Origin of the sequence: Arthrobacter sp. ERGS1:01 (genome assembly GCF_001281315.1) — a bacterium.
GTDB lineage: Bacteria > Actinomycetota > Actinomycetes > Actinomycetales > Micrococcaceae > Specibacter.
This window is the reverse complement of record NZ_CP012479.1, coordinates 115,343-343,541: the sequence shown is the minus strand read 5'-3', so window position 1 is coordinate 343,541 and position 228,199 is coordinate 115,343. Positions and strand designations below refer to the sequence as shown.

Annotated in this window: 207 protein-coding genes, 1 tRNA gene, 2 pseudogenes and 4 riboswitches (1 of these 214 only partly in view); of the genes and pseudogenes, 90 read left to right on the top strand and 120 right to left on the bottom strand. The window is 66.2% G+C overall.

Going from position 1 to position 228,199, the window contains the following annotated elements; all coding sequences use genetic code 11:
* From AL755_RS05560 to AL755_RS05540, 5 genes are all read right to left on the bottom strand, one after another.
* Positions 1-528: the start of an ABC transporter permease gene (locus tag AL755_RS05560; RefSeq protein WP_054010154.1), read on the bottom strand. The gene continues 684 nt to the left of window position 1, outside the view; 528 of the gene's 1,212 nt are visible here — the first part of the coding sequence; the start codon lies at positions 526-528; the stop codon falls past the left edge of the window.
* The gene (locus tag AL755_RS05555; protein ID WP_054010153.1) at positions 525-2,096 is read right to left on the bottom strand and encodes an ABC transporter ATP-binding protein; all 1,572 of its coding nucleotides are present in this window, start codon (positions 2,094-2,096) and stop codon (positions 525-527) included. Before AL755_RS05555 ends, AL755_RS05560 begins: the two co-directional genes overlap by 4 nt.
* A gap of 111 nt (positions 2,097-2,207) precedes the next feature.
* Complete coding sequence (locus AL755_RS05550; RefSeq protein ID WP_445290492.1) at positions 2,208-3,326, bottom strand: BMP family lipoprotein; 1,119 nt, start codon at positions 3,324-3,326, stop codon at positions 2,208-2,210.
* A gap of 281 nt (positions 3,327-3,607) precedes the next feature.
* Positions 3,608-4,813, bottom strand: a complete 1,206-nt coding sequence (locus AL755_RS05545; protein ID WP_054010151.1) for an amidohydrolase — start codon at positions 4,811-4,813, stop codon at positions 3,608-3,610.
* A 162-nt stretch (positions 4,814-4,975) separates the two neighbouring features.
* Positions 4,976-6,121 (bottom strand): mannose-1-phosphate guanylyltransferase, encoded by a 1,146-nt coding sequence (locus tag AL755_RS05540; RefSeq protein WP_054010150.1) that lies wholly within the window; start codon positions 6,119-6,121, stop codon positions 4,976-4,978.
* A gap of 311 nt (positions 6,122-6,432) precedes the next feature.
* On the opposite strand from AL755_RS05540, the gene sdhC reads away from it, so the two are divergent.
* The 5 genes from sdhC to AL755_RS05515 all read left to right on the top strand — a co-directional run bounded on the left by sdhC (position 6,433) and on the right by AL755_RS05515 (position 11,203).
* On the top strand, positions 6,433-6,825 hold the full coding sequence (gene sdhC, locus AL755_RS05535; protein WP_082368938.1) for a succinate dehydrogenase, cytochrome b556 subunit: 393 nt from the start codon (positions 6,433-6,435) through the stop codon (positions 6,823-6,825).
* Positions 6,826-7,293 (top strand): succinate dehydrogenase hydrophobic membrane anchor subunit, encoded by a 468-nt coding sequence (locus tag AL755_RS05530; RefSeq protein WP_054010148.1) that lies wholly within the window; start codon positions 6,826-6,828, stop codon positions 7,291-7,293.
* A gap of 89 nt (positions 7,294-7,382) precedes the next feature.
* Entirely contained in the window at positions 7,383-9,182 is a 1,800-nt protein-coding gene (sdhA, locus tag AL755_RS05525) for a succinate dehydrogenase flavoprotein subunit (protein WP_054010147.1), read from the top strand.
* Positions 9,183-9,983 (top strand): succinate dehydrogenase iron-sulfur subunit, encoded by an 801-nt coding sequence (locus AL755_RS05520; protein ID WP_054010146.1) that lies wholly within the window; start codon positions 9,183-9,185, stop codon positions 9,981-9,983.
* A 218-nt stretch (positions 9,984-10,201) separates the two neighbouring features.
* Entirely contained in the window at positions 10,202-11,203 is a 1,002-nt protein-coding gene (locus AL755_RS05515) for a type IV toxin-antitoxin system AbiEi family antitoxin domain-containing protein (protein ID WP_107503815.1), read from the top strand.
* Between the two features lie 66 nt (positions 11,204-11,269).
* On the opposite strand, the gene AL755_RS05510 is transcribed toward AL755_RS05515, so the two are convergent.
* The 6 genes from AL755_RS05510 to AL755_RS05485 form a co-directional block, all read right to left on the bottom strand.
* Entirely contained in the window at positions 11,270-12,364 is a 1,095-nt protein-coding gene (locus AL755_RS05510; RefSeq protein ID WP_150117049.1) for a YihY/virulence factor BrkB family protein, read from the bottom strand.
* The gene (locus tag AL755_RS05505) at positions 12,342-12,899 is read right to left on the bottom strand and encodes a 2'-5' RNA ligase family protein (protein ID WP_054010145.1); all 558 of its coding nucleotides are present in this window, start codon (positions 12,897-12,899) and stop codon (positions 12,342-12,344) included. Before AL755_RS05505 ends, AL755_RS05510 begins: the two co-directional genes overlap by 23 nt.
* A 2-nt stretch (positions 12,900-12,901) precedes the next feature.
* Positions 12,902-13,930: a tryptophan--tRNA ligase gene (trpS, locus tag AL755_RS05500; protein WP_054010144.1), complete on the bottom strand. Its 1,029-nt coding sequence runs from the start codon at positions 13,928-13,930 to the stop codon at positions 12,902-12,904.
* A 17-nt stretch (positions 13,931-13,947) separates the two neighbouring features.
* On the bottom strand, positions 13,948-14,790 hold the full coding sequence (locus AL755_RS05495; RefSeq protein ID WP_054010143.1) for an exodeoxyribonuclease III: 843 nt from the start codon (positions 14,788-14,790) through the stop codon (positions 13,948-13,950).
* 102 nt (positions 14,791-14,892) lie between these two features.
* Entirely contained in the window at positions 14,893-15,501 is a 609-nt protein-coding gene (locus AL755_RS05490) for a hypothetical protein (RefSeq protein ID WP_082368936.1), read from the bottom strand.
* 112 nt (positions 15,502-15,613) lie between these two features.
* Positions 15,614-15,883, bottom strand: a complete 270-nt coding sequence (locus AL755_RS05485) for an SHOCT domain-containing protein (RefSeq protein ID WP_054010141.1) — start codon at positions 15,881-15,883, stop codon at positions 15,614-15,616.
* A gap of 269 nt (positions 15,884-16,152) precedes the next feature.
* On the opposite strand from AL755_RS05485, the gene AL755_RS05480 reads away from it, so the two are divergent.
* Both AL755_RS05480 and AL755_RS05475 read left to right on the top strand, forming a co-directional pair.
* Entirely contained in the window at positions 16,153-18,105 is a 1,953-nt protein-coding gene (locus tag AL755_RS05480; protein WP_237762601.1) for a primary-amine oxidase, read from the top strand.
* A 72-nt stretch (positions 18,106-18,177) separates the two neighbouring features.
* Entirely contained in the window at positions 18,178-19,614 is a 1,437-nt protein-coding gene (locus AL755_RS05475; protein WP_054010140.1) for an APC family permease, read from the top strand.
* A gap of 112 nt (positions 19,615-19,726) precedes the next feature.
* On the opposite strand, the gene AL755_RS05470 is transcribed toward AL755_RS05475, so the two are convergent.
* From AL755_RS05470 to glyA, 4 genes are all read right to left on the bottom strand, one after another.
* Positions 19,727-20,389, bottom strand: a complete 663-nt coding sequence (locus AL755_RS05470; RefSeq protein WP_054010139.1) for a response regulator transcription factor — start codon at positions 20,387-20,389, stop codon at positions 19,727-19,729.
* A complete protein-coding gene (locus AL755_RS05465; RefSeq protein ID WP_082368935.1) occupies positions 20,386-21,534 on the bottom strand; it encodes a sensor histidine kinase in 1,149 nt (382 codons plus the stop codon). Before AL755_RS05465 ends, AL755_RS05470 begins: the two co-directional genes overlap by 4 nt.
* Positions 21,535-22,068: 534 nt before the next feature.
* Positions 22,069-22,944, bottom strand: coding sequence for a bifunctional methylenetetrahydrofolate dehydrogenase/methenyltetrahydrofolate cyclohydrolase (locus tag AL755_RS05460; protein WP_445290491.1), 876 nt, complete (start codon positions 22,942-22,944; stop codon positions 22,069-22,071).
* A gap of 2 nt (positions 22,945-22,946) precedes the next feature.
* Complete coding sequence (glyA, locus tag AL755_RS05455) at positions 22,947-24,233, bottom strand: serine hydroxymethyltransferase (RefSeq protein ID WP_054010136.1); 1,287 nt, start codon at positions 24,231-24,233, stop codon at positions 22,947-22,949.
* A gap of 163 nt (positions 24,234-24,396) precedes the next feature.
* A riboswitch (ZMP/ZTP riboswitch) is annotated at positions 24,397-24,484 on the bottom strand.
* 41 nt (positions 24,485-24,525) lie between these two features.
* Here glyA and purU point away from each other — a divergent pair.
* A complete protein-coding gene (gene purU / locus AL755_RS05450) occupies positions 24,526-25,395 on the top strand; it encodes a formyltetrahydrofolate deformylase (protein WP_054010135.1) in 870 nt (289 codons plus the stop codon).
* Positions 25,396-25,481: 86 nt separating this feature from the next.
* Here purU and AL755_RS05445 read toward each other — a convergent pair whose 3' ends face one another.
* Positions 25,482-27,131, bottom strand: coding sequence for a flavin monoamine oxidase family protein (locus AL755_RS05445; RefSeq protein WP_237762600.1), 1,650 nt, complete (start codon positions 27,129-27,131; stop codon positions 25,482-25,484).
* Positions 27,124-28,641, bottom strand: a complete 1,518-nt coding sequence (locus tag AL755_RS05440) for an amino acid permease (protein WP_237762687.1) — start codon at positions 28,639-28,641, stop codon at positions 27,124-27,126. Before AL755_RS05440 ends, AL755_RS05445 begins: the two co-directional genes overlap by 8 nt.
* A 243-nt stretch (positions 28,642-28,884) precedes the next feature.
* On the opposite strand from AL755_RS05440, the gene alr reads away from it, so the two are divergent.
* Both alr and AL755_RS05430 read left to right on the top strand, forming a co-directional pair.
* Complete coding sequence (gene alr, locus AL755_RS05435; protein WP_054010134.1) at positions 28,885-30,060, top strand: alanine racemase; 1,176 nt, start codon at positions 28,885-28,887, stop codon at positions 30,058-30,060.
* The gene (locus AL755_RS05430) at positions 30,050-31,657 is read left to right on the top strand and encodes a PucR family transcriptional regulator (protein WP_107503813.1); all 1,608 of its coding nucleotides are present in this window, start codon (positions 30,050-30,052) and stop codon (positions 31,655-31,657) included. Before alr ends, AL755_RS05430 begins: the two co-directional genes overlap by 11 nt.
* 44 nt (positions 31,658-31,701) lie before the next feature.
* Here the strand turns inward: AL755_RS05430 and AL755_RS05425 are convergent, their stop codons facing one another.
* Complete coding sequence (locus AL755_RS05425) at positions 31,702-32,499, bottom strand: nitrilase-related carbon-nitrogen hydrolase (RefSeq protein ID WP_054010133.1); 798 nt, start codon at positions 32,497-32,499, stop codon at positions 31,702-31,704.
* A 219-nt stretch (positions 32,500-32,718) separates the two neighbouring features.
* Here AL755_RS05425 and AL755_RS05420 point away from each other — a divergent pair, with 219 nt between their 5' ends.
* The 6 genes from AL755_RS05420 to AL755_RS05395 all read left to right on the top strand — a co-directional run bounded on the left by AL755_RS05420 (position 32,719) and on the right by AL755_RS05395 (position 39,348).
* The gene (locus tag AL755_RS05420; RefSeq protein WP_054010132.1) at positions 32,719-33,237 is read left to right on the top strand and encodes a gamma carbonic anhydrase family protein; all 519 of its coding nucleotides are present in this window, start codon (positions 32,719-32,721) and stop codon (positions 33,235-33,237) included.
* A gap of 324 nt (positions 33,238-33,561) precedes the next feature.
* Entirely contained in the window at positions 33,562-34,752 is a 1,191-nt protein-coding gene (locus AL755_RS05415) for an ROK family transcriptional regulator (RefSeq protein ID WP_054010131.1), read from the top strand.
* Between the two features lie 194 nt (positions 34,753-34,946).
* Positions 34,947-36,239, top strand: coding sequence for an ABC transporter substrate-binding protein (locus AL755_RS05410; RefSeq protein ID WP_054010130.1), 1,293 nt, complete (start codon positions 34,947-34,949; stop codon positions 36,237-36,239).
* 91 nt (positions 36,240-36,330) lie between these two features.
* Positions 36,331-37,236, top strand: a complete 906-nt coding sequence (locus AL755_RS05405; RefSeq protein WP_054010129.1) for a carbohydrate ABC transporter permease — start codon at positions 36,331-36,333, stop codon at positions 37,234-37,236.
* On the top strand, positions 37,236-38,129 hold the full coding sequence (locus AL755_RS05400; protein ID WP_082368933.1) for a carbohydrate ABC transporter permease: 894 nt from the start codon (positions 37,236-37,238) through the stop codon (positions 38,127-38,129). Before AL755_RS05405 ends, AL755_RS05400 begins: the two co-directional genes overlap by 1 nt.
* A gap of 121 nt (positions 38,130-38,250) precedes the next feature.
* Entirely contained in the window at positions 38,251-39,348 is a 1,098-nt protein-coding gene (locus AL755_RS05395) for a Gfo/Idh/MocA family protein (protein ID WP_054010128.1), read from the top strand.
* A gap of 145 nt (positions 39,349-39,493) precedes the next feature.
* Here the strand turns inward: AL755_RS05395 and AL755_RS05390 are convergent, their stop codons facing one another.
* The 6 genes from AL755_RS05390 to AL755_RS05365 all read right to left on the bottom strand — a co-directional run bounded on the left by AL755_RS05390 (position 39,494) and on the right by AL755_RS05365 (position 47,319).
* On the bottom strand, positions 39,494-40,207 hold the full coding sequence (locus AL755_RS05390; RefSeq protein ID WP_054010127.1) for an ABC transporter ATP-binding protein: 714 nt from the start codon (positions 40,205-40,207) through the stop codon (positions 39,494-39,496).
* Positions 40,194-41,081, bottom strand: coding sequence for an ABC transporter ATP-binding protein (locus AL755_RS05385; protein ID WP_054012879.1), 888 nt, complete (start codon positions 41,079-41,081; stop codon positions 40,194-40,196). The genes AL755_RS05390 and AL755_RS05385 overlap by 14 nt, the downstream gene beginning before the upstream one ends.
* A gap of 50 nt (positions 41,082-41,131) precedes the next feature.
* A complete protein-coding gene (locus AL755_RS05380; RefSeq protein WP_054010126.1) occupies positions 41,132-42,343 on the bottom strand; it encodes a branched-chain amino acid ABC transporter permease in 1,212 nt (403 codons plus the stop codon).
* A complete protein-coding gene (locus AL755_RS05375) occupies positions 42,340-43,347 on the bottom strand; it encodes a branched-chain amino acid ABC transporter permease (protein WP_054010125.1) in 1,008 nt (335 codons plus the stop codon). The genes AL755_RS05380 and AL755_RS05375 overlap by 4 nt, the downstream gene beginning before the upstream one ends.
* Before the next feature lie 144 nt (positions 43,348-43,491).
* Positions 43,492-44,700, bottom strand: a complete 1,209-nt coding sequence (locus AL755_RS05370; RefSeq protein WP_237762599.1) for a branched-chain amino acid ABC transporter substrate-binding protein — start codon at positions 44,698-44,700, stop codon at positions 43,492-43,494.
* A gap of 399 nt (positions 44,701-45,099) precedes the next feature.
* Positions 45,100-47,319, bottom strand: a complete 2,220-nt coding sequence (locus tag AL755_RS05365) for an NADP-dependent isocitrate dehydrogenase (protein WP_054010123.1) — start codon at positions 47,317-47,319, stop codon at positions 45,100-45,102.
* A 182-nt stretch (positions 47,320-47,501) separates the two neighbouring features.
* On the opposite strand from AL755_RS05365, the gene AL755_RS05360 reads away from it, so the two are divergent.
* Positions 47,502-48,005 (top strand): ferritin, encoded by a 504-nt coding sequence (locus AL755_RS05360; protein ID WP_054010122.1) that lies wholly within the window; start codon positions 47,502-47,504, stop codon positions 48,003-48,005.
* A gap of 284 nt (positions 48,006-48,289) precedes the next feature.
* On the opposite strand, the gene AL755_RS05355 is transcribed toward AL755_RS05360, so the two are convergent.
* Positions 48,290-48,655: a hypothetical protein gene (locus tag AL755_RS05355; RefSeq protein ID WP_150117048.1), complete on the bottom strand. Its 366-nt coding sequence runs from the start codon at positions 48,653-48,655 to the stop codon at positions 48,290-48,292.
* Positions 48,656-49,219: 564 nt separating this feature from the next.
* Positions 49,220-50,887 (bottom strand): bifunctional phosphoribosylaminoimidazolecarboxamide formyltransferase/IMP cyclohydrolase, encoded by a 1,668-nt coding sequence (gene purH / locus AL755_RS05350; protein WP_054010120.1) that lies wholly within the window; start codon positions 50,885-50,887, stop codon positions 49,220-49,222.
* 75 nt (positions 50,888-50,962) lie between these two features.
* On the opposite strand from purH, the gene AL755_RS05345 reads away from it, so the two are divergent.
* Positions 50,963-52,561, top strand: coding sequence for a glycoside hydrolase family 3 protein (locus AL755_RS05345; RefSeq protein ID WP_082368932.1), 1,599 nt, complete (start codon positions 50,963-50,965; stop codon positions 52,559-52,561).
* Positions 52,562-52,619: 58 nt separating this feature from the next.
* Here AL755_RS05345 and AL755_RS05340 read toward each other — a convergent pair whose 3' ends face one another.
* A complete protein-coding gene (locus tag AL755_RS05340; protein WP_054010119.1) occupies positions 52,620-53,492 on the bottom strand; it encodes a MurR/RpiR family transcriptional regulator in 873 nt (290 codons plus the stop codon).
* A gap of 132 nt (positions 53,493-53,624) precedes the next feature.
* Between AL755_RS05340 and murQ the strand changes: the two genes are divergently transcribed.
* The 5 genes and pseudogenes from murQ to AL755_RS05315 all read left to right on the top strand — a co-directional run bounded on the left by murQ (position 53,625) and on the right by AL755_RS05315 (position 58,214).
* Positions 53,625-54,590 (top strand): N-acetylmuramic acid 6-phosphate etherase, encoded by a 966-nt coding sequence (gene murQ, locus AL755_RS05335; protein WP_237762598.1) that lies wholly within the window; start codon positions 53,625-53,627, stop codon positions 54,588-54,590.
* 23 nt (positions 54,591-54,613) lie between these two features.
* Positions 54,614-55,717, top strand: coding sequence for a serine hydrolase domain-containing protein (locus AL755_RS05330; RefSeq protein WP_082368931.1), 1,104 nt, complete (start codon positions 54,614-54,616; stop codon positions 55,715-55,717).
* 18 nt (positions 55,718-55,735) lie between these two features.
* Positions 55,736-57,087: pseudogene (locus AL755_RS05325) on the top strand (MFS transporter).
* An 87-nt stretch (positions 57,088-57,174) separates the two neighbouring features.
* Complete coding sequence (locus tag AL755_RS05320) at positions 57,175-57,477, top strand: hypothetical protein (protein ID WP_054010116.1); 303 nt, start codon at positions 57,175-57,177, stop codon at positions 57,475-57,477.
* 116 nt (positions 57,478-57,593) lie between these two features.
* Positions 57,594-58,214 (top strand): DedA family protein, encoded by a 621-nt coding sequence (locus tag AL755_RS05315; protein WP_054010115.1) that lies wholly within the window; start codon positions 57,594-57,596, stop codon positions 58,212-58,214.
* Between the two features lie 18 nt (positions 58,215-58,232).
* On the opposite strand, the gene purN is transcribed toward AL755_RS05315, so the two are convergent.
* From purN to AL755_RS05280, 7 genes are all read right to left on the bottom strand, one after another.
* Positions 58,233-58,814, bottom strand: a complete 582-nt coding sequence (gene purN / locus AL755_RS05310; RefSeq protein WP_054010114.1) for a phosphoribosylglycinamide formyltransferase — start codon at positions 58,812-58,814, stop codon at positions 58,233-58,235.
* 34 nt (positions 58,815-58,848) lie between these two features.
* Positions 58,849-60,159 (bottom strand): cell division protein PerM, encoded by a 1,311-nt coding sequence (locus AL755_RS05305; RefSeq protein ID WP_054010113.1) that lies wholly within the window; start codon positions 60,157-60,159, stop codon positions 58,849-58,851.
* A 172-nt stretch (positions 60,160-60,331) separates the two neighbouring features.
* A complete protein-coding gene (locus AL755_RS05300; protein WP_038467205.1) occupies positions 60,332-60,535 on the bottom strand; it encodes a cold-shock protein in 204 nt (67 codons plus the stop codon).
* Positions 60,536-61,077: 542 nt separating this feature from the next.
* Entirely contained in the window at positions 61,078-62,775 is a 1,698-nt protein-coding gene (locus tag AL755_RS05295; RefSeq protein ID WP_237762597.1) for an acyl-CoA dehydrogenase family protein, read from the bottom strand.
* The gene (locus AL755_RS05290; RefSeq protein WP_054012877.1) at positions 62,751-64,286 is read right to left on the bottom strand and encodes a GntT/GntP/DsdX family permease; all 1,536 of its coding nucleotides are present in this window, start codon (positions 64,284-64,286) and stop codon (positions 62,751-62,753) included. Before AL755_RS05290 ends, AL755_RS05295 begins: the two co-directional genes overlap by 25 nt.
* A 183-nt stretch (positions 64,287-64,469) precedes the next feature.
* Positions 64,470-65,498, bottom strand: coding sequence for a GTP 3',8-cyclase MoaA (gene moaA / locus AL755_RS05285; RefSeq protein ID WP_054010111.1), 1,029 nt, complete (start codon positions 65,496-65,498; stop codon positions 64,470-64,472).
* 272 nt (positions 65,499-65,770) lie between these two features.
* Complete coding sequence (locus AL755_RS05280; protein WP_054010110.1) at positions 65,771-66,442, bottom strand: alpha/beta fold hydrolase; 672 nt, start codon at positions 66,440-66,442, stop codon at positions 65,771-65,773.
* Between the two features lie 90 nt (positions 66,443-66,532).
* On the opposite strand from AL755_RS05280, the gene AL755_RS05275 reads away from it, so the two are divergent.
* Positions 66,533-67,426, top strand: coding sequence for an aminoglycoside phosphotransferase family protein (locus AL755_RS05275; RefSeq protein WP_054010109.1), 894 nt, complete (start codon positions 66,533-66,535; stop codon positions 67,424-67,426).
* A gap of 42 nt (positions 67,427-67,468) precedes the next feature.
* Here AL755_RS05275 and AL755_RS05270 read toward each other — a convergent pair whose 3' ends face one another.
* Positions 67,469-68,053 carry a helix-turn-helix domain-containing protein gene (locus AL755_RS05270; protein ID WP_054010108.1) on the bottom strand — a complete coding sequence of 195 codons (585 nt, stop codon included), beginning with the start codon at positions 68,051-68,053 and terminating at the stop codon, positions 67,469-67,471.
* A 95-nt stretch (positions 68,054-68,148) separates the two neighbouring features.
* On the opposite strand from AL755_RS05270, the gene AL755_RS05265 reads away from it, so the two are divergent.
* From AL755_RS05265 to AL755_RS05255, 3 genes are all read left to right on the top strand, one after another.
* Entirely contained in the window at positions 68,149-69,075 is a 927-nt protein-coding gene (locus tag AL755_RS05265) for an NAD(P)/FAD-dependent oxidoreductase (protein ID WP_054010107.1), read from the top strand.
* An 80-nt stretch (positions 69,076-69,155) separates the two neighbouring features.
* Positions 69,156-69,524: a hypothetical protein gene (locus tag AL755_RS05260; protein WP_054010106.1), complete on the top strand. Its 369-nt coding sequence runs from the start codon at positions 69,156-69,158 to the stop codon at positions 69,522-69,524.
* A gap of 59 nt (positions 69,525-69,583) precedes the next feature.
* The gene (locus AL755_RS05255) at positions 69,584-69,976 is read left to right on the top strand and encodes a hypothetical protein (protein WP_054010105.1); all 393 of its coding nucleotides are present in this window, start codon (positions 69,584-69,586) and stop codon (positions 69,974-69,976) included.
* 160 nt (positions 69,977-70,136) lie between these two features.
* On the opposite strand, the gene AL755_RS23175 is transcribed toward AL755_RS05255, so the two are convergent.
* From AL755_RS23175 to AL755_RS05220, 7 genes are all read right to left on the bottom strand, one after another.
* Positions 70,137-71,735, bottom strand: coding sequence for a hypothetical protein (locus AL755_RS23175; protein WP_150117046.1), 1,599 nt, complete (start codon positions 71,733-71,735; stop codon positions 70,137-70,139).
* A gap of 505 nt (positions 71,736-72,240) precedes the next feature.
* On the bottom strand, positions 72,241-72,801 hold the full coding sequence (locus tag AL755_RS05245; protein ID WP_054010103.1) for a TetR/AcrR family transcriptional regulator: 561 nt from the start codon (positions 72,799-72,801) through the stop codon (positions 72,241-72,243).
* Positions 72,802-72,910: 109 nt separating this feature from the next.
* Positions 72,911-74,938 (bottom strand): CocE/NonD family hydrolase, encoded by a 2,028-nt coding sequence (locus AL755_RS05240; protein WP_054010102.1) that lies wholly within the window; start codon positions 74,936-74,938, stop codon positions 72,911-72,913.
* A gap of 57 nt (positions 74,939-74,995) precedes the next feature.
* Positions 74,996-76,870 (bottom strand): ABC transporter ATP-binding protein, encoded by a 1,875-nt coding sequence (locus tag AL755_RS05235; protein ID WP_054010101.1) that lies wholly within the window; start codon positions 76,868-76,870, stop codon positions 74,996-74,998.
* A complete protein-coding gene (locus tag AL755_RS05230; RefSeq protein WP_082368929.1) occupies positions 76,867-77,769 on the bottom strand; it encodes an ABC transporter permease in 903 nt (300 codons plus the stop codon). Before AL755_RS05230 ends, AL755_RS05235 begins: the two co-directional genes overlap by 4 nt.
* On the bottom strand, positions 77,766-78,725 hold the full coding sequence (locus AL755_RS05225; RefSeq protein ID WP_054010100.1) for an ABC transporter permease: 960 nt from the start codon (positions 78,723-78,725) through the stop codon (positions 77,766-77,768). Before AL755_RS05225 ends, AL755_RS05230 begins: the two co-directional genes overlap by 4 nt.
* Before the next feature lie 2 nt (positions 78,726-78,727).
* Positions 78,728-80,320, bottom strand: coding sequence for an ABC transporter substrate-binding protein (locus AL755_RS05220; protein ID WP_054010099.1), 1,593 nt, complete (start codon positions 80,318-80,320; stop codon positions 78,728-78,730).
* Positions 80,321-80,445: 125 nt separating this feature from the next.
* Between AL755_RS05220 and AL755_RS05215 the strand changes: the two genes are divergently transcribed.
* Positions 80,446-81,846 (top strand): DMT family transporter, encoded by a 1,401-nt coding sequence (locus AL755_RS05215; RefSeq protein WP_054010098.1) that lies wholly within the window; start codon positions 80,446-80,448, stop codon positions 81,844-81,846.
* Here the strand turns inward: AL755_RS05215 and AL755_RS05210 are convergent.
* From AL755_RS05210 to AL755_RS05200, 3 genes are all read right to left on the bottom strand, one after another.
* A complete protein-coding gene (locus AL755_RS05210) occupies positions 81,843-82,682 on the bottom strand; it encodes a pullulanase X25 domain-containing protein (protein ID WP_337589570.1) in 840 nt (279 codons plus the stop codon). The two genes, AL755_RS05215 and AL755_RS05210, sit on opposite strands and share 4 nt — an antisense overlap.
* Before the next feature lie 51 nt (positions 82,683-82,733).
* Entirely contained in the window at positions 82,734-83,588 is an 855-nt protein-coding gene (locus AL755_RS05205; protein ID WP_054010097.1) for an SDR family oxidoreductase, read from the bottom strand.
* Between the two features lie 125 nt (positions 83,589-83,713).
* Positions 83,714-85,192 carry a beta-N-acetylhexosaminidase gene (locus AL755_RS05200; RefSeq protein ID WP_054010096.1) on the bottom strand — a complete coding sequence of 493 codons (1,479 nt, stop codon included), beginning with the start codon at positions 85,190-85,192 and terminating at the stop codon, positions 83,714-83,716.
* A 246-nt stretch (positions 85,193-85,438) separates the two neighbouring features.
* On the opposite strand from AL755_RS05200, the gene AL755_RS05195 reads away from it, so the two are divergent.
* Both AL755_RS05195 and AL755_RS05190 read left to right on the top strand, forming a co-directional pair.
* Positions 85,439-88,594: a glycosyl hydrolase family 95 catalytic domain-containing protein gene (locus tag AL755_RS05195; RefSeq protein WP_202813542.1), complete on the top strand. Its 3,156-nt coding sequence runs from the start codon at positions 85,439-85,441 to the stop codon at positions 88,592-88,594.
* Positions 88,595-88,846: 252 nt separating this feature from the next.
* A complete protein-coding gene (locus AL755_RS05190; protein WP_107503811.1) occupies positions 88,847-89,944 on the top strand; it encodes a pyridoxal-phosphate-dependent aminotransferase family protein in 1,098 nt (365 codons plus the stop codon).
* 45 nt (positions 89,945-89,989) lie between these two features.
* Here the strand turns inward: AL755_RS05190 and AL755_RS05185 are convergent, their stop codons facing one another.
* The 9 genes from AL755_RS05185 to AL755_RS05145 are packed head-to-tail and all read right to left on the bottom strand — an operon-like array spanning position 89,990 to position 100,534.
* Entirely contained in the window at positions 89,990-91,306 is a 1,317-nt protein-coding gene (locus AL755_RS05185; protein ID WP_054010093.1) for an alpha-L-fucosidase, read from the bottom strand.
* The gene (locus tag AL755_RS05180) at positions 91,303-92,055 is read right to left on the bottom strand and encodes a copper homeostasis protein CutC (RefSeq protein WP_054010092.1); all 753 of its coding nucleotides are present in this window, start codon (positions 92,053-92,055) and stop codon (positions 91,303-91,305) included. The genes AL755_RS05185 and AL755_RS05180 overlap by 4 nt, the downstream gene beginning before the upstream one ends.
* An 8-nt stretch (positions 92,056-92,063) precedes the next feature.
* Positions 92,064-93,638, bottom strand: a complete 1,575-nt coding sequence (locus AL755_RS05175) for a M81 family metallopeptidase (protein ID WP_054010091.1) — start codon at positions 93,636-93,638, stop codon at positions 92,064-92,066.
* The gene (locus AL755_RS05170) at positions 93,635-95,077 is read right to left on the bottom strand and encodes a sulfatase family protein (protein ID WP_160318859.1); all 1,443 of its coding nucleotides are present in this window, start codon (positions 95,075-95,077) and stop codon (positions 93,635-93,637) included. Before AL755_RS05170 ends, AL755_RS05175 begins: the two co-directional genes overlap by 4 nt.
* A gap of 36 nt (positions 95,078-95,113) precedes the next feature.
* Positions 95,114-95,983 carry an ROK family protein gene (locus tag AL755_RS05165; protein WP_082368926.1) on the bottom strand — a complete coding sequence of 290 codons (870 nt, stop codon included), beginning with the start codon at positions 95,981-95,983 and terminating at the stop codon, positions 95,114-95,116.
* Positions 95,980-97,323, bottom strand: a complete 1,344-nt coding sequence (locus AL755_RS05160) for an alpha-L-fucosidase (RefSeq protein WP_054010088.1) — start codon at positions 97,321-97,323, stop codon at positions 95,980-95,982. Before AL755_RS05160 ends, AL755_RS05165 begins: the two co-directional genes overlap by 4 nt.
* Before the next feature lie 34 nt (positions 97,324-97,357).
* Positions 97,358-98,266, bottom strand: coding sequence for a carbohydrate ABC transporter permease (locus tag AL755_RS05155; protein WP_082368925.1), 909 nt, complete (start codon positions 98,264-98,266; stop codon positions 97,358-97,360).
* Positions 98,259-99,191, bottom strand: coding sequence for a carbohydrate ABC transporter permease (locus AL755_RS05150; protein ID WP_160318858.1), 933 nt, complete (start codon positions 99,189-99,191; stop codon positions 98,259-98,261). The genes AL755_RS05155 and AL755_RS05150 overlap by 8 nt, the downstream gene beginning before the upstream one ends.
* Before the next feature lie 50 nt (positions 99,192-99,241).
* Positions 99,242-100,534, bottom strand: a complete 1,293-nt coding sequence (locus tag AL755_RS05145) for an ABC transporter substrate-binding protein (RefSeq protein ID WP_054010086.1) — start codon at positions 100,532-100,534, stop codon at positions 99,242-99,244.
* Between the two features lie 107 nt (positions 100,535-100,641).
* Here AL755_RS05145 and AL755_RS05140 point away from each other — a divergent pair, with 107 nt between their 5' ends.
* Positions 100,642-101,844 carry an ROK family transcriptional regulator gene (locus AL755_RS05140; protein ID WP_337589595.1) on the top strand — a complete coding sequence of 401 codons (1,203 nt, stop codon included), beginning with the start codon at positions 100,642-100,644 and terminating at the stop codon, positions 101,842-101,844.
* A 43-nt stretch (positions 101,845-101,887) separates the two neighbouring features.
* Entirely contained in the window at positions 101,888-102,049 is a 162-nt protein-coding gene (locus AL755_RS23435) for a hypothetical protein (protein WP_160318857.1), read from the top strand.
* 202 nt (positions 102,050-102,251) lie between these two features.
* Here AL755_RS23435 and AL755_RS05135 read toward each other — a convergent pair whose 3' ends face one another.
* The 5 genes from AL755_RS05135 to AL755_RS05115 all read right to left on the bottom strand — a co-directional run bounded on the left by AL755_RS05135 (position 102,252) and on the right by AL755_RS05115 (position 106,795).
* Positions 102,252-102,518, bottom strand: a complete 267-nt coding sequence (locus AL755_RS05135; RefSeq protein ID WP_150117044.1) for a hypothetical protein — start codon at positions 102,516-102,518, stop codon at positions 102,252-102,254.
* A gap of 192 nt (positions 102,519-102,710) precedes the next feature.
* Complete coding sequence (locus tag AL755_RS05130; protein WP_054010083.1) at positions 102,711-103,541, bottom strand: ABC transporter permease; 831 nt, start codon at positions 103,539-103,541, stop codon at positions 102,711-102,713.
* A 10-nt stretch (positions 103,542-103,551) separates the two neighbouring features.
* Positions 103,552-104,493 (bottom strand): ABC transporter permease, encoded by a 942-nt coding sequence (locus AL755_RS05125; RefSeq protein WP_082368923.1) that lies wholly within the window; start codon positions 104,491-104,493, stop codon positions 103,552-103,554.
* A gap of 4 nt (positions 104,494-104,497) precedes the next feature.
* Entirely contained in the window at positions 104,498-105,676 is a 1,179-nt protein-coding gene (locus AL755_RS05120) for an ABC transporter substrate-binding protein (RefSeq protein WP_237762596.1), read from the bottom strand.
* A 39-nt stretch (positions 105,677-105,715) separates the two neighbouring features.
* Positions 105,716-106,795, bottom strand: coding sequence for an ABC transporter ATP-binding protein (locus AL755_RS05115; protein ID WP_054010082.1), 1,080 nt, complete (start codon positions 106,793-106,795; stop codon positions 105,716-105,718).
* A 192-nt stretch (positions 106,796-106,987) separates the two neighbouring features.
* Here AL755_RS05115 and AL755_RS05110 point away from each other — a divergent pair, with 192 nt between their 5' ends.
* The 4 genes from AL755_RS05110 (at position 106,988) to idi (ending at position 110,995) form a co-directional block, all read left to right on the top strand.
* Positions 106,988-107,746 (top strand): FadR/GntR family transcriptional regulator, encoded by a 759-nt coding sequence (locus AL755_RS05110; RefSeq protein WP_054010081.1) that lies wholly within the window; start codon positions 106,988-106,990, stop codon positions 107,744-107,746.
* A 27-nt stretch (positions 107,747-107,773) separates the two neighbouring features.
* Positions 107,774-108,463, top strand: coding sequence for a cache domain-containing protein (locus AL755_RS05105; RefSeq protein WP_054010080.1), 690 nt, complete (start codon positions 107,774-107,776; stop codon positions 108,461-108,463).
* Between the two features lie 106 nt (positions 108,464-108,569).
* On the top strand, positions 108,570-110,402 hold the full coding sequence (locus tag AL755_RS05100) for a hypothetical protein (RefSeq protein WP_054010079.1): 1,833 nt from the start codon (positions 108,570-108,572) through the stop codon (positions 110,400-110,402).
* 32 nt (positions 110,403-110,434) lie between these two features.
* Positions 110,435-110,995 carry an isopentenyl-diphosphate Delta-isomerase gene (idi, locus tag AL755_RS05095; protein ID WP_054010078.1) on the top strand — a complete coding sequence of 187 codons (561 nt, stop codon included), beginning with the start codon at positions 110,435-110,437 and terminating at the stop codon, positions 110,993-110,995.
* Between the two features lie 13 nt (positions 110,996-111,008).
* Here idi and AL755_RS05090 read toward each other — a convergent pair whose 3' ends face one another.
* Entirely contained in the window at positions 111,009-111,830 is an 822-nt protein-coding gene (locus tag AL755_RS05090) for an SDR family NAD(P)-dependent oxidoreductase (protein ID WP_054010077.1), read from the bottom strand.
* 250 nt (positions 111,831-112,080) lie between these two features.
* On the opposite strand from AL755_RS05090, the gene AL755_RS05085 reads away from it, so the two are divergent.
* The 3 genes from AL755_RS05085 to AL755_RS05075 all read left to right on the top strand — a co-directional run bounded on the left by AL755_RS05085 (position 112,081) and on the right by AL755_RS05075 (position 114,246).
* On the top strand, positions 112,081-112,545 hold the full coding sequence (locus AL755_RS05085) for an SRPBCC domain-containing protein (protein WP_054010076.1): 465 nt from the start codon (positions 112,081-112,083) through the stop codon (positions 112,543-112,545).
* Complete coding sequence (locus AL755_RS05080) at positions 112,542-112,880, top strand: ArsR/SmtB family transcription factor (RefSeq protein ID WP_192841650.1); 339 nt, start codon at positions 112,542-112,544, stop codon at positions 112,878-112,880. The genes AL755_RS05085 and AL755_RS05080 overlap by 4 nt, the downstream gene beginning before the upstream one ends.
* 496 nt (positions 112,881-113,376) lie before the next feature.
* On the top strand, positions 113,377-114,246 hold the full coding sequence (locus AL755_RS05075) for an aldo/keto reductase family oxidoreductase (protein WP_054010075.1): 870 nt from the start codon (positions 113,377-113,379) through the stop codon (positions 114,244-114,246).
* A gap of 25 nt (positions 114,247-114,271) precedes the next feature.
* On the opposite strand, the gene AL755_RS24285 is transcribed toward AL755_RS05075, so the two are convergent.
* The 6 genes and pseudogenes from AL755_RS24285 to AL755_RS05050 form a co-directional block, all read right to left on the bottom strand.
* The gene (locus tag AL755_RS24285) at positions 114,272-115,897 is read right to left on the bottom strand and encodes a glycoside hydrolase family 2 TIM barrel-domain containing protein (protein ID WP_272946697.1); all 1,626 of its coding nucleotides are present in this window, start codon (positions 115,895-115,897) and stop codon (positions 114,272-114,274) included.
* 122 nt (positions 115,898-116,019) lie between these two features.
* Positions 116,020-117,153 (bottom strand): annotated as a pseudogene (locus AL755_RS24280) (glycoside hydrolase family 2 TIM barrel-domain containing protein); the annotation flags it as partial.
* Positions 117,154-117,372: 219 nt separating this feature from the next.
* Positions 117,373-117,807 carry a VOC family protein gene (locus AL755_RS05065; RefSeq protein WP_054010074.1) on the bottom strand — a complete coding sequence of 145 codons (435 nt, stop codon included), beginning with the start codon at positions 117,805-117,807 and terminating at the stop codon, positions 117,373-117,375.
* Positions 117,808-117,893: 86 nt separating this feature from the next.
* On the bottom strand, positions 117,894-118,595 hold the full coding sequence (locus AL755_RS05060; protein ID WP_054010073.1) for a hypothetical protein: 702 nt from the start codon (positions 118,593-118,595) through the stop codon (positions 117,894-117,896).
* Between the two features lie 66 nt (positions 118,596-118,661).
* Complete coding sequence (locus AL755_RS05055; protein ID WP_150117043.1) at positions 118,662-118,877, bottom strand: DUF6186 family protein; 216 nt, start codon at positions 118,875-118,877, stop codon at positions 118,662-118,664.
* Positions 118,874-119,599, bottom strand: coding sequence for a hypothetical protein (locus tag AL755_RS05050; RefSeq protein WP_054010071.1), 726 nt, complete (start codon positions 119,597-119,599; stop codon positions 118,874-118,876). The genes AL755_RS05055 and AL755_RS05050 overlap by 4 nt, the downstream gene beginning before the upstream one ends.
* Before the next feature lie 332 nt (positions 119,600-119,931).
* Here AL755_RS05050 and AL755_RS05045 point away from each other — a divergent pair, with 332 nt between their 5' ends.
* Positions 119,932-120,501 carry an NADPH-dependent FMN reductase gene (locus AL755_RS05045; protein WP_054010070.1) on the top strand — a complete coding sequence of 190 codons (570 nt, stop codon included), beginning with the start codon at positions 119,932-119,934 and terminating at the stop codon, positions 120,499-120,501.
* 48 nt (positions 120,502-120,549) lie between these two features.
* Here the strand turns inward: AL755_RS05045 and AL755_RS05040 are convergent, their stop codons facing one another.
* Entirely contained in the window at positions 120,550-121,278 is a 729-nt protein-coding gene (locus AL755_RS05040; protein ID WP_054010069.1) for a TetR/AcrR family transcriptional regulator, read from the bottom strand.
* Positions 121,279-121,356: 78 nt separating this feature from the next.
* Positions 121,357-122,478 carry an ROK family transcriptional regulator gene (locus AL755_RS23170; protein ID WP_054010068.1) on the bottom strand — a complete coding sequence of 374 codons (1,122 nt, stop codon included), beginning with the start codon at positions 122,476-122,478 and terminating at the stop codon, positions 121,357-121,359.
* 105 nt (positions 122,479-122,583) lie between these two features.
* Between AL755_RS23170 and AL755_RS05030 the strand changes: the two genes are divergently transcribed.
* Together AL755_RS05030 and AL755_RS05025 are read left to right on the top strand one after the other, a co-directional pair.
* The gene (locus AL755_RS05030) at positions 122,584-124,218 is read left to right on the top strand and encodes a beta-N-acetylhexosaminidase (protein WP_082369512.1); all 1,635 of its coding nucleotides are present in this window, start codon (positions 122,584-122,586) and stop codon (positions 124,216-124,218) included.
* A 48-nt stretch (positions 124,219-124,266) separates the two neighbouring features.
* Positions 124,267-125,328, top strand: coding sequence for a hypothetical protein (locus AL755_RS05025; protein WP_054010067.1), 1,062 nt, complete (start codon positions 124,267-124,269; stop codon positions 125,326-125,328).
* 115 nt (positions 125,329-125,443) lie between these two features.
* On the opposite strand, the gene AL755_RS05020 is transcribed toward AL755_RS05025, so the two are convergent.
* From AL755_RS05020 to AL755_RS05000, 5 genes are all read right to left on the bottom strand, one after another.
* The gene (locus AL755_RS05020; protein WP_082368921.1) at positions 125,444-126,205 is read right to left on the bottom strand and encodes an FMN reductase; all 762 of its coding nucleotides are present in this window, start codon (positions 126,203-126,205) and stop codon (positions 125,444-125,446) included.
* A 53-nt stretch (positions 126,206-126,258) separates the two neighbouring features.
* Entirely contained in the window at positions 126,259-126,957 is a 699-nt protein-coding gene (locus tag AL755_RS05015; protein ID WP_054010065.1) for a YoaK family protein, read from the bottom strand.
* 346 nt (positions 126,958-127,303) lie between these two features.
* A complete protein-coding gene (aspA, locus tag AL755_RS05010; protein WP_054010064.1) occupies positions 127,304-128,737 on the bottom strand; it encodes an aspartate ammonia-lyase in 1,434 nt (477 codons plus the stop codon).
* A gap of 79 nt (positions 128,738-128,816) precedes the next feature.
* Positions 128,817-129,524, bottom strand: coding sequence for a FadR/GntR family transcriptional regulator (locus AL755_RS05005; RefSeq protein WP_054010063.1), 708 nt, complete (start codon positions 129,522-129,524; stop codon positions 128,817-128,819).
* An 83-nt stretch (positions 129,525-129,607) separates the two neighbouring features.
* Positions 129,608-131,569 (bottom strand): DUF5107 domain-containing protein, encoded by a 1,962-nt coding sequence (locus AL755_RS05000; RefSeq protein WP_237762595.1) that lies wholly within the window; start codon positions 131,567-131,569, stop codon positions 129,608-129,610.
* A gap of 171 nt (positions 131,570-131,740) precedes the next feature.
* On the opposite strand from AL755_RS05000, the gene AL755_RS04995 reads away from it, so the two are divergent.
* On the top strand, positions 131,741-132,874 hold the full coding sequence (locus tag AL755_RS04995) for an alanine racemase (RefSeq protein WP_237762594.1): 1,134 nt from the start codon (positions 131,741-131,743) through the stop codon (positions 132,872-132,874).
* 222 nt (positions 132,875-133,096) lie between these two features.
* Here the strand turns inward: AL755_RS04995 and AL755_RS04990 are convergent, their stop codons facing one another.
* Both AL755_RS04990 and AL755_RS04985 read right to left on the bottom strand, forming a co-directional pair.
* Positions 133,097-133,987 (bottom strand): TIGR01777 family oxidoreductase, encoded by an 891-nt coding sequence (locus AL755_RS04990; protein WP_054010062.1) that lies wholly within the window; start codon positions 133,985-133,987, stop codon positions 133,097-133,099.
* Positions 133,984-134,637: a TetR/AcrR family transcriptional regulator gene (locus AL755_RS04985; RefSeq protein WP_054010061.1), complete on the bottom strand. Its 654-nt coding sequence runs from the start codon at positions 134,635-134,637 to the stop codon at positions 133,984-133,986. The genes AL755_RS04990 and AL755_RS04985 overlap by 4 nt, the downstream gene beginning before the upstream one ends.
* 522 nt (positions 134,638-135,159) lie before the next feature.
* Between AL755_RS04985 and AL755_RS22290 the strand changes: the two genes are divergently transcribed.
* Genes AL755_RS22290 through AL755_RS23165 form a run of 3 tightly spaced genes read left to right on the top strand, consistent with a single transcriptional unit; the run spans position 135,160 to position 137,680 of the window.
* Positions 135,160-136,299, top strand: coding sequence for an RNA polymerase sigma factor (locus tag AL755_RS22290; protein WP_082368920.1), 1,140 nt, complete (start codon positions 135,160-135,162; stop codon positions 136,297-136,299).
* Positions 136,296-136,976, top strand: a complete 681-nt coding sequence (locus AL755_RS04975; protein WP_054010059.1) for a hypothetical protein — start codon at positions 136,296-136,298, stop codon at positions 136,974-136,976. The genes AL755_RS22290 and AL755_RS04975 overlap by 4 nt, the downstream gene beginning before the upstream one ends.
* An 8-nt stretch (positions 136,977-136,984) precedes the next feature.
* A complete protein-coding gene (locus AL755_RS23165; protein ID WP_150117042.1) occupies positions 136,985-137,680 on the top strand; it encodes a hypothetical protein in 696 nt (231 codons plus the stop codon).
* 31 nt (positions 137,681-137,711) lie between these two features.
* Here AL755_RS23165 and AL755_RS22285 read toward each other — a convergent pair whose 3' ends face one another.
* The 5 genes from AL755_RS22285 to AL755_RS04950 are packed head-to-tail and all read right to left on the bottom strand — an operon-like array spanning position 137,712 to position 140,837.
* Entirely contained in the window at positions 137,712-138,278 is a 567-nt protein-coding gene (locus tag AL755_RS22285; protein WP_160318856.1) for a YbhB/YbcL family Raf kinase inhibitor-like protein, read from the bottom strand.
* Positions 138,279-138,325: 47 nt separating this feature from the next.
* Entirely contained in the window at positions 138,326-138,970 is a 645-nt protein-coding gene (locus tag AL755_RS23960) for a hypothetical protein (protein WP_237762593.1), read from the bottom strand.
* On the bottom strand, positions 138,910-139,353 hold the full coding sequence (locus tag AL755_RS23955) for an LD-carboxypeptidase (RefSeq protein ID WP_237762592.1): 444 nt from the start codon (positions 139,351-139,353) through the stop codon (positions 138,910-138,912). The genes AL755_RS23960 and AL755_RS23955 overlap by 61 nt, the downstream gene beginning before the upstream one ends.
* A 56-nt stretch (positions 139,354-139,409) precedes the next feature.
* Positions 139,410-140,021, bottom strand: coding sequence for a glyoxalase (locus tag AL755_RS04955; RefSeq protein ID WP_054010056.1), 612 nt, complete (start codon positions 140,019-140,021; stop codon positions 139,410-139,412).
* 60 nt (positions 140,022-140,081) lie between these two features.
* Entirely contained in the window at positions 140,082-140,837 is a 756-nt protein-coding gene (locus AL755_RS04950; RefSeq protein ID WP_054010055.1) for an SDR family NAD(P)-dependent oxidoreductase, read from the bottom strand.
* Between the two features lie 125 nt (positions 140,838-140,962).
* On the opposite strand from AL755_RS04950, the gene AL755_RS04945 reads away from it, so the two are divergent.
* Positions 140,963-141,607 carry a maleylpyruvate isomerase family mycothiol-dependent enzyme gene (locus AL755_RS04945; RefSeq protein ID WP_054010054.1) on the top strand — a complete coding sequence of 215 codons (645 nt, stop codon included), beginning with the start codon at positions 140,963-140,965 and terminating at the stop codon, positions 141,605-141,607.
* A gap of 11 nt (positions 141,608-141,618) precedes the next feature.
* Here AL755_RS04945 and AL755_RS04940 read toward each other — a convergent pair whose 3' ends face one another.
* Positions 141,619-142,470 (bottom strand): class I SAM-dependent methyltransferase, encoded by an 852-nt coding sequence (locus AL755_RS04940; protein WP_054010053.1) that lies wholly within the window; start codon positions 142,468-142,470, stop codon positions 141,619-141,621.
* Positions 142,471-142,630: 160 nt separating this feature from the next.
* Here AL755_RS04940 and AL755_RS04935 point away from each other — a divergent pair, with 160 nt between their 5' ends.
* The 3 genes from AL755_RS04935 (at position 142,631) to AL755_RS04920 (ending at position 144,718) form a co-directional block, all read left to right on the top strand.
* Positions 142,631-143,293: a hypothetical protein gene (locus AL755_RS04935; RefSeq protein ID WP_150117041.1), complete on the top strand. Its 663-nt coding sequence runs from the start codon at positions 142,631-142,633 to the stop codon at positions 143,291-143,293.
* 2 nt (positions 143,294-143,295) lie between these two features.
* Entirely contained in the window at positions 143,296-143,580 is a 285-nt protein-coding gene (locus AL755_RS04930) for a helix-turn-helix domain-containing protein (protein WP_054010051.1), read from the top strand.
* Between the two features lie 289 nt (positions 143,581-143,869).
* Positions 143,870-144,718: an SDR family oxidoreductase gene (locus tag AL755_RS04920; RefSeq protein ID WP_054010049.1), complete on the top strand. Its 849-nt coding sequence runs from the start codon at positions 143,870-143,872 to the stop codon at positions 144,716-144,718.
* Between the two features lie 18 nt (positions 144,719-144,736).
* On the opposite strand, the gene AL755_RS04915 is transcribed toward AL755_RS04920, so the two are convergent.
* The 3 genes from AL755_RS04915 to speB all read right to left on the bottom strand — a co-directional run bounded on the left by AL755_RS04915 (position 144,737) and on the right by speB (position 148,321).
* A complete protein-coding gene (locus tag AL755_RS04915) occupies positions 144,737-145,372 on the bottom strand; it encodes a CG0192-related protein (RefSeq protein ID WP_054012867.1) in 636 nt (211 codons plus the stop codon).
* Positions 145,373-145,535: 163 nt separating this feature from the next.
* Complete coding sequence (locus tag AL755_RS04910; RefSeq protein ID WP_054010048.1) at positions 145,536-147,230, bottom strand: thiamine pyrophosphate-binding protein; 1,695 nt, start codon at positions 147,228-147,230, stop codon at positions 145,536-145,538.
* Positions 147,227-148,321 (bottom strand): agmatinase, encoded by a 1,095-nt coding sequence (speB, locus tag AL755_RS04905; RefSeq protein ID WP_054012866.1) that lies wholly within the window; start codon positions 148,319-148,321, stop codon positions 147,227-147,229. The genes AL755_RS04910 and speB overlap by 4 nt, the downstream gene beginning before the upstream one ends.
* A gap of 253 nt (positions 148,322-148,574) precedes the next feature.
* On the opposite strand from speB, the gene AL755_RS04900 reads away from it, so the two are divergent.
* Complete coding sequence (locus tag AL755_RS04900; protein WP_054010047.1) at positions 148,575-150,554, top strand: APC family permease; 1,980 nt, start codon at positions 148,575-148,577, stop codon at positions 150,552-150,554.
* A gap of 44 nt (positions 150,555-150,598) precedes the next feature.
* Here AL755_RS04900 and AL755_RS04895 read toward each other — a convergent pair whose 3' ends face one another.
* The 7 genes from AL755_RS04895 to AL755_RS04870 form a co-directional block, all read right to left on the bottom strand.
* On the bottom strand, positions 150,599-150,859 hold the full coding sequence (locus tag AL755_RS04895) for a ferredoxin (RefSeq protein WP_054010046.1): 261 nt from the start codon (positions 150,857-150,859) through the stop codon (positions 150,599-150,601).
* Positions 150,856-152,139: an NADH-ubiquinone oxidoreductase-F iron-sulfur binding region domain-containing protein gene (locus tag AL755_RS04890; protein ID WP_054010045.1), complete on the bottom strand. Its 1,284-nt coding sequence runs from the start codon at positions 152,137-152,139 to the stop codon at positions 150,856-150,858. Before AL755_RS04890 ends, AL755_RS04895 begins: the two co-directional genes overlap by 4 nt.
* On the bottom strand, positions 152,136-152,534 hold the full coding sequence (locus AL755_RS04885; RefSeq protein ID WP_237762591.1) for a ferric reductase-like transmembrane domain-containing protein: 399 nt from the start codon (positions 152,532-152,534) through the stop codon (positions 152,136-152,138). The genes AL755_RS04890 and AL755_RS04885 overlap by 4 nt, the downstream gene beginning before the upstream one ends.
* The gene (locus AL755_RS23950; protein WP_237762590.1) at positions 152,525-152,692 is read right to left on the bottom strand and encodes a hypothetical protein; all 168 of its coding nucleotides are present in this window, start codon (positions 152,690-152,692) and stop codon (positions 152,525-152,527) included. The genes AL755_RS04885 and AL755_RS23950 overlap by 10 nt, the downstream gene beginning before the upstream one ends.
* A complete protein-coding gene (locus AL755_RS04880; protein ID WP_054010044.1) occupies positions 152,685-153,698 on the bottom strand; it encodes an FAD:protein FMN transferase in 1,014 nt (337 codons plus the stop codon). Before AL755_RS04880 ends, AL755_RS23950 begins: the two co-directional genes overlap by 8 nt.
* Positions 153,699-153,700: 2 nt before the next feature.
* Entirely contained in the window at positions 153,701-154,057 is a 357-nt protein-coding gene (locus AL755_RS23590; RefSeq protein WP_192841649.1) for a hypothetical protein, read from the bottom strand.
* A 127-nt stretch (positions 154,058-154,184) separates the two neighbouring features.
* Positions 154,185-154,769 (bottom strand): cupin domain-containing protein, encoded by a 585-nt coding sequence (locus tag AL755_RS04870; RefSeq protein WP_054010042.1) that lies wholly within the window; start codon positions 154,767-154,769, stop codon positions 154,185-154,187.
* Positions 154,770-154,982: 213 nt separating this feature from the next.
* Here AL755_RS04870 and AL755_RS04865 point away from each other — a divergent pair, with 213 nt between their 5' ends.
* The 3 genes from AL755_RS04865 to AL755_RS04855 all read left to right on the top strand — a co-directional run bounded on the left by AL755_RS04865 (position 154,983) and on the right by AL755_RS04855 (position 158,266).
* A complete protein-coding gene (locus AL755_RS04865) occupies positions 154,983-156,476 on the top strand; it encodes a sodium:solute symporter (RefSeq protein WP_445290505.1) in 1,494 nt (497 codons plus the stop codon).
* A gap of 162 nt (positions 156,477-156,638) precedes the next feature.
* A riboswitch (SAM riboswitch) is annotated at positions 156,639-156,752 on the top strand.
* Positions 156,753-156,766: 14 nt separating this feature from the next.
* Positions 156,767-157,069, top strand: coding sequence for a hypothetical protein (locus AL755_RS04860; protein WP_150117040.1), 303 nt, complete (start codon positions 156,767-156,769; stop codon positions 157,067-157,069).
* Positions 157,070-157,174: 105 nt separating this feature from the next.
* On the top strand, positions 157,175-158,266 hold the full coding sequence (locus AL755_RS04855; RefSeq protein WP_054010039.1) for a VIT1/CCC1 transporter family protein: 1,092 nt from the start codon (positions 157,175-157,177) through the stop codon (positions 158,264-158,266).
* 3 nt (positions 158,267-158,269) lie between these two features.
* Here AL755_RS04855 and AL755_RS04850 read toward each other — a convergent pair whose 3' ends face one another.
* Positions 158,270-159,415 (bottom strand): LOG family protein, encoded by a 1,146-nt coding sequence (locus AL755_RS04850; RefSeq protein ID WP_054010038.1) that lies wholly within the window; start codon positions 159,413-159,415, stop codon positions 158,270-158,272.
* Between the two features lie 128 nt (positions 159,416-159,543).
* Here AL755_RS04850 and AL755_RS04845 point away from each other — a divergent pair, with 128 nt between their 5' ends.
* Positions 159,544-159,849 carry a rhodanese-like domain-containing protein gene (locus AL755_RS04845; protein ID WP_054010037.1) on the top strand — a complete coding sequence of 102 codons (306 nt, stop codon included), beginning with the start codon at positions 159,544-159,546 and terminating at the stop codon, positions 159,847-159,849.
* A gap of 67 nt (positions 159,850-159,916) precedes the next feature.
* Here the strand turns inward: AL755_RS04845 and AL755_RS04840 are convergent, their stop codons facing one another.
* The gene (locus tag AL755_RS04840; protein ID WP_054010036.1) at positions 159,917-160,744 is read right to left on the bottom strand and encodes an aldo/keto reductase; all 828 of its coding nucleotides are present in this window, start codon (positions 160,742-160,744) and stop codon (positions 159,917-159,919) included.
* Between the two features lie 33 nt (positions 160,745-160,777).
* The gene (locus AL755_RS04835) at positions 160,778-161,974 is read right to left on the bottom strand and encodes an MFS transporter (protein WP_054010035.1); all 1,197 of its coding nucleotides are present in this window, start codon (positions 161,972-161,974) and stop codon (positions 160,778-160,780) included.
* Positions 161,975-162,125: 151 nt separating this feature from the next.
* On the opposite strand from AL755_RS04835, the gene AL755_RS04830 reads away from it, so the two are divergent.
* The gene (locus AL755_RS04830; protein WP_054010034.1) at positions 162,126-162,584 is read left to right on the top strand and encodes a MarR family winged helix-turn-helix transcriptional regulator; all 459 of its coding nucleotides are present in this window, start codon (positions 162,126-162,128) and stop codon (positions 162,582-162,584) included.
* Between the two features lie 140 nt (positions 162,585-162,724).
* Here AL755_RS04830 and sucD read toward each other — a convergent pair whose 3' ends face one another.
* The 6 genes from sucD to AL755_RS04800 all read right to left on the bottom strand — a co-directional run bounded on the left by sucD (position 162,725) and on the right by AL755_RS04800 (position 173,730).
* Positions 162,725-163,627 (bottom strand): succinate--CoA ligase subunit alpha, encoded by a 903-nt coding sequence (gene sucD, locus AL755_RS04825; RefSeq protein WP_054010033.1) that lies wholly within the window; start codon positions 163,625-163,627, stop codon positions 162,725-162,727.
* A gap of 12 nt (positions 163,628-163,639) precedes the next feature.
* Positions 163,640-164,809, bottom strand: a complete 1,170-nt coding sequence (gene sucC / locus AL755_RS04820) for an ADP-forming succinate--CoA ligase subunit beta (protein WP_054010032.1) — start codon at positions 164,807-164,809, stop codon at positions 163,640-163,642.
* Positions 164,810-165,010: 201 nt separating this feature from the next.
* Positions 165,011-165,796: a hypothetical protein gene (locus AL755_RS04815; protein WP_054010031.1), complete on the bottom strand. Its 786-nt coding sequence runs from the start codon at positions 165,794-165,796 to the stop codon at positions 165,011-165,013.
* A 42-nt stretch (positions 165,797-165,838) separates the two neighbouring features.
* Complete coding sequence (locus AL755_RS04810) at positions 165,839-170,089, bottom strand: beta strand repeat-containing protein (protein ID WP_160318855.1); 4,251 nt, start codon at positions 170,087-170,089, stop codon at positions 165,839-165,841.
* Positions 170,090-170,226: 137 nt separating this feature from the next.
* Positions 170,227-172,773, bottom strand: a complete 2,547-nt coding sequence (pcrA, locus tag AL755_RS04805) for a DNA helicase PcrA (protein ID WP_445290504.1) — start codon at positions 172,771-172,773, stop codon at positions 170,227-170,229.
* Between the two features lie 75 nt (positions 172,774-172,848).
* The gene (locus AL755_RS04800) at positions 172,849-173,730 is read right to left on the bottom strand and encodes an inositol monophosphatase family protein (protein WP_054010028.1); all 882 of its coding nucleotides are present in this window, start codon (positions 173,728-173,730) and stop codon (positions 172,849-172,851) included.
* Positions 173,731-173,762: 32 nt separating this feature from the next.
* Between AL755_RS04800 and AL755_RS04795 the strand changes: the two genes are divergently transcribed.
* The 5 genes from AL755_RS04795 (at position 173,763) to AL755_RS04775 (ending at position 176,489) form a co-directional block, all read left to right on the top strand.
* Positions 173,763-174,395, top strand: a complete 633-nt coding sequence (locus AL755_RS04795; RefSeq protein ID WP_054010027.1) for a hypothetical protein — start codon at positions 173,763-173,765, stop codon at positions 174,393-174,395.
* A gap of 76 nt (positions 174,396-174,471) precedes the next feature.
* A tRNA-Arg gene (locus tag AL755_RS04790) sits at positions 174,472-174,543 on the top strand.
* Positions 174,544-174,604: 61 nt separating this feature from the next.
* Positions 174,605-175,492, top strand: coding sequence for an EamA family transporter RarD (rarD, locus tag AL755_RS04785; protein WP_054010026.1), 888 nt, complete (start codon positions 174,605-174,607; stop codon positions 175,490-175,492).
* A 186-nt stretch (positions 175,493-175,678) separates the two neighbouring features.
* Positions 175,679-176,014 carry a YnfA family protein gene (locus AL755_RS04780; protein ID WP_054010025.1) on the top strand — a complete coding sequence of 112 codons (336 nt, stop codon included), beginning with the start codon at positions 175,679-175,681 and terminating at the stop codon, positions 176,012-176,014.
* Between the two features lie 73 nt (positions 176,015-176,087).
* Positions 176,088-176,489 (top strand): NUDIX hydrolase, encoded by a 402-nt coding sequence (locus AL755_RS04775; protein ID WP_082368919.1) that lies wholly within the window; start codon positions 176,088-176,090, stop codon positions 176,487-176,489.
* An 81-nt stretch (positions 176,490-176,570) separates the two neighbouring features.
* Here AL755_RS04775 and AL755_RS04770 read toward each other — a convergent pair whose 3' ends face one another.
* Complete coding sequence (locus tag AL755_RS04770) at positions 176,571-178,463, bottom strand: ABC transporter ATP-binding protein (protein ID WP_054010023.1); 1,893 nt, start codon at positions 178,461-178,463, stop codon at positions 176,571-176,573.
* Positions 178,464-178,744: 281 nt separating this feature from the next.
* Between AL755_RS04770 and AL755_RS04765 the strand changes: the two genes are divergently transcribed.
* The 3 genes from AL755_RS04765 to AL755_RS04755 are packed head-to-tail and all read left to right on the top strand — an operon-like array spanning position 178,745 to position 181,043.
* On the top strand, positions 178,745-179,557 hold the full coding sequence (locus tag AL755_RS04765) for an amino acid ABC transporter substrate-binding protein (RefSeq protein WP_054010022.1): 813 nt from the start codon (positions 178,745-178,747) through the stop codon (positions 179,555-179,557).
* 30 nt (positions 179,558-179,587) lie between these two features.
* Positions 179,588-180,247, top strand: a complete 660-nt coding sequence (locus tag AL755_RS04760) for an amino acid ABC transporter permease (RefSeq protein ID WP_054010021.1) — start codon at positions 179,588-179,590, stop codon at positions 180,245-180,247.
* Complete coding sequence (locus AL755_RS04755; RefSeq protein WP_054010020.1) at positions 180,234-181,043, top strand: amino acid ABC transporter ATP-binding protein; 810 nt, start codon at positions 180,234-180,236, stop codon at positions 181,041-181,043. The genes AL755_RS04760 and AL755_RS04755 overlap by 14 nt, the downstream gene beginning before the upstream one ends.
* A gap of 20 nt (positions 181,044-181,063) precedes the next feature.
* Here the strand turns inward: AL755_RS04755 and fdhD are convergent, their stop codons facing one another.
* A complete protein-coding gene (gene fdhD, locus AL755_RS04750; protein ID WP_054010019.1) occupies positions 181,064-181,897 on the bottom strand; it encodes a formate dehydrogenase accessory sulfurtransferase FdhD in 834 nt (277 codons plus the stop codon).
* Positions 181,898-181,961: 64 nt separating this feature from the next.
* On the opposite strand from fdhD, the gene AL755_RS04745 reads away from it, so the two are divergent.
* Positions 181,962-184,289 carry an FdhF/YdeP family oxidoreductase gene (locus AL755_RS04745; RefSeq protein WP_054010018.1) on the top strand — a complete coding sequence of 776 codons (2,328 nt, stop codon included), beginning with the start codon at positions 181,962-181,964 and terminating at the stop codon, positions 184,287-184,289.
* A gap of 107 nt (positions 184,290-184,396) precedes the next feature.
* Here the strand turns inward: AL755_RS04745 and AL755_RS04740 are convergent, their stop codons facing one another.
* From AL755_RS04740 to mobA, 4 genes are read right to left on the bottom strand one after another with little or no spacing between them, the layout of a single operon-like run.
* On the bottom strand, positions 184,397-185,290 hold the full coding sequence (locus AL755_RS04740; protein WP_054010017.1) for an alpha/beta hydrolase family protein: 894 nt from the start codon (positions 185,288-185,290) through the stop codon (positions 184,397-184,399).
* On the bottom strand, positions 185,281-186,507 hold the full coding sequence (locus AL755_RS04735; protein WP_054010016.1) for a molybdopterin molybdotransferase MoeA: 1,227 nt from the start codon (positions 186,505-186,507) through the stop codon (positions 185,281-185,283). Before AL755_RS04735 ends, AL755_RS04740 begins: the two co-directional genes overlap by 10 nt.
* A 4-nt stretch (positions 186,508-186,511) precedes the next feature.
* A complete protein-coding gene (locus AL755_RS23945) occupies positions 186,512-186,820 on the bottom strand; it encodes a DUF6457 domain-containing protein (RefSeq protein ID WP_054010015.1) in 309 nt (102 codons plus the stop codon).
* Between the two features lie 3 nt (positions 186,821-186,823).
* The gene (mobA, locus tag AL755_RS04725) at positions 186,824-187,492 is read right to left on the bottom strand and encodes a molybdenum cofactor guanylyltransferase (protein WP_054010014.1); all 669 of its coding nucleotides are present in this window, start codon (positions 187,490-187,492) and stop codon (positions 186,824-186,826) included.
* Between the two features lie 181 nt (positions 187,493-187,673).
* Between mobA and AL755_RS04720 the strand changes: the two genes are divergently transcribed.
* Positions 187,674-188,312: a TetR/AcrR family transcriptional regulator gene (locus AL755_RS04720; protein ID WP_054010013.1), complete on the top strand. Its 639-nt coding sequence runs from the start codon at positions 187,674-187,676 to the stop codon at positions 188,310-188,312.
* An 86-nt stretch (positions 188,313-188,398) separates the two neighbouring features.
* Positions 188,399-190,036 (top strand): MDR family MFS transporter, encoded by a 1,638-nt coding sequence (locus AL755_RS04715; RefSeq protein ID WP_082368917.1) that lies wholly within the window; start codon positions 188,399-188,401, stop codon positions 190,034-190,036.
* Positions 190,037-190,248: 212 nt separating this feature from the next.
* On the opposite strand, the gene AL755_RS04710 is transcribed toward AL755_RS04715, so the two are convergent.
* From AL755_RS04710 to AL755_RS04700, 3 genes are all read right to left on the bottom strand, one after another.
* Positions 190,249-191,070, bottom strand: a complete 822-nt coding sequence (locus AL755_RS04710; RefSeq protein WP_054010012.1) for an NlpC/P60 family protein — start codon at positions 191,068-191,070, stop codon at positions 190,249-190,251.
* Positions 191,071-191,073: 3 nt separating this feature from the next.
* Positions 191,074-191,285: riboswitch (cyclic di-AMP (ydaO/yuaA leader) on the bottom strand.
* Positions 191,286-191,419: 134 nt separating this feature from the next.
* Positions 191,420-192,232, bottom strand: coding sequence for a M23 family metallopeptidase (locus AL755_RS24275; protein ID WP_054010011.1), 813 nt, complete (start codon positions 192,230-192,232; stop codon positions 191,420-191,422).
* A gap of 4 nt (positions 192,233-192,236) precedes the next feature.
* A riboswitch (cyclic di-AMP (ydaO/yuaA leader) is annotated at positions 192,237-192,464 on the bottom strand.
* A gap of 153 nt (positions 192,465-192,617) precedes the next feature.
* Positions 192,618-193,313: a metal-dependent transcriptional regulator gene (locus AL755_RS04700; protein ID WP_054010010.1), complete on the bottom strand. Its 696-nt coding sequence runs from the start codon at positions 193,311-193,313 to the stop codon at positions 192,618-192,620.
* 243 nt (positions 193,314-193,556) lie between these two features.
* On the opposite strand from AL755_RS04700, the gene serC reads away from it, so the two are divergent.
* Entirely contained in the window at positions 193,557-194,684 is a 1,128-nt protein-coding gene (serC, locus tag AL755_RS04695; RefSeq protein ID WP_054010009.1) for a phosphoserine transaminase, read from the top strand.
* 99 nt (positions 194,685-194,783) lie between these two features.
* On the opposite strand, the gene AL755_RS04690 is transcribed toward serC, so the two are convergent.
* Together AL755_RS04690 and AL755_RS04685 are read right to left on the bottom strand one after the other, a co-directional pair.
* Positions 194,784-195,308: a DUF3027 domain-containing protein gene (locus tag AL755_RS04690; protein WP_054012865.1), complete on the bottom strand. Its 525-nt coding sequence runs from the start codon at positions 195,306-195,308 to the stop codon at positions 194,784-194,786.
* A gap of 11 nt (positions 195,309-195,319) precedes the next feature.
* Positions 195,320-195,700 carry a cold-shock protein gene (locus tag AL755_RS04685; protein WP_054010008.1) on the bottom strand — a complete coding sequence of 127 codons (381 nt, stop codon included), beginning with the start codon at positions 195,698-195,700 and terminating at the stop codon, positions 195,320-195,322.
* Positions 195,701-195,902: 202 nt separating this feature from the next.
* Between AL755_RS04685 and AL755_RS04680 the strand changes: the two genes are divergently transcribed.
* From AL755_RS04680 to AL755_RS04655, 6 genes are all read left to right on the top strand, one after another.
* Positions 195,903-196,142: a hypothetical protein gene (locus AL755_RS04680; protein WP_150117039.1), complete on the top strand. Its 240-nt coding sequence runs from the start codon at positions 195,903-195,905 to the stop codon at positions 196,140-196,142.
* A 25-nt stretch (positions 196,143-196,167) separates the two neighbouring features.
* Positions 196,168-198,576 (top strand): helicase-associated domain-containing protein, encoded by a 2,409-nt coding sequence (locus tag AL755_RS04675; protein ID WP_150117038.1) that lies wholly within the window; start codon positions 196,168-196,170, stop codon positions 198,574-198,576.
* A complete protein-coding gene (locus AL755_RS04670) occupies positions 198,573-200,288 on the top strand; it encodes a DNA repair helicase XPB (RefSeq protein ID WP_054010005.1) in 1,716 nt (571 codons plus the stop codon). Before AL755_RS04675 ends, AL755_RS04670 begins: the two co-directional genes overlap by 4 nt.
* A gap of 41 nt (positions 200,289-200,329) precedes the next feature.
* Positions 200,330-201,124, top strand: a complete 795-nt coding sequence (locus AL755_RS04665) for a class I SAM-dependent methyltransferase (RefSeq protein ID WP_054010004.1) — start codon at positions 200,330-200,332, stop codon at positions 201,122-201,124.
* 548 nt (positions 201,125-201,672) lie between these two features.
* Positions 201,673-201,927, top strand: coding sequence for a hypothetical protein (locus AL755_RS23430; protein WP_160318854.1), 255 nt, complete (start codon positions 201,673-201,675; stop codon positions 201,925-201,927).
* 386 nt (positions 201,928-202,313) lie between these two features.
* Complete coding sequence (locus tag AL755_RS04655; RefSeq protein ID WP_054010002.1) at positions 202,314-202,703, top strand: hypothetical protein; 390 nt, start codon at positions 202,314-202,316, stop codon at positions 202,701-202,703.
* Between the two features lie 91 nt (positions 202,704-202,794).
* On the opposite strand, the gene AL755_RS04650 is transcribed toward AL755_RS04655, so the two are convergent.
* Positions 202,795-203,676, bottom strand: a complete 882-nt coding sequence (locus AL755_RS04650; RefSeq protein WP_237762589.1) for a PhzF family phenazine biosynthesis protein — start codon at positions 203,674-203,676, stop codon at positions 202,795-202,797.
* 101 nt (positions 203,677-203,777) lie between these two features.
* On the opposite strand from AL755_RS04650, the gene AL755_RS04645 reads away from it, so the two are divergent.
* The 3 genes from AL755_RS04645 (at position 203,778) to AL755_RS04635 (ending at position 205,671) form a co-directional block, all read left to right on the top strand.
* Positions 203,778-204,584 (top strand): isocitrate lyase/PEP mutase family protein, encoded by an 807-nt coding sequence (locus AL755_RS04645; protein ID WP_054010001.1) that lies wholly within the window; start codon positions 203,778-203,780, stop codon positions 204,582-204,584.
* Between the two features lie 107 nt (positions 204,585-204,691).
* Complete coding sequence (locus AL755_RS04640; RefSeq protein WP_054010000.1) at positions 204,692-205,207, top strand: putative immunity protein; 516 nt, start codon at positions 204,692-204,694, stop codon at positions 205,205-205,207.
* Positions 205,208-205,272: 65 nt separating this feature from the next.
* A complete protein-coding gene (locus tag AL755_RS04635) occupies positions 205,273-205,671 on the top strand; it encodes a nuclear transport factor 2 family protein (RefSeq protein WP_054009999.1) in 399 nt (132 codons plus the stop codon).
* A 55-nt stretch (positions 205,672-205,726) separates the two neighbouring features.
* Here the strand turns inward: AL755_RS04635 and AL755_RS04630 are convergent, their stop codons facing one another.
* Positions 205,727-206,008 (bottom strand): GNAT family N-acetyltransferase, encoded by a 282-nt coding sequence (locus AL755_RS04630; protein ID WP_150117036.1) that lies wholly within the window; start codon positions 206,006-206,008, stop codon positions 205,727-205,729.
* A gap of 476 nt (positions 206,009-206,484) precedes the next feature.
* On the opposite strand from AL755_RS04630, the gene AL755_RS04625 reads away from it, so the two are divergent.
* The 3 genes from AL755_RS04625 to AL755_RS04610 all read left to right on the top strand — a co-directional run bounded on the left by AL755_RS04625 (position 206,485) and on the right by AL755_RS04610 (position 209,209).
* On the top strand, positions 206,485-206,931 hold the full coding sequence (locus AL755_RS04625; RefSeq protein WP_054009997.1) for a hypothetical protein: 447 nt from the start codon (positions 206,485-206,487) through the stop codon (positions 206,929-206,931).
* 241 nt (positions 206,932-207,172) lie between these two features.
* Positions 207,173-207,967 (top strand): VOC family protein, encoded by a 795-nt coding sequence (locus tag AL755_RS04620; protein WP_054009996.1) that lies wholly within the window; start codon positions 207,173-207,175, stop codon positions 207,965-207,967.
* A gap of 588 nt (positions 207,968-208,555) precedes the next feature.
* Positions 208,556-209,209, top strand: a complete 654-nt coding sequence (locus AL755_RS04610; protein WP_160318853.1) for a DUF402 domain-containing protein — start codon at positions 208,556-208,558, stop codon at positions 209,207-209,209.
* 19 nt (positions 209,210-209,228) lie between these two features.
* Here AL755_RS04610 and AL755_RS04605 read toward each other — a convergent pair whose 3' ends face one another.
* The 4 genes from AL755_RS04605 to AL755_RS04590 form a co-directional block, all read right to left on the bottom strand.
* On the bottom strand, positions 209,229-210,029 hold the full coding sequence (locus AL755_RS04605; RefSeq protein WP_082368914.1) for a maleylpyruvate isomerase family mycothiol-dependent enzyme: 801 nt from the start codon (positions 210,027-210,029) through the stop codon (positions 209,229-209,231).
* Positions 210,026-210,676, bottom strand: coding sequence for a TetR/AcrR family transcriptional regulator (locus tag AL755_RS24270; RefSeq protein ID WP_054009992.1), 651 nt, complete (start codon positions 210,674-210,676; stop codon positions 210,026-210,028). Before AL755_RS24270 ends, AL755_RS04605 begins: the two co-directional genes overlap by 4 nt.
* 72 nt (positions 210,677-210,748) lie before the next feature.
* Positions 210,749-212,173 (bottom strand): sulfatase family protein, encoded by a 1,425-nt coding sequence (locus AL755_RS04595; RefSeq protein ID WP_054009991.1) that lies wholly within the window; start codon positions 212,171-212,173, stop codon positions 210,749-210,751.
* Positions 212,174-212,220: 47 nt separating this feature from the next.
* Positions 212,221-213,048: a sugar phosphate isomerase/epimerase family protein gene (locus AL755_RS04590; protein WP_082368913.1), complete on the bottom strand. Its 828-nt coding sequence runs from the start codon at positions 213,046-213,048 to the stop codon at positions 212,221-212,223.
* Positions 213,049-213,196: 148 nt separating this feature from the next.
* On the opposite strand from AL755_RS04590, the gene AL755_RS04585 reads away from it, so the two are divergent.
* Positions 213,197-214,669 (top strand): sulfatase-like hydrolase/transferase, encoded by a 1,473-nt coding sequence (locus AL755_RS04585; RefSeq protein WP_054009989.1) that lies wholly within the window; start codon positions 213,197-213,199, stop codon positions 214,667-214,669.
* Positions 214,670-214,807: 138 nt separating this feature from the next.
* Positions 214,808-217,183: a polysaccharide lyase 8 family protein gene (locus tag AL755_RS04580; protein ID WP_054009988.1), complete on the top strand. Its 2,376-nt coding sequence runs from the start codon at positions 214,808-214,810 to the stop codon at positions 217,181-217,183.
* A gap of 65 nt (positions 217,184-217,248) precedes the next feature.
* Here the strand turns inward: AL755_RS04580 and AL755_RS04575 are convergent, their stop codons facing one another.
* Positions 217,249-218,244 carry a Gfo/Idh/MocA family protein gene (locus AL755_RS04575; protein ID WP_054009987.1) on the bottom strand — a complete coding sequence of 332 codons (996 nt, stop codon included), beginning with the start codon at positions 218,242-218,244 and terminating at the stop codon, positions 217,249-217,251.
* Between the two features lie 6 nt (positions 218,245-218,250).
* Positions 218,251-219,390 carry a LacI family DNA-binding transcriptional regulator gene (locus tag AL755_RS04570; protein ID WP_054009986.1) on the bottom strand — a complete coding sequence of 380 codons (1,140 nt, stop codon included), beginning with the start codon at positions 219,388-219,390 and terminating at the stop codon, positions 218,251-218,253.
* 211 nt (positions 219,391-219,601) lie between these two features.
* On the opposite strand from AL755_RS04570, the gene AL755_RS04565 reads away from it, so the two are divergent.
* The 8 genes from AL755_RS04565 (at position 219,602) to AL755_RS04535 (ending at position 227,074) form a co-directional block, all read left to right on the top strand.
* Positions 219,602-220,909 carry an ABC transporter substrate-binding protein gene (locus AL755_RS04565; protein ID WP_054009985.1) on the top strand — a complete coding sequence of 436 codons (1,308 nt, stop codon included), beginning with the start codon at positions 219,602-219,604 and terminating at the stop codon, positions 220,907-220,909.
* A complete protein-coding gene (locus tag AL755_RS04560) occupies positions 220,909-221,874 on the top strand; it encodes a carbohydrate ABC transporter permease (protein ID WP_054009984.1) in 966 nt (321 codons plus the stop codon). Before AL755_RS04565 ends, AL755_RS04560 begins: the two co-directional genes overlap by 1 nt.
* Positions 221,875-221,884: 10 nt before the next feature.
* Positions 221,885-222,376 carry a hypothetical protein gene (locus AL755_RS23925; RefSeq protein WP_237762588.1) on the top strand — a complete coding sequence of 164 codons (492 nt, stop codon included), beginning with the start codon at positions 221,885-221,887 and terminating at the stop codon, positions 222,374-222,376.
* A complete protein-coding gene (locus tag AL755_RS23920) occupies positions 222,355-222,810 on the top strand; it encodes a carbohydrate ABC transporter permease (protein WP_237762587.1) in 456 nt (151 codons plus the stop codon). Before AL755_RS23925 ends, AL755_RS23920 begins: the two co-directional genes overlap by 22 nt.
* Positions 222,807-224,234, top strand: a complete 1,428-nt coding sequence (locus AL755_RS04550) for a sulfatase family protein (protein ID WP_054009983.1) — start codon at positions 222,807-222,809, stop codon at positions 224,232-224,234. The genes AL755_RS23920 and AL755_RS04550 overlap by 4 nt, the downstream gene beginning before the upstream one ends.
* A 144-nt stretch (positions 224,235-224,378) precedes the next feature.
* A complete protein-coding gene (locus tag AL755_RS04545; protein ID WP_054012863.1) occupies positions 224,379-225,089 on the top strand; it encodes a response regulator transcription factor in 711 nt (236 codons plus the stop codon).
* A 14-nt stretch (positions 225,090-225,103) separates the two neighbouring features.
* Positions 225,104-226,675 carry a sensor histidine kinase gene (locus AL755_RS04540; protein ID WP_337589569.1) on the top strand — a complete coding sequence of 524 codons (1,572 nt, stop codon included), beginning with the start codon at positions 225,104-225,106 and terminating at the stop codon, positions 226,673-226,675.
* Between the two features lie 105 nt (positions 226,676-226,780).
* The gene (locus AL755_RS04535) at positions 226,781-227,074 is read left to right on the top strand and encodes a WXG100 family type VII secretion target (RefSeq protein WP_054009982.1); all 294 of its coding nucleotides are present in this window, start codon (positions 226,781-226,783) and stop codon (positions 227,072-227,074) included.
* A gap of 14 nt (positions 227,075-227,088) precedes the next feature.
* On the opposite strand, the gene AL755_RS04530 is transcribed toward AL755_RS04535, so the two are convergent.
* Positions 227,089-228,096 (bottom strand): ribonuclease HI family protein, encoded by a 1,008-nt coding sequence (locus tag AL755_RS04530; RefSeq protein ID WP_054009981.1) that lies wholly within the window; start codon positions 228,094-228,096, stop codon positions 227,089-227,091.
* Positions 228,097-228,199: the final 103 nt, after the last annotated feature.

The window sequence follows — 228,199 nt, the reverse complement described above, 5'->3', positions numbered from 1 at the left end:
GGCCCAGATGGCGCCACCGAGCGCGCCGGCGATGATGACGGCGATCAGGTGGATGACCGGCGGCAGGTTCATTTCAAAGCCGACGGCGCCGGCGAACGTTGCGCCGATGAGGATCTGGCCCTGTGCACCAATGTTGAACAAGCCCGTGCGGAACGCCAGGGTCACGGCCAGGCCGGCAAGGATCATCGGTGTGGCGAAGGTCAGGGTCTCGAAAATGCCGAGCTGGCCCTGCCAGGTGCGGGCCGTGGGGTCGTAGGTGGCCCCGCGCCACAGGGCGCCGTAGGCGTCCGAGACGGCGGCCCACATGGCCGAGAACGTGGCGCCGGGATCGGCGAAGAAGTAGCCGGAGGCGGCCGTGACGGCGGGGTCGGTGACGGCGATCAGGATGCCGCCGATCACGAGGGCCACAAACACTGCCAGGACCGAAATCACGGCGTTGCCGCTCATGATGTCCCGGATGATTCGGGACCCCTGGCTCTCCGGGGCCGCCGGCTTTTTTACCGGGGGCGTCGTTTGAACGTCACTCATGCCATTTCCTCTTCGTTTGTGCCGTCGGCACCGTCAGTTGCGGCCGCATCCAGATGCGCCCGAGCCTCCTCGGCATTAAGTCCGGCCATCATCAGGCCCAACAAGTCCCTGCTCGATTTGCCGGGGACAACGCCCATCAGCTTTCCGGCAAAGAGTACGGCGATCCTGTCGGCGAGCTCCATCACCTCATCGAGTTCGGTCGAGACGATGATGACGGGCGTGCCGCCGTCCCGCTCGGCGACGATGCGCTTGTGCAGGAACTCGATGGATCCGACGTCGACGCCGCGGGTGGGCTGGGAGGCGATGAACAGCTTCAAGGGCCGGGACAGTTCCCGGGCCAGCACCACTTTTTGTGCGTTACCGCCGGACAACGTCGACACGGCGTCCTGTGCGGACTGGGTGCGGACGTCGAATTCCTCGACCTTTGCCACCGCGTTCTTGGCGATGGCTGCCCGGTTCAGGCTGCCGCCGCGGGAGAATTCCGGCTTCGAGTACAGGTCCAGGATCAGGTTTTCGGCGATGGAGAACTCCCCCACCAGCCCGTCGTCCTGCCGGTCCTCGGGCACGAAGCCGACGCCGGCGTCGAGCACCTGGCGCACGCTCTTGCCCACGAGTTCGTGGCCGCCCAACTTGATGGAGCCCTGGACGTGCTTGTGCAGGCCCAGGATTGCCTGGGTCAGTTCGGTCTGGCCGTTCCCCTGGACGCCGGCGACGGCGAGGATCTCACCCTTGGCGACGGAGAAGCTCACGTCATCGAGCAGTCGCAGCCCGGTGTCGTTCATGACGCTGAGGTTCTCCACCGTCAGGGCGACGTCCCCGGGTTCGGCGTCGGTCTTGTTCAGGTTGAGGCTGACGGAGCGGCCCACCATCATGGAGGCCAGTTCGGTGGTGGCGGCTGCCGGGTCGGCGCTGCCCACCACCTTGCCGCGGCGGATCACGGTGATCGTGTCGGAGACGGCCTTGACCTCGCGCAGCTTGTGGGAGATGAACACGATGGAGGTGCCGTTGGAGCGCAGCTGCCCCATGATGTCCATGAGCTCGTCCGTCTCCTGCGGGGTGAGTACCGCGGTGGGCTCGTCGAGGATCAGGATCTTGGCGTTGCGGACCAGGGCCTTGATGATTTCCACGCGCTGCTGGACGCCCACGGGCAGGTCCTCGACCAGCGCGTCGGGATCGACGTCGAAGCCGAACTTTGCGGAAATCTCGCGGATCTTCCGGCGGGTGTCCTCCAGGTTCAGGATGCCGCCGAAGGTGGTGGACTCCCCGCCCAGGGCGACGTTCTCGGCGACCGTGAAGACCGGGACCAGCATGAAGTGCTGGTGCACCATTCCGATGCCGGCGGCCATGGCGTCGGCCGGGCCGGAGAACTTCACGGGCTTGTCGTCGATGAGGATTTCGCCCGCGGTGGGCTCGTACAGCCCGTAGAGGACGTTCATGAGGGTGGATTTGCCGGCGCCGTTTTCGCCCAGGAGGCTGTGAATCTCACCAGACTCAACCACCAGATCAATATGGTCGTTGGCTACCAGGGCACCAAAGCTTTTGGTGATGCCCTTGAGTTCTAGTTTCAAGGATTAACCCGTCTTGTGGAAAATTTGAAAGGAAGTTGGGGCCAAACGGACTGTGCGCCGCACCGCCAGCCAAAGCTGTCGGTACGGCGCATCAGTGCCGGTCTGGGGATGTTACTTGGGGCTGGCCTTGGACTCGGCCTTGATGGAGCCGTCGATGATGCCCTTCTTGATGGCATCCAGCTGCGTCTTCGTGTCCGCACTCACGGCCGAATCAAGGTCGTGGAACGGGGCAATTGCCACGCCGCCGTTGTCGAGGGTACCGACGTACGGGGTGTTCTCGAACTTGCCGGCGATGTCGTCCTTGACGATGTTCTCCACGGCAACGCCCATGGTCTTGATGACCGAGGTCAGCAGGATGGACTTGTAGGTGGGGGCCGTCAGGTAACCGTCGGAGTCAACCCACACCAGTTTGACGTCCTTGCCGGCCTTGTTGGCGGCCAGGATGGCGTCGCCGGCACCCGTGCCGAGCGGGCCGGCAACCGGCATCACGACGTCGGCGCCGTCGCCGATGAGGTTGTTCGTGGCCTTGGTGCCTTCCTGGATGATGTCGAAGGTGTTGGCGAACAGGCCCTGCTGGGTTGCCTTGTTCCAGCCAAGGAGCTGGACGTTCTTGCTGTTCTTCTGGTTGTAGTACGCAACACCGTCGGCGAAGCCGTCCATGAAGATCGTCACGGTGGGGATGTTGATGCCACCGAAGGTGCCAACCTTGCCGGTCTTGGAGACCGAGGCCGCCGTGTAACCGGCCAGGAACGCGGCCTGCGCCGTGTCGTACACAACCGGCTTGACGTTGGGCAGCTTGATGCTGTTGTCATCGATGATGGCGTAGTGCAGGTCCTTGTTGGCCGTGGCGGCCGCCTTCGTGGCGTCGGCGAGCATGAAGCCGACCGTGAAGGTCAGGTTGCAGCCGGCGTTGGCCATCTGGCTCAGGTTCGGGGCGAAGTCGGAGGGAGCCGTCGACTGGGCTTCCTTCATCTTGATGCCGAGGTCCTTCTTCGTCTGCACCATGCCCTCGTAGGAGGACTGGTTGAACGAGCGGTCATCGAAACCGCCGGCGTCGGAGACGATGCAGCCGAGGTAGTTGGCGGCCTTGGCGTTGTCAGTGCTGTTGCTGCCGCCACCGGCGGGTGCCGGAGCCTGGCCGCAGCCTGTCAACAGGAGCGCCGTTGCCCCCAGTGCCACGGTCCCGACCGTAGCGGAACGCTTAAGCGAGCCGAAAATCATTTTCTTCAAAATTCCTCCAGGGTTTGAGTAAGAGCCCCGCAGAGAAGTTCCACGACATAGAAGTGGCCGAAAACCTGTGTGCACCAACCAAGACCCCCCGCCTCTGGTACACAACTGTTTCGGCCATCTCGAAGAAACACCCGCTGCGTTGCGCTGTTGTCACAACCCTAATATGAGATTTTGCCCACGGGTAGGCGGAAGTGCGTTTCACCGGCTTTCGTTGGTGAACCGTTACATAAGTCCTTCGGGCACCTAAGCTTCGCGTGCCGGCATTGAGTGTCCCGCCGGGGTCAGGGGGCCACCGTTCGCAGGGTGCGCAGCGCGGCCGCGCACAGGACCCTGATGCCCACGGAGAGCGCCCGTTCGTCCACGATGTAGTCGCCGCGGTGCAGGTCGTACTCCTCCCCACCCGGGACATGGGTGCCCAGCCGCATGAGGGAGCCGGGGACGCCTTGCAGGAACCAGGCGAAATCCTCCCCGCCCATTGACTGGGGGGCCAGGACGACCGAGTCCTCCCCCAGTTCGGCGCGGGCCGCGGCTTCGATGAGGGCCGTCTCGTGTTCGGAGTTCACCACGGGCGGGACGCCGCGGGTGTGTTCCAGGTTCACGTCGACGCCGTAGGGGGCGGCCACCTGCTGGACGACGTCGTCGAGCAGTTCGCCGGCCGCATGCCAGGCCTCGCGGTCCAGGCAGCGCATGGTGCCGCTCATGACGCCGCTGCTGGGGATGGCGTTCGGCGCGGAGCCGGCGCTGATCTGTCCCCAGACCACTGACACACCGCTGCGCACGTCGATGCGGCGGGACAGCACGGCCGGGACGTTGACGGCGATCTGGGCCAGCGCAAACACGAGGTCCTCGGTCAGGTGCGGGCGCGAGGTGTGGCCGCCGCGGCCGGAGAGTTCAATTTTGATGGTGTCCGAGGCGCTTGTGATGGGCCCGATCCGGGTGCCGATCTTGCCCAGTTCCACGCGCGGGTCGCAGTGCAGGGCCATGATGCGCGGCACCCCTTCCAGGGCGCCCTGGGCGATGCAGGACAATGCCCCGCCCGGCATGGTTTCCTCTGCGGGCTGGAAGATGATCCGCACGGTGCCGCCCAGCGGGGAGTCATTGTGCATGGCGGCCAGCACCAGTGCGATGCCGAGCATGCTGGCGGTGTGGAAGTCGTGGCCGCAGCCATGGGTCACCCCGTGATTGCGGGAGGCGAACGGCAGGCCCGTCTCTTCGATGATGGGCAGGGCGTCGATGTCCCCGCGCAACGCGGTCGCAATGGGGCCTTCGCCGACGTCGACGATCACGCCGGTGCCTTCCAGTCGGCGCGGGGCGAGCCCGGCAGCCGTGAGCCGGTCGAAGATCACGCCCGTGGTGCGGTGTTCCTGGAAGGACAGTTCCGGGTGGGCGTGGATGTCACGTCGGAACGCGATGACCTCCTCGATCAGCGGTTCCAGCCAGGGCCCTACCAGCTCTGTCGGTTCTGTTTCCAGCGAATAGTTGCGCACATCCCAAACTCTAGTCATGTCACCACGCAGGAGCGTCATTAGCGGCGCTGCGTTACTTTTCCGAGCCTGCCGATGGTTGTGCCCGCCGGCGGTTGGGCCCACGCCTGCGAGGGGCCCCAATTTCAGACGCGCCAGCGGCTGGAATTGGGGAGCAGGTGGGGACTACAGGACGTCGGTCTGGCCCTTGGCCTTCAAGCCGTCCACGGCCTTCTTCACGAGCTGGGAGTGCTCGCGGGTGGTCACCAGGAGGGCGTCGGGGGTGTCCACGACCACCACGTCCTGGATGCCGATCAGGGCGATCACGCGCTTGGTGTCGGTGACCACGATGCCGCTGCTGTCCTCGGTGAACACGCGGCCCACCTCGCCCAGGACGGTGACGGCGTCGACTTCCCGGGCGTTGTTCAGCCGGGCGATCGCGGCGAAGTCTCCCACGTCGTCCCAGCTGAAGTTGGCGGGGATCACGGCGACGTCGCCGGCGTCGGCCGCGGGCTCGGCCACGGCGTAGTCGATGGCGATCTTGGGCAGCGTGGGCCAGATCCGGTTCTTCACGGCCACCCGGTCGGGGGTGTCCCAGGCCCGGGCGATCTCCATGAGGCCGTCGTACAGGACCGGCTCGTTGGCCTTCAAGTGGCGCAGCATCAGTTCCACGGGGGCCACGAACATGCCGGCGTTCCAGTTGTAGTCGCCGCTGGCCAGGTATTGTTCGGCGACTTCCTCGCTGGGCTTCTCCACGAACTTCACGACGGCGTGCGCGCTCGGCGCCCCGGGAACGTCAAGGGATGCGCCGGTGCGGATGTAGCCAAAGCCGGTGGACGCGTGCGTGGGCTTGATGCCGATCGTGACGATCTTCCCGGTCGCGGCGGTGTAGATGGCCTCCCGGACGGCGTCCTGGAAGGTCTCCACGGGGCTGATGACCTGGTCCGCGGCGAAGGAGCCCATGATGGTGGCCGGATCGCGCAGGTACAAGATGGCTGCCGCCAGCCCGATCGCCGCACCGGAATCCTTGGGCTCGCTCTCGAGCACCAGGTCGTCGTCGCTGAGTTCGGGCAGCTGTCGGCAGACGGCGTCGCGGTGGGCGTCGCCGGTCACCACCATCACGTTGTTTCCGCTCAGCGCCTCCAACCTGTCATAGGTGGCACGGATCAGCGTGCTGCCGCTGCCGGTGAGGTCATGGAGGAACTTCGGCGCCGCGGCGCGTGAGAGCGGCCACAACCGGGTCCCGACACCCCCGGCGGGGATAACGGCAAAGAACTTCTCAAGAGGGTCCGTTGCAGGCGCGGCGGGCACGGGCGAATTTAGCGTAGTCATCACCCCCACCCTATGTGATGGGTGCGGAAGAACCGCGATTTTCCGCGAAAACTCAACCCACGGGAGGAGGCGGGCGCTCCGGCGTCGTCCTTTCGAAGGAGTCCGGAACCACGGCCCCGCGGCGGCAAATTCGGCCCTTACACCATGCCCCCGAAACACGTCTGTGATTTGTCGCATAGGGCAAGGAGCGCCTAAGTTGAATATGCTGTGAGCGAAGCCTAAATTTAGGCAAAGTTATGAGTGCTCACGCCGTGTGCGTTTCCCCGCGTGGAACCACGCCAGCGTCACGGTGATGCAGGAAGGTTTATTCAGTGCCGACAAAACCAGCTGGCACTCTGTACCGCGGCCGAGAAGGCATGTGGTCCTGGGTGGGACACCGGATTACCGGTGTGGTGATTTTCATTTTCTTGTTGGTGCACGTTCTGGACACCTCCTTGGTGCGAGTGTCTCCGGAAGCGTACACAGCAGTCATTGGGGCGTATAAGAACCCCATCATGGGTTTGGGCGAGGCCGCCCTCGTCGCAGCAATCGTGTTCCACGCCTTTAACGGCCTGCGCATCATTGCCATCGACTTCTGGAAGAAGGGCCCCAAGTACCAGCGTCAAATGCTGTGGGGCGTGCTGGGCCTGTGGGTCATCGTGATGGTCCCGTTCCTGATCCGCCACCTCACCATTGTCTTCTCCAATTTCTTCGGGGGGCACTAAATGAGTTCCAACGTCATCGACTCCCCGCGCTCCAACAGCGCCCAGTCACCGAAGTACAAGCGCGGCAAGGGTTCCGGCGGCAGCTTTGAAATGGCCGCCTGGCTGTTCATGCGCCTCTCCGGCGTCGTGCTGATCGTGCTGATCTTCGGCCACCTGTTCGTCAACCTGATGGTGGGCCAGGGCATCCACGCGATCGACTTCGGCTTCGTGGCCGGCAAGTGGTCCAGCCCGTTCTGGCAGGTCTGGGACCTGATCATGCTGTGGCTGGCCATGCTGCACGGCACCAACGGCGTGCGCACCATCATCAACGACTACGCCGAGCGCAATGGCACCCGCATGACGCTCAAGACCGTGCTATACGTTGCCTCCGCCGTCATCATCGTGCTCGGCACCCTGGTGATCTTCACGTTTGATCCGTGCCCGGCCGGTGCAGTCATCGACCTCCCGTCCTTCTGCCCCGTCCCGTAATTGGATGCACCTCCCGGCCCGCCACGGCGGTCCGGGAGCAGAAGTGAACACCAGTTTTTTGTGCAGTAAAGAGAGAAAGAGCATCCAGTATGCAGGTCCACAAATACGACGTCGTCATCGTCGGGGCCGGTGGCGCAGGAATGCGTGCCGCCATTGAATCAGGCCAGCGTGCGCGCACGGCCGTACTGACCAAGCTCTACCCCACCCGCTCCCACACGGGTGCCGCCCAGGGCGGCATGTGCGCCGCACTGGCAAACGTGGAGGAAGACAACTGGGAGTGGCACACCTTTGACACCGTCAAGGGTGGCGACTACCTGGTGGACCAGGACGCCGCCGAGGTCATGGCGAAGGAAGCCATCGACGCCGTCATCGACCTGGAAAAGATGGGCCTGCCGTTCAACCGCACGCCCGAGGGCCGCATTGACCAGCGCCGCTTCGGCGGGCACACCCGCGACCACGGCAAGGCGCCCGTGCGCCGTGCCTGTTACGCCGCGGACCGCACCGGACACATGATCCTGCAGACCCTGTACCAAAACTGCGTCAAGCACAACGTCGAGTTCTACAACGAGTTCTACGTCCTGGACCTGCTCACGGTTGACGAGGAAGCCACCCGCGAGGATGGCACCATCTACCTGCAGAAGCGCATTGCCGGTGTCGTCTCCTACGACCTGGCCACCGGCGAACTGCACGTCTTCCAGGCCAAGAGCGTCATCCTGGCCACCGGCGGCGCGGGCAAGGTCTTCAAGACCACCTCCAACGCCCACACCCTCACCGGTGACGGCATGGGCATCGCCTTCCGCAAGGGCATCCCGCTGGAGGACATGGAGTTCTTCCAGTTCCATCCGACAGGTTTGGCCGGTCTGGGCATCCTGCTCTCCGAGGCCGCCCGCGGCGAGGGCGCCATCTTGCGCAACTCGGACGGTGAGCGCTTCATGGAGCGTTACGCCCCCACCATCAAGGACCTCGCACCCCGTGACATCGTGGCCCGTTCCATGGCCAACGAGGTCCGCGAGGGCCGCGGCTGTGGCCCGAACAAGGACTACGTCCTGCTGGACCTGACGCACCTGGAGCCGGCGCACATTGACGCCAAGCTCCCGGACATCACCGAGTTCGCCCGCACCTACCTGGGCGTGGAGCCGTACACGGAGCCCGTCCCGGTGTTCCCCACGGCCCACTACGCCATGGGCGGTGTTCCCACGAACATCACCACCGAGGTCCTCCAGGACAACGACACCATCATCCCGGGCCTGTACGCCGCCGGCGAGGTTGCCTGCGTCTCCGTCCACGGTTCCAACCGTTTGGGCACCAACTCGCTGCTGGACATCAACGTCTTCGGCAAGCGCGCCGGTGTGGCCGCTGCCGAATACGCCAAGACGGCCGACTTCGTGGAACTTCCGGAGAACCCGGAGGCCGACACCGTCGCACTGCTGGACCACGTCCGCACCTCCGACGGCGGCGAGAAGGTTGCGCTGATCCGCAAGGACCTGCAGGACACCATGGATGCGAACATGCAGGTGTTCCGCACGGCCACGTCCATCGACAAGGTGCTGGCGGACATTGCCTCCTTCGAGGAGCGCTACTCCCGCATCACCGTCCAGGACAAGGGCAAGCGCTTCAACCTGGACCTGCTCGAGGCCGTGGAACTGGGCTTCCTGCTGGAACTGGCCAAGGTCATGACGGTTGCCGCACTGCACCGCCAGGAATCCCGTGGCGGACACTACCGCGAGGACTTCCCGGACCGCGACGATGAGAACTTCATGAAGCACTCCATGGCGTACCTCGATGCAAACGTCACGGTGGAAAGCTCCGAGGAGTCCATCGCCGGCATCCGCCTGGAAACCAAGCCTGTTGTCGTCACCCGCTACCAGCCGATGGTGAGGAAGTACTAAATGAGCACCATAGAAACCGCCGAAACCGCTCCCGAGCCGGCGTCGAAGATTGAACTGCCCGCACACTTGGGTGGCGGCGGCGGGGAAATCCCCACGTTCAACGTCACCTTGCGCGTGCGCCGCTACAACCCCGAGGTCTCCTCGGAGTCGACGTGGGAAGACTTCACCATGACCATGTACGGCACGGACCGCGTGCTGGACGCCCTGCACAAGGTCAAGTGGGAGCAGGACGGTTCGCTGACCTTCCGCCGCTCCTGCGCGCACGGCGTGTGCGGTTCCGATGCCATGCGCATCAACGGCCGCAACCGCCTGGCCTGCAAGACGCTCCTGAAGGACTTGGACACCACCAAGCCCATCACGGTTGAACCCATTAAGGGCCTGCCGGTGGAGAAGGACCTCATCGTGGACATGGAACCGTTCTTCCAGTCCTTCCGCGAGGTCATGCCGTTCCTGGTCAACCGCGGCCACGAGCCCTCCAAGGAGCGCCTGCAGTCCGCCGAGGACCGCGAGCGTTTCGACGACACCACCAAGTGCATCCTGTGCGCCGCGTGCACGTCCTCCTGCCCCGTGTTCTGGACCGACGGCCAGTACTTCGGCCCGGCAGCGATCGTGAACGCGCACCGCTTCATCTTCGATTCACGCGACGATGCCGGCGACATGCGCCTGGAGATCCTCAACGACAAGGAAGGCGTGTGGCGCTGCCGCACCACCTTCAACTGTTCGGAAGCATGCCCCCGCGGCATCCAGATCACCCAGGCCATCGCCGAGGTCAAGCAGGCCATCTTGGCCCGCCAGATCTAATCGGATCCTGATTGTCTCAAGGCGCCGCTCCCCTCGTGGGGGCGGCGCCTTTTGCTTGCCCGGGCCCGCGCTTTTCGCCGAGGTCGATGGAGCGTGCCGAGCCTGACGTTGCGCATCATCGGATTCGGCACGCTTCCGTCGGTCTCGGCGATTTCCGGGTTATCCACAGATTGGACATTGCCCCGTTCGGGCCGCTGTTTGTGCCGCACGCTTGAAGCATGGGCACCTCCGCAAGCTTTTTCAAGGACGACGCCGTCGCCACCCCGGGCGGCCGCCCTCCGGACATTTCTCCCGACCAGGCACATTTGGCGGCGGCATTTCCCGCTGGCAAGGTGGCGTACCGGACCGCCCAGTTGCGGGAGGGAGGGCTCGGTCCACGAGCCGTCCGCCGCCTGGTCGAGGACGGCACGCTGTTGCGGCTGCGGCCGGGCTGTTACGTCCGCTCGGCTTGGTGGAACCGGCTCTCGGATGATGGCCGGCGCCGCAACAGGGTCCTGCTGCACGGATTCGCAACCCTCACCACCTCGGCCAGGGGCTATGTGTACAGCCACACGTCCGCAGCCAGCCTTCACGGCCTGTACCTGTGGCACGTTGACGAGCTGGTCCATGTCACGCAAGAGTCGAAGCCGTCCCGGGCCGGTTGCGGCAAGGACACCGCCGTCCACACGCGGGCGCTGGCCGAGGGCGACGTCGTCGAACTGGGGCGCACCAAGGTGACCTCACTGGAACGCACCGTGATCGACTGTGCCCTGACGCTGCCGTACAAGCAGGCGCTGATCATCGCCGACCATGCCCTGCGGTTGGGCGCCTCGCTGCCGAAACTCCTGGCCGCGGCGGGCAGACTGGCCAGCCACCGGGGCATCCGGACGCTGCGCAGGGTGCTGCGGTTTGCCGATCCCCGCTCCGAGTCCCCCGGGGAGACGTTAACGCGTGATCTCCTGCGTGAGTTGTTGTTCGAAATGCCTGAACTCCAGCTCTGGATCACCACCCGGCTTGGCAGGCACAGGGTCGACTTCGCGTGGGTGAAGCGGAGGGTGGTGCTTGAGTTCGACGGCAAGGGCAAGTACTTCGACTACCGGCCCACCGATGAGGCCATCTACCGGGAACGAAAACGCGAAGTGGCACTTATCGAGTCGGGTTGGACGGTGCTGAGGATCGAGTGGAGGGACCTGTTCGACGAGGCTGCGTTCAAGGCCCGCGTGCTCGCCGCGCTGGGCTAGTGACGCCGAGTCTGACGCAGACGTGTCGAAGGAGACGTTGCGCAACGTGTGGTTCGCAACGCTCCGTCAGACTCGGCGGGTTCGGGCCTTCAGGTCGGCGGCCCGCACGGCCGCCAGGGCCGCCGCAATCAGGTACACCTGGCTGAGCAGGTAGAACCAGACAAACAGGCCCAGGATGACGGCAAAGGGCGCCAGCAGTGCGTTGTTGGTGATGCCGTTGAGCAGCACGGCGCTGAAGTACCGCAAGACCGTGGCCCCGGCGCCGGAGAAGGCGGCGGCCAGCAGCAGCACCCGCAGCGGCATGCGCACCCGGGACGCCAGGCTGAACATGACCAGGGCCACCGACACGTCAAGGATGAGCATCAGCGCCACGGAGGCGATCCGAACCGCGGCGCCGGTCAGCAACGTGCCCCAGCCCAGCCGGTCGCTGATGGTGTCGATGGCGGTCGTGTTCACTATGCCCAGGGCGCTCGTGAGCACCAACGCCACGGCCAGTACGGCCAGGGTGCCGGCGTCGCGGACCTTGGACAGGATTGGATTGGTGCGGTCGCGGGCCAGGCCCAGCACTGAGCGGATGCCTTCGCGCAGGCCGTTGATCCAGCCCATGGCCGTCACCAGCAGCGCCGCCAGCGAAATCACCAGGGTCAGCCCGAACCCGCTGCCGGTGCCGAGCAGTTGCTCGGGGGTGGCGAGCCCCCCGTTGCCGGTGTCGATGAGGCCAGGGGTGGTACCGGCGACGACGTCGATCACGGCGTCGCGCAGCACCTTATTGTCGGCGGCCACGAGGCCGAAGATCGCGAAGCCGGCCACCAGCATGGCACCGACCGAGAAGAACATGAGGTAGGCGTTCCCGGCGGCCAGCAGGGGTCCGCGGCGGCGCGTGTACAGGTTCCAGATGCGCACGGGAAAGAGCTGCGCGGACCAGGCGTTGAGCCACTGGAAGGCGGCCAGGAGGCGCTTGAGGAGGGATCCGCCGTCGCGCGCCGCGATGAAGGCCGCCTGTTTGGCCCCGGCCCGGGCGGCCAGCGCCCGCTTGTCCAGGGGGCTGGGCGGCGGCGTGGCGGGCGCGGCCAGGGACCGTTTGGCGCGCACGCCGGGGGCCACCGTCCCGGGAAAGTGGGCAGGGGCGGCGCTTGCCTTATTGCTGTCCGTCTCCCCCAAGAGTCAGCTCCTCCCGCAACGCCCAGCCGCCTTGCGAATAGTCGTACAGGCCAATGCTTCTAACCGTGAAGTCCGCGCTGAAGTCGGCCAGCTCCGATTCGGCCCGCGCCATGGCGTCGTCGTCGAGGTCGTGGGCCACCGTCAGGTGCGGGCGGAAGTCGAAGTCCGGAAGGTGCTCCACCGGTCCGGCCAGCAGTTCCTCGTGCAGCGTGACGCATTCCTCGACGCCGGCTTCCAGGTTCAGGAACACCACCGGGGACAGGGGCGCGAACGTGCCGGTCCCGCGCAGCGATACGGTGAAGGGCTTCCCCGACGCCGCAACGGTGCGCACATGCTCGGCCGCCTTGTTCCAGGAGCCGTTGGACCGCCCGGACACGAGCGTGATGTGCGGGGGCACGGCCGCGGCGCCGGGGCCGGCGAAGGACTCCCGCCACCTGTTCAATTCGGTGGCAAGGCCCGGCGGCATCGAGATGATGACGCCGAGGCTGTCGAGGTGGGGCGCGGGGGACGCCCCGCTCTGGCCGATCCCGGGCATGGTTACCCGACCGTCCCGCGCGGTGGCAGGAAGCCCACCTTGGCGTAGGCGTCGGCCAGGGTCACGGAGGCGATCTCGCGGGCCTTCGCGGCGCCGCGGGCCAGCAGCCGGTCCAGTTCGGCGGGGTCGTCGAGCAGTTCCAGCGTGCGGGTACGGATCGGTTCGATCCGGGCCACGACGGCGTCGGCCACGTCGACCTTCAGGTGCCCGTACATCTTGCCCTCGTAGTCGCTGACCAGCGTGGCCACCGGCTTCTCGGTCAGCGTGGAGAGGATCTCCAGCAGGTTGGTCACGCCGGGCTTGGCCTCGCGGTCATGGGCGATGACGGTGTCGGCGTCGGTCACCGCGGACTTGATGCGCTTGGCCGTGACCTTGGGATCGTCGAGCAGGTTGATCAGCCCGTTGGGCCCGGAGGAGGACTTGGACATCTTGGAGGTGGGGTTCTGCAGGTCGTAGATGCGTGCGCCCTCCTTCTGGATGAAGGCCTCCGGTATGGTGAACGTCTCGCCAAAGCGGTGGTTGAAGCGTTTGGCCAGGTCGCGGGCCAGTTCCACGTGCTGGCGCTGGTCGTCGCCCACCGGCACGCCCTGCGGGCGGTACAGCAGGATGTCCGCGGCCATCAGCACCGGGTAGGTGAACAGGCCCACGCTGGACATGTCGGCCCCGCCCTTGGCCGACTTATCCTTGAACTGGGTCATCCGGGACGCCTCGCCGAAACCGGTGATGCAGTTGAGCACCCAGGCCAGCTGCGCGTGCTCGGGCACGTGCGACTGCACGAACAGGGTGGACTTTTCGATGTCGATGCCGCCGGCAATGTACTGCGCGGCCGTCTTCCGGGTGCGTTCGCGCAGTTCGGCGGGATCGTAGGCGACGGTGATGGCGTGCATGTCGGGGATGAAGAACAGGGTCTGGTAGTCGTCCTGGGTCTTCACCCAGTTCACCAGGGCCCCCAGGTAGTTGCCCAGGTGCAGGGAGTCCCCGGAGGGCTGCATGCCGGAAAGGACGCGGGGGCGGGAAACGGTCTCAGTCATGATGTGAGGGAAATCCTTTAGAACTTGTAGTCGACGACCAGTGGGGCATGGTCGGAGAAACGGGCTTCGTACGACTCGGCACGGTCCACGACGGCGGTGGTGGCCCGGGCTGCCAGGCCCGGCGTGGCCATGTGGTAATCGATGCGCCAACCGGTGTCGTTCGTGAACGCCTGGCCGCGGTTCGACCACCAGGTGTACGGCCCCTCGACGTCGCCGGCCATCTCCCGGGCCACGTCCTTCCAGCCAATCTCCTCGCCGAAGAAGCGGTCAAAGTAGGCGCGTTCCTCGGGCAGGAAGCCGGCGCGCTTGACGTTGCCCTTCCAGTTCTTGATGTCGAGGGTCGTGTGGCCAACGTTCAAGTCCCCCACCACCAGGGCGTGGTCGCTTGCGGCGGCCAGTTCCGGCAGCTTGGCGATCATGGTGTCCAGGAAGCGGAATTTATCGTCCTGCTTGGGGGTGCCCACCTCGCCGGAGTGGACGTAGGCGCTGACCACGGTCAGCGTGGTGTCGGCCCCGTCGGAGCCCTTGAGCACGTAGTCGGCCTCGACCCAGCGGCCCGTGGTGGCAAAGTATTCCTCGCCGATGCCGATGCGGGTGGCCGCCGGCTCCAGGGATGATTTGCGGGTCGCGATGGCCACGCCGGCACGCCCCTTGGCCTCGGCCTCGGCGTGCAGGATGTGCCAGTCCTCGCCCAGGAAACCGTGCACGATCGCATCGGGTGCGCGCACTTCCTGCAGGCACAGGATGTCCACGTCTCGATCGGCCAGCCAGTCGGCCATGCCGTTCTTGTAGGCGGCACGGATGCCGTTGACATTGACGCTTGCGATCCTCAAGTGACCGTTTTTGGTTGCGTAGCTCACCTGTTCACCTTACCTGTTTGGAGGTTCAATCCCCGTGGCATGTTGTGTTGCGTCCGACGCCGGCCGGCGGCCCGGGCTTGTGGCCGCGTCCGGGTGCGGGGTTTAGTCGAGGATGACGCCGCTGACGGGCTCGTCGCCGTCGGCTTCGTTGGCATCGTTCCCTGCGGCGCGGGCCGCGTTTTTCCTGGCCATGGCGGCGTCCATCTTGGCTTCCTGGGCCTCCCAGTCGGGGTTGATCATGCCGCGGCCGTTGCGGGCGGTGATGTCGATCGTCTCGAGCGCGCGGGCCACCATGGCGTCGTCCTTGCCGAGGTATTCGTTGACCACGCCGATCTGGACGCTGATGATCTTGAACGAGTGGTCCAGCTTCATCTCACGGGCCTTGGCCGCCGTGCGGGAGCCGGCGTCGTCGTCGGAGACCAGCCGGGTGCCGCCGTCGGACGCGTCATGGGCGGCCTTGGCCTGGGCCATCTGCGCCTGGGCCAGGGCAACCTGGCGGGCGCCGAACGAGGCCGCCTTGTGGACGCCGATGTAGACGGCCGTGGACAGGGCGAGCCAGCCAAAGGCGATCACGGCGATGATCCAGCCCAGGACCGTGTTGTTGTTGGCGGCAAACACAATGGCCACCAGGAACACGATCGCCAGGACAATGGTGCCCAGTCCGGTGAATTTGTTGGGTTTGGACATTTTGCCGGTGCCAAGAGAAGTCATGGTTCCATTCTCTCAAACCCGGGCACCGGCCGGTGCCGTCTTCCACCACCGGCGAACGAAGGGGTGGAAGACGGCCCGGCCGGGCCGCTGAGTTTAGCCGAGTGGCCGGTGGTTAACCGGCCTGGCTGCGCAGGACTTCCAGCCGGGCCCGGAATTCGGTTTCGTCGACCTCGCCGCGGGCGTAGCGTTCGCGCAGCACCGATTCGGCGCCCTGGCTTTGGTGCCATTGGTGGTTGCGGCGCCACCGGCGCGGGCCCAGGAAGATGAACAGGCCGATCAGCACAATCCAAAACAGCGGAAAGATCAGGAACCACGGACCGCCCCAGCCGTGGGCCATGTACGGGGCGGCGAGCGCCGCGTGGGTGGTGAGTGTGGTGAGCATGGGGTGCCTCCAAGGTTGCTTCCAGCCGTCCTTCGGCTGTCCCTCAACTCTTCTCCCCGGCGGGCTCGACGGCGTCGCCCCGGGGAGGCACTTTGACCGGCCCCGCTACTCCCCCGGGAGGCCGGCCAAAGTACCGGTTTGGCGTAAAAAGGAAAATTTCCGGGCCCAACCATTGCCTTGGACGTGATGCAAACCACATACTAAACGAATTAGATTCATTTATTGGCGCGGCCGCCGCATGGCCCGTGCCGTTTGGAAGGAAGTGCAGCGTGGGCATCACCTCCGGATTCCACCCGCTTGACCCGTTGTCCGCGGATGAGTTCCGCGCGTCGGCAGCACTGTTGGCCGGCGTCCACGGCGTCACGGCGCCCGGCTGGCGCCTGGCGGCCATTGAACTGATTGAACCGGCGAAGGCCGATGTCACGGCGTTTGAGTTGACCGGGGCGGTGCCCGATCGGATCGTCGGGGTGAACTGCTTCGAGCGGTCCTCGAACTCCACCTACCAGGCGCGGCTGTCGCTGACAAACGGCACCGTCGTCTCCTTCACCCACATCCCGGGCGTACAGCCGAACTTCACGGTGGACGAATGGGAGGAGGCCGACGCCGCCCTGCGAGCGCACCCCGATGTTGTCGCGGCGCTGGCCAAGCGCGGCATCACCGATTTGTCCCTCGTGTTCATGGATACCTGGACGTACGGGGACGCCGTCATCCCGGAGAAGTACCGGGGCCGGCGGATCGGCTGGTCCGACACCTGGGTGCGGGCCTCCGCCGGCGCCAACCCCTATGCGGGTCCGGTCAACGGCCTGCACTGCGTCATCGACATCAACTCGATGGAGCTGCTGGAAATCGAGGACACGTTCACGGTGGAGCGGCCCGAGATCATGGGCGAGTACGTCCCGCACCTGATCCCGGAGGCGCTGCGCAACTCCAGCACCCGGCCGGCGCTCAAGCCGTTGGAGATCCACCAGCCGGAGGGGCCGTCGTTCACGGTGGACGGCAACTTCATCCAGTGGCAGAACTGGTCACTGCGCGTGGGGTTCAACTACCGCGAGGGCATGACGCTGCACCGGGTCAGCTACAACGACCACGGCCGGGAGCGGCCCATCGCCCACAGGCTGTCCTTCGCCGAGATGGCCGTCCCCTACCGCGACCCCAGCGAGGACCACTACCGGCGCACCGCGTTCGACATCGGCGAGTGGGGCCTGGGCTTCATGACGACGTCGCTGGAGCTTGGCTGCGACTGCCTGGGCGAGATCCGCTACCTGGACGCCGTGATGCACAATTCGGCCGGCGAGCCGTACACCATCACCAACGCCGTGTGCATCCATGAGGAGGACGCCGCCGTCCTGTGGAAGCACGTGGACCACGACGCCGGCACCGAGACCCGCCGCATGCGCCGGCTGGTGGTCTCCTTCCACGTGACGGTGGCCAACTATGAGTACCTGGTCTACTGGCGCTTCTACCAGGACGGGAACATCGAGTGCGAGGTGCGGGCCACCGGCATCATGGTGACCACGCACTTTGCGCCGGGCCAGGACCATCCCAACGGCACCCTCGTGGACCAGCGCACCTATGCCCCCTTCCACCAGCACTTCCTGGTGGCCCGCATGGACCTGGACATCGACGGCACGGAAAACACCGTCTACCGCAGCGAAACCGAGCTGGTGCCGATGGGCCCGGAGAACCCATTGGGGCTTGCCCTGCGGCAGAAGAACACGCCCATCACCACGGAGGGCTTTGACGACTACAGCTGGGACACCCAGCGCGCCTGGAAGGTCAGCAACGACAACTCGTTGAACGGCCTGGGCCTGCCGACGTCGTACAAGCTGGTGCCCACCAGCACCTTCCCGCCCTTCTTCGACCCGGCGTCGCCCGTCTTCCAGCGGGCCGAGGTGGTGGGCCACACCGTGTGGGTGACCCCCAACGACCCCGAGGAACGCTGGCCCGCCGGCGAGTTCGTGAACCAGGGCAAGGGCGGCCTGGGCATGCCCGAATGGGTCCGGGCCGGGCGCCCCGTCGAAAACACCGACGTGGTGCTCTGGTACACCTTCGGGATCCACCACATCACCCGCCCGGAGGATTGGCCCGTCATGCCGGCGGACACCGTCTCCTTCTGGCTCAAGCCGGTCGGCTTCTTCGACCGGAACCCCGCCCTGGACGTGGCCCCGTCACCGTCCGGGCACGCCGGTCCCGGCCACGAATCCGGCGAATCCTGCCACTAGTCACCCCTATGGAAGGCATCACCACCCCGTTCGCTTTGCTCCCCGTTTTGCTCCCATCGAAGGAATCCCACCATGAGCCGTCCACTCGCTGAGGCCAGCGCCACCGCCGACCGAGAACCCGAACACAAGCTCCAGGCCGGGGCCATCTCGGCCGCCGGCGCCGTCGTCATGGCCGTGGCCGGCAGCGCGCCGGCCTACTCCATCGCCGCGACGACGGCGGCACTCGTGGCCGCCGCCGGATTGGCCAGCCCCGCCGCCCTCCTCTGGTGCGGGCTGCCCATGATCGGCATCGCCTGGGCGTTCTCCTACCTGGGCAAGGCGGACGTCAACGCCGGCGCCGCGTACTCCTGGGTGGGCAGGGCGCTGCACCCGGCACTCGGCTTCCTGTGCGGCTGGGCGCTGGTGGTCTCGGCGACCATCTTCATGGTGGCCGGTTCACTGCCGGCCGGAGCCATGACCCTGGCCCTGTTCAGTCCGGAGAACTCCGGCAACGTGGCCCTGGCCACCGGCATTGGTGCCGTCTGGTTCCTGGTCATGGTGGCCTGCGTCATGCTGGGTGCCCAGCTCACGGCGCGGGCGCAATGGATCATGTCCACCATCGAGGTGCTGATCCTGGTGGTGTTTGCGCTGATCGCCATCGTGAAGGCAAGCACCGGCGCCCATGCCGGGCCGTCGTTCTCCTGGGACTGGTTCGCCTTCAACCACTTCCAAGGCATGGGAGGGTTCGTCGCCGCCGCCTTGATTGCCGCCTTCTACTACTGGGGCTGGGACGTCAGCGCCAACCTGAGCGAGGAGACCGACAACGCGCACAAGAGCTCGGGCCTGGGCGGCATCCTCGGCGTCGTCATCGTGTTCCTCCTGTTCGAGGTGTTCACGATCGGCATCAACGTCATGATGACCGGTGACCAGATTGCGGCAAACAGCGACAACGTGCTCGGAGCACTGGGCGAGGTCATCTGGCCCGGCCTCGGCGGAAAGATCCTGATCATCGCCGTCATGCTCTCCACGATCGCCACCCTGGAAACCACGCTGATCCAGGTGACCCGCTCGCTGTTCGCCATGGGCCGGGACAAGACCCTGCCGGCCGCGTTCGGCCGGGCCCACAAGAAGTGGCAGACGCCGGCGTTCGCCACAGCCATCGTTGCGCTTGTCTCGCTCGTTTTGTTCATCGGTTCCAACTTCCTGGGCAGCGTTGGGGACATCCTCTCCGACGCCATCAGCTCGATCGGCCTGCAGATCGCCTTCTACTACTGCCTCGCCGCACTGGCCGTGGTGGTCGCTTACCGCAAGCTGATCTTCAAGTCGTGGAAGAACTTCATCTTCATCGGCCTGTGGCCCGGGCTTGGGGCGGTGTTCATGGGCTGGATCTTCGTGGTCTCCATCCCCGAGCTCGGCCCTGTGGTGGTCTCGATCGGCCTCGGGACCCTAGCCCTGGGCCTGATCCCGATGTTCATCTACTGGCGCAAGGGCAGCCCCTACTTCAAGCGCATCCCGCTCAACGTGTCCTAGTCCCCAGGCGCTCCCATGTGAACCCGCTGGCGCGGCTTCACATGGGTCCCTCGCGCCTGTGGGCCCAGCGTGGGCCCAGCGTGGGCCCGGTGTGGACCCACGTCTCCGCGTATTACGTCCAGCCCGGGCGGACGAGTCCGGACTCGTAGGCCAGCACCACCAATTGCGCACGGTCCCGCACCATGAGTTTCGTCATGATGCGGGATACGTGCGTTTTTGCGGTCAGCGGGGTGATGAACAGCCGGGCCGCGATCTCGGCGTTGTTCAGCCCCTCCCCCACGAGCGCCAGGACCTGGCGTTCACGCTCGGTGACTTGCGCCAGCTCCGGCGGCGGTGTGACGATCCGGGTTTGTGCGGCCAGCCGGGCCATGATCTTTCGGGCCACGGACGGCGAGAGCAGTGCGTCGCCGTCGTGCACCACCCGGACGGCGCGGATCAGCTCCTCCGGCTCGGTGTCCTTGACCAGGAAGCCGGCGGCCCCGGCCCGCACGGCCTCGATGATGTATTCATCGAGCTCGAAGGTGGTCAGGATGATGACGTGGGTGCCGGGCAGGGCCGGGTCCCCGAGGATCTGCGCGGCGGCGGCCAGCCCGTCACCGTCCGGCATGCGGATGTCCATCAGGATGACGTCGGGACGGTGCGCCTTCGCCATCGCCACGGCGTCCCGGCCCGTGCCCGCCTCGGCCACCACCTCCATGTTCGGCTCGGCGTTCAGGAGCGCCTTGAAGCCGGCCCGGATGAGCGTCTGGTCGTCGGCGATCAACACCCGGATCACGGCCGGCCCGCTTCCGGCGCGCCCAATGACGAGCCCAGCGGCACGGCCACACGAATGCCAAGGCCGGGGTTCAGTTCCACCACATCAACGCTTCCGCCCACGCCTTCCACGCGTTCGCGGAGCCCGCGCAGCCCGTTGCCCTCGGGCGCGCCTTGCCGGCCGTCGCCGTCGTCGTCCACCGCAATGTTCAGCGTGTCCCGCACGGCCGGCCCCAGCCGGACCGCGATGTGCGCGCCGCCGGAATGCCTGATCGCGTTCGTGACCGCTTCCTGGACCACCCGGTAGATGACGGCCTGCCGCTCCGGGCCGAGCCTGGCGGACAGGGCCGCGGCGTCGCCGTCGTACGCCAGCGTCACGTCCAGGCCGCTGTGCCGCGCCTCCGCGATGAGTTCCGGCAGCTGCGCCAGGGTGAGCTGCGGCGACAGCGGGGCGTCCTCGCGCAGCACGCCCAACAGTTCGCGCACCTGGACCAGGGACTCCTTGCTGGCCGTCTTGATCGCCTCCAGGGCCGGGCGCAACTGCTCTGGATCCCGGTCCGCCAAGTGCAGTGCAACCGACGCCCGGACGTTGATCATGGACAGCGAATGCGCCACGACGTCGTGGATGTCCCGGGCCAGGGCCAGCCGGTACTCGTCCTGGGCGCGCAGCTTGCGCGCCTCCGCCTGGGCGCGCCGGGTTGCCTGCCGCTCCCGGTTAGCGCGCACGGCCTCACCGATCAGCACCATGATCACCAGCCAGGCGGCCGCCGCCGTGGCCGGGATGAGTCCCTGCTCGCCGCCGTGCAGCAGCGCCCAGGTGAACACGGCAACGACGACGGCGGCCGTCACCGACCAGCTGAAGACGCGCCGCCGGGCGGCCGTGGCCAGGATGATGGCCAGGGCCAGGGACAGCGGCGCCGGCCCCAAAGGGTAGCCGAGCGCGAAATAGGCGCCCGTCACGAGGGCCACGGCCCCGAGCATGGCCTCCGGGGCCCTGCGCCGCAGGAGCAGCAGCAGCGGCCCGGCCAGCAGGAGCGCGTAGGCGAGCCCGTCCAGCCGGTGCGCGAGCGGTTGGTGGGTCGCCGCCACATGGGTGCCCCCGAGTTGGATGAGCGCGGCAAGCACCACCACGACGCCTATTGGCGGACCCCTGCGCGCACTTCTCATGAGACGAGCGTAATCCGCGCCGCCGCCGCGCACATCACCCCCAACGCGCAGTCGCCCGTACTCCGGCGGGAGTACGGGCGACTGCGGTGGTGCGTGATGATGTTCTTCTTTAGGCACGCCCGGCGGCCGCGAGTCCTGCGCAGAGTTTGCCGGCAACTCCGCGCCACTTTCACAGTGGCGCGGATTTGAGTATGTTTTCCGCGCGGGACTCCCGAAACCCGCCGGCTCTCGATCCGTCCCGGGGCCGGCGCACGGCTGAAACGGCAGCGCTCGAGAACTGCATTTCGCGCCGAGACCTGAACTCTGTGCCGAGAACTGTCCCTTGGGCGCCCAACTGGTGCAATTCGTCAGGGTTCGGTGGCATAGCCAGTTCTCGCGGCGGCCGGCCCGGCCGTTCGGCTCTGTTCGCGCCTGCCACGTCCTCCGCGGGACGCCGGCGCACGCTCCGCCAACGCCCCATCACCGCCCAACGCGCAGTCGCCCGCACTCCGAGGGAGTGCGGGCGACTGCGGTGGTGCGTGATGATGTTCTTCTTTAGGCGCGCTCGGCGGCCTCGACCACGTTGGCGAGCAGCATGGCGCGGGTCATGGGACCCACGCCGCCCGGGTTCGGGGAGATCCAGCTCGCCACGTTGGCGGCTGCGGGCTCCACGTCACCGGTGACCACGGCCTTGCCGTTGCCGTCGTCGACGCGGCTGACACCGACGTCGAGCACGATGGCGCCCGGCTTGAGGTCGGCGGCCTTGATCATGTGCGGCTGCCCGGCGGCGGCGATGACCACGTCGGCCCGGCCCAGTTCGGCGGCCAGGTCCTGCGTGCCGGTGTGGGCCAGGGTCACGGTGGCGTTGACGTCGCGGCGGGTCAGCAGCAGGCCCATGGGCCGGCCGATCGTGACGCCGCGGCCCACCACCAGCACGTGCTTGCCGTTGAGCGTGATGCCGTGGCGTTCCAGCAGCACGATGCAGCCCTTGGGCGTGCACGGCAGCGGGGACGTCATGGGGCGGTTCACGTTCGCCACCAGGCGGCCCAGGTTCATCGGGTGCAGGCCGTCGGCGTCCTTGGCCGGGTCGATGGCTTCGAGCACCACGTCCTGGTCAATGTGCGCCGGCAGCGGAAGCTGGACGATGTAGCCGGTGCAGGCGGGGTCCTCGTTGAGCTGGCGAACAGCTGCCAAGACCTCGTCCTGGGTGGCCGTTTCGGGCAGGTCGACGCGGAGCGAGTTGATGCCCACCTCGGCGCAATCCTTGTGCTTGCCGGCCACGTACCACTGGGAGCCCGGGTCCGAGCCCACCAGGATGGTGCCAAGGCCCGGCGTGATCCCGCGGGCAGCCAGGGCCGCGACGCGGGTGGTCAATTCGGCCTTGATGGCGGCGGCGGTTGCCTTGCCGTCAAGGATTTGTGCTTGTGCCACGCTTACCATTCTTCCTGACCGGGGTAGAGCGGGAAGTCGGCGGCGAGGGCCTTGACGCGGGCGCTGAGGGCGTCGACGTCGGCGCCGCCCTTCAGAGCTGCGGCGATGATCTCGGCAACCTCGGTGAACTCCGCTGCGCCGAAGCCGCGGGTGGCCAGGGCCGGGGTGCCGATCCGCAGGCCGGAGGTGACCATCGGCGGGCGGGGGTCGAACGGGACGGCGTTGCGGTTCACGGTGATGCCGACGCTGTGCAGGAGGTCCTCGGCCTGCTGGCCGTCCAGCTGCGAGTTGCGCAGGTCGACGAGCACCAGGTGCACGTCGGTGCCACCGGTCAGCACGGACACGCCGGCCTCGGCAACATCGGCGGCGTTCAGGCGCTCGGCGATGATCTTGGCGCCTTCCAGGACGCGGGCCTGGCGCTCGGCGAATTCCTCACCGGCAGCAACCTTGAAGGCCACGGCCTTGGCGGCGATGACATGCATGAGCGGTCCGCCCTGCTGTCCCGGGAAGACTGCGGAGTTCAGCTTCTTGGCCCATTCCTGCTTGGCCAGGATCACGCCGGAGCGCGGGCCGGAAAGGGTCTTGTGCACCGTGGAGGTGACGACGTCGGAGTACGGCACCGGTGACGGGTGCAGGCCGGCGGCGACCAGGCCGGCAAAGTGGGCCATGTCCGTCCACAGGAGCGCGCCAACCTCGTCGGCGATGGAGCGGAACGCGGCAAAGTCCAGATGGCGCGGGTAGGCGGACCAGCCGGCGATGATGACCTGGGGCTTCTCGGCGATGGCCTGCTCGCGCAGCTTGTCCATGTCGATGCGGAAGGTGTCTTCCTCGACCTGGTAGGCGGCGACGTCGTACAGCTTGCCGGAGAAGTTCAGCTTCATGCCGTGGGTCAGGTGGCCGCCGTGCGCCAGCGACAGGCCAAGGATCTTCTCGCCCGGCTTGATCATGGCGGCAAGGGCGGCGGCGTTGGCCTGGGCGCCGGAGTGCGGCTGGACGTTGGCGTACTCGGCGCCGAACAGGCTCTTCACGCGCTCGATCGCCAGATTCTCGGCGACGTCGACGTATTCGCAGCCGCCGTAGTAGCGGCGTCCCGGGTAGCCTTCGGCGTACTTGTTGGTCAGCACGGAGCCCTGGGCCTCAAGGACGGCGCGGGGGGCAAAGTTTTCGGAAGCGATCATTTCCAGCGTGTCGCGCTGGCGGCCCAACTCGTCCTTCAGGACGGCGGCGATCTCGGGGTCCAGCTCGGAGAGCGGGGCATTGGTCACGGACTGGGTGGGGGTAAAAGACACGTCAAGACTCCTGGATGGACGACACGAACAAACTCTTCTAGGCCAGATTATCCGGTGGAGGCGTGCCCATGCTTGGTGTGCCCACTGTGTGAAACCCTGTGTAATGTTCCACCGCAGTGCGTGCGGGTTTCCTCCACCGCCAATCATTCATTGGCGTTCGTGACCTCTCGTCCCAGGCGTACGATCGTGAGGTCTTCGCTCGTGTTACTCCCCGGTGGTGTCCCACCTCATCGCCAGTTGCAACACGGCCAATTGTAGTACAGGGCCGCGACGGGACGGTAACCTTGGACGGGTGACTGACACGACATTCCCAGGCCTCCCCACCGGTTTTGTGTTGACGCTTTCCTGCGCCGACCAGCCCGGCATTGTCCACGCCGTTTCCGGCTCGCTCCTGGAGGCCGGGTGCAATATCACCGACTCCCAGCAGTACGGCAACCCGGACACCGGAACATTCTTCATGCGCGTTGCCGTGGAAACCTCGACGTCGTTCAGCCGGCTCCGCGAGCACCTCGAGAGTGTTGCCGGGCAGTTTGGGCTCAACTGGCAGCTGCACCGCGCCGGCGCCCCGGTGCGCACCCTGATCCTGGCGTCCAAGGCCGCGCATTGCATCAACGACCTGCTGTTCCTGCAGCGCTCAGGCACCCTGCCCATTGAGATTCCCGCCATCGTCTCCAACCACCGGGACCTTGAGCCGTTGGCCAATTTCTACGGCATCCCCTTCTACTACATCCCGGTCACACCGGAGACGAAGGCCGACGCCGAGGCGGAGCTGCTGGCGCTCGTGGCCGAGCACGAGGTCGAGCTGGTGGTCCTGGCCCGCTACATGCAGGTGCTCTCCGACGATCTGTGCAAGCACCTGGCCGGCAAGGCCATCAACATCCACCACTCCTTCCTGCCGTCCTTCAAGGGCGCCAAGCCCTACCACCAGGCGCATGCCCGCGGCGTGAAGATCATTGGCGCCACGGCACACTACGTGACCGCGGCGCTGGATGAGGGACCCATCATCGAACAGGAAGTGATCCGGGTGGCCCACGGGCACTCCGTGGAAAAGTTCGTGTCCGTGGGCCGTGCCGTGGAGGCCCGTACCCTGGCCCAGGCCGTGCAGTGGCACGCCGAACATCGCGTGCTCCTGGACGGCACCCGCACGGTGGTCTTCGACTAATACGAAATCTATGTTGCAGTTATTGGACCGATTTCACTGATTTTCGGCGTTTTTCGTCCAACAACTGCAACATAGATACCTGGGGATCAGTCCAGGGTCATGGGGCCGTACTCGGCCAGTTTGTCGCCCGGGCCCGGGTTGGCCGGCGCAGCGGCGCCGCCCACATGCTTGACCACGCCCCAGACCGCGTTCAGGGCCGTCGTGACGGCGCCGTCGGCCCAGCCGGCGGTCCAGGAGACGTCGTCGCCGGCCAGGAAGATGCCGCGCTGGCTCTCCGGCAGGTCCGCCTGGTCGAAGTGCGTGAACAGTCGCTGCTGGTAGCGGTAGTGGCCCGGCAGATTAGCCTTGAAAGCTCCCATGAAGTTCGGGTCCGCCTCCCAGGAGACGGTGATGGGCGCGCTGACGATGTGCGAGGCGATGTCCACGCCGGGGTAGATCTGCGCCAGCGAGTGCAACATGAGTTCCACCCGTTCCTCGGCGTCCAGCGAGAGCCACTTCAGGGCGTCGTCGTTCCAGGTGTAGGACAGCAGGATCACGGCGGGCTTGTCGGGGCCGTCGTCGAGCAGGTACGTGGCCCGGTTGAGCCGGTCAGTGAGCGTCATCGACATGACCTCGCGCCCCGTGGCCGGGTCGATGTCCTTCCAGAACGGCCGGTCCACCATGACGAACGTCTTGGAGGACTGCATGTAGTGGGAACGTTCGATGGCCGTCCACATGGGAGCGGCGAACAGGGACTCCTCCGTGTTGATGCGGGTGGAGAGCAGCCAGGACTGGCAGGTGCTGATGACCACGGGGAAACGCCGCACCTTGCCCCAGCGCTCCGTGACCTCCAGCGACCCGTCCGCGGCGCGGGCGATCTTGGCCACGGCCCCGCGCGGGGTGCCGCCGTGGAGTGATTTCAGCGAGGTGCCTTCCGGCCAGAAGACCGGGTTCGACGGCGCATCCTCCCACAGCGCCTCGGGGAGCCGTTGCGCCCCGCCCACGATGCTGCGGTGGGCGTCGTCGGCGTCGGTGTAGACCACGCGCAGGATCTCCAGGATGGAGTTGGGGAAGTCGGTGTCCCAGCCGCCCGTGCCGAAGCCCACCTGCCCGAATGCCTCGCGGTGCCCGAAGCCGGCCTCCTTGAAGGCCTTGCTGGCGGCAATGAATCCGTAGAACGTCTGCTCGTCCAGTTCCGGGACCAGGGCGTTCCATAGCTCCTTGATGCGCGCCGTGTCCCGGGCTCGGATGGCGTCCTGCATTTGCGTGAAGGATGCCCCGTCGTTCACGGCGGCCCGCCACGCCCGTGCCACCTCGTGGAAGAACTCGGGAAGCTCGGCTTCGGTGGTGGCGTAGTGGGATTCCCCTGCCAATTCAATGACGGTGCTGGAGGTGGCGGCGGAAAGCGGGTTGGGGAACTCGGCCGTTGCCAGCCCCAGCTTGTCCACGTAGTGGTAGAAGGCGCGCCCGGAGACTGGGAACCGCATGCCGCCCAGGTCCGCCGTGACCTCCGGCGCCCCGAGGAATCCGGCGGTCCGCAACCGTCCGCCAATTTGTTCGGATTCGAAGATGACAGGCTTCAAGCCAAGCTTCATGAGCTCGTAGGCTGTCACCAGCCCCGAGAGCCCGGCGCCAATGATGGCGACCTCTGTGCCGTGGGCGGCGTCGGGGATGCTGCCCAGGCCGGCTGGGTGGGCGAGGTAGTGGTCGTAGCTGAACGGGAAGTCCGGGTTCAGCATGGTGATGGCTTCAGTCATGGCGCGTGGCTTTCGTCGTGGGGCCCGATGCGACGGCTGCTGTGGCGTCGGGCATGTCGGTGGAATCTAAGTCGGTGGAGTCAAAGTCGGTGGAATCAAAATCGCTGGGCTCAAGGGGCCGGGCGGACAGCTCCTGGTATTCGGCCTCGGTCAGCGCGGCCACGCGGGAGTTGCGGCGGCCGTAGCCGAAGTAGGCGAGCAGGCCCACCAGCATCCACGCGATGAACACGATCCAGGTGACGCCGCCCAGGTTGGCCATGAGGTAGATGCACATGAGCGAGCCGAGGATGGGCGTGACGGGGTAGAACGCCACCCGGTAGCTGCGCTTGAGTTCGGGGCGCTTGCGGCGCAGGTAGATCACCGCGATGTTCACGAGCGCGAAGGCGAACAGGGTGCCGATGCTCGTTGCGTCCGCCAGGGCCCCGAGCGGGATCAGCCCGGCCGTCAGGGCGACGGCGACGCCAACGATCAGCGTGCCGGCCACGGGGGTTCCGCGCTTTTCGGAGATGCGGCCAAAGATTTTCGGCACCAGGCCGTCGCGGGACATGGACATCAGGATCCGGGTCTGGCCGTACAGCACGGTCAGCACAATGCTGGCGATGGCGAGCACGGCGCCCACGGAGAACACCAGGCCCATCCACGGCTGGTGGGTGATCTCGAGCAGGATCTGGACCAGGGCGGCCTGCGTGCCGGCAAACCAGGTCCACTGGCGGGCGCCGACGGCGGCCACGGCCACCAGGACGTACAAGCTCGTGACGATCAGCATGGAGAGCATGATGGCCCGGGGCAGGTCGCGCTGCGGGTTCTTCGCCTCCTCGCCGGCGGTGGAGGCTGCGTCGAAGCCGATGTAGGAGAAGAACACGCGGGATGCGGCGGCGGAAACGCCGGCGGCCCCCATGGGCATGAGCGGGCTGAAGTTGCCGGCGTTGAACGCAGTGAAGGCGATGGCGCAGAAGAACAGCAGGATCACGATCTTCACGAGCACGATCACGGTGTTGATGATGGCGCTTTCCTTGGCGCCGCGCACCAACAGGAACATGGCCAGGAGCACGATGGCCATGGCCGGCAGGTTCAGGAATCCGCCGGAGCCCGGCGGCTGGGAGATGAAATCGGGGAGTGCCCAGCCGAATCCGGCCACGGATTCGTTGATGTACTGTCCGGCTCCGACGGCCACGGCGGCCACGGAGACGGCGTATTCGAGGACCAGGCACCAGCCGCAGATCCAGGCCATGCCCTCACCCAGGGTGACGTAGGTGTAGGAATAGCTGGATCCCGAGACCGGCACCATGCCCGCCATCTCGGCGTAGGAAACCGCCGACAACAACGCGGCGATGCCGGCGATCAGGAAGGAGATGAACACGGCCGGCCCGGCCAGCGGAATGGAATCGCCCAGGATCACCAGGATGCCGGTGCCGAGGGTGGCCCCAACGCTGATCATGGTCAGCTGGAGCACGCCAAAGCTGCGCACCAGCTTGCGGCCGTCGGAACCGTTGCCGGCCTCATGGAGCATTTGCCCCAGTGGCTTGCGGCGGAGAAGCTGCCGGCCAAGCCCGACGGCGGGCCCGCGCCCTTGCGGAACACCGCCGGGTGCGGTCGCCTTTGACCGCGGGCTGAGCTGATCACGTACTGTCATCCTCTTTGATCCCAATCTGCTGTAGTCCCGCGAATGCGGGAGGTGGCGTCCCAAGTCCTTCAACGATACGACTGTGACGCGCGTCTCTTTGCGGTGCAAAACATCCTGTACTGTAATCGCATGAGACAAAATGCACCATTGAAGTCCGGACAGCCGGAGCTTACCACCGGCACGGTCAGCGTCGACCTGGATGCCATCGAACACAACGTGGCGATCCTGCGCAAGCGCACCCGGGCGCCGCACTTCATGGCCGTGGTCAAGGGCAACGCCTACGGCCACGGCCTGCTGGAGACGGCCAGGTCCGCCGTCGCCGCCGGTGCGGACTGGCTTGGCACGGCCCAGCTGTCGGAGGCCCTGGCGCTGCGGGCCAACGGCATCACCACCCCCATCCTGGCGTGGCTGTACCTGGCCACCACCTCGGGCGGCGCCATCACGGACGCCGTCGAGCACGACATCGACGTCTCCCTGGGCAGCGTGGCCCAGCTTGATGTGGTGGCCGGCACCGCCACGGCATTGGGCCGGACGGCGTTCATCCACCTGGAGCTGGACAGCGGCCTGAGCCGCGGCGGCGCCCGTCGCGAAGACTGGCCCGCCCTCGTGGCCGCGGCGCGGGCGGCAGAGCTGGCGGGGGCGGTCACGGTCCGCGGTGTCTGGACGCACCTGGCCTGGGCCGACGTGCCGGCACACCCCGCCAACACGGCCGCCGTCGCCGACTTTGAAACGTCCGTGCAGGAGGCCCGCGACGCCGGATTGAACCCCGCGTTGCGGCACGTCTCCAGCTCCGCGAACATCCTGGCCCGGCCGGAATTCCACTTCGACATGGTCCGCGCCGGACTGGCCATGTACGGCTTGTCCCCCGCAGACCACCTGGACCCCGCCGATTTCGGCCTGCGCCCGGCCCTGTCCGTCTCCGCCCCCGTGGTGCTGGTCAAGCAGGTGCCGGCCGGTACCGGCGTCAGTTACGAACACCAGGCCATCACGCACGAATCCAGGTACCTGGGCCTGATCCCGCTCGGTTACGCCGACGGCATTCCCAAGGGCATCTCCGGCAGCAGCATCGTCATGGTGGGCGGCCACAAGGTTCCCGTGATCGGCAAGGTCTGCATGGACCAGTTCATGGTGGACCTGGGCCACGAGACGGCCGTCCGGGTGGGCGATGCCGCACTGCTGTTTGGCGACCCGCAGGCCGGGGCGGCCAGCGCCGACGATTGGGGCTCGGCCATCAACAGCCACGGTGACGAAATCATCAACCGGATCGCACCCCGGCTCCAGCGGGTGTACACGCATGGCCGTTAACTCCGCCGGCGACCGGGTCCGCGCCCTCCCCCTGTCAGACGAAGAGGTGGAGTCGCGGTTCCGTTCGGTCACGCTGGCCCAATTCCTGGCCGAACTTCCCGACGACGTGAAGATCCTGCACGACGCCGACCTCGACGCCCGGTTGCGCTGGGTGGAACCGAGCGAACTGGCCGATCCCACGCCGTACCTGATGGACGGCGAATTCGTCTTGACGGCGGGATTACCCCTGCTGGGCGACGGCGGCACGGCGGACGCCATCGACGAGTATGTTGGGCGCTTGGCCGGGGCCAAGGTGTGCGCGCTGGGGTTCGGCCTGACCCCGTACCACGACGAGGTTCCCCCGGCCCTCGCCGCGTCGTGCCGCCGGCACGGGCTGACCCTCGTGGAGGTTCCGCCGTCGGTGCCGTTCGCGGCCATCGGGCTGCAGTTCGCACAGCTGCTGGAATCCGACTCCGCCAAGGTGTTCCGCCGGCTGGCCGAGACGAACCGGCTGCTTATGCGTGCGGTGCTTTCCGCCCGCCCGGACCATGAGGTCCTGGGCACGCTGGTGCAACGGGTGCCGTGCTGGGCCGCCCTGGTGGGAGCGGACGGCAAGGTGCGGGCCCGGGCCGGCACCAACCCGGCGGAATTGGGGGTGCTGGGGCCGCTGCTGGAGCGGTTGTTCTCGGGCTCGGGACCGCGCATCGAACTGGACAGCTACCCGGCGCCCGGATCCGAATTCGTGGTGGGGCATCCGCTGCGCAGCTCCCGCGACGTGAACCTGGGCGCCCTCGTGATCGGCTCCGCCGAGCGGCTGGCCCCGGCGCACAACAACATCGTCTCCGCCGCCGTCGGACTGCTGGAACTGCTGTCCCGCCAACGCACCAGCGGTTCGCTCGCCCCCAGCCAGCTCGCCACCGCGCTGCTGCTGCACCCGGAGACGCTGGCCGGCGGCACATCCAGGCAGGTCTCCGCGGCGAAGGACCTGCTGGCGCAAAGCATCTCCTCCACCCGCTCCGCGCCCATGCGGGTGGTGCAGGGCGTGAACGTGGATGCCCCGCAGTGGCGCAGCTCCGACAGCCCCGTCCGCGAACTGCTGCAGTGGCGGCGCATCTTTGACACGAAACTGGTGGAAATCACCGAATACGGCTTCGCCGCCGTGACCCGGTTGAAGGTGGACGACACCGCCGTCGCCGAGGTGGAACGGCTGGGCTGGCGGCTCGTGGTGGGCGACCCCGTGGAGCCCAACGACCTCCCCGCCGCCTACCAGCGCGCCGGTTCGTTGCGGGCCCGCGTGCGCGCAACGGCGCAGACACTCCGGGTGGACTCCGTCACCTGGTCCGTCACGGGCCTGCTGGGCCGCGAAGCCGGCACCATGCTGGCCGAACAAGTCTTGGGACCGCTGCTGGAACTGGGACCGGAACGGCACGAACCCCTGCTGTCCGTATTGCGCGGCTGGCTCGCGCAGAACGGCAACTGGGACGCCACTGCCAAGGAACTGGGCCTGCACCGCAACAGTGTCCGGCGGCAGATCGGCGTCGTCGGCGAACTCCTGGACCGTGACCTCAACGACGCCCAAACCCGCGCGGACCTCTGGATCGCCCTGCAATATGCGTAGACGGTGATCGAGCCTGTCGAGATCCGGCTCCGACACCCGCGCAACTACTCCCGGGCCCAGCGGGCATAGAGGTCCGGACGGCGCTCGGCGAGGTACGGCACGTCGGCACGCGTGGCCCGGATGGCGTCGGCGTCGAGCCGGGCGTACAGCAGTTCGGGGCCCGGTCCGGCGGAGGCCAGCAGGGCGCCGTCGGGCCCGGCGATGACGCTGCCACCGCCGAAGGCGACGCCCGCCTCCGTGCCGCAATGGTTCGCATACGCGACGGCAACGTGGTTTTCCAGGGCCCGGGCCCGCACCAGCAGCTGCGGGACCTCGTCAAAACCGTGCGCCAGGGCCGTGGGAACCAGTACGACGTCGGCGCCCCGCAGCGCAGCCGCACGCACCGTTTCGGGGAATTCGACGTCGTAGCAGATCACCATGGCCACGTTCACGCCGCAAAAGCTGACGACGCCGGGAGGCTCCGTTGCGCCGACGAATGCGGTCCGTTCCTCGGCACCAAAAAGGTGCACCTTGCCGTAGTTGAGGACCTCGCGTCCCGCGGCGTCGAGCAGGGTCGCGGAAATGTTCAGCCGCCCCGCCCCGTCCGGGCGGGGGACGCTGTACAGCAGGCCGATCCCGTGACGTGCCGCCAGTGCGGCCAGCTCGCGGCGGAGCTGGGGCAGGCTCCCGGCGTCGAAAGCCGCGTCAATGCCCAGGGGGTCGTAGCCGAGCGGAAACAGTTCCGGCGTCACGAGCACATCGGCACCGGCAGCCGCGGCCTCAACGGCCGCAGCTTCAATGGTCGCCAGGTTTGCCCGCACGTCCAGGGGCGTGGCATTGGCCTGCAGCAGCGCCACCAGCATTGTTGTTCCTCCTTGTTGGCGCGCCACGTCATGGCGGCACGGCGTCCTTTACGTCCACGATAGCCCGGGGCAATGTGGCTCCGCCGGGGCAAAGCCACCACACGCGGGCCAATTCGGGACGATTTGTCCGTTGCACCGCACGGTCTTCGGTAGCATCGGGCAAAAGGGGATCCCTGCGCCTGCGGCCAGGCCCCGCCCCCCGACGATTAAGGAACCATGATGAAGCAGCTGATTACTTTTGACGGCCACGCGCCCTCGGTGCACCCCAGCGCGTTCGTGGCACCCACGGCGACACTGATCGGCCAGGCGTCCCTGGGCGCCGACTCCAGCGCGTTCTACGGCGTGGTGGTGCGCGGCGACACGAACACCATCAGCGTCGGGGCCGGCAGCAACCTCCAGGACAACGTGGTGCTCCACGCCGATCCCGGCTTTCCGACTGCAATTGGCGACGGCGTCAGCGTGGGCCACGGAGCCGTGGTCCACGGCTGCACCGTCGAGGACAACTGCCTGATCGGGATGGGCGCCACCATCATGAACGGCGCCGTGATCGGCGCCGGATCCCTGGTAGCCGGCGGCGCCGTGGTCCTGGAAGGGGCCGTCATTCCGCCCGGCTCCCTCGTCGCCGGAGTCCCGGCCAAGGTGCGCCGCGAACTGGGCGCCGAGGAAATCGCCGCGGTGCGTGAAAATGCCGAGAACTATGTTCAGCTGGCGCGCAAGCACAAGGACATCCACGGCTAAACCGCCACAGTCAACCTCACGGCCCCGCCCGGCCTTGCCGGGCGGGGCCGTTTGCTGTCCGCGGCAACTTGCCGTGCGCATCGATTTGCCGTGCGTCGGGGTCAGCAAATATTGAGGCTCGTAATAAACGAACAAAATCAACAAATATTTTGCAAACTTCGAGGCGAACCGTAGGCTGAATCCGCATAACACGCCCAACGTGACAGCAAACCGGCCGGAACTGTCGTCGCATTTGCCGCTGTACATTAAGGCAAAGTCTCAACTTTGACCCACATTGCGTTAATTTCTTGACCGCATGGCTCATGGTGATGCACGCTACTCTTCATGAGTCCTGAATCCACCCCGCCCGGTTCCAGCCCCAAGCCGGGTTCGCAGTCCGCCCTTCGCAAGCGCAACGAACAACGCATCACCGAGGTCCTGCGTGAGAGCGGGCCGCTTCCGCAGGCCGAACTGGCACGGGTCACCGGATTGTCCACGGCCACGATCTCGAACATCGTCAAGACCATGGTTTCCGCCGGCGTGGCCGAAACGCACCCCATCACCAGTTCCGGGCGTCGGGCACTTGCCGTGACACTGCTGGAGGCCCAACAAGTGGCCGCCGGCATCGACTTTGGCCGCAGCCACGTCCGTGTGGTGCTGGCCGGCCCCGGCCTGACGCTGCGGGCCGAACGCTTCCAAGCGCTGCCCGTGGGCCACTTGGCGGCCGAGAGCATCTCCGCGGCCGCCGTCATCCTGGCCGAGCTGCTGGCCGAGAACAACATTCCGCGCCACCTCGTGATGGGCGCCGGCGTCGGGGTTCCGGGCCCCGTCGACCACCGCACGGGCACCGTGATCCGGGGCGCCATCCTGCCGGAATGGGTGGGCCTGAACATCGCATCGGCCCTCCGGGACGCCCTTGACATGCCCATCTACGGTGACAACGACGCCAACCTTGGCGCACTCGCACAGATCACCTGGGGCGAGCATCGGGGCATTCGCGACCTGACGTTCCTGAAGATCGGCAGCGGCATCGGCGCCGGACTGATCCTCAACGGCTCGCCTTACTACGGCCACACGGGGATCACGGGAGAGATCGGCCACGCAACCATCTTCGACCAGGGCCTGGTGTGCCGCTGCGGCAATCGAGGCTGCCTGGAAACCGTCGCCTCAACCGCCATCATGATTGAGCTGCTCAGCCGCGAGGAGCCCCACCCGCTGACCGTCAGGGACATCATTGCCCGCGCCAAGGCCCAGGACACGGCAACCCTGCGCGTCCTTGACGACGCCGGCACGGCCGTGGGGCGCGCCATGGCCAATGTGGCCAACATGATCAACCCGGAGGTCATCGTGGTGGGCGGCCCCTTGGCCCCCTTGGGCGAAGTACTGCTGGGCCCGATCCGCCGCGGCCTGATCCGGCACGCCGTGCCAACCATCGGCGAGAGCACCACCGTCGTCATGTCCTCCCTGGGCGACCGGGCCGAGGCCCTCGGCGCGGCGGCGCTCGTCTTTGCGCAGGGCCGGCACGGGCAGGCCTAAGCGGCCCGCCGGGTCACAATCACAAAGTCACCGGCAACTCCAAGGAAACACTCAAGCTACCCCCAAGTAACACTGTTCCCAACATGTTGCGTTAAATAGTTGACCGCAATTAGTGATGCAGGTAACTTTTGGGAAGCGGGTGCTTTTGTTACCCCGCTCACTGATCACTTTCGAACAAATTCTTGGAGGAACCCATGCGACGTCGTCTATCGTTGCTGGCCGGAGTTGCAGTGCTGGGGCTTTCCCTGGCAGCCTGTGGCGGCGGCAGCGACAACAGCACCAGTGACAACATCAACCCCAAAGACGCAACCGGAAAGGTCGGTGTCTTCACCTGGTGGGCTGATGGTTCCGAGAAGGCCGGTTTGGACGCGCTCGTAAAGGTATTCGGCGCCGATTACCCGAAGCTCGCCTTTGACAACCTCGCTGTTGCCGGCGGCGCCGGTTCGCAGGCCAAGAGCGTCCTGGCCGCCCAGCTGAAGGCCGGCAACCCGCCGGATTCCTTCCAGGCCCACGCCGGTGCCGAGCTCCAGGACTACATCGACGCCGACCAGATCGAGGATCTGACCGGCTTCTACAAGGACAACGACCTCACCTCGCAGTTTCCCAAGGACCTCATCGACCGCCTGACGGTTGACGGCAAGATCTACTCCGTGCCCTCCAACATCCACCGCGCCAACGTGGTGTGGGCCAATGTGGACGTCCTGAAGAAGGCCGGCCTGGACCCGGCCAAGCCGGCCACCGACCTTGCCGGCTGGTTCGCCGACATGGACAAGATCAAGGCCACCGGCAAGACCCCCCTGGCCGTGGCGGGTTCCTGGACCCAGGTCCAGCTGTTTGAAAACATCCTGCTTTCCAGCCTCGGCGTGGATGGCTACAACGGCCTGTGGGACGGCAAGACCGACTGGAAGGGTGCCGACGTCAAGACGGCCATCCAGGCCTACGAGAAGGCACTGTCGTACACCAACACGGACCGCGACTCCCTCAGCGACTGGGCCCCGGCCACGCAGCTCGTTGAAGACGGCGCCGCAGCCTACAACGTCATGGGCGACTGGGCCGAAGCCAAGTTCGAGCAGGACGGCAAGAAGCCCGGCACCGACTACGCCTACTTCGCCACCCCCGGCACGGCAGGCACCTTCGACTTCCTGGCCGACTCCTTCACCCTGCCCAAGGGCGCCCCGAACCCGGCCGGCGCCAAGGCATGGCTGGCCACGATCGGTTCGGCCTCCGGCCAGGCCGCGTTCAACAAGGTCAAGGGTTCCATCCCAGCCAACACCACGGCCAAGACCGATGACTTCTCCGAGTACCAGAAGAGCGCCATCAAGGACTTCAGCCAGGACAAGATCGTCTCTTCCCTGGCTCACGGCGCTGCCGTGCCCGTTGCCTGGTTGAACGACCTCAGCACCGCCGTCAGCAAGTTCGGCGGCGACAAGAACGTCGATGGCCTGCAGTCCTCCGCTGCCGACATCGCCGCGAAGTTCGCCAAGTAATTAGGCCCCATCCGCTGGGGGCGGTCGTGACATCCATGTTGCGCACCGCCCCCAGCGTCTGTCCCACCAATTCCTTTATGGGAGACAACCCGTGTTAAAACGCGCAAAAACATGGGGGCCCGGCGTCCTGCTGCTTGCCCCCACCATCATCCTCGTTGGCGTTTTCGTCTACTGGCTGATCATTGAAAACTTCCGTGTCAGCCTGACCAACCAGCACACGGCCAAACCCAGCAGCAAATACGTGGGCTTCGAGAACTACTCGAACCTTCTGGCGGACCCCAACTTCCAGCATTCACTGATGAACCTGCTGATCCTGACGGTCGTCTTCCTCGGCGGAACCCTGATCTTTGGCTTCCTGTGGGCCTGGATCCTGGAACAGCCGGCCAAGGGCGAGGGCTTCTTCCGCTCCGTCTACCTGTTCCCCATGTCGATCTCCTTCATCGCCTCCGGCGTGGTGTGGCGCTGGCTGCTTTCAAGCCTGCAGACATCCCAGCCCGGCGGTGAACGCACCACCGGCCTGAACCGCCTCCTGGACAGCGTGGGCCTCGGCGCCCTGCAAAACGACTGGTGGTCCAACCCGAACTGGGGCATCGCCGCCATCGCCGTGCCCGCCATCTGGCAGCTTTCCGGCTACGTCATGGCCTTGTTCCTGGCCGGTTTCCGCGGCATCCCGGACGAGCTGCGCGAGGCCGCCCGGATCGACGGCTGCAGCGAATGGAAGCTGTACCGCCACGTGATCTTCCCTCAACTGAGCCCGGTCATGCTCTCCGCCGTCATCATCATCGGCCACATGTCCTTGAAGCTGTTCGACCTCATCCGCGCGATCGTCCCCGATGCGAACACCTACGACGTCCAGGTGCCCGCCACCTTGATGTGGGTCAAGTACATCGGCAGCGACTACGCCGACGCCGCGGCCATCGGGTCCATCTTGCTGGTGCTCGTGGCCCTGGTGGTCATCCCCTACCTCATCCACACCTCACGAGCGGAGAAGCGCTAATGACTACCGCAACGGTGGACAACAAGAACCGTCTCCGGTCCGCGGAGGACATGGCCTCGGACGCCAAGCGTGACGGCAAGCGCCGCATGAACCGCACCCTGAAGTACGCGCTGTTGCTGTTCTTCGTCATCATGGTGCTTCTGCCCGCCTACGTGCTGATCATCACCAGCTTCAAGGGCACCGCCGACGCCGACCCGTCGCGCGCCTGGTTCCTGCCGAAGGTCTGGGAGACGGGCGGCTGGGTCAAGGCCTGGACCACCCTGGCCCCGTCCCTGGGCCGCACCTTGGTGCTGGTGGTCCCGTCCGCCTTGATCTCCGCCTTCCTTGGCTCCATCAACGGCTATGTGCTCTCCAAGTGGCGTTTCCCCGGCGCCAACATCATCTTCACGATGATCTTGTTCGGCATGTTCATCCCGTACCAGGCCGTCATGATCCCACTGACCCAGCTGGTCAGCGACCTGGGTGTCCCCCAGGGCATCCCCTCGCTGATGTTGCTGCACGTGGTGTACGGCCTGCCGATCTGTACGTTGATCTTCCGCAACTACTACGCGTCGGTTCCGGACGAGCTGATCGAGGCCGCCCGCATGGACGGCGCCGGGATCCTGCGCACCTACGGCTCGGTCATCCTGCCCGTCTCGATGCCGGGCTTCGTGGTGGTGCTGATCTGGCAGTTCACCTCCGCCTGGAACGACTACCTGTTCGCCGCGTTCTTCTCCTCCGGCCGCAACGGCCCCGTCACGATCGCGTTGTCCTTCCTGGCCGGCGGCCAGCTGACGGACTACGCGGCGTCCATGGCCGGAGCCCTCATCGCCTCCGTGCCCACCCTTATTGTCTACATCCTGTTGGGCAAGTACTTCGTGGGCGGACTCATGAGCGGCTCCGTCAAGGGCTGACACCCGCCCAAGTGGGCCCTTGGGCCTCGACGGGCGCGGCCACCGGTGGTCGCGCCCTTCGAGACCCGGGGGCCTTCGTCATGTATGAACTCCCCTGCGGCACTCCTGAAAGAATGGCACCATGACCACTCCCCGTTTTGTCCCCCGCCCCGACTGGTATGACACCTTCAATCCGGAGACCCTTGCGGCGACCGGCACTCCGCTGCGCTGGGGCGTGGTGGCCACCGGCGGCATCGCCGGTACCGTCACGGCGGACCTTGCCCTGTTGGAGGACGCCGTCCTGCAGTCCGTCAGCTCACGCAGCAAGGCCAGTGCCGAGGCTTTTGCCGCGAAGTTCGGCTTTGCGTCGTCGTACTACGACGGCGGCACGGACGGCACGGCGGGCGCCGGCTACCTCCAGCTGGTGTCCGACCCAGCCGTCGACGTCGTCTACATCGCGACCCCGCACGCCCAGCACTACGACATCGCCAAGGCCGCCCTGGAGGCGGGCAAGCACGTCTTGTGCGAAAAGGCGCTGACCATCACGGCCGCCGAGGCCCGGGCCCTGATCGAACTGGCCCGGTCAAGGAAGTTGTTCCTCATGGAAGCCGTGTGGGCGCGGTTCGTGCCCGGATTCCAGCGGGCCCTGGAGATCATCGAATCCGGCGAAATCGGCGAGGTCAAATGGGTTCTCGCCGATCTCGGCTTCCCGGCGCCGCTGGATGACACCGCCCGCATCTGGGCCCCGGCCGACGGCGGCGGCGCCCTGCTGGACATCTCCGTCTACCCGCTGCTGTGGGCGTGGGGAACGCTGGGCAAGCCGGCCTCGGTTTCCGCGACGGGCGAGCTGACGGCCCTCGGCGTCGACGCCCAGAACACGCTGACCCTCGGCTACGAATCCGGTGCGCAGGCCCAGCTCATCAGCTACCTGAGCTCGCACGGACCCCGCGTGGCCACGGTCTCCGGCACCAAGGGTTACATCGAGACCGTCGACTCGGTCAACAACCCCAAGGGCCTGCGCGTCTCGGTCGGCTGGTCCGAGGAGCGCACCGAGCGCTTTGAGTACCCCGGCAGCGGCTACACCTACCAGCTGCGCGAGGTGACCCGCAGCATCCAGGCGGGACTGACCGAAAGCGCCACGATGCCCCTGGATGACTCCCTGGCCATCATGGAACTCTTCGACGAAGCCCGCCGCCAGATGGGCGTCAGCTACCCCAACGACGCCCGCACGGACGTCTAAACAGGGCAACTCACCTTCGGAGGACACATCTCCCCAAAGCCGTTGAGAGCCCAGATAATCCCCTCAAAGCCGTTGAGAGCCCAGATAATCCTGGGGATTATCTGGGCTCTCAACGTCGGGTGAGGTGTCCCCTACCGTATTGGTGTTACCCGACGCCGAGGTAGGCCTCCTTGATGGCCGGGTTGGCGAGCAGTTCCTTGCCCGTGCCGCTGTGGGTGATCTCGCCGGTCTCGAGCACGAACGCCCGGTGGGCCCGGGCGAGGGCCTGGTTGGCGTTTTGCTCCACGAGCAGCACGGTGGTGCCCTGGCTGTTGATCTCGGTGATGATCTTGAAGATCTGCCGGATGAACTGCGGAGCCAAGCCCATGGAGGGCTCGTCCAACAGCAGCAGCTTGGGCCGCGACATCAGGGCGCGGCCGATGGCCAGCATCTGCTGCTCACCGCCGCTCATGGTGCCGCCAAACTGCTTTTCGCGCTCCTTCAGGCGTGGAAACAAGGTGAAAACCCGGTCCAGGTCTTCGGACACCCCCGTCCTGTCCTTGCGGCCAAACGTTCCCATGTCCAGGTTCTCCACGACCGTCATGGCCGGGAAGATGCCCCGGCCTTCCGGCGCCTGGGAGATGCCCTGGACCACCCGGATGTGAGCCTTCATCTTCGTGATGTCGGCGCCGTCGAACTTGATGGTCCCGTGGGACGGGTTCAGCAGCCCGGAGATCGTTTTCATGGTGGTGGTCTTGCCGGCGCCGTTGGCACCGATCAGCGACACGATCTCGCCTTCGTTCACCGTGAACGACATGTTGTGGATGGCCTGGATCCGGCCGTAGTGGACGGATACGTCCTTCAGTTCAAGCAGCGTCATCTTCGGGCTCTCCCAGGTAGGCGGAAACGACCTTGGGGTCTTCCCTGATCACGGACGGGATGTCATCGGCAATCTTCTTGCCAAACTCGAGCACCACGATCCTGTCGGTCACGCCCATGACAAGTTTCATGTCGTGCTCGATCAAAAGCACCGTGTAGCCGTCGTCGCGGATGGTCCGGATGAGCGCCATGAGCTCTTCCTTTTCAGCCGGGTTGAACCCGGCCGCGGGCTCATCCAGGCACAACAGCTTCGGGTCGGTCGCCAGTGCGCGGGCAATCTCCAGGCGGCGCTGGCTGCCGTAGGAGAGGTTGCGCGAGAGGGTTCCGGCATCGTTGGCGATGCCCACGAATTCCAGCAGCGCCATGCCCCGTTCGATGGCCGACTTCTCCTCCCGGACGTGGCGGGGCAGGCGCAACAAGGCACCCACCACGGACGTCCGGTGCCGGGCGTCCAGGCCCACCACCACGTTTTCCAGGGCCGTCATCTCGCCAAAGAGGCGGATGTTCTGGAAGGTGCGGGCCAGGCCCGCCCGGGTGATCCTGTGCTGCTTCATGCCGTTGAGGACGTGGCCCTCCAGCAGCACCTGGCCGCTGGTGGGCTTGTACACCCCCGTCATGGCGTTGAAGCAAGTGGTCTTGCCGGCGCCGTTGGGACCGATCAGCCCGAGGATCTCCCCGCGCTTGATGGTGAAGCTGACATTGTCCAACGCTACGAGGCCGCCGAACTTGATGGTCAGGTTCTTCACCTCGACGAGGTCGTCACCGACGGCAACGTCAATGTCACGTTCCGCGGCCGCGGCCTCGGCGACGTCATCGTCCACCACCAGCGCCTCCACCGGTGTAATGGCGGCAAGGTCAGGAGCGGCCGGGTCCACTGCGGCCGGATCCACGGCGCCGGGCACGTCTTCGCTGTGTGCACCCACGGTCAGGCCTCCTTTTCGGCGACGGTCGGGGGTTTCTTCACTCCGCCGGCCCGCACTTTCGCATAGGCGAGCTGCCCGTAGGCGAGCAGCCGTTGCCGGGCCGGAATCAGTCCCTGGGAGCGGAAGATCATGATGAAGATCAGGACCAGGCCGAAGATCAGGTACTTGTAGTCGGCGATCGCCGTGAACCGCAGCGGAATGTAGGCGACGATGGCGCCGCCGAGGATTGCGCCCACCTTGTTGCCCGCGCCACCAAGCACGACTGCGGCGACGAACAGGATGGAGGTGACGACGTCGAACTTCTGGTTGTTCACGAAGCCCACCTGGCCGGCGAACAACGAGCCCGAGAGCCCGCCCACGCCGGCGCCGATCGCGAACGCCCACACCTTGTACTTGAACGTCGGTACGCCCATGGTTTCGGCCGCGTCCTCGTCCTCGCGGATGGCGATCCAGGACCGGCCCACGCGGCTGCGCTCCAGGTTGCCCACGAGCAGCAGCACGATGATCAGGATGGTCAGGACCAGCCAGTACCAGGGCGTGCCGTTGGAGTTCGCGAATACCGGGACGCCGTCGGCCTGGACACCGGGCGGGCGGCCCACGTTCTGGAAGCCGACCTGGCCCTTCATGGCCGGAATCAGTGTGGCCAGGATGCGGATGATTTCACCGAAACCGAGCGTCACGATGGCCAGGTAGTCGCCGCGCAGGCGCAGCGTGGGGACGCCGAGGATCACGCCGACCAGCATGGTGACGGCGATCGCCACCGGGATGGTCCACAGGTACGGGATCTTCAGGAACGTCGAGTCCGTGCTGGTCAGCATGGCCGCCGTGTAGGAGCCCACCGCGAAGAAGGCGATGTAGCCCAGGTCGAGGAGGCCGGCGTAGCCGATCACCACGTTCAGGCCCACCGCCACGAGCGCGTACACGGCCATGCTGAAGCAGGCCAGCGGGAAGTCGTTGCCCGGTTCGGTGCTGATGATCGGCGGGTCCAGGACCGGCAGCAGGTACGCCAGCACCACGATGATGATCAAGAAGAGCCACTGCTTTTGGCGCGGCAGGGCCTGCCATTTGTCGCCGAGGTTGCGGAACAGGCCGCCACCGGGTTTCCGGAGCGCTTCGGCGCTGCTGCCGGCGCCCCTTGTCCCGGCTTCCCGGTCTTGGGCATTCTGGTTGGATTTGGCTCCCGGCATAGGGGTCGGGCCATCTGTCATGCTCATGCCTTGCTCCTTCCCAGGGAGGTTCCCAGGATTCCTTCGGGACGGACCAGCAGCACCAGCACCAGCACCACGAAGGCGACGACGTCGGTCCATTGGGAGTTGCCCAGCAGGATTTGGCCATAGTTGCCGATGAGGCCCAGCAGCAGGCCGCCCACCAGGGCGCCGCGGACGTTGCCGATGCCGCCGAGGACGGCCGCGGCGAACGCCTTGATGCCGAGGATGAAGCCGCCGTTGTACTGGACGCCGGCGGGTATCTTCATGACGTAGAACAAGGCGGCGGCGCCGGCCAGGATTCCGCCGATCACGAAGGTGGTGATGATGATCTTTTCCTTGTTGACGCCCATCAGGGTGGCCGTATCCGGGTCCTGGGCGACGGCGCGGATGCCGCGGCCGGTGCGGGAGCGCCGGATGAACTGGTCCACCAGGACCATCATGATGACCGCCGCGACCACGATGGTGATCTGCTGGGAATCGACGATGGTGCCGAATACGTCAAAGATCGGCGTCGGGGTGAACATGGTCAGGGCGGCCTCGGGGTTGGGTCCGCGCCAGAGGAAGATCAGGTACTGGATGGTCAGCGAGGCGCCGATCGCGGTGATCAGGTAGACCAGCCGGGGTGCGTTGCGTTTGCGCAGCGGCCGGTACGCGAGGCGTTCAAGCAGGAACGCGACGACGGCCGAGGCCAGCATGCCGGCCACCAGGGCCAGCAAAAGGTTGACGACGATGGCGCCAAAACCCAGCGTCGGTGCCGAGGGGCCAAAGTTGAGGAAGCTCAGGGTGAAGAAGACGGCGTAACAGCCGGTGATGAACACTTCGGAGTGGGCGAAGTTGATGAGGTTCAGTACGCCGTAGACAAGCGTGTAGCCGAGTGCCACGAGGGCGTAGATGGAGCCGAACGTCAACCCGTCAAAGGTAGCGCTCCAAAAGTTTTGAATGAGGGACGGGACATCGAAATTGATCCAGTCGCTGTCCATTGGGACAACAGAGAGAACGGTTGCGAACATAGATAGATCCTGATCCAGCCAGCCACCGGGTTGCAGGTGGGCCCGGGCCGGCACGTCGAACGGATAGGTGGCGAAAAACCACTGTCAGGGGGATGCCGCGGGACCGCTGAAACGGCCCCGCAGCATCCCCCTGGTCAGCGACTACTACTGGCCGATGGCGCCGATCGGCACGATCTTTCCGTCAGAGACCTTGTATCCGTAAACGGTCGGGGCCTGGAGCTCGCCCTTGTCGTTCCACTTGTAGTGCTTGCTCAGCCCGTCGGCGTCGTAGCTCTTGACCCAGCCGAGCAGGCCCGCACGGTCCTGCTTGCCGGCGTCAATCCCTGCCAGCAGCACCGTGGCGGCGTCGTAACCTTCAATGGAGTAGGTTCCGGGGGCCGCGTTGGCGAGCTTCTGGTAGGCCGTGGCAAACGACGGGATCAGCTCGCCCGGGATGCAGGGGCAGGTGAAGAACGCGTTGGCGGAGGCGTCGCCGGCCTGCTTGATGAACTGGTCATCCTTCAGTCCGTCCGGGCCAACGAACGAGCCCTTGAAGCCCTTGGCCACCAGCTGCTGGTCGAAGGGGGCGCCTTCGGCGTAGTAGCCGGAGTAGAAGACGGCGTCGGGCTTGGCGTTCATGATCTTGGAGATCGTGGCCGAGAAGTCCTTCTGGCCGGTGGTCACCTTGTCGGTGCCGATCAGGGCCGAACCGAGGGCGGCGGAGGTGGTGGCGCCCAGGCCGATGCCGTAATCGGAATCATCCTGGACCAGGTAGACCTTCTTGGCCTCGAGCTTGCCGGTCATGAACTTCGCGGCGGCCGGGCCCTGCACGGCGTCGTTGCCCAATCCGCGGAAGAACGTGGTCCAACCGTTTTCGGTCAGCGTCGGGTTGGTCGCGGCCGGGGTGATGTGGACCAGCTTGACCTGCTCGAAGATGTTGCCGGTGGCCTTGGACTCGCCGGAGAACGGCAGGCCCACGACGCCGATGATGTCGTTTTCCTTGGTGACCTGGGTGACGGGGCCGGTGGCCTTCGTCGGATCGCCTTCGGTATCGAACTTCTTGAACGCCACCTGGCAGGCCGGGTTGGCCGCGTTGTGCTGGTTGATGGCCAGCTGGACGCCGTTGTAGATGTTGATGCCGAGCTGTGCGTTGGCGCCGGTCTCGGCACCTACATAGGCCAGCGTGGTGGTTGCCGGGCAGGTGGCCTTGCCGTTTCCTGCGGGGAGCACCGCATCCTTCGGCGTTTCGATCGAGGTAAGGACCGGAATGTTGACCGCGGAACCGGTGTCACTATTGCTGGCTTGGGGAGTTGCGGTATTGGCGCAGGAGGTCATCAGGAGGGCCGCGGTGGCTACCGTGGCAAAGGTTGTCATTACTTTCTTGCGGTTCATAGATTCGCCTTCCGAAGTACGCAACGAGGTTCGCAGGACATCGTCGTCCTGCGTAACCATGGGCTTCACGAGACCCGACATTACTCCGCAAAATGTGTTGCAGGACACATTGGCACGTTAAGATCTGGTAACAGATGCATTACCCGCCGGGCGAAACCTCCTTCTGAGTAGGCGTTCGACGCCGGTGCCGCGGACACGAAGAAGCCCGCCTCCAGTGGGAGACGGGCTTATTCGTTGATCGTGGTGGGGCGCCAACTGCTTGGGCCCACGCTTGCCAGGTTCCCAAGAAATCGCGCCAGCGATTTCTTGAGCCGGCTGGTGGTTGGGCCCACACGCCCGAGGGCCCCAAGCCGAGGAACGAGGCTCGGGAGGGCGTGGGGACTAGCTCAGGGTGTCGATGGCCTTGTTCAGCGTTGCCGACGGGCGCATGATCGCGGCGACCTTCGTGACGTCCGGGTGGTAGTAGCCGCCCAGCTCAACCGGGGAGCCCTGCACGGCGGCGAGTTCGCCGATGATGACGTCCTCGTTGTCGGTGAGGTCCTTGGCAACTGCGGCGAACGCCTGGGCCAGGGCGGCGTCGTCGTTCTGGGCAGTGAGTTCCTGGGCCCAGAACTTGGCCAGGTGGAAGTGGCTGCCGCGGTTGTCGATCTCGCCGACCTTGCGCTTCGGGGACTTGTTTTCCAACAGGAACGTGCCGGTGGCGCGGTCCAGCGTGTCGGCCAGGATCTGCGCGCGGGCGTTGCCCTTGCTGACGGCGAGGTGTTCGAAGCTGACGGCCAGGGCCAGGAATTCGCCCAGGCTGTCCCAACGGAGGTGGTTTTCCTTGACCAGCTGCGCGACATGCTTGGGTGCGGAACCGCCGGCGCCGGTCTCGAACAGACCGCCGCCCGCGATCAGCGGAACGATCGAGAGCATCTTGGCGCTGGTGCCAAGTTCCAGGATCGGGAACAGGTCGGTGAGGTAGTCGCGGAGCACGTTGCCGGTCACGGAGATGGTGTCCTCGCCGCGGCGGATGCGATCCAGGGTGAAGGCAGTGGCCTTTTCCGGGGACAGGATGCGGATGTCCAGGCCCTCGGTGTCGTGGTCCTTGAGGTACTCGTTGACCTTGCCGATGAGGTTGGCGTCGTGGGCGCGGGTCTCGTCCAGCCAGAACACGGCCGGGGTGGCGGAGGCGCGGGCACGGGTGACGGCCAGCTTGACCCAGTCGCGGACGGGGATGTCCTTGACCTGGCAGGCGCGCCAGATGTCACCGGTGTCGACGGTGTGTTCGATCAGGACGGTGCCGGCGCCGTTGACGATCTGCACGGTGCCGGGCTCGGCGATTTCGAACGTCTTGTCGTGGCTGCCGTATTCCTCGGCGGCCTGCGCCATGAGGCCCACGTTGGGGACGGTGCCCATGGTGGTCGGGTCGAAGGCGCCGTGCACGCGGCAGTCCTCGATCGTGGCCTGGTAGACGCCGGCGTAGCTGCTGTCCGGCAGCACTGCCAGGGTGTCGTGTTCCTGGCCGTCGGCGCCCCACATGTGGCCGGAGGTGCGGATCATGGCCGGCATGGAGGCGTCAACGATCACGTCGGACGGGACGTGGAGGTTGGTGATGCCCTTGTCGGAATCGACCATGGCCAGTGCGGGGCCGTTTTCGTAGCCGCTCTTGATTGCGGCTTCGACGCCCTCGCGGACGTCGGCCGGCAGTGCGCCGAGGCCGTTGATGATTGCGGCGAGGCCGTTCGCGGGGTTCAGGCCGGCGGCGGCCAGTGCGTCACCGTAGTTGGCGAACAGTTCCGGGAAGTACGCCTTCACGACGTGGCCGAAGATGATCGGGTCGGAGACCTTCATCATGGTGGCCTTCAGGTGGGCGGAGAGCAGGATGCCCTCTTCCTTGGCGCGGGCCACCTGGGCTGCCAGGAACTCGTCCAGGGCGGCGGCGCGCATGACGGTACCGTCAACGACCTCGTTCGCGAGGACCGGGAAGGCGTCCTTGAGGACGGTCACGGTGCCGTCGGCGGCGACGAACTGGATCTTGAGGGCGTCGTCGGCCTTGATGACAACGGACTTCTCGTTGTGGCGGAAGTCGCCGTCGGCCATGGTGGCGACGTTGGTCTTGGAGTCGGCGCTCCAGGCACCCATGCTGTGCGGGTTGGCCTTGGCGTAATTCTTGACCGACAGGGGTGCGCGGCGGTCCGAGTTGCCTTCGCGCAGGACCGGGTTCACGGCGCTGCCCTTGATCTTGTCGTACCGGGCGCGAACGTCCTTTTCCTCATCCGTGGAGGGGTCCATCGGGTAGTCCGGGAGGGCGTAGCCCTGGCCCTGGAGTTCGGCGATGGCGGCCTGCAGCTGCGGGATGGAGGCGCTGATGTTGGGCAGCTTGATGATGTTGGCGTCGGGGTCCTTCGCCAGGGCGCCCAGTTCGGCAAGGGCGTCGGCGATGCGCTGGTCTTCGGTGAGGTAGTCGCCAAACACGGAGATGATGCGGCCGGACAGCGAAATGTCGCGGGTTTCAATGTCGACACCCGCGGTGGAGGCGAACGCCTCAACGATCGGCAGGAGTGAGTACGTTGCCAACATGGGGGCTTCGTCGGTGTGGGTGTAAATGATCTTGGCCATGGGTGAGGCGTCTCCTGGGAAAATTCAACGGATATCTGCGTTTCTGGCGAGATTTCTTTCCCCCTTAACTTACCCGAGTACGCCGGTTTGCCCGCTATCGGCAGGCTTGCTGCGGCCGTCATGGTCCGTGACGTGCACCGCAATTGCTGTGCCGCGGGCCTTGTGGACAGTAGCGTGGTGGCATGGAACTCAAAGGGAAACTCGCAGACGCCATCAACGATCAAATCACGCTCGAAATCCAGGCCGCGGTGGTTTACCGCCAGCTCGCCATTGAAATGTCCGTCCAGGACCTGCCCGGAATTTCGCATTGGTTCCTGGCGCAGTCGGCGGAGGAGCTGGTCCACGCACAAAAGTTCACCGACCACATGACGGACAGGAATGCCGCGCCGAAGATCGCCACGATCACGGCACCGAACCTCACCATCGACTCCGTTTTGGCCGCATTTGAGGCTTCCCTTGCCCACGAACAGAAGGTCTCGGAGGCCATCCGCAACCTGTACCGGCTGGCGCAGGCCGAGGGCGACATCGATTCCATCCCGCTGCTGAACTGGTTTGTCGGCGAACAGTTGGAGGAGGAAGCCTCGGTGGGCGAGATCATTGGCCGCGTGCGCTTGATTGGCGCCGACGGCAACGGCCTGCTGCGCCTGGACGCCGAGCTGGGCGCCCGCCAAACCGGCGCGGAGTAGCCCCTCCCCCGACGCGGTATCACTTTTGGTCGGGTTTTCCCCGACGCGGTATCATCTTTGGCGCATTTTCCTCGACCGGGTATCACTTTTGGCGCACTTTTCACCAACGCCGTATCAGCTACTGATACGCCGTTCAGCGATTCCGCGCCAAAGCTGATACCGCGTCCGCCGTTAGCGGACCAAAAGTGATACGGCGTTTGTCAAAGTACGACGGCGGCGGGTCACCTTTCCCTGAAAGGTGACCCGCCGCCGTCGTACTTTGGTCTTGTGTGCCCGGGCCCGTGTTAGGTGCCGGGCGGGAAGGACTGCTGGTTGATGATCTGCTGGTTCATTGCCTGCTGCATGGCCTGCTGGTGCGCAGCATTGTGCATGTCGAGGCCCGCGTTGTGGCTGGGCATCGAGACGGGGCGCATGGTGCCGTCGTTGTCCACTTCCATCATGACGTAGCGGCGTCCCTTGCCCCGGATCATCATGACAATGGTGGTCACGATGCCGGCGGCAACCAGCAAGGAGACCACGACGAAAAACACGGCAAAGAACGTTCCGGAGAACAGCAGGCCGTCCACCCAGCCGGTGAAGCCGCCGCCTGGCGCGTTCCCCGGGACAAGATCGGTCGGGAAATCCGGCGGGAGCGGATTCGAGTCATCCATGAAATGTGCCATGTCCGCCGCCTACCGCGAACCTGTGGGCGGAATGACTTGGCCCCGCGGGTGCGGGATGTGTTCCGGCGGTCCGGCATCCGGATCCGGGGTGCGTCCTCGGAGGCGCCCCACCACCAACAATCCCACCAGCACAACGACAACCAGCACAAAGATGCCCGCGACCGCCACTGTCCACACCAAACCACTCATGTTTACCGTCCCCCTTGCGACGACGTACTTCGACGCCTTGGGAAGAGCATGCCAGCACCGGGGGCCATTGGCCAACATTTCAGAAGGTGCGACGCCGGGGTGTCGCCGCCCCGACGCGGTATCACCTTTGGCACGGCCCTCAAAGGTCACATCGCCAAGTGATACCGCGTTCCTCGATTCGACGCCAAAGCTGATACGGCGTCGGCCGAAAGCGGACCAAAAGTGATACGGCGTCGGTTAACGAACTGCGGCGGGCCACCTGTCGGTGACCCGCCGCAGAACAACCACACGCCAATTCTGGGCCCACGCTTGCCAGGTTCCGGAAAAATCGCGTCAGCGATTTTTCCGGCCGGCAAGTGGGGCCTAGTGGAAGAAGTGGCGGGCGCCCGTGAAGTACATCGTGACTCCGGCGGCGTTGGCCGCGGCAATCACTTCCTCGTCGCGGATGGAGCCGCCCGGCTGGACCACGGCGCGGACGCCGGCTTCCAGCAGGATCTCCAGGCCGTCGGCGAACGGGAAGAACGCGTCGGAGGCGGCCACGGAACCCACGGAGCGCTGCTCGGATACGGCGCCCTCGGCACCCGCGGCACCACCGGCGGCGTCGACGTTGGATTCAACGACCACACCGAGCGTGTTGGCGCGTTCCACTGCCAGCTTGCAGGAGTCAACGCGGTTGACCTGGCCCATGCCGATGCCCACCGTGGCGCCGTTGTTGGCGAGGAGGATCGCGTTGGACTTGGCGGCGCGGACGGCCGTCCAGGCAAAGGCGAGGTCGGCCAGCGTGGCGTCGTCGGCGGCGGGGCCGGCGGCGAGCGTCCAGTTGGCGGGGTTGTCGCCGTCGGCGTCGATGCGGTCGGACATCTGCACCAGCATGCCGCCGGAGACCTGGCGGACCTCGGCCGGGTAGCGGTCATAGCCCTCGGGCAGGGCCAGCAGGCGGATGTTCTTCTTCGTGGAGAGGATCTCCACTGCTTCCGGCTCGAAGTCGGGGGCGATGACGACCTCGGTGAAGATGTCCTTCACGGTGCGCGCCATGGCGGCCGTGACGGTGCGGTTCGCGGCGATGACTCCACCGTAGGCGGAGACGGGGTCGCAGGCGTGCGCCTTCAGGTGCGCGTCGGCAATGGCGTCGTCGGCGTCGGCGGAACCAACGGCCACACCGCACGGGTTGGCGTGCTTGACCACGGCCACGGCGGGGCCGGCAAAGTCGAACGCAGCGCGCAGGGCGGCGTCGGCATCGACGAAGTTGTTGTAGCTCATGGCCTTGCCGTGCAGCTGGTCGGCCTGGGCGATCCCGGCGGGGGCAGACTTGTCAACGTAGAGCGCGGCCTGCTGGTGCGGGTTTTCGCCGTAGCGGAGCACCTCGGAGCGTTCCAGCGAGTAGCCGGCGTAGGCGGGCCAGTCGATCACGCCGTCGCCGTCCGCGTCCAGGAACTGGGCGGCGGTCCAGGCTGCCACGGCGTTGTCGTAGGCGGCCGTGTGGGCGAAGGCTGCGGCGGCCAGGCGCTGGCGGGCCACGAGTTCAAAGCCACCCTCGGCGGCGGCAACGACGACGTCGGCGTACTTGGCGGGGTCGACCACCACGGCGACGGAGGGGTGGTTCTTGGCGGCTGCACGCACCATGGAGGGACCGCCAATGTCGATCTGCTCCACCACGGCGTCCTGGCCGGCACCGGACTTCACGGTGTCAACGAACGGGTAGAGGTTCACCACCACCAGGTCAAAGGGCTCAACGTGCATCTCTTCGAGCTGGCGCACGTGGTCGGGCAGGCGGCGGTCGGCCAGGATGCCCGCGTGGACCAGCGGGTGCAGGGTCTTGACGCGGCCGTCAAGGGCTTCGGGGAACCCGGTCAGCTCGGAAACTTCGGTCACCGGAACGCCGGCGGCGGCAATCTTGGCCGCGGTGGAGCCGGTGGAAACGATGGTCACGCCGGCGGCGTGCAGGCCGATCGCCAACTCCTCCAAACCGGTTTTGTCGTAGACCGAGATCAAGGCCCGGCGGATTGGAACACGGTTAAGAACGCTGGTCACAGAATTTCTCCAGGGGTTGGTCGATGAAGGCGACTCCCCAAGTTTATGCCACTACCACCGGGTAGGCTTTCAGCCATGACTTCCAGTGATCTCGCCCACTCCCCCGTGCCCGATTCCGCTCCCAACGCCTCGTCCGCCGCAGTTTCCAACACCCGGGAATTGCCCGCGGATCTGCCGCGGCTGGTCAATTCCGTCATTTGGCCCGGCTTTGTCGGCACCACCGTCCCGGCCTGGCTGGACGGCGCCCTGCGCAACGGCCTGGCCGGCGTGGTGTATTTTGCCCACAACATCGACCCCGATGCCCCCGGCCAGGTGGCCGCGCTGTCCGCCGCGATCCGCTCAGCCAACCCGGCCGCCGTCGTCGGCGTTGACGAGGAGGGCGGCAACGTGACCCGCCTGCAGGCCCGCGACGGCTCCACCATCCCGGGCGCGGCCGTGCTCGGGGCCCTGGATGAACTGCCGACGACGGCGGCCGCGGGGCGCTCCATTGGCCGGCTGTGCCGCGACGCCGGGGTCAACCTGACGATCGCCCCCGTGGCCGATGTGAACACGAACCCGCTCAATCCCGTGATCGGCGTCCGTGCCTTTGGCGCGGACACCGCTCTGGTCAGCGCGCACACTGCCGCCGCCGTGACGGGCATCCAGGAACTGCGCGTGGGCGCCTGCGCCAAGCATTTCCCCGGACACGGCGACACCGTGGCGGATTCGCACATGGACGTGGCCCGGGTGGAGCTGACCATGGCGCAGATGCGCGAACACCACCTGCCCCCGTTCGAGGCCGCCGTGAAGGCCGGCGTGAAGTCGATGATGAGCGCCCACATCATCATCCCGGAGCTCGGCGAGGCCCCGGCCACCTTGAACCCGCTGGCTGGTGCGCTGCTGCGCGAGATCGGTTTTGAGGGCCTGCTGATCACCGATGCCCTGGACATGGCGGCCGTGCGCGCCACCGTGGGCCCCGGCGAGGGCGCCGTCCTGGCGCTGCTGGCCGGCTCCGACCTCCTGTGCGTGGGGAACCCGCTCAATGCCTACACCACGGGCCGCGACGACGAGTCCTGCTACACCGAGGTGTATGACGCCCTGTTCGACGCCGTCTCCTCCGGCCGCCTGCCCGTGGAGGTCTTGCGGATGGCCGCCGCCCGCGTCGCAGCGTTCGCGCAGTGGTCCCTCGAGGCGCCCGCCGAATCCGCAGAGGCGGAGGCCGACGCCGGCATCGACTGGGTGGAGGTTGCCGCCCGCGCGTGCATCGTGACCCGGGGCGTCGGTGCCGTGGCATTGGCCGACCCCGACGCCGTCGTCACGCTGATCGACGCCCGCACCGGACACAACATGGCCGCCGGACCCACGGAAAACTTCATCCTCACGGCGCTGCTGGATGAACACCAGGTCCAGGCCGTCAACGCCTCATCGTTGAGTGCCGGGGAGCTGAACGATCTGGCCGACACCGAGGAGTCCCTCGGCGAGCCGGTACTGGTGATTGTCGATTCGCTGATGTCGGCCGATCAGCAGGCCACGCTGGCCGCCGTCGCCGCGGTGGCACCCCACGCCGTGTGCATCAACGCCGGCCTGGCCCCTGCCGAAGGCACGGAAAGCGTCACGGCGCTGACCACGATCCACTGCCACGGCTTCAGCCGCGTCACGGCCGAGGCCGTGGTGCGCCTGCTGCACGCCGGATAGCCGCCGGTTAGCCCGCCTGATGCGCAGTTAAGGTGACTCCCGACGCGCGGGAGTCACCTTAACTGCGCATCCGCTGCAGGGACGCCACGGCCTGGTGGGTGGCGCCGAGCGCAGCGACGGATTGTTCGTAGCGCCGCTGCGCCACGGCCACGAACAGGCAATCCACCACGGCGAGCTGGGAAATGCGGGACGCCATGGCGCCGGCCCGGAACGGGGTCTCGCGCACCATGGTGGTCAGGCACAGCCCGGCTTGGCCTGCGGCCGGGGACGACGGCGCATTGGTCACCAACAGCGTCGCCGCCCCGGCCGTGCGGGCCAGCCGCAGGAACTCCACGACGGAGCCGGTGGTTCCGCCGTGGGAAAACGCGATGGCGACGTCGCCGGGACCCATGAGCGAGGCCCCCATCAGGGCGTTGTCCGCGGTGGCGAAGGCGTTGGCGTTGAGCCCGATCCGGAAAAGCTTGTGGTGCAGGTCCCCGGCCACCATTTCGCTGGAGCCCACCCCGTACATGCCGATCCGGCCGGCCCCGGCCACCAGGTCCACGGCGCCGGCCAGGACGCCCAGGTCAAGGTTCCGGGTGGTTTCCTCCACGCCCATGACCTCGGTGAAGCGGATCCGCGCCACGATCTCGGCCAGCGACGCATCGGGGCTGATGTCGTGGCCGAAGCCCGGCTCCGGGACCTCGGAGCGGGCCGACTGCTCGCGGCCAAGTTCGGCTGCCATGGCAAGGCGCAGCTGGGCGTAGCCGCTCAAGCCGATGGAACGGCAAAACCTCACCACGGTGGGATCTGAAGTGTTGCACAATTGCGCCAGCTCGTTGACGGTGTGCGTGAGGACCACGGCCGGGTTGGCAAGGACGGCGTCGGCCACCCGTCCGGCGGCCGGCGCCAGGGCGGCCCTTTTCGATTGGATGTCGGACTGGATGCTCACCGGAGGCTCCTTGGCTGCCCCGCACGCCGGAGAAAGTTCACCGGAAATACGGTAGGTAAATTATTTACACGCTTGGTACATTGTTAGAATATCAATTACCAAAAGCTTTCACATCCGCCAGGAAGGCCCACCGTGTCCACCCCAGAGTTGTCCAGCACCGAGTCGTCCACCACAGAGAACATCGCCGCGGTCCGCACCGAGCTCAACACCCTCGTCACCGAGTCGGCCAACGCCAACTACCCGGACCTTGCGGCCCTGTCCACCGCCGAGCTGGCCGCCGGGATGAACGGCGAGGACGCCCTGGTTCCCGCCGCGATCAAAAATGAGCTCCCGGTCATTGCCGGGATCATCGATGAAATTGCCGGGCGCATGCGCGACGGCGGCCGCCTCATCTATGTGGGCGCAGGCACCCCCGGGCGCATGGGCATCCTGGACGCCAGCGAATGCCCGCCCACGTTCGGCACCGACCCGTCCCTCGTGGTGGGCGTCATTGCCGGCGGCAGCGCTGCGGTGAACCAGGCCGTGGAGAACGCGGAGGACAGCGCGGAGGCCGGCATCGCGGACATGGCCGCGCTCGGGCTGACGGCCAAGGATTCGGTGATCGGCATCGCCGCCTCGGGCCGCACCCCGTACGTGATCGCCGCCGTCACCGCCGCCCGGATAAACGGGGCCTTCACGGTGGGCTTCGCCTGCAACAACGATTCGGCCCTGGGCGCCGCCGCGGACGTTGCCCTGGAGATCGAGGTCGGCCCCGAATTCCTCTCCGGCTCCACCCGGCTCAAGTCCGGCACTTGCCAAAAGCTGGTGCTCAACATGATCAGCACCATCACCATGGTCCGGCTGGGCAAGACCTACAAGAACGCCATGGTCGACCTGCGCGCCACGAACGCCAAGCTCCGTGCCCGCAGCGAACGCACCCTGATGCGCGTCACCGACTGCGACGCCGCCACGGCCGCCGCAGCCCTCGCGGCCGCCGACGGCCACGTCAAGACCGCCATCCTGGCGATCCTGACCGGGCTGCCGGCCAGCGAGGCCGCGGCGCTGCTGGACACCAACCACGGTTACTTGCCGGCCGCCCTCAGCGCCGGCACCCACTAGAAGAACGACGGCGGGACGCACCCATGCAGCCAAGTCACCAACACCCCACCCACCCGGCCACCGGCACGGCGCCGGAAATGATGGCGACCCTCCAAGGCCTTCTGGACCGGGCCGTGACCGACGGGATCGCACCCTCGGCAAGCTGCGCCGTCGTGCTTGACGGTGTGCCGCTTCCCGTCCTGACCGCCGGGACCGCCGTCCCTGACACGTTCTTTGACCTCGCGTCCGTGACGAAGCTGTTCAGCACCGTCACGGCGCTGTCCCTGGTGGATGACGGAACGCTTGAGCTGGATGCTCCGCTGGGCGGGTTGCTGCCGGCCTACGGCCACGGCGAAAAAGCCGTGGTCACGCTCCGGCATTTGTTGACGCACACCTCCGGGCTGCCGTCGGAATGGCGCGGCTGGGAGCGTGCCCTGGGCGAGGGCCGGACATTTGAGCGGGAAGCCTTGGTTGCGGACCTCCTCGGCACGCCGCTGGAGGCCGCCCCCGGGACCCGCTTTGCGTATTCGTGCGCGGGATTCAACACCGTCATGGCGCTTGCCGAGCAGGCCACGGGCCAGACCTGGGCTGACCTGGTCCGGAACCGCGTGCTGGCCCTGCTGGACACCGACGGCATCACGGGCACCCCGCCACTGGAACGCAGCGCACCCACGGAGTACCAGCCCAAACTTGGCCGCGGCCTGGTCCGGGGCATCGTGCACGATGAGGCGGCGTGGTCGCTGGGCGGGCTCAGCGGAAACGCCGGCATGTTTGCCACGGCTGCGGGCCTGGCCGTCTTTGGCGAGGCCCTCCGCACCGGCATGCCCGGCATCCTCTCCCCCGCCCTGGCCGCCGAGATGTGGCGCAGCCAGCTCCCGGACATGCTCGGGAGCCATTTCAACCCCGCCGATCCCGGCTTTGGTCAGGGCCTGGGCGTGCGGATCAACCAGCAGCCGTGGATGGGTGCGCTGGGCACGGAGGCCCGCGGGCACGGCGGCTTCACCGGCACCTCCCTGCTGGTGGATATTCCGCGCGGGGTCACGGTGGCGTTGTTGAGCAACCGGGTCAGTCCCAGCCGGGACGGCGACGACGCAACGGGGCTGCGCAAGGCGGTCTCCGACGTCGTCTATTCTGGTGCCACCAGCTAAGCGCCAACGGAAGGCACCATGACTACCAGCACGGCAATGATGACCGGGGACCGGGTGGTCCAGGAGTTGCCGTGGCGGTGGCGGGTGCAGGGAACCATCTTCCTCATTGGCGGGCTGGGCTTCATGTTCGACGCCTGGGATGTGACGCTCAACGGTTTCCTGATCCCGCTGCTGTCCAAGGAGTGGGGCCTGGCGCCGGGGCAGGCGGCCTGGATTGGCACGGCCAACCTGATCGGCATGGCCGTGGGCGCCTTTGCCTGGGGTTCCATCGCCGACGTGATTGGCCGCAAACGGGCATTCACACTGACGCTGCTGGTCTTTCCGTGTTCACCGTTTTGGGCGCCGTCTCCAACGACCTGACGACGTTCTCCATCTTCCGGTTCCTGGCCGGCTTTGGCCTGGGCGGCTGCATCCCGGTGGACTATGCACTGGTGGGTGAGTTCACGCCGCGCAAGCACCGCGGCCGGGTCCTGACCGCCATGGACGCCTGGTGGCCCATCGGCGCCTCGCTGTGCGGGGTGGTCTCCGCCATCCTGATGGCCAGCTTTGGCAATTGGCGGCTCCTGATGCTGGTCATGGTGCTGCCGGCCCTGCTGGTGTTCTGGGTGCGGGCGGGCGTGCCGGAATCACCGCTTTTCCTGGTGCGGGCGGGGCGGCCCGTGGAGGCAAAGAAAGTCATTGACGGGCTGATCGAGCGCACCGGCGCCACGGTGGGGCCCTGGAAGCTGCCCGAACCGGCCGACGCCCCGAAACTTTCCCTGGGCAAGGTCACGGACCAACTGGCCGGGCTGTGGCGGTTCAATTGGAAGACCACCAGCGTGGCCTGGGCACTGTTTTTGACCATCCTGCTGGTCTACTACGGCGCCCTGACCTGGATGCCGTCCATCCTGGTCTCCACCGGTTATGCCGAAAGCAAGGCGTTCATGGCCACCGCGGGCATGACGGCGATTGGCCTGGTGGGCGTGGTGGCCGCGGCCCTGCTCGTGGAACGGGTGGGACGCAAATGGATCCTGGCCGTCACGGGGCCCTTGTCGGCGTTGTCGCTGGTGATCTTTGCCCTGGTGCTCGACGTCCCGGCCGCCGCACAACTGTGGCTGCTCGTGTTCGGCCTGGTGGTCCAGGTGGCCATCCCCGTGCTCTACACGTACGTGTCGGAGCTGTACCCCACGCATTTGCGTGCCACCGGGTTTGGCTGGGCGTCCACCATGTCGCGGGTGGGCGCCGGGCTGGTGCCGTTGATTTTCGGCTCGCTGCTGTGGCCGGTCCTGGGCCTTCCGCTCACCTTTGCCTTGACGGGCGGGCTGGTGCTGCTGGCCGTGATCTGGATGGCCGTGGCCGCCCCGGAAACCAAGGGCCGGACGCTGGATTGAGCCGGCCCGGGCCGCGTTCCCAGCGTCCGCCCACCCTTTCCGGCTAGGCTATGGCCGCATACCCAACTTTTCCCATAAGGAGTCCCCATGAGCGCCCTGCTTCCCACCGTACTGACCACCACCGGCCTGATTGGCGGCTTCCAGACCGCCCGGGCCACGAAGAACCGCCAGTTGGGCGGGGCGGTTTTGGCGGCGGCCGGCGCTGCGGCGTTCGTGGCCTGGAAGAAGAATGCCGGCACGGGTACCGCCGTGGCGTTGACTGCCACCTACGTTGCCGCTTTTGGAGCCTCCCACCCGTTGGCGAAGAAGTTGGGCGCCTGGCCGGCCGTCTACACCGTCACGGGTGCCACGGCCCTCGCGTCCCTCGTGTTTGGCCGGACCAGGAAGTAATGCCGACGGCGCCGGGCCGCCCGGCGTAAACGGCACCCCGGCCGCCCGCGTAGGCTGGATGTGCCGGCTCCGCATCCTCGACGCGTCCCGGCGATCATCACGCATGAGGGGACAGCATGGATTTGGCGGCCGACACCACGGGGTTCCTTGCGAGCCTGTGGTTGTACCCCGTGGGGGCCGTGTTCGTCATGGTCTCCGCGCTCATCCCGCCCGTTCCCAGCACCACGGTGTTTGTCGCGCTGGGCGCCCTGGCCGGGCTCGACGGCGGCCCCAAGGCGTGGGCGCTGGTCCTGGCCATGATCGCCGGAGCCGTGGCGGGCGATCTTGCCACCTATGGCGCCACCCGGCTGTTTGGCCAGTCCCGCTGGGGCGCCACCCGGGGCCCACGCCGCCAGCGGGCCGTGGATGCTGCCACGCGCAGGCTGCGCAAGAGCCCGTTCACCTTGATGCTGACATCACGGTTTGTGCCGCTGGGCAGGCTGTCCACCAACATTGCGTGCACGGTTGCCGGCTACCGCTTGCGGGCGTTTACGGGCTTCTCCCTGGCGTCCGCCGCAGTGTGGTCGGCCTATTCGGTGGGCGTCGGCATCTGCACCCGGTTCTGGCCGGGCCTCTCCACCCAGGCCGCCGTGCTGGCGGCCATCGCGGTCTCGATCGTGCTGGGCTGGCTGTTGGGCAAGGCATCCACCTGGATCCTTGACCACAGGGCAGCCCCCGCGCCCGCCGGCGTCGAGTAGTTAATCCGGGCCGGGTCGTTAGGCCGGTTTGGCCGTTTCCGTGGCGGCCAGGTCGCCGAGGACCTTGATGAGCAGATCGCGTTCGGCCACCTTGATGCGTTCGTGCAGGGTTTCCTCGGTGTCGCCGTCGAGCACGACCACGGGGGTTTGGGCGATGATGGGTCCCGTGTCCACGCCGGCGTCGGCGAAGTGCACGGTGCAGCCGGTGACCTTCACGCCGTAGGCGAGGGCGTCGCGGACGCCGTGGGCGCCGGGGAAGGATGGCAGCAGGGCCGGGTGGGTGTTGACGTAGCGGCCCTCGAAGGCGTCGATGAAGCCCGGGGCCACGATCCGCATGAATCCGCTGGAGACCACGTAGTCGGGCTTGTACGCGGCGACCGCGTCCAGCAGGGCAGCGTCCCAATCGGCGCGTGCAGCGTAGTCCTTGAAGTTCACCACGAACGTTTCCAGGCCGGCCGCGGCGGACCGCTCGATCCCGTACGTATCCGGGCGGTCGGCCCCGACTGCGGCGATCTGGATGTCCAGCCCGCCGTTGGCGACGGCGTCGATCACGGCCTGCAGGTTGGACCCGGTCCCGGAAACTAAAGCAACAATACGCATGGGCTCAATTTTAGGGCCAACGCGGCGCGGTACCCTATTCGCCGCGTCGTGCCAGCGGGGCGGCCGCGCGGTCCTGCTCAAGCCATGGGCCCGCCAGGGATCCAACGACGACGCCGATCCCCACTTCCGCACCCAGCCACAGTGCCGCGGTGACGGGGTCCGGGCCGATCTCGGTCAGCCTGCCCAGCCCGATCGAGCCGCTCGAAAGCCAGAAGAGGATGCCGGCCAGGACGGCGGACACCGCACCGATGGCCAGGCCCAGGAACAAGGTGGAGAAGGGCAGGGACAGCCACCGGCGTCGAACCTTCAGCGACAGCCACTCGTCAAAGTGGTTTTCGCCGGCGCGCACAAACCACCAGCCGGCCAGGAGCCCGCCCACGATGGGGATCACCATGGCGGCCGCACCCCAGCTAAGGGTGCCGGCGGGCAGTGCGGCGAGCAGCGGGATGGGAGGCACGGGGGCCACCTCGGTGCCGAGCGGGGACACGGTGGAGCCCACGCCCAGGGAGAAACCGGCGCCGCTGGACCAGGCAAGCGTCCAGGCGGCAAGGTTTGGCATGAAGCCCAGCTGGCCCAGGGTCAGTGCGGCACCGCCCACAGCGCCGGCCCGCAGGCCCTGGTACACGCTGATGATGTCCGTCCACCGGGCCGCAATGGTCACGGCCAGCAGGAGCGCAGAGAGGGACAGGGCGGAGATTCCCGCCACAAAGCCGGAGCGGACCACTGTCCACACATAGGAGCCGGCCCAGCGCTGGTCCTGGCTGGTCTTGGCAATCCAGTCGGCCGCGTTGACACCGATGAGGCGACCCCAGGAACCGGCCTCGAGCCGGGCACCAATGATCATGCCAAGCCCGGCGGGCAGTATCGGGATGAGCATGCTGGCCAGCAGGGAGGCCTCGACGCCGGGGATGCTGCAGACAAAGCCGGTCCCCAGGCCCGCGGCCGCGTAGACCACTATCGCGCCCAGGAGCGGCTGCCAGAGCTGATCCGTGTAGGAGGCCCGGGCCAGCCGGCGGCCGGCACGCCAGGACAGGAAAAATGGAATCAGCACCAGTCCCAGCGGCAGCAGGCTGAAAACGCCTGTCTGCACCGAGGCCGAGCTGGGGCCGGTGGTGATGCTCAGGTGCAGCGGGACACCGTGCATGACCAGCCAGAATTGTCCCGCCAGGCGGGCGATGGCGGCGGCGTCCTTCTCGGCGAAGCCGCCGGAGAGCCAGACGGCGGCCAGCGGCACCACGACAACGAGTGCGGATATGACGAAGACTTGGGCTGCTTCGATGGCGCCCTGCAGCCCCAAGGGCATCGGAAGCCCGTCTCGTTGGCCCCGGGCCGCTTTGGTATTCATTGTCTTCCATGGTGCCATATGGAAGGGGCACAGGGCCGCAAGAGCGGCGCAACCGGGGCCGTGCGGAAAACTGTTGTTAACGACGAACAGGGCCCGGAAACCCGAACCCTGCCCGCTCCAGCCCTAAAGGACTAAAGAATGTGCGCGGTTGCCCGCACGGTTTCTTTAGAAATTAGATGGCCTGGATGTTTACTGCCTGAGGACCCTTCGGACCCTGCTCAACATCGAAAGAGACCTTCTGGTTCTCTTCGAGGGAGCGGTAGCCGGAGGAGTTGATCGCGGAGTAGTGTGCGAACACGTCCTGGGACTGGTCATCGGGGGAGATGAAGCCGAAGCCCTTTTCAGCGTTGAACCACTTGACGGTACCTGTTGCCATTGTTTCTATTTCCTTCTGAAGTTGGAGATTCCGCCCGACCTTCGGGCCTCCTGTTTATACGGTGTAAGTCCGCTTCTCCAGAAAAGCGACGTCGTCCCGAAGGAAGTCGTCGCTTCAACTACAAAAAACGCAACACTACAACTACGTCCAGTATACATACCTAATGGGTTTGCGCCAGTAATTTTTGAGAGGTGCGTCACTCTTTTGGCGCGGGCCGTGATTCTGCCGAAATAAAACAACTACATTTGGCGGTTTTGCGGGGGCGGCGGCGTGACGCGTCGCTCAATGGCCGTGTCGCATTCACGCAACATTCAGGAGGCATTAAGGATCCGTGGAGGGATCGGCGCCGACGGAGCCGTCGATGGTCCGCGGTTAATTGAAGTGCTGTTCAAACATGACCTCATTGCCACCCAGACCGGTTCAGCCAGGTGCGCCCCAAGCTCGGATACCGGAGCATGAAACCGATCGTCAGCTGTTTGCTTTCCCTCAGCATCAACTCTCACCCTGAGTAGAGCGGAGCAGGCCCGCCTAATGTGCACCGGTCACGCCCGCGCCAGGATCCCGGCAAAGTCGCTCGACGCCGGCAGGTTGCCATAGTTGAACGAGCGGTCCGGTCCCAGCCGGGAGACCACGAACGCGTCGGCCACCGCCGCCGGGGCGAAGCGGATCAACAGGGACGCCTGCAGGGCCAACGCCATCTTTTCCACCACGGTCCGCGCCTGGGCGGCGTAGTCCTCGGGCGCCTGGCGGACGGGTGCCAGCAGTTCCTTCAGCCGGGCGCCAAAGTTGTCGAAGAGGTCGTACTCCCCCGCGGCCAGGCGCAGCTCGGCGAAGAAGGCGTCCACCGATTCCGGCTCGGTGGCCATGGCCCGGAGCACGTCCAGCGCTATAACGTTGCCCGTACCTTCCCAGATCGCCAGCACCGGCTGTTCCCGGTACCGCATGGCCAGCGGGAAATCCTCAATGTAGCCGTTGCCGCCCAGGCACTCCATGGCCTCGTAGGCATGGTTGGGTCCGCGCTTGCAGACCCAATACTTCGTGACGGCGGTTGCCAGGCGGCGGAAGGCACTTTCGGCGGGGCCGGCGTCGTCGTCAAAGGCGCGCGCCAGGCGCATGCTGACGGCGGTGGCGGCCTCTGCCTCCAGGGCCAAGTCTGCCAGCACGTTGGTCATGAGTGGCTGGTCCACGAGCCGGGCCCCGAATGCGCGCCGGTGCCGGGCATGCCAAAGGGCCTCGGCGACGGATTGGCGCATGCCCGCGGTGGTCCCCAGCACGCAATCGAGCCGGGTCTGGCCCACCATGCCCATGATGGCCCTGACTCCGCGTCCGGGCTCCCCGATCCGCCAGCCAAGCGTGTTGGCGAATTCCACCTCGGCGGAGGCGTTGGAGCGGTTGCCCGCCTTGTCCTTGAGCCGTTGGATTAGGAACGGATTCCGCTCGTTCGCCATACCGTGTGAGCTGCCGGGAAGCACCCGAGGCACCAGGAAACAGCCCACGCCGGCGTCGTCCTGGGCCAGCACCAGGAAGGCGTCGGACATGGGCGCCGAACAAAACCACTTGTGGCCGGTCAGCAGGAAGTGCCCGCCGTCCGCCACGGCACGGGTGGTGTTGGCCCGCACATCGGAGCCGCCCTGTTTTTCCGTCATGGCCATGCCAAACAGGGCACCCGGCTTGCCGGCGGCCAGCTCCGGGCGGTAACTGCGCGAATACAGCCGCGGCAGCCAGTGCTCCGCCATCGCCTGATTGCCCTTGACGGTTTCAACGGCGGCGTGGGTCATGGAGACCGGGCAGGCGTGGCCGGGTTCCACCTGGGCAAAGAGCATGAATGCCGCGGCCCGGCGGGCGTTGGCCCCGGGACCTGGCTGGGCCCAGGCCGAAGTGTGCGCACCGGCCGCCACCGCCTGCCCCAGGATCCGGTGGTAGGACGGGTGGTACTCCACCTCGTCGATCCGGTAGCCGTACTTGCTGTGGGTGTGGAGGACCGGCGGGTTCTTGTGGGCCAACCGGGCGTCCTCCTGGAACTGTGCCGAGCCGACCGCGGCGCCCACGTCCGCCAGCGCCTCGGCGTAGTGTGTGCCGGCCTCGCCGACGCTTTGGACGTAGTCGCCCAGCACCTGGTTGGCCGTGAATTCGTTGACGTCCACGCGCGGCGGCGGCTGGTTCAGCACCTGGTGCGTGGGATAGCCGGCGGGGCCGGGTCCGGCGTCGTTGGCGGTCACAGGATCGAGAACAGCAGCCACGTCAGCAGCAGGCCCATGACGGAGATGATGGTTTCCATGACGGACCAGGTCTTGATGGTCTGCCCCACGGTCAGGCCAAAGTATTCCTTGACCAGCCAGAATCCGGCGTCGTTGACGTGGGAGAAGAACAGCGATCCCGCGCCGACCGCCAGCACCACCAGGGCCAGGTGAGTGGGGCTCAGTCCGCTCGCGAGCGGGGCGATGATGCCGGCCGCCGTCACGGTGGCAACGGTGGCCGAGCCGGTGGCGAGGCGGATCAGTACCGCCACGATCCAGCCCAGCAGCAGGGTGGAGAGGCTGGCCGCGACGGCGATCTTGGCGATGGCGGTCCCGGTGCCGCCGTCCACCAGGACCTGTTTGAAGCCGCCGCCGGCGCCCACAATGAGCATTACGCCGACAATCGGCAACAGGCTTTGGCCGATCTTCCTGGTCAGCACGTCCGCCGAGAAGCCCACGCCGGTGCCGAACGTGACCATGGCCAGCAGGACGGCGACCGTCAGGGCCACCACCGGGTCGCCGATGAAATCCAGCAGCGGGTGGATCGGGTTGCCCTTGGCCATCCATACATCGGCCGCCGCCTTGATGAGCATCAGCACCAGCGGGGACAGCAGCGTCACCAGGGTGATGCCGAACGACGGCGTCCTGGTTGCGTCTGGGTCCTGCGCCCGCCCGTGGACTTCGCCGTGGTTTTCGCGTGGATTGTTGACGCCGCCCGAGTCGGGTTCCACGGGCAGTCCGTGCCGCCCGGTGCCGGTGCTCTCCCGGGTACCTGTTTTGCCGCCGCCCAGGGACGCCGGGGCGGCCGCCGTCGAACCTCCCGTGACGGCGAGCGCGGCTCCGGCGGCACCGATGGGCACCATGCGGGCTGCCAGGATTCCAAACAGTGGCCCGGCCACGATGACCGTGGGGATCGCGACGATCAGGCCGAGGCCCAGGGTGATGCCCACGTTGGCGTGCAGGATGCCGATGGCGGCGAGCGGACCGGGATGGGGCGGGATGAAGCCGTGCAGCACGGACAGCCCGGCCAGCGCCGGGATGCCCAGCCGCATGGCGGGACCGTTGGTGCGCCGCACGGCCAGCATGACCACAGGGATCAGCAGGACCAGGCCGATTTCGAAGAACATCGGGATGCCGATGATGCCCGCGATCAGCGCCATCTTCCAGGGCAGGGTGGCCGGTTTGCCGCGGAGCAGCGTCTCCACCACCTTGTCTGCACCGCCGGAATCGGCCAGCAGCTTCCCCAGCATGGCGCCCAGTGCGATCAGGATGCCCACGTAGCCAAGGACGCCGCCCACGCCCGTCTCGTAGGAGGCCGTCACCTTATCCAGTGAGATCCCTGAAGCGATGCCCACGAACAATGAGCCAATGGTCAGGGCCAGGAAGGCATGCATTTTGGCGAACACGATCAGGAGCACCACGATGGCGATTCCGATGGCCGCCATGATGAGGACCCGGGTGTCGTGGCCCGTCCAGGGTTCGTGGGACGGGTCTGCCGCCGCCGCTATCGCCATGACGGCGCCTGCGCTCAAGGTGCCCACGGTTCCCTCGTTTCCGCCCGGCCGCATGGGCCGCGCCACCCGTCCCGACGTGCAAGGATCGTTCAATCGCCACCCTAGACCCGTGCCGCCGCCTTGGCCACCCTCCCCGGCCAGGCTCCGGGGTCCCAGTCTCCGGGCCAGGGCCTCAGCCGGGTCTCAGCCGCCGATGTAGCTCATCTCCACCTTGTGCACGGCCCGGGTGTTGGCGCCGCGCAGCTCGGAGTAGCGGTCCGAGCGGGCACCCCAGAGGGCGGCGAGCGCATCCTCCACTTCGGCGTCCGTGGCGCCCCCGCGCAGCAAGGCCCGCAGGTCGTGGCCGGCCGTGGCGAAAAGACAGGTGAACAGCTTGCCGTCGGCGGACAGCCGGGCCCGGGTACAGCCGGAGCAAAACGCCTGGGTGACGCTGGAAATCACGCCGATCTCCCCGGCACCGTCCTTGTACTTCCACCGCTGCGAGGTTTCGCCGCCATAGTTGGCCGCCACCGGCTCCAGGGGAAACACCGCGTTGATGCCGGCCACCACCTCGGCGGAGGGCACCACCTGGTCCATCTTCCAGCCGTTCGACTCCCCCACATCCATGTATTCGATGAACCGCACAATGTGCCCCGTGCCCCGGAAATGGCGTGCCATCGCCACCACGTCGTGGTCGTTCAGGCCCCGCTTGACCACCATGTTTACCTTGACGGGTCCCAGCCCGGCGTCGGCGGCGGCGTCAATCGCGTGCAGCACCTTCGCCACGGGATAGGCGACGTCGTTCATGGACTGGAACACGCCGTCGTCGAGCGAGTCCAGCGACACCGTTACCCGGTCCAGGCCGGCGTCCTTGAGCGCGGCGGCCTTCTGCGCCAGCGCCGTGCCGTTGGTGGTCATGGCCAGGTCCGGCGGCTGACCGTCGGGGGTGCGGAGGGCGGCAAGCGATCGAACCAGCTCCTCAATGTCCTTGCGGAGCAGCGGTTCCCCACCTGTCAGCCGGATCTTGCGTACGCCGTGGGCCATGGCGATGCGCGCCAGCCTGGTGATTTCTTCAAAGCTGAGCAGCTGATTCTTGGGCATGAACGCGAAGTCGCGGCCGAATACCTCCTTGGGCATGCAGTACACGCAGCGGAAGTTGCACCGGTCGGTGACCGAAATGCGCAGGTCACGCAGCGGCCGTTGGAGGGTATCGGTCACGGTGCGGGCAACCATGGTCAGCCTTCTTACGCGAGCCCGGGCGGGTCTCTTCCCTTCAGCCTATGCGTGGACGACGACGGCGTCGAGGGTTGGCTGCCCGGCCGGCGGTTCCGCCGGGGTTTCTGCACGCGCCGGTTACTTATGCGCCCAACCGGCGGTGGGTGCTGCGCATAAGCTCGCGTTCAGTTGCTTATGCGCCCAACCGGCGGTGGGTTTTGCGCCACTCGGGAGGCTGCGCCAAACCCGCCCCCTTGCCGTGCGCATAAGCAAAGTCGCACGGCCCGCACCTAGCCCAGACCGGCGCAGGCTCCGTCCAGGAAGGCGGCCACCTCTTGCGGCCGTGATAGCAGCGGGGCATGGCCGGCGTCAATCTCCGTCACGGTTGCGCCCATCCGCTCCGCCATCTCGCGCTGCAAGGCCGGCGGAACCGCTCGGTCCAAGGTGGTCAGCAGGTAGTGCGACGGCAGATCCAGCCAGGCCGGCCGCGCCACGTTGACCCGGTCCAGGCCGATTCGCACCATTCTTTGCACGGCCGCGGCAACGGCAAACTCCTCGCCGGAACCATCGAAGCCCATGACGTCGCCAAAATGGGCCCTGTCTATATAGGTATGGTCATCGGCAACCACCACATGGGCCGGAATCAGGCTGCCGGGGTGCCGCCGGGACAAACCGCTGACGCTTTCACCCTCGGCAGGAGCAAACGCGGCCACGTAGGCCAGCGCCTCTACCGATTCAATGCCCCGGGCCGCCTCACCGATCACGGCCCCGCCATAGGACCACCCTGCCAACAAAACCGGCCCGGCAACTGTGGCGAGGGTTCTGCGTACGGAGGCAACGTCGTCGTCGAACGTGTCCAGGGACAGTTGCGCGGCCACGGGGTCATGACCCAGGGCACGCAGCTCGGTGATGACCCTCGACCAGCTGGATCCGTCCGACCACAATCCGTGCACCAAAACCATTGTTGCCACCGCGCCACCTCCACGTTGAAGTTATCCCCAACGTACCAAACACGCCGTTCCGGTGCCGATGGCCCGCGGTACGGTGGAACCATGCTGATCGAAAAGCTGCACCTCGACGAGGTGGACATCGAGACGGACGCCGTGGCGCACATGCTTGCCCGGCAATTTCCGCAGTGGTCGGGTTGTCCGCTTGAGCCCCTGTATCCGGCCGGCACGGACAATGTGATGTTCAACCTGGGCGGCCACTATGCGGTGCGGCTGCCCCGGACGCCGTCGGCCGCCAGGACCCTGGCAAAGGAACTTGCGTACCCGCCCATGCTGGCTCCCCTGTTGCCGGCGGCCATTCCAACCATCGTCGCCACGGGGGTGCCCACCGGGGCCTACCCCTTCACGTGGACGGTCTCGCGGTGGATTCCGGGCCGCAATCCCCTTCCCGGGCATGCCCCGGATGCCATGCCTGTTCGGCTGGCCGGGTTTGTCAAGGCATTGCACAGCATTGTGCCGCCCGCACCAACCCGGGACCTGCAGTCCTATCGGGGCGGACCGCTCGCAGCACGTGATCTTGAAACCCGTGCCGCCATTGCCCGATGCCGCGGCGACTTTGATACCGGCCGGCTCACCCGCGCCTGGGACATCGCGCTCGCAGCTCCGCCGGGCACCGGGCCGGCCACTTGGATCCACACGGACCTGCAGCCGGGAAACCTATTGGTGGACCGCGGCACGTTGTCGGGCGTGATCGACTGGGGCGGCCTGTCCATTGGCGACCCCGCCGTGGACTTGATCGTCGCGTGGAACCTGTTGGACCACGCAGGTCGGCGGGCGTTCCGGGACAACCTCGACGTGGCGGACGGGGACTGGGAACGCGGGCGCGGCTGGGCCCTGTCCATCGGCCTGGTTGCCTACCCGTATTACGTTGATTCCAACCCGGCACTGGCGGCCGTGTCGAAATACCAGATCGAACAGGTGCTGGCAGAGCTCGGCTGAGCCGAGCTCTGCTGCGCCGCGGCTGAGCTGCTCCGCGGCGCCCTACTTCGCGGGGGCGGCCCGGACGTGCATGCGCTCGCCCTGGGGGCCAAAGAGCGTCAGGAACTCCACGCTTTCCGGGGTGGCCCGGCCAAACCAGTGCGGCGTGCGGGTGTCGAACTCTGCCGCCTCGCCCTGCTTGAGCACAAAGTCGCGCTCCCCCAGCACCACGCGCAGTTGCCCCCGCAGGACATACATCCACTCATAACCCTCGTGGACCTTCGGCTCGGGGCTGGGCAGCTTGTCCCCGCCGGGAAGCAGGTGCTTGAAGGCTTGGAGCCCGCCGGACCCGCCGCGGCTCAACGGCACAATGGTCTGCCCGTTCCGTCTCACCGGGCGCAGGTGCACGCGCGGATCCCCCGTGGCCGGCGCACCCACCAATTCATCCAGCGGCACTGCGTAGCTTCGAGCCAGCGGCAGCAGCAACTCCAGGTTGGGGCGGCGCTGGCCGGATTCCAGCCGCGACAAGGTGCTGACGGAAATTCCCGTGGCCGCGGCCAACCCGGCCAGCGTCATGTTCCGCTGCAGTCGCAGTGCCTTCAGCCGCGGGCCCACGCCGGAAAGTACTTGTTCGGTGTCATCGCTCATGCCCCAAGTTTGCCACTTTGGCAACAAACTTTGCCACCCTGCCCCCTGGGTGCGGACCATGGAAGTACCAGCAACAGACTCTGAAGGTAGGCATCATGCAAGACGTAATCATCGTTGGCGGCGGCGCGGCAGGACTCAGCGCGGCACTTCTTTTGGGCCGTTCCCGGCGATCCGTGACGATAATCGACGACGGCCGGCCGCGCAACGCACCCGCCGACGGCGTCCACGGTTTCCTCACGCGCGACGGCGTGGCTCCCCTCGAGTTGACCCGCCTGGGCCGGGCGGACCTGGCCCCCTACGACGTGCGGATCGAAGACGGAATAGTTGCCGGCGCCGAACGCACCGACAACGGCTTCCGAGTGGTCCTCGAAGACGGCACCGCCTTCAAGGCGCGCCGCGTCCTCGTCACAACCGGTCTGACGGACGTGCTCCCCGACATTCCCGGGCTCGCCGAGCGGTGGGGCAAGGACCTGGCGCACTGCCCCTACTGTCACGGCTGGGAAATCCGGGACCGCGCCATTGGCGTGATCGGCAATGGTTCATTTGCGGCGCACCAGGCATTGTTGTTCCGCCAGTGGTCGGACAACATCACGCTGTTCCTGAACGACGCTCCCCAGACTGCCGACGTCGAACTTGTCCAGCTTGCGGCCCGGGGCATCCGGGTGGTGCCGGGCACAGTGCGCCGGGTGGTGAGCACCGACGAGGCCGTCAGCGGCGTGGAGCTCGACGACGGCACCACGCACGCCATCCAGGCGCTGACCACCCAGCCGCGCGCGGTGGCCCGGGCGGCGTTCCTCACCGGGCTCGGCCTCGTCCCGACGACCACCCCGTTTGGCGAGACGATCGAGTCCGACGATGTGGGCCTGACCGCTGTTCCCGGCGTATGGGCGGCCGGCAATGTCAAGGACATGAAGGCCACGGTGCTGGCCGCCGCGCAGGGAGGCGCCGCGGCCGCCGTCGCCATCAACATGGACCTCATGGTGGAGGAGGTCGCCGAGGCGGTGGCCGCACACTCCGCGTAGCCCCGAACCCGCAGGGACCGGCAGCGCCGCCTCCACCCGGCGGCATGAGCAAAGTGGGGCGGAACTGGTAGAAATGGAACATGACTGATCACAAGAACCAGCCGCCCCGTCAGCCTGACCGGCTCCTGCCGCAGCGTTCACAGGCCGTGGGTTCCACCGTGACGTTGGTGGGCTGGCTGGTTGTCATCATTCCCATCATTGCGATGGCGTTGCTGATTTTTGCCGAAGTCACCAATCCGAACGCCGGCCTGGCCACCGTGGGCAAGGTGGCGCTGATCTTCCTGGGCGCGGCCCTGCTGTTTTGCATGATTGCCGCCCCGCATTTGCTGGGGCAGGCCGTGATCCACCGGGAGCGCGGCATGTGGCGGGCAGCCCTGTGGACCGGCATTCCCACGGTGTGCGTGATCTTGTACATCGTGTTCCGCTGGCTCAGTTCCGCCGCATCCTGACCCCGGCGCTCCCAAGGAACTTTCAGCGTCCGCATAGCTTTGCCTGCTAGAAATAAGGCATGACCAGGCCCCACCGCGAAATCCCGTCCCAACGTCTGGCCCTCTCGGTGACGACGATCGCCGCACCCACGAAGCCGCAGCGCTCGGTGCTGTGGGCCCTTGGCATCACGCTGCTGGGGTGGCTGCTGCTGGCGTACCCCGCGGTGTTGCTTGCCCTGCTGTCCTACATCCTGATCTCGGGAAGTGACGGCAGCGGCACGTCGGCGTCCTCTGTGGTGGCCGGCATCCTGGGCATGGTGTTTGTGGTGTGCATGGTCGCCGCCCCGGTCCTGCTGGGCCTGGCCGTCATGAAGCGCCTCCGCCGGTTCTGGATTCCCGCCGTCATCACGTGGGTGCTGTCGATCGCCGCCGTGATCTACGTGATTGTCGAGTGGCTGCTGCCGCTCGGGTAAACCCTGCTTCCCCCAGGCCGACGGCGGTCCCGGCACGGAAAAGCGGGGTGACCGCCGGCCGCCTTGATTACCCATCAAAGCGACGAGCGTCCACCCCGCCAAATCCGGTCAAACCATCGGTTCCGGCTGGATAGCGCCGGGTCCTCAGTTTCGTGCCTGGTTAGTGCCTGGCCGCCGGTCGACGCACCCGCCAAAGGACAACTCCGCCAACAGCAAGCAGCAGGGCTGCGCCGGGGATCATCCATCCTGTGGTGTTCCCCGTTGACGCCAGAGGAAGCAACGCGGCAGCAGGGGTTGTTGCGGCCGCGGTCGAGCCGGCCAGCGCAATCGGCAAACGGGTGTCCGCCGGGGTGGTGGCCGGTGCCGTCGTTGTAGTCACTTCGGTGCCCAGCTCGGTCGGCGACGGTGTCGTCGACGGCGTGCCAGTTGTAGGCACGGGGGTTTCGCTCGGCGCCGAGGTGGTGGCCGGGGTGGTCTCCGACGTCGTCGCCGTGGCTGTCGCAGTGGCGTCAACCGTCGGTTCAGGGGTTTCGCTCGGCACTGCGATGGTTGCCGAGACCGTCGGGTCAGCGCTCGGAGTTGTGGCCGCCGTCGGGGACGGGGTATCGGTGGCTGTCGGATCAACCGTCGGCGTCGTGGACGGAGTTGCCGAGGTTGTCGGCTCAGCCGACGGCGTTTCCGACGGCGCCGTCGTTGCGGTTGGCGTCGTGGACGGAGTTGCCGAGGTTGTCGGCTCAGCGGTCGGCGTCGCCGAGACTGTCGGGTCGACCGTCGGCTCAGCGGTCGGCGTCGCACTTGGTTTGGTGGTCGGGCAATCGACTGCCGCAAACTGGGCCGCGTAGATCGCTGTCCCATTGTCCTGCAACTCCCACCCGCTCGCGGCCGTCAGCGCAAAGCCCTTGGCCGGCGTGGCAGTGATGACTACCGTTGCACCAATCGCGGCCGCCTGGCTCTGGCTGTAGGAGATTTCCCCGGTGGTGGCGGGCAACGTCAAGGTTGGAGTCGTGACCGTGCCGTCGGTGTTGCAGCCGGCCTGCACGATTGCCGGCGCCGTGGGGGCCACCGGGATCGCCGGGGTCTGGCAGCTCGGGGCCGCCGAGAAAGTCACCGTGAGCGTTGCCGTGCCGTCCGCCTGAACCTTCCACGCACCGCTGGGGAGCAGCGTTGTGAAGGCGGCGGGGAAAGCAGTAATGACAATGGTCGTGCCTTCCACGGCCTGGGTGCTCTGGGTGTAGCTGACGGACGCCGTGGTTGCCGGCAGGGTGAGCTTGGCCGGAATCAATGATCCGTCGGGCGCACAGGATGCCTGCCCAACCGTGGGCAAGCCAAGTACCGCGCTGTTGTTGGGCACGGAGCAACCGTTGTTGTAGATGGCCTGGCCGGCAGCCGTCCAATTCAGGCCGGCGGGGAGATCAGGGTTCGGCGGGATGATGTCGCCCCACCCACTGGTCATGGATGGTGCAAAGACCGGTCCCGTGTGCGTTGCGTGGCCGGCGGGGCCGCCGCCGTTCTTTTTGAAACTATTCGAATCGACCGTGATCGGGCCGGGCCCGTAGGGCTTCTTGACGTTGGCATCCGCGTGGCAGATGGTGACTTTGGTGGCGCCCGGAGCGGCCGATGCCGGCACGGCTATCAGGGCTGCCAGTCCGGCAAAGCCGAGGGCAATCGCCGCGGTTGCCGAGAGTACTTTGGCGGCGGTCGTTGATCCCGGCCCGCTAGTCCGGAGCCGGCGATGTGCCGGGCGTAGTGTTCGTGACATTCTTCCCCACTTCATTGATTGGGTCCTTCCGTGCCCGGGCCGGCGGAGTTCCAGGAACTCGCGCGGGGACCCCGACACTTTTTCTTCGAAAGGACACCGATCCCGTGGATGAACCCGGACGACGAGGTTGGCGGCAAGGGCTTTCGCCCCGGTCGTCAACATCGTTGGGCCCGGGCTTGCGCAGTGCGCGCGGGTGGGCAAGATGGCGCAGGATCGGCCATTTCCGGCAGAGCAGCAGCACATATCCCCCTTTGAGACCAGGATCGGCAATTGAAGGCTATGTTTGGCACACGGGCCCGCTCTAGAGTGGCCAACACTCTACTTTTAACCACTCGCATGCGCCGCGGCAGCGGCCACCACTCGCTTTTGCACGCCACCACCCCGAGCGCTTGGCGCGTTGCGGGGCACGAAAAAGGCGCACAACGAGTGTTGTGCGCCTTGATGCGGTGGTTCGCCAACCTGCCTGGGTCCGCCATCACGCAGGAGGTGGGGAAGGGCAGTTGCTTTAGTCCAGACCCAATCCTCCACGGACATGCCGAAGAAGGTGTTCCTGCGCTTCGGCTACCGAGATGCGGGCCTTCCTTGAATAGCATTGGATGGCCAGGCCATCCACTACCGAACTTGTGGAAACGGCAAAATTCCGCGGATCATCGCAGGTGAATTCTCCGTCGGCCACACCCTGTTCGATGATCCCGGTCAGCGCGTCCCACCAGGCTTCATAGTGGCTGTTCATCCATTCACCGTAGGAGTCCTCCCTCGCAGCGGCGGACCAGAAATCAAGCCAGATCATCCAGTGCCGTCGAGTGTCGGCGTCCGGTCGGAACAGCCCGCTCAGGAAGCCGAACAGCTGGGTCGATTTATCGTGTTTGCTGCTGGCCGCAGCCTCACGCAGGGGAATGTAGAACTCTGCGGTTTCAGCCTTGACCACTTCCCACAAAACTTCTTCAAGGCTGCGGAAATGGTAGGTAATGGTCCCCGGGGAGACCCCGCAGGCTCTTGAAATGTCGCGGATTTGGACGTTGAAGAGCCCTTTGTCCGCGATCAGGTCCCGGGCGGATTCAATCACCAGCCGACGCCGGACCTCCGTTGGGTGCCGTTGCCGTTCAACCTCCGATTTGGCTCGCGGCCGGCCAGCCTGCTTGGTATCCGTCACGGCGTCATCTCCCCTCATAAGCCTAAACCGACGTTCGCTTAATCTCTTTTTCGAAAGTCTTTTCAAAATGAACGTTCCCGTTCAAGTATGTCTTTACTTTGTTAAAGAGCCGGAAATGTGTGGCCGTCGAGGTAATGCGCGATTCGGTTTCACTGCGAACCTTCCAGTCACCGCGTTCCATCTCAATAATCCAGCTGGACTCCGCCATCGCTGACAGAGGGTCGTTGCGGGAAATGGTGTACTTTTCCACCGCCTGCTCACCATACGTCATGCCGTCCGGGTAGACCCGGTAACCGCCGTATTTCGGGTCCACCGTCAGTACCCAGGTTTCCGTGTCGGGTTCATAACGAACTTCACGTTCCGGCATTGTCTCCGGCGTCGGCTTCGCCACAACGGCCAGGGGTGCGGCCTGTTCGGGTTCGGCGAAGACGGGTTGCGGTCCGGTAAAGGCCGACGGCGCCAGGTGGCCCAGGTGGAGATCGCAACCGGCAGGGTCCAAGGTAATGGCTCCGCGTTCGCCGTGTGGCCAGAGCCAGGGCCAGTATGTGGTGGACAGTGCAACGCGAAGCTTGTGGCCCGCGGGAATGGTCCATGAGATCGACGTCATTTCAAGGGACACGTCCATCCAAGTACCGGGGACAACATCGTCGGCCCTGTCCATGCCGTCACGCTTGGCCAGGTTTAGTGCCCCACGGGTGATTAGCGTGGAGGAGCCGTCGGGTGCCACATCGGTGAGCCGTGCCATGATGTTGGCGCGGGGCGTGGTGGCCGATACCCGCAGGTTCAGCCTCGGGAAGCCCAGCATGTTCAGGTCGTCGGTGCGGACCGCGGAGTCGAACACGACCGACCGGCCGTCCTCGCCCCTTTGGTCCGGCGGCAGGTCCGAGTCGTTGCCGAAGGGGAACCACCGGCCCGCGTCGACACCAACATGCTGCGGCGTGTCGACGGTGACGAGCCCGCCGGGGCCCGCCGCGAGGGTGCGCAGGTCCCGCGCAAAATTGTAGGAAACGGGGGAAATCTGGGGGGCCGGCCAGGACGGCAAGCCAACCCAGGCTCCGTGGCGCACCTGGTATTTGGTCGCCGGGCGGACCGACTCTTGGTGATAGAGGCGCAATGCAGGTTCATCCATCACGCCGGTGTCTTCGTCCTTGAGCCAGTGGTCCCACCATCGCAACGTCTCCTGCAGGAAGCCGATGTTTGGCCCCGGGGTCCGCTCAATGTCCGGATATTGGTGCGACCACGGGCCGATGATTCCCTTGGCCGGGGCGTCGAGGTTCTCCACAAGCCGCAGGACGGCGTTTCGGTACGGGTCGGCCCATCCTCCGACGGCCAAGACTGCCGCCTGGATGTCCGAGTAGTCCTCGCAGACGGAACCATGCTGCCAGTAGTCGTCCCGTTCCTGGTGGGACATCCAGATTTCACTGAAGGGCTGCAGGCCCGCGAGCCGTTCGTTCCACATTGCCTCCCACTTCTCGCCCACTCGCCACGGCACGGGCGGGCGGGTCTGGAAGGCAAACATGGTCCCGGCCCAGGCGGCCATATCGATGCCAAGAAGCGCGCCCCCGTAGTAGTGGACGTCGTCGGCGTACCTGTCGTCCGTGGAACACACGGTGACGATGGCCTTCAGCGCCTCCGGGCGCCGGGCTGCAATTTGCAGGCCGTTGAAGCCGCCCCAGGAGATGCCAAACATTCCCACCTTCCCCGTGGACCACGGCCGGCTGGCGAGCCAGGCGATGACCTCAAGGCCGTCTTCTTGTTCTTGGAGGTGATACTCGTCCGCCATGAAACCGTCTGAATCCCCGGATCCCCGCATGTCGACCCGCACCGAGGCGTAACCGTGCCCGGCGTACCACGGGTGGCGTTGAGCGTCACGGGGGGCCGTCCAGTCACCGCGTCGGTAGGGAAGGTACTCCAGCAGCACCGGCACCGGGCGGTCGACGGCGTCTTCCGGGAGCCAGATGGTTGCCGCCAGCATGGCACCGTCGCTCATGGGGATGAACACGTTTTCCATGACCGTGACGGTCCGGGGAAACTCGGTGGTGATCTTCATTCAGTGCGTCCAATCAGCTGGCTGGCGGTTATTGAGGGTGGTTCAAGCGGGCCCATATTAGGCGTGTGAGAGTTCTTCCAACGGCGCATGGCAGCGGATGCTGTGGGTGCCGCTCAATTCCACGGCAGGGGGCCGTGTCGTCCGGCAAATGTCCATGACCAGCGGGCATCGGCTGGCGAAGGGGCAGCCCTGCGCCGGAGGGCCCGCAGGAACCTCGTCCTGCCCGGGGGCCGGGGCGGCCGCGTGGTCATCTCCGACCTCGATCACCGAATTCATCAGGAGTTTCGTGTACGGGTGGGAGACGTTGCCGAAGATCTCGGCCACCGACCCCTCCTCGACGATTCGCCCCAGGTACAGCACTACGACCCGGTCGGCAACGCTTCGCACGACGGCAAGGTCGTGGGTGATGAACAGGAAGCCAATGTTGTTCTCCCGTGACAGCCTGTCCATCAGGCGCAGGATCGAGGACTGCACGGACACGTCCAATGCCGAAACAATCTCATCCGCGAGCACCAGGGTGGGGCCGGCCGAGACGGCCCTGGCAATGCCAACCCGCTGCCGCTGGCCTCCGGAGAGTTGCCCGGGCAGGCGCTGGCCAAAGTTGCCGGGCAGGCCCACTTCCGCCAACGCCTCTTCGGCGGAGAGGCCCTTGACGTTGAACAGTCGCAGCGGGCGGGTGACGGCGTCGCGGACGCTGCGTCGCGGGTTGAGGGAGGTGTCAGCGTTTTGGAAGATGATTTGGATCGCCCGGCGCACCCCTTTGGCGCGGTGCGCAACGGTCGGGGCCAATTCCGTGGTGCCGTCAAGGGTGAGTTCACCCGTCTGGCGTTTCTGCAGCCCGGCCACCACGTTGGCGATCGTTGATTTTCCAGACCCGGACTCGCCCACCAGGGCCACGATCTCCCCCGCGTGCACGTCGAGGTCGACGTCTAAGACGGTGGGCGCGCTTCCCGGCTTGGGTTTGCGGTTGTAGTCGACGCTCAGGCCTCGAATGGAAAGGACCGGCGCGGTCCCTTGCGGGGCAACACGTTGGAAGAGTTCGGTGTCCACGACAGGCATGTCCCCACCATTGTCGAAGGCGTCGATCGCGGCGTCGTCCAGGCTTGGCGGGATGCCGGGGACAGTGACGCGCGGAACACTGGCCAGCAGGCCCTTCGTGTAGGGGTGAGTGGGGTTCTTCAGGACGGAACGGGTGCTCCCGAATTCGACGACCTTGCCGCGACGGAGCACGGCAACCTGGCTGCACATTTTGTCGATGACGCCCAGGTCGTGGCTGACCAGGACCATGGCCATGCCCAGTTCCTCGTGCAGCCGGTTCAGCGTGTCAAGAATGGCTGCCTGGGTCACCACGTCCAGGCCTGTCGTCGGCTCGTCGAGAACCAGCAGTTTCGGGCGCGCGGCAAGTGCCATGGCAATTCCAATGCGCTGCTGCTGCCCTCCGGAGAACTGGTGCGGGTACTTGTCCAAAGCTGCTGCGGCATTGGGCAGCCTGACCAGGTCGAGCAGTTCGATGGCCCGGGCCCGCTTCGATTCGCGGCTTGCGCTTGATGCGGCGTCCAGCCGGAAACCTTCGGCCAGCTGTTCGCCGATCCGCATGGTGGGCGTTAGCGCGGCCCCGGCATTTTGTGGCACCAGGGCAACGTGCGAGGCCCGGAATTCACGCAGGTCCTTTCCGCGGAGCTTGAATACGTCGACGCCGGCCAGGTGCACGGTTCCGCTGTTCACAAACGACGACGTCCGCAGGGAGGCGAGGAGCACCCCTGCCATGGTGGATTTGCCGGAGCCGGATTCGCCCACCAGGCCCAGGACCTCGCCGTTGGCCAGTTTCACGTTGATGCCGGAGAGAACGTCGACGCGGCGTTTCCCCGACATGTACGCAATGTCGAGGTCCCGCACGTCGATGGCAAGAGTTTCCTGTGTAGCGGTGCTCATCCCAAAATCTCCTTCATGCGGTCCACTCCAAGGCTCTTGGCGAGCCCGTCGGCGGCTAGGTTCAAACCCACGATGAGCGTCGCCAGGAAGACGATCGGGGCAAGGGTTGCCAGGGGTACGACGGCCATCAGGCTGCGGTTTTCCGCGACCATGAGACCCCAGTCGGGAGTTGGCGGGTTTGCGCCGAAGCCGAGGAATGACAGTGAGCTGACGAGGAGCACCACCCAGGAGGCGCGCATGGCGAACTCCACCAGCACCACGTCCAGGATGTTGGGGAACACTTCGCGGCTGAGGATGTAGAAGACGCCTTCACCGCGGGCCCTGGCGGCGACAATGTAGTCCTTGGGCATGATGTCCATGGCGGCGGCTCGCACCACTCGGGTGACCCCGCCGGTATAGACCACCACCACGGCCAACACAATGACTTCGGGCCCGGAGCCGAAGACTGTTACAAGGACCAGCATCGCGAGGATTGCCGGGACGGCAAGGACGGAGTCGAGCAGGCGGGTGATGACCTGGTCAATCCAGCCCCCGTAGAACGCCGCAAGTCCTGCGATAACTGTTCCCAGCACCACGGCCAGGGTGGTGGCGATGAAGCTGACGGTAAGCGCATACTGCCCGCCATAAAGGGTCCTGGAGAGAATATCCCGGCCCAGCGTGTCGGTGCCCAGCGGGTACGGCCCGCCGGGGAGCTGAAGCACGGCCGCCGGGTTGTTTTCCGTGGGGTTTCCCGGCGCGATCAAGGGTGCAAGGACCGCCAGCAGGATTTGCAGGATCACCAGGGCAAAACCAAGGGTGGCGGACTTCGAACGCAGGATGGATCGGACCACCTGCCCCAGGCCTGGCAGGAACCCGCGGGAGGTTTGGATGTTTTCGACGACAATCGTGGGTGAGGTCATTTCGCGTTCCTTGGGTGCCGGAGGCGGGGGTTGAGGAGCGTTGCAGCCAGGTCTGCCAACAGGTTGCAGACCACAAATGTCAGGGCGCCGATCACGGTGATGAGCAGGATGGTCGGCAGGTCCCGGCTTTGGACCGAACGGATCATGAGTGATCCCATGCCCGGATAGTTGAAGATGCTCTCGACCACCACGACGCCGCCGATCAGCCAGGCGACGTTCATGGCCACGACATTCAAGGTGGGGAGAATGGCGCTGGGCACCACATGCTTGAGGACAAGGCGGGGCATTGAAATCCCCTTCAGCCGGGCCGTGTGTACGTAGTCGGTTTCCATGACATCAATGACCGAGGTGCGCATCATACGCACGATGTAGGCGGAGGCCACGAACATCAGGGACAGCGAGGGCAGGGTCATCGACGGCAGCAGTTCGGCAATCGTGGCATTTTGGCCGGCCACCACCACCGCGGGGAAGATCGGGATGGTGATGGAAAAAGCCAGGACCAGGAGCGTAGCCACAATGAATTCGGGGATGCTCATGCCCACGAGGGCCAGGGTTGAGATGAGCGAGTCCGGCCAGCGGTCCCGGCACAGGCCCGCCACCAGGCCCGTCACCAAGGCAAGGGTGAAGCCCACCACAATGGTGATTCCGGCAAGGAAGGAGGTATTGAGTAGTGCCCGTCCCACTTCTGAACCCACGGGCTGGCCGCTGACGAGGGATGTGCCGAAGTTGCCGGTCAGTGCATGTCCCAGCCAGGAGATGAAGCGTTCCAGCGGAGGTTGGTCAAGCCCAAGTTGCCGGCGCAGGGTTGCCACGGCATCAGGGGTGGCGTTTTGGCCCAAGATCTGGGTTGCCGCATCCCCCGGCAGGGCCTGCATGGCCCCAAACACCAGGATGGTCGCCAGCAAAATGGTGACAACAGCCCAGCCAAGGCGCGGAAGTACAAAGCGTGTAAGCATGCTTATCCGGCCAGTCCGATGTTGATGTAGTCGAACTCAAAGCCGTATTCCTTGTAGCCGGCAACCTTCTTGCTCAGGCCGACCAAACGGTCGGCAAAGAACGGCGTCAGGGATCCGCCGTCGTCAATCAGGAACTTTTGGGCGTCCTGGTACAGGGTCTTGCGCTTGGCGTCATCCACCGTGGCACGAGCCTGGTCAAGGATCTTGTCGAAGGCGGGGTTGGCGTAGGCGTTTTCGTTGTAAGAGGAGCCCGAACGGAAGATCTGGTTCAGCAGCTGGTCGATGGGCCGGCCCGTGTACCAGTAGCTGGTCATGAGCGGCTTTTTCATCCAGACATCCGTGTAATACGAATCGGCCGCGGATGTCTTGACGTTCAGGTTGAAACCGGAGCCCGCGACGCTGCCCTTCATGGCCAGGGCCAACGGGGTGAGCACGGAATCGTAGGTGGAGGTCCAGATGTCAAGGGACAGGGAGTCGTGGCCGGCCTTCTTCAGCAGCGACTTGGACAGATCGGGGTCATAGTCCAGTCCGTAATCCAGGTAGTAGGCCTCGGTGGGCGGCACGGGATTGTTGCGGGCGACCGTGCCATTGCCGTGCACCGCCAGCTGCATGACGTCCTTCGGGTTGTAGGCGTGGGCCAGGGCGAGCCGGACGTTTCGATCCTTGAATTCGGGGGACGTGTTCAGCATGGGCACGGTGTACCACTGGGCGTTCTTGACGTTGCTGACGGTCGCGATGCTCGAGGCCAACACGGTTTGCGAGGTTGCGTAGTCCAGGTTGGTCTGCGAGATCAGGTCGATCTGGCCGGCCAGGAGGGCGTTGACGCGGGCCTGTGTGTCGGGGATGGAGGAGAACTCGATCGTGTCCAGCTTGGGCTTGTCGCCAAAGTACCCGTCATTGCGGACGATCTTTCCGGGGCCGGCGGGAGTGAAGGATGCGAGCTTGAACGGACCGGTGCCGATCCCCGTGGAGCCGATGGTTGCGGCGGAACCGGCGGGGATGACGTAGCAGTTGTAGCCGGTCATGAGGCTGGCGAACTCTGCGTTCGGGGAGGTCAGGGCGACCACCACCGTCTGGGCATCTTTCGCGGTAGCGGACTTTGCGGTGATGAACGGGGAAAGGACACCTGCCTGCGGGCTCTTGGTTTCCGGGTCAAGCATGTGCGCGAAGGTGTAGACAACATCCGTGGCAGTCAGGGGTTTGCCGTCATGCCATTGCACACCCTTGCGCAGGTGGAAGGTCCAGGTGAGGGCATCCTTCGATGTTTCCCAGGATTCGGCCAGGTCCGGCTGGACCACGCCCTTCTCGTCCAGGCGCACCAGGCGGTTGTAGAGGGCGCCCAGGTACTCATAAGCGGACAGTGAGCTGGCGGGATCCAGGGTTTCGGCCTGGGACGCCGGCGGGCGGGCAATCCGCAGCGTTCCGCCGGCTTTGGCGAGGGCTCCCGAGCCGCCCGAGGATGCCTGCGGAAGTGCTGAACCGCCGGGGCCGCAGGCGGTGAGGAAGGCGGCCGATACGACGGCGAGGCCGGATGCGGCCAGGACGCTGCGCCGGGAGAATATGCCTTTTTCTGCGGCGGTGTTCAAGTGTTCCATGTAACGGGCCTTCCATGTGACGAGTACTACACTGGACGATCTATTTGCTGTACTGTACAAATAAATTAGTCGGGAACGCAATAGTTTCGGACGGAATCCTCATAACGAATTGGGAGCAGGTGGGAATGGCGTCCGTGAGACTTGCGTGGCTGCGGCGGCCCGACGTGCTGATGGTGCTGACCTCCGCGCCCACCTACGTGGCCACCAGTGAAGTCCTTAAGGTCATGAGCCCGTTGGACCTGACGCCCATCCGTTTCCTGCTGGCCGCCGCCATCATCGGCGTCTATTTCGCCGTTCGTAAAAGAAGATTCCTGCTGCGAAAGCCCGACGTCCTGCGCATTGCCGGCATTTCGATCCTTGGTTACGGCGCTTACGGCACACTGTTGAATCTGGGACAAACCACGGTTCCTGCCGGGACGGTGAGCTTGCTTCTGAACACGTCACCGGTGTTCGCGTTCGTACTCGGTTATCTGGTGCTGGGCGAAAGGACCTCGCGGCGCGGCGTCCTCGGCATGGGGATCGCCACGGCCGGGGTCGCGATCATTACAGTCTTTGGGCCCGGCGACCTGGGTTTCGATTGGAATGCCCTGGTCATCCTGGCCGCGGCGCTCATCCTGGCCGTCTTCCTGATTTGGCAGCAACCCCTCCTGGCCCGCATCCCACCGGTTGAAATGGTCTTCTGGGGGTGCTTGATTGGCGGCATCTCGACGCTTCCGGTCGCAAAGTTCGACGTCCAATTGGAACTGTGGAACGCCCGGACGGTCACCGCCCTTGTGGTTTTGGTGGTGTGCAGCACCGTGCTCGCCTACTCGTTGTGGAACCTGACCCTTTCGGGAACCAGCGTGGCCGAGGGCGGCTCACTGCTGTTCGCCGTCCCCGTCTTCTCCCTGCTCCTGGGCTGGATGCTGCTGGGCCAGATGCCCACCGCCGCATCGGTGATTGGAGGCTGCATTGCACTGGGCGGGGTCCTGCTCTTGAGCCGGGCACAAAACGTCCCCCACCATCCCGACAAGGAAGAAGAAGTCATGACCACCCCGCCCGTTGTTGAAGACGTCATCGATCTGGCCATTCGGGAAGAGCAGGCGAATGCCTTGAGCGACGCCGTGGCCAAAGCCGTGGAACAGGTTGGCGCCCGCCTGGCCACCATCTCGCTGTGGCGCCCGGCCACAGCGGACCTGGTGCGGGTCTACACTTCACTTCCGGAGATTTACCGGCTTGGCGGGATCTCGGCGGAATTGGGCGAGGACTGGACCCAGCAATGCGTGGTCCGGCTGGAATCGTTCATTGCCGAATCACCGGCAGAATTGCAGACCGATGCCTTCGAGCACCACGACACGCTCGCGGCGCTGCGATTGGGAGCCGGCATCAATGCCGTCATCGACCAAAATGGCCACTTCCTGGGGTGCCTGAACTTGATGGACTCCCCCGGCAGCTACACCCACGAACACTTGAGGACGGCCCAGGCCATTGCAGATGGCCTGGCACCGGTCCTCGCCGAAATTTCCGCCACGATGGCGTTCGGTTAGCCCAGGGTTTCGGCCCGCAGCACGTCCTTGGTGGCGTGGTCGTAGTGGAAAGTAACTGCGCCACCGGCGTGCTCAAACTCGTGGTTGGCGCCGTCGGGCTGGCCAAACGCACCGTAGTTCTCGTCCCAGGAACCGTTGACGACAGCCTTGTAGCTGTAGGTCCCGGCGGGCAGGTCGGTCGTCAAAAGCCATTTGCCGGAGTGCGCGTCGAGGCGCATCTGAACGGCGTCGTGGCTGGGATCCCAGTTCTCCACGGCACCCAGGACTGCACCGAAATCGCCGGCCAGCGCCACGGACGCGGGTTGATCCTTATGCTCGACGCCGGCTGCCGGGGCAGCTGCCTTGGTGACGGTCTTCTTGGCGGCCGGCTTGGCCGGGGCCTTCTTGGCCGGAGTTGCCGCCTTGGTGGCGGGCTTCGTTGCGGTCTTGGCGGCAGCCTTGGCCGGAGCCTTCTTCGCAGCGGGCTTTGCGACGGCCTTTTCCGGCAGGGCGGTGCCGGCCGGAACTGCGGTGCCGTCCGTCAGTGCCGCGGTCAGCGCGTCAACCGTGGGGAATGCAACGGTGGCCTTCAACCCGGTCTCGGTGATGTCCCAGCCGCTGCGGCCCTTGGTCATCCAGCCGGCCTTGACCAGATCGGCCGTGGCCTTGGTCAGGTTCTTGTGTCCGCGCGGGATCCCGCCGCTGAGCAGTTCCGATTCCTCCTTCGTGAAGGGGACACGCGCCACTGCCTCGGCCAGGACAGCTCCGCCGTTGGGCAGTTCGGCGGCCAACGAACCGGCGGCCATGATGTCCAGAACTTCTTTGATGCGGCGATTGGTGTTGTCTCGAACGCTCACGGTGGTCCTCCTAGAGAATCGGGTATACAGCTACTCTGGCAGGATGTCGGCCTACTCCCCAGTAGATGACGGATCCGGCAACCAATGTGCAAGCATTTGCTCGCTGCGCAGCCAAAGTTCACGGGCCAGTTCCACATCGTTTGCCTGGCGGCTCGCGCGGGCGGGTTTCCGCTTGGCAAAGTAGCCGCCCGACTCCCAATCCAACCCTGGTTCGCCGATGGCCAGCCACACCAGGGTCTGGGCGCCTTGGGCCGGCGTCAGCATGTAGGAGCGCGCCCCGGAGCTGCCATAGGCGAAGCGCATGAAGCTCGTGGAGCCGGCGGAGAAGTTGGTGGCGACCCCGCCCGGGTGGAACGCCGCCGTCGTCAGTCCCGTGCCGGCGAAGCGGCGGTGGAGTTCCTTGGTGAACAGGATGTTGGCGAGTTTGGCATTGCCGTAGGCCCGGTTTGCGGAGTATTTCCCGGCGGCGTCGAGGTCGTCGATGTCGAGGCGGCCGAAGAGCCTGTGGGCCACGCTGGAGGTGTTGATGATGCGCGCCTGGCTGGCAACGAGTACATCGTGCAGCAGCCGGGTGAGCAGGAACGGGGCCAGATGGTTGACCTGCAGGGTCTTTTCAAAACCGTCCGGTGTCAGCTCGCGGCGGCCCATGATACCGCCGGCATTGTTCGCCAAAACGTCGATGCGCGGATACTTTATGCGAAGCGCAAGTGCCAATTCACGGACCTCATCGAGCCGCGTGAAGTCGGCCAGGAAGTAGTCCGCGCCTATGTCTTCGGCCACTGCCCGGGTCCGCTGTTCCGAACGCCCGACGACGACGATCGTGTCGCCCGTCTGTGCCAGTGTCCGGGCAGCGGCTTCACCGATTCCGCTGCTGGCTCCGGTGATGACGATCGTGCGTGGTTCCATTGGGGCCCTTCACTGCATCGCTTGCTCTTCGGCGTTACCACTGTAATTGTGGCAGCTCATGGTCATGCCTCGGTGAAACTTCGAAATGATCGTTCGAGGATCGGCCCACCACCTCTTCCAGCTGGTCACCCCAGCAGTTCCCGCCCGGGCCACCCGGCCACGAGTCCGTTTCCCGCAATGAATTCCTCGTAGCCGAGGCCGTCAACAGCGCCCACCCACACCTTCTGGGCGAGTACCCCGAACGCGGGCATCACCAGGTCGTAGACGGCGCGCTCGTTGTAGGCCAACAGCACCAGGTCGTTCCACACGGCCGACGCGGCACCCAGCAATTGCGGATGCCCCGGATCCAGATCGAATCCATCGCCAAAGACATGCGGCTCCCACGCTTCAAACAAGGCCCGGGCGTCCAAGCCCTGGCCGTGGTAGTAGTCGGCGAACGGCACAATGTAGAGGAGGTCGTCGTCGGTGTTGATGACCTTGAACCCGTCCGCCACGGCCGCCCGGCCGCTGTACCAGCCCTTGTTCCAGGCACACATCACCACGTCGCGGTTGTAGCCCTCCGGCCCGGGTGCGCCCGCGCCGTCGGACATCGCGCTCAGGCTGCCCCAGGCGATGGGATCCTTGCCCTGCGCGCGCAGGTGGGTGCCGATGGCATTGAAGAAGGTCCGGTACTCCTCCGAATGCCCGCGCGCGTATTCGTCGGCGCCAAAGTGCACGGCCGGTCCACGGAACCACGGCACAAATTCGTCGAATACTGCCTTGATCATCTCGGTGGACTCCGGCTTGGCCAGGTCCAGCATGTCTGAGTCACCGCCGTTGAGGCCCAGCTCCGGACGCCAGCGAATGAATGATCGCGAGTGCGCCGGCGCGTCGATTTCGGGCACCAGCTGCACATGCCGCCGGGCCGCCAGGTCCTCAAAGGAATCCCAGTCCGCGCGATCATAGGAACCGTCCTCCGCGGCCAGCCCGGCCAGCCACGGGGCGTCCGAGGCGAGCCTGAACGCCTGCTGGGCCATGACCCAGGGCCGCTTGGTGTCCTTGGTGATCTCATTGTCGTTGAGATGGATCATGAACGTGTTGAGTTTGAACCAGCTCAGGACGCGAATGTAGTCCCGCACGGCCTCGGGACTGGAAAAGCGCCGTCCCACGTCCAGCATGAAACCCCGCACCGGATAGTTGGGCCAGTCAACCGCCGTCCCGCCCGGCAGCGACGTCGACGCCGCCAGCATTTGCAGCAGGCTGCGCGTTCCCCAGTAGACGCCGGTGGCCGTTCGGGCCGTGATCCGCACGACGCCGTCGACCTCCAGCACATAGCCCTCCACAAGTGCTGCGGCGTTGTCCGTGGGGAATTCCAGTTCCGGATCTAGGGCCAGCACAATCAAGCCTCCGACGCCGGCACCCGAGGTGCTTCCCGCGAGCCCGGCCACCTCCGCCACGTCGGCCACCAAGGTTGCGGCCAGCTCCGCCAGTTCCGCTGAATGCTCAACGACGAACCCGTCGCCCAGGTGCGTGGCACCGTCCCGCGGGGTCCACCGCTGCAGGGATGGGACCACCACGGGCCCGCGGGCAAGTTGGGGTCGGGACGTTGAATCGGGGCTGGGCATGTAGGCGGTCCACCCTTTCGGCGGGTCAAGGATTCGGTCGGCGGCGAGCCGAAGCCTACCTTCAAAACTATCAGCCACCCTACCCCTAGACATCGGATGTATTTACTGAAAAGCTAGGCGTTGTTATGCATGTCACGCGTCTTTGACCGAACTGTCAACGCCAAACACCCGATCAATGTAGCTCAGGAGTTGTCCATGATTTATGCAGCACCCAACCGACGCCAGATACTCAAACTAGGAGGAGCCTTGGCACTGACGCCACTTCTCACCCAGCTTGTCACCCAGTCGGCGAGCGCCACGACGGCAAAATCAACCGTGTGCCTGCTCCCCCACCCCGCGCTTTCCAACCACGCGCTTTGGTACCAACTGCCGGCCACCGATTGGCAGTCCGGCGCACTCCCCATCGGCAACGGCCGGCTCGGCGCCATGTTCTTTGGCGATCCGTCCCGCGACCGCATTCAGTTCAACGAACAAAGCCTGTGGGGTGGACTGAACAACTACGACAACGCCCTGGCCGGCCTTGACGACGAGGCCTACGACACCAGCGTCACGGGTTTTGGCTCCTACCTGACCTTCGGCGAAGCCGTCATCACCTTCGCCGAGCAGCCCGTCGTGACAGCCCCCGGCGGACCGTACAACACCTCGTCATCGGAGACTTTTGCGGCCACCATTGACGGCAATCCGGGCACCAAATGGTGCGTCATCGGCCCACCGGCCACCGTGACGTGGCAGGCCAAGCTGCCCGCCGCCGTCGTCGTTTCCAAGTACAGCCTGACCAGCGCCAACGATGTCCCCGACCGCGATCCACAGCAGTGGGTCCTCTCCGGTTCCCAAGACGGCGCACAGTGGACGGTGCTGGACACCCGCACCCTGCCCGCCCCGTTTGAGAGCCGGCTGCAGGCCAAGGAGTTCAGCACCGCCAACACCACCGCCTACAGGTACTACATGTTCGATTTCACCCCGAAGGCCGGCGTCAGCCACTTCCAGGTTGCCGAAATTTCGCTGGGCGGCGTCAGTCTGGGCGGGCAGTCCTCGCTCTACCTCTCCTCACCGTCGGGCCAGTCCGACGGTGACGGCAAGGGTGCCGACATCCTGCGCACCCTTGACGGCTCAACGACGACGGCGTGGCTCGCACCCAACCCGGGCGCCGGCGTCGTCTGGCAGGCGGACCTCGGCAAGGGCCAAGCCCTGACCTCCTACGCCTTGACGTCGTCCACGGGAACTCCGGCGGAAGACCCCACGTCGTGGATCCTCGAGGGCTCCACGGACAGGATCACCTGGGTTGCCGTGGACAGCCAGTCACCCGGCGCCCCGTTTGCAACCCGCGGCCAGACGCTGACCGTCAAACTGACAGGCACCAAGGCCTACAGCTCCTACCGCCTAACCTTCCGAGGCGCGGCCGGCGCCCGCCAGCTGCGCCTCGCCGGTGTGGCCCTGACCGGCAATGGGTTCTCCACGCAGAGCGCATCCGCCGTGGCCGAATACCGGCGCGCCCTGGATCCCGAGGTTGGCGTCCACATCACCCAGTTCGGCACCACGGGCAACCGCGTCCTCCGTGAGGCTTTTGCCAGCCGGGCTGCCGACGTCATGGTGTTCCGCTACGAAACCGAGCGGGCGGGCGGACTCAACGGCTCCATCGCCCTGACTTCCGGCCAGAGCGGGGCTCCCACCACGGCCAACGCGAAGGAGGCCTCGCTGAGCTTCTCCGGCACCATGGCCAATCGGCTCAAGCACGCGGCAACCCTGCGGATCGTGGACACCGACGGCACGGTCACCGCCGACGGCTCCGCGCTGCGCGTCGACGGCGCACACACCATGACCCTGCTCCTGGACGCCCGTACCAATTACAAACTCGACGCCGCCGCCGGCTGGCGCGGCGCGGACCCCGCACCGGGCATCGCCAGGGCCCTCGGCGCAGCGGCAAACCGGCCCTACACGAAACTGCGCGCGGAGCACATGGCCGACGTGGCAGCCCTGATGTCACGGGTCTCCGTCGACTGGGGCAAGTCCCCGGACGCCGTCGCCAAGACCGCCACCGACCTGCGCCTGGCGAGCTACGGAGCCGGCCAAAACGACCCCAGCCTGGAACAGACCATGTTCACATACGGGCGCTACCTGCTTATCGGCTCTTCCCGGCCCGGCGGGCTCCCGGCCAATCTGCAGGGCCTGTGGAACGACAGCAACTCCCCTGCCTGGGCCTCCGATTACCACACCAACATCAACATCCAGATGAACTACTGGGGCGCCGAGACCACCAACCTGTCCGAGAGCCACGAACCCCTGATCGACTTCATCGGCCAGGTGGCCGTGCCCAGCCGGGTCGCCACCCGCAACGCCTTCGGCAAGGACACCCGCGGCTGGACGGCCCGGACCAGCCAAAGCATCTTTGGCGGCAACTCCTGGGAATGGAACACCGTCGCCAGCGCCTGGTATGGCCAACACGTCTACGAGCACTGGGCCTTCAACCAGGACAAGAACTACCTGCGCAACACGGCGCTGCCCATGCTCAAGGAGATCTGCCAGTTCTGGGAGGACCGCCTGGTGGAGGACGCAAACGGCTTGCTTGTCTCCCCCGACGGCTGGTCGCCCGAGCATGGGCCGCGTGAAAACGGTGTCATGTACGACCAACAGATCATCTGGGACTTGTTCCAGAACTACATCGACTGCGAGGATGCCGCGAAGAACGACGGCGCCTACCGGGCACGTGTAGCCAGCCTCCAGTCGCGCCTGGCCCCCAACAAGATCGGCAAGTGGGGGCAATTGCAGGAATGGCAGGAAGACATGGACGACCCCACCGACATCCACCGGCACACCTCGCACCTCTTCGCCGTCTACCCGGGCCGGCAAATCACGGCGGCGGATTCGCCCAAGTTTGCCGCAGCCGCGCTGGTGTCCCTAAAGGCCCGCTGCGGCGAGCAGGACGGCGTGCCGTTCACGGAGGCGACAGTGTCCGGCGACAGCCGACGTTCCTGGACGTGGCCGTGGCGTGCGGCTTTGTTCGCCCGGCTGGGCGAGGCGGAGCGGGCCCGCATGATGTTGCGCGGCCTGCTGCGCTTCAATACCCTGCCCAACCTGTTTTGCAACCACCCGCCGTTCCAGATGGACGGAAACTTCGGCATTACCGGTGCCGTCGCGGAGATGCTCATCCAAAGCCACACGGGAACCATCCACCTCCTGCCCGCCCTGCCCGACGCGTGGAAGGACGGGTCCTTTACCGGACTCCGGGCCAGTGGCGGCTATGAGGTCAGCTGCACCTGGTCCGGCGGCAAGGTCACCGAAGTCACCGTGATCGCGGACCGTGCCCCGAACCAGGGGAACATCACCGTGCGGATGAACGGGAAGGACTACAAGGTCAAGCCAACCCAACCGGGCCACAAGACCAAGCCGTTCTCCCCGAGCTGACGCCTCAGCGTTTCCGGAACTGGCCGGCCCCTGCAGCTTCTGCTGCGGGGGCCGGCCCGTTCCGTTCTACGCGGAACCCGCTGCGAGTTCTGCGCAGAACAGTGTTGTGCGCAAAACCCGCCGTGAGTCCGGCGCCGGTTGCTCCGCATGGTCGGCGCCAGGCCGGGTCTCGACTAGCTTGCCAACCACACGCTCGCGCAGCACCGCGCGCCTATGCTGGATACGAACCATCTGCGCAATAAGGAGCACCTCGTGACCCAGACCCTGACATACCGCCACTTGTTCGGCCCCGGCCCCAGCAATTGCTACCCGGAAGCCATCTCCGCGTTGGGAAATCCCGTCCTGGGCCACCTTGACCCGTTGTTCATCGACATTCTGGACCGTACTTGCGACGGCCTCCGCGAAGTCTGGGGCACCAAGAACGCGCGCACCCTGCCGCTGAGCGGAACCGGCTCCGCCGGCATGGAGGCCGCCTTCGTCAACACCGTCGAAAAAGGCGATGTGGCCGTGATCGCCGTCAACGGCCTGTTCGGTGCGCGCATGTGTGAGGTGGCCCGCCGCGCCGGTGCCGAGGTGGTCCGCGTGGACCACGAGTGGGGCCAGCCGATCGACCCCGAACGGGTCGCCTCCGCCCATCCGAACCCAAAGGTGATCGCGGCCGTCCACGCCGAAACGTCCACCGGCGTACTCTCCGACATCGCCGCGCTGGGCACGCTCAAGGGAGACGCCCTCCTGGTCACGGACGCCGTCACCTCAATTGGCGGTCTGGAACTGCTCGCCGACGACTGGGGCATCGATGTCGGTTATGCCGGCACGCAGAAGTGCCTGGGCGTGGCGCCGGGCCTGTCCCCTTTCACCATCTCCGACGCCGCCTTCGAGCGCCGGGTCAAGGATCCGCAGTCCTGGTACCTGGACCTGGGCCTGCTGGGCGGCTACGTCGGGGCGGCCAACGGCAGCGCCCGCACCTACCACCACACGGCGCCCGTCACCATGATCGCCAGCCTTGAGGCCGGCCTGGGCCGTGTGCTCAATGAGGGGCTCGACGCCGTCCAGGCCCGCCACCGGGCCGCCGGCCTTGCGCTCCAAAACGGATTGCAGGACATGGGCCTGGAACTGTTTGCCGCAGAAGGTTACCGCCTGCCCAGCCTGACCACCGTCAAGGTTCCGGAAGGCGTGGATTCGGCCGCCGTGCGCGCCTACCTGCTGAAGAATTTCAGCATGGAGATCGGCGCCGGCGTGGGCCAGTTCGCCTCCACCGTCTGGCGGATCGGCATGATGGGCCCCAACGCCAACCCCGCCTCCGTGGTGCTGGTGCTTGGCGCGCTGAAGGAAGCCATCGCCAAGGCTTAAGCACGGTGTCCGCGGACGGCACGTACCTTCCGTCCGCGGACACCGTCATGTCAGTTCAAGCACAAACACCCTGATCACGCCGGCGTCCTCAAGCGTGGACACGTCAATAGTGAGCTCGCCTTCCGGATCGTCGAGGTATCTGTCTTCCATTGCGGTCCTGTAACTGAATGGAAGCTCGGTCTCCGAGCCGAGCTGGCGGACACCCTTGACCCGGCGAACATTGATGTTCCTTACCGTCACTGCCTCGACCGGCTCGGCCAGGGCAAAGAGGTAGACGTTGTGGCCCGCTGCGGTGCTGGGGCCGTAGTACTGCCATGGCTCCAGTCCTGGCTCCACGCCCGTCACGGCCTCGCCGTTCCGATCCATCCAATCCGCCAGGCCCCTGAGCAGGGCAGCCTGCTCGGGCGCCAAGCTGCCGTCGGCGCGGGGACCAACGTTGAGCAACAGGTTTCCGCCTTTGGCGGTGACCTCCGCCAAGGTCCGCACAATCTCGTGCAATGACTTGTAGTTGGTGTCCGACGGCACATGGCTCCAGGTGTCGCACATCGTCATGGAGCATTCCCATGGTTCGTCGAGGGGCTGGGGTGGGATGAACTGTTCCGGGGTGCGGTAGTCGCCGCTGCCAATCAGGCGGTCATTAATGACCACGTTGGGAGCCAGAGTGCGGATGTGCGCCTCCAGGCCGGCGGAATCCCATTCCTCACGGCTGCGTTCCCATTCACCGTCAAACCAGAGCAGGTCAATGGGCCCGTACCACGTCAGCAGTTCGGTCAGTTGGTCCTTGAGATATTGCCGGTATGCAGCCCAATCCCCGGCAGACGGCCGCGGGTAGTCGGCATGCAAGTACGGGCGCATGGCGTCGGTGAAGGCCGGATACTGCCGGTGGCCCCAATCCGAGAGTGAGTAATACAACCCCACGCGCACTCCCGCCGCGCGGAAGGCGTCAACAAACTCCCGCACCAGGTCACCGCCGCGGCGTCCATACGGAGAGGACGCGATGGTCCTGTCGCTGGCCTTGGACGGCCAGGCGGACCATCCGCTGTGATGCCGGGTGGTGAAGACGGCGTAACCCATCCCGGCCGCCGCGGCTTGCGCGGCAAGTTCCTCCGGATCCCACTGGGCCGGGTCAAACGTGGCAGCCGAGCGGTGGTAATCGTCTACCAGGACGGTTTCATTGAACTCCAGCCCTTCCACGCTGCCCACAATGGGCCAGGATGCCTCCAGGCCCTGCTGGCTGGCATGGTCGAAATGGATGAACATGCCCAGCCCGGCACCCTTAAACCAGGAGTCCGTGTGCTCCCTTGCCTGGGGCGATAGCGGTGCCAGGTCCTTGGGGTGGTGGACCTTTGCCCCGGCCTTCACGATATCTCCAGGGCCAGGCGGGCCAGTTCAACCAGGTCGGCGCTTGTTGCATCCAGCTCCTGTGCGCCGCCCCCGGGGCCAGCCGGGTGGACATCCAGGTAGGGAACTCTGGCCGAGAGGTGCACGGCGTCGACGCCGGCGGACACCAGCGCGGCAAGGTCCTGGATGCGGACGCCGCCGCCGGCCATGATCTCGACGCCGGCCGGCCCGTGAAGCGCCATGGCTTCCAGCACAGTCAAACCGTCAATGCTGCGCACGGCACCTCCCGAGGTCAGCACCCGGCTGACTCCACTGCCCGCCAGCCGGGCCAGCTGGCCGAGCGGGTCGGGGCAGGCGTCGATTGCGCGGTGGAACGTCACGGGCAGGCCGTCCGCGGCCTCAACCCATTGCTCCAGCGCACCCAGGTCAATACTCCGGTTGGCAGTTAGGGCGCCCACGACGACGCCGCCCACGCCGGCCGCCTTCAAGTGCCGGATTTCGCGGCACATGGTGTCCACCTCCTCTGCGTCATACACATATCCGCCGCCGCGGGAACGCACCAGGGCGTGCACAAAACCGGCCCGTCCGTCCGCGGCCGCGAGTACGGACTCCACTGTTCCCTGCGACGGCGTCAATCCACCGGTACGCAGCGCTGTGCACAGTTCAACCCGGGATGCTCCCCCGGCTACGGCGGCGCGTGCGCCGGCCGCATCCTGGACGGCGATCTCCAGCGCGGCCAGGTCATTGACGGGTTTCGTGGACGTTGTCATTGGCGTGGTCATCGGCGGTGCACCACGGCGGTCAGGGCGGGTGTGCCGCCGTCTTCGACAAAGGGGTACACGCCGTCGGCCAGGTGTGAGTGGCCCAGGCGCAGCAGGTCCTGGTCGACGCCGCCCGGCGTGAGCGCCAGCTTCCAGCCCGCCGCCGCGTCAAAGAGCTCCGGCTCAAGATAGCCGATCTTCACCACGATCACGTCAAACTCGGCCGGGTCCAGGCCCAACACGGTGAAATCGCTGATGTGGTGGAACGGCTTGCGCCGCTCGGTCAGGATGGCGAATACGTTGCCCACCTGAATGACCGCCTGGGTGCCCGCCGTGGGGTCGCCCTCGGCAATGGAGTAGACGGTGCCGCGCAGCCGGACCGGGCCGTGCGCGTTGTGGTCGATCCGGGCACCGGCTTCGATGTCCACGGCGCCGCCGACCCCTGCCGCGACGGCCGACGCCACTGCGCCGGCGTCGAAAATGGAGGCATGGACAAGCCGCACATCGGCGGCGGCCAGCGGCGCGCTTTCCAGCAACCGGGCCAGCGTCCACGTCACGTCTCCGGCGCCTCCGGCCGTCGGGTTGTCGCCGGTGTCGGAAAGGAAATACGGGCGCGGGGCGTCGGGGGCGATGGCCGCGGCGATGCCGTCCGCGAGCGTTGCGGTGTCGGCCACGAACGCGAAATCGGCCCGCGCGTCCCAAAAGAGGCGCGCCAGCCGTTCCGCTTCACGCCGGATGACCGCCTCGTCGTCGCCGGTCACGACGACGTAGGCCTGGCAGCGCGGCTCGTCGGCCCAGGCATAGCCGATCCAGATGGATGCGTCCAGGACGCCGTCGAGCTCGGTGACGGCCGGGATTTCCTCGTAGATGCCCTTGGCCGGTTCAATCCGGGTGCTGGTCTTTTCCCCCGGCAGCAGTACCGGTACCGGCACCCAGGCCTTGAGCGGGCGGCGCCGGACAAAGTCCGCGCCGGTCGCGGCCCGGAGCCTGGTCAGCAGGTTGAAGACGGCCCGTTCCTTCGTGTTCATGGCATCTTCGTGCGGGGCCATGCGGTAGCAGGTGATGATGTCGACGTTTTCCAGCAGCTCAAAGGAGACGTTGCCGTGCAGGTCCATGGAGGCGGAGACCAGGACGGCCTCACCCAGGGCCGCGCGCACGTGCCGGGCCAGATCGCCTTCGGCGTCCTGCATGCCCACCACGCTCATGGCGCCGTGGATGTCGAAGAACAAGGCGTCCAGGGGGCCGGCGTTGCGGATCTGCTCAACGATCTCATCGCGGAACGCCACGTACAGCTCCGGATCCACGGCACCGCCGGGGAGGGACCGGGCATGCATGAGCGGCACCCAGTCGGCGGCCTCGCGCATCTCGCGGCCGCTATCGAGGAACGGGTAGTAGTCCAGCAGCTCCGCGCCGCGGCGCACCGTGAACGCCTCCGTGCCGCTGACGTGCGGGGAGAAGGTGCTGGACTCGATGGAGATGCCGGCGATGCCGATGCGCGGGCGGGCCAGGCCGCCCTCGGCCAGTGGTGCCAACGGCGGGCACCACACCTCGGACGGGTCGGGGCGGTGTGTTGTGGTGGATAGTTCTGTCATCGTGTCCCTCGAATGAATCCGGTGGTGCGTTCGAATGTTTCAATCATGTCAAGCGCCTGTTCTGCCCGGTGGGGCCACAGATTGGCGGTTTCCGTGGGATCCTCGGCCAGGTCAAAGAATTGTCCTGGCCCCTGGCCCGTATCGTCGGGTTGGCCCACCGGTTCAGAAAAACCGCCCGAACCTGTCCCGAAGATTGCCTTTCCTGACCCGCTGCGCAGCACCAAGGTGCCGTCATATGCCTGGTGGCCCAGCACCCGGGAGGCGCCGGTGCCGGGCAGCTCGCCGCGAAGGAGCTTGGCAAATGAGGTACCGTCGCCGGCGGCCCAAACAGCGTCGGGGCCGGTCAGCTCCGCTGAGTCCGGCGGATCCGCCGTAACCTCGGCCAGGGTGGCACGAAGATCCATGAGGCTGACGAGTTCCTCGCACACCCTATTCGCAACAACCCCGGGCCCGGCCACAATCAGCGGTACGCGGTGCCCGGCCTCCCAGGCGTCCGCCTTTTGCCCTCGCCAGTGGCCGTTGGGGCGGTGGATGACCACGTCGCCGTCGTCGGGGAACATGGTGGGCGCCCCGTTGTCCGAGGTGAATACGATGATGGTGTTCTCAAGGTCCTCTCCCAGAGCTGCAATCAGCTGACCCACCATCCAGTCCACCAGGGCCACCCCATCTCCGCGAGGTCCCGCATCGGTGGCGCCGCGAACAAATTCCGGAGGCACGCACGGGCGGTGCGGTGCAGCCGTGGCCACATAGGCCAGGAACGGCCGCCCATCCTCGCGCCGGGCGCGGATCCACTCCGCAGCCCGTGCAACAACCGTGGTGTCGACGGCGTCGTCCTGCCAGCCTGGACTCTGCATCCCCGGGCGCTGGGAGGTGACAAGTTCGGTTTTTTCCTCCAGCGGAATCCCCACAGCCTTGTCCTGGTCCAGGAAGCAGTACGGCGGCATGTCCAGGGACCCGGCAATGCCAAAATACGTCTCGAAGCCAAGCGCCGTGGGCCCTCCCCTGAACGGGATGCCGTAGTCGATGTCGCGGCCGTGGCCCTGCATCTCGGAGGCAAATCCGGGGGCGAATGCGTCACGGGTGGTGCCGTCATGCCCGGTCCAGTCCAGACCCAGGTGCCACTTTCCAAACGCACCGGTGCTGTACCCGGCGTTCAGGAAGTCCCGGGGCAGGGTTGGTGCGTCGGCATCGATAATGGCCGGGTCTAGGCCGCCCAATACTCCGCTCTTCAACGGGCTCCGCCACGGGTAGGACCCTGTTATAAGGCTGTACCGGCTCGGGGTGCAAACGGCGGACGAGGCATGCGAGTCGGTGAAGCGGACACCACGCTCCGCCAAAGCGTCAAGATGCGGCGTGCGGATCCGGGTAGCGCCGTAGCATGAGAGGTCGCCCCAACCTAGATCGTCCGCCAGGACAACAACAACATTGGGTTTGCTCACCTGTTCTCCAATCGAAAAGCCTTGTGGGAAGCCCTGTTAGCCGGCATTGGCGCCGATGCCGTCCATGCCCTGGACGCCGACATGATCGGCGGCGTAGGCGGCCGCCCCGATGAACCCGGCGTCCGGACCCAGCAGAGCCGTGACCACGGGGGGCGTGGAATCACGGCCGTGCTCGGCCAAAAGCTCACCCAACCGCTCACGGGTGGGTTCAGTCAGGGCCGCCCCAACGGCACTGACTCCACCGCCCAGCACCACGAGGTCCGGATCCAGCAACATCGAAACCTGACTCAGCCCAAACCCGAGCCAGTGGGCGATTTCGGCAAAATCTTCTCTGGTCCGGGCCTCGGTTTCCAGGACACTGCCACTGGCATACCGGTCCAGGCAGCCGCGACTGCCGCACCCGCAGGGGCGTCCGCCGGGCTCGACCACCATGTGGCCGATTTCCCCGGCCCAGCCGTGCGCACCAACTACCAGCTTGCCGTTCACCAGCAAGCCCCCGCCGATCCCGGTCCCCACCGTCACCATGGCAACGTCCTGCACGCCCCGGGCCGCACCGAACTTGTGTTCGGCCCACAGCGCGGCGTTTGCGTCGTTGATCACCAGGGCCGCGACGTTGATCCTGGCCTCGACCAAATCCGCCAGCATGGTGTTCTCAAGTTCCAGGTTTGCCGCGTAGGACACCTTCCTGTGGTCGATCGAGACATAGCCGGGGACGGCGATTCCCACCACCGTCCCGGCGACCTCGGGTGCGAGCTGAAGGACCAGGCCGGCCACGGCGTCGGCTATGGCCACCTCCCCGTGCGGAGTGGGCCGCTGGGCCCGGGCCAGCACCGTCCCGTTTTCGTCCACTAGACCGGCAGCGATCTTCGTGCCGCCAATGTCCACCCCAATCCATGGTTCCCTCATGCTGAAGCTCCTGACAGTGCGGTGTGCGGAATGCGCAGGACGGCGACCGGCTCGCCGGCGAGGGCAGCCGGCACGCAAATGCCGCCATCGCCGTTCACCCCCGCACCCAACCACACGCCGCCGGCAATATCGAGTGGGGCGGGCGGAAGCTCGGTTCCGGGGGTGATCACTGACAGGAACGTGGCGTCGGACCCCACAGTCACGGCATAGTGCGCCTGTTGTTCGGGAGTCATGGTGCCCGCCCAGGGGCGGGTGCCGTAGATGGCGTCGCCGTTGACGGCGAGCCAGGCACCCAGGCCCAGAAGGCGTTCCCGGTAGCGTTCCGGGACGGTGCCGTCGGCCGCCAGGCCGATGTTGAGAAGGAAGTTGCCGTTGCGTGAGACGACGGACACCAGGTGGAGGACCAGTTCGGCCACGCTGAGCACGTCGGCGTCGGTTTCATTTTGGTTTACGCCAAAGGACCGGCCCAGGCCGCGGCAGCTTTCCCAGTGCTGGTCGCTCAGGCCGCCGATGTCGCTGTACTCACGGGTCAGGTAACCGTGGGACGGGACGCCCCAGCGGTCATTGACAATACCTTCGGGCACCGCCGCTCGGTACTCGTTGAACAGTGCCGCCACGCCGAAATCCGCATCAGACTTGCCGGCGTCGGGCCATTCAATGTCGTTCCACAGGATGTCCGGGGCAAACCGTTCCACCAGTTCATGCACCTGCTCGTAGGAGTAACGGGCAAAGTCCTCGTCATTGCGGCGCAGCCGGAAAATGTCGGGGTCCGAGTCGATGGCCCGGAAGTCGCTGGCGTGCCAGTCCAGCGCACCGGAGAAGTAGGCGCCAAACTTCAGCCCGGCATCGCGGGTGGCCGTGGCAAATTCCTGGATCAGGTCGCGTCCGGGGCCGCGCACGGCGCTGTTGAACGGCGTAGTCTCGGTATTCCACAAGCAGAAGCCGTCATGGTGCTTGGTGGTGGGAACCACGTACTTGGCTCCGGCCTGGCGGAACACTTCGAGGCAGGCGGCGGCGTCGAACGATTCCGCCTTCCACACATCGGCCAGGTCCTCGTAACTGGTGCCGGGGCCAAAGGTGGAGCGCTGGTAGTTCTGGGCACTGCTGCCCTCCAAGCGGACGGTGTTGCCGTACCACTCGGCGTACTGGTGGTCGCGGTAGGCGTCCTCCACAGGGGTCGGGGCGTTACCCACCTCGGCCCAGGCCGGCACCGAATACAGGCCCCAGTGCACAAAGATGCCAAATTTTGCCTCGGCGAGCCATTGCGGGAACTCCCACTGCGGGTAGCGCGGCGCGTTGGCGCCAAAGTCGGGACCAACACGATCCTCAAAATTAATCATTACTGCCTTCTTGAAAGAGGAGGGTGAATGGCGGTTAGCGCCCTGCGAGCCCCACGGTTGCGATGCCCTTGACCAGGTGTTTTTGCAGGGCAATAACCAGGATCAGGGTGGGCAGGATGGCGATCACGGAAGCAGCCATGACAAGGTTCCAGGAGCTGCCATGTTCACCAAAGAACGTTTGCAGGCCCAGTGAGACGTTACCAAGTTGGTTGACGTCGTTGACCACGATCAACGGCCACAGGAAGCTGTTCCAGAACGTGATGAACGTCCAGACACCCAGCACGGCAAGCGACGGCTTGGCCAGAGGAAGGATGATTCGGGTAAAGGTGCGCCACTGGCTGCAACCGTCCATGCGGGAGGCCTCCACCAATTCATACGGGATACCGATGAAGAACTGGCGCAACAGGAAGGCCCCGAATGCCCCGAACGCCCACGGCAGGATGAGCGCCTGCCACGTGTTGATCCAACCAAGCTTTTGCATCAGCAGGAACATGGGGATGACAAGGACTTCCTGGGGAATCATCATGGTGGCCAGGTACAGCAGCATGAACTTGTCCCGGCCACGCCATTTAAGGATCCCGAAACTGTAAGCGGCGAGCGAGGAGACGGCCACGACGATGACGGTTCCGCAGATGGAGACGATCAGGCCGTTGACGATGAAGCGCAGGAATGGCGTGTAGTTGAAAACTTCCACGAAGTTCTGCCAGCGGAATTCGGAGCCGATGAGTGACGGCGGCTGGGCGAAGATCTCGCCGTTGGGCTTGAAGGCGGAGAAGAAAGTGAAGATGATCGGAAACAGGAACGCCAGAACCACGATCCCCAGCACCACTTCGCTGGCGAATTTCACGGGCCGGAACCGGCGGTGATTTTCCCGTGGTGGCACGCCGTTGGACTTGGTGGCACTCGTTTTCGCTGTGCGCACGTGGAGCTGGCTGCTAGTCATAGTGAACCCACTTCTTTTGTCCCACCCACTGGATCATGGTGACGACGAGAATCAGTACAAAGAGAATGATGGCCGGTGCGGCTGCCGCACCGAGTTCGCCACCCTGGAATGCCGTCTGGTAGACGTTCATGACCACCGTGACGGTCGAGGTACCGGGTCCGCCGGCGGTCAACACGAATGGTTCCGAGAACATTTGGAACGCGGAGATCATCGTGACAGTCGAGGCAAAGAAGAGCGCCGGGGTCAGCAACGGAAGCTTGATCCGAAGTAATTGCGTAAGCCCGGCGGCACCGTCGAGCATTGAAGCATCGATGACGTCCTGGGGCAGCTGGTCGATCGCTGCCGAGAAGATCAGCATGTTGTAGCCGAACCCCTGCCAGATAATAACGACGACGACGGCGAACAAGGCTGTGCTGCTGTTACCAAGAAGGTTGGGCAGGTGAATGCCAAACCACGACTGCAGGGTGGAGTCGACCAGGCCATTGGGCTGGTAGATCAGCTTCCAAATGACGGCCGTTGCCACGGTGGGCGTGACCACTGGAAGGAAGAACAACACCCGGTAAAGCCGACTGAACCGGCTGCTTGCGACCCAGAAGGCGGTGGACAAAGTCAGCACCAGGTTGATCGGAACCACCAGAATCGTGAAGACAAACGTATTGATAAGTGCTGCCGTGAACTGATTGCCAGGGGCGAACAGTTCACGGTAGTTGGCCAAACCGGCAAAGGAGATATCACCAAAAGTGGGCCAATTGAAGAAACTGGTGATGATGGCCAGGATTGTGGGGAAGAGAATGAATACCGTCATTCCCACGGCGCTGGGGGTAAGGAACCCCAGCGCCGCAAGGGAATCGGACTTCTTCCGCTTTTTCGGCGCAGATGGATCGGTGATCCCTTTCCGCACGGTTGGGGAGATAGTTGCCGTCAAGGTAGTGCCTTTCTACTGCGGCTCGGATAGCGGAAGTAGCGCAGCCATGGTTACTTGGCGCCGCTTTGCTGGACGTTGTTCAACGCGTCAGCCGGTGAGGTCTGGCCCGAGTAGGCCTGCTGGAACTGCTGGGCCATCAGCTTCGTGACCATGTCCCAGTTGCTCGTGCTGATGAACGGCACAGCCATCGCCGAGGAGTCCTTCGTGACCGTGGCAACCTGGGCGGAGTAGCCCGGGTTCTTGGGATCGACGTCCGTCTTCAGGGCCTCGATGAACGACGGGATGGAGGCGGTTCGTGCGGGCTGGTTGCCGGCCTTCGCCGACGCCGACTGCGATGCCGCATCCGTCAGCACGCCGATGGCCTTGGCGGCCTCGGTCTTGTTCTTGCAGGTGGAGGAGATCCCGAAGCCGGAGTTGGCCGAGAACGTGCCACCACCGTTGGGTCCCTGCGGGAGCGTTACGACGCCAACCTTGAAGCCGGCCGCATCCGTCACATTGCTCTTGAGGTTCCAGGAACCATCAACGGCCATGGCAACGTTCCCGGCAACAAACTGCTGCTCGCCCCAGGGGACGTCGGAGGAGCTGGCGGGGACGCTGCTGATCTTTTGGCTTGTGGCCAGGCCCGAGTACCAGTTGAAGGCACTTGTGAACGTCGGGTCGGTCATTTGCAGGGCGCCGTCGGCGGAAACAGGGCGGGCGCCGTTGTACGCGAGCAACTGTGCGGACATGTGCAGGTCGGAGAAGCTCTGGCCGAAGGCCGGTTTGCCGCTTGACTTGGTGATCTTCTCGGCGGCGGCCACAAAATCGTCGGTGGTCCAGCCGTCTTTGGGCTCGGCAACGCCAGCAGCCTTGAACGCGTCCTTGTTGTAGTACATGACCATGGTGGACAACCCATAAGGCAATGCGTACTGCTTGGAGTCCTTCTGCAGTGCCTTCAGTGCGCCCGATTCCCATTCGCCGGCATTGAAGCCGGCGGCCGTGGCCAGGTCGCCATCGATCGGAGTCAATGCCTTGGCGAAGGCCGGCAGGCGGAGGCTCTGCATACTCACGATGCACGGTGCGGTACCCGAGGCCAGCTGGGATTGGAGTTTGGTGAAGTAGTCGGCGAACGGTGCCGTGGTGAGGTTGATCTTGATGTTCGGGTACTTGGTCGTGACTTCCGAGGCCAGGTTTTTCCAGGTCTGGTTGCCTTCATCGCCCTGGGACCAGAACGACCAGTCAAGGGTGACGTTGCCGTCGGCGGAACCGGCGCTGCCGCCCGAGGTTGAAGAGCCACATGCGGAGGCGCCCAGGACGAGCGCGCCGCCGAGGGCGATTGCGGTTAGCTTCTTTGCTAATTTCATGTCAGTCCTTCGTGATGGGTAACAGACCGGAGCCGTTTGCTAATAATTAATTCGGCGCCGAATTAATGGCGTGATGTTAGGATAATCACACATCGCAGACCGCGTCAATAGGGGGAAATATTTCATCGACACGGGTCCGACCCCATACCACTCCAACTCGCGACGCCGTCAGCCGGGCCGAAATCCTTGGCGTTCTGGGACAGCTTGGCCAGCTCAGCCGCAGCGAAATCGCCAAGCGCCTTGGCTTGGGACCGGCCACCGTCACAGCCCAGGTTCGCCGGCTGATGACCGACGGCTATGTCCGTGAACTGCCCTCCGATGCGCGCATCGGAGCCGGTCGGCCGCGGGTCCCCGTGGAGCTGATTGCCGACTCCGCCGTGGTGATTGGCATGAGCGTGACACCCACCTCCGTGATGGTCGTTTCCATGCATATTGATGGCAGCGTTGTTGATTCGCGCTCTACGCCGTTTGATCCGGCGACGGACCCTCTGGGGCAGTTCAAGACCATGGTGCTTGAGCAACAGGCCGCCCTGGACCACCCGGAACGCGTGGTGGCGATTGGGATCTCGGTCTCCGGCGCCGTGGACCAGGCCCTGTCCACCGTACGGATCTCCGCCACACTGAACTGGCGTGACTTCAATCTTGGCGCCCAGCTGCAGGAACTCATCAATCGACCGGTTTTTGTCTCCAACGACCTTTTTGCGCTCTCCACCCGCGAGGTCAGCTTTGGCCTGGGCCGCAACAAGGACGACTTCCTGCTGCTGGGACTTGGCTACGGCGTCGGCCTGGGAATCGTCAACCGGCGCAAGGTCTTTTGCGGTGCCGGCGGGGCGTCCACAGAGTTTGGCCACATGTCGACCGACCCCAACGGGCCGCTGTGTGTTTGTGGGAACCGCGGTTGTCTTCAGGTTTATGCCGGCCTCAACGAGGTTCTGCGGGCCGTCCCGGATGCCGGCGGGCACCTCAAGCTCGCGGAACTGCGGCAGGCGGCCGACGGCGGCGATCCGGCCGTCCTTGCCTTCCTCGGCGACATTGGCCACCGCCTGGGCCGGTCCGTAGGCGGCGTGGTGAACCTGCTGGGGATCGGCACCGTCATTGTGAGTGGGCAAACCACCTCACTGTGGCCGGCCCTGAACGACGGATTCCGCCGCGGCCTGGATGAAACCGTGCTGAAATTCCTGCTCCCGCTGGACATCACCGTCAAGGCGTGGACCGAGTCGGAGGACGCCGTGGGGGCCGCCGGGCTGGCTCTTCATAACGCCATCAGCCTCAACGTCCCGCTCCATGCCCGGGCCACGGCTTTGGCTTAGAAATTTCCGCAGATCCTAGGGGCTGCGGGGCTATCCTTTGCGTATGAGCAAGCATCCAGATCGTGACGAAGCAGGCCTGACCCACGACGCCGCGGCCAGTGACCCGTTGGCCGAGGTCTACACAGAAATGGTGTCCCCGGACATCGCCGAGATCAACGACCACGCCGCCGCGCTGGCCGAGGAAGCAGACCCCGACCACCTCTAGCCTCGGCGGTGCGCTCCCGTACGCCCTTCGGCTTCCGGGACCTTCCGGCATGCCTTAACCACACACAGGAGCGGCACCATCGAAATCGACGGTGCAGCTCCTGCGGTCTGTTGGCACAAAAGCAATTCGGCGGTGCAGCTGATGCGGGCTGCCGGAGGGCAAGCCCGCATCAGCTGCACCGCCGAATTGCTGCGGGGCGTACTTACTGCGAGGCGCTGATCTGTTCCTGGCGTTGGCGGTTCACCGTGTTCTTCACCTGGTCAAGTTCCTGTGCCACGCGGCTCAATGCGCTTTTGTGGCTGGGCCAGTCGCTGGACTTGAAACGGTTCGCATCCGGGCCCTCCCACTGCACGCCGTGGGCCTTGCTGTCCAGGGTCGAGGTGATCTGGTTGATCTGGTCCACCGCCTGCGCCAACTTGTTGGCCAAATCCGCCATATCCGCCGGGTTATTTCCGAGCATTCCAGCCACAACGCACATCCTTACACCTAGAGATTTTCCGCATCGTCCGAAGAATCCGAAGTAGCGATTGATACGAAACTATCCGCCAACCCCCACCCCCGTCGATGGGGAGAGCTGCCCGTCGGCACCTAACCGTCCAAGTCGCGGCCGACGGCGGGGAAGCCGCCGGGGGTCTCGACAAGCTCGACCACCGGCGCCAAGCTACGCGGCGACCTTGGCCTTGGCGGGCTTGCTGGAGCCGCCCACGGAATCGGCGGAGAGCCGCTGCGCGAGCCAGATCGGCACAATGGAGATGACGATCAGCACCACGGCCACCACGTTGACCACGGGCGCCTGGTTGGGGCGGAACAGGTTTTGCAGGATCCAGATCGGCAGCGTGGTGTCGCCGGCACCGATCGTGAACGTGGTGACGATGATTTCGTCAAAGCTCAGGGCGAAAGCCAGGAGCCCGCCGGCCAGCAATGCGGAGCGCAGTTGCGGGAACGTCACCAACCGGAAGGTGGTGAAGACGCCGGCACCGAGATCGAACGACGCCTCCTCGAGCCGGCCGTTCATGCGCCGCAACCGGGCAATGACGTTATTGAACACCGTCACCATGCAGAAGGTGGCGTGGGCGATCACCACGGTCCACATGCTCAACGGCACGCCCAGGATGGTGGTGAACATGTTGTTCAACGCGATGCCGGTGACGATGCCGGGCAGGGCGATGGGCAGGATCACCAGCAGGTTCACGGCCTCGCGGCCAAAGAATTTGTATCGCTGCAAGGCCAGGGCCAGCAGCGTTCCGAGGACCAGCGAGATGGCGGTGGAGACCACGGCCACCCAGAGCGAGGTGACGAGGGCTTCGCGGACGCCCACGGATTCAAAGGCCCTCCCCCACCATTCCAGGGTGAAGCCCTTGGGTGGCCAGCCAAACGTGCGGTCGGCGTTGAAGGAGTTCACCACCACCAGCAGCAACGGCGCATAGATGAACAGCAGGACAAGGCCGGTGATGACGCCCAAGACGGTTTTGGCGCTGCGGGAAAGTCGCATTTTCATCCTCCTACAGGTTATTCAGGGCGCCGGTACGGCGGACCACGAAGAGGTAGACCATGATGATCACGATCGGGATCAGGGACACCGCCGAGGCAAACGGCAGGTTGTTGGCCGCACCGACATTGGCGTAGACCACGGTGCCGAGCATCTGCGTGGTGCCGCCCACGATCTGCGCCGTGATGTAGTCGCCCAGTGACAGCGAGAACGTGAAGATGCTGCCGGCGATGATGGACGGAATGAGGATGGGGAGCATGACCAGCCGCATGGTCTTCAACGGCTTGGCACCCAAATCCCCGGAGGCCTCCAATAGTGAATCGGGGACCTTCTCAAAGCCCGCGTGGATGGGCAGGATCATGTACGGCAGCCAGATGTAGGCGAGCGTGATGATCACCGCCGATTCCGAGTAGCCGGGGCTGTGGACGCCCAGCGGGGTGCCCAGCCATTCCAGCAGGCCGCCGTCGGCCAGCACGTTGCGCCAGGCGTAGGCCTTCACCAGGTAGCTGGCCCACAGCGGCATGAGCACGGCCACCACGAGGATTTTTTGCCAGTTGGCGGTGGCCACCTTGGCGATGAAGAACGCTATCGGTACGGCGATGACGACGTCGATCACTGTGACGGCGAGCGCGATCCAGAGCGTGCGCAGGGTGATGATCTGGTAGACGGGGTCGGTGACCACCTGCAGGACGTTGGCGAACGTCCAGGTGGTGGACACCTTCCCGGTGAACGTGTCCACCGTCCACAGGGCGGTGATGAGCAGGGCCGCGAGGGCCGCGATGTAGACCAGGACCAACCAGCCGGCCGGTGCGGTGAGCAGGCCGGCGAGGCGGAGCCTCGGTGAGCGGGTGAGCCAGGCGGAGAGCGTGTTCTTGCGTGCCCGGGGTACGACGGCGTGGCCCGGCAAGGTGTCCGACTCCGCCTTCCGGCCGGGTTGCTGCGTTTGGAGTGTCATGATCCTAACCCTTGATTTCCGTCCACGCCTTGGTCCATTCGGAGTAGTCGGTGCACGTGGCGTCCGTGCGTCCGTCCAGGCATTTGGCGACCGGGGTGGTCCAGTACCAAATCTTCTCCGCGTAGGCCGCATCGCCGGAGTGGTAGGTGTCGCAGAAGGTCTTGTCGGTGGTCAGGGCGCAGGCTTTGGGGTTGGCCGGGGATTCGCCAAAGTACTCGGCGACGGCCGCGTTGGCCTTGGGGCTGGCGATGTAGTCGAGCCACTTGTAGGCGCAGTTGGAGTTCTTGGTCTTGGCGCCGATCATCCAGGTGTCCGACCACCCCGTGGCACCTTCCTCGGGCAGCAGGGTTTCGACCTTGGTGCCGTCGGCCTTGGCGATGTTGGCGCCCACCTGCCAGGTGGTGCCGATGACGGAGGTGCCGGAGGCAAAGGACTGGACTTCCTTCACGACGTCGTTCCAGTACTCGCCCACATGTGAACGCTGGGCCTTCAGCAAGGTCACGGCGGCGGCCAGCTGGTCCTTATCCAGCGCGTAGGGGTTCTTGATGTTCAGTTCGGGCTTGTGCTTCATCAGGTACAGGGCGGCGTCGGCGATGTAGATGGGGGAATCGTAGGCGGTGACCTTGCCGCTGTAGGCGGAGGCGCCGTCGAACACGGAACTCCAGGAGGTGGGGGCCGGGGTCACCTTGTCGCTGCGGTACATGAGCAGGTTGGCGCCCCAACCGTGCGGCATGCCGTAGTTCTTGCCGTCCACGGTGTTCCAGGCCTTGTCCTTCAGGAACGGGTAGACGTCCGCATAGTTCTTCAGCAGGGACATGTTCACGGGCTGCACGTCGCCACCGGCCACGAGGCGCAGGGAGGCGTCGCCGGAGGCCGAGATGACGTCGTACTGGCCGGTGCGCATGAGCGTCACGGCCTCATCCGAGGTGCCGAAGGGCTTGAAGTTGACCTTGCAGCCGGTTTCCGCGGTGAACGGGGTGACCCAGTCCACCTTGGGGTCGTTGCTGCCGTCCTCGACGTAGCCGGGCCAGGCCAGGATCGAGACCTGGCCTTCCCCGGCACCGATCGATTCCTTGAGCGCGCCGGCTGCGGGGCCGGTGCCGGAGGTGGTTCCGCAGGCGGCCAGCGTCAATGCTGCCACGGCCAGGGTCCCAATGACTTTGAGCGAGTTTTTCAGTGCCACTGTTCTTGTCCTTTCGAGGGTGTGTGATGAGAGAGATGCTTAGGCTTCGGGCAGCCAGACGGCGTCGGCGTCGGCCCAGCTGACGGTGACGGTGTCCCCCACGAGCGTTTCGCCGGCGGGCAGGTCGTTCCCCACCTGGACCACGATTGCGGGGCCGGCGTCCAGCGCCACGTGGACCTGGGTTGCGTGCCCCACGTAGACCAGGGAGGTGACGGTGCCGCGCAGGGTGCTCACGCCGTCGAGGGTTCCCGGGGTTCCGTTCCAGTGCAGGCTGAGCCGTTCGGGGCGGACCACGAATTGGCTGGCGCGGTCGTAGAGGGCGGTGGCCACCTCGGGTCCGAACAGATTGGAGGTGCCCACGAAGTTGGCCACAAACGCGCCCGTGGGTCGCTGATAGATTTCGTGGGCCGTGCCGATCTGGGCCAGTTTGCCGTTGTTGAACACGCCGATCCGGTCACTCATGGTCAGCGCCTCCTCCTGGTCGTGCGTGACGAAGATGAACGTGATGCCCAGGGAGCGTTGGAGTTCCTTGAGCTCGATCTGCATTTGCTGGCGCAGTTTCAGGTCCAGGGCACCGAGCGGCTCGTCCAGCAGCAGCACCTTGGGTTCGACGACGAGTGCCCGGGCCAGTGCCACGCGCTGCCTTTGCCCGCCGGAGAGTTGGGACGGGCGGCGGTGCATGAACTTGCCCAACTGCACCCGTTCCAGGGATTCGACGGCCCGGTCCCGGCGTTCGGCCTTCTTCATGCCCCGGACCCGCAGCCCATAGGCGACGTTGTCCACGAGGGACATGTGCGGGAACAGTGCGTAGTCCTGGAAGACGGTGTTGACGTCGCGCTGGAACGGGGCCTTGCCGCTGACGTCCGCGCCTTCGAGTTCGATCGTGCCGGAGGTGGGCAGTTCAAAGCCTGCAATGAGCCGCAGGACCGTGGTCTTGCCGGATCCCGACGGGCCCAGCATGGAGAAGAACTCGCCCTGGCGGATGTCCAGGTCGACGCCGTCCACGGCCTTGGTTTCACCAAAGTTCCTGGTGCCAAACGTTTTGGTGAGGTTGCGCAGCCGGATCGCGGGGACGTCCGTGGTGGTTTCCCGTAGGCCGCTAAGGGTGCTCTGGCTCATGATGCGCCTTTCATTCCTTGGTGAGCTTCCAATGGATCCGCCGGTGATGCGAGTCACATTGTGGTGATGAGGCTAAACACTATTACTTAAGATGTTTTATGTATAGCCCCAACGCCATGTGACGGTTACGATTGGATCAACCCGCCAAACGGCACACCACACGGACGGTCCCACCAAGGAAAGGACGCACCCATGTCGCTTTCCCCACTGGGCGCCTCCCGCAGCCTGGCCGCCGTTTTCACCCCCATCAAGTCCGGCGGATTGGTCGATGAGGTGTGCCGGCGCATTGAACTTGCCGTTGAGTCCGGGCTCCTCACCAGCGGCCAGCGCTTGCCCAACGAGGTGGAACTGGCCGGCGCCCTGGGGGTTTCGGCCGTCACGGCCCGCGAAGCCCTGTCACAACTGCGCGGCCAGGGACTGATCCGGACCACCCGCGGACGCAGCGGCGGCAGCTTTGTCACGGAAAACTCCTTCCCCTCGGCGGACCGGGCGAAGGAGAAGCTGTTGGGCCTGACCCGGCTGCAAATCACGGATCTGGGCCTGCATTTCCAGGCCATCGCCGTGGCCTGCGCCGGGGTGGCCGCAAAGCGCTCCAGCGACGGCGACATCGACACCCTGCGCAGTTACATCCGCCCGCCCGGGGCGCCGGGCGAAACGGCCACCGCGTTTTCGTGGCGGCTGACGGCGGCCGAGTTCCTGCTGGAGATTGCGGCCGTGGCACGCTCGGCCCGGCTGGCCCGCGAACTCCTGCACCTGCAGGCCGACGTGGGTACGTTGACGTTGCTGCCGTTTGAGGATGGTGCGTTTTGCGAAAAGACGGCCGCCCTGAGCACCGCCATCACCGACGCGATCGAGGCCCACGACTGCGCGGCAGCGGAGGAACGGACCAAGGATCTAATTTCGGCAACCACCAACTGGCTGCTGGCGGAACACGCCGCCGGGCAGCACTAGCCAAACCGCACACACAAAGGCACGCAGATGAACGGCAAAGACGCCACAGTCAACAGCACGGGAGTTGGGGAACTCGGCGCATTGGTCGCCGGCATCGAAGAGCGGATCGACCGCTGGGCGCAGGCCGCCACGGAGTGGCTCTCCGGCCCCGGGAAGATCACGGGCACCTCGATCGACAAGTTCATCCGTCCCACGGTTGACGCCATGCTGCACGAGCCCGGCACCCTGCTGGCCGGCGCCGGGTTCGTGGCGGCCCCGGGCCTGCTGGGGCCCGAGCGCAGCTATATTGCCTGGTGGCAGGGCGAGGACCTGGAACGGGTGGACGCACTGGCCAATTTCAGCCCGCAGTCCACGAGCCGCTACGTGAAGGCCGAATGGTTCCGGGTGCCCATGGAAACGGGACGCCCGCACGTGACGGGGCCCTACATCGATCTGCTGTGCACCGACGAATACGTGCTCACGTTCACGCACCCCGTGTTCCGGGCGGGAGAACTCGCCGGGGTGGTGGGCCTGGATGTTACGGCCCAGACCCTGGAGCGGGCGGGCCTGGCCGCGTTGCGCAGCATCGGCCCCCACGCCGTGCTGGTCAACGCCGGCGGCCGCAGCATTGTCAGCGCCTCCCCCACCGTGGATGCCGGAGACATGGTGCGCCCGGACGACGGCGCCCCCACCTTCGACGTCGGCCGGCAGTTCCGCATCTTTTCCGCCACTGCGTAGTTACCCGCTTCCCCGCGCACGTAACCCCTCCCGCCGCGCGCCCCGGTAACGGTAGTCTGGCAGGCACGGCGGATCCGCCGGTCGGTTCACGGCGAAAGGAGAGTGCATGCCAGCCCAAAAGAAGCGGCACCGGCACGCTCCCCCTGCCGCACCCGCGCCGGAAATCCCGGCCTTCCCGGTGATCCGGCTCCCCGGCGCGATAGTTGCCGAGCACCTGGTGGGGGCCGGACGCACCCGCCCGGCCGTCGTCGTCAGCAACAAGTCCGACGCCGGCGCACGGACAATCGATGCCGGGGCCCTGGCCCGCCACCTTGGCGCCGAGGCCGACGTCTACGAACTCGCCAACGGTCCGGAAACACGCGCCCTCGAGGCGGGCCTGCCCGCCGGTCTGCACATCTTTGGCACGGGCGCGCGGGTATACCCCGCGGGCAGCGACTGGGCCACGGGACCGCCTGCGGCCCGGCTCCTGGGCGCCGGCACCGTGGCGCAATTGACAGATCAGCTGCGCAGCGACGTCCGGGCCGCGGCCGCTTACCGCCCCGCACCGGCTGTGGCGGCCACGCCCAAACCTGTACTGGCCGGCGGCACGGTGCACGGATTTGCCGCCGAGGACAACAGCCGTGCACTGGTCATCCTTGCCGGGACGGGTAAGTCCGTCACGATCCGGGCCGAGGACCTGTTGCCGGGCGTTCCGCTGGATTGGCTGCTGGCCCCGGGGCAGGAAGTGACCGGCGTGCTGGATGCCCGCAACGGCGTCCTGGACATCAGCGCACTGCTGCACCGGCCAGGCTCCCCCATCACCGTTTACGCGAACGGCTCCGTAGCCCTGGCCCGGGTCAAGTCCACCTGCCACAACTACGCCGTGGTGTCGCTGTGGCCGGACGCCGATTTCCGGATCGGCATGGAGCGGATCTCCTCCAACGAACTCGATTGCGCCGAGGACCTGCTCACGGAGGGCGAGGTGGTCCGGGTTCGCGTGCTCTACGAAAACGGCGCACTGCGCCCGTCCATGCTGGACGTGGACGACGACGAACCACTCACCCCGGCCCCGGCCCTGATCTGCGGCGGGCCGCCGTGGCTCGCCGCCGAGCGTCCGTATTCCGGCATCTTCACCGCACCTTCCCAGCCGGCACCGTCCGCCACGGGGTTGCCGGGGACCGGCGATGCCGCAGACAACGGCGGCGCCGGGACATCCGGCGTCGAAGGCGGCACGCTGGAGCCCGCGCTCACTGCAACCGAGCGCAGGACCGCACTGAGGTCCACACAGATGGAGCTGGAGAAGGCCCGCCACACCATCACGGAACTGCTGGCGGCAGCCACCCGGCGCGGGGCCACCGATGAGATCGCCCGGGCGCTGCAGGAGCAATTGTCCAGCGAACGGGCAAACGCAGCCGAGCTGGCGCGGCTGCACAACGACGCCCTGCACCAGATCGAGGACCTGCGGGCCGAGGCGGTGCGGGCCAGGGCAAAGCTTGTCGACGCCCGGCAGCAACGGCGATCGGCCGCCTCACGCACGGAGTCGGGGATGGCGGCGCTGTTCGTGGACCCGGCGGAGCAGTTCGCCTTTGAGGTCTCCACCACCTGGGCGCACGCCGTACCGGCCGGCGACAAGGCCACCGAACCGCTGGGCGACTACCTGGTGGGGCCAAACTTCCTGGCGTCGCTGGCCCAACTGACCCCGCAGCAACGGACCAAGACGCTGCGCGCCGTGGTGGATGTGGCGGCCGGGCGGCAGGGGCCGTTGCGCAACCGGGAGCCGCACATGCTGCGCGAGAACGAGGGCGCCCACGCCGCCGTCCAAAGGCGCGGGGACGACGTGTGCTGGCGGCTCTACGTGGAACAAGGCACGGCCGGGGCGCTGCGGCTGCACTATTGGCGGCTGCCCGACGGCCGGATCGAACTCTCCCGCGTGGTCAAGCACGACGAGATGAAACCTTAAACTTGTTGGACGCCCCTGAAAGGACGCCCGCCATGGATTCACGGATTGAACTGGTCCGCCTGCTCGACGACGACGGCACCGAGATCGGCACCGCCGACAAGGCGCTGGTCCACACCACGGAAACCCCGTTGCACCTGGCATTTTCCTGCCACCTGGTGGACGAGGAGGGGCGCACCCTGCTCACCCGGCGCGCGCTGTCCAAGCTGACCTGGCCGGGCGTGTGGACCAACTCGTTTTGCGGGCACCCGGCACCGGGCGAGTCCTTCGAGGATGCCATTGTGCGCCGTGCCGCCCTGGAACTGAACGTTTCGGTGGCGGACATCCGCCCGGCGCTGCCCGATTTCCGCTACCGCGCCGTGGACGCCTCGGGCGTTGTGGAAAATGAGATCTGCCCCGTGTTCACGGCCATGTGCACGGACACCGCCGCATTGTCCCCCAACGCCGACGAGGTGTGTGACTGGGCGTGGGCCGACATCGTGGACGTGGAGGAGGCCGTCGAGGCGACCCCGTTCGTATTCAGCCCCTGGCTCGTGGCGCAGATCGACGACGGCGTTTACACGGGCGGCCGCCTACCGGGCACGCCGGCCGGCTAACGGATCGGAGCTGCTACTCCGCGACCATGGCCGCACTGCGCTTCCACAGCTCCACTGCCAGTTCGGGATCGTTGGCCAGCGCACTGGCCCGGGCCACCTTGCGCTTGGCGTAGTACTCCCCCGGCGTCCAGTCCTCACCCGGCACGCTCGTGGCCAGCCAGACCAGGGTGTCGGCACCCTGCGCGGGGGACAGCATGAACCGCCTGCCCAGGTTGCCGTAGGCCAGCCTCGACGCCGTGGTCGACTCGGCGGAAAAGTTGCTCGCCACAACGCCCGGATGGAACGCGACGGCGGAAATCCCATGATCCCCGTAACGGCGCTGGAGCTCCTTGGTGAACAGGATGTTGTCCAATTTCGCGTTCCCGTAGGCGGCGTTGGAGGAATACTTGAGTTCGCCGTCGAGGTCGTCGATGTTGAATTTGGCCATGAACTTGTGGGCCGCGCTGGAGGTGTTGATGACCGTGGCGCGGCTTGCCACGAGCTGGTCGATGAGCAAGGTGGTGAGCAGGAACGGAGCCAGGTGGTTGACCTGGAACGTTTTCTCGTGCCCGTCCACCGTGACAACCCGCTGGCCCATGATGCCGCCGGCATTGTTGGCGAGCACATCGATGCGCGGATGGTCCCGGGCCAGCGCCGCGGCAAGTTCACGCACCTGCGCCAGCTCGGTGAAATCGGCCAGATAATAGTCGGCACCCAGTTCCGCCGCGACGGCCTTGGTCTTCTCCGGCGAGCGCCCCACGATCACGAGCTTGTTCTGTGGATGGGCCAGCATCCTCGCGGCCGCGGCACCGATGCCATCGCTCGCGCCGGTAACAACTATCGTGGTGGCCGTCATGGCGGGTCCTTGTCTGCGAGCGGTTCCGGCGTGCGCCGGGGGTCCAATCCTGTGGCCACTATATGCCGCCGGCATGGGATCCCGCTGTGAATCTCCTGCGCACCCCCGGCACGGTCGATGACCGACGCCGGCACGTCCCCCGGGTGGTTCGCAGACGCTGTGGGTGGATTTTTGAATCGGGGTATTCCATCCCAAACCTTAACGTGCAACCATTGAGTTGCACGTTAGATCTCTTTGATTGGAGTTTCCCATGAGCAGCCTTAACGACAGCATCGAACGGCAGATTGACATCGATGCGCCGATCGAACGGGTCTGGCAGCTGGTGTCCGAACCCGGCTGGTGGATCAACGAGGGCGAGATCCGTGAACACCGGCTGGAGGAACGCGACGGGCTGACAGTTGTCCACGACGGCACCCACGGAGCCTTCTCCATCCGCACCGTGGAACTCCGCGAACCGCACTTTGCAAGCTTCCGCTGGGAGCCGGGCAGCATCCCCGAGGAGGAGCGCATGGCCGGCAAGCAGACCCTGGTGGAATTCTTCCTCGAGGAACGCCCGGGCGGGGTGACCCTCAAGGTGGTGGAGAGCGGCTTCGCATCGCTTCCCATCCCGGCGGAAGAGCAGAAGAAGGCGTTCGACGGCAACTCCGAGGGCTGGACCGTTGAAATGGCCGCTGCCCGGACCTTCCTGCTGGCGGAAGTCCCCGCATCCGAGTGAACAACAACGCACACCCCGATCACGGCAACCCTCCTGCAACGATCTTTGCCGCGCTGGGCGACCCTGCCCGGCAGCGCCTCCTGGAACTGCTCGGCACCGCCGGGGAGGCCACCGCAACCACCCTGGCCGGGCCCTTGGGCATGAGCCGCCAGGCCGTCGCCAAGCACCTTGCGGTGCTGCAGGCCGCGGGCCTGGTGGAATCCAGCCGGGTGGGCAAACAGGTCCTGTTTTCCGTCCGTCCGGAACCTCTGGACCGGGCCGCCGCGTGGCTCGCCGACGCCGCCAAACTCTGGGACATCCGGCTGGCCGCCATCAAGCGTGCCGCCGAACGGTGATTGAGCTTGCCGAAATCACCGGGGCCTCCCTCCCACAGGTCCCGGCGACGGGCGTAAGGTGAAAGCCAACGGCGAACCCTGACGCTTCACGCGCGCAGCGGGAAGGACGTGCAACCATGAATGACCCAGCCACCGATTCAATTCCGGATCCCGGCCTGCCGAACCCCACCCAACCCGAGCCCGGGCAGCCTCCCCTCCCTCCGGACCCAACGTACCCATACGATCCCAACCGGCCCGCGGATCCCACCGCGCCCCGACCTGGTCCCGTGCCGCCGGATCCGTTGAACCCGCCGGAGCCCGTCGAACCTCCGCAGCCGCCCGGCCCGGGGCCGTGGCCGCCCATCGCGACCCCCGGCAGGCCCAAATAGGAACTCCGCATAGGAACCCCGTCCCAGCAGAATCCGCCGGCGCACGGCCGGTGGAAGTTCGACGGCGCGCCCGCCATGAGCGGCCGCGTTATCAACACGCCCATCACCAAGAACAGCGAGGAATATTCATGGCAACAACCACACTTCCCGGCGGGACGTTCACGATGGCGCCCGGCATGACGGTGACCCGCGTGGGGTACGGCGCCATGCAGCTGGCCGGACCCGGCGTCCTGGGGCCGCCGGCAGATCCGGATGCCGCCGTCGCGCTCTTGCGTGAAGCGGTGGCCCTGGGCATCAACCACATCGACACGAGCGACTTCTACGGCCCGGTTGTCACCAACCAGATCATCAAGGAAGCCCTCCATCCGTATCCCGAGGAGCTGCGGATCGTCACCAAGGTGGGGGCGCTGCGGGACGAGACAGGCGCCTGGCTCAACGGCCGCACCCCCGAGAAGCTCCGGCAGGCCGTCCATGACAACCTGGCCCACCTGGGCCTCGACGCGCTCGACGTGGTCAACCTGCGGATGGGCGGCCTGAGCGGCGCCGAGCCGGGGTCGATCGCGGAACAGTTCACCGTCCTGGCGGAGCTGCAACAGCAGGGCCTCATCCGGCATCTCGGCGTCAGCACCGTCTCGGCCGAGCAGATCGCCGAGGCCCAGTCGATCGCGCCGGTGGTCTGCGTGCAGAACTTCTACAACATCGCCAACCGCCAGGACGATGACCTGATCGACGATCTCGCCGGCCAGGGCATCGCCTATGTGCCCTACTTCCCGCTGGGCGGCTTCACCCCGCTCCAGTCCGACACCCTGGCCACGGTCGCGGAACGCCTCGGAACCCGGCCGTTCGCCGTCGCCCTCGCCTGGCTCCTGCAACGGTCACCGAACATCCTGCTCATCCCCGGCACCTCCTCGGTGGCGCACCTGCACGAGAACGTTGTCGGCGCAGGGCTGACGTTGTCCGAGGCCGATCTGGCCGAGCTCAACAGCATCGGCGTCTGAGAGAGACCGCCGGCTCCCTCCTGACTCAGCCGATGACGATGTGGAACTCCGCATCCTGGGGTGCCAGCACGTAGTCCGGCAGGACGCCGGGGCCGCAGGACGCGGTGCCGATGCCGTGCGCGGCGGCGTCCAGGGTCAGGTGCAGGATGCCTTCATCCACCAGGTCCGGCGTGTGGCCGGCGGCCGCGAGCGCGTCCTGCGACCAGGGCCTGGCCGTGAAGCTGAAGCCCTCGCCCAGGATCTCCACCTCGGCACCGGGCATGCCCAGGCGCAGCGCCGTGACGGCGGCCCGGGCACCGTTTTCCTGGGGCCGGGCGTACGGGACCTGGAGCTCCTCCACGGTTGATTCAAACCAGCCCAGGCGCTGTGCGGCACCGGTGTCGGGGTACTTTTGCCCGGGCCCCAGGCCCGTCCAGCGCACGGTGTTCAGCTCGCCCGGGAGCTGCAGCTCGAAGCCGATCCGGGACCAGTTGGCGCCCCAGCCGGCGCTCGGCTGTACAGCGGCGCGCAGCTCCAACAGGGTCCCGTCGGACACCCACGTGTACGTGACATCCACGTGCTGGCGGACCACCGGCGCACCGTAGCGGACGCGCACCACCAGCGTGCCGCAGTCGTGCTCCATCGATTGCAGGCGGCCCTGGAGCAACGGCAGCCCGGCCGACGCCCAGGCGTCGGCGGTCCTGGTACCGTCCGCGGTCCAGTCGCGGCCGTTGTCGTTGTCGGTGGGTGCGCGCCACAGGTTCAGCCGCGGACCGTTGACCGGCAGGCCCTTGAAGTCGAGCAGTTCACCGGTGATCCGGCTGAAAGCCGCCGGGCCAATGCGGACAGTATCCCCTTCGACGGACGCGTCCGCAGTCGGGGCAACAACCGGCAGCGGCGCAGTGGCCGAGCCCTGCTGGCCCCATGCAATCTCGTGACCTGCCGGCGCCCAAGCCTGGTCATGGGCCAGCGCGGCCGTGACGGTCAGCACGCGTTCGTGCCCGCGCAAAGCAGTCAGCGCGGCGGGAAGTTCGACGGCGCCGACCCCGCCGGCCGCCGTCGTCGGCACCTCCAGCGGGCCGGAGCCCACCACACCGTCCGGGCCGCTGACGGACCAGGTGAAGGCGAGGGCGGAGAGGTCGGCGAAGGCGTACTTGTTCGTCACTTCCGCGACGGTCCATGCCTCGTCGATCTCGATGGCCACCGGCGCGATGACCTTTTTGAAGTCGAGCAGGCCGGGGCGCGGTTCGAGGTCCGCGGAGACCAGTCCGTCGATCACGAAGTTGCCGTCGTGGACGCGCTCACCAAAGTCGCCGCCGTAAGCGAAGTACGCGGTGCCGTCGGAGGTGTGCTGGCGGATGCCGTGTTCGATCCACTCCCACACGAACCCGCCCTGCAGCCGCGGATACTTTTCAAACAAGTCCTGGTATTCCTGCAGCCCGCCGGGCCCGTTGCCCATGGCGTGCACATATTCGCACAAGATGAACGGCAGCGCCCGGCGGTGCGCGTCGGCGGCGGGATCCGCCAGCGGCTCCTCGGCCTGCCGGCCGATCAGCTCGACCTCGGCCGGGGAGGGATACATCCGCGAATACATATCCACGTAGGTGGAGGCCCAGTCGCCCTCGTAGTGGACCAGCCGATCGGGGTCCCGCTGCTTGGTCCACTCGGCCATGGCCCGCAGGTTCTCCCCGTGCCGGCCTCGTTGCCAAGGGACCAGATCAGGATGCTGGGGTGGTTCTTGTCCCGTTCCACCATGCGGGCCATGCGATCGAGCAGGGCCTCGCGGTAGTGCGGCTCCGCGCTCGGGTTGCCGGCCCAGCCGCCGTCCTCGAAGCCGTGGGTTTCGTAGTCGCACTCGTCGATGATGTAGAAGCCGAGCTCGTCGGCCAGGTGCAGCAGGGCAGGGTGCGGCGGGTAGTGCGAGGTGCGGATCGCGTTGATGTTGTGCTGCTTCATCAGGTGCAGCTCGCGGACCAGGCGTTCGTGCGGCACGGCGCGGCCAAGGTCTGGATCGTGCTCGTGCCGGTTGACGCCCCGGAACAGCAGCGGTGCGCCGTTGAGCTTGATCTGCGCGTCCTCCACCGTGACCGTGCGGAAGCCGAGCCGGACACGGACCGTCTGCGTCGCCGTGGTCACGGTCAGTTCATACAGGCGCGGCGATTCCGCGTTCCACGGCTCCACCGTGCCAACGTTGACGGCCACGAGTCCTTCTGCGCCGGCCTCGGCCCGGAAGCCGAGCTCGGCGATTTCGCAGACCGCGCCGGGCTGCGGCGGGTCGAGTTCGATCCGCAGCACGCCCTCGCCGTCGGTCGTAAAGTCGGCGTGCGTGAAGATGTCACGGACGACGCCGGCCGGGCTGGCCAGGAGCGTGACGTCACGGAAGATGCCGGGCAGCCACCAGGCGTCCTGGTCCTCCAGGTAGCTGGCGGCGGAGAACTGGGCCACCCGGACCACCAACACGTTCGCGGTGGCGCGCAGCGTGCCGGTGACATCGAATTCCTGCGGCAGCTTGGCCCCGCGGGTGGTGCCCAGGAGGGTCCCGTTCAGCCACACTGTCCCGGCCGAGTCGATGCCGTCAAAGCGCAGGATGGCGCCGTCCAGGAAGTCCGCGGGGGTGTCAAAGGTCAGCCGGTGGTCGCCCACCGGGTTCTCATCCGGGGCGTACGGCGGGTCCAGCGGAAACGGGAACTGCACGTTGGTGTATGCCGGCTGGCCGTGCCCGTGCAGGTTCCAGCTGGACGGGACGGGGAGGTGTCCCCAGCCGGAGTCGTCGAAGTCCTCGGCCTCGATGCCGTGGGGCGCGGCGGCCACGGAGCCTGCCAGGTGGAACCGCCAGGAACCGTTCAGCGAGAGCGTGGGCAGACCGGAGTCCACATGGGCGCGGGGCGGCAAACCGCCCGTGCCGGGGCCGGCAGTTTCGAGCCGCATGACGGAGGCATAGGGACTCCGGGCAAGATTTCCGGCGAGTTGTTCCGGCATGGTGGCGGGCAGGGCGTTCATGCGATGGGTATCCCTCACTGATTGGCTTTGGCAACTTGATACTGAAAATGTTTGTAAATGTTACTTTTTAGAGTAGTCGGAAGCGGGCGCCATGGCCAGATCTAAACCGGGATGTATTCCTGCGTGGCGGCGAACCCGCCGGAGGTTTCAGTCGAGGCAGAACTCGTTGCCCTCGACGTCCTGCATCACGAGGCACGATTCGTTTTCCTCATCGGCAGTCAGCAGTCGCAGCCGCACCGCACCGAGCGGCAGCAACCTCGCACACTCGGCCTCGAGCGCGCCCAGGCGCTCCTCGCCCACAAGCCCTGTGCCGACCCGCACGTCAAGATGCAAGCGGTTCTTGACGGTCTTTCCCTCGGGAACGCGCTGGAAGAACAATCGAGGGCCCACACCCGAGGGGTCGATGGCGGCGAACGCTGAATCCTGGTTTTCGGGCGGCAACGATTGGTGGTAGTCATTCCAGGTGGCAAATCCGTCCGGCGGTGCTGGAACGACGTAACCCAACACCTCGCACCAGAAGCGGGCAACGCGCTCAGGTTCCGCGCAATCGAAAGTGACCTGGAACTGCCTTATCAACGCCATCGGTCCACGCTATGGGGACGCGGGTGGCGCGTCAAGGCCGGTCCCGTTCCGCCCCGGTGGAATGAGTCCCCGGGCAACGCTTGGGCCTAGTTTCCCTGCTGGGGCCGCTCAATCATGCCTGCCACTTTTTCCTCGAGGGCGGCGACGGTGATGTCGGGAAGGACCAGCAGTCCGTCCAGTTCCCGGCGCGCCCGCTTGTAGGCCGCTTGGCGCTCGGGCGCACTGGCGGCGTCGTTCTCGGCCAGGTTGACCAGCTTGCGGGCAGTCTTGAGGCGTTCTCGTTCGGGTTCGGTGAAGGCGCTGTCCTTGACTCGCCGGGCCTCGCGCTCGGCCACTTCAAAGGCCACCTCGTAGCTCGTGACAGCGTTGCGGTAGTCATCGAGCCGGACCTTGCCGGTGATGTCCGTTGCCGCGGCCGGCCGCATGGCGTCCGCGGTGCGCTTGGCCCGCAGGAAGGCAACGGTCAATGGTTCGCGGACGTCAGTCATCATGGGGAAGTCGATCAGCTTGCCCACGTCCAGCTCGTAGTCGAGCCACAGCTTGTTCGTGGCATCGTGGGAGGCCATGAGGACCGCAACCTCCGCAGCCGTAACGGCTTCCGGCGTCGGTGCCGGCACAGGATCGCCTTGGGCCAATGCCTGGGGATGGCGCAGTTTGTACATCTCCACCCGGCGCTGATGGCGGCGCTCATTGGCCTGGGACCAGCGGCGGCCCGCGCCACCCAACACGCCGGCCAGGGGAAAGATGAGCCACCAATTGCGGGCGAAAAAGTCCAGGAACTGTTGCACCCCTCAATCGTGCCACCGCGCTTGTCAGGACTCCAAGAATGACGCGTCTCACGGAACGCGTCGCACTCAGTCACCCACCAGGAAGTGCCAGCCCATCCACCAGACAAACAGCAGCAGGGTCAGCCGAGCGGCCCGGGTCCTGAACACTACGGCCAGCAGTTCCCCCAGCCTGGCAAGCTTCGCGGGCCAAAGGCGGGCAACAACAACCAACGCGACCCCGGCGACCGGCACCAGGACATAACCGGCCACCACCATCACATGGACCCACACCGTACCGTTCATGTCCGCCGCACCACCCTCAGCAACGCCGCGCAGGCCAGCAGCCAGAGCGCCGTCATGAACCAGCGGCTGGACCCGTCAACGAAGAGCGGCGCGAGCAGGTCGGTCAGCGGCGGGTAGGTGCCCTCGTCCGTGGGGGCGAACCTGTCAATGAAATACGTGCCCAGCTCCCACACGCACAGGAAAAACAGGACGCCGGCCCACCAGAAAGCCGCCCGGCGCACCCGGCGCCGGCGTCCCGCGGGAGCGGCTTCGGCGGCGTGCGACCTGACGGCGGGTGAGGGATCCGGCGTGGGGTCCGGCCAGGCGAGCAGGAGCATGATGATCCCCACCATCCCCACGACGGCAGGGATTCCGATGCTGGCCTGCGGCGCCCAGAGCAGCACCGCCCAGACAACGGTGGCCACGGCCAGCAACGCGCCTCCCACGAGCCACGGCCGGGTCCGGGCAGGTTCGCGTAAGTGCCCCGACACGACCGGGGCCGGGCCCGGCCTGGACTTGCGCACCAGGTCTGCCGTCAGGGCCGCGGCCAGGGCGGCGAAGATCCACCCGTCGACGGGGACGCCGCGGTAAAAATGAAAGGTGGCGGTCAGGGCCAGGATGGCGATCCACGGGATGGACAGCCATGTGGATCCGGCAGGGGCGGTGGCTGTTGTGGCGACTGGCGAGCCCGGCTCCGTCCGGTGCATGCCGTCGCGGCGGTTCCACTGCGCCCTCCCGGTCATGGGATCAGTTCATCACGGCAGCATCCCCGCGACTAGGGCCGGGACCATCACGCCTGCGCGGGACTCAATCGGAGTTTGGCGCCACTCGCCGGGTGGCGCCAAACTCGGGCGCGGTTTTGCGCACAACTGACGGCGATTCCGCCGGCTCACACTTATGCGCAGAATTCGCAGCAAATCGGGCGCATAAGCTACCCTCGCGCGGCCTCTTAGGCCGGGCACCCGGCGTCGAAGTTTGTCATTTGCGCCGGAGCCGTAGACGCGGTCAAGGCGCAGGACTACATTGGGGAACGCCGGCCGAAACGGCCGCAACCCCGCAGCGTAAAGGGAGCACCATGAGCTATAAAGTAGGCGTTTTCATCGGCAGCCTTGCCTCCGATTCCATCAACCGAAAACTTGCCAAAGCCCTGGAGAAACTGGCCCCTCCGGAGCTTGACCTGGTGGAGATTCCCATCGGCGACCTTCCGCTGTACAACCGCGATTTCGACGCCGACTACCCGGCCGCCGGCCGCGCCGTCAAGGACGCCGTGGCCGCCGTGGATGCGCTGATCTTTGTAACCCCCGAATACAACCGCAGCATTCCGGGCGTGCTGAAGAATGCCATCGATTGGGGCTCCCGGCCGTGGGGCACCAACTCCTTCGCCAAGAAGCCCTCCGCCGTCACCGGTGCCTCTCCCGGGATGATCAGCACGGCCGTGGCGCAGCAGCACCTGCGCAGCGTCCTGTCGTTCGTCAACTCACCGGAGATCGCCCAGCCCGAGGCGTTCATCCACTTCACCCAGGGGCTGATTGACGACGACGGCAACGTCACCGTGCCCGCCACCGAGGACTTCCTGCGCAACTGGCTCCACGAATTCCACGTGTTTATCGTGAAGGTTCTGGGGGCCCAAAACATCACGCTCTAGGAGTACGTCAGGGGCGGGTGGGGGCCGCGGGCCGTCACGCGCGGGCCGCTATTCCCGCAGGCGGGCCAGGCCGTTGCGGGAGTCGGCGAAAAGTTGCAGGCACACGTCGATGACCAGCGGCTTGTTCACGGGCCGGCCGCTGAGCAGGGCGTCGACCAGGACATGGTGGACGGCGCCCACCAGGGCCACGGCGGTGAGGTTGGAGAAATCGGCCGGCACCCGGGAATCGCCCTGTGCGGGCGATTCGTCCTGCTCCTGTACCGCATCCTCCGCCATGAGGAATTCCTTGAGCACCATGTCGCTGAAACCGCTCAGCACGTCGAAGCGCAGCGCCTCCAGCTCGGCGGAGACGCCCACCACCTCGATCAACACGATTTGGGCGTAGCGCGGGTCATCGAGCAGGAATCCCATGAATGCGCCCAGACCGGCACGCGCGCTTCCGGGAATGTCGTCGCCGGCCGCGTCCAGGGCGTGCTGTGTGATCTCAAAAAGGTGGTTGGCCAGGTGGTTGTACACGCCTGCCAACAGTTCGTGCCGGCTTTCAAAGGACTCGTAAAAGTACCTTTCGCTCAGGCCCGCGCATTGGCACAGTTCCCGCACCTTGGAGCCGGCATAGCCGCTGGTGCCAAAGATCTCGATGCCGGCCTCCAGCAGGCGTTCGCGACGCTCCCGGGCGCGTTCGTCCGAGCCCAGGCCCGAGTACCGGCGTCCCGGCGGTACGGTCCCGGCGGAGGTCTGCGCCGTCGTCGTGCTCGCGGCCCTGCGCTGCTGGTTCATCTCCCTCATCGTAGGGCACGGAAGTGACAGAGCGCGTTGTCAGTTTGGCGCCGGGATTGCAGGGTTCGGGGCGGCTTTTCAGTGGCCCGGCAGCGCCAGGATCTCGCGGCGGAAACGGCTGCGTGCCGCGGCCATGGCACCGAGCGCGACGGCGCCGCGACCCAGGCCGGAAATCCTCAGATCCGGCGCGAACAAGCCCAGCGGAGCCACTGCCTCCCGCAGCGGCCGCAGGAACAGTTCACCGGCGTCGGCCATGTCCCCGCCCACGCTGACCACGGCCGGGTCAACGGCCAGCGTCAACGCGGCGATACCCGTGGCCACGTTCGCGGCGAACTCCGCCAGGGCGGCTTGGGCCGCACCGTCGCCGTCGTGGGCTTCCGCCACAAGAGCGTCCACCGGAAGTGCGTGGCGGGCCAGCGCCTCGCCGGCAGCCCGCCAGCCCAGGGACCCCAGGCCGCCAATTTCCCCCGCCGCCCCATGATGTCCGCGCACCACCTTCCCGTCCAGCAGCAGGCCGGCACCAATCTGCCGGCCAAGGATCAGATGGAGGCCGTTCTCCACATCCTGCAGGACACCCCAGGCCGCTTCGGCCGCCGCCGCCAACCGCGCATCGTTGTCAAAATGCGTGACGGCGGGATTCAGGTATCCGGAAATGGATTGCGCGGTGCCGGCCGCCACCCAGTCCGGGACCGCGGCGGACTGGGTGAACTGTCCCTCCCTGTCCACGATTCCGGGCACGCCGACCACTGCGGCCACCAGCTCGGTCCGGCCGGCCCCGGCCCGGTCCAGGACATCATCCACAGCTTGGTGCAGGGCGGCCTCCGCGGCCGGGCCGGCGGCAAGGTCAAGCCCGTCATGACGCACGGTGGCCAGCACGGCGCCCTGCGCATCCGCCAGTACGGCCTCCACAGAGTGCGGTGTGAGGTCGACGCCCAGCAGGACGGCGGAGCGGGCCTTGAACTGGAACAGGCGGGCCCGGCGACCCGACTTGTTCGGCGTGGCGGCCGGCTCACTGCCGTCCACCCAGCCCTCCTCCACCAGGTCCGCGAGCGCCGCCTCCACGGTGGGCCGGGTCAGCCTGAGCCGTTGCGCGAGCGCCGTGACCGAGCAGGGGGCATCCGCAGCCACCATTTCCGCCAGCAGCGCCCGGGAGTTCAGCCGGCGCAGCGTCTTCGGGGAATTGACGCTGTAGCGGGTCATGGCGGGCCTTTCGGTGGCGGTGCGCGCGGCCTGGACGGACCCGCACTCTATTATGAAATAGTCTATTGTAATAGCCCGCCGACACCGATCATCAGGAGCTTGACCATGCCGCATGCCATACCCGCCCTGCCGTTCCTGCCGCGCCCCCTGACTTCCGCCGCGGCTCCGGGGGACTACGTGCTGACTGCCGCCACGACGCTTTCCGCCGGCCCCGGCCTGGACCAGGTGGCGCTGTGGCTGCAGGGCGCACTCCGTCCCGCCACGGGTTTCGCCCTCCCGCTCGACGCCGGTACCGCGGACATTGCCCTCTCCCTTGATCCGGCGCTGGCTCCGGAGGCATACCGCCTTGAGGTCACCCCCACCGGAGTACAGCTGGCCGGCGGCGACGCGGCCGGGGTCTTTTACGCCTGCCAAAGCTTCCTGCAGCTGCTGCCGGCGCAGATCTTCCGGGCCGCGCCCGCCGCGGGAACCCGATGGTCGGCCGCTGCGTGCACCGTGGCGGATGCGCCGCGCTTCGGATGGCGCGGCGCCATGCTGGACGTGGCCCGGCACTTCCTGCCCAAGCGCGAAGTGTTCCGCTTCATCGACCTCATGGCCGGGCACAAGCTGAACACGCTCCACCTGCACCTGACCGATGACCAGGGCTGGCGCGTGGAGATTCTCCGCTACCCGCGGCTGACCGGGGTGGGTGCCTGGCGGCGCGAGACCCAGGTGGGTGCCGGCGCCGACGCACCGTCCGACGGCCGGCCGCACGGCGGCTTCTACACCCAGGACGACATTCGCGAGATCGTCGCCTACGCCGCCGCCCGGTTCATCACCGTGGTGCCCGAAATCGAGACTCCCGGCCATGTCCAGGCTGCGTTAGCCGCCTACCCGGAGCTCGGCATGACCGGGGAACAGCTGGACGTTTTTACCCGCTGGGGCATCAACTACAACGTGCTCAACGTGGAGGAATCCACGGTGGAATTCTTCCGCAACGTCTTTGACGAGGTCATGGACCTGTTCCCCGGCACCTACATCGGGGTGGGCGGCGACGAATGCCCCCGGGACCAGTGGCGCGCGGACGCCCGTTCCCAGGAGCGCATGGCCGAGCTGGGACTGGGCCGTGAGGAAGAGTTGCAGAGCTGGTTCATCGGACAGTTGGACCACCACATTTCAGCCCGGGGCCGGCGCGTCTTTGGCTGGGATGAAATCCTCGAGGGCGAGTTGGCGCCGACGGCCACCGTGGCGTCCTGGCGCGGCATGACGGGCGCGGTGGCAGCGGCCCGCCGCGGGCACGACGTGGTGTGCTGCCCCGATGACCTGGCCTACCTTGACTACCGCCAATCCGAGCTGGCCACCGAACCCATCCCCGTCTCCATCGCCCTGGGCGTTGAGGACGTCTACGGATTTGAGCCGGTCCCGGCGGAACTGGACGCCGCACAGGCCAGGCACATCCTGGGCGGGCAGGCCAATATTTGGACCGAACACATTGATTCGCCCAGGACGCTTGATTACATGGCATTCCCGCGGCTCGCCGCCATGGCCGAAGTCCTGTGGAGTTCGCCCGCGCGCGATTGGGAGGACTTCAAGGCCCGGCTCGGGACGCATCTGGCCCGCCTGGAGGCGGCCGGGGTGGAATACAGACGCGCGGACGGGCCCCTGCCGTGGCAGCAGCGCCCGGGGGTTCCCGGCCGCCCGGAGACTCCCCAGGCGCGTGCCGCGCACATTGCCGCGCTGGTGGCTTCCATCGAGGGCTGAATCCTCGGCGGGTGGGGCGTGTCCGTGGAAGAATGAAAACGATTCGTCATGGCAGCCAAGAACGTACTTCCCCATCCGCCCGACGACGGCGCCGATCATCCGGCGCACAAGTCGGCCGAGCACCGCGCCCATCGCCGGCAACGGCCTGACCACTCCAGACGAATGGTGCTGGGCAGCGTGGCCGCCGCAGCCGTCGCCACCGCGTTCAAGGCCAACATTGCCGCGGACTACCAGCTGACCGAAAGCACCCAGTTCCGCGTCACCACACCCGTCAATGACGGAAATACGACGGCGGCCAACCGGTTCCCGGGCAAGACCTGGTACCTGCTGGGCGGCTTCGGGGTCAGTTACCGGGACGCCGGGCGCAAGCTGGAGGCCTTGCAGCCGGCCATGAACCAGCGGGCGCCGGCGTCGTACATCGGCTACTCCAACAACGGCATCGACATCGCCCAGCTGTTCATCGCCATCCAGCGCGACACGTATGCGCGGAAGATCGACACCGTCTACTTCTACGGTGACAGCTTTGGCGGGATGGCCGCCGTCGTCCTGGCATCGCTGCTGGAACAAAACGGGATCAACGTCAAGGTGATCGTCATGGGGTCGAGCCCCAGCAGCGTGCGCGACGTCCTGGACCCCGGCAAGGAATACATCTCGCTGGCCTCACGCGTGGTGCCGTACCTGGGACTCGTGGGGCGGCTGGCGGCCGGAGTGTGGAGCGGGCTCGCCAACCCCAACGGCCAGGGCATGTACGCGGCGGCCAGGAGCGGCATCAACAGCTCCCTGGATCCCGCGAACAACTCCCTGATCCTGGACACCACCCAGGCCGCGTTCCTGCAGGCGTTCCCGGCCCAGTACGACGGCGGCATCCCGGCGAGCACCGGAATCGGGCTGATGTACGATCCCAATGACTTCATCGTCAACGCCCGGCAGGCCATCCGTGGCTGGAGGGCGCTGCTGCCCCGGAACCGCTTCTACGAATACGACATCCCGGACACCGGACACGCGAGCCCGGAAATCCACCCCGACATCTACCGGCTGGGCCTGGGCGTGGTCCTTGACCAACTCGACCCGCCGCCACTGACGGCGCGGCCGGTCCAGCCGATCTTCTAGGCGCGGGGTGATTGAGCCGACTCCCGGTGATTGAGCCGGCTCCCGGTGATTGAGCTTGTCGAAATCCCCGGCCCCGGTATGCCCCCGGCCTCGGCATGCTCGACCGTCGGGGCATCTACCGCCGCTGGGTCTGGGCGAGCAGCTGCTCAAACGGCAGGGACGTCATCTCGGTGGTTTCGCGGTTCGCCCGCTTGGCCTTGTGGTCCGGGGCGAAGCCGACGGCTGGACCGTCCGAGGACGCCGTCGTCATGCCATACGCCGTGGTTCCGGATGACGTGGCTTCTGAGGCTGTCGCGCGGGGCGCCAGCACTGCGGCAAGTTCGCCGGCGGCCTGGGCAATGCGGCGGTCAAGGCTGTCGGTGCCGGACTGGCCCCAATCCTCGGGCGAGGCGTAAATGGCCGTGGGCATGGTGTGGGCGCGCAGGTAGCTGAACAGCGGGCGGATGGCCATGTCGAGCACCAGCGAGTGGCGCGGGCTGCCGCCGGTGGCACCGAACAGTATTGGCATGCCGTCAAGGAACTTCGGGTCCAGGACGTCGAAGAACGACTTGAACAACCCGCTGTAGGAGGCGCTGAAGGTGGGCGTCACGGCGATCATGGCGTCGGCGTCGGCCACGCGCTTGACCACATCGGCCAGCGCCGGGCCGGCATAACCGGTGACCATGTTGTTGGCGATGTCGGTTGCGTAATCACGGAGGTCGACGACGTCGAGCACGGCCTCTGCGCCGAGCTCACCCAGGTGGGTGGCGACGGCCGCGGCCAGCTGGTCCGCCAGCATGCGGGTGGACGAGGGGACGCCCAGGCCGGCCGAGATAACGACGATTGTGCGCTGCACTGACTTTCCTTGCACCATGACTCCTTTTCCATGCGTTTGCATCTAGTGGGGTCAACGGGTGGGATGCGTCGAATATTCCCGGCCGAGCGCGGGGGCTAACGTGTTCGCGTTCTGTCTCCCAGGACGGCGACCGCCGCGGTCAGCAATGCTCCAAGGGCAATCGCAACGCCCATGTGCAGTTGCACCAGCAGGGCTCCCACTCCGGCGCCGACAAAGATCATGGCTATGGCTCCGGCGCGGCGGTTCCACACCCTGCCGGCCCCACGGGTCAACAGGGATTCCCCGGCGAAGGACGTCAGCGTGGACGTCACCACCACCGTCGTCATGTCGCGGACCCCAAGCTTGCGGGCAAGGCAGGCCTGCGAGCCCATCTGCGCGGCGATCAGGCAGGCGACCACGACCGACATCGCGTGACCCGGAACGCCGCCGACGGCCGTGATCGCGATTGATATCAGCGCCAGCAGCACGGCCCCCGCAACGAGCAGTGCGGTGGTGCGCCGGCACCACCCCGGTTGCTGGCCGCGCAATGCGATACCGGCCAGCAGGGCTCCCCCGGCGAAGGAGAACAAGGCCAGCAGCGGACCGAGGACCGGCAACCCTTCCCCGCCGGCCAGTCCCATGGCGAGGATGACGATGTTTCCCGTCATGTTGCCCGTAAACACCTTGTCGAGGCCCAGGTAGCCTACGGCGTCGACCACTCCGGTGACGAAAGTCAGCGCCATCATGAGCCACAGTTGGGTGCGGGCGGTATCCCAGCGGGGTGCCTGCACGTGCTCGGAGGTGCCGGTGGGCATGGTTGCCCCTTTCTGAAGCGGGTGTGCGACCGATAGGTGGAACGCGGTCCGGACTGCCGGTTCAGCCTACCCGCCAGCCGCAGTCGACGCCGCGCACCCGCGGGCCCCGTGGATGGGCCCGCGGCGAGCTTGCGAGTCGTGGGAGCCCGTGGTTGGGCCCACGCGGGCGAGGGACCCACCATGAGGCTCGCCCGCGAGCCTCAAGTTGGGAGCCCGTGGATGGGCCCACGCGGGCGAGGGACCCACCATGAGGCTCGCCCGCGAGCCTCATGGTGGGAGCCCGTGGATGGGCCCACGCGGGCGAGGGACCCGCGGCGAGCTTGCGAGTCGTGGGAGCCCGTGGGGATTAGTCGCTGAGGTTGGCCAGGCGCTCCGGGCGCAGGAGTTCATTGAGCTGTTCGGCGGTGAGGAGCTTGTGTTCGAGGACCAGTTCGGCGACGCCGCGGCTGCTGGCCAGGGCTTCCAGGGCGATCTTGGTCGATGCGGCGTAGCCCAGTCGCGGATTCAGGGCCGTGACCAGGCCGATCGAGTGCTCCACCTGGGCGCGCAGCTTGTCCTCGTGTGCGGTGATGCCGCGCACGCACTTCTCGGCCAGGGTCAGGCAGGCGGCCTCGAGGTGGCGCATGCTCTTGGTCAGGCTGTGCACGATGATCGGTTCGAAGGCGTTCAGCTGCAGCTGGCCGCCCTCGGCCGCCATGGTGATGGTGACGTCGTTGCCGATGACCTCGTAGGCCACCTGGTTCACCACTTCGGGGATCACGGGGTTGACCTTGCCGGGCATGATCGAGGAGCCGGACTGTACAGCCGGCAGCGTGATCTCGCCGAAGCCGGCGCGGGGCCCGGAGGAGAGCAGGCGCAGGTCGTTGCAGATCTTGGACAGTTTCACGGCGACGCGCTTGAGCACGCCGGAGAGGTGCACAAAGGCGCCGACGTCCTGGGTGGCCTCGATCAGGTCGAATGCCGTGACGAGCGGCAGTCCGGAGATTTCCGCGAGGTGCCGGCAGGCCAGGGCGGAGTAGCCCTTGGGTGCGTTGAGGCCCGTGCCGATGGCCGTGGCGCCCAGGTTGATTTCGTGGACCAGCAGCGCCGATTCCGCCAGCCGGGCCCGGTCCTCGCCGAGCGTGATGGCGTAGGTGTTGAATTCCTGGCCCAGGGTCATGGGCACGGCGTCCTGCAGCTGGGTGCGGCCCATTTTCACGACGTGCTTGAATTCCACGGCCTTCTCGGAGAATGCCTCGCCCAGCACCTCCATGGCGCCCACGAGCGATTTCGCGGCGAAGATCGTGGCCACGTTGACCGCCGTCGGGTAGACGTCGTTCGTGGACTGACTGAGGTTGACGTGGTCGTTGGGGTGCAGGAACTGGTATTCGCCCTTGTTGTGACCCAGGATTTCCAGTGCCCGGTTGGCGATGACCTCGTTGGCGTTCATGTTCGACGACGTCCCGGCACCGCCCTGGATGACGTCCACCACGAATTGCTCGTGCAGTTCCCCGGCGATGATTTCCTGGCAGGCCTGGATGATGGCTGCGGTTCGGGTGTCATCGAGCAGGCCAAGTTCGTGGTTGGCCTGTGCGGCGGCCTGCTTGACCATGGCGAGTCCGTTGACCAGGTTGGTGTTGGTGGACAGCGGCTGGCCCGTGATGGGGAAGTTTTCAACGGCGCGCAGCGTGTGGACACCCCAGTAGGCGTCGGACGGGACATCGCGGTCGCCGATGAGGTCGTGTTCGCTGCGGAACCCGGCCGGAATGGCGGCTGAGGTGGCGGATTCGGTGGTGGTCATGTTTCTCCTTGTACAAAGTGCGGGGGTTCAAAATGCGAGGGGTCAATTAGCGGCGCATGGGCCGGGAATTCGGCGGCAGTCAGCCCGGCGCTTCCCTCGTGATCCGGGCCAGGGCGGACTCAACGGCGGCAAGGTGTGCCGCCATGGCTTTCCCGGCCTCGGGCCCGGAGCCCTGGGCGATGGCGTCAAGGATGCGCCGGTGTTCGACGTCGGACTGGTGCTGGCGTCCCGTGACGAGGTTGATGGTTTCGGATTGGTTCACCATGGCGTCGCGGATGTCGTTGACGACTTTTTCAAACACTTCGTTGCCGCTGGCTGCGGCGATGGCGGCGTGGAAGGCGGCGTCCAGGCCCACCCAGGTTTCGGGGTCGTCCTCCCCGGTCATGGCGTCGATGATGCCTCGCAGCTGGGCCAGCTGTTCCTCCGTGCGGCGGCCGGCGGCCAGTTCGGCGCCGGGCACCTCGATGTGCGGCCGCGCTTCCATGAGGCTGCGGGCGGAATAGTTGCCCAGGACCAGGTAGCTGCCGGCGCGTGCGGACACCACGAACGTGCCCTTGCCGGTTTGCGTGGCGGTCAGGCCCAGTGCAGTGCAGGAGCGCAGGGCCTCGCGCACCACCGAGCGGCTGACCCCGTATTGCTGGGCGAGTACCGCCTCCGCGCTGAGTTTTGCCCCGACGGCAAGGTCCCCTGATTCGATGGCCGACCTGATGGCTTTGAAGACGGCCTCGGCGGCGCTGACGCGGACAATCTGCTGCTGTCCAGCTGTCCAGCTGTCTGACAGGTTCATGCCATGAACTATGGCACGGCTCACAGGCGCTGTCAAGGGTGCCGGCGTGATTCCGGCACCCTTGACCGTCAGTTGCCGGTGGGTTAGTGCATGCTGAACTGGTAGCGCTCCGGCACGTCTTCGCCGGGGCAGACTTCCTGCCACAACGCCGTGATGGAGTTTTCGCCTTCGCGCAGATCGGCCACTTCCAGCCCGTCACGCAGCATTTGCGCGGCCTTGCCTGGCTCTCCCTTGCGGGCGTGGGCCAGGGCAGTGAGGAACTTGACGCGCCCGACGCCTGCCAGCGGCTCGGGTGCCCGGCTCACCAAGGCCAGGGCCTCCCCCGGATGGCCGTGGGCGATGGCCAGCGTCATGGCTTCCGTGATCAGCCAGCGGTTGGCCGGTTCCACGGCGCACGCGTCGGCCAGGTGGGCAATGCCGCCGTCGACGTCGTCGGACGCCAACAGCACCAGGCCCAGGCCGCGGAGCGCCACTGCCCGGCTGTGCCCGCTGAGCACGGAATCGGCGAGCGCGCCCCGGTACAGGGCCGCGACGGTTTCGCGGTCCGCGGCGTTGTCCACGCTGGCATGGGCCATGACGGCCCGGTGAAGGAGCGCCTCGGGACCGGCGTTGCGGGGCGCTGCGAGCAGTTCCTCCCAGTCAGCGCCGCGGACAAAGGACCCGGCCCCGGTGAACGCCTCGCCGCCTTGCAGAAGGTCAAGCCACGGCGCCTGTTCGCCGGTGAGCGTTTCGCCGGCGAACGGCGTGCCGGCTTCATCCACCCAATCCAGCCCGGCGGCGTTGCGCCGGGCCCGCTCCAGGGCGCCCCAGCCGTTGCCTGCCACCACGAATTCGCCAGGGGCAAGATCGGCCCATCGGGCGGCGTCGGCCAGGGCATCGGCGACGGCGGCTTCGGGGACCAGGGCTTCGATCCTGGCGGCACCGTGCTCCACGGCGGCGGACCAGTCGCCGCCGGCAAGGGCCGGATCCAGCGAGGCGTTGCCGTAGGCCTCCACCCACTGCCAGGACTCCCCCGCGGGCATGGGCACGTGCTCAAATTGGGTTTGCGCCAGTCCGGACTGGATCTCGGCATAGTGGCGCGGCGAGGCGCCGTCGGGCGTGGGCGTGAGCCATTCCTGCCAGCGGTGCCCGCCCACGTTCTCGCCCCACACAAAAAGCTTCCGCCCACGCAAGCGGGACGATGAAACCAGCGCCAGCCCGTCGCCGTCGTCGTCCGCGGCAACCTCCCAGCGGCGCTGGTCCGGGGCCAGGTCAAAGAAGAAGTCCGCGGCATGGGTATTGCGGGTGGGCCAGGTGGCATCGAATCCGTGGAAGTCGGTGGGTTCCACCACCGTCATGGAGCCGTCGTAGTCGGTGGCGTAGGCGCGGGCTGCCGGGGCGATCACGCGGGTGGCGTCGTTTTGCGGGACGGCGGCGTTGGTCCACCAGTACATGGGCACGGTGTGGCGGTTGGGGTTTTGGATGCGCACGGCCACGAACACCACCTTGGAATCGGCGGGCAGCCATGCGTCGATCTGGAACACCACCTCGCGGAGCCGGTCGAACTCCCACATGCGCAGCACGTCCTGGCCCTCCGGCGTGTGCACGATGGCCGAGTGCAGGGGTGCGCAGGTGGTGGGTGAATGGCCGCGCGTGCCGATGTTGTACTCGATGCCGCCGGCGAACCAGGCGTTGCGCAGCGCCAGGTTGGCGAACTGGATGCGGTCCTGGGTGTGCAGGAGCTCCTTGCCGCTGGCCTTGTCGGTCAGGGACCAGAGCCGCCCGCCCAACTGCGGCAGGAAGAGCGCCTTGACGTGGCCGTTCTCCAGTACGACGCCGGTCAGTTCCGTCGCCGCGACCTCCCGGCCGTAGCTTTCCTGCAGGGGATACGGGTAGATGTTCTTCGCCTTGCCCCACCGGGCTCCTGCTGCAATTTCCTCCGGGACGCCGCCGGCCACGGTATAGGGCGGCTCCAGCAACGGCTGAACGGACGGCAGCGGCGAATCCGGGCCGAGCCCCGCCAAATCGATGGTGCAGGTGGTCAGCGATACCGTGGGGGCGGTCATGCGGGGTTCCTATCCGGGCTGGGGTGGGTTCGATGCGTGAGCGTGCTTGTTATAGATGCCAAACACCCTCAATCGAGCATATCGAAGTAGTTGGTCCCGCGCACCGATAAACTTTCCACATCCCCAAATCAACGCCACCCTGCCCGGCGCGGCGCCACCTAGGAGCAAAAAGTGAACGAATCCGCCTTCCCGCAGCTGCGACTGAATATCGCCGCCCTTGACCACAACATCGAGGTCATGGCCGACTGGTGCCGGGACCGGAACGTGGTGCTCGCACCGCATGTGAAGACCACCATGTCCGCGCCCATCATCGAACGCCAAATGGCCGCCGGGGCCGTGGGCGTGACCGTCGCGACCGTGGACCAGGTGGGCACGGTCATTGGCTGGGGCCGGCGGGACATCCTGGTCGCCAACCAGGTGGTGGACGGGTTCGGCCTTGGCCGGATCAAGGCGTGGCTCGACGCCGACCCCTCGCTGACCGTGCGGATCCTCGCCGACTCGGCAGCCGGCGTCGCGCTGGCCGCTTCCGTTTTTGCCGGTGCCGGCCGGGCCCTGGAGATGCTCATCGACGTCGGCACCCTGGCCGGACGGACCGGCGTCCGTTCCGCTGCGGAGGCCCGCGAAATCGCGGCATTGATCGTTACGGCGCCCGGGCTGCGACTGGTGGGCGTTGCCGGTTACGAGGGCGTGGTGGCGAACTCGCGCGACGCCGTCAACGTGGACGCCGTCGACCGGCACTGCGCACTGACGCGCGATATCTTCGTTGACCTGGCAGATCTGTTCGAAACGTCGGCGCCGATCTTTTCCATGGGCGGATCGGCGTTCCCGGACCGGGTGGTCGAGTTCCTGCCCACCACGGTTCCCGGCACGGTCAACCTGCTGCGCTCGGGCTGCTACGCGACGCACGACCACGGCACCTACGCGGGTGTCAGCCCCATTCCCGGGCTCATTCCGGCCCTGACCGTCCGCGCCCTGGTGGTCTCGACCCCCGAGGACGGGCTAGTTGTGGTGGGTGCCGGCAAGCGTGACCTGCCGTACGACGCCGGCCTGCCGCCCGTGCTGGCAGTGTACTCAGCCAATGGCACTGCGAAGGCGGATGCAACGGCCACCGTGCACAAACTCTTCGACCACCACGCGGTCCTGTTGGGCGCCTCGGGCGTGGCCGTGACGGACATTGTGGAAATGGGCATCTCGCATCCCTGTTCGGCCTTCGACCGCTGGCCCGAATACCTGGCCACCGATGCCGCCGGCGCCGTGGTGGATGTTTGGCACACCGACTTCCACCGGTCCTCCATCGGCGGGTAATCCTCCTGTGGTCGAACCTGGGGCCTCGGTGGTCGAGCCTGGGGCCTCCGGTGGTCGAGCCTGTCGAGGCCCCGGCACCCGCCCGCCGTTGAGGGCCCAGATAATCCTCAACCATCGCTCAGGATTATCTGGCCCCTCAACGGGGTTTCCCCGCCCCAACCCTCCGGGAGGGACCCATGGGGCTCCGGAGGATGGATTCTTCCTCGCAGCGGCGTCCCGCTCCTAGCGACCTCTGGACGCGATGTCCGCAAGGGCGTCGGCCAGCATCGGGTATTGCCAGGTGAATCCGGCGTCCTGCAGCTTCTTCGGCTGCACCCAGCGGCTTTTCAGGACGAGTTCCGTTTCCGTCCGGATCAGCACGGCGCCGAGTTTCAGCAGCCATGCCGGCGTCGGTAGACCCCACGGCCTGCGCACGGTGCGGCGGACTCCTGCCATGAGCTCCCGGTTGTCCACCACATTCGGCGAGCCGATATTGACGGGGCCGGTGATCCGGGGGTTTTCATGGAGGAACATGACGGCCCGGAACAGGTCCTCCACGTGGATCCAGCTGAACTTTTGGCCGCCGTCCCCCATGGGTCCGCCCAGCCCACTTCGCGCCAGATTGTTGAACGGGGTCATGACGCCGCCGGCCGGCCCCATGACGATGGTGATGCGGAGCGGGATCTTCCGTGTTTTGGGCGTGGGGGCGGCCGCCAGTGCCGCCTCCCAGCCCCGCGCCACGTCCACGGAGAAGCCCTGGCCGAGCTCGCCGTCGTCCTCGGTTTGGGGGCGGTCCCGCGCGTCACGGTAGATGGTGCCGGTGCTCGCGTTGAACCAGTCGCGCGGCGGGTTGGTACAGGCGGCCACTGCGTGGCCCAGCTCTGCCGTGGTCTTCACCCGCGAGCGCAGGATCTCCGCCTTGTTGGCCGCCGTGTATCGGCAGGAGACGGACTTTCCGGCCAGATTGATCAGCAATTCCACATTCTCCAGGAGTGCCGTTATCGCTGCAGTGTCACCCCAGACGGCATCGCCAGTGCGCCCGATCGTGCGGACCTGCCAACCGGCGTCGGCCAGTTGGGTGCGGAAATAGCTGCCAATGAATCCGGAGGCGCCGGCCAGGACGGCGGTTCTCATGCCTGCACCTTGGCCTTGAGCGCCAGCGCTTCCTCGACCATGGGCCGCACCACGGGCAGGCGGGAGAAGGAGACGAGCTTCGCCAGCAGTGGGGCGGCGCCGTCGATCAGCGTGCGGGTGCGGCGCTGATTCTCTGAGCGGTCATAGACCCAGAACAGGACCACGCCCATGTAGGCCAGCCACAGCAATTCGGGGAGCTGGGCGCGCAGGAAGGGTGGAACCTTGGCGCCTTCGACCACTTCGGCAAAGATGCCGACGGCATCCTCCCGGGCCTGGCTCGATGCCTCACCAAAGGGGTTGACGGCCGATTGCGGCGGGAGGGCACTGGAAATGAGGGCCCCGCCGAACTGGTGGTACGGGGTGAGCGCGTCCACGCCGGCGTGGAGTGCCGCCTTGAGCCTCGCGGCCAAGCCCGTGGTTCCGGCCAACGCCTTGCTGGCCAGGGCATGCTGTTCGGCCACGGATTCCCGGTAGAGCTCAAGCACCAGCTCATCCTTGGACGCAAAGTAGTAGTAGGCGCTGCCCAGCGAGACCCCGGCCTCGGTGGCAATTCCCCGCATGGTGGTCTTCGCGAAGCCCTTGGTGCGGAACATGCCCAGGGCGGTGTCCAGCACCAGGGCCCTCGTTGTGGCGCTCTTGCCGTTACCCATGGCCAATCCCCTCTTTTGAACGTGTTCACTTACGAGTAAAGCACTGTTTTTGAACGTGTTCAATTCTTGGCGCACGAGCGCCCCGCATCGCCAGCGTGGTCTACTCCGTTAGCTCCGGCAATGTGAGCATGCTGGGCCGCCGGATCGAGTTCCCGCCACCCAGAATTTTTCAATCCCGGCACAAACAGATCTGACGGCTGGCGCCTGAGCTTCGGAACGGGTGAGTCCACAAAGCCTGACTGTGCCGCACCCGAACTAGGACTTAGGGCAGAATTGTTTCTTAGCCTCAGAGGCCATGGTGCTGCCTTCAGCGGGAAGCGCACACTCGATGATTCCGGACTCCTGGACTTTCCACGTATTGACGACACCTACAGACGTCAAGGTCCCTCCACAGGAGATAGTGACCGGAACACTGACAGGTTCGATGCCCGAGTACTGGACGAACGCGCCCACTTGTTTTGCGCCGTCGAGAGGGTCAAGAACACTATTGATACCCCGGTTGCCCCTTCCGCGGAGTACCCAATGGCTTCGCCGATGCGATCGTTGAAGCGTGAGGTTGCGGGACCGCCGCCGTCCCAGCTGATGAGAACCGTGGCCGGATCGTTAAGCAGGACACTGGTTTCGGTGCTTCCGGGCGTGTTGATCGTAAGGGCTCCGGCGACAAGCTTCGCTGCTTCTTTGGAAGGCTTCCCCGGCTTGATTACCGGGTCCATGCAGCTGTCCCACGCAAGTGCATCATTCGCAGTCGCCGTCGATTTCGTTGTGGCCGGGGCTTTCGAAGAATGTGGCCCGTCTGTCTCCGGACCAATGGGAGTGCAGGCCGCCAGGGGCGAGGATGCGACCACCAAGGAAATGATCAATTTCAGTGGTGTCTCCTTGAGGCCAAAAACCATTGCCATTCTTACTCCCCGAGAAATTGGTGATGCCGAAATCCAGATTCTGCCAGAAAGTCACGGCCGGCGGGGACCCGCTACAAAATGCTTTTCGACGAGTGGAATGCCTCAGGAGAAATCTTTCGTGGTTCGGGAACTTATTCATTGGTCGTGGACACTACTAAGTATGAAACTAATGGGGGATAGCGACTTTGTGCTGTGGGGGCGGTGTGCTCAAGGGGATTCAGACGCCCTTGGTGCGCTGTTCGACAGGCATGCAGATGCCTTGTTCAGATATGCGCTCAGTAGGACACGGTCGTGGCATGACGCCGAAGAGTTGGTCTCGCTGACTTTCCTTGAGGCGTGGCGGCAACGTACCAAGCTCAAGTTGGAACGGGACTCGCTTCTGCCGTGGCTTCTGGGTGTGGCGACCAATGTTGACCGGAATCGGGCACGCTCACAACGCCGTCACGAACAATTCCTCACCCGCCTGCCGCATTCGGAACACGGCGCTGACCATGCAGCGGAAATTGCTGAGCGCCTGGACGCTGAAGCAGAGGTTAGCCGCTTGCTCGGGGGTGCGGCCGGACTGACCGCCGGTGAGCGAGATGCTGTGATTCTTTGTTTCATGAACGGTTACAGCTACGAAGAAACAGCCGCCGTCTTGAGAGTAAGGATCGGCACTGTCCGGTCACGACTGAGCCGGGCCAGGAAAAAGCTCGTGCTGGCGGCGCCGCATTTGGCTCCCGCGGAACGGTTGAACACACCCTTTGAATCGAGGATTTCATGAATCTCTCCGACATTGAGTACCCCGCCCAGACCAGGCAATCTGTCCGGAACCTCCTCGTGGGCGAAGCCCGCCGGACCGCCAAGCCGGCGAAGCGCTGGAAGACCCCATTGGTCATCTCCGTCGCGGGCCTCGCCCTGGCCGGGACGACGGCGGCCGGAATCTACGTGGCCACCAAACCCGTTGACGACACGCGAGACATTCGCTGCTACTACCTGGCAGATCTGACCACCGAGCATCCGGTACCGGAGGATCCGTCGGTGAAAATGCCTCCCTACATCACGACAGGGATCATGGAGGTCGGCTTCGATGCGAAAAACAACCCGAACCCCGACGATCCAAATGCGGGGATGCTCCAAGTTCAGGATCCAGTGAAGATTTGCGCCGATCTCTGGGACACCGGCAACATGAACCCGAACGGAATCACCGACAGCCTCATTCCCATGGGATTCGCCCCACCAAAACCGGTGATGGTCGAATCTGACCCCAGGGATCGTGACCCAGATGGTAATCCATTCCCTCCACAATTAGTCACCAACGTCCCCGGTCACTACATTCCGCCTTTAGTCGAATGCGTGGTCGGCAAAAATGTCGCCGTCATCCCCGGGCCCCCGGAAACTTGCGCGAAATTGGGCATCCCCGCCCTGGAAAAAAGTTCATCACCTGCAGTGAAGAAATAGAGGAAACCATGAAGAAACCATCAAGAATTCTCTCCATAGCTGCACTCACCTGCGCAGCCGGGACGGTCGCGGCAACAGCGACTCTGACACTCGGGATGGGGGCCGGGACACCGACTGCTCAGGCCGCGGAGACTCATACGCCCTCGAGCAAAACCGCATACGAGATCACTACCGAAACGGTGGCAAAGATCGATCGCTCAACCCCACCAACGGGAAGTGTTTTCGCAACCGTCAACGACAAACGGGACATCCGTTGCTACTTCCTGGCCGATCTAACCACTGAGCATCCGGGACCGGAGGGTCAGACGGTGAAGATTCCTCCCTACATCACGTCCGGCATCATGGAAGTTGGTTTTGACGCGAAGAACAACCCGAACCCGGATGACGAAAACGCCGGTATGGTCCAGGTTAAGGACCCGGTACGAATCTGCGCCAGGATGTGGGACACCGGAGACATGAACCCGAACGGAATCACAAACAGCCTCATCCCCCAAGGCTTCGTGTCACCAAAACCGGTCATGCTCGAGTCTGATCCCCGAGACCGAGACCCAAATGGCAAGCCATTCCCCGCCCAACTGGTCACCAACGTCCCGGGCCACTACATCCCGCCGCTGGCTGAATGCGTCATCGACAACACCGTCGCCGTCATCCCCGGTGCCAGCAACGTCTGCGCAAAGCTGGGCTTGCCAGTCCTCCAGAGGTAGGACCGACGAATTGCTTGCCCAGAGACGGAAGTTAGCGGATCTCGTAGGTACCGTCGAGCCGGGCACGTCCGAGGAGGTGCCTGGTCATGGCCGCGAGCGTATCGGTGAGCGTGAACTTTTCGGGCAGCTCGAGTTGCCGGTCCAGGGCGAAGAGTTGGAAGACATATGAGTGGGGGCCGTGGGAGCGGACCGGCATGGGGCCGGCCCAACCGCGGCGACCGATGGCGCCCCGGCCAAGTTTGAGCCCGACGATGGGGCTCGGACTGGCCAGTGCGTTCTCGGGAATCCCGGTCAGTGATGGATCGATGCCCCGGACCAGTGCATGCGTGGCAGGCGCGCCGAAAGGGACGTCGGGGTCCTGCACAAGGAGTACCAGCTCCTCGGTGGGACCCGGCGGCTGTGTCCAGCTGACTTCCGGTGAGATGTTGGGCCGGAAGATTCGCCCGCGGTGCAGTTCGGGGATTGGCATGCCGTGCTCAAATGCAGTGCTGGTGAGCGTCATGTTCTCGGGTGCTTGGAGATCGGCGCGTGCCCAAGCGAGCATATGGTGGCCGGCGCGTCGCTTGCGCAGGGCAATACCGAGAGGATTTGCGGGCATGGTTTCACACTTTCGGGTTCGGTTCGTGGTGCAGCTGGCGGTCCAGCTCACCGCAACGTTTGCTCTAAGTACTGAACGTCCTCGTTGAACACAAGGTGCCCCAGCGCTCCATTGACGATGGGCAGCTGCGGCGGCACGTGGCCGCATTCAACGTTGCCGATGATGGGTACGCCCAAGGATCCGAGCGCGTCGAGAACCGCGCCGTGTTGCGTGAGCGTCGGAGAGTCCGGTGCGCCCGTGCGGCCCACCAGCACGGCCTGGGCGCCGTCGAAAAACCCGGCCAGTCGCATGCCGTGAAGATGCCGGCAGATGGTGGTTGCGTCGACCCCGGACGCTTCGACGTAGACAATCAACGCACCATCTGAACCCTCGCGCAGGGGCGCGGCGTCGAGATAGCGGGTGCCCGCAAGGTTCACCAGCGTCTCGATGCACCCTCCGATCAATCGACCCCGAACGCTCACGGGATCCTGGCCGCGATCAAGGCGCACCCACCCGCCGTCGCCGTTCCAGGAGTGTTCGGTGACGTCGGGCGTCCGTTCCCAGTCATCCCAATCATTGACGCGGTACTTTCCCGGCGAGGACTGCCGGAAGAACGAGCCGGCCCGCAGGGATGCGATGTCGATCCAGGACATCAGCGGTTCGGGAACGTCGTAGGGGGTATCCAGGAGATTGCTGCCGTGGAGCGTCGCCACCCCGTTCGGAGCGTGATGGGCGCTAGCAGGGTTGAAATGTCCGAGTAGCCGATGAACCAGGTCGGTTCGGCCTGGGCCAGCGCGTCGAGGTCCAGGTGCGGGATGAGGTCAATGGCCGTCACCCCGCCCCAGGGAGGGATGACCGCCCGAATTCCCGGGTCCAGGAGCATTCGCATCAGTTCCGCCGCCCGCTCTTCGACGGGTGCGCTGGTGTGCCCCGCACCATCCATGCAGTCACCGATTTCGACGACGAATCCGCGTTCGCGAAGGGCCTGCACGGCAAAGTTCAGGCGGCCCCGTAGCGTTTCACCTACTCCGCTCGACGGCGACGTCACGGCGATGGTGTCGCCCGGAGCCAGGGGACGGGGGAATCGGATTTCCATGAATTCATACTTGCACGCGTCAAGGCGCGCCCCGGACACACCCCCCTCCCAGGCTCCTACGACACTGCGCTCTCCCAGCTAAACCCATCCGGGTCGGAGAAAGCTCCGGAGCTGCTGCCAAGGACGAGCCGGTGCGAGCCCGTGCCTTCGGGAGCGACGCCGGCATCCTTGGCGAGGGCTGCCGGTCCATAGAGCGCCAGCTTCACGGGGCTCGACGGCATGGCGAACTCGACGTACTTGCCGAAGCTCTTCCCTACCCTGAGACCCCGATCGAGGTAGAACTTCTTGCTCGCCGAAACGTCCGCGGCCGCCAGGAGCACCACGATTTGTTCGACCTGGCGGGTGGCCGGGCCGGTTTCCTTCTTCGCCGACGTCGCCACCTTCCAGATGGCGCCGTCCGGAGCCTGGACGACTCCCCCGTAACCCCACAACGACTTCTTGACGGGCTTCAGGACGGTCGCGCCGGCGTCGACGGCTGAATCGACCAGTGCGGTGACGGTGGAGGGCTGCGAGACGATCAGCGAGACAGTAAAGCCACGGAAGCCCGTGGTCGGGGCTTCGGATGCGCGCAGCCGCAGTTCGGTGCCCAGCCCAAAGGCTGCGGCGTAGAAGCGTTCGGCGGAAGCGACGTCGGGCACTTCCAAGGTGAGGGATTCAATGGTTGTCATGGCAGCAACGCTAGTTGGCGGCCCGGCACGGCGCTTCTCGAATCCTGCTCGAAGCGTGGGTCACCATGGAATCGTGGCATTCTCCCATCGCGTAAACGTGCCCGTGGGGCCGTCGGGGCCGAGCAATGCGACCCGCACCACCTCCCGGGACCCGTCCTCGACGGAATCGGTGCCGGCGAAGCCGTTGAGGTTGGTACTGGTGAATCCCGGCGAAACCAGGTTGACCTTGATGTCCGTATCCTGCAGCTCGATCATGATCGACAGCGTCACGGCGTTCAGGGCCGCCTTTGACGCCGAATAGATCGGGCCGAACATGGTCCGGTAGGAATAGCCGGGGTCCGCGTTGGTTGCCAGCGAACCGACGCCGCTGGAGACGTTGACGATGCGCGCGTCCGAGGACTTCTTGAGGAGCGGCAGCATGGCCTGGTAGACGGCAAGGACGCCGAAGACGTTGACGTCCCAGACCGCGCGGATTTCATCGAGCGAGGCGTTGCTGGCCTGGGAGGCCGCCATGTACTCCGGCGAGCCCAACACGCGCTGCTGGGTTTGCGCGATGCCGGCGTTGTTGACCAGCAGGTCCAGGTGGCCGATCTCCGATTCGATCCGGGCAGCTGCCGCCGCGATCGACGCCGCATCCGTCACGTCAAGCTGGATTGGAATGGCGCTCGGCCCAATTTCCGCCGCCGCGGCCTCGCCCCGCGCGAAATCGCGCGAACCGAGATACACGGTCAGGCCGTTCGCCACGAGTTCCTTCGCGAGCTGACGGCCGACTCCTTGGTTTGCCCCGGTGACCAGGGCAACGCGTGTGTCAGTCATGGATATCTCCCTTAACGGTTGCTGGGTTCCTTAACAAGTATCGTTAGCTATCGATCGAACAACCAGAGAATTCGCGGGCTTCTTTTCGACGAAGTCATGCCGAGGGAACAAAGGGACCACACGCTATGGCAAAACCTTCGGACGACATCCTGTGGGCTCTCGCGCATGCCGAAAGGGCTGCGTTGGCGGAAGATTTGGAGGGGCTCAGCACGGAGCAGTGGCACCACGAGACCTTGTGCGGACAGTGGGACGTTGAGCACGTCGTCGCCCATCTGACCGCCGCAGCCAGCACGAACCAGTCGCAGTGGCTGCGCAGCATGCTCGGCGCGCGTTTCCGGCCTGCCGTGCACAACCAGCGGCGTCTCCAGGAGCGCCTCGGAGCCACCCCGGCCGAGACGCTGGAGCGGTTTCGCGCCGTCATCCGCAGCAAGATTGCACCGACCTCCGACACCCCGGCCTATCTGGGCGAGGTCCTGGTGCACGCCCAGGACATCCGGCGCCCACTGGGGCTTGCACACCTCCCGAGCGTGGATGCCCTGACGCCCGTCGCGGAGTTCTTTGCGCAACGCAACTTCGCGGTGCCGAGCCGTTCACGTGCTGCCGGGCTTCAGTTGCAGGCCGACGACGGCCCCTTCGCGGCGGGCACGGGACCGCTGGTGACCGGGCCAACCCTGGCCCTGGTGATGGCGATGGCCGGACGCGGCGCCTACCTTGGGGACTTGCAGGGCCCCGGCGTGGCGACCCTGCGCTCACGCATCGAAGGCAGCTAGGCCGGCTTCGACTATTTGCCTGCCTTCAGGGCAACGATCGTGTAGGTACACGGCACAAGATCCCGTTCGGATTCCGGCCAGGCAAAACCGTCCGCTTCCTCGATCATCCGCGGCGCGAACTTCCAGGGCAGCGTCCTGCCCTCGTCGAGGCGAAGAATCTGCAGCCCCGCCCCAATCAGGGAGTTGATGATTTCGGAGAGCGGATGCGCCCATTGATACGTCCTGGAGTGCGCCACCTTGCCGTCGCCGGCGTAGGTCGATTCCTCGTCCCACAGCTGCGCCTGGCCGTTGCCAAAGTACGGGTAGCGAAGTTGCAGGCCGTCTGCATTTTCGTCAAGGGAGTAGAGGGACGGGTGCCCGTCGCGGATGTAGAACACCCCGCCGGCACGCAGCAGCCCGGCCACCTGGGCCGCCCAACGCTCAAGGTCCGGCAGCCAGGTGATGGTCCCAATGCTTGTGTAGACCAGGTCGAAATCGCCGTCGACGGCCGCTCGGGCGTCCAGAACGTCGCTTTCAACCCAGCTCGCGTCCAGGCCCAGCCGTTCGGCCAGTTTGGCTGCTGAGCTGAGCGCTCCCGGTGAAAAGTCGACGCCGGTCACCCGCGCACCCGCACGGACCAGGGACAGCGTGTCGGTGCCGATGTGGCATTGGAGATGGCACACATCAAGGCCGGCGATCGAGGCGTTGGGTAGGAATGGCGCCAAAGCGGCAAGATCGGTCCGGACGACGCGGGTCAAATGGTCGGGATCATCCAGGGCACCGATCGCATACGCCTCCTCGTGCAGGGGAACGCGGTCCTCCCAGTTCTCAAGGTTGGTGGCCCGCGCGGATTCCCACCCGATGTCAATGTGGCTATCAGTCATGCGGCAAGCCTAGGCGGCGCGCATGGGATAAGGCGATCTCCCACACCACGGGCGCCAACAGCCTGCCGACTACCCGGCGTCGGAAGATCCTTGACGAACGCCGCAACACCAAGTAGTTTATCGTTTATCGATACATTGATAAACGATAAGGGGTGACGTTATGCAAACTGTACTCTCAAGCAAACGATCGGTGAATGTGGCGACCAAGACCGGACTTTGGCTGTTGTTGGCCGTGACCGCAGGCGCCGTTCTCGCGGCACTTTTCGATCTGGTCACCACGCTTGCATGGGCGTTTTCCGGGGGCACCAAGATCACGTTGCCCAGTTTGGGGGTAAGCACGGCGGCCGGTTCCGGTGCCAACGTCCTGGGCCCGGAAGTCTATGGGATTGGACCGGGCACCAGCATCGAACTTGTTGTCCAACATATTCCGGGCGACGCACTCGCACTAAATGTCACTGCATCAATTCTCGGAACATTGGCAACCATCATCGTCTGCCTGGCCATCATGGTCGTGAGCTGGCGGCTGGCGCGGTCAGTACCGTTCGCCCGCTCCGTAACGCACACCATGGCCTATGTGGGCGGGCTGCTGGTGCTGATCGGCGTAGTTCGCCCGGTCCTCGAAGGACTGGGCAAGCTCTCCATCGTCAACAGCCTCGATAACGTCCTCACTGTTGACAGCCCCATTGGCCAGGGCAGCCTCGATCACTACATTGTGAATAGCATTGACCTGCTTCCGATTGTCCTGGGAGTAACCCTCCTGCTGTTGACCGCCGTATTTGCCAAGGGTGCCCAACTGCAGCACGACACGGAAGGGCTGGTCTAGTAATGGCGCCGGCCCAGCCATCCGAAGAACAGCTGATCCATTGCCGGCTCGACAGGCTTTTGGAACAACGCAATATGACCCTGACGGATCTGAGCCGGGCTGTGGGGGTCACACTCGCCAACCTTTCAGTCCTCAAGAACGACAGGGCCAAGGCCATCCGCTTCTCGACCCTTGCCGCCATCTGCGAAGTCTTGAAATGCGAGGTCGGCGAATTGCTGGTTGTGGACGCCGTAGCCCCTCCGGGGAGCACCATGGACGCAACTGCCACCGGCAAAGCTCGGGACTGATGCACTTCGTGGCCAAACCGTGCTGTACAGGCCGGGAGCACCCGGATTGACTGGGACCATGGTCCTGTTCGCCCTCCCCGCATCGTGCGTCGTCGCAACTACGGAGTGCAATGACACCGGCGGCGTCACGGTAACCTACCCCGAGGCGCCATGGTTGCTGTTCGCCGTCCTGGCGGTCCTGGCCGCAATCGCGATCATCGCAGCGGTCAGAGTCAGGTGGCGAAGGCAACGGCAGCCAAGGCGCGGAGCCGACCTCGACAAGCCCGCCAACCGGCGATCTAATTGACCCATGAGCCAGCCAACCATCGCCGTCACGGGCGCCACCGGATTTATCGGCGGCCACGCGGCCCGCACACTTGCCGACGCCGGCGTCCCCGCGCGCCTCCTGGTCCGCAATCCTGACAGGGCGCCAAAACTGGCCGCAGCGGAGGTGGCCGTGGCTGCGTTCGGTGACCAGTCCGGCGTCGAGCGGGCCCTTCAGGGAATCCAGACCGTCCTCATGGTCTCCGCGGAGGAGAGCGCCACCAGGCTTGCCGAACACAAATCATTCATCGACGGGGCCGCAGCCGCGGGCGTCCGGCACATCGTGTACACGTCGTTCATGTCCGCGGCACCGGATGCGGTTTTCACGCTGGCCCGGGACCACTTCGCCACGGAAGAGCTGATCAAGGACTCCGGGATGGCATGGACGTTCCTGCGCGACAATTTCTACCTGGACTTCATGTCCCGGATGGTGGGCGACGACGGCGTCATCCGGGGTCCCGCGGGCGAGGGCCGGGCCGCGCTGGTGTCCCGTGGGGACGTCGCGACCGCGGCAGCCGCGATCCTGCAGAATCCCGACGCCCACGCGGGCCGCAGCTATGAACTGACCGGACCCGAGGCACTGACCATGGGCGAGGTCGCCGAAATCCTCAGTACGGGACTCGGCAGGACCACCACCTTCCACAACGAATCCGTGGCCGAGGCGTATGAGTCCCGGAAAGCATGGGAGGCCCCGCAATGGCAATACGACGCGTGGGTGTCCACCTACACGGCCATCGCCTCCAGGGCCATGGAACACGTGAGCAGTTCCGTTGAGGAGATCACCGGGCACCCACCCCAGTCGCTGGCCGAATTCCTGGCCGGCGCCGAGGACTAGGCGCAAGTTGCCGGGAGGTTAGACCGCCGGCTTCGCGGACGCCAGCTGGACCGGAACGGTTTGGCCGTCCCAGGTTGCGGTCAGGGTCTGCGTGTTCGTGGTGCTCCCGCCAAGGTCGAGGACCCGGAGAACCGACAACTCCAATTCGCCGTCGCTGATGGTTGTCACGCCGCCGGCCGTGGTCACGGACAGCGCACCGGACGGAACGGGAGCGTCGGTGGCCGCGGAAGCTGAACTTTGCACCCGCACGCTCGGCTCACGACGGACGGACTGCCCGTCGACGTCGACCATTTCCTCCGCTTGCGGCCGGCCCGCCACGAGAGCCGCAGCCAGTTCGGCAACATAAACGGGGTCGCCGCACGCGTCATAGACCCAGCGCGTACCCAACACCGAATGTTCCATGGTGCCGATGAGCCACTGCTCGGCGCCCTCAAGCGGCGCACCACGGTACGTGAGCGGGTTTTGCAGCACGGTGTCGCCGGCCGCCACGAGGATGGTTTCCATGCCGACCTCGCCGGCCGGATCGTCAAAGCGGTAGGCGCCCACCTGGTGCAGCGCAGGATCGCCTTCCCGGAACCACGGCTGCGCGGGCAGCCAAACGGACAGCAGTTCCATCTTGTTGGGGCTCAGGGTTGCCTGGTAAATGTGTGCCATGCTGCCCATTCTAGGTGGGCCCGTGGCACCCCGCCGAACGTACATTAGGTGTTGATCCGCGGACTGCGGATCAACACCCAATGTACGTTCGGCACGAAGGCGGGCTGGACCCACGCGCCCGAGGGCCCCACCGCGAGGAACGAGCGCCGGGAGGGCGTGGGGACTAGTCCAGGTGCGTGGGGCCGAACATCTTCAGCAGCACGTCAACGACGACGACGTTGGGCCCGTCCGCCGCGAAGCCCTCCTTGAGCGCGCCCCCGACGTCCTCGGGCTTTACGCGCTTGGCCGGGACTCCGAAGGACTCGGCCAGCTTCACGAAGTCCGGCCGGGCCAGCTCCGTGTGGGTGGCCTTGCCGAAGGTGCCCACCATGTATTCGCGCAGGATGCCGTAGCCGCCGTCGTCCACAATGAGCCAGGTGACCGGGGCATTGTGCTGGCGGGCCGTGGCAAGTTCGGCGATCGAGTACATGGAGGAACCATCACCGGAGACTGCCAGTACCCGGGCGGGCTTTTCGGCACTTTGCAGACCCAACGCGCCGCCGATGGCCGCCGGGAAGCCATAGCCGAGGCCGCCGGCGCCCTGGGCGGAATGGAACTGGCCGTCGCGGGCGTCCCAGCAGCTCCAGCCCCAGTAGGCCGAAATGGTCATGTCCCAGAACGTCTGCATGTCCGCGGGGACTGCCTCGCGGATGTCCGCCATGAACTTCCGTTCCAGCGTAAGGTCCTGGCCGTCGAGGCGGGCTTGCACCTTGGCGAGCGTCTCCGCGACCACTGCCTGCGGCGTGGCGCCGTGCCAGTTGGCCCGGTCACCGTGCGGTTCGGTCAGCGAGGCGTCCAACATGCTGAGTGCCTGGCCGGCGTCGGCCCGGATGCCCAGGGCGGGCCGGTTGGATTCCAGGACGCGGGGTTCGGCGTCGATCTGGATGATGCGCCCGCGCGGCTCCATGGTGAAGTAGTTGCTGGCCACCTCGCCCAGCGACGAGCCGATGACCACGAGCACGTCGGCGTCTTCGAGGACCTCGGTGACGTACCGGTCCTCCATCCACGACTGCAGCGAGAGTTCATGGTTCCAGGGGAAGGCGCCGTTGCCGCCGGGGGTGCTCACCACGGGGGCGTTGAGCTTCTCGGCGATGGAGAGCAGCGAGGCCTCGGCCCGGCCGCGTCGCACGCCGCCACCGGCCACGATGGCGGGGCGTTCGGCGGCGGAGAGCCACTTGACGGCCTCGCGCACCAGTTCCACGCGCGGCGGGTTGTCGAACGGCTCGGCCAGGGCGTCCTCGACGGCGGGCACAAAGATGGGATCCAGCAGCACGTTCTGCGGCACCTCGACCCAAACCGGTCCCTGCGGCGAGGACACAGCCTCGGTCCAGGCATCCTGGATCGCGGAAGGAATGCCGGAAGCGTGCTGGATGAGCCGCTGGCTCTTGGTGACGTTGGCGGCGGAGGCCTTCTGGTCATCGAGCTGGTGCAGCATGCCCTTGCGCCGGGCGCCTAGCCCTTCCAGCGGGATCTGGCTGGCCACCACGATCATCGGCACGCCGGTGGCGTACGCTTCCTGCAGTCCGGCCAGGGCCGTCAGCGCGCCGGGGCCCGTGGACAGGAACAGCACACCCACCTCGCCCGTGGCGCGGGAGTAGCCGTCCGCGGCAAATGCGGAGTTGTTCTCCACGCGGGAGGACACGAAGTGCAGGGGTGAACGGCTCAGCGCGTCGAAGAGGCCCAGCGCGTGCTGGCCGGGGATGCCGAAAACGGTTTTGGCGCCCAGCGCGGCCAGGGTCTCGACGACGAGGTCCCCGCCGTTGCGCTGGACGGCAGCCTCTGAGGCGGCCTCGGCAACCGGGTTTTGCAGATCCGTCATTTGGCGCCGTCCTTGGTCTCGACAGGCTCGACCACCGCGGGTGCGAAGCCGGCGGTGCGGCGGTGCGGTTCGGCGTCGAGGGCCTGCGCGGCGTAGCCGTTCGGGGTGCCGAAGCGGTCGCCGGCAACGTGGTTGTCGGCCATCAGGGTGACGAGTTCAAAGCCCACGTGGCTGGCGGCGACGCCGGTGATTTCGGCGTGGTCGTAGGCCGGGGCCACCTCCACGATGTCGGCGCCAACAAGGTTCATGCCGCGGAATCCGCGAATGATCTCGATCAGCTCGCGGCTCGTGATGCCGCCGGCCTCGGGGGTTCCGGTGCCGGGGGCGTGGGCCGGGTCAAGGACGTCGATGTCCACGGAGATGTAGAGCGGACGGTTGCCGATCCTGTCGCGGATCTTGGCGACGGTTTCCAGCACGCCCTGGTAGTAGACGTCGGCGGAGGTGACGATGCCGAAGCCGAAGCGGTGGTCGTCGTCCAGGTCCTTCTTGCCGTACAGCGGGCCGCGGGTTCCCACGTGGGAGATGGCCTCGGTGTCCAGGATGCCTTCCTCGACGGCGCGGCGGAACGGGGTGCCGTGCGTGTACTCGGCGCCAAAGTAGGTGTCCCAGGTGTCCAGGTGTGCGTCAAAGTGCAGCATGGCCACGGGCTCGCCGGCGCGCTCGGCGGCGGCGCGCAGCAGCGGCAGGGAGATGGTGTGGTCTCCACCGATGGTCAGCAGCTTGGCGCCGCCGGCCGTCAGGTCCAGGGCGTTCGCCTGGATGGTTTCGATGGCCTCGTTGATGTTGAAGGGGTTCACGGCCATGTCGCCGGCGTCGGCCACCTGGCAGTTCTCGAACGGGGAAACATCCCAGGCCGGGTTGTAGGGGCGCAGCAGGCGGGAGGCCTCGCGCACGTGGTTGGCGCCAAAGCGGGCGCCGGGGCGGTAGGAGACCCCACTGTCGAAGGGGACGCCGACGACGGCGACGTCGGCCTTGGCTACCTGGTCCAGGCGCGGCAGGCGCGCATAAGTCGCCGCGCCCGCGTAGCGCGGGATGCGGGAGGAATCGATGGGGCCAAGGTTGCCGTTGGCCTCAATGCGGAGCTCTTTCATGGACGTCCTCGTTTCTTCGCAGTTGACGTGCGTCACACACGGTCATTGGTCACCATCGTACAACCGAAGTTGCCTAATGTGAACCAAAAGTTTCACCATGGATAATTCCAGCCCACTCCAGTCCCTCGTGCACAAATGGGGTGTAAAGATTTCGTCAAGACCGCCTTCACGGGGAAAAACCGGTGTTAGTCTCACTCTGCCGCGACTGTGCAGATTTGACGCACGGGGCGGTTTGGCCGAAAGGAAACCGGACGTGACATCCCTCTCCCATGCACCATCGGAACCGGGGGATCACAAAAAGCCCGCCGGTACCAAGGCCCTGCGCCAATGGTTGATGCAAGGCATGCCGGAAAGCTCGGGCAAGCGCCAGGGACCCCACGGCCGCCCCGATCCCGGACACAAGCGGCACGCCTGGTGGCGCGTCATGTGCCTGACCGGTTTGGACTACTTTTCCACCCTGGGCTACCAGCCCGCCATCGCCGCCCTCGCGGCCGGCGTCCTGGCCCCGCTGGCCACGATCGTCCTGGTCATCGTGACCCTTTTCGGTGCACTGCCCGTGTACCGCCGCGTGGCCAATGAAAGCCCGCACGGCGCCGGATCCATCGCCATGCTTGAACGCCTGCTGCCCAAATGGTGGGGCAAGTTCTTTGTGCTGGCGCTGCTGGGCTTTGCCGCCACGGACTTCATGATCACCATCACGCTCTCCGCCGCCGACGCCACGGCCCACCTCATCGAAAACCCGTTTGCGCCGAAGTTCCTCGAGGGCCAAAACGTGATCATCACCCTGGTGCTGGTTGCCGCACTGGCCGCCGTGTTCCTGCGCGGCTTCAAGGAAGCCATCGGGATCGCCGTGGTCCTGGTGGGCGTCTACCTTGCCCTCAACCTCGCGGTCATTGCCGTCGCCATGGTCAATGTGGTCCACAGCCCGCTGCTGACCACCGACTGGTGGACGGCGCTGACCACCCAACACGGCAACCCCATCATGGTGATCGCCGTGGCGCTGATCGTCTTTCCGCGCCTTGCTCTTGGCCTGTCCGGATTTGAGACCGGCGTGGCCGTCATGCCGCAGATCCAGGGCGACCCCGGCGAAACCGAGGACAACCCCAAAGGCCGCATCAGGGGCGCCCACCGGCTGCTGACGACGGCGGCGCTCATCATGAGCACCTTCCTCATCACCTCGTCGCTGGCCACCACCATCCTGATCCCGGCCGCGGAATTCCAGCCGGGCGGCGCCGCCAACGGCCGCGCCCTGGCGTTCCTGGCCCACCAACTGCTCGGCGAGGGATTTGGCACGGTCTACGACGTCAGCACCATCGCCATCCTTTGGTTTGCCGGCGCCTCGGCCATGGCCGGGCTGCTGAACCTGGTGCCCCGCTACCTGCCGCGCTTCGGCATGGCCCCCGCGTGGGCCGGGGCCGTACGCCCGCTGGTGCTCGTGTTCTCCGTGGTCGCGGTCATCATCACCCTCGTATTCAAGGCCGACGTCAATGCCCAGGGCGGTGCGTATGCCACCGGCGTGTTGGTCCTGATCACCTCCGCCGCGATTGCCGTGACCCTTTCGGCACGTCGCAAGAAGGAACGCGGGAAGATGATCGGCTTCGGGATCGTCTCCGCGGCGTTCATCTACACGACCGTGCTCAACTCCTTTGAACGCCCCGACGGCCTGAAGATTGCCCTGCTGTTCATCCTCGGCATTGTGGTGGTCAGCCTGCTCTCGCGCGTGCGCCGCGCCTTCGAGCTGCGCGCCACCTACATCCGCATGGACGAGGCCGCCATGAAGTTCGTGGCCGCCCTGGACGAGGGCGCCATCCGGATCATCTCCCACGACCCCAAGACCCGCAACGCGGCGTCGTACCGGCGCAAGCTCAACCATGCGGTGACGGTCAACGAGATGGGCAACCCCCGGGACGTGTTGTTCATGGAGGTCATCGTGGACGACTCCTCCGATTTTGAGACAGCCCTCGAGGTGCGCGGCGTGGTGCGCCACGGCTTCAACATCCTGGAGGTCCACAGCTCCAACGTGCCCAACACGATTGCCGCCGTACTGCTGCACATCCGCGACGCCACGGGCCTGATCCCGCACATCTACTTCCGCTGGACCGAAGGCAACCCGATCTTCAACCTGTTGCGGTTCCTGTTCATTGGTGAAGGCGAGATCGCCCCGGTCACCCGCGAGGTGCTGCGCGAGGCCGAACCCGAACTGACCAAGCGCCCCTGGGTGCACGTGGGCTGATCCCCCGCCCCCCATTGGCCAAGCCGCTGCGGCTCAGCCGGCCGCTAATCCTGTGGCCTGCTGAGCCGCAGCGCCAGCACGGGGCACAGGTTTACGGCGTCGACGGCGGCCGCAATCTCGGCGCCCGTGATCGGCACTGCGCTTTTGTCGGCATCCAAGCGTGCCCGCCCGGGCACGGTGACCGGGTAGCCCCAGTCGTCGCGGGCCAGGGCTTCGGGGAGCAGTTCGGTACACAGCCCGCGGCCGTCGCACCGGGTCCAGTCAATGTGCAGCCGGGCCGCCGGTGCGGCGTTGCGCGTGGTCATCGTGATCCTCCCTCAGCCAGGTGCTGCCCGGCGAGGCACTGCCCGGCCAGGTGCCACGGGACGTCGTCGGCAAACGTTTCCAGGGCGCTGCGGATCAGCTGGACTGTACCGTCGGGGTGGTGGCAGGCGCCCCGGCCAGCCACCAGCTCACCCATGCGCTGCACCTCAGCCACCAAATCGGCGTCCGCCCGGCCGGCGCCGGCACCCGCAGCCAGCCTGCCCATGAGCCCGGCCAGCGCGGGCAGTCCAAACAGGCAGGGGCCGCATTGCCGCGCCGACTCCCCCGCCAAATAACTGACCATGGTGGCCGTCGCGGCCAGCCCGCACCGTCCGTGGCCCAGCACGTGCAGCACTCCCGCGCCGGGCCGGACGCTTTGGGCGGATTGCTCCCCCGCAGCAAGGCGCATTCCAGCGGGCCGCACCCAGCGGCCGTGGAAGCCGCCCACCAAAACCGCGCCAACGGCGTCGGGCCCTACCCCGGCGGACGCCAGCACCGCCTCCAGTGGGGCTCCGCCGGGCACCTCAAGCACCGTCTCCGCGGGGACGTCCCCGGAAATCGACACCAGCCGGGTACCGGGATCAGGCTGCGTCCCCTGCGCCCGGAACCATGCGGCGCCGTAGCGGGCGATCAAAGCCATGTGCGCCCAGCTTTCCACATTGCTCAGCAGCGTGGGCCGGCCCTTGAATCCGGCCTCGCCCAGCCTCGTGGCCATGGTTCGTGGCAGGGCCCGGCCGGTTTCCAGGAAGTTGACGACGGCGCTGGATTGGCCGGCGACGAAGGTATCGGGCGCCTCCACCAGGGTCACCGCCCCGGCGTCGTCACGTTCGGCGAGCGCCGTTGTCACCGGTGCCAGGTTGCCGACGCCCGTGTAGATGAAGATGGTGCGGGCGCCGGTGACCTTTGCGGCGGCCAGCAGCCCGTCGATGACCAGGTGCGGGGCGTTGTGCAGCAGCGTGGCGTCCTTAACGCTCAGCGGCTCCCCTTCGGCGCCGTTGGCGATGAGCACGGGGGTCGAAGCCCGCGGCACGCGCCGGCCCGTTCGCCGGGCACCGGCCAGTAGTGCCATTTTCCGCCACGCCGGGAATGCGGCGCCACCGCGGCCCGAAAGCCCGGATGCCTCCAGTTCCGGCAGGAACGTGGTCTCCAACTCGCGCCACGGCAGCTCCCCGAAGGTGGCGCGGTGCGTCGCATATCCGGCCTGCCCGCCCGCGGCAAAAAGCCGGGTTGCTCCGAGGGCCGGCACGGTCTCATCCACCGGTTCCTCCACCCTCGCGGTCATGGCAGCCTCCCCGTGCGCAGCTTGGCCGTCTCCAGGAACCCCGCCGAGACCCGCCATGCGACGGCGGCCAGCACGGCCACCACCGACACGACGGTCGCGGCGATGACGGGGGCACTGGTTCCGTCGCTGCCGTTGCCCAGCGAGTGGGCCACCGCCACGGGCCACATGGCGTAGCTCAGCCAGTGGACCAGGCGGAATCCGCGTTGCCCCAGGCGTTGCCGGAACATGCTGGTCAGGACGACGGCGGCCAAAAGGTCAAGTGCCACCGTGCCGAGTCCCTGCCAGAACGGTTTGTAACTGCCCAGGAACGGCACCACCACATCCACCGGGTTTAGCCGGGCAAAGGAGTCGAGCATGAGCGAACCCACGTGGAAGACCAGGAAGATCACCGCCATGAGGGAGATGTTGCGGTGAAGCAGGGAGATCGACACCCGGGCAGGGCCGGCAACGGCCGGCCGGAGCGGGTCAGGATGCCCAGGATCAGCGCGACGGTCAGCAACACCATCGAGACAAACCCGCTCACGCGGCCAAAGGCCCACAGTGCGTCATCCACGGCTCACCACCGCCTCTGCCGTCCTGAGCGCGTCCGCCGGGGCCTGGGCGGGCCAGTCGCCCGTCGTGATGACCCTGCCCTGTTGATCAACAAGGCGTGCACTGGAACCCTCGCCGCGCAGCCAGGCAACGGCGGCATGGCCCTTGACGATCGCCGCCGTACTGAACGCGTTGGCGGCGAGCGCGGTGGGTGCAGCCACGGAGACGCTGCGCCACACAGCGTCCACGGGCAGGCCAAAGCGGGGGTCGAGGATGTGGTGCCGCACGGCATGGCCCTGCTGCCAGCGCCGCTTGACGGTGCTTGAGGTGGCCAGCGCACCGCCGGCCGGTACGGCGACCTGCTGGGCGGGGTCGTCCGCCGTGTCCTGGACCAGGATCTGCCAGCGGCCGCCGGCGTCGTCCGGGGCGGGACCGGCCGTGGCGAGGTCGCCGCCCAGGTTGACCAGCACCCCGCAGCCCAGGGCTTCGGCGATGCGCGCCGCCGCCAGGTCGGCTGCAACAGCCTTGGCCGTGGCGCCCAGGTCGATCGTGATGTCGGCCGGGACGGTCAGGAAGCGGCCGTCCAGGCTGATGCGTTCCCACCCAGGCACACTCCGGGCTGGCCGGCATGCCTGCGGCGCAAGGCCAACAGCCCCGGTGGCGGCTCCATTGTCCGGAGCGAGTGCGGCGAAGTCCTTGTCGTATCCCAGCGTGATGAGGTCGTTGCCCAGGGTGGGATCCACGGCGCCGCCGGTCCAGCGGGCCGCGGCCAGCGCCGACTCCATCAGCGTGGCCAGCAGCGGGGACACCGTGGCGCCGTGCACCAGCTCCGCCCGGCGAACGGCCAGTTCCGAATCGTCACGGAAGCGGCTGGCGGCGAGGTCGACGGCGTCGAGCGCGCAGCGCGCCATGCCCACGGCCGCCTGGAGTTGTGCGGGCGCGGTGACCACCAGCGAGGCGTCGAGGCCCCACACCCGCCAGGAGTGCGCGGACCAGCTTTGTTCGCTGAGGTCTCCGAGGCCTGCCATGGTCAGGATCCCGCCGACTGGGAGTGGCTGGAGCCGCCGCTGCCCGAGTAGATGGAGCCGCCCGAATCGCTGGAGCTTCCGGACCCGCTGGAGCTGTTTGAGCTGCCTGAACTGTCCGAACCGCTGGAGCTACCGGAGCTGCTTGAACTGCCGGAACTTTCCGGCGTCGTTGTTGAGGGGCTGGCCGTTGCCGTGCTTGTGGCGGTGGGTGTTGGGGTGCTCTTCACGGTGGAGGTGCCGCGGGAGGCGATGGCTTCGTAGAACCCCGCACTTCCCACACCGGCCACGCCCAGGGTCCCAAACGCCACCACGGTGGTGACCGCTGCTGCGATCTTCTTGCCGTTCCTGCTTGTTCTCATGGCCGGGTTCCACTCTCACGGGCCCACATGGGCTTGGTCTTCTTGACCTTAACAATCCACGTGTTTGCTATGAGTTGGCTTGGAGAAACCCGGAGGCCGCGTAGGGAATTGGCGTGAAGATAAGCGGCTACCCGGCCGAACCGGAGGCCGCGGGCACCAGGATCCACAGCGCCTCGACCGGCGTGGCCGAGCGGTTTTCCCAGGAGTGCGGCTCACGGCCGGGGAAGGACAGGGTGTCGCCGGCCTTGAGGTCGTACGAGTCCTGGGTCATGATCAGGGTCAGTTCGCCGCTGATGATGTGCAGCACGTCGACGTCGCAGTCCACGGCATAAAGTTCGGATTCGCCGCTTCCATAGGGTTCAATCGTGGCGGCCAGGATTTGCAGCCTGCGTTCGGACCGGGCGGTGAGCAGTCGCTCCACGATGCCCTCGCCGCCCAGGGAGATTCGGGGCCCCTCGCCGGCGCGTGTGAGGTGCGTCTCGGGGACCGCGAAAAGGTCGCCGATGGACACGGAGAGAACTTGGCACAACGTCACCAATGACGCGACACTAGGAGAGGTGAGATCGCGCTCAACCCTGCTCAGGAAACCCTTGGTCAGGCCTGTCGCGTCCGCCACGTGCTCAATGGTGAGTCGCTGTGACTGGCGGGCGGCCCGGATTCGCGACCCTATGGCCACCGGCGCCGCACTGGGCTCCACGGGCAACGCTTTCATGTTCGCTCCTTCTGATCGGGCGGATCCGCCCACGGTGACTCTATACGGCGAGCCCGCCAACACTTTCATCTTGACTGTAAGCTCAATCACAGTTTAGCCTAATGGACAACACATGTTGCCTAACGGGCAATTTTTATGGGGAATCTTCCCCACCGCACCCTGGAGACACACGTGAGCCTGAACATTGCAATTGTCGTCATCTATTTGGTGGCCATGCTGGCCTTTGGCTGGTGGGGTAAGTCGCGCACCAAGAACAACAGCGACTTCCTCGTGGCCGGCCGCCGCCTTGGCCCCTTCCTCTACACGGGCACCATGGCCGCCGTCGTCCTCGGCGGCGCCTCCACCGTGGGCGGCGTCGGGCTTGGCTACAAGTTCGGCATCTCCGGCATGTGGCTCGTGGTCGCTATTGGCGTGGGCGTGCTGCTGCTGAGCCTGCTCTTTGCCGGCACCATCCAAAAGCTGAAGATCTACACGGTCTCCCAGATGCTGAGCCTGCGCTACGGCCAGGAAGCCACCAAGGCTTCCGGCATCGTGATGCTCGCCTACACGATCATGATTTCCGCGACGTCCACGGGCGCCTACGCCACCATCTTCGTGGTGCTGTTTGGCTGGGAGCGCTGGCTGGCCATCGCGGTGGGCGGCGCCATTGTGCTGGTCTACTCCACGATTGGCGGCATGTGGTCCATCACCCTGGCCGACCAGGTCCAGTTCATCATCAAGACCGTGGGCATCTTCTTCCTCATGCTCCCCTTCACCTTCAACGCCGCCGGCGGCTTGGACGGCATCAAGTCCCGCCTCGACGCGAGCTTCTTCCAGTGGGACGGGATCGGCGTCAGCACCATCGTGACGTTCTTCGTGGTCTACACGCTGGGCATCCTGATCGGCCAGGACATCTGGCAGCGCGTCTTCACCGCCAAGAACCCCACGGTGGCCCGCTGGGGCGGCTCCACGGCCGGCATCTACTGCATCCTGTACGGTGTGGCCGGCGCCCTGATCGGCCTCGCCGCCCGCGTGGCACTGCCGCACATTGACGTTGCCTCACTCGGCAAGGACGCCGTCTACGCCGAGGTGGCCACCAACATCCTGCCCATCGGCATCGGCGGCCTGGTCATGGCCGCCGCCGTGGCCGCCATGATGTCCACCGCCTCCGGCGCCTTGATCGCCGCCGCCACCGTGGCCCGCGCCGACGTGGTCCCGTTCGTGGCCAGCTGGTTCGGCAAGAAGATCGACAACTCCGACTCCTCCAACCCCGAGCACGACATCAAGGGCAACCGCATGTACGTGCTGGGCCTGGGCCTGCTGGTGGTGCTGATTTCCATCCTCGCCTCCGACGTCGTGTTTGCCCTGACCGTGGCCTACGACATCCTGGTGGGCGGCCTGCTCGTGGCCATCATCGGCGGCCTTGTCTGGAAGCGCGGCACGGGACTGGGCGCTGCCTGGTCCATGGCCGCCGGTTGCGCGGTCACCCTGGGCCTGCTGGTCCTCTACGGCACCGGCGTGCTGCACAGCCTCGACCCGTTCAACGACGGCATCTACGCCAACGAACCCATCTACTTCGGCCTGGCCGCCTCCCTGGTGGTCTACGTAGTAGTGTCGCTGCTGAGCCCGCCCACCCCGGCCCACATCCGCAAGGGCTGGGACGACCGCCTGGCCGCTGCGGCCACGGACTCCAACGCCGACGACATCAAGTCAGTCGTCAACGGCTAACCAGGCACACGCCCCCGTGCGGTGGAGCCACATTTTTGGGCCCACAGCCGCGAGGGGCCCGCTGCGAGCTTGCGAGCAGTGGGAGCGGCTGGGGCGGTGGTTTGCGTAATTTATTACGCAAACCACCGCCCACGCGCTTTAAGGCAGTAGCCTTGTGAGCAGCTTCAAGAGATGCGGCGCCAAGCTCCGACTGGCCGCACGCCAACCCCATGTTCGCAGGGTGGCTCGGATGAGGAAGTGACCAGCGGTGACTGGATCCGCGGGTAAGAGCACTCCCAAAGGCCTTGATGATGACTGTCCTTTCCGTTAACCGCACCCGCCGCACCTCCCCCGCGCCCGCCGCAGCAGCCCCTGCCGCACCCGGCATTCCCGTGCTGCCCGCCGTGGACGCCAACCTTGGCACGGTCGCCTTCCACACCCCTGCCGGGCACCACGCCTACTGGTCCGCCGAGCCCGCCCAGCTCCTCGACGCCCTCGCGCAGGCCGTGCGCCCGGCCCGTTGGATCCCGGAAATCGGCACCCTGGTGGTCACCGTGGCGCAGACCGGAGTCCGCTCCGGCCGGGGCCTCGGCTTCAAACTCCAGCGGTTCTAAGCGACCGCGAAAATGCGGTGCGCCGAAACTTTTTCCCAAGGAGTACCGGCCGAAAAACCGCGCCGATTCGCGCTACAGTGAGGGCTGACTTGAGGAGATCCCATCATGCCCGAGCGTGTACCCACCCCCGCTGAAATCAAGCGGTGGCGACAATATTTGGCCGATGAACGGGCCGAAGCGTCCGTCTACCGTGATCTTGCCCAACGCCGCGACGGCGAGGAAAAAGCCATCCTGCTGGCCCTGGCCCAGGCCGAAGGCCGGCACGAACAGCACTGGCTGAACCTGCTCGGCGAACATGCCGACCATGCCGTGCACCCTTCGGCCCGCAACCGGCTGTTGGGCCTGCTGGCCCGCCGCTTCGGCTCCGTCTTTGTGCTGGCCCTGGCGCAGCGCTCCGAATCCCGCTCCCCCTACGCGTCCGACGTCGACGCCACCGATGCGATGGCCGCCGACGAGGCGATCCATGAGGAAGTGGTCCGCGGGCTTGCCACGCGCGGGCGCAACCGGCTCTCCGGTTCGTTCCGGGCCGCCGTCTTTGGCGCCAACGACGGCCTGGTCAGCAACCTGTCCCTGGTGATGGGTATGGCGGCCACCGGCGTGGGCAGCCAGGTGGTCCTGTTCAGCGGCATCGCCGGGCTCCTGGCCGGGGCGTTGTCCATGGGTGCCGGGGAGTTTGTTTCCGTCCGGTCCCAGCGCGAACTGCTCGACGCCTCCCTCCCCACCCAGGTCACGCTGTCCGCGGCACCGTCCTTGGACCTCGAGAACAACGAACTGGTGCTGGTCTACCTGGCCCGCGGCATGTCCCGTGAAACGGCCGAGCACCGGGCAGCCGAACGCATGGGCCAGTTCACCTGCGACTGCGACCCCAGCCTGTCCCTGCAGCCGGACAAGTTCGAGGAAGCCGACGACCACGAAACCCTGGGCACCGCCTGGGGTGCGGCAAGCTCCAGCTTCTGCTTCTTCGCCTCCGGCGCCATCATCCCCATCCTGCCGTTCCTGTTCGGCATGACGGGCATCGGCGCCCTGGCATTGTCCTGCGCCCTGGTGGGCCTGACGCTCATGGGCACGGGCGCCGTCGTCGGCCTGCTCTCCGGGGCATCACCGCTGTGGCGTGGCCTGCGCCAGCTGGGCATCGGCATGGGTGCAGCCGCGGCCACCTACGTGCTGGGCCTGCTGTTCGGATCGGTCATCGGCTAGCAGCTACTGCAACAGGGTGGGCCGGGAGGCGAGCACCGCGCACGCCTCGTCGACGGTTTCGACGACGTGCACATTCGCCGCCATGGCCCGGCCCCGCCCCAGCGCCGCCAACAGCGGTTGCACGGGCAATTCCTGCTCCCAATGCGTCCTGCCCACCAGGATCATCGGGGTGACGGCGCCGTCGGCCGCGTAATAGTTCTCGCAGGCGTCCTGGAAGATCTCCTGCACCGTGCCGGCCGCGCCGGGCAGGAAGATGATCCCGCCATTGGAGCGTGCCAGCAGGACCGCCTCCCGGATGGAGTTCGCAAAGTACTTGGCGATGTGGGTGGCGAACACATTGGGCGGTTCGTGGCCGTAGAACCAGGTGGGGATGCCGATGCTCGGCGCACCCGACGGATACCCGGCCAGGACCGCCTGCGCCGCACGGGCCCATTCGGTGATCGAGGGCCGGAAACCGGGCACGGCACCCAGGGTGGCCAGCGCGCCGTCCAGGGCGTCGTCGTCGTACGTGGACAGATACGCGCCCAGATTGGCGGCCTCCATGGCGCCGGGGCCGCCGCCCGTGGCCACCATGAACCCCTGGCGGGCCAACGAACGGCCCAAGCGGGCGGCCTGGGCATACTCGGCACTTCCGCGGGCGGCCACATGCCCGCCCATCACGCCCACCACGGGAGTCCCCGCGGCCGCGCAGCCGTCAAGGACGTCGTCAAGGGCGTCGGAAATCGCGTGATCGTGCATGGCCGTGGCAAGCGTGGCGTTCAAGGCACGGCCAGAGCCTGCCTGCATGGTCCACTGGTAGATCCTGGCGTCCGGGACGGCCTCATACTCGGTGCCGCTGATGCCCGCGTACAGTTCCGCCCCGGTATAGAGGCGTCCCCGGTAGGCGTTGAACGGGATGTGCGGCAGCGTGGGGAAGATCAACGCCCCGCGGGAGCGCAGCAGTTCCTCGATTCCCTCGGCGAACGTGCAGCCCATGAAAATGGCGCCCGACGCCCGCAGCCGCACCAGCTCGCTGGAACGCCCGCGCAAGTCCACGGCCTGGAAATGCCAGCCGTGCATGGAGGCGGCGCCGGCCTCGAGCAAGGCGTCAAAGCGTTCCACATCCTCAACATCGACGGTGCGGGCGCGCGGGGCAAGGGGTGCGTTCACGCCTTCAGCATAGCCACCGGTGCGTCGGCACGCCCCGGGTTTCCTCTGTACCGTTGAGGGGAGACGTCCCTTTCCCGTCCGACGCCGGTCCCCGGCCGGGCGCACATCCCACATTTAGGAGCACCCCCTTGAAGGAAATCACCACGGCCGACCTCCTGGCCGCCGATCAGCACGTGCAGATCATCGACGTCCGGGAGTCCGACGAGCTGGAGACCGGCATGATCGACGGCGCCATCCACATCCCCTCGGGCGACGTCGTGGAGCGCGCCGGGGAACTGGACCCCGCCCGCCGGGTCGTCGCCGTCTGCCACGGCGGCGGGCGCAGCGGCCGGGTGGCCGCCGCGCTCACCGAGCTGGGCTTCGACGCCGACACCCTCGTGGGCGGCATGAGCGGCTGGGAGGCCGAGGGCCTGCCCATGGTTTCGCCCCGCTAGCAGGCCTGCTTGGGCCGGTCCGCCCCTAGTTGGTCCGCCCTAGCCGTTCCGTCCTAGCCGTTCCGTCCTAGCCGGTGAAGTCGGCCGGGTGCGGGCCCGTGCGGCCGTCGCGCTCCAGGGCGTCGAGCGCCGCCAGCTCATCCTCGGCCAACTCAAAGTCGAGGATGTCGAGGTTTTCCGCGATTCGCGCCGGTGTGACCGACTTGGGAATCACCACCCGGTCCTGCTGCAGGTGCCAACGCAGGATCACCTGGGCCGGGGTGCGCCCGTGGGCGACCGCGATGTCCGTCACGGCCGGCTCCCCCAGCACGGCTCCTTGCGCGAGCGGGCTCCATGCCTCCGTCACGATTCCGTGGGCGGCGTTGAATGCCTGGATATCGTGCTGCTGGAGGGCCGGGTGCAGTTCCACCTGGTTGACGGCCGGAACCGTGTTGCCCACATCGAGGATGCGTTGGAGGTGTTCGGGCAGGAAGTTGGAGACGCCGATCGCGCGGACCTTCCCGGCGGCCAGCAGCGCCTCCAGCGCCCGCCACGATTCCAGGTACAGCCCGGTCGCCGGGGCGGGCCAGTGAATCAGGTACAGGTCAAGGTACTCCAGGCCCAACTTCTCCAGCGATGCCTGGTAGGCGGCGAGGGTTTCGTCGAAGCCAAGGTCGGCAATCCAGGCCTTGGAGGTGATGAACAATTCCTCGCGGGGCAGTCCGGAGGCGGCCAGGGCCCGGCCCACGCCCGCCTCGTTGCCGTAGACGGCGGCCGTGTCGATGCTGCGGTAACCGGCCGCCAAAGCCGCCGTGACCGCCTGCTCGGATTCGGCGTCGGGCACCTGGAACACGCCGTAGCCGATCCGGGGCATGTCAACGCCGTTGTTCAAGGTGATGGTGGGGATGGTCTTCATGGCGGTTCTCCTAGTGGTTGAGGGGCTTGGGGTTCAGGCGTGGGAAGGCTCGACGGCGGTTGCCTCGAGGGGCTCCCGTGCCGGGGAATTGCGGGCGTTGGCGGCGGCGTAGGCCATGACGCCCACGGCCAGCAGGGTCAGTCCGGCGCCGGCCCAGATGGGCGAGGTGTAGCCGAGTCCGGCCGTGATGGCGGCCCCGCCCAGCCAGGCGCCCAGGGCGTTGCCGAGGTTGAAGGCGCCGATGTTGGCGCCGGAGGCCAGGGTGGGTGCGGCCGCGGCGAACTTCATGACCCGCATTTGCAGGCCGGGGACCGTGGCAAAGCCGAATCCGCCCATGAGCATTAGGGAGGCGATGGTCATAATCTGGCTCGTGGCGCTCAATGCAAACACGGCCAGGATCACCGCGAGCATGGTCAGGACCAGCAACAACGTCTTGTCGAGGTTGCGGTCGGCCGCCTTGCCACCCAGGGTGTTGCCGATGAACAGCCCCACGCCAAAGAGGATCAGCAGCCACGGCACGGTGGTGGCCGCGAAGCCGGTGACGTCCGTGAGCGTGAAGGCAATGTAGGTGAAAGCCCCGAACATGCCGCCGTAGCCGAGCACCGTGACGGTGATGGACAACCACACCTGGCGGGACTTGAAGGCGCGCAGTTCCCCACGCAGCCCGGCGGCGCCACGGGTGTGGGGCGTGGTGGGAACCAGGGCCAGGATGCCGATTAGGGCGACGACGCCGATGGCCGTGATGGCCCAGAACGTGGAGCGCCAGCCGGCATGCTGGCCCAGCAGCGTGCCGAACGGCACGCCGAGGACGTTCGCGGCGGTGAGGCCCGTGAACATGATCGCGATGGCGCCCGCCTTCTTGCTGGGGGCCACCATGTCGGCGGCCACCACGGCTCCGATTCCGAAGAATGCGCCGTGGCACAGGGCTGCAATGACGCGGCCAATCATCATGGTCGAGTAGTCGGGAGCCATGGCTGAGACCAGGTTGCCGGCGATAAAGAGCACCATGAGGCCGGCCAGGACGGGCTTGCGGGGAAGCCGGGTGACGGCGGCGGTCAGGAACAGCGCGCCAATGACCACGCTCAGGGCGTAGCCGGAAATAAGCCAGCCGGCGGTGGCTTCGCTGACCTGGAAATCCGCGGCAACTTCCGGGAGCAGCCCCATGATGACGAACTCGGTCAGTCCGATGCCGAACCCGCCGAGGGCCAGTGCTATCAGGCCAAGAGGCATGATTCTCCTTCAAAAGCTTGGGTGTGGGCTTTATGCGGCGTAAGCTAGTAGTTGCAGACGCTTCATAAATCATTGCACGCGCAACTATCCCGCGCAAGCAACTAAATTGTTTTGTGTCGCATCCCACGTTTCGCACGAAAGGAATCCACGCATGGGCATCAAGGACGACGCCGTTGAAATCAGGGCCCAGGGCTGGCGCACGCTGGCCGCCCTGCACGGCCTGATCGAGGCGAGCATGGAAAAGGCCTTACAGGCGGCCGCCGAATTGTCGGTGGTGGAATACACGGTCCTGGACGCGCTGAGCCGGCAGGACGGCTGGCATATGCGCATGCAGCAGTTGGGCCGCGCCACGGCCCTGAGTCCCAGCGCCACCACCCGGCTGGTCAACCGGCTCGAGGACCGGGGGCTGCTGACCCGGATCCTGTGCCAGGACGACCGCCGCGGGATCTACACGGAACTCACGCCGTCGGGCCTGGAGCTGCTGAAGCGTGCCCGCCCGGTCCACGACGAGGCGCTCGAGTGCGCCCTAGCGGAGGCAGCCCTGCTGCCCGAACTCGCGCCGCTCGTGGTGGCACTCCCCCAGCTCCACGCCGTCGTCCCGTCGAGCTAACGTGCGCCGAGACTGACGGAGGGCGCCCGCAGAGACGTTGCGCGTCGTCGGACTCGGCATCTCTCCGTCAGACTCGGCGAAAACGGGCACAAAAAAGCGAGGCCCCGCGGGGAATCCGCGGGGCCTCGCTTCGCAGTAAATTACAGTGCTGCGTAAACTTCGCGCAGCAGTGCGGCGGTCTCGGACGGCGTCTTGCCGACCTTCACGCCTGCAGCCTCAAGGGCTTCCTTCTTGGCCTGTGCGGTGCCCGCGGAGCCGGAGACGATGGCGCCGGCGTGGCCCATGGTCTTGCCCTCGGGAGCCGTGAAGCCTGCAACGTAGCCAACAACGGGCTTCGTGACGTGGGCCTTGATGTAGTCGGCGGCACGCTCTTCGGCGTCGCCACCGATTTCGCCGATCATCACGATGGCCTTGGTCTCCGGGTCAGCCTCGAACGCAGCCAGGGCGTCGATGTGTGTGGTGCCGATGACGGGGTCGCCACCGATGCCGATCGCGGTGGAGAAGCCGAGGTCGCGCAGCTCGAACATCATCTGGTAGGTCAAGGTGCCGGACTTGGAAACCAGGCCGATGGGGCCCTTGCCCGTGATGTTGTTCGGGGTGATGCCCACGAGGGACTCGCCCGGGGTGATGATGCCGGGGCAGTTCGGCCCGATGATGCGGGTGATCTGCTTGCCGTCGGCGTCAACCTTGGACTGGGCCAGGGCCCAGAACTCGGCCGAGTCCTGGACCGGCACGCCTTCGGTGATGACGACGACCAGCGGCACGCCGGCTTCGATGGCCTCAACGACGGCGTCCTTGGTGAATGCCGGGGGGACGAAGACGATTGAGACGTCGGCGCCGGTGGCGGCAACGGCTTCGGAGACTGCGCCGAAGACGGGCAGTTCAACGTCGCCGTGCTTGACCGTGGTGCCGGCCTTGCGGGCGTTGACGCCGCCAACAACCTGGGTGCCGGCCTTGAGCATCAGGGCGGTGTGCTTGGTGCCTTCGCCGCCGGTGATGCCCTGGACGATGACCTTGGAATCTTTGTTCAAGAAGATAGACATAGTTGTAAACCTCTACTTCGAAGCGTTGGCGAGCTCGGCGGCCTTGTCGGCGCCCTCGTCCATCGTGGCGGCCAGGGTGACCAACGGGTGGTTGGCTTCGTTGAGGATGCGACGGCCCTCTTCAACGTTGTTTCCGTCGAGGCGGACAACCAGCGGCTTGTTCGCGGCGGAGCCCAGCTCGGCCAGCGCGCCAACGATGCCCTTGGCAACGGCGTCACAGGCGGTGATGCCGCCGAAGACGTTCACGAAAACGCTCTTGACCTGGGGGTCGTTGAGGATGACGTCCAGACCGGCGGCCATGACCTCGGCGGATGCTCCACCACCAATGTCCAAGAAGTTGGCGGGCTTGACGCCGCCGTGGTTCTCGCCGGCGTAGGCGACGACGTCGAGCGTGGACATGACCAGCCCGGCACCGTTACCGATGACACCAACTTCGCCGTCGAGCTTGACGTAGTTCAGGTCCGCAGCCTTGGCCTTGGCCTCGAGCGGATCGGCCGCAGCGGCGTCTTCCAGGTCGAGGTGGTGGGGGTGGCGGAAGTCGGCGTTCTCGTCGAGGGAGACCTTGCCGTCCAGGGCAACGATGTCGCCGGCGCCGGTGCGAACCAGCGGGTTGACCTCAACCAGGGTGGCGTCTTCTTTCTTGAAGACGTCCCACAGCTTGATGATCGCGGCGGCCACCTTGGGGGCCAGCTCGGCGTTGAAGCCTGCTGCGGCGACGATTTCGTCGGCCTTTGCAGCATCGATGCCCACGGCGGGGTCAACGGCAACGCGGGCAAGGGCCTCGGGGCGCTCGACTGCAAGCTCCTCGATCTCCATGCCGCCTTCCACCGAGCACATGGCCAGGTAGTTGCGGTTGGCGCGGTCCAGCAGCACGGAGAAGTAGAACTCCTCGGCGATGTCGGCACCCTGGGCGATCATGACCGTGTGAACGGTGTGGCCCTTGATGTCCATGCCGAGAATGGCGGAGGCGTGCTCGAACGCTTCATCAGCGGTCTTGGCTACCTTGACGCCGCCGGCCTTGCCGCGGCCACCGACCTTCACCTGCGCCTTGACGACGGTGACGCCGCCAATCTTCTCGGCTGCTGCCTTTGCTTCTTCAGGGGTGTGCGCAATGATGCCGGCAAGCACGGGAACACCGTGAGCCTCAAACATGTCGCGCGCCTGGTATTCAAACAGGTCCACGGGTTTGTGTCCTTCTACGTCGAAGTAGTGATGAAGGGGGTGCAAAACCCCTTTTACACACTACCGCCTTGCCGGTGAACCACATATTTTGCCTATATACCACTGTCTGGGGTGGTTATTCGGCTCACACCGATGCCGTTTCGACGCTGCCCCCACAGGTGCTTTCCGGAAGGTTCGACGCCGTTTCCCGCCCCCATGCGCCTACCTCGCCGGTGCTGTGCTTGCGGGTGCCGTGCTTGCCGGTGCGTTACTGCCGGGTTTGAGGAGTTCGTAGCTGCCGGCCGAGACGAAGAAGCCGATTCCGGCGGCCAGGTTGGCGCAGGCGACGCCGTCGTCGAGCGGTGCACAGCGGTAGCCGAGCGAGTCCATGGCGGTTCCCGCGGCCAGGACGGGAATCCGGGACAGGGTGCCGTTGGCCGTTCCGCCCGGACCGAAGGCTGCCTCGACGGCGGTGGGGCCGGACCGGCAGCCGCCGTAGCTCACGGCGGCCGGACTCAACAGCGCGGTTCCGCCGAGGTAGCCGATGTGCGTGCCCGAGCAGGTGTCCGTCACGTCCGCCGCCACGGGGGCCGGATAGGCGGCCAGCTCGCAGTTGACCACGGGCACTGTAGGCGCCTTCGCGTTGGCGGTATCGGCGTAGTTGTTCGCCTCCCAGGGCTGGTCAAGGTTGCCGGCCCGGGAGGAGGTGAAGACGCAGGCAATGTTGCGGTCCTTGGTCACAAATTGGGCCCGGCCACCCTGCTGGTCGGCGGGCTTGCCGGCCGGCGCAGCCTTGAGCCGTTCCACATAGTCCTTGGCGGCTGCCGGGGCAGGCGTTGTGGAGGTGCCGGCTCCGGGCACCGGCACCGTGATGCAGCCGGCCAGCGCCAGGGAGGCCGCAACCGCCATGATTCCCGCGGCGGCGCGCCGGGATACGGCAGCACGTCCGGAAACGGCTGCGCATCCGGAAACAGCGAAGCCCGGCATGCGGGGCTTGGTCAACAACATGAACCAAGCTTGCCGCATGCCGGGCCGGGACGCCCAACCGTGCTATTCGCTGCGACGCCTCCGGGCGAGCACCATGGCGCCCGCACCGAGGATCAGGATTGCGCCGCCGCCCACCACCAGCCACAGGACGCCGTTGGCGCCTGTGCCGGCGAGTCCGGCGTCAGCCGGCTTGGAGGCCGTGGCCGTGCCGGTTGCCGTGGCGCCGGCCGTCGCGGTGGGTGCCGCAGTCGGCTTGGCCGTCGGCGTTGCCGTGGCCGTCGGGGTGGCGGTCGGCTTGGGCGTCGGGGTCGGCTCGACGGCGGCCGGGTCGACATGCATGTGGACCGAGGTCTCGGCGGTGGAGCCGTAGAGGTCGGTGATCACGATGTTGATGGCAAAGTCGCCGGACGCGGTGGGCGTGCCGGAGAGTACGCCGTCGCTGGTGAGTGACATCCCCTGCGGCAAGCCGGCGGCGGCCATGGGAACCATGGCTCCCTTCCCGCCGGAGGCCTTCAGCGCGAACGTGTAGGGTCCGGTGCCGCCGGAGCCCTTCAATGTCACCGAGTAGGGCATGCCGGCCTGCGCTGCGGGCAGCGCGGCACCATCCACGGTGCCGTCGCCGTTCACGTCCACGTTCACGGTCAGGACGCTGGCCGGCATGTCCAGCGTGTACTCGCGGGTGGCCGTCACCACGGGGGTGTCGCCCAGCGTGGCGGTGTCAGTGGCCGTGACCGTGAACGTGTAGCTGCCTACGGCGGTGGGGGTTCCCGATACCGCGCCCGTGTTGGCGTCCAGATTCAGGCCGGTGGGGAGCTCTCCCTTGCTGACCGCGAAGGTGAACGGGCCAACCCCGCCTCCGGTGGTCAGCTGGGCCGCGTAGGCGGTGCCGGGCACGGGCGCCGGCAGGGTTGCCGGTCCCACTGTCAAGGGCGCCGGCCGCATGACCAGCGTGTAGTCCCGGGTACCGGTGAAGCCCAGGGCGTCGGTGGCCTTGACGGTGAATGAGGCGGTTCCCGGCGTGGTCGGTGTACCGGAGAGCACGCCGTCGTTCGCCAGGGTGATGCCGGCGGGCAGGGTGCCCGAGGCCACGGAGAAGCTGTAGGCGGCCGTTCCGCCGTCGGCACCCAGCTGCTGCGAGTATGCCTGGTCGACGTCGGACGCCGGCAGGGTGGCCGGGTCGAGCGTGATGACCGGCGCGTTCGACACCAGTGTGTAGTTGGCGGACGTTTCCAGGGTGCGGCCGTCGCGGACCGTCACCGTGATCGGGAAGGATCCCGCCACGGTGGGCGTGCCGCTGAGCAGCCCGGCGCCGGTGAGCGTGACTCCGTCGGGGAGGGTTCCCGTGGTGAGGTTGAAGGCGTAGGGCTCCACGCCGTCGGATCCGGCGAACTGCACCGTATACGGTACGCCCGCGGTTGCCGCGGGGATCGTGGACGGGCTGATGGCGGGCAGGACTGCCGGGTCTACAGTCAGCGTGTAGTCCATGGTGCCGCTGAACGGCCCGGTTCCGCCGGTGGAGTCGGTGGCCTTGATGGTCAGGGGGAACGATCCGGATTCCGTGGGTGTACCGCTCAGCAGGCCGGCCGCTGACAATGCCAGGCCCGCCGGCAAGGCACCGGACTTGATGCTGAAGGTGTAGCTTCCCACACCGCCGGTTGCCGAGATCGTGGCAAAGACGGGGTTGTACGCCGTCATGTCCGGCAGCGTGGCCGGCGCTACCGCAATGACGGGAGCAACGATTGACAGCGCATACGGGAGAACCGAGGTCCGGCCGCGCGAATCCTTGACGGTGATGTCGAAGGAGAAGTCACCGCTTGCGGTGGGTGTACCCGAGAGGGCGCCCGCTGCGCTGAGCGTCGTGCCGGACGGCAGGACGCCCGGGAGGACACTGAAGGTAAACGGAGCCACGCCGTTGCCGCCGGTCAGCCCTTGGGAATAGGCCGTGCCGGCCCGTCCTGCGGGGAGGGTTGTGGGCGTGATGGTGGGCAGCTGGGGCGCGGCGATGGTGCCGGAGTAAGTCGCCTTCGTGGTGTACGGACCCGCACCGGTGCTGCTGTCGGTCGCGGTGACGTCAAAGGAGTAGGGTCCGGCCGTCGTCGGCGTGCCGGAGAATACCCCGGCACCGGTCAACGACAGGCCTGCGGGCAGTGTCCCGGCACTGACGGCGTAACTGTACGGTGCAGTGCCTCCGTCCGCGCCAAAGGTGGCGGAGGCGGGTTCCAGTGCTTGCATGGCCGGCAGTGCGGCCGGTGTGAGCGTGAGGACCGGGGCCGACACTGTCATCGAGTAGGCCCGTGAGCCTGTGAAGGCACCGGCGCCGGTGGCAATCACCGTGAAGTTGAAGCTGCCGCCCGCGGTGGGCGTGCCGCTGAGTGCGCCGGTGGCGGCGTTCAGGGACACCCCTGCGGGAAGCGATCCGGCCGTGACACTAAAGCTGTAGGGGCCGGATCCGCCGGACGCAGTAACGGCCTCGGAGTAGGCGACACCGATTTGGGGGTTGGGTACCGTGGTCGGCGACACCGAGATGGTCGGTGCGACAACGAACGAGAAGGAGGGCAGGCTCTGGCCATAGGGGCCGGTTCCCGTGCTGCTGTCGGTCACTTGGATGGTGGGAAAATTCGGCCCGGGCGTGGTCGGAGTCCCCGTCAGCACACCACCGGCCGACAGGCTCAGGCCCGCGGGCAGGCCCTGGGCCGTAAACGTGTAGGGCGCGGTGCCGCCCGAGGCCGTGAAAGTCGTGTTAACAGCTTCCGTCGCGGTCAGGGTCGGGAACGGGAACGGTGCAATCGAGATCATGGCGGCCGCCACGCCTACGGTGTAGGGCTTGTCAGCGGTGAACCCGTCGGAGTCCGTGGCCCGCACCGTGAAGCTGAAGGTTCCGCCCGCGGTCGGGGTGCCGCTGATGGTCCCATTGTTTGCCAGGCTCAGCCCGGCCGGAAGGGTCCCTGCCGTGACGGCGTAGCTGTAGGGAGCCGTGCCTCCGGTGGCCGTCACCGACTGGTTGTATGACGCTCCCACCTGGGGGTTCGGCAGCGTTGCCGGGCTGAACGTGATGGTCGGTTTGACCGGTCCGGCGACGGTGACCGAATAGGCCTGGGCCCCCGTGTAGGTCACCGCGCCTGTGCTGCTGTCGGTGGCCGTAACAGTGAAGTTGCTCGTTCCGCCTGCTGTGGGCGTGCCGGAAAGGAGCCCTCCGGCGGAGAGCGTCAGGCCGTCGGGCAGGGCACCCGAGGTGACACTAAACGTGTAGGGGGCCGTGCCACTCGCGGCCGTCAACTGCGTCGATACCGGGACCAGCCTGGTCATGACCGGGAGTGTGGTCGGCGCAATGGTGATGGTGGGCGCGGCAACGGTGACCGTATATGCCCGTGCTCCGGAAAAGCCGTCAGCGTCGGTGGCCTTGACCGTGACGTTGGAGGTCCCGCCGGCAGTGGGCGTACCGCTGATGGTGCCGGTGCTCGTATTGAAGCTCAGCCCGGTGGGCAGCGACCCGGCCGTGACGGCGTAGGTGTAGGGCGCGGTGCCGCCGCTTGCAGCAACAGTCTGCGAGTAGGGCTGTGCCACCGTGGGAGTGGGAAGGGTCGAGGGGGTGACGGAGACAGTGGGTGCCGTGATGGTCAACGGGAGCGTTGCCGTGGCTGATTTGCCCCGCGTGTCGGTGACCGTGACCGCCGGGGAAAAAGTTCCCGAGGCCTTGGTGGTGCCCGTGATTGCACCGTTGGTGTCCATGGACAGCCCGGCCGGCAGCCCGGTGACGGCAAAGGTGTTGGGCTTCTCGCCAAACACGGCGTCAACCGTGGCCGAGTAGGCCGCATTTACGGACCCATTCGGCAAGCTGGCGGTGGTGATTACGGGGACGTTGTCAACGGAGACGAATCCGAGGTTGGTGGTCACATTTGCGTTGCCGGTGACCCCGGACCCGGGATTGTCGCTGGCCAGCACCAGATACCAGAACTGTTCCGCGAAGGCCGGGAAGCGGCTGTTGTTGTAGCCCGCGTTCTGGACCCTGTTGTCGTTTGCGCCCCGGGACCACGAGTTGACGTAGCAGCCATTCAACGGCTGGTCCGGCTGGAACGCTCCCTGGTAGAGCATCGCAGTCACGGGCGCCGATGACGACACCGTGAAGCTCATGGTCATGTTTCCCACCCCGTACGTGTGGAATGGCATCACCTGGTAGTTCGACGGCGTCGCCCCGGCACATGTTCCCGGCGTCAGCCGGTCCATGGTGGGCGAGGAGTTGGTGATGTTGATCTGCGCGGAGCCGGAGGCTGCCTGTGCGGGAAGGGCCGCGATGCCGGCGGTTGCCAGGCTCATCACGACGGCTAGGAAAAGGGCAAAGAAATGTCTGGAGCGACGACGTGAGACCATGGCGTTCCTTAGGAAAGTGCTATGCGGTTATATATTGCGCACAGAATATCCTGCCATGTGGGTAATCAATAATGGCCGGCCGGCTAGACCTCCGTTTTGGTCAGCGGCGCGTAACGCAACAGGAGGCGTTTCTCGCCAATCGGGAACTGCACCGTGGCCACGGTCTTGTCGCCCGCGCCCTGCACCGCCAGCACCGTCCCGTTACCGAAGGCCGTGTGGTTGACTTTATCGCCCACCCCCACGGAGATGACCTCCTTTTGCGGCTGCACCCGCCCAGCGGCGGTGCGCGCGGAGAGACTGGGCGGCAGGGTACCGGAGTCCCGTCCGCCCACGGCGCTGCCGGCTCCCCAGGACGATCCCGAGTAGCGGCTGCTGCCGAATCCACCGCCGGCCGGCGGCGCGATGCGGGAGGTTCCCTCACGTTTCCAGTCGATGAGTTCGGACGGGACCTCGTCCAGGAACTGGCTGGCGGGGTTGTATTGGCTCTGCCCCCACATGCTGCGAACCTCGGAGCGGGTCAGGTACAGCCGTTTGCGCGCCCGGGTCAGGCCCACATAGGCCAGGCGGCGTTCCTCGGCCAGTTCCTTGGGGTCGGTGGCGGAACGCGAGTGCGGGAACAATCCGTGCTCCATGCCCGTCAAGAACACCACGGGGAATTCCAGGCCCTTGGCCGTGTGCAGCGTCATCAGGGTCACCACACCCAGCCGCTGGGCCTCGGCAACGGCTGCGGCGGCGTCGGCCTCCGAACCGCCGGGCGCATCCGGGATCTGGTCGGCGTCGGCCACCAGCGATACCTGCTCAAGGAATTCGCCCAGCGTCCCTTCCGGATTGTCGCGTTCGTATTCACGTACGACGGCGACCAACTCGGCAAGGTTTTCCACCCGGGACTCATCCTGGGGGTCGCTGGAACTGCGCAGCGCCTCCAGGTAGCCGGTTTGTTCCAGCACGGCCTCAAGCGCCGTGGCGGGGCCGGAGCTTGCCGCGACCTCGCCGAGATCTCCCATCATTTTGGCGAAGGCGTTGACCGCATTCAGCGACCGGGACGCAATGCCGGGCGCGTCATCCGCCCGGGCCAGGGCTGCGGAGAAGGAAATCCTTTCGCGTTCGGCCAAGGCGGCCACGGCGCCCTCGGCCCGGTCGCCGATGCCGCGCTTGGGTTCATTGAGGATCCTGCGCAGGTTGACGTCGTCGTCCGGGTTCACCAGGGCGCGCAGGTAGGCCAGCGCGTCCTTGATTTCCTTGCGCTCGTAGAACCGGGTGCCGCCCACCACACGGTAGGGCAGGCCCACGCGGACCAGGATGTCCTCGATGGCGCGTGACTGGGCGTTGGTGCGGTAGAAGATCGCGACGTCGCCGGGGCGGAGGTCGGTCTCGTCCTGCAGCCGGTCGATCTCCGCGGCGATGAAGCGGGCTTCCTCATGTTCGGATTCGGCCACGTAGCCGATGATCTTTTCGCCGTCGCCCTCGGCCGTCCAGAGCCGTTTTTCGCGGCGGTTGGGGTTGCGGGAAATCACGGCGTTGGCGGCGCTGAGGATGTTCTGCGTGGAGCGGTAATTCTGTTCCAGCTTGATGGTCTCGGCGTTCGGGTAGTCCTTTTCGAACTCCGAGATGTTGCGGATGTCGGCGCCGCGGAACGCGTAAATGGACTGGTCGGAGTCGCCCACCACTGTCAGCTCGGCCGGTCCAATTCCGGTAGTCGAGGCCTCCTCGCCCACGATCTCGCGGACCAGCGCGTACTGGGCGTGGTTGGTGTCCTGGTATTCGTCCACCAGCACGTGCCGGAAGCGCCGGCGGTAGGATTCGGCCACGCCCGGGAAGGCCCGGAACATGTACACGACCTGGGCGATCAGGTCGTCGAAATCCATGGCGTTGGCCTGGCGCAGGCGCTGCGTGTAGCCCTTGTAGACCTCGGCGACGGCGGCGTCGAAGGGTTCGTTGAAGTTGGTGTTGAGCGAATTCTCGTCGTCGTCGATCAGCTCGTTCTTCAGCGCGGAGATCTTGTGCATGATCGCCTTGGGCGCAAACTTCTTCGGGTCCAGTTCCAGGTTCTTGGCCACCAGCGTGATCAGGCGCAGGGAGTCGGCGGAATCGTAGATCGAGAAGTTGGTGTTCAGCCCGATGACCTTGGCCTCGCGGCGCAGGATCCGCACGCAGGAGGAGTGGAACGTGGAAATCCACATGGTCTTCGCGGCATCGCCAATCAGAGCGCCGATGCGCTCGCGCATCTCGGCGGCGGCCTTGTTGGTGAACGTGATGGCCAGGATCTCCCCGGGGTGGGCTCGCCCGGTGGCCAGCAAGTAGGCGATCCGGTGGCTGAGCACGCGGGTCTTGCCCGAGCCTGCGCCGGCCACGATCAACAGCGGCGAACCGGCATGGACGACTGCCTCCTCCTGCTGCGGGTTCATGCCCTCCAGCAGGGTCGCCGGGCTCGGCCAGCGGCTGCCGGCGCCGGGAGCCGCGCCATAGCCGGCATCGAAACCGGGGCCGGGCTCCGGCGTGGTGAATTCCGGGTCGCCAAATTCGGGCGCGTCGGCTCCGGGATCGTCGTGATCGGCGGGCTGCCAGGCGGGAAGTCCCGCTCCGTTGCGTGCGGCGGCTTTGGGCTTATTGGCGTAAGGGTCAAACAACATGTCCATGGTGCCATCAAGTCTAAAGGGACTCCCTGACAAGGACCGGCGAACCCACGCCGATTGTGGAAAACGGGGCTACGGTTCCCGGGTTTCCAGCCCGCCCGATTCCAGCGCCGCGGCGAGGGCTGCCACCGCCCGGGCCGGCCCCGCCACAAACCAGTCCAGCCCGTTGACCCGCACGACGCCGGTGTCCCCGCCCGCCGCCCGCACTATCCCTTTTCCGGGGAGCCAGTCCCAGGCCGGTGCGCTGTGTTGGAACCACACACCCAGCTCCCCCTGCGCCACCCGGCCGAGGTCGCACGATCCGGAGCCGAGCATGCGCAGGGTTGCCGGGAGCTGCGCGGCGCGTTGCCAGGGCGTGCCGGCGTTGGGGTCGGCGAGCCACTTGGGGTGGATGTACGTGCCGGCGGACAGCTGCCCCACATGGTCGCGGGAGTCGACGTGAATGGGGCGACCGTTGAGGGTTGACGGCTGCAGGGTGCCGCCCAGCCACAGCTTGTCCTCCTGCGGCTGGTAGACGGCGCCGAGCAGCACCTCGGCGTCGCTGAAGCCGCTGGCCCCCTCCATTCGCGGAGCAGTCTGCGGGACGGTTTCCGAGGCGGACGTTTCCGTCAGCGCCAGCGCGGAGCACCAGTAGGTGGATCCGCTGAAGAAGTTGTAGGTGCCGTCCACGGGGTCAACCACCCAGCTGCGCCCGGACGTTCCGAGGAACCCGGCGCCCTCTTCGCCCAGGATCGAGTCGTCGGACCGGCACCGGCGCAACTGCTCGAACACGTAGCTTTCGGCGGCCAGGTCCGCGGCCGTGACGACGTCGGAGACGTTGGACTTTTCCGTTGCGGTGTCCTGCAGTGAGCGCAGCCCGCGTTCCCGCATGGCGAGGGCCAGCCGTCCGGCGTGGCGCACCAGGGCCGCGGCAAGGTCGGCGTCGTTGAGGCGGGGGTCAAGGGTCTCGGCCATGTACCCACCCTAATCTGGGCGATAATGGTTCCATGGCTAAAACTCCCGCCCAACGGGCGGCAAAACATGGCGAGCATGCCACACCCGCAAGCTCCGCCGTCGTCAATCCCAGCATCCAGCGGACCCCGGCGAAGGCCCAGGGCAACCCCAACCTGATCCTGATTGCCGGCTCGGTGGCGAGCTTGTTCCTGTTTTGGTACTTCCACGTGCTGACGCTGATTCAGATGACGGATCTCTCCGGTGGGCTGGCCATGCCCGATTCCATGGTCTTCGGCTTTGGCACCGCCCACGTTGAGGCGTTGCGCGCGGCCATGAACGCCGACGCCTTCGGGCAGCTGCAGTTCGTGCACAAGACGGCCGGCGCCCTGTGCCCGCTGGTGTTTGCCCTCACCGCCATGATGATGATTGCCGTCAACGTGGCAAAGAGGTCGTTGCGCCGGCTGCTGTGGGCCGTGCCGGTCCTGTTCGTCCTGGTCCAGCTGGGCGCCAACATCGCCATCGACTCCATGCTGTCGGCCAAGACGCTCGACGCCGGCACCGTCACCCTGGCCTCGACGCTTGTGGTTGCGTCGTGGATCCTGCTGGTGGCATCCTTGGCGGCGCTGGGCGTGGCGTTGTTCGTGGGCCGCAAATCCAAGATCGCCAAGGCCGCCGCGGCCGCCTAATATTGACCGTTCCGCCCGGCCGGCGGTGCGAACTGATTTTTTCCTTGATAACCAGTTCCGCTAGGCTGGGTGACGCGCCTCTGTAGTCCAATGGATAAGACAGCCCTCTCCTAAAGGGCTAATCCGGGTTCGATCCCCGGCGGGGGCACTTTTTATATCCGGGAACGCCGGCCTTCCTTTTTCGAGCGACCCGGAGCAAAGGCCAGTTCATGAGCACTCGCAACGCCAGCCGCGGGGTGGCGGTTTCCGTCACGGCGTCGGCCCTGTTCGCCGTCATCTTCCTGCTGGCCGGGACACTCCACGGGTGGGGCGCCGAGGAAATCTTCGGCTGGCGGATTGTGCTGACCCTGGCCACCCTGGCCGTGGTGTTGCCGCTGGCGCCGTGGGGCCGGGCCGAGGTTCGCGCCCTGGCCGGCAAGATCCGCAACCGTCCCGTTCTGGTGCTGCCGGGCATTTTCGCTGCCGGCCTGGTGGGCGTGCAGCTGTGGCTGTTCATGTGGGCGCCCCTGCACGGCATGGCCCTCTCCGTCTCCTTCGGCTATTTCCTGCTTCCGCTGTCCATGGTGTTGGCCGGGCGGCTGTTCTTCCGGGACAAGCTGAGCCCGCTGCGGAAACTGGCGGTCGCGGCCGCCGCGATCGGCGTGCTGCACGCCGCCCTGGCCGGCGGCCTGGACTGGCCCACGCTGCTGGTGTGCCTGGGCTATCCGGTGTATTTTGTGCTGCGCCGCAAGACCGGTTTCGACACCCTGGGCGCCTTCGCCGCCGAACTGCTGGTGCTGCTGCCGGCGGGTTTGTGTTTCATTGCCGCGGGCCCGCACGGTGTGGCGGGCGTGACGCCAGGCGTCGATGCCGTCAGCGTTGCCGCAATAGGCATTCTGGGCGGGGTCGCCATGTTGCTGTACCTGCTGGCGAGCAAATGGCTGCCGTTGTCCCTGTTCGGCCTCCTCGGCTACGTTGAACCGGTGCTGTTGGTGGGCGTCTCGGTGTTGCTCGGCGAGACCCTGGGCTGGGCTGCACTGCTCACCTACGGGCCCATCCTGCTGGCCCTGGTGTTCCTTGCCCTGGACAGCCGACGCCGAACCCCTCGCCTCCCCTGACCCGCCCCTCGACGCGGTATCACCTTTGGCGGGTTTCCCACCGACGCCGTATCACTTTTGGCCGGTTTCCCACCGACGCGGTATCACTTTTGGGGAACGAGGTTGGGGAGCGGTCGGGTGGGGCCACGACCGCGAGGGGCCCCGACCGAGGAACGAGGTTGGGGAGCGGTCGGGGAAGATGGACCCATGACCATTGCCAAAACCATCGCCCTCTTCGTCCTTGCCGCCGTGGCCGAAATTGGCGGTGCCTGGCTGGTGTGGCAGGCCGTGCGCGAGGACAAGTCGTGGTGGTGGGCGGGTCTCGGCGTCGTCGCACTGGGCGCTTACGGATTCATTGCCGCCCTGCAGCCGGACGCCAATTTTGGCCGCGTTTTGGCAGCATATGGCGGAGTTTTCATTGCCGGATCCCTGGTGTGGGCCATGATCTTCGACAAGTTCACCCCGGACCGCTGGGATGTCATCGGTGCTTTGATCTGCCTGTCCGGGGTCTCGGTCATCATGTTCGCTCCACGCCCCGCCTGAATCGAACGGGCCTTTAACGACAATCCGGGCGCGGAACTTCGTCATCTGCTCCCCGTTCCGCGAGAATGGCAGCGTGAAGAATGTTCTGAAAGTCTCGGCAGTTTGTGTTTACGATCCGGCCGGGCGGCTGCTCACGGTCCGCAAGTCAGGTACCGGCAAGTTCATGCACCCCGGCGGCAAGCCGGAGCTCGGGGAAAGTGCGGCCGAGGCCGGATCACGGGAGTTGGCCGAGGAAATCGGCATCCGGGTGGACCCGGCAACCCTTGAACTTATGGGCGTTTGGACCGGGAAGGCCGCCAACGAATCCAACACCGACATCGAGGCCACGGTCTTTACGGCTCCGGGCACCTGGACGAATGTGGAGCCGGCCGCCGAAATCGCCGAACTGCGCTGGCTGGATCTCGCGGCAGCGGACGACTTCGACGACTTCGCGCCCCTCCTGACCGAGTTCGTGCTGCCCCGCCTCACCGCCTAGACATCTGTGTTGCACTTATTGGACGCGGAAGGCGGTTTCCCTCCGTTTTTCGTCCAATAAGTGCAACACAGACGCCGGAGGTCAGTTGTCCTCGGCATCCGCCACGGCGGCAACGGCCTGGGCGAACTGGGTGTCGTGCAGTTCGGCGTAGCGCCCGGCCCCGGCAATGAGCTCGTCGTGCGTGCCGGCCTCCACGATGTTTCCGCCCTCCACCACCAGGATGGAGTCTGCGGAGCGGATCGTGGAGAGCCTGTGCGCCACCACCAGGGCGGTGCGGCCTTCAAGCGCCTCGCCGAGGGCGGCCTGCACGGCGGCCTCGTTCGTGGAGTCAAGGGCCGCCGTCGCCTCATCGAGGATCACCACGGCCGGCTGCACCAGCAGCAGCCGGGCAATGGTCAGGCGCTGGCGTTCACCACCGGAGAGCCGGTAGCCGCGCTCCCCCACCACGGTGTCCAGGCCGTCGGGCAGTGCCTTGGCGAAGTCCTCCAGACGGGCCCGGTGCAGCACGTCCCAGATTTGTTCGTCCGTCGCGTCGGGCTTGGCCAGGCGCAGGTTGGAGCGGATGGTCTCGTGGAACAGGTGCCCGTCCTGGGTGACCATGCCGACGCCGGCACGCAACCCGTCAAAGGACAAATCGCGCACGTCGACGCCGCCAATGCGCACGGTGCCGGAGTCGACGTCGTACAGGCGGGAAAGCAGTTGGGCGATGGTCGACTTGCCCGCACCGGAGGAGCCCACCAGGGCAATGGTCTGGCCGGGCTCGGCGCGGAAGGAAATGCCGTGCAGCACCTCGTCGCCACCGCGGGTGTCCAGCACGGCCACGTCCTCCAGCGACGCCAGCGAGACCTTGTCCGCGGACGGGTAGGCGAAGCGGACATCGGAGAACTCCACGCTCAACGGCCCCGCCGGCACGGTCACGGCGTCGGGCTTTTCGGTGATGAGCGGCTTCAGGTCCAGGATTTCAAACACCCGGTCAAAGCTGACCAGCGCGCTCATGACATCCACGCGGGCATTGGCCAGGGCCGTGAGCGGGGCGTAAAGGCGGGTCAGCAGCAGGGCCAGCACGACGACGTCGCCCGCGTTAAGCGTCCCGCCAATGGCCAGCGTGCCGCCCAGTCCGTACACAAGGGCCAGCGCCAGCGATGAGACAAGCATCAGGGCGGTGAAGAACACGAATTGCATGATGGCGGTGCGGACGCCGATGTCGCGGACCCGGCTGGCGCGGGAGGCGAACTCGCGGGATTCCTCGGCGGGGCGGCCAAACAGCTTCACGAGGGTGGCGCCGGGGGCGGAGAACCGCTCGGTCATCTGCGTGCTCATGTCGGCGTTCAGGTCCGCCGCCTCGCGCCGGAGCCCGGCCAGGCGGCGGCCAAAGCGGCGTGCGGGCATCAGGAAGATGGGCAGCAGCACCAGCGCCAGCAGGGTCACCAGCCAGGAGGTGTTGAGCATGACGATCAGGGTCAGGATCAGCTGGACCGAGTTGGACACAATGCCCGAAAGCGTGCCGGAGAAGGCCTGCTGGGCGCCAATGACGTCGTTGTTGAGCCGGCTGACAAGGGCACCGGTGCGGGTTCGGGTGAAGAACGCGATGGGCATGCGCTGGACGTGGTCAAAGACGGCCGTGCGCAGGTCGAGGATCACGCCCTCGCCCAGGTTCGCCGAAATCCAGCGGATCACCAAGGACAGCCCGGCGTCGAGCACGGCCACCAGGGCGATGAGCAGGGCAAGCCTGACCACCACGTCCACGGCACTCTTGGCCACGATGGCGTCCACCACCTGGCCGGCCAGTACCGGAGTGGCCACGGCGAGGGCTGCGGAAACCACGGACAGGACCACAAACACCAGCAGCTTGCGGCTGTAGGGCTTGGCAAAGACGATGGTGCGGCGCAGCGTGTCCTTGGAGATGCCGCTGCTGCTCTTGTCGGATCGCATGGTGCTCCAAAGTGAGCTCCATGCGGCGCCTTCCATGCTCATGCGTGTGTTCCTTTTAATTGAGTTGGGGCAAGCTACCAGCTTAAGCCTCCGGGGGCCCGGAAAGATTCCCCTCCGGCGGGGACCGCAACGAACACCACCCCAAGTCCATAGTTAATTGACGCCCGTGAGTCAAATCACGTTCTTCACAATTGCGTAACATGCGGAAATATTGGCTCCTGCTTTCGTGTTGCACGGTGGTAGCGTCCACTCATGGGCGGCCCGCGGCCCACCACGAACGCGGGCATCGCAAACAGCTTTTCAATGACTAAGGATTACCCCACATGAACCGTCGTACTTTTGGATTTGTTGGCATGCTCGCAGCGGCGTCGATCGCCCTCGCTGCCTGCGGCGGCACCTCCGGCGGTTCAAGTGCGCCGGCCGGTCCCGACACCTCGCTGAGCAGCGTCAAGTCCGCCGGTGAAATCGTGTTCGCCACCGAGGGCACCTACAAGCCGTTCACCTACCACGCCAACGGCGCCGGCGCGCTGACCGGCTACGACGTCGACGTCGCCGAGGCGGTCGCGGCCAAGCTCGGCGTGAAGGCCAAGTTCCAGGAAACCCAGTTCGACTCCATCTTCGCCGGCCTGGAGGCCAAGCGGTTCGACGCCGTCGCCAACCAGGTCACGATCAACGCCGCACGCCAGGCCAAGTACGACCTCTCGACGCCGTACACGGTGTCCCAGGGCGTCATCATCACCAAGGACGACAACTCCTCCATCAAGTCCTTTGACGACCTGAAGGGCAAGACCACCGCCCAGTCGCTGACCAGCAACTGGTACACCCTGGCCACCCAGAGCGGCGCCAACGTGCAAAACGTCGAGGGTTGGGCGCAGTCGGTGTCGCTGCTCAAGGACGGCCGCGTGGACGCCATCGTCAATGACAAGCTGACGTTCCTGGACTACCAGGTCAGCAACCCGAACTCCGGGCTGAAGATTGCGGCCACCACCAAGGATTCCTCCGACTCCGCGTTTGCGTTCCGCAAGGGCTCCACCGCCCTGACGTCCGCCGTCGACTCCGCCCTCGCCTCGCTGGAGAAGGACGGTACGCTGGCGAAGTTGAGCAAAAAGTACTTCGGCGAGGACGTGTCCAAGTAGCGGCCGGCCCGCGGACGCTAGAGTTCACCCATGGACGCTAACTTGTTTTGGAGTTCCCTCGGGCCGCTCCTCCTGGGAGCCGTAAAGGGAACCATCCCGCTCGCCCTGGCATCCTTTGCCCTGGGCCTGGTGGTGGCCCTGTTGGTGGCCATGATGCGCATCAGCTCCAACAAGCTGGCCAACGGGGTGGGCCGCATCTACATCTCGATCATCCGCGGCACGCCCCTGCTGGTGCAGTTGTTCGTGATCTTCTATGGCCTGCCGGCCGTGGGCGTGATGATCAACCCCTGGCCCAGCGCCATCATCGCGTTTTCGCTGAACGTGGGCGGCTACGCTGCGGAAATCATCCGCGCCGCGATCCTTTCCGTGCCCCGGGGCCAGTGGGAGGCCGGGCACATGATCGGCATGTCGCGCGGGCAAACGTTGTTGCGGATCATCCTGCCGCAGGCCGCCCGGGTGTCCGTGCCGCCGTTGTCCAACACGTTCATCTCGCTCGTGAAGGACACCTCGCTGGCGTCGCTGATCCTGGTCACGGAAATGTTCCGGGTGGCCCAACAGGTGGCCGCATTCAGCCAGGAGTTCATGCTCCTCTACCTTGAGGCCGCCCTGATCTACTGGGTCATCTGCCTGGTGCTCTCCACCGCACAGTCGCAACTGGAAAAGAGGCTGGACCGCTATGTCGCCCACTGAACCCGTCCTGCAGGTCCGCGGCCTGAGCAAGTCGTTCGGCGCCAACACCGTGCTGCGCGGAATCGACCTCGACGTGCCCCGGGGCAAGGTGGTGGCCCTGATCGGCCCGTCCGGCTCGGGAAAGACCACCATCCTGCGCTCGCTCAACGGCCTGGAGACGCCCGACGGCGGAACCGTCACCGTGAGTGCGGGTGCCGGCCCGGCGGGTGGCGCCGGCGTCGGCGGGCCTGCAACGGCCCTGACCGTCGACTTTGCCGGGAAGGTCAGTCCCAAGGAGGTCGCGGCCCTGCGCGACCGCAGCGCCATGGTGTTCCAGCACTACAACCTTTTCCCGCACATGACGGTGCTGCAAAACGTGATCGAGGGGCCCGTCCAGGTGCAAAAGCGCCCGCGCGCCGAAGTCGTGGCGGAGGCCGAATCCCTGCTGGCCAGGGTGGGCCTGTTGGAGAAGAAGGACGCGTACCCGTTTGAGCTTTCCGGCGGGCAGCAGCAGCGGGTGGGCATTGTGCGCGCCCTGGCACTGAGGCCCCAACTGCTGCTTTTCGACGAGCCCACCTCGGCCCTTGACCCCGAGCTCGTGGACGACGTCCTGGCCGTGATCAAGGAACTCGCCGACGAGGGCTGGACCATGGTGATCGTGACCCATGAACTCGCCTTCGCCCGGCAGACGGCCGACGAAGTGGTGTTCATGGACGGCGGCGTGGTGGTGGAACGCGGGCCGGCAAGCCAGGTCCTGCGGGCCCCCAAGGAGGAACGCACGGCTCAGTTCGTACGCCGCCTGCTGCACGAAATCTAAGCGAAAGGCGGCAGCCGTGCTCAGGCCACGCGCTCCGCGTGCGTGTAGACGTTCATGGTGTTGCCGCGGCTGAAGCCCACGAGGGTCACGCCCGTCGACTCGGCCAGTTCCACGGCCAGCGACGACGGCGCGCTCACGGCCGCGAGGATCGGCACCCCCGCCATCGCGGCCTTTTGCACGAGCTCGAACGAGGCCCGCCCGGACACCTGCAGGATCGTGTTGGCCAGCGGCAGCTGCTTGTCCCGGAACGCCGCACCGATGACCTTGTCCACGGCATTGTGCCGGCCCACGTCCTCGCGCAGGATCAGCAGCTCACCGTCCGCGGCAAAGAGGCCCGCGGCGTGCACGCCACCGGTCTTTTCAAAGAGTTTTTGCTGGTCCCGGAGGGCATCCGGCAGCCCGGCCAGGACGGCGGCCGGCACCAGCGGGCCATCCACGGGCGAGCCCATGCCAAAGTGCGAGGACTTGTGCACGGCGTCAATGGACGCGGTGCCGCAAATGCCGCAGGCGCTCGAGGTGAGCACGTGGCGTTGGGCCGATTCGGGCGGCATCACCACGTCGGGGCGCAGCTGCGCCTCCACCACGTTGAAGGTCTGGCGGCCGTTTTCATCCTCGCCGGCACAGAACCGCAGCGAGATCAGCTGCTCCGCCTCAAACACAATCCCCTCGGACACCAGGAACCCCGCCACCAGGTCAAAGTCGTCCCCCGGGGTGCGCATGGTGACGGTGAAGGACTCGTGGCCCAGCCGGATCTCCAGGGGCTCCTCCACGGCAAGGGCCTCCTCGCGCAGCACGCGGCGGCCCGCGGCCACGTCGATCCTGGTGGCCTTGACCCGCTGAATCAGTCGTCCCATGCAATCCTCCAAATATGTTCCCGTCTATGATCAGACTAGATCCTCAACGGCGAAGGGACCCATCATGGCCGGCAAAGCGCCCCAAGAAAACATTGACGAGCACCACCTCACGGTGGGCCGTGTGAAAAAGGTGGCCGTGGGCATTCCCGGCATCATGCACACCATGGAGGTCTCGCTGAACCAGATGGGGGCGTTGCGCACGGCCCAAACCCTGCTCAAGGTCAACCAAAAGGACGGCTTCGACTGCCCCGGCTGCGCCTGGCCCGAGGGCGATAAGCGCCACGCGGCCGAATTTTGTGAAAACGGTGCCAAGGCCGTGGCCGAGGAAGCCACCAAAAGGCGCGTGCCGCCGTCGTTCTTCGCCGAACACTCGGTCCACGAGCTGCGCGACTGGGACGACTTCCGGCTGGGCCAGCAGGGCCGGCTGACCGATCCGATGTTCCTGGCCGCAGGCAGCGACCACTACGTGCCGGTCTCCTGGGAGCGGGCGCTGGGGCTGCTCGCCGACGAACTCAAGGCCCTCGACGACCCCAATGAAGCCATCTTTTACACCTCCGGGCGCACGTCCAATGAGGCGGCATTCCTGTACCAGCTCATGGTGCGCGGGTTGGGCACCAACAACCTGCCGGATTGCTCCAACATGTGCCACGAATCATCCGGCTCGGCGCTGACGGAGACCATCGGCATCGGCAAGGGCTCGGTGTCGCTGGAGGACATGTACAAGGCCGAGCTGATCATCATCGCCGGCCAAAACCCGGGCACCAACCATCCGCGCATGCTCAGCGCCCTGGAGAAGGCCAAGAAAAACGGCGCCGTCATCGTTGCCGTCAACCCGCTGCCCGAGGCCGGGCTGATGCGCTTTGAAAACCCGCAGACCGTGCGCGGGCTGGTGGGTGGCGGCACCCCCCTGGCCGACGACTTCCTGCAGATCAAGCTCGGCGGCGACCAGGCATTGTTCCAGGGACTCGGCAAGTTCCTGCTCGAGGAACAGCGACGCCCCGGCTCCTCCCGCGAAGGGCGCGTGTTCGACACGGCGTTCATCGAGGCGCACACCGCCGGCCTGGGCGAATACCTGAAGGAGCTGGAGACGGTCAGCTGGGACGAGATCGTCACGGCCAGTGGCCTGTCCGAAGCCCAAATCCGGGCCACCGGGCAGAGGCTGCTCGCGTCCAAGGCCACGGTGGTCTGTTGGGCCATGGGCCTGACCCAGCACAAGCACTCCGTGGCCACCTTGAAGGACGTGGTCAACGTGCTGCTCCTGCAGGGAAACATCGGCAAGCCCGGCGCCGGAGTCTGCCCCGTCCGCGGCCACTCCAATGTGCAGGGCGACCGCACCATGGGCATCTTCGAGCGCATGCCGGCCGCATTCCACGACGCCTTGGACCGCGAGTTCGCCTTCGCCTCCCCGCGCGCCCACGGCTACGACACTGTGGCCGCCATCGAGGCCATGCGCGATCGCAAGGCCCGGGTCTTCATGGGCCTCGGCGGAAACTTCGTGCGCGCCACCCCCGATTCGAACGTCACGGAGGCGGCGTTGGGCGGCATGGCGCTGACCGTGCAAATCTCCACGAAACTCAACAAATCGCACCTCATCACGGGCCGCCAGGCGTTGATCCTGCCCACCCTGGGCCGCACCGAACGCGACACCCAGTCCGGCGGCGAACAGCGCGTCACGGTGGAGGACTCCATGAGCGCCGTCCACGCCTCGCGGGGCCGCCTCACCCCGGCGTCGGGCTCCCTGTTGTCCGAGGTCGCCATCATCTGCCGGCTCGCCGCATTGCTGTTCACCAACGACGACGGCGGCACCCGGGCCGGTGCGCCCGCCGTGGACTGGATGGCGCTGGCTGCGGACTATTCGCGCATCCGCAGCCACATTGCCGCCGTCGTGCCCGGTTTTGCGGACTTCGAGGCAAAGATCGACCGGCCCGGCGGCTTCATCCTGCCGCACGGGCCCCGCGATTCGCGCTCCTTCGCCACGGATTCGGGCAAGGCGCAGTTCACGGCCAACACCCTGGAGTACCCGAAGGTCCCGGCCGGGCGGCTGCTGTTGCAGACCTTGCGCTCCCACGACCAGTACAACACCACCATCTACGGCAAGGACGACCGCTACCGCGGCATCAAGGGCGGGCGCCGCGTGGTGTTCGTCAACCAGGCCGATCTGGATTCGTTCGGGCTGGCCGACGGCGCCATGGTGGACCTCGTCTCCGAATGGAAGGACGGCGTGGACCGCCGCGCCTCCGACTTCCGCGTCGTGGCCTACTCCACGCCCGTGGGCTGCGCCGCCGCCTACTACCCCGAAACCAACGTCTTGGTGCCCCTGGACTCCAAGGCCGATGTCTCCGGCACGCCCACCTCGAAGTCCGTCGTCATCCGGTTGGAGCCCGTCGCGTAGCGTCAAGGCGTTGAGAGCCCAGATAATCCCCCTCGGCATCGTTGAGAGCCCAGATAATCCCGGGGATTATCTGGGCTCTCAACGATGCCGCGGGGTGATGTGGGCCCTCAACGATCGGGCCAGGTGCCGTCGCGGAGCCAGGCCAGGCTCTGCTCCCAGAAGGTGTGGCGGAAGCGGCTGTGGAACAGGGCAAAATGGCCCAGCGACGTTTCGCCGTACTGTTCGGGGCGAAGCCGGAGAATGCGGGACTTGCTGTTGGGTGTGTAACGGAGCGCCCGCTCCATGGCGGCCGGGGTGGCGTAGGAATCGTCGGTGGGTGCCACGGCCAGGATCGGCGCCGTCACGGCATGCTGGCGGGCCCGCAGCTCGGCAAGGACGTCGCCCGTGGCAGCCGCGGTGAAGTCCTTCCGGCTCCGGGCCCAGTCAAGGGCCACGCCGCGCGGCAGATCCTCCATGACGCCGAGCCTCTCGCACGGGAAATAACCAAACAATGCCACCAGCGGGACGGAGACAAGGCACCGCCCCCAATGGCCCAGCTGGTGCCTGAACCGCAGATCGCGCCAGTAGGCGTGTTGCGCGCCCACCGTCAGGATCCGCGACACCCCGGCCGCATTCCCCGCGAGTCCGACGCCGAAACCGCCATAGCTGTGCCCCACGAAGTGCACCGGGCGTCCGTCCGCGTGTTCCAGGGCCCAGGCGAGGACGGCGTCGATGTCCAGCCTGCCCCAGTCGTACCAGCGCATCTGCTGGCCGCGCAGCGAACCTCCCCGCGATGCCCCGATGCCCCGGTAGTCGAAGGTGATCGCGGCATAGCCGTTGGCCGCCAGGAACGCCGCATACCGGCTGTAATAGCCGGCCTTGACGGCGGTGGCGCTGGCGATCACCACGGTGCCACGCCGCGCCACCCCGTCCGGCACGGCAAACAACTGCCCGTGCAGCACTCTCCCGTCGGTGCACTTAAAGGCCAGGGGTGCCGGTGCGGCGGCCCCGCTCACGTCCACGGCAGGGCGATCGCCGTCAGGCTCTCCCCCATCTTGGCCCCGTGCGGCGGGACCACCATGACGCCGTCGGCCGCGGCAAGCCCGCGCATCATGGCCGAGTCGGTGAAGGAGCATGGGGATGCCAGCCCGTAGACAAGGCGGTAGGGCATGAGCCGTGTGGGGCCGGGGTATTCCTTGATGGGCGAGCCGCAGGCCACCTCGAAGGTGCCGGGCATGGGCCGGCTCCCCAGCCTGGCCAGCAGCGGCGCCGCCACGGTGAGTAGCGCAATCATGGCCGCGAGCGGGTTCCCCGGCAGGCCCACCAGGAAACGGCCGTCGGGCAGTTCGGCCAGCAGGGTGGGGTGGCCGGGGCGCATGGCGATGCTGCCGATGTGCAGCGTGCCGCCCATCTCGGCGATGGCCGAGCGCAGATGGTCGGCGCTGGAGCGTCCCGTGCCGCCCGTGGTGATGACGACGTCGGCCGGGTCATGTTCGGTGTCGGCGAGGGCGGCCAGCAACTCCTCCAAAGTGTCGGCCGCCCGCTGCACGCCGGTGACGGACCCGCCCAACAGCTCCACCACTCCGCCCAGCTGTGGGGAGAACGCGTCCCGCACCAGGCCGGCGGCGGGAATGCCGGCGGAAACCACCTCGTCCCCCGTCAGCACCAGTTTCACGGCGGGTTTGCCCAGCACCGTGACCTCATCCAGTCCACCCAGGGCGGCCAGGGCCAGATGTGCCGGATTCAGCGTGGTCCCGGCCTTGACCAGCACTTCCCCGGTGGCGGCCTCCTCGGCCGCGGGCCTGATGTGCTGGCCGTTCTTCGGTTCACCCGGGCGGGCCGCACCGCCGCGCACCAAAACCGGCAGGCCGTCGTCGTCCGTTGAAAGCGTGCCCGACTCGCTGCGCAGCACAGCCTTGGCTCCGGCGGGAATGGTGCCCCCGGTTACGATCGGCACGGCCTGGCCGGCGGTGAGTCGGCGCCCGGGCTCGGCCAGGATCCACGGCGGGCTCCCGGCCACGGCCCACCCGTCCATGGCGGAGGACGCATAGTGCGGCATGTCGTGGCGGGCCAGGACGTCGGCGCCCAGTTTCCGTCCGGCGGCCTGCGCCAGCGGTACTTCGTGCGCTGGCAGCGGCTCGGCCACCCCATAGGCCAGCGCCCGGGCCTCCTCCCACGTGTGGGGCAGTGCCCTGATGGGTTCGGCCTGCTCGGAGGGGGCCTCGGGCGCGGATTCCATGGGCCTACTCGGCCTGTTCGCCGGCGGCGCGCGGGGCGGACTCCGCAACGGCTTCGGCCGCGGCCAGCTTCTTGGCCATGCCCAGGGCGGCCGCCATGGCCGCGCTTTCGCTCGCCTGCCCGGAGCCTGCGGCCAGCCCGGCGGCGAGGCCCGCCACGAACGTGGTCAGGGGCGCCGCGGGGCGCACGATTGAATGGGCCGCCACGCCGGCCAGGTTCAGCACGGCGTGCGCGTCCACCTCAATGTCCGCTATTTCAAAGGCCGTCATGAGCTTGTGCAGCCATGCCTGTAGTACTTCGTCCTGGTTGTCCATTCCTCAGCCCTCCCCCGGCATGGCAATTCCCGCCAGCCGGGCGTCGTCCCACGTGTCAATGTCCGCCGTCGACCCCTGGGGGACGGCGCAATCCTTGGTGTTCACCCTAGCAAGCAGCGAGAAAACGGAGGCGTTGTGAAGCCGGTGCGCCGCCCGTGCCGCCGCCACCGCCTCCCGGAGCGGAGCCAAGGGGTAGATGGCGGCCAGCGGCTGGCTGCGTCCGCGATCGACCGCCATGACGCCCTCACCGGTCCCGCCTTCGGCCGGCGCGTTTTCAGCCGGCGCGGCCTCGTCCAGCGCAGCCAGTAGCGCCTGCGCCGTCTCGCCGACCCGTGGCATGTCGCACGCCAGGACCAGCACGTGGCCGTCGGTTCCGCCGAGCGCCGCAAGCCCGGCGGCAATCCCGGCTGCGGGCCCCGCAAAGGGCGGATCCTCCTGGACGGCCAGCACGCCATCCGGAGCAGGCCCCAGCCACGCCGCGATGCTCTCGGTAGGCCCGACGACGGCGATGCGCACGTCCCGCTCCTGCCCACACTCTTCGTCGGGCCAGGTCGCCGCCTGGGCCGCCCGCACGGTCCGGGCCAGCAGGGTCTCACCCCCGACGGTCAGGCCCGCCTTGGGGACCCCGCCCAGGCGCGTCGAGCGCCCGCCGCACAGAATGACCGCCCGCATGGGATTCCTTTCGCCGGCCGCATTGTTGCTCCATGCTAGCGGGCGGTTGGCAGGCTCCCGCATCACGCAAAAAGATAATTATGCATTCACTGCATATTTTCAGGAACTGCAAATATACTGGTTAGGTTCCGCGGCGATGCGCCGGGACCAGCTACACGCAAGGGCGGGGGAAGAAGGGGGCATGACCACCACGGAGGAGACCGAGTCACTGCGGTCCAGGAAGCGCAAGGCCACACAATCGGCCATTCGCCTGGCGGCAATCGAACTGGGGCTTGAACACGGCTACGAAAATGTCACGGTGGACATGATCTGTGAGGCCAGCATGGTTTCGCAGCGCACCTTCTTCAACTACTTCGGGTCCAAGGAAGGCGTCTACATCACCACCGCGAAGTCGATGCCCACCCCCGAACAGGTTGAGGCATTCGTGCGGGGGTCCGGGCCCAGCGTCTTCGCCGACCTCTTTAGCGTGGTCGCCGAGACAGTGGTGGACGGCGACACCGACCTTGAGGCGTTCCGGGCACGGCACCAGCTCATCCACCAATCCCCCGAGCTGCTGAATCGGGAAAAAGCCCGCATCAGCGAAACGGAAGACGTGTTTGTCGGCTACGTCATGGCCCGTTACCACTACCGGGGACGCAACGAAGTTGACACCCCGGATCTGGAGGACGAGGCCCGCATGGTGGTGGCCCTCGTATCGGGGGCCATGCGCTACGCCATGCAAAAGTGGGCCGCCGGCAACTTCACCGCCACCCGGGAGGACCTGGTCCGCTCCGCCTCCGACCTGATCCAGCGCATCACCGTCAACGAACACTGGCCGTAACGGCCGCCGTCGGCCCCGGCCGCCGCACGCACCACCCCTCACACTTTCTCTCGATGCTTAACACGTCACACGCATAGGAATTCACCATGGCAACAACCACCCAAACCGAGCATGCGCCGGCCCGGACCGATAAACGCAGCATCCTGCTGTTGTTTGCCGGGCTGATGCTGACCATGCTGCTTGCTTCACTTGACCAGACCATCTTCAGCACGGCCCTGCCCACCATTGTTGGCGAACTCCACGGCGTGAACGAGATGCTGTGGGTCATCACCATTTACATCCTCGCCTCGACCATCATGTTGCCCATCTATGGCAAGATGGGCGACCTGATGGGCCGCAAGCCCCTGTTCATCGGCGCCATCTCCATCTTCATCCTTGGCTCCATCGTGGGCGGCTTCGCCCAGGACATGACCTGGCTGATCATCGGCCGCGGCGTGCAGGGCTTGGGTGGCGGCGGTCTGATGCTGCTCTCGCAGGCCATCATCGCCGACGTCGTCCCGGCCAGGGAGCGCGGCCGCTACATGGGCGTCATGGGCGGCGTGTTCGCACTGTCCTCCGTGGCCGGCCCGCTGCTGGGTGGCTGGTTCACCGACGGGATCGGCTGGCGCTGGGGCCTGTGGATGAACATTCCGCTGGGCATCCTGGCCATCATCTCCGCCGTGTTCTTCCTCAAACTGCCCAAGCGCCCCCGCGTGCCCGGCCGTGTTGACGTCGCCGGCATGGCCCTGCTGGGCATCACCTCCACCCTGTTGGTGCTGGTGAGCACCTGGGGCGGCACCAAGTATGACTGGAATTCCCCCACCATCATCGGCATGGCCGTCGGCACCATTGCCGCCGCCGTTCTGTTTGTTTGGGTGGAGAGCCGGGCCGAGCACCCCATCATGTCGCTGCACCTGTTCAAGGACCGCAACTTCAACCTGACGACGGCGGCCGCCCTGATCACCGGTATCGCCATGTTCGGCACACTCGCCTACCTGCCCACCTATCTGCAGATGGTCACGGGCGCCAACGCCACCCAGGCAGGGCTGCTCATGATCCCGATGATGGCGGGACTGCTCATCACCTCGATCGGCTCCGGGCAACTGGTCAGCCGCACCGGCCGCTACAAGTGGCTGCCCATCACGGGCATGTTCATTGTTGCCGGCGCACTGGTGCTGCTGTCCTCCATGACACCGGCCATGCCGGTGTGGGTCATCTGCGCCTACCTGGCCATCATGGGCATCGGGCTTGGCATGAGCATGCAGATCCTGGTGCTGATCGTCCAAAACCAGTTCCCGAACTCCCAGGTGGGCATGGCCACGGCCTCCAGCAACTACTTTCGCCAGATCGGAGCCTCGCTGGGCTCCGCCGTCGTCGGAAGCCTCTTTGCCACGAGGCTGGCGAACCTGCTCATCGAGCGCATGAACGGCTCCGGGTCCGGCGGCTCCGGCGGAATCAACTCGCTGACCCCCGAGATCGTGCGGAACCTGCCCGCGGGAGTGCGCAATGTGGTGATTGGCGCCTATAACGACGCGCTGACCCCGATCTTCATCTACATGGTGCCGCTGCTGATCGTGGCCGGGATCCTGTTGCTGTTCGTGAAGGAGATCCCGCTCGCGACCACGATTGACCGGACCAGCTCAAAGACCGCCAACGCCACCGAGACGCACGGACCGGCCGTTGAAGAGACCGTTGTTGCCACGGCGACCGCGGCAGGCGGCGGAACTCCCCCGGCCCAGCCGTAGCCTCATCAGTCCAGCCGCGCTTGCGGCCTGGCCGCCAACGCGGCCGGGCTGCGGGCGCGGCTTTTCTGTGTCCGCGACCGGTTCGCAAGGAGGCTAGTCCCCCAGCAATCCGGCCTGCGTGCCGAGGGCAGCTATCAGGGAGCTGTGCGGATTCCTTAAAAAGCAAGGGACCCCATCCGAGGATGGGGTCCCTTTGCGTGAAGACTTGTTACTTAGTGGCCCATGGCGATGAAGACCGGGCCGGAGCCTACGTTGACCGAGTAGACAACGGTGCTTCCGAGGAAGCCGCCGTGGACAGCCTGGCCGTTGCCGATGTAAACAGCGATGTGGGCCATGCCCATGCCGCCGTCGGCGTAGTAGATGAGGTCGCCGGGCTGTGCTTCAGCCTGGGAAACCGTGCGGCCGAGGGCCAGGTAGCCTGCCGGCCAGCCGTGGAAGTTGATGCCGGCCGCAGCCAGGGAGTTGGTGGCCAGCATGGTGCAGTCCTGTGCGACACCGAGCTGGGCCAGGGCGGCAGCTGCGATGGTGGCACCAATGCCGCTCTTGGCAACAGGCTTTGCAGCCTCTGCCGGAGCTTCGGTGGTGGTCACGGTGGGGGCTGCAGCCGGTGCTGCAACCTCGGCGGCCGGAGCCACGTCGGCGGCGGGTGCTGCCACTGCCTCTGCTGCGGGTGCTTCCTGTGCAACCTCGTTGCTCTGGGCTGCTACGACGGGAGCCTCAACAACAGGAGCCGGCGTAGAGGAGACAACGGGGCTGGCGAAGGAGATCTTCACCGTTGATGCTGCCGTCACTGCGGAGGCGAGCTCCGAATTCAGGCTCAGCGTGGTGCCACCGTCGGAGGCGCGCTCCACGGTGGGGGTAGCTGCATTTGCTGCAATTCCTGAGGTAAGTACGAGCCCTGAGGCTGCTGCAATAACAGCGGCTTGACGACCGACACCACCGACGTTGGAGCTGACGGCTTTCGTGATGACGGAGATCGGGCTGGTCTTAGCGACTTCGGCGCGGTGGCGCCCAAGAGCGGTATTTGAAGACAAGAAGGATCCTCTCCCAAAGCCTGCGAGGTAAGCTGTCGGATTCGGATGGGAGTCACCCGGCCGCTTGGCGCATCCTCAAGTGGAAAGAATGTTCTCTTCCCACGAAGGCGCTTCTGCGACTTCACCCCTAGGACTTCTGAAAACGAAGCCCGAATATTGGTTCCCCCGCCCCTGCCAGACGATTGATACGAACGGACCATGGGCGGTGGCAGAGCTAGGCAATCCACTCATGGGCGCCCTCTTGATTCGAAGTTGGCGCGATTACGACGGTACAACAGATTTTCCCCAATGTCACGTTCAGGTCACGGTCAGGTGGTCACTCCGTGACCTAAACGACCCTGTGGAGGAATTAAAGCCAACCCATCGGATCGACGGTCTCGTCGTCGACAATTACCTCGAAGTGCAGGTGGCAGCCGGTGGAGGCTCCCGTGGTGCCACTGAGGGCCACTTGCTGGCCGCGCTCGATCTTCTGACCAACCTTCACGCCAATGGAGCTGAGGTGGTTGTAGGAGGTGGAGAGGCCGTTGCCATGGGAAATGACAACCCGGTTTCCGCCGCCATATTCATGCCAGCCGGCGAACGTCACGGTGCCACCGGCGGCCGCAAAGACGGCCGTTGAGCACGCAATGGCATAGTCCTGGCCGGTGTGCATCTCGCCCGCTGAGCCGGTGAGCGGGTTGATCCGCTGGCCGAACGGGGAGGACTTGACGAGGGTCTTCAGGGGGGCCGACAGCGTGCCCTTGGCTGCCTGTGGCGTGACCTTGGCGGCGGTGACCTTCAGGGTTTCCTTCAGCTGGCCGTCGGGATTCAAGACGCTGGCGACATTTGGCGTCACAAAGGAAATCGGCACATCGGCGGCCGCGGTGACAACGGATTCCGTCGCGGACACGGTCTTCATCTCAACATTGGCTACCGGGACGCTCACTGCTGAGGGTACGGTCACGGCCAGTGCAAGACCCGTGGCGGCCAGGGCGATGCCTACTTTTTGCCCGGCACCGTTGGCCAGACCGGCCCGCACCAGCCCGGCGATGGCGCCCTGGGATTCGGTGCCTGCACGCTCGGCAGCCAGGGCCTCACGGCGGCTTCCTGATGCGGTGGAAAGTTCGGGGGAAGAAAGGGGCGCGGTCGCTCGACGGCGGCCGTGCTGCTTAACCTCGGACACTAATTACCTCTCTGTTGGACACCTGCGGAGTTAGCTGTCGGATTCGGATCAGAGAGTGTTTCATTTGATCCGGCCCGGTCCGCGGCACACGTCTGTCCAAGGCACAGTCGCAGGGACTGCGTCGCAAAGGATTTCGAGTGCCGGCCAACCAGGCTTCACCCCAAGACGAATAGGAAATTCGCCGGTTGTGGTTCCCCCGTCCTTGCCTGATGTATTTCAGCCCAACGTCCGGAGGCAAGGCTCAGTGCCGGAGGTTGGTAACGCTTTGGTTACAGCGTCAGCTTGTTACTATACGGTAAATTTCGTGCCCGTGATAATTCCGTTACATTTCACACATGTCTCCGGCGCACGCCAAAGGCACGGTGGAGCCCATGGTTTTTGCTTTTTAGTTCATGGAGACAAACACGTGGGATGCAACCTCGGGCGGCAATTCCAGCGCCCCGTCGATCCCGGGCACCCGGACGGAAATGTACTCGCCCACCTGGGCCAGGGAAATCCTTGCCCCGGGGCGCAAACCGCCCTCGTCCAGCTGGGTCAACAGCTCCGGTTCCACCTGGATGCGCTCGGAAAGCCGGTGGATGGTGACCGACTGCTCGGGTGAATACGTGGCCATGGCATCGACGAGGGTCACCAGGCCCGCGGCGAAGAGCGGCGCAACGTCCCCGCCCAGCTCCTCCAGCCCCGGAATCGGGTTGCCGTAGGGGGATTCGTCGGGACGGCCCAGCAGTTCATAGAGGCGTTGTTCAACGCGCTCGCTCATCACATGCTCCCAGCGGCACGCCTCCTCATGGACGTAGGCCCAGTCCAGGCCGATCACGTCGGAGAGGAGCCTTTCGGCCAGGCGGTGCTTGCGCATGACGCGGGTGGCTTTGTCGCGGCCGGCGGGAGTCAGTTCCAGGTGGCGGTCGCCGGAAACGATCACCAGGCCGTCGCGTTCCATGCGCCCGATGGTCTGTGAGACGGTGGGGCCGGAGTGGTGGAGGCGTTCGGCGATGCGCGCCCGCAGGGCGGTGATGTTCTCTTCCTCCAACTCCAGAATGGTTCGCAAATACATTTCCGTCGTGTCGATCAAATCTGTCACGTCAGATTCCTCCTTATATAGAGCGAGATTCCGGGCAGGGGCTTGTTGTCTCTACGTTATCGCGCTTAATACAAGGGAAGAAAACGGCCCTTTGTTCCCGCGCGCGTTTCCGGGCGGCCGCGGCCCGGCGGCGATTGTTTCAGCATGCGGCCCACATTTCGGGATGCATGCGGTCCTACGGCAGAATTGGCAACATCCAATGACGCCGTAAAACTTCCATCGTACTAACTTTTGGAGCACCTCGTGAGCGAATCACTGCCTCTCACCATCCCCGCCAACCTGCGCCCGGCCGACGGCCGTTTTGGCGCAGGCCCGTCCAAGGTCCGCCCGGAGCAGATTGCGGCGTTGTCTGCCGCCGGTGCATCCTTGCTGGGAACATCCCACCGCCAGGCTCCCGTGAAGAACCTTGTCGGTGAGGTCCGCAGCGGCCTGATGGACTTCTTCAACGCCCCGGACGGCTATGAGGTCATCATGGGCGTTGGCGGCTCCACTGCGTTCTGGGATGTTGCCTCGTTCGGGCTGGTCGAGAAGAAGGCCCAGCACCTGTCGTTTGGCGAGTTTGGCTCAAAGTTTGCCTCGGCCACCAACAACGCCCCGTTCCTGGATGCCTCCTCGATCATCAAGGCCGAGCCTGGCACGCGCCCGGTGGCTGTCGCCGAGGCCGGCGTCGACGTGTACGCGTGGCCGCAGAATGAGACGTCCACCGGTGTGGCTGCACCGGTCAAGCGTGTTGCCGGGGCCGACGACGGCGCCCTGGTGGTCATTGACGCCACCTCCGCCGCCGGTGGCCTGCACGTGGACGTCAGTGAATCGGACGTCTACTACTTCGCTCCTCAAAAGAACTTCGCCTCCGACGGCGGCCTGTGGCTTGGCCTGTTCTCCCCCGCAGCCCTGGAGCGGGCAGCCCGCATTGCCGCGACGGACCGCTGGGTGCCCGACTTCCTGAACCTGAAGACGGCGATCGACAACTCTCTGGTCAACCAGACGTACAACACGCCCGCGCTCTCCACCCTGGTGACGCTGAACGAACAGCTCAGCTGGCTCAACTCCAACGGCGGCCTCGACTTTGCCTCCAAGCGCACCGCCGATTCCGCCGGCCGCCTGTACTCCTGGGCCGAGGCCTCCTCCGTCGCCACCCCGTTCGTGGTGAACCCCGAGGACCGCTCCAACGTGATCGTCACGATCGACTTTGACGAGTCGGTGGACGCCGCCGCGGTGGCCAAGGTGCTGCGCGCCAACGGCATCGTCGACACCGAGCCCTACCGCAAGCTGGGCCGCAACCAGCTGCGCGTGGCCACGTTCGTCGCGATCGAGCCTGACGACGTCACCGCGCTGACCAAGTGCATCGACTACGTGGTGGAAAACCTCTAGCCGATCCCACCCACAACGTTGAGAGCCCAGATAATCACCATGATTATCTGGGCTCTCAACGTTTGGGGATGTGTCCCCGCGAAACACCGGGGAGCGAGGTCAGTCCTCGGCGGGCTCGGAGTCAGTCTCCGAGGCGTCGTCGTCGTCGTCGTGACCGGGCTCCTCGTGATCCTCGTCGTCGTGTTCCGGCTCGTCGTGATGCTCGGGCTCGACGGGTTCATCGGGCGTGGCGTCTTCGGGGCGGACGCGCTCGGCCCACGGCACCCACGGCGGGGCCAGCACGGAGTCGTTGGTGGGCAGCATGCCGACCTCGTTGACCGTGACGTCCTTGGACCGGGACACCCGGGTCACCGTGGCGAACCACTGCCAGCCGACGTAGCCGGGCAGCAGGCATTCAAAGAGATGCGTGACCACCCTGACGCCTTCGCTGCGGGCCGCGACGTGCTTGCCAATGTTGTCATTGGCGGCAATCTCCCGGACGGCGGCGCGTGCGGTGGAGACGGCGTCGGCCAGGAAGGCGTCGGGCTTGCCCACCCGCCACACGGGCACGCCCGGGCGCGGCTCGGGCGCCGAAGCGGCGGCCTCTACCGTGGTGGTGGCGGATTCAGTGGGAAGTTCGGTCATGGTGGGCACCGTTACGCGTCGAAGTTGTCGGCAACCTTGCGCAACGCGGCGGCAATCTTGCTCGCGTCACCTTCAGGGTATTTGCCGTTGGTCAGGGATCCTACGGAACGCTCAAGCAGGGACACGAGGTCCTGGACGATCGGGGCAAGGTCACGGGCGGGCATCCGCTTGGCCTTGGCCACGGACGGGCTGCGGTCAAGGACCTTTGCGGCCATGGCCTGGGCGCCCTTGCGGCCGTCAGCCACACCAAACTCCATGCGCATCCCGGGCTTGATCTCACCGGCATCGGGGGCCAGGGCGTTGGCGCGCAGGAAGACTTCCCGGCCGTCGTCGGCCGTCAGGATGCCGAAGCCTTTTTCGTTGTCGTACCACTTCACTTTGCCGATCGGCACTTGCTTTACCTCTTATATTTCATCTGTGGGGAATCACGACTGACACCTGCGCGGAGTTTTCGCGGTACCTCCAGGGCTGTGAAATGTGCAGCTGGTACGTAACAGGGGTCAAGGCGTGCTGGTCTACTAGCTTCTAGATTACCGCCTTGGGCGTTGCGTCTGCGGCTTTGTCACTCTACCGTCCGCTGTTAGCGTTATGTTCATGAGCCCCCTGAACACAACGCCGCGCTCCGACAGCCGCGGCTGGCAGGTCTTCAACGTGGCCGCCCTGATCATCGCCCTTGGATCGCTGGCGTCGCTGCTGGCCGTCCTGTTGGTCGCGTGGGGCGGGCGCGAAGCCTGGGCCGGGTACAACTTCATTGCCGAGATCGGCCTGCCCGTGGCCTTTGTCATGATGGGCATCAGCATCGTGCACATGGTTGCCCGCCGGCGCCGGCTCTAAGCATGCCCGTCACGGCCCAATCCTGATGTCCACCCTTGAGCAGCTGACCGCCGACCTTGCCTCCCGGGACGACGCCGCCCTGCTGGCGCTGCTGCGACTCCGCCCCGAGCTGATGGAGCCCCCGGCCGCCGATTTCGCGGCCCTGGCCGCCCGGGCCACGAGCCGTGCCGGATTGGCCCGGGCCCTGGACCGCCTCAACCAGCCCCAGCTGCAGCTACTCACGGCGCTGACCGTCATTGCCGAACCCGACGCCGCCTTCCCCGGTGCCACGGCGGAAATGCTCGCCGCTGCGGCCGACGGCGCCACGGCCGCTCAGGCGGCCTCCCTTGCGGCTCAACTGTGCCGGCTCGCCCTCGTCGTGCCCGCCCCGGCCCCCGAGCATGCAGGACCGGACGACGCCGGCGGCCCCCGGTTCCTGCCCGTCACCAATGTGCGCGAGATGTTGGGCGCGCATCCCGCCGGACTCGGCCGCAGCTACCGCGAGCTGGCCGCCGCGCTGCCCGGCGGCCGGGACGCCCTTGACCGTGCCGTCGCAACGGCAGGCCCGGCCGGACCGGGCGCCCAGTCCGCGCAGTCCGCGCAGGATGCCGTGTTCGCCGGGGCGCCGGACGGAACGGCGGAGCTGCTGGCCAAACTTGTCCCCGGGCCTCCGCTGGGCGTTGTGGGCACGGCCTCGCGCGGCCCCGTGGACTGGCTGCTGGGCCGCGGCCTGCTGGCCGCCGTTGACAAGCAGCACGTGGAGCTTCCCCGCGAGGTGGGCCTGCTGCTGCGCGGCGGCCACGTCATCACGCACTTTGAGGACGCTCCCCCGGCCGTCAAGCTCGCAACCGTGCGGATCTCCCTGCGTGACAACGCCGCCCTGAGCGCCGTCGCGGCGCTGTTGCGCACCATGTCCAGGTTGCTGGATTCCGTGGCCCGCACGCCGTTGCCCACCTTGCGCACCGGCGGCGTGGGCGTGCGCCCGGTCCGCGGTGCGGCCAAGGACATGGACGTCGATGTAGCACAGTCGTACTTTTATCTGGAGCTGGCCGCCATGGCCGGGCTCATCGTCCTGGACCCGGACTCCTCCCAGTGGCGGGCCGATGCACAGGGCTGGCTGGAGCGCGAGCGTGCCGAACAGTGGCTGTGGCTCGTTTCGGCCTGGCTCGACGCCGACCGGATGCCCTCCCTCATCGGCACCGGACAGCCCGTGGTCACGGTCCTCGGCGGCGGAGTCCACCGCCCCGACGCCGCCTATCTGCGCGCCACGGTCCTTGGGGTGCTCGCCACCCTGCGGCCGGAACGCGTCGAGGAGGCGAAGCATCCGAAGGTGCCGGCGCCGACCGCCGAACAGCTGGCCGCGCACTATGCCTGGCACCACCCCCGCCCGGCCCGCCGCATCTCCCGGGCCCTGCCCGGTTTCCTGGCCGAGGCCGAGATCCTGGGCCTCACCGGGGCGGGCGCCCTCACCGAGACGGGCGCATCCGTGATCGCCCGCGACTGGGACGCCGCCATCGCGCTCGTGGCCCCGGCCCTGCCGAAGCCCGTGGACCATGTCCTGCTGCAGGGCGACCTCACGGCCATCGCCCCCGGATACCTGTCCCCCGCACTGTCCGCCGAACTGACGCTGCTCGCGGACCAGGAGGGCGCGGGCGCGGCCGGCGTTCACCGCTTTAGCGCCGCGTCCATCCAGCGCGGGCTGTCCTCCGGCCGTTCCGCCGCGGACATCCTTGACTTCCTCACCGAGCACTCCGCCACGCCCATCCCGCAGCCGCTGGAGTACCTGGTCAACGACACCGCGGCCCGCCACGGCCGGATTACCCTCGGGGCCGCCGCCACGTTCATCACCGCGGACGACGCCGGCCGCCTCGCCGAACTGCTGGCCGGGGACGTTGCCGTGCGGCTGGGCCTCACGGCGATTGCCCCCACGGTCGCCGTCTCCGCACGGCCCCCGGCCGAGGTGGCCAGAGCACTTCGCGCCGCCGGCGTGTCCCCGGCTGTGCTCGGAGGGACCCAAGCCGTGCAAGAGACCACCGGGCGTGGCAGCGCGGCCCCGGAGACCGGGGCGCACGCCGCGATGGCGCCGTATGAAGCAGCCCGGATCCTGGCGGGCCTCACGGATGACGATGGGGACGCCGTCGTCGTGCCCCTGGACCCGGCACGGGAACAGTTGGCGCTGCTGCGCAGCCGCCCCGCATGGAGCCCCGGACTGGGCGAATCGGCCACGGCGCTGGTGCTGGAACGGCTGCGGAGGGCCGTGGACACTGATTCGCTGGTGCTCCTGATGACGGCGGCCGCCGATGGCCAGGCGGAACGGCTGCTGGTGCGGGCGCTCTCGCTAGCGGAGGGGCGCCTGCGCGTGGCGGGGCCCGACGGCGGGTGGGAGCGCTGGATTCCGGCCAGCCGGATCATCGATGCGGAGTTGGTGGCCGACGCCACGGAAGGGACACCATGAACGACGGACCGCTGATCGTCCAGAGCGACAAGACCATCCTGCTGGAGACCGGGCACCCGCAGGCCACCGAGGCGCGCCACGCGATTGCCGCGTTTGCGGAGCTGGAGCGGGCGCCGGAGCACATGCACAGCTACCGGATCACCCCGCTGGGCCTGTGGAATGCGCGCGCCGCCGGGCTCGACGCCGAACAGGTCCTGGACACGCTGTTGCGGTACTCGCGCTTCCCCGTCCCGCACCCGCTGCTGATTGACATTGCCGAGACCATGTCCCGCTACGGGCGGCTGCGGCTGGAGAAGGACCCCATTCACGGGCTGGTCATGCGCACCACCGACTTCCCCGTCCTGGAGGAGGTCATGCACGCCAAGAAGATCGCGCCGTTGCTGGGCCCGCGCATCGATGCCGAAACCGTGGTGGTGCATTCCTCCCAGCGCGGCGAGCTCAAGCAGTTGCTGCTCAAGGCGGGCTGGCCGGCGGAGGATCTGGCCGGATACGTCGACGGCACGCCGCACCCCATCGCCCTGACGTCCGGGGACGCCGACGCCGTGGACGGAAGCGGGGCGACGCTCGGCGCCTGGTCGCTGCGGCCGTACCAGGCGATGGCGGTGGACAACTTCTGGGCCGGCGGATCCGGCGTCGTCGTGCTGCCCTGCGGGGCGGGGAAGACAATCGTGGGGGCCGCAGCCATGGCCGTCTCTGGCACCACCACGCTGATCCTGGTCACGAACACGGTGTCGGCGCGGCAGTGGAAGGCCGAGCTGCTCAAGCGGACCTCGTTGACGGAGGCGGAGATCGGCGAATATTCCGGTGCCGCGAAGGAGGTCCGGCCCGTCACGATCGCCACGTACCAGGTCCTGACCACGCGCCGCGGCGGCCTGTTCCCGCATCTGGAACTGCTCAATGACAACGACTGGGGCCTGATCATCTACGACGAGGTGCACCTGCTGCCGGCACCCATCTTCCGCATGACCGCGGATTTGCAGGCCCGGCGCCGGCTGGGACTGACCGCAACCCTGGTGCGCGAGGACGGCCGCGAGGGCGAGGTGTTCAGCCTGATCGGCCCGAAACGCTATGACGCTCCGTGGAAGGACATCGAGGCGCAGGGCTACATCGCCCCGGCCGACTGCGTGGAGGTGCGGATCGACCTGCCGCAGGACGAGCGCATGGCCTACGCCATGGCCGACGACGCCGACAAGTACCGCCTGTGCGCAACCTCCGAGAGCAAGTCGGCCGTAGTGGAACGGTTGGTGGAGGCCCACTCCGGCGAACAAATCCTTGTTATCGGCCAGTACATCGACCAGCTTGACGAGCTCGCCGAACGGCTGGACGCGCCGCTGATCAAGGGTGAAACATCGGTCAGGAAGCGGCAGCAGCTATTTGAGGAGTTCCGGCAGGGCATCGTGAAGACGCTGGTCGTCTCGAAGGTGGCGAACTTCTCCATCGACCTGCCCGAGGCCTCCGTGGCCATCCAGGTCTCCGGCTCCTTTGGTTCGCGGCAGGAGGAGGCACAGCGTTTGGGCAGGCTCATGCGCCCCAAAGCCGACTGCCGGACGGCACGGTTCTACACCCTGGTGGCACGGGATACGGTGGACGCCGATTTTGCCGCCAAGCGCCAACGGTTCCTGGCCGAGCAGGGCTACGCCTACCGGATCCTCGACGCCGCCGACGTCCCGGGCCCTGGAATTGGCAAAGCCACGGACGGCACGGCGGAGTAGGATCAACAACCACAGGATTGCGCTCAATGAGTGGAGGCGTCATGGGGTACGAAGAGTCGGTGGCCGCACACTACGGCAGCACCAATGTGGAGGAACTACTCCTAGCCGCGCTGGCCCGTGACGGCAAGGATCCCGAGCATTTTGAGCCCGCCGACCTCCACGGCGCCGACCAGCTCCACATTGGCGGACCCATCGCAACCACCCGGGTGGCCGGGCGCGCCGGCATTGCCCAGGGACACCGCGTGCTGGACATCGGTTCCGGCATGGGCGGGGTGGCCCGGCACCTGGCGGCCGACTTTGGCGCAATCGTGCACGGCGTCGACCTCACCCCGGAGTTCGTGACGGCCGCGAGATCGCTGACGGAGCGGACGGGGCTTTCGGAGGCGGTCACTTTCAGCCAGGGCAGTGCGCTGGCGCTTCCGCTGGCCGATTCCACCTTTGACGCGGCCGTCATGATCCATGTGGGCATGAACATCCGCGACAAGGACAAGGTGCTGACCGAGGCAGCCCGGGTGCTGCGCCCCGGCGGAATCATGGCCGTCTACGACGTGATGCTGGTGGGCGGCGACGCCGAGGACTACCCGTTGCCCTGGGCGGATACCGCGGACACCTCCTTTGTGCAGCCGCCGCTGGCCTACAGTGATGCCTTGTCCCAGGCCGGTTTTGAGGTGGACGTCGAGGCCAAAACGCTCAATGAGGGGATTGAATTCCTGGAACGGGCGATCGCCTCGGGCGGGCCCGCAGGCGTAGCCGTACCGGCCCTCGCCAATCTGCTGGCGGCATTCCGCGCGGGCATACTTGCACCCGTGGAGATCTACGCGCACCTGCCGGGCTGAGTTGGCGGTCCCATTCTTGTTCGTGATGAGACTCGATGGAGACTATGCGTTGGCCATTCGATGAAACCCGTAGTAGCTCGTGCCCAAACGACCACGTAGTGCGCGTGAAGTGACTTTGGATATTCGTCTTAGCGGTCCCTTTTTGTGCTGAAGTCGCCTATTGCGTCGGCTTTCCCTGTAGGAGTGCGGCGGGGCGGAGTCGGACGACAGTCCTGTAACCTGACGGCATGTCACGTACAGGGATTGATACGGAGGGCCGCCAGTCATTTTCCCTTGTCGGAATGATAGTTTTCGGGGTCCTCTATGTGCTCATTGGATGCGTGGCATGGGCCTCTTCGTCGACAATCCGGCCATTTCTTCCGTGGGTGTGGCTCCTTGTTCCGGCGCTATTGACGATCATCTTTCTTACCGTGGCTCATCGTGCAGCCAGACGACGGGTGCGAGAACAAGCTAGCCGTTCAAACGGAGGCTTGCCGGCCTGGACCGCATACGTTGAGCCGTCATCGGCCTCGGTACTCTACGGGGTGACGATCCGGGGCGGAAATGTGATGATGCCCGGAACCATCACGCTTCAGGGCGATACGCTGGTCTGGCAGTTTCGAAAGACCCGCGAATCCTCGCCCCTGTCACGGCCGATCGAGTGGAACCTGGGCGATCCTGTGGAGTTGCACAGATTCCGCAGCATTGGACGCAAAGGCATGTTGACCCTGCCATGCTCCGGTGGCATCGAGGCGCACATCTCCATTGAGAACGTCGAGGATTTCAGTAACGTCACGGGAATCGCCCTCGGCGCCCGAGCCTGAATAGACTCCGGCCAAAGCAAGCCGCCGGCACAACCGCACAATAGAAAAACATGACCAGGGCCTATTCTCGGTTGGCGCTAACGTCCGTTCATAATGCCGGGTTCGGGATCAATTGCCCAAAGCGCGCTCCAACCAGCGTGCCGCAACCGGGTGCCGGCCTTCCATTTGGCGAACTAGTGCAGAATGGGCTCATGTATGGACGAGACGTAGCTGCCCGGAAGAGCTTTCAGAAGAAGAGTAAAGCCACCGCTGTTTCACTGGGTTTGTTGTTGGCCCTCGTTGCAACTGGCTGCGACAGCACAGCTGGGGCAGTCCCGCCCATACCAACGGCTGTCACTGCGAAGCCCGCATTTACGGCGCCAGTTGATCCACAAGCGGCTGCCGCAATGTCTGCCGAGATCAAAAAGGCAACCCAGGGCTTTAATGAACCGCTGCCGGCAGGTATCCATTGGTTCAAGAAGACGCCGGATCAATTGCTGCAACCCAATACGACATACGAGGACGGGGTTGCGGAGGGCGTTGTTGCCTTCTACTGGCTCTGCTCGTGGGAAAAGTCCTATCTGGACGCCGTTGGGAAATCTGACAAGAAAGCAGCAGCTTCTTCCCTCGCGCAGCTCGGCAAATGGGAGTCTTTGCCTTTTGCGCAGAGCTCCATTAGCGATCCGGACCATGGGTGGGAGAAAGCAATTCTTACCCCCGCCAAGCAGGGCGATCCCACTGCGATGCGATCGAGCTTCGACAGTGATTGTCTGGTGTACACAGCCAATAACCCCTAGTCGGCACCGGCAGCTCGTTCGTTCTACTTACCGGGGCAGGCTCGTAGGCGACTTTAGATCTTCCGGGGAGTCGTCGTCGAATACTGGTGAGCTACAGTCGGACAGTTCCCTCGATGCAGTTCGTGACATGCCCGCCAACCCAGATTTTCTCATCGTGGACGCTGACATGCACCCGGCCCTGGCGTCCCAGAACGGTCCCCTGGGCTGCGGTGTAGGGTGGGCTGGCCGAGGCTGTATCAATCATCCATCGGGCAAGGCCCGCGTTGAGGCTACCTGTCACGGGATCTTCCCACACCGGGTCTCCTCCGACGAACGCGCGAACTTCAAACTGGGTTTCCCCACTGGGCTCGTGAGGGCCCACGACTCCAATTTCAAGGTCACCGGCTTTCCCCGGATCAGGCCGAAGGTCCAGAACCTCTCGCGCTGATGAAAGCCGGACCCCAATCCACTGCGGACCATTGACCAACCATGACGCATCAACAATTTGGTCTCGGGAGATACCCAAGGTCAAGGAAATGCGTTCCACGATCGATTCTTCAACAGGGCCATACCGGGTGAGGGGTGGAGCCTCGAAAGCCAACTGGTCATCCGAGACCCTAACCGGGATCAGACCTGCCGCGCACTCTTGAACGACCATTCCACCGGGCCTCACTGATCCACCAGCATTCAGCCATGCCTTGGCGGATCCAAGTGTTGGATGACCGGCAAAGGGCAGTTCCTCCTTGGCGGAGAAAATCCGCACACGATAGCCGGCCTGCGGACTACTCGGGGTGAGGAGAAACGTCGTTTCAGACAGGTTCGTCCAGTTCGCGAACCGCTGCATCTCCTCAGTGCTCAAATCATCGGCGTCGTGGACCACCGCCAACGCGTTTCCCCGATAAGCCTCGCGGGAGAAGACGTCGACTTCACTGTATCGGCGCGTTTTCATGGCGCCCCTGTAACAGAGGGTCATGCCGACGCTGCCGCGTTTCATGCCATCACTCTCATGCAACACCCGGGCGCAGCTCCCACCAGCCGGGCCGGCGCGTTGCGGCCGCTTCCCTTCGGAGGAACGCGGTGTGGTGGAATAAGCAGATGACTACCCAGGACGCGCTTGCCCGCAATTTCTCCCAACTCCACGTCTCAGGGAATCCGCTGATTCTGCCGAATGCGTGGGATGCCGCGTCGGCTCGCGTGGTGGCATCGGCCGGCGCGCAGGCTATTGCGACCACAAGCGCCGGAATCTCCTGGGCCCTCGGGTTCCGCGACGGTGAACATTTGCCACGCGAACTGGCGCTGGAAAGCGTGGCCCGCATCGTGCGGGTTGCCGGCGTTCCCATCACCGCAGACATTGAGGCCGGATTCGGTGGCACGCCCGCCGACGTCGCTGAATCCGTGGCCGAATTCATCGGTGTTGGCGTCGTCGGCATCAATTTGGAAGACTCCCTTCGCCCCATGGAGGAGCAGGTCGAACGGATCCAGGCCGCACGCACGGCCGCGGACAACGCCCGAGTACCGCTGTTCATCAATGCCCGCATCGACACGCATCGACTCCCTGCCATCGACGATTCGCTATGGCTGGAGGAGACCATCCAGCGCGCACGCGCCTATGCCAGTGCGGGCGCAAGCGGAATCTTCGTCCTGGGATCCCTTCGGTCAGAAACGATCCAGACCCTTGTCCGGACACTGGACCAGCCGGTGAATGTTGCGTTCGGTCCAGGCACATTGTCCATCCGCGAACTCGCGACGGCGGGCGCAAGCCGGATCAGCGCGGGCTCTTCCATCGCGGAAGCTGCCTACGGTTACGTAAGCCAGGCCGCCACGGAGATGCTCTCGGCCGCCGCAACGGTCATCGAGCCCCCGGCACTAGGCTATTCGGAGCTCAACCGGATAATCGGCTAAAGGCCAATAATCTGTGTATCCCTTCTTCAAACAGGGTGGAGGGTTGGCCCGAGGCTGCCTCGCTACGAGACCGCCATCGCGACGTGCTCTCGGCGTAAGGTGGCCGCATGATCCTTCCCGCTGTTCGTGACCCTCGGCTCGTGAGCATCCGCCGCGGCGGGACACTCACCGAAACCGACCACCGGCTGCTGGCAGTATGGGCGGCCACCTGCGCCGAACACGTGCTGCCCCTGTTTGAGGAATCGAATAACGGGGACACCCGGCCTCGTGACGCCATTGAAGCGGCACGGACTTGGGCTCGCGGCCAGGCAAAGATGATGGAAACCCGTGCGATCGGAGGGCACGCAATGGGTGCCGCACGCCCACTGAGGGGCGCAGCGCGCTTCGCAGCGTACGCAGCCGGCCAGGCAGCCTGCGTGGCCCATGTTCCCGAGCACGACCTTGGTGCCGCTGCCTACGCCATCAAGGCAGTCCAGGCCGCAGCGCCCCGAGGGAAGGAGAAGGAGGCAGGCCGGGCGGAGCGTGACTGGCAGCGCCGGCAGATTCCCGACAGCCTCCGGGACCTCGTCCTGGAAGACCAAGCCCGCCGCAACGACATCTGCTGGTCCGTCTTCAACGACTGATCCCGGTCACCTTGCCATGTAGTGTTTCCATTTCCGGTCGCCCTGCTCACTGAAAGACTGACGCCATGACGCTGACCACCGATGATCGCCTCGCAATCCACGAACTGCTGTCCTTGCACGGACACTTGATGGATTCGGGCGACCTCGATCACCTCGACCAGCTGTTCACACTCGACGTCGTCTACGACTTGTCACCGTTGGGTGCCGGAATGCTGCATGGAATCGACGCAATCAGAAGGGCCGCACAACAGCTGGGCGACAAGAATCCGGTTGCCCATCACGTCACCAATGTGGTCATCGGGCAAGGCGAGGGAAAGGTCACGGCCCGCTCCAAAGGGATCGGCATTCGAGCCGACGGGTCCGTAGGAAGCGTGGTGTATGACGATGAGCTGCAGCAGACTCCAAACGGCTGGCGCATCTCGCGTCGACGGATTTCACCTCGGCGGGAACCCCTCACGCCCTAGCGGCGCATCCGTCCCAGGACCGCCAACTTCAGCACCGTCCCAAGGCATGCGCGTTCTACTTCTTGTACTCAAAGCTCCTGACGAGCAGCTCTTCGGCCGGCACAAATCCGTGCCTGGCATAAAAGTTCTGTGATTCATCCGAAGGTGACAGAACCATGCGGGCCGCCTGGATGTCCTGGGAGAACTCAATAGCAGCATCCAGGAGCCGGCCTCCCACTCCCACAAGAGCCCCATCGTCGTCTGCGACGAACATCGTCCGGGGGTTGTCTGCTTCCCAGCTGCGGAAAGCCTGGTCAAAGTTCGGATCCTCGACCGGCACACCCATCTGCTCCTCCACCCACGCGCCGACCAGCTGCGTTCCGCCACTAAGCCAGGCCCCCGGTCAGTGTCCCTTCGATCCAGTTAGAGAGACGTACCTGCGGCTGCGGGAGCGTCCAACAACTGCAACGTGCCAACCCTCTGGTAATCAGAATCCATCAGACCGTGCTCGGCCGCCTGTCTGCCATAAGGTTCTCCGCCGGCGGCCACTAGACTGGTTGGCTTCGGCCAGATGGGTCGGCACAGTATTGGCGGAATTTCGTGGGCGGATTTTGCAGGACAATAACGACGGCGGCACTCGGGCTTGCGCTGGCGGGTGCACTGGGTGGTTGTACTCCAATGCAGCCACCGCCGCCCACGGCAAGCCAATCCCCGGAATCAGTCCTTGGCGCCAGCTGTCCACCGTTGGCTCCAGACGCGGTCAAAGCAGTCAGAATCCCGCAGGGCACCCCTGAAGAAACGATCACCAGCGTCCTGAATTCCTACAGCTCGTGGATGAATGCCGGAACGGACATTCTGAGGGGCTGGGTCCACACGGCAGGCACCGTGGCGGAGCCGTGCGTGGAGGGGCTGGCTGAACAAGGCCGGATCGCCTACTCGCAAACAATCTTCACCACGCAGACCGATGTTGCGTGGCAGGACTACTACGCCGGGCAGGAGAAGCTCACTGCCCAGTCACTGCGCAATGCCCTTGGCGCCAACAAGGCCGACAAAGAGCCTCAAGGGCGCTTTGAGCTGCTCAAGGAAATTTCTTCCAGTGCCACAGAGAACGGAACGTTCCTGAAATTTGATGCCATCTACCGTCCGGCTCCCGGCACGCCGGCAGATCCGACGAACTGGGACGGGCTGGCCAAGCCAACCCGCTGGTACGTGGAGCTGGTGCCCTTCGACGGTTTCCTCATCATTAACTACATCGAGCAGAAGCCGGCAGCAGGATACTGACCCCAACTGGTGTGCGGAGTTGCCCGGAGCCGTCGGCACCGCGCGCTGGCGCCAGGTCCCATATGCCGATTCCAGGCGGAGCTCCCCTTCCCACCCCCCTGGTTCCTAAAATAGAGTCCATACAACGGCCGGGGAATCGCCGGCGCTTCAGCCCCGCACGGCGCGTACTACGCCCAGCCGCGGTGGGAGGTTTTCCCATTCGGGCGTTTGCAACAAAGACATGGATTCGAGGAGCCACGCCATGACCGATACCGTTCCGTACCTCGATGGCACCCCCTGCTGGGTGGAGAGCCTCCAGCCGAACCCCGACGCCGCAGCGGACTTCTACGGCAAGCTGCTGGGCTGGACGTTCGACGACGTTGCCCCCGGCGCATACCGTATGGCGCGGCTCGACGGACAACGTGTTGCGGGCATCGGGCAGGCTCCGGCCATGCTCGACCGGGCCGCCTGGGTAACCTATATCCACGTTGCCGATCTTGACCAGACTGCGGCGGCCGTCTGCGACGCGGGCGGTGCCGTGCCGGCGGGTCCAATGGAAGGCCTGAACGGTGAGCGCACCGCTATATTCACCGATCCAACCGGTGCGGCGTTTGGCGTGCGCCAAGGCGGCGCACCCACCGTGGCCGACGTCGTCGACGTCCCAGGTGCCTGGCAGATGAGCGCACTGCATACGCCCGATCTCCTGGGCGCCCACACGTTCTATGCCCGGATCTTCGGTTGGCGGCTCGAATCTGTTCCCGGCACCGGCATCAACCTGTGGCGCCAGACCGGCAGCACGCGCCGGGCAGCCGACCCGACGCTGCCCGACGACGTCGTCGCGGTCGCCACAGTGGCTGCCCGCGGCTCGGGAGTGCCGCCCCACTGGGCCGTCAACATCAAGGTGGCCGACGCCGATGACCTTGCCGCCCGCGTCGTCGAACTGGGCGGATCGATGCTCATGCCGCCAACTGACGCTCCAGGTTTCCGCAACGCCGTACTGGCCGACCCCGGCGGCGGTGTCCTGGCAGTCAGCCAGATCATCACACCGATCGTCTAGCCCCATCCAAGGTGCGCTATCGGAACCCTTGGTAGAAGGCCTCCGTCCGTGACCCCCCTACTCCCCAGCACGCTTTCGGGTTCCCAACAGGGAACAGCCGGCCAGAGGCGGTGAAGGGTTTTGCTGAACCCTAGCTGGACAAGACACTCGAGGGTAGGGTGTTGAGCAATGCTCCATTTGCGCTGGTCTCGAGGAGTTGGCAGCTGTGAAAGAAATTCGGAACACGCCCCGGTGGGCGCTGATACTCTCCCTTTGCGTGGCCGCGGCGGCAGCCACTTTTGTGGTCATCGGGCTAATCCACACGCTCACTGGTGCGGGGGCAACACAGGTCTTCTTTGACATCGTGATGGCAGCCGCGCTGGCGCTCGGCGCATGGTCCGTCGCAATCAAGGGAAACCCTGCGCTTTCGAGGCGTCGGGCCACCCCGCCCAACCGCCGGAGCCCCCTCGACTGGTAACGTCGGCCCACGTTGTTTTCGGGCGTGACCATATACACCCGGGGCACGGCTCGGGGATATATGGTCGGCGTTCCAACCCTTTGCGGCCTGTTGCCAACGGGCAACGTGCCGCGAACGGCAAAATGGTGAGCATGACTTCTTCCCCAGAGGCGCGTTGGCGGCGCGGCGACACGATCACTTGGACCTACCTGGACCCGACCTTTCCGGATCTGCTCGACCTGAGGCCCGTCACCGTTGTCGCCGACGACGACCGCCACTTGGCGGTATGGCTGGCCCCGGGGACGCGCATGCTCCATCCGGTGATTGCCGACGGGAGAGACATCCGCTCACTCGAAGGAACGGAAATGTTCACCGCACCGCGGGCCCAGGCCGTCAGGGACTGGTCGGGATCCGGAATTCTTGTGGTGTTCCAGCCCGAAACCATGTATTCCGTGTGGTTTTTCAAATCCCCATCGGGGTTGCGAGACTCCTACTACGTCAATATCGAGGCCCCCTTCGTCCGCACTGAACAAGGCATCGAGAGCACTGACCTGGTGCTCGATGTGGTTGTAAAAGCGGATCACAGCTTCAGGTACAAGGACGAGGACGAACTTGCATTCGCCCACCAGGCCGGCGTGCTCTCGTCATCGACGGTTGTGAAGATTCGGCAGGCCGGAGCGGACGCCGTCGAGACTGTGAGCCGCTGGGGCTTTCCCTTTGACGCGGGGTTCGAGACCTTCCAGCCAGACCGTGCCTGGCCGGTACCTGCGCTGCCGGACACGGCCACGTGGGACTTCGAGATCTGAGCCCGGCCTCGCCCTGCGGCTAGAACAAAACCCGCAAGTCCGCCAGCTTCCGTGCCATGTCCAGATCCCCGGAAACAGCCACCGGCTGCGTGTCCGGGGTGCGTCCGGAGAGGGAGCGGCACAGTTCGACGCCGTCAGCCCGCAGTCGAGCGCGCACAGGTGTCGCGCCAAGCTGCCAGAGCCCGGAAATCACGCCCGTCAGTTCCACCTCGACTCCTGGTTCGGCACCCCACTGGATGCCGGCGTCGCGCATTACCTGGCCAACCACCAGAGTCTCCGCTGCCGAGACCGGACGCGGGAGGCCGGTAGCCCGGGCCAGGTCGATGCCATGCATCCAGGCGTCGCGCAGATAGATCACGTTGAACAGGTAACCCAGGCGCAGCGGCGAGGCGCCGGGAGCCATGGTCTTGTCAACGGGGACCCAGGCCAGCGCCGCCGGAAACCTCCGCACCGCCTGGGCCACCGCGGGGATATTGGCCCGGTAACGCCGGCACAGCTCGGCGGTGGAGAGCGCCGCGTGATCCTCCACCTGAACCTGATTGGCCGCGTCAAGGACCGTCATGGCCGGGTATCGGCGCTTTCCGCGCCGGCGCCGGCCCAGCACGACGGGGACGCTCTTGGCGTCCTCCTGCGCGCCCAGCAGGTGGGCGGCCAAATGCCGCACCGTCCAACCGGTGCAGTCGGTGCCGGCGTCCCAATCGGCCGGCGACAGCCCGTCCAGGGAGTCGGCCATGGCCGTCATGACCGCCGTGTAGCCGCCGGCGGCTACCTGGCGCCCGGTCATGGGAAGTGCGGGTACGGGACTTGTTGCGGATTTCATGATGCCCCTTTCGTTGCGGGTGTGTAATGGGCCAGCCACATGGTCACGGCAGGGTCCAGCAGCCGGGCATAGCTGCCCGACCCCGGTGCCGCATGCGGGTCATTGGCGAGCTGTTGGGAGACGACCCCGGCAATCACGGCTGTCAGCAACAGGACGGCGTCCTCGGTGGCCGCGGCCGGGAGCAGGATTCCCCGTTCGACGGCGAGCGTGAGTCGGGCGTGCAGCTCGGCCACTATTGCCTGGCTGGGTGCGTAGGCCTCGGCGGTGGGGACAAATCCGGGAACGGGGCGCCAGTTGAGCAGTTCCGCGGCCACGGGGTTGGCCTGCGACCAGGCGACGTAGGCGCGGGCGCCGGCCCGGAGCGCTGCCACGGCGTCGTTGTCGAAGATGGTGTCGGAGGTGCCGGCCGCTGCACGGACGGCGGCGAGCAGTTCCCCGGCACCCCTGGCAAAGAGTGCGTCATAGAGGGCCAGTTTGGAGGGAAAGTATTCGTAGAGCGATGGTGGTTTCATGCCGACGCTGCGTGCCACCCCGGACAGTGACATGCCGCCCACTCCGTCGCGGGCCATCAGCTCGACGGCGGCGTCGAGGATTTCCTCAATGGTGGCTTGCCGGCGTGCTTTCCGCCGGTCATGCACGGTCTCCATTCCCCCAGTGTGCGCCTAATGGCATTAGGTAAACAAGAGGGTATTAGGTAAATTTCCGGCGATGGAAACCCACTACCCAACGGCAGGCAGGCCCAGCCCCGCCTCCCAATCGTCGTGCAACGCGATGAGTTCGGCCACGAGCCTCGGTTCCTCCGCCCGCAGATCGATGGTTTCCCCGGGGTCCTGCGCCAGATTGGCCAGGAAGTAGCCGGTGCCGGGTTCGGCGTGCTCCACCTGGCGGATCGCCCCGGCCACGGGCGAGCCCGGCTCCACCCAGCTGAGCTTCCAGTCGCCGCGGCGCACCGACCACTGCCAGACGCAGTCCCAGTGGAGCACCTCATGGCCCGGAGCCAAACCGCCGCCTTCTGGCAGCAGATTCAAGCCGTCGCAGTGGGCGTAGGAATCCTGCCGGGCCCCGGCGGCGGCCAAAGCGGTGGGCAGGATGTCCATGGAACTGGCCAGCGCCGTCGTCGTCAATCCCTCCGGCACCCGGCCGGGCCACCTCAGCAGGAACGGGACGCGGACCCCACCCTCCCACAAGGTGTATTTGGTGCCGCGCAGGGGAAGGTTCACGCCGTAGTTGCAGGTGGAGCCGCCGTTGTCGGTCAGGTAGAAGACCATCGTGTCCCGGGCCAGGCCGAGCTCGTCCAGCTGGTCGAGGATGAGGCCGATCTGCGCGTCCATGAGTTCAAGCTGGGCCAGGTAGTACGCCCGGCCATTCTCCAGGTTGGGGCTGACGACGCCGTCATACCAGTCGATGTACTCGCCGGCGCCCGGGTTCCAATCATCAAAGGTAGGAAGTCCGCGCTTCTCCAGTTCCTCGTCAGGGAGCTGCCAGCAAAAGTTGTGGACGGCGTTGAACGCCACGGTTGCCAGGAAGGGCCGCTCCGCATGGTCCGCGACGAACTGCCGGGTGCGCTCCCCGATGGCGTCGGTGAGGAAGCCCTCGAGTTCTTGGGGCTCGTCCCCGTTCCACAGCGGTTGGACGGCCATGGGGTGCGCCGCCTCGCCATAGCCGGCCACGGCCTCCGCGGAGTGGTGCAGGTAGTTCAGCCGGCCCATGGACTCTCCGGCGAGCCCGTAGAAGGATTCGTCGTAGCCGTGATGCGGCGGGGTGCCGCGATCACCGTGGTGTTCGGTGCCGTAGTGGACCTTGCCGAAGTAGCCCGTCGCATAGCCCTCCTCGCGCAGCAGCTCGGCCATGGTGGGTACATCCTCCGGGCACATCTGCGAGTCAGTGAACCAGTGGGCGCCCCACCGCTGCTGGTAGCTTCCCGCCGCCAGGCCAGCCCGCGACGGGGAGCAGATGGGTGCCGTGACGTAGGCGTTGGCATAGGAGGTGCCCTGCCGCGCCAGCCTGTCCAACGCCGGGGTCTTGACGTCGTCCATGATCCCCAGGATGGAGCGGTCGGCGTAGCCGTGGTCATCGGAAACGATGACCAGGATGTTGGGCTTGTCCGCCGGCCGGGCGTGGGCTTCGCTGGGATTCTTGGGCATGGGGTCCTTCCCTGGTTGGAGAGGCTGCGGGCTAGGTTGATGCAGAGCTATGCAAGCACGGCATTGAGCACGGCAAGGGCGTCCGCCAGCGGGGGCAGTTCCGGATGCCAGGTGCGTTCCCATTCCAGGGAGACCCAGGGATCGGTGTCGCCGCGCGTGGCGGCAACTCCCGTAACAAGGTCCCGCATCCGGCGCAGCGGCAGCTCGCCGTCGCCGGGCAGGGTCAGCGTGACGTCGTGGGTTCCCGGGATCCGCAGTCCGTCCTTGAACTGGGCGTAGGCCAGGGAACCGGCCAGCAGTTCCGCCGTCCGCTCCGGCGCCTCATCGTGGCGCCACGGGTGCATGAGGTCCCAAATCACCTTCACGGGGGCGTCCGGCGCCACACCGGCCAGGATTCTTGCAATATCGGAGGCGCGGGGGTGGGAATCATGGGTCTCCAGCAGCAGCTCAACCCCCCGGGCGCGGGCATGTCCGGCGGCCGCGTTGAGCCTTTGGGCACCGAGCGCGTCCGCCGCGGCCAGCTCCTCCGTCATGGAGGCCCCGGAATCCAGCGGCGCAATCCCGGCTCCCGGGAAAACCCGGACGTTGGAAGCCCCGAGATCGGCGGCGAGGTCGATTGCAGCCCTCAGCTCGACGTCGACCTCCCCGCCGGGCGCGCACACCCGCACGTAGCTGGCCAACGTCAGCACCGTCACCCCCGCGCGGGCCAGCTCGGCGGCTACCGCGGCCCGCTCCGCCGCCGACATGGCAGGGTGGATGAACTCGCCGTCGGCGGCCCGCAGCTCAAGGCCGGTGGCCCCGGACGCACGGGCGATTTCCAGGACCTGCTCCAGGGAATCCCCCGGACACCCCAGCGTGGAAAATGCCAATGGCATGGTTTGCCTCTCGTTCTGCCGTTGTGATCGTTCCCCAGCCTATGATGGAAACCGCTTTCCATCAATAACCCCGTCATCGGCAAGTCACTCTTTATTCCTTCTTGAATAGGGTGGTAGGTGTGGAACATCCCGGCCCAAAGGAGCAGCAGTGACCGAGCAGGCAGTCGTCCGGCCCAACATCGTCTTCATCCTCAGCGACGATCAGGGACCCTGGGCGCTGGGGTGCGCCGGCAACCCCGAGATCCGCACGCCGCACCTGGACGCCCTGGCCGCGGAAGGCACCCGCCTGGAGAACTTCTTTTGCGTCTCCCCCGTGTGTTCACCGGCCCGCGCGAGCCTCATGACGGGGCAGATCCCCTCCCGGCACGGCGTCCACGACTACCTGACCGGCGTCGAAGTGGGCCCGCAGGCCCCCGACTACCTGGCCGGGCAGGCGATCTTCACCGACGTCCTGGCAGAGCACGGCTACCGGCTGGGCCTGTCCGGAAAATGGCACCTGGGCGCCAACGACGCCGCGCGCACGGGGTTCGTGCACTGGTACGGGCTGGCGGGCGGCGGCAGCCCCTATGACCGGGCCACCATGTACCGAAACGGCGAGCGCGAGGAAACCAGCGGCTACCTGACCGACGCCATCACGGCCGATGCGCGCGCCTTCCTGGACCGTGAGGCGTCCCGGGAGGAGCCGTTCTTCCTGGCCGTGAACTACACGGCTCCGCACAAGCCGTGGAAGGGCCAGCACCCCCGGGAATTTGAGGATCTGTATGCGGATTGTGCCTTTGAGAGCTGCCCGCAGGAGGAGCCGCACCCGTGGCAGCCCACGGTGGACGGCGTGGCGATTGGCGGGGAGCCCGACGTGCGCGCAGCGTTGGTGGGCTACTTTGCGGCGGTGAGCGCCATGGATGCGGCCGTAGGCGGGCTCCTGGACCATCTGGAGACGCTGGGGATCCGGGAGAACACCTTGGTGGTGTTCAGCAGCGACAACGGCTTCAACTGCGGCCACCACGGCGTGTGGGGCAAGGGCAACGGCACGTTCCCGCAGAATATGTACGACTCCTCCGTCAAGGTCCCGGCAATCTTCCATTGGCCCGGGCGCATCGGCGCCAACTCGGTCAGGACCGAGTTGTTGTCCGCCTATGACATGGCCGCGACCATCCTCGACCTGGCCGGACTGGATCCCGCACCGTTTGAGACCGGCCCCGGCGCGTCCTTCGCCGCCTTGTTGGGCGCGCCCTCGGCGAGCTCCGCAACCCGGGCCGGGGACGCCGTGGTGGTCTATGACGAGTACGGCCCCGTCCGCATGATCCGCACGGCGGAATGGAAGTATGTGCACCGGTACCCGCACGGGCCCCACGAGCTTTACGATCTTGCGGCCGATCCCGGCGAGCGCCGGAACCTGATGGACACCGCCGACGACGCCGGTCCCCGCCCGCCGCTGCCGGAGCTGCGCGCCCAGCTGGCCGGCTGGTTTGCCCGGCATGGTGTGCCCGGGTTCGATGGCGCCGCCCTGCCCGTGGCGGGGGCCGGACAGCACAGCCCCCTGCGTGCACCGGCGCCGGGCCCGGCGTCGGGCCTTGCGGATCCGCTGGGAGCCTTCACGGGCCCCAACTGGGACGGGGCCTGACCCGGCGGCCGGCTCCGGCCGCCCCACGCAGCTGCGCAATACTGCTTTATTCCTCCCTTCCCCGTGGACTTGACTGCTAGATACCGCAGCGGACCCCATTACGATTCCAGGCCTGCGCCACAACGAAGGAAGTATGCAATGAAGCATGATTTAACCCGACGGCATGTCCTGCAAGGCACCGCGGCCCTCACGTTTGCCGGCCTGCTCAGCGCCGGATTCGCCCCGCTGGCCCAGGCCGCCGAAACCGCAACGCCGGATGAACTCGACGCGCTCCGCGAGCGCTGGGTGGACCAGGCCACGGGCCGCACCATCGTCGATCCGGCCGACCCGGACTTCACGGCGGCCCTGGCCACGCTCGACAAGGCGGTCACCGCCTCCGTGGCATTGCTGTCCCCCAGGCCCGCAACCACCGGGCTGTTCACCGACGCCCCGTACTCCAACGACGCGCAGATCGTCACCTCCTACAAGCGCCTGGCCCAGATGGCCACGGCCTGGGCCACGCCCGGGTCGGCACACCAAGGCAGCACCCAGCTGCTCGCCCAGATGCTGGGCGCACTCCAGGACGGCAACACTTACTCCTACAACGCAACCCAGCCGGAGTTCGGCAACTGGTGGTCCTGGGAAATCGGCACCCCCAAGGCGCTCATGGACACCCTGGCCATCCTGGGCGGCAACGTCGACCCGGCGCTCGTGGCCGCCTACTGCGCCGCCGTCGACCACTTCATCCCGGACCCCACGAAGCAGTTCTCCGACGCCCGCGGCAAGATCCTCTCCGAGGGCGCCAACCGGGTGGACATCTGCCAGGGCATCATCATCCGCTCCATCGTCGGCAAGGACACCGCCCGCCTGTCCGCCGCCATCGCCGCCCTCAGCCCCGTGTGGCAGTACGTGAGCTCGGGCAACGGCTTCTACACCGACGGTTCGTTCGTCCAGCACTCCACCACGCCGTACACGGGAACCTACGGCGTGGTGCTGTTGGGCGGACTGGCCAAGCTGTTCTCCCTGCTCGGCGGCTCCGACCATGCCGTCAGCGACCCCAGCAAGTCCGTGCTGTTCGACACCGTCGAAGCCTCCTTCGCCCCCTTCATGTACGACGGCCTGATGATGGATTCGGTGAGGGGGCGCGCCATCTCCCGCACCCAGGAGCGCGGCTACGACGACGGCACCATCACGATCGAGTCCATCCTGTGGCTCGCCCGCGCCGTGGACACGGCCACCGCCGACAGGTGGCGGGGTCTGTGCAAGGGCTGGGTGCAGCGCAACAATTACGACAGCCCCTTCGTAGGTGCATCGATCCCCCGTACCGCCCTGCTGAAGGAACTCGCCGCGTCCAAGGTGCGCGCCACCCCGGAACCGCAGGGGCATAAGTTTTTCGCCGGCATGGACCGCTCCGTCTACCGCGGCCGCGACTGGGCAATGGCCCTGGGCCTGTCGAGTCGGCGCACCACCTGGTACGAGTGCGGCAACGGCGAAAACAACCTCGGCTGCCAGACCGGCTCGGGCATGGCGTACCTCTACACGCAGGCCCAGGGCCAGTTCGACGACGATTTCTGGCCAACGGCCGACCTCACCCGGCTGCCGGGCATCACGGTGGACAGGACCGTCTTGCCCCCGAAGGTCGAGGGCGAGTGGGGAGCGAAGACGCCGCAGAACACGTGGACCGGCGGCGTCACGCTCGGCTGCTTCGGCGCCGTCGGCATGGACCTGGTGGGCCCCGGAGGAACGGGGCTGACGGCCCGCAAGGCCTGGTTCATGACCCCGGACATGGTGGTGGCGCTCGGCGCGGGGATCGGCACGGGCAGCGGGGCCGCCGTCGAATCCGTCATGGAGCACCGCAACCTCGGCGCAACCGGCGGGCAGGCGATCACCATTGACGGTGAGGCGCACACGGCAGCGGCGGGCAGCTCCGTCGGTTACCGCAATCCGTCGTGGGCGCACCTGGAAGGAACCGGCGGCTACCTGGTGCTGGACGCGCAGGACCTGACGGTCCTGCGCGAGAACAGGCAAGGATCCTGGCGGGTGAACAACACCGGAGGCCCCACCACGACCACCACGCGCCAGTACGCGACCCTGTTGTTCGGACACGGCACGGCTCCGAGGGGCGCAAGCTACGCCTACGCCGTGCTGCCAGGCGCCTCCGCGAAGGAGACGGCCAAGGCGGGCAACAAGAATGCCCCGGTGGTGCTGCGCAATGACGCCACCGCCCAGGGTGTGCGGATTGGCAAGGACGTCACGGCGGCCCTCTTCTGGATGGCCGGGACCGTGGGAGACATCAGCGCCGGCGGGCCGGCCTGCGTGCTCTTCACGGGCAACCCGGGCCAGGGAACCCTCGCCGTGTCCGATCCAACCCAGGCCGCGGCGTCGGTCACGATCACGTTGAAGGGCTTGCGCTACCGCCGCGCGGACTCCTCATCCGGGGCCTCGATTGCCGCGAACGCCGACGGCGACGTGGCGGTCACTGTGCCCACCGCCGGCCTGCTGGGCCACACCGTGGAGGTCCAGTTGCACCGCTAGTGGTTACATCGACCCGACACAGCAAGAGGGCCCGTGCCGCAAGGCACGGGCCCCCTATTTTTACCTCATCCCGGGACCGCGGCCGTGCCCACGAGTTCCACGGCCGTCCCCGTCCCGGCCGACTCGTAGGCGGCGAGCACGAGTTCCACCACGTGCCGGGCGTGTGCGGCGTCGACGCTGGGGTTCGCGCCGCGCACCGCGGCGGCGAAGTCGGCCAGCTGGGCGGTGAAGGCGTCCTGGATATCCCCCGATGAGCGGGCATGCACCTGGGTAAGGTGCCCGTCGATCTTCACGAACGTTCCTGTGCGGGGATCGGCGGTGACGGTGCCGTTTTCGCAGACCACCAGAATTTCATCGATGTGTCGCGGAGCGTCGGAGACGATCGTGATGCGCAGCGGGACGCCGTTGGCCAGTTCCAGTTCCATGGTCCCGTCGGTTTCCACGGGCGCCCCGAAACGGTTGAGCGTGCGGGCGGCGATCCGCACGGCCGGCGCGCCGCCGAGCCACAGGGACCGGTCGAGGCAGTGGGCGCCGATGTTGATGAATGCGCCGCCGCCGGAAATGGCCGGGTCGAAGAACCAGTCCGGCCGGGTGCCGGGGCGGTAGTCGGTGCTGCGGTAATCGTGGATCATGAGGACCCTCCCTAGCTCGCCCGTTTCCAGCGCCGACCGGATAGCCAGCTTTTCGGCCATGAAGTGTTGGATCATTCCGACAACCAGCACGACGCCGGCCTCCGCGCAGGCGGCTTCCATGGCGTCACAGTCGGCAAGGGTTGTCGCCATCGGCTTCTCCACGAGCACGTGGACGCCGTGCGCCGCGGCCGCCAGCACCATGTCCTTGTGCAGGCTGTGCGGGGTGTTGATCACGACGGCGTCAACGGCCCTGTCCGCCAGCATCCGGCGATAGTCGGTGTAGACGGCGGCACCCCAGGGTGCGGCCACGGCGGCGGCCACCTCGATCTTCAGGTCACAGACGGCCGCCAATTCCATTCCGTCCAGCACGGCGGTGCCGTGCGCATGCAACGGCGCCACCGCGCCCGCCCCAATAATTCCAAGCCTCATGGTCCCTCATTCCTTTTCGTTGTGTGCCACGCGCCGTCTGGCGCCGCAAGATTCCCGCACCACGAGCCGGGGCCGCAGCCGGACCTGGTGGATGGGGCAGTCATCGCCCTCGACGAGCCGGCGGAGGAGCACTTCGGCCGCCATGCGGCCCATCCGGTGCTTGGCCGGGGCCACCGCCGTCAAGGGAACTTCGGCAAGGTCGGCCAGTTCGTCGTCGTAGGAGACCAGGGCCAGGTCGCCGGGGATCGTCAACCCGGCCCGCCGGGCCGCAGCCTCGACCAGCGTCGCCTCACGGTCGCCAAAAACCAGGGCTGCCGTTGCACCCGTACCGCGCAACTGGGCCAGCATGTGTTCGGCCGCACCGGCCTCCCAATCTCCCTTGACCGCCCGGATCATCAGCGGCGTGAGCCCCAAGTCGGCAGCGGCCCGCTCATAGCCGGCCACAATGGCCGGTTCCGTGGGCGTCTGGGTGCGGGTCAGCAGGGCGACGCGTTGGTGGCCCAGGCCGTGAAGGTGCTGGACGGCGTCGTACGCCCCGCCCTGATGGTCCGAACACACGTGCTCGGTGCGGTCACCCGGACCCAGATCCATGAGACTGCGTTCAAGGAGCACCACGGGGACGTTGAGCGCCATCAGGTCCCGCACGCGGCTTTGGGGGTCGGCAATCCCGGTCAGGGTGGGCACCAGGATCAGTCCGTCCACGCCGGAGTCGATGAGGAACCGTATACTGGCATCCTCCCGTTCGGGCTGGTAGTTGTAGGTGGCCAGCTGCAGGCCCACGTCCTGGGCGGAAAGGGTCTCCTCGATGCCCTGCAGGACGCGCGGGTAGTACAACTGGGTGTCGGGCAGGAGCACGCCGACCGTCAGCCGGGTGCGTTTGGGCGGTTGTTGCCGGGCGGCCACAAAGCTCCCGGCGCCCTGCCGGCGCACCACCAGGCCCTCCTGGACCAGGTCGTCAAAGGCGCGTCGCACAGTGGTCAGCGACAACCCCGTTTCGTCGGCGAGCTGGGCCTCTGTGGGCAGCTTCGCGCCCACCGACCAGGTGCCGGCCTGAATGCCCCGGCGGATGTCGGCGGCGAGCGCCCGGAACTTCAAATCACGGGCATCGGCGTCGCGGATCTTTCGAACTGCTGGTGGCTTCCCCACGGTTTCCTTTCGAAGGCATTGAGGACAGTGTGGCAAGCCCATTAGGTAGTAATAAAGGTTGAATGGGAAATTACTCTCCTTGCATCACCGCCCGCGCCGACCCTGCACTGAATTCTTTACCGGACTACTCCTTGATTCCTATCTTTTACGGCTGTTTGAGTCTTCTCACTGGCCGTGACCTGCGGCACAACCAATTCAAGGGGTGTCTTTGATGAGTTCTACTTTTAAGTTTTCCAAAGCTTTGGCGGTGCTTGCCGTGGCCACGCTTGCCCTGAGCGCCTGCGGGAGCGGAGCGGACGCCGGCAAGTCCGGTCCCGATGCCGGAACAATCACGTATTGGTCGATGTGGAAGGTGGGTGAGCCCCAGCAAAAGGTCATTGCCGGGGCCATTGCCGATTTCGAGAAGGAAACCGGTGCCACCGTCAAGGTGCAGTGGCAGGGCCGCTCCAACGTCCAAAAGCTCGTCCCGGCACTAAACACCAACAACGTCCCGGACATCGTCGACGGCCCCTACGCCAAGCTGGCCCCCGTCCTCGGCGACACCGGCCAGGCGCACGGCCTCGCCGACGCATACGCGCAGAAGGTCGACGGCAAAACCGTTTCGGAACTGATCCCGGGCAAATACCTCCAGGTCAGCAATATCAAGGACAAGGACGGCCAGCCGTGGATGCTGCCGTACAGCCTCAGCTCCGACGGCATCTGGTTCGACGCCGCCAAGAATCCCGGGCTGGCCGCGAGCCCGCCGGCAAGCTGGGACGATCTTGTGGCCCTGCTGGACAAGGAGAAGGCCGCGGGGCAGACCCCGTTGGCGGCCGACGGCGACATTGCCGGGTACAACTCGATGTGGTTCACGACAGCCCTCATCAAGGCCGAGGGCCCCGGTGCCTTTGCCAAGGTTGCCGCCGACAAGACCGGCGCGGCCTGGGACGCCCCGGCAGTGCTTGACGCCGCCAAGAAGGTGGAGCAGATCGCCCGGGGCGGCTACCTGATCAAGGGCTACAACGCCAGCAAGTGGCCCGCCCAGCAGCAGGTGTGGGCCAACGGCGGCGCCGAGTTGTTGTTCAACGGTTCGTGGATTCCCACCGAAACCGGCACCTACGCGGCCACCGACTTCAAATACTCATCCTTCCCCTTCCCCTCGGTCGCAGGCCAGCCAAGCTCCGCACGGGCCGACTTTGTGGGCTGGGCCGTGCCGGCCAAGGCCAAAAACTCCGCAACCGCCGAAAAGTTTGCGGCGTTCATGCTGAAAAAGAAGTACCAGGACGCCTACGGAACCGAGGCCAAGGTGCTGCCGATCCGGGCCGACGCCGCCACCGCCCCCGAGATGGCATCCATCAAGAAGGCCCTGGACAGTGCCAAGAACATCTACCTGCAAAACGACGGCGTGACGGCCCCCGGCTATGTGGAAAAGATCCTGTGGCCCATCGATGACGAACTGTTCCTCGGCAAGATCACGGCGAACGACTTCGTCGCCAAGATGAAGGCCGCACAGATCGACTACTGGAAGAACAACAGCTGATGAGCGCCCCCACCATCCCCAACACCGCCGCCAAACGGCCCCGGTCCGCCAAGGCGCGGGCCGGGGAGGGCGGAAGCAGCATCGACCGGCAGCGGCGCAAGCTCCTGGTGCCGTTTGTGGGCCCGGCCTTCGTCATCTACACGGTGCTTTTCATCGTCCCGGCCATCGGGGCGGCCTGGATCAGCCTGCACGAGTGGGCCGGTGCGGGCCCCATGAAATTTGTCGGCGTGAAGAACTACATCCAGGTCTTCAACGATCCACTGTTCATGAAGTCCTTCGGCAACACGCTGTTGCTGCTTTTCGTGGTGGGGGCCGCAATCTTCATCCTCGCGTTCGCCATGACGCTGGTGCTGCGGGACATGGCCGGGAAAAAGGTGGTCCGCAACGTCATCTTCTTCCCGCACCTGATCAACGCCCTCGTGTTTGGCGTGCTGGCCGGCTTCATCTTCAACCCGGGCGGCATGGTCAACACCCTGCTCAAACCGCTCGGCATTCAGGAACCGCCGGCCTGGCTGTCCCAGGACAACATCTTCCCCCTCATCATGGCCACACTCGTGGCCACCACCACCGGCTACTTCACCACCATCCTGATGGCCGGCGTCGACCGGATCCCGCCCTACTACTACGAGGACTGCGCCCTGGCCGGCGCCACCGCCTTCCAACGCCTGCGTTACGTGATCCTGCCGCTGACCTGGGACGTGTTCGGCACCTGCGCGGTGCTGTGGACCATCTCCTCGATCAAGATCTTTGAGATCATCTGGGTGTTTGGCGGCAGCAGCGGTGCCGGCATCCCGCCCACCCAGAGCTGGACCACGGCCGTGTACACCTATGTGACCGCGTTCTCCGGCCAGTCCACACCGGCCTACGGTGCCGCGACGGCCTCCGCCATCATCTCCCTGGCCCTCGTATCGGTGCTGGTGGTGCTTTTGCGCCGGGCCATGCGACGTGACGCCGTTGAATTCTAAGGAAGCAGCCATGACCACCCTGACCCGACCCAAACCCGCCGCGACCCCGCCCCCGGAGCCCAAGCGCCGCCCCAGGAATCGGCGCGGAGTCAGCCCCGCACTGAGGGCGGAGAACAACGTGCTGCGCAGCATCGGCATTGTGCTGTTGTGGGCGGTTGTCGCCGTCAGCATTGCCATGTTGCTGTGGATGGTGCTGCAGGCGTTCCGCGACACCCGCTCCATCCTCTCCAGCCCCTGGGGCATGCCCGAGAAGCTGGACGTCAGCAACTTCGTGACGGCCTGGACGGTCAGCGACTTTGCCACGGCCACCCTGAACAGCGTGGTGACCACGGCTGTGTCGTCGTTCCTGTGCGTGGCTATCGCCGCCCCGGCGGCCTACTACCTCAGCCGCGTGGAAAGCCGGCTGACCGGCGGGTTGAGCCTGTATTTCATCCTGGGCTTGGGCATCCCGGCCCAGGTGATCCTCATCCCCTGTTCGTCATGCTCAACAAGGTCCAGCTGACGGACAGCCTGATCGGCCTGAACCTCGTCTACATCGCCATGTCCATGCCGTTCACGGTGTTCTTGCTGACCGCGTTCTTCCGCAGCCTGCCGATGGAGATGGAGGAGGCCGCCGCGCTCGACGGCGCCTCCGCCCTGCGCACCTTCGTCCAGATCACCCTGCCGCTGGCCAAGGGCGGCATCCTGACGGCGTTCGTCCTACAGGTGGTGGCGCACTGGAACGAAACACTGCTGGCCCTGACATTGATCCAGTCAACAGAGAAGTACACGCTTCCGGTGGCGCTGATCTCCTTCGTCCAGCAGCAGACCTACTCCGGCGCCGACTGGGGCGGGCTCTTTGCCGGGCTGTGCATCGTCGTCCTGCCCATGCTGGTCATCTATGTGTGGCTGGGCCGCCGCCTCACCGAAGGGCTGACCCTGGGCATGGGCAAGTGAAACGCCACCCCAACCTGCTGTTCATCGTCGCCGACCAGTTCCGGGCCATGTGCCTGGAACCGGGCGGCGACCCCGTTTCCACACCTTTTCTGGATGCCTTGGCGGCCGACGGCGTCTCCCTGGCCCACGCCGTTAGCAACTATCCCGTATGCAGCCCGCACCGGGCCATGATGATGAGCGGGCAGTACCCCGAGGCGAACGGGGTGACCCACAACGTGAATTCCGAAACCGCCGAATGGGGTGTTGGGCTGCGTCCCGATGCCCCGTCCTGGGCTGCGGTGCTGCGGGACGCCGGTTATGCAACCGGGTACATCGGCAAGTGGCATTTGGAGGCTCCCGTCCCGGCCGACGCCGTCCACGGCGCCGGGGTGCTCGAGGACGGCCGCTATTGGGATGCGTATTCCCCCGCGGAGCGGCGGCATGGTTTTGATTTCTGGTATTCCTACGGCTGTTGCGACGAGCACCTGACTCCGCATTACTGGACGGGCGACGCCGGACGGCACGAACGCATCAACGTCACCGGCTGGTCCGCGGCCCATGAGACGGACATCGCGATGGAATTTCTGGAACGAGCCGCCGGCCCGTCATCCGAGGGCATCCCCTTCGCCCTGGCCGTGTCCTGGAACCCGCCGCACCAACCGTTCCACCAGCTGCCGGCCGGCCACGACGCCGGCTACGCGGACGTGCCGGCGCAGGTGCTGCTCAACCGGCCCAACGTCAACCTGGCTTCCGCTGCCGGCAGCGAAGCCGCCGCCATCGCCCCGCTGTACTACGCCGCCGTCAATGCCATCGATGCGCAGCTCGGACGATTGTTGGCATCCCTGGACACCCTGGGGCTCGCCCGGGACACCGTGGTGGTCTTTACCTCCGACCACGGCCAGCAGATGGGCAGCCACGACCTGCTGTACAAAAACGTCCCCTATGAAGAGTCCATGCGGATCCCCTTCGTGCTCCGCTGGCCGGGTCGCCTTGAAGCCTCCGCCACCACGGGGCTCTCCAGCGTGGACATCGCCCCCACGATTTTGGGCCTGCTGGGATTTGCTGACAGCGTCCCCGGGCAGATGGACGGCATTGATGTCTCCGCGTCCCTCCTGGCGAATTCCGCCGGGGACACGGGAGGTGCCGGTGCGCCGTCGGCCTTGTATTTCTACTACCCCCGTGACGGCCGGGACGTGGATGTGCGCGGACTGCGGACGGCCACCAGCAAGTTCATTGCACGCCTGCACCCCGACGGCGGGCTCACCACGGAACTGTTCGACCTTGCCGCGGACCCCTTTGAACTTCATCCCGTCACGGAACCGGCCGGAGTACGGCATCATGCTGCCGCACTGCTCGCGGCCTTGACGGAGGCCGGTCAGCACTGGCGGGGCATGCCCGCACTCGAAGCCCTGAAGACCGGAGACGCGGCATTCTTGAAGAAATAGCCTCCGGCAACCACGCACGCCGCCGTCCACCAGCAGCTATTCAACGTTCCGTACTAGCCGCTGGGAAATGTCTGGGCGTAAGCTGACAGTACTTATCCACGGAATAGTCAGCTTATTCCCAGCCAATGGTCGGAGACTTAAATGGTGAAAAAGACCGGACCTGAAGCAAAGCTGCTCGTTGTTGACGACGAGCCCAACATTCGCGAATTGCTCTCCACCTCGCTCCGGTTCGCCGGGTTTGAAGTGGTGGCAGCCGCCAACGGTCGAGAGGCCCTGGCTGCCGCTGAAGAGCACAACCCAGACCTTGCCGTACTGGATGTCATGCTCCCGGACATGGACGGATTCACCGTGACGCGCCGGCTGCGCGCCGCGGGCCGTCACTTCCCCGTCCTCTTCCTCACCGCCCGCGATGACACCGAGGACAAGGTGACCGGCCTGACGGTTGGCGGCGACGACTACGTGACCAAGCCGTTCAGCCTCGACGAGGTGGTGGCCCGCATCCGTGCCGTGCTGCGCCGAACCCAGCCCATGGAGGACGACGACGCCGTACTGCGCGTCGCCGATCTCGAACTCGACGACGACGCCCACGAGGTGCGCCGCGCCGGCAAGACCGTGGAGCTCTCCCCCACCGAGTTCAAGTTGCTGCGCTACCTGATGCTCAATCCCAACCGCGTGCTGTCCAAGGCCCAGATCCTTGACCACGTCTGGGAGTACGACTTCAACGGCGATGCCTCCATCGTGGAGTCCTACATCTCCTATCTGCGGCGCAAGGTGGACACCGACGCCGCCCTCCCCGCCCTGATCCAGACCAAGCGCGGCGTGGGCTACGTGCTGCGAACGGCAGATAAGCGCTAAAACCATTGATTACGTTGTGGAAAAACGCCTCCCTGCGCTCCCAGCTGGTGGCGATCATCAGCGCCCTGCTGACCCTGTCGCTGCTGGCCTTGGGGGCCACGACGTTCATCCTGCTGCACTCATTTCTGGAAGACCAGATGGATTCGCAGCTCACGACGTTCCAACGCTCCATCGTGCAGCGGGGCACGGTGGACACCCAAATTACCGGGCAGTCCCCCTTCGGCTTTGACTACTACGTGGGCTTCCACTATCTCGACAGCACCCTGGCCAGCCAGAACCGCCAGGGCGATGACAAGCCCGTCTATCCGATGTATTCGATGCTCCAGGCCCAGGCCCTGAACGGGAAGAAGTTCACGGTGCCCAGCACCGACGGCGGGGCGCCGTGGCGGATCACCGTCATCGCCCCGCAGAGCTTTACGCTCGAAGGCCCCAACCTGGTGGGTGGCTCGCCCGAGTACCTTGGGTACGTAGTGGTGGGCCTGCCCTACGAGAACCTGAACAGCACCATGGAACGGCTGGCCGTCGTGATCGCCGGCGTCGCCATCCTGACCGTCACACTGGGCACCATGATCGCCTACTGGACCGTCACCCGATCCTTCCGCCCCCTGAGCCGGGTGGAAAAGACGGCTGCCGCCATTGCAGCCGGGGATCTCTCCCGCCGCGTCGACATCGAGAACCCGGCCACCGAGGTGGGCCGGCTCTCCGGGTCGCTCAACACCATGATGGCCCACATTGAGCACGCCTTCGCGGCACAAACGGCGTCCGAGAAACGCATGCGCCGATTCGTCGCCGACGCCTCCCATGAGCTCCGCACGCCCCTGGTCACCATTCGGGGCTTCTCCGAACTGTACCGGCACGGGGCGCTGCCAAACCCCGACGCCGTCGGCACGGCCATGGGGCGCATCGAGAGCGAGGCCAAGCGCATGGGCGAGCTCGTGGAGGACCTGCTGATGCTGGCCCGCATCGACGAACAGCGGCCGCTCCAGCTCAAGCCCGTGGACCTGCTGATCATCGGCCACGACGCCGTGCTTGACGCCCGTGCGTCCGCGCGCGACCGCACCTTCTCCGTCGTCGGGCTCGACGACGGGCCGGGAAGGTCCGCGCCGACGGTCGGCGACGAGGCCAAGCTGCGCCAGGTCGTGACGAATTTGATGGGCAACGCGCTGCGCTACACGCCGGACGGCACACCCGTGGAGATCATGGTGGGCACGCGCACCGGAGACGGGGGCAAGAGCTCCGTCATCAAGATTCGCGACCACGGACCGGGCATCTCCGAGGAGGAGGCCCCGCGCATCTTTGAGCGGTTCTACCGGGCCGATTCCTCCCGCGACCGCAACACCGGCGGCAGCGGGCTGGGCCTTGCCATCGTCTCCGCCATTGTGGCCTCCCACGACGGCACCGTCCGGCTCGAACAGACACCCGGCGGCGGCGCCACCATGGTCATTGAGCTTCCCTTCCAGGAACCGGACGACGCCGGTGGCGAGGATGCGATGCCCGGCGAGACGGTGGTGCCCCCGCTGCCCACGCAAGCCCCGCGCTCGGCAACGTCGCGCCTCGACTCCTCCACAGGCGACCCCCGCGCCTGACGGGTCCACATTCGCGGCCGCGGCACCGCCGGCCGTCCGCGACGCCCCTACTGTGGGAAGTGTCCCTTCACGGACATCCAACCCGGCAGCAAGGGAGCCAAAGCCATGGCCCAGTTCAATGTCAACAGCGACGACCTCGCCCTGAAAAGCACCGCCGTCAGAGGCTCCGTGGACCGCATCCGCATGGAGGTCGACGCCATGAAACGCAACCTGGCGGATCTGCAAACCACGTGGACGGGCACGGCGTCCAGCAACTTCCAGGCGCTGCTGGCCGAATGGCATGCCACGCAGTTGCGGGTGGAGGCGTCGCTGGAAAGCATCAACGCGGCATTGTCCACCGCCGCAACCCAGTACGCCCAGGCGGAGGAGGCCAACACCCGGATGTTTACCGCCCGCTGACGCGCACGCCGTCTCTAGGCTTCGAGCGTTCCCTGATGGAATCGAACCTGCCAGCGGCCGTTGTCGCGGCGCCACAGGGAGCTGCGCAACACGCTACCGCGGCTTTCCACGCTCCGATAGGTCAGCAGTGCGGTGTCGGCATCCACGCTGTCCAGGCCAAGGACCTCAAGGCTGGCCTCGTTGGCGTCCGCCGTGACGAGTTCGGCGATGATGTCCTTGCGATCCCAGAGCCGCCCCGAGGCGCCAATCTCGGCGAAATCCTTGTGCAGCAGCATACCCAGTTTTGCCTCATCGGCGCGCACCTCGGGGTCCATGAGTTCACGCTCCAGCGCCACGATGACGGCTAGGGCACTATCAGCCTCGGAGGCAAAGGCGGGATCCGCTTCGTCGTCGTCCGCGAAGGCCGAGAACAAATCCAGCTGCTCGGCTTCGGCGGGCTCGGCGGCCGGACGCGGACGCTTGGCTCCGGCGTTCGGCCCTGCAGCGGCGGGCGCTGCCTGAGCGGGCGCCGTGCTTGGAGCCGCTGCGCTTGAAGCCGCCGTGCTTGGACTGCCGGCCCCCGGGAAGCCGGGGCCCTCGATGGGGGCGCGCTTGGCCTGGAAGGCGGTGGCGGCGTCGCGGGCGCGGTCGTCGGCGGCTTCGTTGAGGTGGTGGCCGGCGTGGCCCTTGACCCATTCAAACTTGTACGTGCGGCCCACAATGGCGTCGTCGATTTGCTTGAGCAGGTCCACGTTGAGGACGGGCTTGCCGTCGGCCTTGCGCCAGCCCTTCCGCTTCCAGCCCGGCATCCATTTGGTGATGCAGTTGATGACGTACTGGCTGTCGCACAGGATGTGCAACGGCTCCGCCGGCACATGGGCCGTGGACTTGAACAGGTCCAGCACGGCCATGAGCTCGCCCATGTTGTTGGTTCCATGCGGCCAGCCGCCGGCCCGCCAACAGGAGTCGTCAACATACCAAGCCCAACCCGCAGGTCCGGGATTACCCAACGCCGAACCATCGGCGGCCGCAACAATTGTCATAACCCAATACTTTCAGACTCCACCGACACTTAAACGCCAAAGGCGCCCCTCCCGCAATGGAAGGAGCGCCTTTAGTTGGTTTCGACCAGGCAGTCGGGGTGGG

Bases quoted from the DNA above. Each gene is read 5' to 3' on its own strand.
- AL755_RS05540 (WP_054010150.1), bottom strand. From the start codon at position 6,121: ATGACTACGCTAAATTCGCCCGTGCCCGCCGCGCCTGCAACGGACCCT.
- AL755_RS05530 (WP_054010148.1), top strand. From the start codon at position 6,826: ATGAGTTCCAACGTCATCGACTCCCCGCGCTCCAACAGCGCCCAGTCA.
- sdhA (WP_054010147.1), top strand. From the start codon at position 7,383: ATGCAGGTCCACAAATACGACGTCGTCATCGTCGGGGCCGGTGGCGCA.
- AL755_RS05520 (WP_054010146.1), top strand. From the start codon at position 9,183: ATGAGCACCATAGAAACCGCCGAAACCGCTCCCGAGCCGGCGTCGAAG.
- AL755_RS05515 (WP_107503815.1), top strand. From the start codon at position 10,202: ATGGGCACCTCCGCAAGCTTTTTCAAGGACGACGCCGTCGCCACCCCG.
- AL755_RS05505 (WP_054010145.1), bottom strand. From the start codon at position 12,899: ATGCCCGGGATCGGCCAGAGCGGGGCGTCCCCCGCGCCCCACCTCGAC.
- trpS (WP_054010144.1), bottom strand. From the start codon at position 13,930: ATGACTGAGACCGTTTCCCGCCCCCGCGTCCTTTCCGGCATGCAGCCC.
- AL755_RS05490 (WP_082368936.1), bottom strand. From the start codon at position 15,501: ATGACTTCTCTTGGCACCGGCAAAATGTCCAAACCCAACAAATTCACC.
- AL755_RS05485 (WP_054010141.1), bottom strand. From the start codon at position 15,883: ATGCTCACCACACTCACCACCCACGCGGCGCTCGCCGCCCCGTACATG.
- AL755_RS05475 (WP_054010140.1), top strand. From the start codon at position 18,178: ATGAGCCGTCCACTCGCTGAGGCCAGCGCCACCGCCGACCGAGAACCC.
- AL755_RS05465 (WP_082368935.1), bottom strand. From the start codon at position 21,534: ATGAGAAGTGCGCGCAGGGGTCCGCCAATAGGCGTCGTGGTGGTGCTT.
- AL755_RS05445 (WP_237762600.1), bottom strand. From the start codon at position 27,131: ATGACTGAAGCCATCACCATGCTGAACCCGGACTTCCCGTTCAGCTAC.
- AL755_RS05440 (WP_237762687.1), bottom strand. From the start codon at position 28,641: ATGCTCCATGAGGCCGGCAACGGTTCCGACGGCCGCAAGCTGGTGCGC.
- alr (WP_054010134.1), top strand. From the start codon at position 28,885: ATGAGACAAAATGCACCATTGAAGTCCGGACAGCCGGAGCTTACCACC.
- AL755_RS05430 (WP_107503813.1), top strand. From the start codon at position 30,050: ATGGCCGTTAACTCCGCCGGCGACCGGGTCCGCGCCCTCCCCCTGTCA.
- AL755_RS05425 (WP_054010133.1), bottom strand. From the start codon at position 32,499: ATGCTGGTGGCGCTGCTGCAGGCCAATGCCACGCCCCTGGACGTGCGG.
- AL755_RS05420 (WP_054010132.1), top strand. From the start codon at position 32,719: ATGAAGCAGCTGATTACTTTTGACGGCCACGCGCCCTCGGTGCACCCC.
- AL755_RS05415 (WP_054010131.1), top strand. From the start codon at position 33,562: ATGAGTCCTGAATCCACCCCGCCCGGTTCCAGCCCCAAGCCGGGTTCG.
- AL755_RS05410 (WP_054010130.1), top strand. From the start codon at position 34,947: ATGCGACGTCGTCTATCGTTGCTGGCCGGAGTTGCAGTGCTGGGGCTT.
- AL755_RS05400 (WP_082368933.1), top strand. From the start codon at position 37,236: ATGACTACCGCAACGGTGGACAACAAGAACCGTCTCCGGTCCGCGGAG.
- AL755_RS05395 (WP_054010128.1), top strand. From the start codon at position 38,251: ATGACCACTCCCCGTTTTGTCCCCCGCCCCGACTGGTATGACACCTTC.
- AL755_RS05390 (WP_054010127.1), bottom strand. From the start codon at position 40,207: ATGACGCTGCTTGAACTGAAGGACGTATCCGTCCACTACGGCCGGATC.
- AL755_RS05380 (WP_054010126.1), bottom strand. From the start codon at position 42,343: ATGAGCATGACAGATGGCCCGACCCCTATGCCGGGAGCCAAATCCAAC.
- AL755_RS05375 (WP_054010125.1), bottom strand. From the start codon at position 43,347: ATGTTCGCAACCGTTCTCTCTGTTGTCCCAATGGACAGCGACTGGATC.
- AL755_RS05370 (WP_237762599.1), bottom strand. From the start codon at position 44,700: ATGACAACCTTTGCCACGGTAGCCACCGCGGCCCTCCTGATGACCTCC.
- AL755_RS05365 (WP_054010123.1), bottom strand. From the start codon at position 47,319: ATGGCCAAGATCATTTACACCCACACCGACGAAGCCCCCATGTTGGCA.
- AL755_RS05360 (WP_054010122.1), top strand. From the start codon at position 47,502: ATGGAACTCAAAGGGAAACTCGCAGACGCCATCAACGATCAAATCACG.
- AL755_RS05355 (WP_150117048.1), bottom strand. From the start codon at position 48,655: ATGGATGACTCGAATCCGCTCCCGCCGGATTTCCCGACCGATCTTGTC.
- AL755_RS05345 (WP_082368932.1), top strand. From the start codon at position 50,963: ATGACTTCCAGTGATCTCGCCCACTCCCCCGTGCCCGATTCCGCTCCC.
- AL755_RS05330 (WP_082368931.1), top strand. From the start codon at position 54,614: ATGCAGCCAAGTCACCAACACCCCACCCACCCGGCCACCGGCACGGCG.
- AL755_RS05320 (WP_054010116.1), top strand. From the start codon at position 57,175: ATGAGCGCCCTGCTTCCCACCGTACTGACCACCACCGGCCTGATTGGC.
- AL755_RS05315 (WP_054010115.1), top strand. From the start codon at position 57,594: ATGGATTTGGCGGCCGACACCACGGGGTTCCTTGCGAGCCTGTGGTTG.
- purN (WP_054010114.1), bottom strand. From the start codon at position 58,814: ATGCGTATTGTTGCTTTAGTTTCCGGGACCGGGTCCAACCTGCAGGCC.
- AL755_RS05305 (WP_054010113.1), bottom strand. From the start codon at position 60,159: ATGAATACCAAAGCGGCCCGGGGCCAACGAGACGGGCTTCCGATGCCC.
- AL755_RS05300 (WP_038467205.1), bottom strand. From the start codon at position 60,535: ATGGCAACAGGTACCGTCAAGTGGTTCAACGCTGAAAAGGGCTTCGGC.
- AL755_RS05290 (WP_054012877.1), bottom strand. From the start codon at position 64,286: ATGGCGATAGCGGCGGCGGCAGACCCGTCCCACGAACCCTGGACGGGC.
- moaA (WP_054010111.1), bottom strand. From the start codon at position 65,498: ATGGTTGCCCGCACCGTGACCGATACCCTCCAACGGCCGCTGCGTGAC.
- AL755_RS05280 (WP_054010110.1), bottom strand. From the start codon at position 66,442: ATGGTTTTGGTGCACGGATTGTGGTCGGACGGATCCAGCTGGTCGAGG.
- AL755_RS05275 (WP_054010109.1), top strand. From the start codon at position 66,533: ATGCTGATCGAAAAGCTGCACCTCGACGAGGTGGACATCGAGACGGAC.
- AL755_RS05270 (WP_054010108.1), bottom strand. From the start codon at position 68,053: ATGAGCGATGACACCGAACAAGTACTTTCCGGCGTGGGCCCGCGGCTG.
- AL755_RS05265 (WP_054010107.1), top strand. From the start codon at position 68,149: ATGCAAGACGTAATCATCGTTGGCGGCGGCGCGGCAGGACTCAGCGCG.
- AL755_RS05260 (WP_054010106.1), top strand. From the start codon at position 69,156: ATGACTGATCACAAGAACCAGCCGCCCCGTCAGCCTGACCGGCTCCTG.
- AL755_RS05255 (WP_054010105.1), top strand. From the start codon at position 69,584: ATGACCAGGCCCCACCGCGAAATCCCGTCCCAACGTCTGGCCCTCTCG.
- AL755_RS23175 (WP_150117046.1), bottom strand. From the start codon at position 71,735: ATGTCACGAACACTACGCCCGGCACATCGCCGGCTCCGGACTAGCGGG.
- AL755_RS05240 (WP_054010102.1), bottom strand. From the start codon at position 74,938: ATGAAGATCACCACCGAGTTTCCCCGGACCGTCACGGTCATGGAAAAC.
- AL755_RS05235 (WP_054010101.1), bottom strand. From the start codon at position 76,870: ATGAGCACCGCTACACAGGAAACTCTTGCCATCGACGTGCGGGACCTC.
- AL755_RS05230 (WP_082368929.1), bottom strand. From the start codon at position 77,769: ATGACCTCACCCACGATTGTCGTCGAAAACATCCAAACCTCCCGCGGG.
- AL755_RS05225 (WP_054010100.1), bottom strand. From the start codon at position 78,725: ATGCTTACACGCTTTGTACTTCCGCGCCTTGGCTGGGCTGTTGTCACC.
- AL755_RS05220 (WP_054010099.1), bottom strand. From the start codon at position 80,320: ATGGAACACTTGAACACCGCCGCAGAAAAAGGCATATTCTCCCGGCGC.
- AL755_RS05215 (WP_054010098.1), top strand. From the start codon at position 80,446: ATGGCGTCCGTGAGACTTGCGTGGCTGCGGCGGCCCGACGTGCTGATG.
- AL755_RS05205 (WP_054010097.1), bottom strand. From the start codon at position 83,588: ATGGAACCACGCACGATCGTCATCACCGGAGCCAGCAGCGGAATCGGT.
- AL755_RS05200 (WP_054010096.1), bottom strand. From the start codon at position 85,192: ATGCCCAGCCCCGATTCAACGTCCCGACCCCAACTTGCCCGCGGGCCC.
- AL755_RS05180 (WP_054010092.1), bottom strand. From the start codon at position 92,055: ATGACAACGTCCACGAAACCCGTCAATGACCTGGCCGCGCTGGAGATC.
- AL755_RS05175 (WP_054010091.1), bottom strand. From the start codon at position 93,638: ATGACAGAACTATCCACCACAACACACCGCCCCGACCCGTCCGAGGTG.
- AL755_RS05165 (WP_082368926.1), bottom strand. From the start codon at position 95,983: ATGAGGGAACCATGGATTGGGGTGGACATTGGCGGCACGAAGATCGCT.
- AL755_RS05160 (WP_054010088.1), bottom strand. From the start codon at position 97,323: ATGATTAATTTTGAGGATCGTGTTGGTCCCGACTTTGGCGCCAACGCG.
- AL755_RS05155 (WP_082368925.1), bottom strand. From the start codon at position 98,266: ATGACTAGCAGCCAGCTCCACGTGCGCACAGCGAAAACGAGTGCCACC.
- AL755_RS05145 (WP_054010086.1), bottom strand. From the start codon at position 100,534: ATGAAATTAGCAAAGAAGCTAACCGCAATCGCCCTCGGCGGCGCGCTC.
- AL755_RS23435 (WP_160318857.1), top strand. From the start codon at position 101,888: ATGAGCAAGCATCCAGATCGTGACGAAGCAGGCCTGACCCACGACGCC.
- AL755_RS05130 (WP_054010083.1), bottom strand. From the start codon at position 103,541: ATGCGACTTTCCCGCAGCGCCAAAACCGTCTTGGGCGTCATCACCGGC.
- AL755_RS05125 (WP_082368923.1), bottom strand. From the start codon at position 104,493: ATGACACTCCAAACGCAGCAACCCGGCCGGAAGGCGGAGTCGGACACC.
- AL755_RS05115 (WP_054010082.1), bottom strand. From the start codon at position 106,795: ATGAGCCAGAGCACCCTTAGCGGCCTACGGGAAACCACCACGGACGTC.
- AL755_RS05110 (WP_054010081.1), top strand. From the start codon at position 106,988: ATGTCGCTTTCCCCACTGGGCGCCTCCCGCAGCCTGGCCGCCGTTTTC.
- AL755_RS05105 (WP_054010080.1), top strand. From the start codon at position 107,774: ATGAACGGCAAAGACGCCACAGTCAACAGCACGGGAGTTGGGGAACTC.
- AL755_RS05100 (WP_054010079.1), top strand. From the start codon at position 108,570: ATGCCAGCCCAAAAGAAGCGGCACCGGCACGCTCCCCCTGCCGCACCC.
- idi (WP_054010078.1), top strand. From the start codon at position 110,435: ATGGATTCACGGATTGAACTGGTCCGCCTGCTCGACGACGACGGCACC.
- AL755_RS05090 (WP_054010077.1), bottom strand. From the start codon at position 111,830: ATGACGGCCACCACGATAGTTGTTACCGGCGCGAGCGATGGCATCGGT.
- AL755_RS05085 (WP_054010076.1), top strand. From the start codon at position 112,081: ATGAGCAGCCTTAACGACAGCATCGAACGGCAGATTGACATCGATGCG.
- AL755_RS05075 (WP_054010075.1), top strand. From the start codon at position 113,377: ATGGCAACAACCACACTTCCCGGCGGGACGTTCACGATGGCGCCCGGC.
- AL755_RS24285 (WP_272946697.1), bottom strand. From the start codon at position 115,897: ATGGCCGAGTGGACCAAGCAGCGGGACCCCGATCGGCTGGTCCACTAC.
- AL755_RS05065 (WP_054010074.1), bottom strand. From the start codon at position 117,807: ATGGCGTTGATAAGGCAGTTCCAGGTCACTTTCGATTGCGCGGAACCT.
- AL755_RS05055 (WP_150117043.1), bottom strand. From the start codon at position 118,877: ATGAACGGTACGGTGTGGGTCCATGTGATGGTGGTGGCCGGTTATGTC.
- AL755_RS05050 (WP_054010071.1), bottom strand. From the start codon at position 119,599: ATGACCGGGAGGGCGCAGTGGAACCGCCGCGACGGCATGCACCGGACG.
- AL755_RS05045 (WP_054010070.1), top strand. From the start codon at position 119,932: ATGAGCTATAAAGTAGGCGTTTTCATCGGCAGCCTTGCCTCCGATTCC.
- AL755_RS05040 (WP_054010069.1), bottom strand. From the start codon at position 121,278: ATGAACCAGCAGCGCAGGGCCGCGAGCACGACGACGGCGCAGACCTCC.
- AL755_RS23170 (WP_054010068.1), bottom strand. From the start codon at position 122,478: ATGACCCGCTACAGCGTCAATTCCCCGAAGACGCTGCGCCGGCTGAAC.
- AL755_RS05030 (WP_082369512.1), top strand. From the start codon at position 122,584: ATGCCGCATGCCATACCCGCCCTGCCGTTCCTGCCGCGCCCCCTGACT.
- AL755_RS05025 (WP_054010067.1), top strand. From the start codon at position 124,267: ATGGCAGCCAAGAACGTACTTCCCCATCCGCCCGACGACGGCGCCGAT.
- AL755_RS05020 (WP_082368921.1), bottom strand. From the start codon at position 126,205: ATGCAAACGCATGGAAAAGGAGTCATGGTGCAAGGAAAGTCAGTGCAG.
- AL755_RS05015 (WP_054010065.1), bottom strand. From the start codon at position 126,957: ATGCCCACCGGCACCTCCGAGCACGTGCAGGCACCCCGCTGGGATACC.
- aspA (WP_054010064.1), bottom strand. From the start codon at position 128,737: ATGACCACCACCGAATCCGCCACCTCAGCCGCCATTCCGGCCGGGTTC.
- AL755_RS05005 (WP_054010063.1), bottom strand. From the start codon at position 129,524: ATGAACCTGTCAGACAGCTGGACAGCTGGACAGCAGCAGATTGTCCGC.
- AL755_RS05000 (WP_237762595.1), bottom strand. From the start codon at position 131,569: ATGACCGCCCCCACGGTATCGCTGACCACCTGCACCATCGATTTGGCG.
- AL755_RS04990 (WP_054010062.1), bottom strand. From the start codon at position 133,987: ATGAGAACCGCCGTCCTGGCCGGCGCCTCCGGATTCATTGGCAGCTAT.
- AL755_RS04985 (WP_054010061.1), bottom strand. From the start codon at position 134,637: ATGGGTAACGGCAAGAGCGCCACAACGAGGGCCCTGGTGCTGGACACC.
- AL755_RS22290 (WP_082368920.1), top strand. From the start codon at position 135,160: ATGGCTTCGCCGATGCGATCGTTGAAGCGTGAGGTTGCGGGACCGCCG.
- AL755_RS04975 (WP_054010059.1), top strand. From the start codon at position 136,296: ATGAATCTCTCCGACATTGAGTACCCCGCCCAGACCAGGCAATCTGTC.
- AL755_RS23165 (WP_150117042.1), top strand. From the start codon at position 136,985: ATGAAGAAACCATCAAGAATTCTCTCCATAGCTGCACTCACCTGCGCA.
- AL755_RS22285 (WP_160318856.1), bottom strand. From the start codon at position 138,278: ATGCCCGCAAATCCTCTCGGTATTGCCCTGCGCAAGCGACGCGCCGGC.
- AL755_RS23955 (WP_237762592.1), bottom strand. From the start codon at position 139,353: ATGGAAATCCGATTCCCCCGTCCCCTGGCTCCGGGCGACACCATCGCC.
- AL755_RS04955 (WP_054010056.1), bottom strand. From the start codon at position 140,021: ATGACAACCATTGAATCCCTCACCTTGGAAGTGCCCGACGTCGCTTCC.
- AL755_RS04950 (WP_054010055.1), bottom strand. From the start codon at position 140,837: ATGACTGACACACGCGTTGCCCTGGTCACCGGGGCAAACCAAGGAGTC.
- AL755_RS04945 (WP_054010054.1), top strand. From the start codon at position 140,963: ATGGCAAAACCTTCGGACGACATCCTGTGGGCTCTCGCGCATGCCGAA.
- AL755_RS04940 (WP_054010053.1), bottom strand. From the start codon at position 142,470: ATGACTGATAGCCACATTGACATCGGGTGGGAATCCGCGCGGGCCACC.
- AL755_RS04935 (WP_150117041.1), top strand. From the start codon at position 142,631: ATGCAAACTGTACTCTCAAGCAAACGATCGGTGAATGTGGCGACCAAG.
- AL755_RS04930 (WP_054010051.1), top strand. From the start codon at position 143,296: ATGGCGCCGGCCCAGCCATCCGAAGAACAGCTGATCCATTGCCGGCTC.
- AL755_RS04920 (WP_054010049.1), top strand. From the start codon at position 143,870: ATGAGCCAGCCAACCATCGCCGTCACGGGCGCCACCGGATTTATCGGC.
- AL755_RS04915 (WP_054012867.1), bottom strand. From the start codon at position 145,372: ATGGCACACATTTACCAGGCAACCCTGAGCCCCAACAAGATGGAACTG.
- AL755_RS04910 (WP_054010048.1), bottom strand. From the start codon at position 147,230: ATGACGGATCTGCAAAACCCGGTTGCCGAGGCCGCCTCAGAGGCTGCC.
- speB (WP_054012866.1), bottom strand. From the start codon at position 148,321: ATGAAAGAGCTCCGCATTGAGGCCAACGGCAACCTTGGCCCCATCGAT.
- AL755_RS04895 (WP_054010046.1), bottom strand. From the start codon at position 150,859: ATGACCACGCGCAACGCCGCACCGGCGGCCCGGCTGCACATTGACTGG.
- AL755_RS04890 (WP_054010045.1), bottom strand. From the start codon at position 152,139: ATGACCGCGAGGGTGGAGGAACCGGTGGATGAGACCGTGCCGGCCCTC.
- AL755_RS04885 (WP_237762591.1), bottom strand. From the start codon at position 152,534: ATGGCGGTGATCTTCCTGGTCTTCCACGTGGGTTCGCTCATGCTCGAC.
- AL755_RS04880 (WP_054010044.1), bottom strand. From the start codon at position 153,698: ATGGCAGGCCTCGGAGACCTCAGCGAACAAAGCTGGTCCGCGCACTCC.
- AL755_RS23590 (WP_192841649.1), bottom strand. From the start codon at position 154,057: ATGAGAACAAGCAGGAACGGCAAGAAGATCGCAGCAGCGGTCACCACC.
- AL755_RS04870 (WP_054010042.1), bottom strand. From the start codon at position 154,769: ATGAAAGCGTTGCCCGTGGAGCCCAGTGCGGCGCCGGTGGCCATAGGG.
- AL755_RS04865 (WP_445290505.1), top strand. From the start codon at position 154,983: ATGCTGGCCTTTGGCTGGTGGGGTAAGTCGCGCACCAAGAACAACAGC.
- AL755_RS04860 (WP_150117040.1), top strand. From the start codon at position 156,767: ATGACTGTCCTTTCCGTTAACCGCACCCGCCGCACCTCCCCCGCGCCC.
- AL755_RS04855 (WP_054010039.1), top strand. From the start codon at position 157,175: ATGCCCGAGCGTGTACCCACCCCCGCTGAAATCAAGCGGTGGCGACAA.
- AL755_RS04840 (WP_054010036.1), bottom strand. From the start codon at position 160,744: ATGAAGACCATCCCCACCATCACCTTGAACAACGGCGTTGACATGCCC.
- AL755_RS04835 (WP_054010035.1), bottom strand. From the start codon at position 161,974: ATGCCTCTTGGCCTGATAGCACTGGCCCTCGGCGGGTTCGGCATCGGA.
- AL755_RS04830 (WP_054010034.1), top strand. From the start codon at position 162,126: ATGGGCATCAAGGACGACGCCGTTGAAATCAGGGCCCAGGGCTGGCGC.
- sucD (WP_054010033.1), bottom strand. From the start codon at position 163,627: ATGTCTATCTTCTTGAACAAAGATTCCAAGGTCATCGTCCAGGGCATC.
- AL755_RS04815 (WP_054010031.1), bottom strand. From the start codon at position 165,796: ATGTTGTTGACCAAGCCCCGCATGCCGGGCTTCGCTGTTTCCGGATGC.
- AL755_RS04810 (WP_160318855.1), bottom strand. From the start codon at position 170,089: ATGAGCCTGGCAACCGCCGGCATCGCGGCCCTTCCCGCACAGGCAGCC.
- pcrA (WP_445290504.1), bottom strand. From the start codon at position 172,773: ATGTTGTTTGACCCTTACGCCAATAAGCCCAAAGCCGCCGCACGCAAC.
- AL755_RS04800 (WP_054010028.1), bottom strand. From the start codon at position 173,730: ATGGCCGAGACCCTTGACCCCCGCCTCAACGACGCCGACCTTGCCGCG.
- AL755_RS04795 (WP_054010027.1), top strand. From the start codon at position 173,763: ATGGCTAAAACTCCCGCCCAACGGGCGGCAAAACATGGCGAGCATGCC.
- rarD (WP_054010026.1), top strand. From the start codon at position 174,605: ATGAGCACTCGCAACGCCAGCCGCGGGGTGGCGGTTTCCGTCACGGCG.
- AL755_RS04780 (WP_054010025.1), top strand. From the start codon at position 175,679: ATGACCATTGCCAAAACCATCGCCCTCTTCGTCCTTGCCGCCGTGGCC.
- AL755_RS04770 (WP_054010023.1), bottom strand. From the start codon at position 178,463: ATGAGCATGGAAGGCGCCGCATGGAGCTCACTTTGGAGCACCATGCGA.
- AL755_RS04765 (WP_054010022.1), top strand. From the start codon at position 178,745: ATGAACCGTCGTACTTTTGGATTTGTTGGCATGCTCGCAGCGGCGTCG.
- AL755_RS04760 (WP_054010021.1), top strand. From the start codon at position 179,588: ATGGACGCTAACTTGTTTTGGAGTTCCCTCGGGCCGCTCCTCCTGGGA.
- AL755_RS04755 (WP_054010020.1), top strand. From the start codon at position 180,234: ATGTCGCCCACTGAACCCGTCCTGCAGGTCCGCGGCCTGAGCAAGTCG.
- fdhD (WP_054010019.1), bottom strand. From the start codon at position 181,897: ATGGGACGACTGATTCAGCGGGTCAAGGCCACCAGGATCGACGTGGCC.
- AL755_RS04745 (WP_054010018.1), top strand. From the start codon at position 181,962: ATGGCCGGCAAAGCGCCCCAAGAAAACATTGACGAGCACCACCTCACG.
- AL755_RS04735 (WP_054010016.1), bottom strand. From the start codon at position 186,507: ATGGAATCCGCGCCCGAGGCCCCCTCCGAGCAGGCCGAACCCATCAGG.
- AL755_RS23945 (WP_054010015.1), bottom strand. From the start codon at position 186,820: ATGGACAACCAGGACGAAGTACTACAGGCATGGCTGCACAAGCTCATG.
- mobA (WP_054010014.1), bottom strand. From the start codon at position 187,492: ATGCGGGCGGTCATTCTGTGCGGCGGGCGCTCGACGCGCCTGGGCGGG.
- AL755_RS04720 (WP_054010013.1), top strand. From the start codon at position 187,674: ATGACCACCACGGAGGAGACCGAGTCACTGCGGTCCAGGAAGCGCAAG.
- AL755_RS04715 (WP_082368917.1), top strand. From the start codon at position 188,399: ATGGCAACAACCACCCAAACCGAGCATGCGCCGGCCCGGACCGATAAA.
- AL755_RS04690 (WP_054012865.1), bottom strand. From the start codon at position 195,308: ATGACCGAACTTCCCACTGAATCCGCCACCACCACGGTAGAGGCCGCC.
- AL755_RS04680 (WP_150117039.1), top strand. From the start codon at position 195,903: ATGAGCCCCCTGAACACAACGCCGCGCTCCGACAGCCGCGGCTGGCAG.
- AL755_RS04675 (WP_150117038.1), top strand. From the start codon at position 196,168: ATGTCCACCCTTGAGCAGCTGACCGCCGACCTTGCCTCCCGGGACGAC.
- AL755_RS04670 (WP_054010005.1), top strand. From the start codon at position 198,573: ATGAACGACGGACCGCTGATCGTCCAGAGCGACAAGACCATCCTGCTG.
- AL755_RS04665 (WP_054010004.1), top strand. From the start codon at position 200,330: ATGGGGTACGAAGAGTCGGTGGCCGCACACTACGGCAGCACCAATGTG.
- AL755_RS23430 (WP_160318854.1), top strand. From the start codon at position 201,673: ATGATGCCCGGAACCATCACGCTTCAGGGCGATACGCTGGTCTGGCAG.
- AL755_RS04655 (WP_054010002.1), top strand. From the start codon at position 202,314: ATGTCTGCCGAGATCAAAAAGGCAACCCAGGGCTTTAATGAACCGCTG.
- AL755_RS04650 (WP_237762589.1), bottom strand. From the start codon at position 203,676: ATGAAACGCGGCAGCGTCGGCATGACCCTCTGTTACAGGGGCGCCATG.
- AL755_RS04645 (WP_054010001.1), top strand. From the start codon at position 203,778: ATGACTACCCAGGACGCGCTTGCCCGCAATTTCTCCCAACTCCACGTC.
- AL755_RS04640 (WP_054010000.1), top strand. From the start codon at position 204,692: ATGATCCTTCCCGCTGTTCGTGACCCTCGGCTCGTGAGCATCCGCCGC.
- AL755_RS04635 (WP_054009999.1), top strand. From the start codon at position 205,273: ATGACGCTGACCACCGATGATCGCCTCGCAATCCACGAACTGCTGTCC.
- AL755_RS04625 (WP_054009997.1), top strand. From the start codon at position 206,485: ATGAATGCCGGAACGGACATTCTGAGGGGCTGGGTCCACACGGCAGGC.
- AL755_RS04620 (WP_054009996.1), top strand. From the start codon at position 207,173: ATGACCGATACCGTTCCGTACCTCGATGGCACCCCCTGCTGGGTGGAG.
- AL755_RS04610 (WP_160318853.1), top strand. From the start codon at position 208,556: ATGACTTCTTCCCCAGAGGCGCGTTGGCGGCGCGGCGACACGATCACT.
- AL755_RS04605 (WP_082368914.1), bottom strand. From the start codon at position 210,029: ATGAAATCCGCAACAAGTCCCGTACCCGCACTTCCCATGACCGGGCGC.
- AL755_RS24270 (WP_054009992.1), bottom strand. From the start codon at position 210,676: ATGGAGACCGTGCATGACCGGCGGAAAGCACGCCGGCAAGCCACCATT.
- AL755_RS04595 (WP_054009991.1), bottom strand. From the start codon at position 212,173: ATGCCCAAGAATCCCAGCGAAGCCCACGCCCGGCCGGCGGACAAGCCC.
- AL755_RS04590 (WP_082368913.1), bottom strand. From the start codon at position 213,048: ATGCCATTGGCATTTTCCACGCTGGGGTGTCCGGGGGATTCCCTGGAG.
- AL755_RS04580 (WP_054009988.1), top strand. From the start codon at position 214,808: ATGAAGCATGATTTAACCCGACGGCATGTCCTGCAAGGCACCGCGGCC.
- AL755_RS04575 (WP_054009987.1), bottom strand. From the start codon at position 218,244: ATGAGGCTTGGAATTATTGGGGCGGGCGCGGTGGCGCCGTTGCATGCG.
- AL755_RS04565 (WP_054009985.1), top strand. From the start codon at position 219,602: ATGAGTTCTACTTTTAAGTTTTCCAAAGCTTTGGCGGTGCTTGCCGTG.
- AL755_RS04560 (WP_054009984.1), top strand. From the start codon at position 220,909: ATGAGCGCCCCCACCATCCCCAACACCGCCGCCAAACGGCCCCGGTCC.
- AL755_RS23925 (WP_237762588.1), top strand. From the start codon at position 221,885: ATGACCACCCTGACCCGACCCAAACCCGCCGCGACCCCGCCCCCGGAG.
- AL755_RS23920 (WP_237762587.1), top strand. From the start codon at position 222,355: ATGCTCAACAAGGTCCAGCTGACGGACAGCCTGATCGGCCTGAACCTC.
- AL755_RS04535 (WP_054009982.1), top strand. From the start codon at position 226,781: ATGGCCCAGTTCAATGTCAACAGCGACGACCTCGCCCTGAAAAGCACC.
- AL755_RS04530 (WP_054009981.1), bottom strand. From the start codon at position 228,096: ATGACAATTGTTGCGGCCGCCGATGGTTCGGCGTTGGGTAATCCCGGA.